The 230,686-nt window shown below is 44.3% G+C and carries 209 protein-coding genes (2 of these 209 cut by a window edge); 82 read left to right on the top strand and 127 right to left on the bottom strand.

Going from position 1 to position 230,686, the window contains the following annotated elements; genetic code table 11:
- The 13 genes from ACYTPF_RS11765 to ACYTPF_RS11705 all read right to left on the bottom strand — a co-directional run.
- Window positions 1-1,071, bottom strand: partial view of an acetolactate synthase large subunit gene (locus ACYTPF_RS11765; protein ID WP_461852312.1) — the 5' portion only. The gene continues 570 nt to the left of window position 1, outside the view; only the first 1,071 of its 1,641 coding nucleotides appear in the window; it begins with the start codon at window positions 1,069-1,071; its stop codon lies beyond the left edge, outside the window.
- A gap of 248 nt (window positions 1,072-1,319) precedes the next feature.
- A complete protein-coding gene (locus tag ACYTPF_RS11760) occupies window positions 1,320-1,727 on the bottom strand; it encodes a DUF4112 domain-containing protein (protein WP_179984839.1) in 408 nt (135 codons plus the stop codon).
- 81 nt (window positions 1,728-1,808) lie between these two features.
- A complete protein-coding gene (hemH, locus tag ACYTPF_RS11755) occupies window positions 1,809-2,888 on the bottom strand; it encodes a ferrochelatase (protein ID WP_179984840.1) in 1,080 nt (359 codons plus the stop codon).
- 210 nt (window positions 2,889-3,098) lie between these two features.
- Complete coding sequence (locus ACYTPF_RS11750; RefSeq protein ID WP_269475074.1) at window positions 3,099-4,700, bottom strand: AbgT family transporter; 1,602 nt, start codon at window positions 4,698-4,700, stop codon at window positions 3,099-3,101.
- 294 nt (window positions 4,701-4,994) lie between these two features.
- Window positions 4,995-5,876: a protease modulator HflC gene (gene hflC, locus ACYTPF_RS11745; protein ID WP_461852311.1), complete on the bottom strand. Its 882-nt coding sequence runs from the start codon at window positions 5,874-5,876 to the stop codon at window positions 4,995-4,997.
- A 5-nt stretch (window positions 5,877-5,881) separates the two neighbouring features.
- On the bottom strand, window positions 5,882-7,033 hold the full coding sequence (gene hflK, locus ACYTPF_RS11740; protein WP_179984842.1) for an FtsH protease activity modulator HflK: 1,152 nt from the start codon (window positions 7,031-7,033) through the stop codon (window positions 5,882-5,884).
- 67 nt (window positions 7,034-7,100) lie between these two features.
- Complete coding sequence (gene hflX / locus ACYTPF_RS11735) at window positions 7,101-8,390, bottom strand: ribosome rescue GTPase HflX (protein ID WP_179984843.1); 1,290 nt, start codon at window positions 8,388-8,390, stop codon at window positions 7,101-7,103.
- A 17-nt stretch (window positions 8,391-8,407) separates the two neighbouring features.
- Complete coding sequence (gene hfq / locus ACYTPF_RS11730; RefSeq protein WP_014951092.1) at window positions 8,408-8,656, bottom strand: RNA chaperone Hfq; 249 nt, start codon at window positions 8,654-8,656, stop codon at window positions 8,408-8,410.
- Window positions 8,657-8,734: 78 nt separating this feature from the next.
- Window positions 8,735-9,688, bottom strand: coding sequence for a tRNA (adenosine(37)-N6)-dimethylallyltransferase MiaA (miaA, locus tag ACYTPF_RS11725; protein ID WP_461852310.1), 954 nt, complete (start codon window positions 9,686-9,688; stop codon window positions 8,735-8,737).
- On the bottom strand, window positions 9,672-11,531 hold the full coding sequence (gene mutL / locus ACYTPF_RS11720; protein WP_461852309.1) for a DNA mismatch repair endonuclease MutL: 1,860 nt from the start codon (window positions 11,529-11,531) through the stop codon (window positions 9,672-9,674). The genes miaA and mutL overlap by 17 nt, the downstream gene beginning before the upstream one ends.
- 110 nt (window positions 11,532-11,641) lie before the next feature.
- Window positions 11,642-12,991, bottom strand: a complete 1,350-nt coding sequence (locus ACYTPF_RS11715) for an N-acetylmuramoyl-L-alanine amidase (RefSeq protein WP_179984846.1) — start codon at window positions 12,989-12,991, stop codon at window positions 11,642-11,644.
- A gap of 85 nt (window positions 12,992-13,076) precedes the next feature.
- On the bottom strand, window positions 13,077-13,559 hold the full coding sequence (gene tsaE, locus ACYTPF_RS11710) for a tRNA (adenosine(37)-N6)-threonylcarbamoyltransferase complex ATPase subunit type 1 TsaE (RefSeq protein ID WP_461852308.1): 483 nt from the start codon (window positions 13,557-13,559) through the stop codon (window positions 13,077-13,079).
- A 69-nt stretch (window positions 13,560-13,628) separates the two neighbouring features.
- A complete protein-coding gene (locus ACYTPF_RS11705; RefSeq protein ID WP_179984848.1) occupies window positions 13,629-15,128 on the bottom strand; it encodes an NAD(P)H-hydrate dehydratase in 1,500 nt (499 codons plus the stop codon).
- 6 nt (window positions 15,129-15,134) lie between these two features.
- Between ACYTPF_RS11705 and queG the strand changes: the two genes are divergently transcribed.
- Window positions 15,135-16,277, top strand: a complete 1,143-nt coding sequence (gene queG, locus ACYTPF_RS11700; protein ID WP_179984849.1) for a tRNA epoxyqueuosine(34) reductase QueG — start codon at window positions 15,135-15,137, stop codon at window positions 16,275-16,277.
- A 41-nt stretch (window positions 16,278-16,318) separates the two neighbouring features.
- On the opposite strand, the gene ACYTPF_RS11695 is transcribed toward queG, so the two are convergent.
- From ACYTPF_RS11695 to nudC, 3 genes are all read right to left on the bottom strand, one after another.
- Window positions 16,319-16,960 (bottom strand): hypothetical protein, encoded by a 642-nt coding sequence (locus tag ACYTPF_RS11695; protein WP_461852307.1) that lies wholly within the window; start codon window positions 16,958-16,960, stop codon window positions 16,319-16,321.
- A gap of 23 nt (window positions 16,961-16,983) precedes the next feature.
- Window positions 16,984-18,075: a uroporphyrinogen decarboxylase gene (gene hemE / locus ACYTPF_RS11690; RefSeq protein WP_179984851.1), complete on the bottom strand. Its 1,092-nt coding sequence runs from the start codon at window positions 18,073-18,075 to the stop codon at window positions 16,984-16,986.
- A gap of 266 nt (window positions 18,076-18,341) precedes the next feature.
- The gene (gene nudC, locus ACYTPF_RS11685) at window positions 18,342-19,175 is read right to left on the bottom strand and encodes an NAD(+) diphosphatase (protein ID WP_179984852.1); all 834 of its coding nucleotides are present in this window, start codon (window positions 19,173-19,175) and stop codon (window positions 18,342-18,344) included.
- A gap of 224 nt (window positions 19,176-19,399) precedes the next feature.
- On the opposite strand from nudC, the gene rsd reads away from it, so the two are divergent.
- From rsd to ACYTPF_RS11660, 5 genes are all read left to right on the top strand, one after another.
- Window positions 19,400-19,864, top strand: a complete 465-nt coding sequence (gene rsd, locus ACYTPF_RS11680) for a sigma D regulator (protein ID WP_179984853.1) — start codon at window positions 19,400-19,402, stop codon at window positions 19,862-19,864.
- Window positions 19,865-19,899: 35 nt separating this feature from the next.
- On the top strand, window positions 19,900-20,373 hold the full coding sequence (locus ACYTPF_RS11675; protein ID WP_118491580.1) for a transcriptional repressor: 474 nt from the start codon (window positions 19,900-19,902) through the stop codon (window positions 20,371-20,373).
- On the top strand, window positions 20,363-20,827 hold the full coding sequence (locus ACYTPF_RS11670; protein WP_118491578.1) for a chemotaxis protein CheX: 465 nt from the start codon (window positions 20,363-20,365) through the stop codon (window positions 20,825-20,827). Before ACYTPF_RS11675 ends, ACYTPF_RS11670 begins: the two co-directional genes overlap by 11 nt.
- On the top strand, window positions 20,817-21,254 hold the full coding sequence (locus ACYTPF_RS11665; protein ID WP_269918476.1) for a secondary thiamine-phosphate synthase enzyme YjbQ: 438 nt from the start codon (window positions 20,817-20,819) through the stop codon (window positions 21,252-21,254). The genes ACYTPF_RS11670 and ACYTPF_RS11665 overlap by 11 nt, the downstream gene beginning before the upstream one ends.
- 101 nt (window positions 21,255-21,355) lie before the next feature.
- On the top strand, window positions 21,356-22,552 hold the full coding sequence (locus ACYTPF_RS11660) for an OmpA family protein (RefSeq protein WP_179984855.1): 1,197 nt from the start codon (window positions 21,356-21,358) through the stop codon (window positions 22,550-22,552).
- A gap of 153 nt (window positions 22,553-22,705) precedes the next feature.
- On the opposite strand, the gene dnaB is transcribed toward ACYTPF_RS11660, so the two are convergent.
- The 5 genes from dnaB to ACYTPF_RS11635 all read right to left on the bottom strand — a co-directional run bounded on the left by dnaB (window position 22,706) and on the right by ACYTPF_RS11635 (window position 27,050).
- Window positions 22,706-24,091 (bottom strand): replicative DNA helicase, encoded by a 1,386-nt coding sequence (dnaB, locus tag ACYTPF_RS11655; protein WP_118491572.1) that lies wholly within the window; start codon window positions 24,089-24,091, stop codon window positions 22,706-22,708.
- A 115-nt stretch (window positions 24,092-24,206) separates the two neighbouring features.
- Entirely contained in the window at window positions 24,207-24,677 is a 471-nt protein-coding gene (locus ACYTPF_RS11650) for a hypothetical protein (RefSeq protein WP_179984857.1), read from the bottom strand.
- A gap of 266 nt (window positions 24,678-24,943) precedes the next feature.
- On the bottom strand, window positions 24,944-25,957 hold the full coding sequence (locus ACYTPF_RS11645; protein WP_461852306.1) for a DUF4097 family beta strand repeat-containing protein: 1,014 nt from the start codon (window positions 25,955-25,957) through the stop codon (window positions 24,944-24,946).
- 12 nt (window positions 25,958-25,969) lie between these two features.
- Window positions 25,970-26,482: a hypothetical protein gene (locus ACYTPF_RS11640; RefSeq protein WP_269918473.1), complete on the bottom strand. Its 513-nt coding sequence runs from the start codon at window positions 26,480-26,482 to the stop codon at window positions 25,970-25,972.
- Complete coding sequence (locus ACYTPF_RS11635; RefSeq protein WP_179984859.1) at window positions 26,475-27,050, bottom strand: RNA polymerase sigma factor; 576 nt, start codon at window positions 27,048-27,050, stop codon at window positions 26,475-26,477. Before ACYTPF_RS11635 ends, ACYTPF_RS11640 begins: the two co-directional genes overlap by 8 nt.
- Before the next feature lie 383 nt (window positions 27,051-27,433).
- On the opposite strand from ACYTPF_RS11635, the gene ACYTPF_RS11630 reads away from it, so the two are divergent.
- The 3 genes from ACYTPF_RS11630 to ACYTPF_RS11620 all read left to right on the top strand — a co-directional run bounded on the left by ACYTPF_RS11630 (window position 27,434) and on the right by ACYTPF_RS11620 (window position 30,899).
- Complete coding sequence (locus ACYTPF_RS11630; protein WP_179984860.1) at window positions 27,434-28,084, top strand: MOSC domain-containing protein; 651 nt, start codon at window positions 27,434-27,436, stop codon at window positions 28,082-28,084.
- 695 nt (window positions 28,085-28,779) lie between these two features.
- Entirely contained in the window at window positions 28,780-29,469 is a 690-nt protein-coding gene (locus ACYTPF_RS11625) for a response regulator transcription factor (RefSeq protein ID WP_269918471.1), read from the top strand.
- Window positions 29,466-30,899, top strand: coding sequence for a sensor histidine kinase (locus tag ACYTPF_RS11620; RefSeq protein WP_461852305.1), 1,434 nt, complete (start codon window positions 29,466-29,468; stop codon window positions 30,897-30,899). Before ACYTPF_RS11625 ends, ACYTPF_RS11620 begins: the two co-directional genes overlap by 4 nt.
- Here the strand turns inward: ACYTPF_RS11620 and ACYTPF_RS11615 are convergent.
- The 6 genes from ACYTPF_RS11615 to ACYTPF_RS11590 all read right to left on the bottom strand — a co-directional run bounded on the left by ACYTPF_RS11615 (window position 30,868) and on the right by ACYTPF_RS11590 (window position 36,843).
- On the bottom strand, window positions 30,868-32,007 hold the full coding sequence (locus ACYTPF_RS11615) for a PepSY-associated TM helix domain-containing protein (protein ID WP_461852304.1): 1,140 nt from the start codon (window positions 32,005-32,007) through the stop codon (window positions 30,868-30,870). The genes ACYTPF_RS11620 and ACYTPF_RS11615 overlap by 32 nt on opposite strands.
- A 13-nt stretch (window positions 32,008-32,020) precedes the next feature.
- Window positions 32,021-34,066, bottom strand: coding sequence for a TonB-dependent receptor (locus ACYTPF_RS11610; RefSeq protein ID WP_461852303.1), 2,046 nt, complete (start codon window positions 34,064-34,066; stop codon window positions 32,021-32,023).
- A 236-nt stretch (window positions 34,067-34,302) separates the two neighbouring features.
- A complete protein-coding gene (gene rplI / locus ACYTPF_RS11605) occupies window positions 34,303-34,755 on the bottom strand; it encodes a 50S ribosomal protein L9 (RefSeq protein WP_012519953.1) in 453 nt (150 codons plus the stop codon).
- A 26-nt stretch (window positions 34,756-34,781) separates the two neighbouring features.
- Entirely contained in the window at window positions 34,782-35,009 is a 228-nt protein-coding gene (gene rpsR, locus ACYTPF_RS11600; protein ID WP_012519954.1) for a 30S ribosomal protein S18, read from the bottom strand.
- Between the two features lie 11 nt (window positions 35,010-35,020).
- On the bottom strand, window positions 35,021-35,422 hold the full coding sequence (gene rpsF / locus ACYTPF_RS11595; RefSeq protein ID WP_014951120.1) for a 30S ribosomal protein S6: 402 nt from the start codon (window positions 35,420-35,422) through the stop codon (window positions 35,021-35,023).
- Between the two features lie 185 nt (window positions 35,423-35,607).
- A complete protein-coding gene (locus ACYTPF_RS11590; RefSeq protein ID WP_461852336.1) occupies window positions 35,608-36,843 on the bottom strand; it encodes a GAF domain-containing sensor histidine kinase in 1,236 nt (411 codons plus the stop codon).
- A 268-nt stretch (window positions 36,844-37,111) separates the two neighbouring features.
- Between ACYTPF_RS11590 and ACYTPF_RS11585 the strand changes: the two genes are divergently transcribed.
- The 3 genes from ACYTPF_RS11585 to ACYTPF_RS11575 all read left to right on the top strand — a co-directional run bounded on the left by ACYTPF_RS11585 (window position 37,112) and on the right by ACYTPF_RS11575 (window position 39,793).
- Entirely contained in the window at window positions 37,112-37,399 is a 288-nt protein-coding gene (locus ACYTPF_RS11585; protein WP_461852302.1) for a YebG family protein, read from the top strand.
- A 247-nt stretch (window positions 37,400-37,646) separates the two neighbouring features.
- Window positions 37,647-38,450 (top strand): ABC transporter ATP-binding protein, encoded by an 804-nt coding sequence (locus ACYTPF_RS11580; RefSeq protein WP_461852301.1) that lies wholly within the window; start codon window positions 37,647-37,649, stop codon window positions 38,448-38,450.
- The gene (locus ACYTPF_RS11575) at window positions 38,450-39,793 is read left to right on the top strand and encodes an ABC transporter permease (protein ID WP_461852300.1); all 1,344 of its coding nucleotides are present in this window, start codon (window positions 38,450-38,452) and stop codon (window positions 39,791-39,793) included. The genes ACYTPF_RS11580 and ACYTPF_RS11575 overlap by 1 nt, the downstream gene beginning before the upstream one ends.
- Window positions 39,794-39,891: 98 nt before the next feature.
- On the opposite strand, the gene ACYTPF_RS11570 is transcribed toward ACYTPF_RS11575, so the two are convergent.
- From ACYTPF_RS11570 to ACYTPF_RS11530, 9 genes are all read right to left on the bottom strand, one after another.
- Window positions 39,892-41,475 carry a methyl-accepting chemotaxis protein gene (locus tag ACYTPF_RS11570; RefSeq protein ID WP_179984869.1) on the bottom strand — a complete coding sequence of 528 codons (1,584 nt, stop codon included), beginning with the start codon at window positions 41,473-41,475 and terminating at the stop codon, window positions 39,892-39,894.
- A 154-nt stretch (window positions 41,476-41,629) separates the two neighbouring features.
- Window positions 41,630-43,135, bottom strand: coding sequence for a sensor histidine kinase (locus tag ACYTPF_RS11565; RefSeq protein WP_461852299.1), 1,506 nt, complete (start codon window positions 43,133-43,135; stop codon window positions 41,630-41,632).
- Between the two features lie 75 nt (window positions 43,136-43,210).
- The gene (locus ACYTPF_RS11560) at window positions 43,211-44,293 is read right to left on the bottom strand and encodes a methyl-accepting chemotaxis protein (RefSeq protein ID WP_461852298.1); all 1,083 of its coding nucleotides are present in this window, start codon (window positions 44,291-44,293) and stop codon (window positions 43,211-43,213) included.
- A 150-nt stretch (window positions 44,294-44,443) separates the two neighbouring features.
- The gene (locus tag ACYTPF_RS11555) at window positions 44,444-44,755 is read right to left on the bottom strand and encodes a hypothetical protein (RefSeq protein WP_423077617.1); all 312 of its coding nucleotides are present in this window, start codon (window positions 44,753-44,755) and stop codon (window positions 44,444-44,446) included.
- A gap of 137 nt (window positions 44,756-44,892) precedes the next feature.
- Entirely contained in the window at window positions 44,893-46,191 is a 1,299-nt protein-coding gene (locus ACYTPF_RS11550; protein WP_461852297.1) for a sulfite oxidase, read from the bottom strand.
- A 67-nt stretch (window positions 46,192-46,258) separates the two neighbouring features.
- Window positions 46,259-47,263 carry a YeiH family protein gene (locus tag ACYTPF_RS11545; RefSeq protein ID WP_461852296.1) on the bottom strand — a complete coding sequence of 335 codons (1,005 nt, stop codon included), beginning with the start codon at window positions 47,261-47,263 and terminating at the stop codon, window positions 46,259-46,261.
- A 4-nt stretch (window positions 47,264-47,267) separates the two neighbouring features.
- On the bottom strand, window positions 47,268-48,275 hold the full coding sequence (locus ACYTPF_RS11540; RefSeq protein ID WP_461852295.1) for a TauD/TfdA family dioxygenase: 1,008 nt from the start codon (window positions 48,273-48,275) through the stop codon (window positions 47,268-47,270).
- A 9-nt stretch (window positions 48,276-48,284) separates the two neighbouring features.
- A complete protein-coding gene (locus tag ACYTPF_RS11535) occupies window positions 48,285-49,238 on the bottom strand; it encodes an aldo/keto reductase (RefSeq protein WP_461852294.1) in 954 nt (317 codons plus the stop codon).
- A gap of 316 nt (window positions 49,239-49,554) precedes the next feature.
- Window positions 49,555-50,304, bottom strand: a complete 750-nt coding sequence (locus tag ACYTPF_RS11530) for a GntR family transcriptional regulator (protein ID WP_179984874.1) — start codon at window positions 50,302-50,304, stop codon at window positions 49,555-49,557.
- A 98-nt stretch (window positions 50,305-50,402) separates the two neighbouring features.
- Between ACYTPF_RS11530 and ACYTPF_RS11525 the strand changes: the two genes are divergently transcribed.
- The 4 genes from ACYTPF_RS11525 (at window position 50,403) to ACYTPF_RS11510 (ending at window position 57,865) form a co-directional block, all read left to right on the top strand.
- Window positions 50,403-51,155: a TSUP family transporter gene (locus tag ACYTPF_RS11525; protein ID WP_461852293.1), complete on the top strand. Its 753-nt coding sequence runs from the start codon at window positions 50,403-50,405 to the stop codon at window positions 51,153-51,155.
- 199 nt (window positions 51,156-51,354) lie between these two features.
- Entirely contained in the window at window positions 51,355-53,421 is a 2,067-nt protein-coding gene (locus ACYTPF_RS11520) for a glycoside hydrolase family 31 protein (RefSeq protein ID WP_461852292.1), read from the top strand.
- Window positions 53,422-53,437: 16 nt separating this feature from the next.
- Entirely contained in the window at window positions 53,438-55,165 is a 1,728-nt protein-coding gene (locus ACYTPF_RS11515) for a solute:sodium symporter family transporter (RefSeq protein ID WP_461852291.1), read from the top strand.
- A gap of 291 nt (window positions 55,166-55,456) precedes the next feature.
- A complete protein-coding gene (locus ACYTPF_RS11510; RefSeq protein WP_461852290.1) occupies window positions 55,457-57,865 on the top strand; it encodes a TonB-dependent receptor in 2,409 nt (802 codons plus the stop codon).
- A gap of 126 nt (window positions 57,866-57,991) precedes the next feature.
- Here ACYTPF_RS11510 and ACYTPF_RS11505 read toward each other — a convergent pair whose 3' ends face one another.
- Entirely contained in the window at window positions 57,992-58,936 is a 945-nt protein-coding gene (locus tag ACYTPF_RS11505) for a cation diffusion facilitator family transporter (protein WP_461852289.1), read from the bottom strand.
- A gap of 393 nt (window positions 58,937-59,329) precedes the next feature.
- Between ACYTPF_RS11505 and ACYTPF_RS11500 the strand changes: the two genes are divergently transcribed.
- Window positions 59,330-62,014 carry a family 16 glycosylhydrolase gene (locus ACYTPF_RS11500; protein ID WP_461852288.1) on the top strand — a complete coding sequence of 895 codons (2,685 nt, stop codon included), beginning with the start codon at window positions 59,330-59,332 and terminating at the stop codon, window positions 62,012-62,014.
- 67 nt (window positions 62,015-62,081) lie between these two features.
- The gene (locus ACYTPF_RS11495; RefSeq protein WP_461852287.1) at window positions 62,082-65,027 is read left to right on the top strand and encodes a TonB-dependent receptor; all 2,946 of its coding nucleotides are present in this window, start codon (window positions 62,082-62,084) and stop codon (window positions 65,025-65,027) included.
- A gap of 103 nt (window positions 65,028-65,130) precedes the next feature.
- Here the strand turns inward: ACYTPF_RS11495 and nhaC are convergent, their stop codons facing one another.
- The 3 genes from nhaC to ACYTPF_RS11480 all read right to left on the bottom strand — a co-directional run bounded on the left by nhaC (window position 65,131) and on the right by ACYTPF_RS11480 (window position 70,679).
- Window positions 65,131-66,618 (bottom strand): Na+/H+ antiporter NhaC, encoded by a 1,488-nt coding sequence (nhaC, locus tag ACYTPF_RS11490; RefSeq protein WP_461852285.1) that lies wholly within the window; start codon window positions 66,616-66,618, stop codon window positions 65,131-65,133.
- 227 nt (window positions 66,619-66,845) lie between these two features.
- The gene (locus ACYTPF_RS11485; protein ID WP_461852284.1) at window positions 66,846-69,404 is read right to left on the bottom strand and encodes a glycoside hydrolase family 3 protein; all 2,559 of its coding nucleotides are present in this window, start codon (window positions 69,402-69,404) and stop codon (window positions 66,846-66,848) included.
- 12 nt (window positions 69,405-69,416) lie between these two features.
- The gene (locus ACYTPF_RS11480; protein ID WP_461852283.1) at window positions 69,417-70,679 is read right to left on the bottom strand and encodes a sugar MFS transporter; all 1,263 of its coding nucleotides are present in this window, start codon (window positions 70,677-70,679) and stop codon (window positions 69,417-69,419) included.
- 205 nt (window positions 70,680-70,884) lie between these two features.
- Between ACYTPF_RS11480 and ACYTPF_RS11475 the strand changes: the two genes are divergently transcribed.
- The 5 genes from ACYTPF_RS11475 to ACYTPF_RS11455 all read left to right on the top strand — a co-directional run bounded on the left by ACYTPF_RS11475 (window position 70,885) and on the right by ACYTPF_RS11455 (window position 77,528).
- Window positions 70,885-72,243 carry a GH1 family beta-glucosidase gene (locus ACYTPF_RS11475; protein WP_179984885.1) on the top strand — a complete coding sequence of 453 codons (1,359 nt, stop codon included), beginning with the start codon at window positions 70,885-70,887 and terminating at the stop codon, window positions 72,241-72,243.
- 20 nt (window positions 72,244-72,263) lie between these two features.
- On the top strand, window positions 72,264-73,265 hold the full coding sequence (locus ACYTPF_RS11470) for a LacI family DNA-binding transcriptional regulator (protein ID WP_269918444.1): 1,002 nt from the start codon (window positions 72,264-72,266) through the stop codon (window positions 73,263-73,265).
- Between the two features lies 1 nt (window position 73,266).
- Window positions 73,267-74,841, top strand: a complete 1,575-nt coding sequence (locus tag ACYTPF_RS11465) for a sugar porter family MFS transporter (protein WP_461852282.1) — start codon at window positions 73,267-73,269, stop codon at window positions 74,839-74,841.
- A gap of 173 nt (window positions 74,842-75,014) precedes the next feature.
- On the top strand, window positions 75,015-75,338 hold the full coding sequence (locus ACYTPF_RS11460; RefSeq protein WP_461852281.1) for a hypothetical protein: 324 nt from the start codon (window positions 75,015-75,017) through the stop codon (window positions 75,336-75,338).
- 72 nt (window positions 75,339-75,410) lie between these two features.
- A complete protein-coding gene (locus ACYTPF_RS11455) occupies window positions 75,411-77,528 on the top strand; it encodes a TonB-dependent receptor (protein WP_461852280.1) in 2,118 nt (705 codons plus the stop codon).
- 80 nt (window positions 77,529-77,608) lie between these two features.
- Here ACYTPF_RS11455 and ACYTPF_RS11450 read toward each other — a convergent pair whose 3' ends face one another.
- The gene (locus ACYTPF_RS11450) at window positions 77,609-78,379 is read right to left on the bottom strand and encodes a sulfite exporter TauE/SafE family protein (protein ID WP_461852279.1); all 771 of its coding nucleotides are present in this window, start codon (window positions 78,377-78,379) and stop codon (window positions 77,609-77,611) included.
- 116 nt (window positions 78,380-78,495) lie between these two features.
- Between ACYTPF_RS11450 and ACYTPF_RS11445 the strand changes: the two genes are divergently transcribed.
- Both ACYTPF_RS11445 and ACYTPF_RS11440 read left to right on the top strand, forming a co-directional pair.
- Window positions 78,496-78,672: a hypothetical protein gene (locus ACYTPF_RS11445; RefSeq protein ID WP_461852278.1), complete on the top strand. Its 177-nt coding sequence runs from the start codon at window positions 78,496-78,498 to the stop codon at window positions 78,670-78,672.
- A gap of 334 nt (window positions 78,673-79,006) precedes the next feature.
- Window positions 79,007-79,429, top strand: a complete 423-nt coding sequence (locus tag ACYTPF_RS11440; RefSeq protein WP_461852277.1) for a YybH family protein — start codon at window positions 79,007-79,009, stop codon at window positions 79,427-79,429.
- 224 nt (window positions 79,430-79,653) lie between these two features.
- Here ACYTPF_RS11440 and ACYTPF_RS11435 read toward each other — a convergent pair whose 3' ends face one another.
- Together ACYTPF_RS11435 and ACYTPF_RS11430 are read right to left on the bottom strand one after the other, a co-directional pair.
- A complete protein-coding gene (locus tag ACYTPF_RS11435; RefSeq protein ID WP_461852276.1) occupies window positions 79,654-81,027 on the bottom strand; it encodes a 5-methyltetrahydrofolate--homocysteine methyltransferase in 1,374 nt (457 codons plus the stop codon).
- A 40-nt stretch (window positions 81,028-81,067) separates the two neighbouring features.
- Entirely contained in the window at window positions 81,068-83,464 is a 2,397-nt protein-coding gene (locus ACYTPF_RS11430; protein ID WP_461852335.1) for a TonB-dependent receptor, read from the bottom strand.
- 87 nt (window positions 83,465-83,551) lie between these two features.
- On the opposite strand from ACYTPF_RS11430, the gene ACYTPF_RS11425 reads away from it, so the two are divergent.
- The 4 genes from ACYTPF_RS11425 to ACYTPF_RS11410 all read left to right on the top strand — a co-directional run bounded on the left by ACYTPF_RS11425 (window position 83,552) and on the right by ACYTPF_RS11410 (window position 86,603).
- On the top strand, window positions 83,552-84,178 hold the full coding sequence (locus ACYTPF_RS11425) for a ZrgA family zinc uptake protein (RefSeq protein ID WP_461852275.1): 627 nt from the start codon (window positions 83,552-83,554) through the stop codon (window positions 84,176-84,178).
- A gap of 68 nt (window positions 84,179-84,246) precedes the next feature.
- Entirely contained in the window at window positions 84,247-84,723 is a 477-nt protein-coding gene (locus tag ACYTPF_RS11420; RefSeq protein WP_461852274.1) for a MerC domain-containing protein, read from the top strand.
- Between the two features lie 93 nt (window positions 84,724-84,816).
- Window positions 84,817-85,743 carry a GTP cyclohydrolase FolE2 gene (gene folE2, locus ACYTPF_RS11415; protein ID WP_461852273.1) on the top strand — a complete coding sequence of 309 codons (927 nt, stop codon included), beginning with the start codon at window positions 84,817-84,819 and terminating at the stop codon, window positions 85,741-85,743.
- Window positions 85,744-85,805: 62 nt separating this feature from the next.
- A complete protein-coding gene (locus ACYTPF_RS11410; RefSeq protein ID WP_461852272.1) occupies window positions 85,806-86,603 on the top strand; it encodes a 5'-nucleotidase, lipoprotein e(P4) family in 798 nt (265 codons plus the stop codon).
- A gap of 18 nt (window positions 86,604-86,621) precedes the next feature.
- Here ACYTPF_RS11410 and ACYTPF_RS11405 read toward each other — a convergent pair whose 3' ends face one another.
- The 3 genes from ACYTPF_RS11405 to ACYTPF_RS11395 are packed head-to-tail and all read right to left on the bottom strand — an operon-like array spanning window position 86,622 to window position 88,399.
- Entirely contained in the window at window positions 86,622-87,350 is a 729-nt protein-coding gene (locus tag ACYTPF_RS11405) for a DUF3299 domain-containing protein (protein WP_461852271.1), read from the bottom strand.
- Window positions 87,351-87,365: 15 nt separating this feature from the next.
- Window positions 87,366-87,812: a hypothetical protein gene (locus tag ACYTPF_RS11400; protein WP_179984904.1), complete on the bottom strand. Its 447-nt coding sequence runs from the start codon at window positions 87,810-87,812 to the stop codon at window positions 87,366-87,368.
- 5 nt (window positions 87,813-87,817) lie between these two features.
- On the bottom strand, window positions 87,818-88,399 hold the full coding sequence (locus ACYTPF_RS11395) for a DUF3299 domain-containing protein (RefSeq protein ID WP_179984905.1): 582 nt from the start codon (window positions 88,397-88,399) through the stop codon (window positions 87,818-87,820).
- An 895-nt stretch (window positions 88,400-89,294) separates the two neighbouring features.
- Between ACYTPF_RS11395 and ACYTPF_RS11390 the strand changes: the two genes are divergently transcribed.
- From ACYTPF_RS11390 to ACYTPF_RS11380, 3 genes are all read left to right on the top strand, one after another.
- Window positions 89,295-90,458 (top strand): MFS transporter, encoded by a 1,164-nt coding sequence (locus ACYTPF_RS11390; RefSeq protein ID WP_461852334.1) that lies wholly within the window; start codon window positions 89,295-89,297, stop codon window positions 90,456-90,458.
- A 417-nt stretch (window positions 90,459-90,875) separates the two neighbouring features.
- Window positions 90,876-91,649 (top strand): siderophore-interacting protein, encoded by a 774-nt coding sequence (locus tag ACYTPF_RS11385; RefSeq protein ID WP_461852270.1) that lies wholly within the window; start codon window positions 90,876-90,878, stop codon window positions 91,647-91,649.
- 200 nt (window positions 91,650-91,849) lie between these two features.
- Window positions 91,850-92,041, top strand: coding sequence for a CsbD family protein (locus ACYTPF_RS11380; protein WP_105932589.1), 192 nt, complete (start codon window positions 91,850-91,852; stop codon window positions 92,039-92,041).
- Window positions 92,042-92,181: 140 nt separating this feature from the next.
- On the opposite strand, the gene ACYTPF_RS11375 is transcribed toward ACYTPF_RS11380, so the two are convergent.
- Genes ACYTPF_RS11375 through ACYTPF_RS11365 form a run of 3 tightly spaced genes read right to left on the bottom strand, consistent with a single transcriptional unit; the run spans window position 92,182 to window position 94,080 of the window.
- A complete protein-coding gene (locus ACYTPF_RS11375) occupies window positions 92,182-92,703 on the bottom strand; it encodes a CC0125/CC1285 family lipoprotein (protein WP_179985285.1) in 522 nt (173 codons plus the stop codon).
- Window positions 92,693-93,586, bottom strand: coding sequence for an anti-sigma factor family protein (locus tag ACYTPF_RS11370; RefSeq protein ID WP_461852269.1), 894 nt, complete (start codon window positions 93,584-93,586; stop codon window positions 92,693-92,695). Before ACYTPF_RS11370 ends, ACYTPF_RS11375 begins: the two co-directional genes overlap by 11 nt.
- Entirely contained in the window at window positions 93,583-94,080 is a 498-nt protein-coding gene (locus ACYTPF_RS11365) for an RNA polymerase sigma factor (RefSeq protein ID WP_179984909.1), read from the bottom strand. The genes ACYTPF_RS11370 and ACYTPF_RS11365 overlap by 4 nt, the downstream gene beginning before the upstream one ends.
- A 269-nt stretch (window positions 94,081-94,349) precedes the next feature.
- Here ACYTPF_RS11365 and ACYTPF_RS11360 point away from each other — a divergent pair, with 269 nt between their 5' ends.
- On the top strand, window positions 94,350-95,783 hold the full coding sequence (locus ACYTPF_RS11360) for a S8 family serine peptidase (RefSeq protein WP_461852268.1): 1,434 nt from the start codon (window positions 94,350-94,352) through the stop codon (window positions 95,781-95,783).
- Between the two features lie 29 nt (window positions 95,784-95,812).
- Here ACYTPF_RS11360 and ACYTPF_RS11355 read toward each other — a convergent pair whose 3' ends face one another.
- The 4 genes from ACYTPF_RS11355 to arfB form a co-directional block, all read right to left on the bottom strand.
- On the bottom strand, window positions 95,813-96,832 hold the full coding sequence (locus ACYTPF_RS11355; protein WP_269918420.1) for a hypothetical protein: 1,020 nt from the start codon (window positions 96,830-96,832) through the stop codon (window positions 95,813-95,815).
- Window positions 96,833-96,945: 113 nt separating this feature from the next.
- Entirely contained in the window at window positions 96,946-97,917 is a 972-nt protein-coding gene (locus ACYTPF_RS11350; protein ID WP_461852267.1) for a hypothetical protein, read from the bottom strand.
- Between the two features lie 126 nt (window positions 97,918-98,043).
- On the bottom strand, window positions 98,044-98,721 hold the full coding sequence (locus ACYTPF_RS11345) for a hypothetical protein (RefSeq protein WP_179984913.1): 678 nt from the start codon (window positions 98,719-98,721) through the stop codon (window positions 98,044-98,046).
- Window positions 98,722-98,847: 126 nt separating this feature from the next.
- A complete protein-coding gene (arfB, locus tag ACYTPF_RS11340) occupies window positions 98,848-99,264 on the bottom strand; it encodes an alternative ribosome rescue aminoacyl-tRNA hydrolase ArfB (protein ID WP_179984914.1) in 417 nt (138 codons plus the stop codon).
- A gap of 146 nt (window positions 99,265-99,410) precedes the next feature.
- Between arfB and ACYTPF_RS11335 the strand changes: the two genes are divergently transcribed.
- On the top strand, window positions 99,411-100,352 hold the full coding sequence (locus tag ACYTPF_RS11335) for an alpha/beta fold hydrolase (protein WP_269918418.1): 942 nt from the start codon (window positions 99,411-99,413) through the stop codon (window positions 100,350-100,352).
- Here the strand turns inward: ACYTPF_RS11335 and ACYTPF_RS11330 are convergent.
- From ACYTPF_RS11330 to ACYTPF_RS11310, 5 genes are all read right to left on the bottom strand, one after another.
- A complete protein-coding gene (locus ACYTPF_RS11330) occupies window positions 100,349-100,783 on the bottom strand; it encodes a hypothetical protein (RefSeq protein ID WP_179984916.1) in 435 nt (144 codons plus the stop codon). The genes ACYTPF_RS11335 and ACYTPF_RS11330 overlap by 4 nt on opposite strands.
- Window positions 100,784-100,986: 203 nt before the next feature.
- Window positions 100,987-101,550, bottom strand: coding sequence for a CBS domain-containing protein (locus ACYTPF_RS11325; RefSeq protein ID WP_269918417.1), 564 nt, complete (start codon window positions 101,548-101,550; stop codon window positions 100,987-100,989).
- Window positions 101,551-101,595: 45 nt separating this feature from the next.
- Window positions 101,596-101,919, bottom strand: a complete 324-nt coding sequence (locus ACYTPF_RS11320; RefSeq protein WP_461852266.1) for a hypothetical protein — start codon at window positions 101,917-101,919, stop codon at window positions 101,596-101,598.
- 233 nt (window positions 101,920-102,152) lie between these two features.
- Window positions 102,153-103,445 (bottom strand): NAD(P)/FAD-dependent oxidoreductase, encoded by a 1,293-nt coding sequence (locus ACYTPF_RS11315; RefSeq protein ID WP_179984918.1) that lies wholly within the window; start codon window positions 103,443-103,445, stop codon window positions 102,153-102,155.
- 185 nt (window positions 103,446-103,630) lie between these two features.
- Window positions 103,631-105,700, bottom strand: coding sequence for a TonB-dependent receptor (locus ACYTPF_RS11310; RefSeq protein ID WP_461852265.1), 2,070 nt, complete (start codon window positions 105,698-105,700; stop codon window positions 103,631-103,633).
- Between the two features lie 323 nt (window positions 105,701-106,023).
- Between ACYTPF_RS11310 and ACYTPF_RS11305 the strand changes: the two genes are divergently transcribed.
- Entirely contained in the window at window positions 106,024-106,467 is a 444-nt protein-coding gene (locus tag ACYTPF_RS11305; protein WP_118491429.1) for a DUF2721 domain-containing protein, read from the top strand.
- Window positions 106,468-106,748: 281 nt separating this feature from the next.
- Window positions 106,749-107,633 (top strand): LysR family transcriptional regulator, encoded by an 885-nt coding sequence (locus ACYTPF_RS11300; protein WP_269918414.1) that lies wholly within the window; start codon window positions 106,749-106,751, stop codon window positions 107,631-107,633.
- A 100-nt stretch (window positions 107,634-107,733) separates the two neighbouring features.
- Here ACYTPF_RS11300 and ACYTPF_RS11295 read toward each other — a convergent pair whose 3' ends face one another.
- Complete coding sequence (locus ACYTPF_RS11295; RefSeq protein ID WP_461852264.1) at window positions 107,734-109,068, bottom strand: OmpP1/FadL family transporter; 1,335 nt, start codon at window positions 109,066-109,068, stop codon at window positions 107,734-107,736.
- Window positions 109,069-109,482: 414 nt separating this feature from the next.
- Here ACYTPF_RS11295 and ACYTPF_RS11290 point away from each other — a divergent pair, with 414 nt between their 5' ends.
- The gene (locus ACYTPF_RS11290) at window positions 109,483-110,481 is read left to right on the top strand and encodes an NADP-dependent oxidoreductase (RefSeq protein WP_461852263.1); all 999 of its coding nucleotides are present in this window, start codon (window positions 109,483-109,485) and stop codon (window positions 110,479-110,481) included.
- A gap of 47 nt (window positions 110,482-110,528) precedes the next feature.
- Here ACYTPF_RS11290 and ACYTPF_RS11285 read toward each other — a convergent pair whose 3' ends face one another.
- The 7 genes from ACYTPF_RS11285 to ACYTPF_RS11255 all read right to left on the bottom strand — a co-directional run bounded on the left by ACYTPF_RS11285 (window position 110,529) and on the right by ACYTPF_RS11255 (window position 118,230).
- A complete protein-coding gene (locus ACYTPF_RS11285) occupies window positions 110,529-111,599 on the bottom strand; it encodes a GGDEF domain-containing protein (RefSeq protein ID WP_461852262.1) in 1,071 nt (356 codons plus the stop codon).
- Between the two features lie 102 nt (window positions 111,600-111,701).
- Entirely contained in the window at window positions 111,702-113,627 is a 1,926-nt protein-coding gene (locus tag ACYTPF_RS11280) for an ATP-binding protein (RefSeq protein WP_461852261.1), read from the bottom strand.
- A gap of 19 nt (window positions 113,628-113,646) precedes the next feature.
- A complete protein-coding gene (locus ACYTPF_RS11275) occupies window positions 113,647-114,663 on the bottom strand; it encodes an ABC transporter substrate-binding protein (protein WP_461852260.1) in 1,017 nt (338 codons plus the stop codon).
- Between the two features lie 124 nt (window positions 114,664-114,787).
- Window positions 114,788-115,774 carry an LLM class flavin-dependent oxidoreductase gene (locus ACYTPF_RS11270; protein ID WP_461852259.1) on the bottom strand — a complete coding sequence of 329 codons (987 nt, stop codon included), beginning with the start codon at window positions 115,772-115,774 and terminating at the stop codon, window positions 114,788-114,790.
- Between the two features lie 329 nt (window positions 115,775-116,103).
- The gene (locus ACYTPF_RS11265; protein WP_205422072.1) at window positions 116,104-116,625 is read right to left on the bottom strand and encodes a DUF4411 family protein; all 522 of its coding nucleotides are present in this window, start codon (window positions 116,623-116,625) and stop codon (window positions 116,104-116,106) included.
- Between the two features lie 12 nt (window positions 116,626-116,637).
- Window positions 116,638-117,813, bottom strand: a complete 1,176-nt coding sequence (locus ACYTPF_RS11260; protein WP_118491409.1) for an ImmA/IrrE family metallo-endopeptidase — start codon at window positions 117,811-117,813, stop codon at window positions 116,638-116,640.
- 183 nt (window positions 117,814-117,996) lie between these two features.
- A complete protein-coding gene (locus ACYTPF_RS11255; protein ID WP_162889826.1) occupies window positions 117,997-118,230 on the bottom strand; it encodes a helix-turn-helix domain-containing protein in 234 nt (77 codons plus the stop codon).
- A 75-nt stretch (window positions 118,231-118,305) separates the two neighbouring features.
- Here ACYTPF_RS11255 and ACYTPF_RS11250 point away from each other — a divergent pair, with 75 nt between their 5' ends.
- On the top strand, window positions 118,306-119,859 hold the full coding sequence (locus ACYTPF_RS11250; RefSeq protein WP_118491404.1) for a TnsD family Tn7-like transposition protein: 1,554 nt from the start codon (window positions 118,306-118,308) through the stop codon (window positions 119,857-119,859).
- Entirely contained in the window at window positions 119,835-121,484 is a 1,650-nt protein-coding gene (locus ACYTPF_RS11245) for a Tn7-like element transposition protein TnsE (protein WP_147402508.1), read from the top strand. Before ACYTPF_RS11250 ends, ACYTPF_RS11245 begins: the two co-directional genes overlap by 25 nt.
- A 611-nt stretch (window positions 121,485-122,095) precedes the next feature.
- On the opposite strand, the gene ACYTPF_RS11240 is transcribed toward ACYTPF_RS11245, so the two are convergent.
- Complete coding sequence (locus tag ACYTPF_RS11240) at window positions 122,096-122,824, bottom strand: MauE/DoxX family redox-associated membrane protein (protein WP_118491400.1); 729 nt, start codon at window positions 122,822-122,824, stop codon at window positions 122,096-122,098.
- Entirely contained in the window at window positions 122,817-123,347 is a 531-nt protein-coding gene (locus tag ACYTPF_RS11235) for a DUF305 domain-containing protein (RefSeq protein WP_118491398.1), read from the bottom strand. Before ACYTPF_RS11235 ends, ACYTPF_RS11240 begins: the two co-directional genes overlap by 8 nt.
- 147 nt (window positions 123,348-123,494) lie before the next feature.
- Between ACYTPF_RS11235 and ACYTPF_RS11230 the strand changes: the two genes are divergently transcribed.
- On the top strand, window positions 123,495-123,932 hold the full coding sequence (locus ACYTPF_RS11230) for an ion channel (protein ID WP_147402509.1): 438 nt from the start codon (window positions 123,495-123,497) through the stop codon (window positions 123,930-123,932).
- Window positions 123,933-124,100: 168 nt separating this feature from the next.
- Here the strand turns inward: ACYTPF_RS11230 and ACYTPF_RS11225 are convergent, their stop codons facing one another.
- From ACYTPF_RS11225 to ACYTPF_RS11145, 17 genes are all read right to left on the bottom strand, one after another.
- Window positions 124,101-124,571 (bottom strand): YybH family protein, encoded by a 471-nt coding sequence (locus ACYTPF_RS11225; RefSeq protein ID WP_040816290.1) that lies wholly within the window; start codon window positions 124,569-124,571, stop codon window positions 124,101-124,103.
- Between the two features lie 13 nt (window positions 124,572-124,584).
- Window positions 124,585-125,478 (bottom strand): copper resistance D family protein, encoded by an 894-nt coding sequence (locus ACYTPF_RS11220; protein WP_118491396.1) that lies wholly within the window; start codon window positions 125,476-125,478, stop codon window positions 124,585-124,587.
- 18 nt (window positions 125,479-125,496) lie between these two features.
- Window positions 125,497-125,844, bottom strand: a complete 348-nt coding sequence (locus tag ACYTPF_RS11215; protein WP_009575238.1) for a copper resistance CopC family protein — start codon at window positions 125,842-125,844, stop codon at window positions 125,497-125,499.
- A gap of 38 nt (window positions 125,845-125,882) precedes the next feature.
- A complete protein-coding gene (locus ACYTPF_RS11210; protein WP_461852258.1) occupies window positions 125,883-129,044 on the bottom strand; it encodes an efflux RND transporter permease subunit in 3,162 nt (1,053 codons plus the stop codon).
- A gap of 15 nt (window positions 129,045-129,059) precedes the next feature.
- Window positions 129,060-130,814, bottom strand: coding sequence for an efflux RND transporter periplasmic adaptor subunit (locus ACYTPF_RS11205; protein WP_338853900.1), 1,755 nt, complete (start codon window positions 130,812-130,814; stop codon window positions 129,060-129,062).
- Entirely contained in the window at window positions 130,814-132,199 is a 1,386-nt protein-coding gene (locus ACYTPF_RS11200; RefSeq protein WP_338853901.1) for a TolC family protein, read from the bottom strand. The genes ACYTPF_RS11205 and ACYTPF_RS11200 overlap by 1 nt, the downstream gene beginning before the upstream one ends.
- Window positions 132,199-132,696 (bottom strand): DUF411 domain-containing protein, encoded by a 498-nt coding sequence (locus ACYTPF_RS11195; RefSeq protein WP_024017190.1) that lies wholly within the window; start codon window positions 132,694-132,696, stop codon window positions 132,199-132,201. The genes ACYTPF_RS11200 and ACYTPF_RS11195 overlap by 1 nt, the downstream gene beginning before the upstream one ends.
- A gap of 103 nt (window positions 132,697-132,799) precedes the next feature.
- Complete coding sequence (locus ACYTPF_RS11190; RefSeq protein WP_189408562.1) at window positions 132,800-133,177, bottom strand: hypothetical protein; 378 nt, start codon at window positions 133,175-133,177, stop codon at window positions 132,800-132,802.
- Between the two features lie 188 nt (window positions 133,178-133,365).
- Window positions 133,366-134,577 carry a permease gene (locus tag ACYTPF_RS11185; protein ID WP_461852257.1) on the bottom strand — a complete coding sequence of 404 codons (1,212 nt, stop codon included), beginning with the start codon at window positions 134,575-134,577 and terminating at the stop codon, window positions 133,366-133,368.
- A gap of 255 nt (window positions 134,578-134,832) precedes the next feature.
- Window positions 134,833-135,465 (bottom strand): cation diffusion facilitator family transporter, encoded by a 633-nt coding sequence (locus ACYTPF_RS11180; protein WP_334019628.1) that lies wholly within the window; start codon window positions 135,463-135,465, stop codon window positions 134,833-134,835.
- Between the two features lie 106 nt (window positions 135,466-135,571).
- A complete protein-coding gene (locus ACYTPF_RS11175; RefSeq protein WP_461852333.1) occupies window positions 135,572-138,682 on the bottom strand; it encodes an efflux RND transporter permease subunit in 3,111 nt (1,036 codons plus the stop codon).
- Window positions 138,683-138,742: 60 nt separating this feature from the next.
- Complete coding sequence (locus ACYTPF_RS11170; protein ID WP_461852256.1) at window positions 138,743-139,672, bottom strand: efflux RND transporter periplasmic adaptor subunit; 930 nt, start codon at window positions 139,670-139,672, stop codon at window positions 138,743-138,745.
- A complete protein-coding gene (locus tag ACYTPF_RS11165) occupies window positions 139,665-141,062 on the bottom strand; it encodes a TolC family protein (protein ID WP_461852255.1) in 1,398 nt (465 codons plus the stop codon). The genes ACYTPF_RS11170 and ACYTPF_RS11165 overlap by 8 nt, the downstream gene beginning before the upstream one ends.
- A 72-nt stretch (window positions 141,063-141,134) precedes the next feature.
- Window positions 141,135-141,512: a hypothetical protein gene (locus tag ACYTPF_RS11160; RefSeq protein WP_014951214.1), complete on the bottom strand. Its 378-nt coding sequence runs from the start codon at window positions 141,510-141,512 to the stop codon at window positions 141,135-141,137.
- A gap of 19 nt (window positions 141,513-141,531) precedes the next feature.
- Window positions 141,532-142,431, bottom strand: a complete 900-nt coding sequence (locus tag ACYTPF_RS11155; RefSeq protein WP_014951213.1) for a cation diffusion facilitator family transporter — start codon at window positions 142,429-142,431, stop codon at window positions 141,532-141,534.
- Complete coding sequence (locus ACYTPF_RS11150; RefSeq protein ID WP_014951212.1) at window positions 142,418-142,783, bottom strand: DUF3703 domain-containing protein; 366 nt, start codon at window positions 142,781-142,783, stop codon at window positions 142,418-142,420. Before ACYTPF_RS11150 ends, ACYTPF_RS11155 begins: the two co-directional genes overlap by 14 nt.
- Complete coding sequence (locus ACYTPF_RS11145; RefSeq protein WP_014951211.1) at window positions 142,780-143,406, bottom strand: cation transporter; 627 nt, start codon at window positions 143,404-143,406, stop codon at window positions 142,780-142,782. The genes ACYTPF_RS11150 and ACYTPF_RS11145 overlap by 4 nt, the downstream gene beginning before the upstream one ends.
- Before the next feature lie 79 nt (window positions 143,407-143,485).
- On the opposite strand from ACYTPF_RS11145, the gene cadR reads away from it, so the two are divergent.
- On the top strand, window positions 143,486-143,926 hold the full coding sequence (gene cadR / locus ACYTPF_RS11140) for a Cd(II)/Pb(II)-responsive transcriptional regulator (RefSeq protein ID WP_461852254.1): 441 nt from the start codon (window positions 143,486-143,488) through the stop codon (window positions 143,924-143,926).
- Here the strand turns inward: cadR and ACYTPF_RS11135 are convergent.
- The 12 genes from ACYTPF_RS11135 to glmU all read right to left on the bottom strand — a co-directional run bounded on the left by ACYTPF_RS11135 (window position 143,923) and on the right by glmU (window position 156,206).
- Window positions 143,923-144,135: a GDCCVxC domain-containing (seleno)protein gene (locus ACYTPF_RS11135; RefSeq protein ID WP_118491375.1), complete on the bottom strand. Its 213-nt coding sequence runs from the start codon at window positions 144,133-144,135 to the stop codon at window positions 143,923-143,925. The two genes, cadR and ACYTPF_RS11135, sit on opposite strands and share 4 nt — an antisense overlap.
- A 47-nt stretch (window positions 144,136-144,182) precedes the next feature.
- Entirely contained in the window at window positions 144,183-144,458 is a 276-nt protein-coding gene (gene merP, locus ACYTPF_RS11130; RefSeq protein ID WP_461852253.1) for a mercury resistance system periplasmic binding protein MerP, read from the bottom strand.
- A 31-nt stretch (window positions 144,459-144,489) separates the two neighbouring features.
- Entirely contained in the window at window positions 144,490-144,834 is a 345-nt protein-coding gene (locus ACYTPF_RS11125) for a mercuric transporter MerT family protein (RefSeq protein ID WP_118495351.1), read from the bottom strand.
- 75 nt (window positions 144,835-144,909) lie between these two features.
- A complete protein-coding gene (locus tag ACYTPF_RS11120) occupies window positions 144,910-145,293 on the bottom strand; it encodes a MerR family transcriptional regulator (RefSeq protein WP_118495350.1) in 384 nt (127 codons plus the stop codon).
- 221 nt (window positions 145,294-145,514) lie between these two features.
- Window positions 145,515-145,727, bottom strand: coding sequence for a hypothetical protein (locus ACYTPF_RS11115; protein ID WP_118491370.1), 213 nt, complete (start codon window positions 145,725-145,727; stop codon window positions 145,515-145,517).
- 218 nt (window positions 145,728-145,945) lie between these two features.
- The gene (locus ACYTPF_RS11110; RefSeq protein WP_118491367.1) at window positions 145,946-147,571 is read right to left on the bottom strand and encodes an ATP-binding protein; all 1,626 of its coding nucleotides are present in this window, start codon (window positions 147,569-147,571) and stop codon (window positions 145,946-145,948) included.
- Window positions 147,568-149,652, bottom strand: a complete 2,085-nt coding sequence (locus ACYTPF_RS11105) for a Mu transposase C-terminal domain-containing protein (RefSeq protein WP_461852251.1) — start codon at window positions 149,650-149,652, stop codon at window positions 147,568-147,570. Before ACYTPF_RS11105 ends, ACYTPF_RS11110 begins: the two co-directional genes overlap by 4 nt.
- Complete coding sequence (locus ACYTPF_RS11100) at window positions 149,639-150,457, bottom strand: TnsA endonuclease N-terminal domain-containing protein (RefSeq protein WP_334050058.1); 819 nt, start codon at window positions 150,455-150,457, stop codon at window positions 149,639-149,641. Before ACYTPF_RS11100 ends, ACYTPF_RS11105 begins: the two co-directional genes overlap by 14 nt.
- A gap of 153 nt (window positions 150,458-150,610) precedes the next feature.
- Complete coding sequence (glmS, locus tag ACYTPF_RS11095) at window positions 150,611-152,443, bottom strand: glutamine--fructose-6-phosphate transaminase (isomerizing) (protein ID WP_461852250.1); 1,833 nt, start codon at window positions 152,441-152,443, stop codon at window positions 150,611-150,613.
- Window positions 152,444-152,445: 2 nt separating this feature from the next.
- Entirely contained in the window at window positions 152,446-153,255 is an 810-nt protein-coding gene (locus tag ACYTPF_RS11090) for a DeoR/GlpR family DNA-binding transcription regulator (RefSeq protein WP_461852332.1), read from the bottom strand.
- Between the two features lie 202 nt (window positions 153,256-153,457).
- Entirely contained in the window at window positions 153,458-154,498 is a 1,041-nt protein-coding gene (locus ACYTPF_RS11085; RefSeq protein WP_461852249.1) for a Gfo/Idh/MocA family oxidoreductase, read from the bottom strand.
- 349 nt (window positions 154,499-154,847) lie between these two features.
- Complete coding sequence (glmU, locus tag ACYTPF_RS11080) at window positions 154,848-156,206, bottom strand: bifunctional UDP-N-acetylglucosamine diphosphorylase/glucosamine-1-phosphate N-acetyltransferase GlmU (RefSeq protein ID WP_461852248.1); 1,359 nt, start codon at window positions 156,204-156,206, stop codon at window positions 154,848-154,850.
- 232 nt (window positions 156,207-156,438) lie between these two features.
- On the opposite strand from glmU, the gene ACYTPF_RS11075 reads away from it, so the two are divergent.
- Window positions 156,439-157,860, top strand: a complete 1,422-nt coding sequence (locus ACYTPF_RS11075) for a sensor domain-containing diguanylate cyclase (protein WP_461852247.1) — start codon at window positions 156,439-156,441, stop codon at window positions 157,858-157,860.
- 17 nt (window positions 157,861-157,877) lie between these two features.
- On the opposite strand, the gene ACYTPF_RS11070 is transcribed toward ACYTPF_RS11075, so the two are convergent.
- Genes ACYTPF_RS11070 through ACYTPF_RS11060 form a run of 3 tightly spaced genes read right to left on the bottom strand, consistent with a single transcriptional unit; the run spans window position 157,878 to window position 160,765 of the window.
- Window positions 157,878-158,762, bottom strand: coding sequence for a DMT family transporter (locus ACYTPF_RS11070; RefSeq protein WP_461852246.1), 885 nt, complete (start codon window positions 158,760-158,762; stop codon window positions 157,878-157,880).
- A gap of 33 nt (window positions 158,763-158,795) precedes the next feature.
- On the bottom strand, window positions 158,796-159,308 hold the full coding sequence (locus tag ACYTPF_RS11065; RefSeq protein WP_461852245.1) for a methylated-DNA--[protein]-cysteine S-methyltransferase: 513 nt from the start codon (window positions 159,306-159,308) through the stop codon (window positions 158,796-158,798).
- A 2-nt stretch (window positions 159,309-159,310) separates the two neighbouring features.
- The gene (locus ACYTPF_RS11060) at window positions 159,311-160,765 is read right to left on the bottom strand and encodes a DNA-3-methyladenine glycosylase 2 family protein (protein ID WP_461852244.1); all 1,455 of its coding nucleotides are present in this window, start codon (window positions 160,763-160,765) and stop codon (window positions 159,311-159,313) included.
- Between the two features lie 221 nt (window positions 160,766-160,986).
- On the opposite strand from ACYTPF_RS11060, the gene ACYTPF_RS11055 reads away from it, so the two are divergent.
- Window positions 160,987-162,135 carry a serine hydrolase domain-containing protein gene (locus tag ACYTPF_RS11055; protein ID WP_179984946.1) on the top strand — a complete coding sequence of 383 codons (1,149 nt, stop codon included), beginning with the start codon at window positions 160,987-160,989 and terminating at the stop codon, window positions 162,133-162,135.
- Between the two features lie 88 nt (window positions 162,136-162,223).
- Here ACYTPF_RS11055 and speA read toward each other — a convergent pair whose 3' ends face one another.
- The 5 genes from speA to ACYTPF_RS11030 form a co-directional block, all read right to left on the bottom strand.
- On the bottom strand, window positions 162,224-164,134 hold the full coding sequence (gene speA, locus ACYTPF_RS11050; protein WP_461852243.1) for a biosynthetic arginine decarboxylase: 1,911 nt from the start codon (window positions 164,132-164,134) through the stop codon (window positions 162,224-162,226).
- Between the two features lie 156 nt (window positions 164,135-164,290).
- A complete protein-coding gene (locus ACYTPF_RS11045; RefSeq protein ID WP_179984948.1) occupies window positions 164,291-164,716 on the bottom strand; it encodes an arginine decarboxylase in 426 nt (141 codons plus the stop codon).
- Window positions 164,717-164,904: 188 nt separating this feature from the next.
- A complete protein-coding gene (locus ACYTPF_RS11040) occupies window positions 164,905-166,293 on the bottom strand; it encodes an NAD(P)(+) transhydrogenase (Re/Si-specific) subunit beta (RefSeq protein ID WP_461852242.1) in 1,389 nt (462 codons plus the stop codon).
- A gap of 11 nt (window positions 166,294-166,304) precedes the next feature.
- Window positions 166,305-166,586: an NAD(P) transhydrogenase subunit alpha part 2 gene (locus ACYTPF_RS11035; protein ID WP_014951245.1), complete on the bottom strand. Its 282-nt coding sequence runs from the start codon at window positions 166,584-166,586 to the stop codon at window positions 166,305-166,307.
- Between the two features lie 2 nt (window positions 166,587-166,588).
- Window positions 166,589-167,746 carry an NAD(P) transhydrogenase subunit alpha gene (locus ACYTPF_RS11030; protein WP_461852241.1) on the bottom strand — a complete coding sequence of 386 codons (1,158 nt, stop codon included), beginning with the start codon at window positions 167,744-167,746 and terminating at the stop codon, window positions 166,589-166,591.
- A gap of 516 nt (window positions 167,747-168,262) precedes the next feature.
- Here ACYTPF_RS11030 and ACYTPF_RS11025 point away from each other — a divergent pair.
- Window positions 168,263-168,448 carry a DUF6435 family protein gene (locus ACYTPF_RS11025; RefSeq protein WP_461852240.1) on the top strand — a complete coding sequence of 62 codons (186 nt, stop codon included), beginning with the start codon at window positions 168,263-168,265 and terminating at the stop codon, window positions 168,446-168,448.
- A 97-nt stretch (window positions 168,449-168,545) separates the two neighbouring features.
- Complete coding sequence (locus ACYTPF_RS11020) at window positions 168,546-169,292, top strand: hypothetical protein (RefSeq protein ID WP_461852239.1); 747 nt, start codon at window positions 168,546-168,548, stop codon at window positions 169,290-169,292.
- Window positions 169,293-169,382: 90 nt separating this feature from the next.
- On the opposite strand, the gene ppiC is transcribed toward ACYTPF_RS11020, so the two are convergent.
- The 7 genes from ppiC to ACYTPF_RS10985 all read right to left on the bottom strand — a co-directional run bounded on the left by ppiC (window position 169,383) and on the right by ACYTPF_RS10985 (window position 175,314).
- Window positions 169,383-169,664: a peptidylprolyl isomerase PpiC gene (gene ppiC, locus ACYTPF_RS11015; protein WP_461852238.1), complete on the bottom strand. Its 282-nt coding sequence runs from the start codon at window positions 169,662-169,664 to the stop codon at window positions 169,383-169,385.
- Window positions 169,665-169,748: 84 nt separating this feature from the next.
- Window positions 169,749-170,645, bottom strand: a complete 897-nt coding sequence (gene cyoE / locus ACYTPF_RS11010; RefSeq protein WP_461852237.1) for a heme o synthase — start codon at window positions 170,643-170,645, stop codon at window positions 169,749-169,751.
- A gap of 196 nt (window positions 170,646-170,841) precedes the next feature.
- Window positions 170,842-171,213 carry a cytochrome o ubiquinol oxidase subunit IV gene (cyoD, locus tag ACYTPF_RS11005; RefSeq protein ID WP_461852236.1) on the bottom strand — a complete coding sequence of 124 codons (372 nt, stop codon included), beginning with the start codon at window positions 171,211-171,213 and terminating at the stop codon, window positions 170,842-170,844.
- Window positions 171,213-171,830: a cytochrome o ubiquinol oxidase subunit III gene (gene cyoC, locus ACYTPF_RS11000; protein ID WP_461852235.1), complete on the bottom strand. Its 618-nt coding sequence runs from the start codon at window positions 171,828-171,830 to the stop codon at window positions 171,213-171,215. Before cyoC ends, cyoD begins: the two co-directional genes overlap by 1 nt.
- The gene (cyoB, locus tag ACYTPF_RS10995; RefSeq protein ID WP_461852234.1) at window positions 171,827-173,815 is read right to left on the bottom strand and encodes a cytochrome o ubiquinol oxidase subunit I; all 1,989 of its coding nucleotides are present in this window, start codon (window positions 173,813-173,815) and stop codon (window positions 171,827-171,829) included. The genes cyoC and cyoB overlap by 4 nt, the downstream gene beginning before the upstream one ends.
- 2 nt (window positions 173,816-173,817) lie before the next feature.
- Entirely contained in the window at window positions 173,818-174,759 is a 942-nt protein-coding gene (cyoA, locus tag ACYTPF_RS10990) for a ubiquinol oxidase subunit II (RefSeq protein WP_131136875.1), read from the bottom strand.
- A 147-nt stretch (window positions 174,760-174,906) separates the two neighbouring features.
- On the bottom strand, window positions 174,907-175,314 hold the full coding sequence (locus ACYTPF_RS10985; protein ID WP_461852233.1) for a hypothetical protein: 408 nt from the start codon (window positions 175,312-175,314) through the stop codon (window positions 174,907-174,909).
- Window positions 175,315-175,812: 498 nt separating this feature from the next.
- On the opposite strand from ACYTPF_RS10985, the gene vapB reads away from it, so the two are divergent.
- The 4 genes from vapB (at window position 175,813) to ACYTPF_RS10965 (ending at window position 178,812) form a co-directional block, all read left to right on the top strand.
- Window positions 175,813-176,052: a type II toxin-antitoxin system VapB family antitoxin gene (gene vapB / locus ACYTPF_RS10980; RefSeq protein ID WP_179984955.1), complete on the top strand. Its 240-nt coding sequence runs from the start codon at window positions 175,813-175,815 to the stop codon at window positions 176,050-176,052.
- Window positions 176,045-176,446 (top strand): type II toxin-antitoxin system tRNA(fMet)-specific endonuclease VapC, encoded by a 402-nt coding sequence (gene vapC / locus ACYTPF_RS10975; RefSeq protein ID WP_269918994.1) that lies wholly within the window; start codon window positions 176,045-176,047, stop codon window positions 176,444-176,446. The genes vapB and vapC overlap by 8 nt, the downstream gene beginning before the upstream one ends.
- Window positions 176,447-176,663: 217 nt before the next feature.
- Window positions 176,664-177,305 (top strand): hypothetical protein, encoded by a 642-nt coding sequence (locus tag ACYTPF_RS10970; protein ID WP_461852232.1) that lies wholly within the window; start codon window positions 176,664-176,666, stop codon window positions 177,303-177,305.
- A gap of 100 nt (window positions 177,306-177,405) precedes the next feature.
- The gene (locus ACYTPF_RS10965; protein WP_461852231.1) at window positions 177,406-178,812 is read left to right on the top strand and encodes a DUF4041 domain-containing protein; all 1,407 of its coding nucleotides are present in this window, start codon (window positions 177,406-177,408) and stop codon (window positions 178,810-178,812) included.
- A gap of 151 nt (window positions 178,813-178,963) precedes the next feature.
- Here the strand turns inward: ACYTPF_RS10965 and groL are convergent, their stop codons facing one another.
- From groL to ACYTPF_RS10950, 3 genes are all read right to left on the bottom strand, one after another.
- The gene (groL, locus tag ACYTPF_RS10960) at window positions 178,964-180,601 is read right to left on the bottom strand and encodes a chaperonin GroEL (protein WP_136782534.1); all 1,638 of its coding nucleotides are present in this window, start codon (window positions 180,599-180,601) and stop codon (window positions 178,964-178,966) included.
- A gap of 40 nt (window positions 180,602-180,641) precedes the next feature.
- Window positions 180,642-180,932, bottom strand: coding sequence for a co-chaperone GroES (locus ACYTPF_RS10955; protein WP_012520088.1), 291 nt, complete (start codon window positions 180,930-180,932; stop codon window positions 180,642-180,644).
- Between the two features lie 277 nt (window positions 180,933-181,209).
- Window positions 181,210-181,734: an FxsA family protein gene (locus ACYTPF_RS10950; protein WP_136782533.1), complete on the bottom strand. Its 525-nt coding sequence runs from the start codon at window positions 181,732-181,734 to the stop codon at window positions 181,210-181,212.
- A gap of 212 nt (window positions 181,735-181,946) precedes the next feature.
- Here ACYTPF_RS10950 and cutA point away from each other — a divergent pair, with 212 nt between their 5' ends.
- The 7 genes from cutA to ACYTPF_RS10915 all read left to right on the top strand — a co-directional run bounded on the left by cutA (window position 181,947) and on the right by ACYTPF_RS10915 (window position 188,900).
- A complete protein-coding gene (gene cutA / locus ACYTPF_RS10945; protein ID WP_136782532.1) occupies window positions 181,947-182,261 on the top strand; it encodes a divalent-cation tolerance protein CutA in 315 nt (104 codons plus the stop codon).
- A 64-nt stretch (window positions 182,262-182,325) separates the two neighbouring features.
- Window positions 182,326-184,212, top strand: a complete 1,887-nt coding sequence (locus tag ACYTPF_RS10940) for a protein-disulfide reductase DsbD (RefSeq protein ID WP_461852230.1) — start codon at window positions 182,326-182,328, stop codon at window positions 184,210-184,212.
- Window positions 184,213-184,510: 298 nt separating this feature from the next.
- Window positions 184,511-184,951 (top strand): type II 3-dehydroquinate dehydratase, encoded by a 441-nt coding sequence (gene aroQ, locus ACYTPF_RS10935; protein ID WP_179984969.1) that lies wholly within the window; start codon window positions 184,511-184,513, stop codon window positions 184,949-184,951.
- A gap of 14 nt (window positions 184,952-184,965) precedes the next feature.
- Window positions 184,966-185,433, top strand: coding sequence for an acetyl-CoA carboxylase biotin carboxyl carrier protein (gene accB / locus ACYTPF_RS10930; RefSeq protein ID WP_015068439.1), 468 nt, complete (start codon window positions 184,966-184,968; stop codon window positions 185,431-185,433).
- A gap of 14 nt (window positions 185,434-185,447) precedes the next feature.
- Window positions 185,448-186,791: an acetyl-CoA carboxylase biotin carboxylase subunit gene (accC, locus tag ACYTPF_RS10925; protein ID WP_118491308.1), complete on the top strand. Its 1,344-nt coding sequence runs from the start codon at window positions 185,448-185,450 to the stop codon at window positions 186,789-186,791.
- Window positions 186,792-187,215: 424 nt separating this feature from the next.
- A complete protein-coding gene (locus ACYTPF_RS10920) occupies window positions 187,216-188,160 on the top strand; it encodes a hypothetical protein (protein ID WP_461852229.1) in 945 nt (314 codons plus the stop codon).
- A gap of 299 nt (window positions 188,161-188,459) precedes the next feature.
- Window positions 188,460-188,900, top strand: coding sequence for a hypothetical protein (locus ACYTPF_RS10915; protein ID WP_461852228.1), 441 nt, complete (start codon window positions 188,460-188,462; stop codon window positions 188,898-188,900).
- Between the two features lie 55 nt (window positions 188,901-188,955).
- Here ACYTPF_RS10915 and ACYTPF_RS10910 read toward each other — a convergent pair whose 3' ends face one another.
- The 3 genes from ACYTPF_RS10910 to ACYTPF_RS10900 form a co-directional block, all read right to left on the bottom strand.
- Window positions 188,956-189,219 (bottom strand): TIGR03643 family protein, encoded by a 264-nt coding sequence (locus ACYTPF_RS10910; protein ID WP_179984972.1) that lies wholly within the window; start codon window positions 189,217-189,219, stop codon window positions 188,956-188,958.
- Window positions 189,220-189,315: 96 nt separating this feature from the next.
- Complete coding sequence (locus ACYTPF_RS10905; RefSeq protein WP_461852227.1) at window positions 189,316-191,463, bottom strand: exonuclease domain-containing protein; 2,148 nt, start codon at window positions 191,461-191,463, stop codon at window positions 189,316-189,318.
- Window positions 191,464-191,581: 118 nt separating this feature from the next.
- Window positions 191,582-191,869 carry a hypothetical protein gene (locus ACYTPF_RS10900; RefSeq protein WP_461852226.1) on the bottom strand — a complete coding sequence of 96 codons (288 nt, stop codon included), beginning with the start codon at window positions 191,867-191,869 and terminating at the stop codon, window positions 191,582-191,584.
- A 190-nt stretch (window positions 191,870-192,059) separates the two neighbouring features.
- Here ACYTPF_RS10900 and ACYTPF_RS10895 point away from each other — a divergent pair, with 190 nt between their 5' ends.
- From ACYTPF_RS10895 to ACYTPF_RS10885, 3 genes are all read left to right on the top strand, one after another.
- On the top strand, window positions 192,060-192,251 hold the full coding sequence (locus ACYTPF_RS10895; protein WP_105932532.1) for a CPXCG motif-containing cysteine-rich protein: 192 nt from the start codon (window positions 192,060-192,062) through the stop codon (window positions 192,249-192,251).
- A complete protein-coding gene (locus ACYTPF_RS10890) occupies window positions 192,244-192,873 on the top strand; it encodes a flavin reductase family protein (RefSeq protein WP_461852225.1) in 630 nt (209 codons plus the stop codon). Before ACYTPF_RS10895 ends, ACYTPF_RS10890 begins: the two co-directional genes overlap by 8 nt.
- 222 nt (window positions 192,874-193,095) lie before the next feature.
- Entirely contained in the window at window positions 193,096-193,389 is a 294-nt protein-coding gene (locus ACYTPF_RS10885; RefSeq protein ID WP_118491294.1) for a high-potential iron-sulfur protein, read from the top strand.
- Between the two features lie 119 nt (window positions 193,390-193,508).
- On the opposite strand, the gene ACYTPF_RS10880 is transcribed toward ACYTPF_RS10885, so the two are convergent.
- Both ACYTPF_RS10880 and ACYTPF_RS10875 read right to left on the bottom strand, forming a co-directional pair.
- Complete coding sequence (locus tag ACYTPF_RS10880) at window positions 193,509-195,131, bottom strand: amidase (RefSeq protein WP_461852224.1); 1,623 nt, start codon at window positions 195,129-195,131, stop codon at window positions 193,509-193,511.
- Between the two features lie 169 nt (window positions 195,132-195,300).
- Entirely contained in the window at window positions 195,301-196,062 is a 762-nt protein-coding gene (locus ACYTPF_RS10875; RefSeq protein ID WP_461852223.1) for a substrate-binding periplasmic protein, read from the bottom strand.
- A gap of 207 nt (window positions 196,063-196,269) precedes the next feature.
- On the opposite strand from ACYTPF_RS10875, the gene prmA reads away from it, so the two are divergent.
- The 8 genes from prmA to ACYTPF_RS10835 all read left to right on the top strand — a co-directional run bounded on the left by prmA (window position 196,270) and on the right by ACYTPF_RS10835 (window position 204,818).
- The gene (gene prmA / locus ACYTPF_RS10870; RefSeq protein ID WP_179984979.1) at window positions 196,270-197,148 is read left to right on the top strand and encodes a 50S ribosomal protein L11 methyltransferase; all 879 of its coding nucleotides are present in this window, start codon (window positions 196,270-196,272) and stop codon (window positions 197,146-197,148) included.
- A 370-nt stretch (window positions 197,149-197,518) separates the two neighbouring features.
- Window positions 197,519-198,517: a tRNA dihydrouridine synthase DusB gene (gene dusB / locus ACYTPF_RS10865; RefSeq protein WP_461852222.1), complete on the top strand. Its 999-nt coding sequence runs from the start codon at window positions 197,519-197,521 to the stop codon at window positions 198,515-198,517.
- A 30-nt stretch (window positions 198,518-198,547) separates the two neighbouring features.
- Complete coding sequence (gene fis / locus ACYTPF_RS10860) at window positions 198,548-198,841, top strand: DNA-binding transcriptional regulator Fis (protein WP_012520109.1); 294 nt, start codon at window positions 198,548-198,550, stop codon at window positions 198,839-198,841.
- Window positions 198,842-198,923: 82 nt separating this feature from the next.
- On the top strand, window positions 198,924-200,522 hold the full coding sequence (gene purH / locus ACYTPF_RS10855; protein WP_461852221.1) for a bifunctional phosphoribosylaminoimidazolecarboxamide formyltransferase/IMP cyclohydrolase: 1,599 nt from the start codon (window positions 198,924-198,926) through the stop codon (window positions 200,520-200,522).
- 342 nt (window positions 200,523-200,864) lie between these two features.
- On the top strand, window positions 200,865-201,680 hold the full coding sequence (locus ACYTPF_RS10850) for a class I SAM-dependent methyltransferase (protein WP_461852220.1): 816 nt from the start codon (window positions 200,865-200,867) through the stop codon (window positions 201,678-201,680).
- Between the two features lie 27 nt (window positions 201,681-201,707).
- Window positions 201,708-202,997, top strand: a complete 1,290-nt coding sequence (purD, locus tag ACYTPF_RS10845; protein WP_461852219.1) for a phosphoribosylamine--glycine ligase — start codon at window positions 201,708-201,710, stop codon at window positions 202,995-202,997.
- A 208-nt stretch (window positions 202,998-203,205) separates the two neighbouring features.
- Window positions 203,206-204,402, top strand: a complete 1,197-nt coding sequence (locus tag ACYTPF_RS10840; RefSeq protein WP_461852218.1) for a hypothetical protein — start codon at window positions 203,206-203,208, stop codon at window positions 204,400-204,402.
- Window positions 204,402-204,818, top strand: a complete 417-nt coding sequence (locus ACYTPF_RS10835; protein ID WP_461852217.1) for a hypothetical protein — start codon at window positions 204,402-204,404, stop codon at window positions 204,816-204,818. Before ACYTPF_RS10840 ends, ACYTPF_RS10835 begins: the two co-directional genes overlap by 1 nt.
- 149 nt (window positions 204,819-204,967) lie before the next feature.
- On the opposite strand, the gene ACYTPF_RS10830 is transcribed toward ACYTPF_RS10835, so the two are convergent.
- Complete coding sequence (locus ACYTPF_RS10830) at window positions 204,968-205,729, bottom strand: sugar-binding protein (protein ID WP_461852216.1); 762 nt, start codon at window positions 205,727-205,729, stop codon at window positions 204,968-204,970.
- A gap of 330 nt (window positions 205,730-206,059) precedes the next feature.
- Between ACYTPF_RS10830 and ACYTPF_RS10825 the strand changes: the two genes are divergently transcribed.
- On the top strand, window positions 206,060-206,965 hold the full coding sequence (locus tag ACYTPF_RS10825; protein WP_461852215.1) for a phosphoribulokinase: 906 nt from the start codon (window positions 206,060-206,062) through the stop codon (window positions 206,963-206,965).
- A 140-nt stretch (window positions 206,966-207,105) separates the two neighbouring features.
- Here the strand turns inward: ACYTPF_RS10825 and ACYTPF_RS10820 are convergent, their stop codons facing one another.
- Window positions 207,106-209,460, bottom strand: coding sequence for a TonB-dependent receptor (locus tag ACYTPF_RS10820; protein WP_461852214.1), 2,355 nt, complete (start codon window positions 209,458-209,460; stop codon window positions 207,106-207,108).
- A gap of 158 nt (window positions 209,461-209,618) precedes the next feature.
- Here ACYTPF_RS10820 and ACYTPF_RS10815 point away from each other — a divergent pair, with 158 nt between their 5' ends.
- The 5 genes from ACYTPF_RS10815 to envZ all read left to right on the top strand — a co-directional run bounded on the left by ACYTPF_RS10815 (window position 209,619) and on the right by envZ (window position 214,460).
- Window positions 209,619-210,260 carry a TetR/AcrR family transcriptional regulator gene (locus tag ACYTPF_RS10815; RefSeq protein WP_461852213.1) on the top strand — a complete coding sequence of 214 codons (642 nt, stop codon included), beginning with the start codon at window positions 209,619-209,621 and terminating at the stop codon, window positions 210,258-210,260.
- A 3-nt stretch (window positions 210,261-210,263) separates the two neighbouring features.
- A complete protein-coding gene (locus ACYTPF_RS10810; RefSeq protein WP_461852212.1) occupies window positions 210,264-210,998 on the top strand; it encodes a DAPG hydrolase family protein in 735 nt (244 codons plus the stop codon).
- Between the two features lie 103 nt (window positions 210,999-211,101).
- Complete coding sequence (locus ACYTPF_RS10805) at window positions 211,102-212,232, top strand: DUF2855 family protein (RefSeq protein ID WP_461852211.1); 1,131 nt, start codon at window positions 211,102-211,104, stop codon at window positions 212,230-212,232.
- Between the two features lie 138 nt (window positions 212,233-212,370).
- Window positions 212,371-213,093: an osmolarity response regulator transcription factor OmpR gene (ompR, locus tag ACYTPF_RS10800; protein WP_118491268.1), complete on the top strand. Its 723-nt coding sequence runs from the start codon at window positions 212,371-212,373 to the stop codon at window positions 213,091-213,093.
- Window positions 213,094-213,125: 32 nt separating this feature from the next.
- Window positions 213,126-214,460 (top strand): two-component system sensor histidine kinase EnvZ, encoded by a 1,335-nt coding sequence (gene envZ / locus ACYTPF_RS10795; RefSeq protein WP_461852210.1) that lies wholly within the window; start codon window positions 213,126-213,128, stop codon window positions 214,458-214,460.
- A gap of 110 nt (window positions 214,461-214,570) precedes the next feature.
- Here envZ and ACYTPF_RS10790 read toward each other — a convergent pair whose 3' ends face one another.
- Complete coding sequence (locus tag ACYTPF_RS10790) at window positions 214,571-215,752, bottom strand: MFS transporter (RefSeq protein ID WP_461852209.1); 1,182 nt, start codon at window positions 215,750-215,752, stop codon at window positions 214,571-214,573.
- A gap of 153 nt (window positions 215,753-215,905) precedes the next feature.
- A complete protein-coding gene (locus ACYTPF_RS10785; protein WP_461852208.1) occupies window positions 215,906-218,332 on the bottom strand; it encodes a TIM-barrel domain-containing protein in 2,427 nt (808 codons plus the stop codon).
- Between the two features lie 299 nt (window positions 218,333-218,631).
- On the opposite strand from ACYTPF_RS10785, the gene ACYTPF_RS10780 reads away from it, so the two are divergent.
- On the top strand, window positions 218,632-219,123 hold the full coding sequence (locus tag ACYTPF_RS10780; RefSeq protein ID WP_461852207.1) for a hypothetical protein: 492 nt from the start codon (window positions 218,632-218,634) through the stop codon (window positions 219,121-219,123).
- Between the two features lie 137 nt (window positions 219,124-219,260).
- On the opposite strand, the gene ACYTPF_RS10775 is transcribed toward ACYTPF_RS10780, so the two are convergent.
- From ACYTPF_RS10775 to hslR, 3 genes are all read right to left on the bottom strand, one after another.
- Complete coding sequence (locus ACYTPF_RS10775; RefSeq protein WP_461852206.1) at window positions 219,261-220,823, bottom strand: phosphoenolpyruvate carboxykinase; 1,563 nt, start codon at window positions 220,821-220,823, stop codon at window positions 219,261-219,263.
- A 445-nt stretch (window positions 220,824-221,268) separates the two neighbouring features.
- Complete coding sequence (hslO, locus tag ACYTPF_RS10770) at window positions 221,269-222,168, bottom strand: Hsp33 family molecular chaperone HslO (protein ID WP_461852205.1); 900 nt, start codon at window positions 222,166-222,168, stop codon at window positions 221,269-221,271.
- A 23-nt stretch (window positions 222,169-222,191) separates the two neighbouring features.
- A complete protein-coding gene (gene hslR, locus ACYTPF_RS10765; protein ID WP_461852204.1) occupies window positions 222,192-222,596 on the bottom strand; it encodes a ribosome-associated heat shock protein Hsp15 in 405 nt (134 codons plus the stop codon).
- Between the two features lie 128 nt (window positions 222,597-222,724).
- Between hslR and gspC the strand changes: the two genes are divergently transcribed.
- The 8 genes from gspC to gspJ form a co-directional block, all read left to right on the top strand.
- Window positions 222,725-223,645: a type II secretion system protein GspC gene (gspC, locus tag ACYTPF_RS10760; RefSeq protein WP_461852203.1), complete on the top strand. Its 921-nt coding sequence runs from the start codon at window positions 222,725-222,727 to the stop codon at window positions 223,643-223,645.
- A gap of 116 nt (window positions 223,646-223,761) precedes the next feature.
- The gene (gene gspD, locus ACYTPF_RS10755; protein WP_179984997.1) at window positions 223,762-225,807 is read left to right on the top strand and encodes a type II secretion system secretin GspD; all 2,046 of its coding nucleotides are present in this window, start codon (window positions 223,762-223,764) and stop codon (window positions 225,805-225,807) included.
- 1 nt (window position 225,808) lies between these two features.
- Entirely contained in the window at window positions 225,809-227,368 is a 1,560-nt protein-coding gene (gene gspE, locus ACYTPF_RS10750) for a type II secretion system ATPase GspE (protein ID WP_461852202.1), read from the top strand.
- On the top strand, window positions 227,369-228,595 hold the full coding sequence (gene gspF, locus ACYTPF_RS10745) for a type II secretion system inner membrane protein GspF (RefSeq protein WP_179984998.1): 1,227 nt from the start codon (window positions 227,369-227,371) through the stop codon (window positions 228,593-228,595).
- Complete coding sequence (gspG, locus tag ACYTPF_RS10740) at window positions 228,595-229,032, top strand: type II secretion system major pseudopilin GspG (protein WP_012520130.1); 438 nt, start codon at window positions 228,595-228,597, stop codon at window positions 229,030-229,032. The genes gspF and gspG overlap by 1 nt, the downstream gene beginning before the upstream one ends.
- A gap of 5 nt (window positions 229,033-229,037) precedes the next feature.
- On the top strand, window positions 229,038-229,664 hold the full coding sequence (gene gspH, locus ACYTPF_RS10735; RefSeq protein ID WP_179984999.1) for a type II secretion system minor pseudopilin GspH: 627 nt from the start codon (window positions 229,038-229,040) through the stop codon (window positions 229,662-229,664).
- Between the two features lie 26 nt (window positions 229,665-229,690).
- Window positions 229,691-230,119, top strand: coding sequence for a type II secretion system minor pseudopilin GspI (gene gspI / locus ACYTPF_RS10730; RefSeq protein WP_461852201.1), 429 nt, complete (start codon window positions 229,691-229,693; stop codon window positions 230,117-230,119).
- 1 nt (window position 230,120) lies between these two features.
- Window positions 230,121-230,686 carry the 5' portion of a type II secretion system minor pseudopilin GspJ gene (gene gspJ / locus ACYTPF_RS10725; protein ID WP_461852200.1) on the top strand. The gene runs 61 nt beyond the window's last position, so the window shows 566 of its 627 coding nt (coding positions 1-566); the start codon lies at window positions 230,121-230,123; the stop codon falls past the right edge of the window.

Below are 230,686 nucleotides of genomic sequence, written 5' to 3'. Positions count from 1 at the left end.
TAAAATAGGAAAACGATTGTCATCTTCTGCTTCAGCGCGATGTTCTACATACGCCTGATGCACATCTTTATAGAAATCTAGCTTCCAATCGTCTTGGGGGGTGATGCCTTCTTTAATTTGCCAAATGCTGTTAGCGATGTCGCCAACGACTTCTAATTGAGGAAAGTAGACGGGGTCAACGGCTGCTGAGTCGAAGTTAACGTGGATAACTTTTTTGTCGTTGTGATGCATGAAAAACGGCGGCTTCTCTACCACATCATGACCCACATTAATGATAAGGTCAGCACGTTCTATCGCGCGGTGCACGAAGTCGCCATCAGATAATGCCGTATTCCCGGCAAAGCGGGGATCGCTTTCATTAAGCACCCCCTTACCCATTTGTGTAGTAACAAAGGGTATACAGGTTTTATCAACAAATTCCCTTAGCATTTTTGCAGTAAGTTTACGGTTCGCACCTGCGCCTATAAGCAAGAGCGGAGACTGCGCTTCTTCTATCATCGTAATTGCCGAAGCAATCGCTTTATATTCAGCTATCGGTCTTCGCGTACTGCTTGGCGTTAATATCTGCGCGCTAGTTTGCTCTGCTGCTATATCTTCGGGTAATTCGATATGTACTGCACCAGGTCGCTCTTCAGAAGCAAGACGGAAAGCCTCTCTAACCGTTGAAGGAATTCTGTCTCCACTGACAACCTGATTGGTGAATTTAGTGATAGGTCGCATCATGTCGACGATATCGATGACTTGGAAACGACCTTGTTTGCTGGTTTTTATCGGCTTTTGCCCTGTGATCATCAGCATAGGCATAGCACCTAACTGAGCATAGGCCGCAGGAGTCACTAAATTAGTGGCGCCTGGCCCTAAGGTCGATAGGCAAACGCCTACTTTCCCGGTAAGCCTGCCATAGGTGGCAGCCATAAAGCCTGCGCCCTGTTCATGGCGGGTCAGCACTAATTTTATGGAAGAATCTCGCAACGATTCAAGTAAGTCGAGGTTTTCTTCACCAGGAATACCAAAGACGTATTCAACGCCTTCAGCTTCTAACGCTTTCACAAATAAGTCGGACGCTTTCATTTACTGCACGCTCCTTGTAGAGAGGTATTTCGATGGATAGTGACTGTTTGCTACGACTTCAGCATAAAAAACGATTGGTAATTTTTTATGACGTTTTTAACTTACCTTTAATGCTCGCTACTGCCAATGAATATCTTTTGTAGCGCCATTAAACCAGTTGCAGAGTATTTTGGTGTGAGATCAGCGTAGGCTTCCTGCTAGGAGACGTGATTTGGAGTAATGGTCTTTGTACAAGACTTTACTGATTCTTAGAGGTTTTCTTTTTCCCACTGGGCAAGCTTTTCCTGTGTGACTGCATCAACATTGCCTTTGTTTTCACTTACCCACCAACGCTCCATAATACGCACATTTTTTTGGTTAGCTTTGTAAAACACATCCACAATGTCACCAACAAACGGGATAAAACCTAACCCGAAGTCGATAGCAGAATTCTTCACCATTTGAGCGACTAGGGCTTTTGGCATACCTAAACTTTTCCCTAGCCAAACAATGCGCAAAGAAACGAATAACATGATGGCGTCACCGGCACCGGGAATAAGGCCCACTATTGAATCTAGGCCAATTTTTATGGGGAAGAAAGGGAGCTTGACGGCAGTATCTAGTAAGTTCGCCAGCTTCTGCGCTTTAAGTAGTGCCTTTGGTGCTTTTACGTCCACGTGGTGCTCTCCCTTTCTTTCCTTGTGCGTGAGAAGCGCGACTTTCTCGCTTCTCACTATCAATTCATAAGTTGCTACAAATTAGCGTTCAGCGCCTAGCGCTCGGGCTAATCCTGCACGCAAACCATTGTCAGATTCTACCGTCCAGCCATGTAGATTTTCTTGCACTATGTCAAACAACACATCAATGTGTTCTTCATCACTGTTTAATGCTGCTATGTATTCATAACGCTCGCCGCCTGCTTCCATAAAGTATTCGCGATTCTCTTCACCAATTTCTTCAATGGTTTCTAAGCAGTCGGCTGAAAAACCGGGACACATAACCTGAATCGATTTAACCCCTTTTTCAGGTAATGATTTCAATGTTTCATCTGTATACGGTGTTAACCACTCTTCACGACCAAAACGAGACTGAAACGTTGTCATATACTCGTCGTGCGAGAGCCCGAGCTTTTCGGCAAGCAAACGCGATGTTTTATGGCATTCACAGTGGTAGGGGTCGCCGTTCATCAAGTAGCGCTTCGGAATGCCGTGATAAGACAAGATGAGTTTATCTGCGCGGCCATGTACTTCCCAGTGCGCTTTTACTTTGTTGGCAAGTGCAGTAATAAAATTGTCGCGGTCGTGGTAGTGGTTAACGAAACGAAGCTCTGGAAGCCAGCGGCGCGACGTAAAGTCTTTTGCAATAGCATCAAAAGTAGAACCCGTTGTCGATGCACTGTACTGTGGATAGAGCGGAAGCACTACAAGCTTGCGTACGCCTTTTGCCAGCATAGCATCGATAGTGTCGCCTATAGCAGGTTTACCGTAGCGCATAGCAAAGTCGACAATAACATCATCGCCGTATTGTGCTTTACAACGTTCTGCAATCGCGGATGCTTGTGCTTTCGTAATAGCCATTAGCGGTGAACCTTCTTCGGTCCATACAGTAGAGTAAGCCTCTGCCGAACGCTTGGGCCGAAAGTTTAAGATGATGCCATTTAATACAAACCACCAAATTGCTTTAGGTACTTCGACCACGCGAGGGTCTGATAGAAATTCTTTCAAATATGGGCGTAGAGCCTGTTTAGTTGGCGCTTCTGGCGTCCCCAGGTTCGTTACAAGTACACCAATTTTATCTGATTGCCCGTGGGTAAAGCCTTTGTTTGATTTGTATTTCATGTATTCATAGTCCGAGAAGTACTGCGCTATATCCGTATTATACTGAATTACCTTAGATTATGATCTGCTATAACGCCAAAAAACTACGATTGCACCAATAGATTTTAGGCATTAAAAAAGCGGCATATGTTTAAAAATAATATTTAAAAACACATACCGCTGTTTAATTGCCACCCAATAAATATTGTGGCGATAAAGCTAACTATTTATTTAGGGCTGATAGTAAGTGGCTGCACCTGGACCTACCGGCATGCCAAGTAAAAATACCCAGATGTAAAATAAGATAGTCCAACCTACTATGAAAACCATAGAGTAAGGCAACATCATGGCGATAAGCGTGCCCATACCTAAGTCTTTTTTGTATCTAGCGGCCATGGCTAGGATAAGCCCAAAGTAGCTCATCATAGGTGCTATAACGTTAGTCACTGAATCACCGATACGGTAAGCCGCCTGAATAACTTCTGGCGCGTACCCAATTAGCATAAGCATAGGTACGAAAATAGGCGCCGTTACCGCCCACTGCGCAGATGCACTACCTAACGATAAGTTAACCACACCACACATCAATATGAATAGGATAAACACGGCGGGGCCATCTAATCCGGCAGCTTGCAAAAGAGCGGCGCCTTTAACAGCCAGCACAGTACCTAAATTTGTCCATTTAAAGAAAGCAACAAATTGTGCAGCGAAAAATACTAACGTTATGTAAAGCCCCATGGCTCCCATACTCTTCGCCATAGCATCAATGACATCTTTGTCGTTTTGCATCGACTTGGTCACTTTACCGTAAACAAAGCCTGGAATAGCAAAGGTAATGAAGATGAACGCAACAATGCCTTTAAGAAACGGAGAGCCCGCCACTTCACCCGTTTCAGGGTGACGCAAAATACCGTTTTCAGGTACTACCGTTAACGCCAGTATTGCGCAAACCACAACAAAAGATATTCCCGCCCAACGCAGACCTTTCTTTTCTAAGTCTGTAGGCGCATCCATAGATTGCTTGCCTAAATCTATTGAAGCCTCAGATGGGTCAAACTTACCTAACCTCGGCTCTACCACTTTTTCAGTAACTAGCGCCCCCATAGTGGCTACCACAAAAGTACTGATAAACATAAAATACCAGTTTACTTCTGGCCCAACCATGTAGTCAGGGTCAATCATATGCGCTGCCGCTTCTGTTATACCGGACAACAGTGGGTCAACCGTACCTAACAATAGGTTTGCACTGTAACCAGCAGAAACACCAGCAAAGGCCGCAGCAAGACCCGCTAGCGGGTGGCGTCCTAGGGAGTGGAAAATCATCGCTGCTAGTGGAATGAGTACCACGTAACCGAGCTCAGAGGCTGTGTTTGAAATAATGCCAGCGAAAACAATAGCAAAGGTTACAGCGCGTTTTGACGCGTTCATAACCAATGCGCGCATTGCTGCTGACAAAAGGCCCGAATGTTCAGCTACCGATACACCAAGAAGGGCAACAAGCACAGTGCCAAGTGGCGCAAACCCAGTGAAGTTAGTGACAAGCCCAGTCACTATTCGCTGCAAACCTTCGGCACTCATCAAAGATATTACTTCAATCATGCCGTCTTCTTCCCGGCCCTTCGCACCCACAGGGCGTGGGTCAGCAACAGCTAAATCGAAGTATCCTAATATGCCACTTAGTACCACTATGAAAAGTGAAAGCAGCGCAAATAATGTTACTGGGTGTGGAAGTAGATTTCCTAGCCATTCCACCGTAGTGAGAAATCGCGAGAATAACCCACCCTGTCCGCCGTTATTATCGGCAGACGCTGTATTCTTGTTTTCCGTTGTCAAAATCTTCCCTCTGTCGTTTATTTACGCCTACTACATCAAAGTTAACGCTGGGACGGCGCTAACTTCGTACTTAATGAGTGACGTGTTTTAATAATATTCAGGCGGTATTTTACCCGATTTAGTGAAAATTTGGCAGTGGATAGGGAAAATGAGAGGTAAACTCACTGTACACTTTGCTAAATTAGCGTCGCATATTCACAAATAACTGTTTTTTATCAGCAAGTTACTTTTAAAGCAGGTATAAAAAAGCCAGTCTAAGTGACTGGCCTTTATATTCATAAAAACGTTTGGTTTTTAGTTGCCGTTAGACTGATTCATATACTTAAAGAAGTCACTGTCAGGTGCAATTACCATAACGTCTTGTTTGCTGTTAAAGCTTTCTTTATATGCATCCATACTACGCAAGAAGCTGTAGAAGTCTGCATTTTTAGAGTAAGCGTCAGCGTAGATTTGCGCTGCAATCGCATCACCTTCACCACGCAATTGACGAGCATTACGCTCAGCATCTGCCAGCATTACTGTTACTTTTGCGTCGATGTTAGCTTTAATTACTTCAGCCTGTTCTTGACCTTCTGAGCGGTGCTCACGAGCAACAGCCGCACGCTCTGCGCGCATACGTTGGAAGATAGAGTTACTCACTTCAGTAGGTAGATTGATTTGCTTGACGCGTACGTCAACAATTTCAATACCTAGCTCGTCTGATGACGTAGACGCCTGTTCCATTGCTTGGTTCATTAATGCTGAACGCTCGCCAGACACGATTTGCGCAATAGTGCGGGTACCAAATTCTGAACGCAGTCCGTTGTTTACTTTCTGTTTAAGAAGCGCTTCAGCCTGTAGCTTGTTACCACCCGTTGAAAGGTAATAACGTGCAAAGTCTTCAATGCGCCATTTAACGTATGAATCAACAATAAGGTCTTTTTTCTCGCTCGTTACAAAACGATCTGGTGAACCATCTAACGTTTGAATACGTGCATCAAGTACGCGGACCGAGTCAATAAACGGTAATTTAAAGTGAAGGCCTGGCTCGAACACCTTGGTTTCACCTGTGGCATCGTCTCTTTGAACTTTACCAAATTGAATAACAATCGCACGTTCACCTTCTTTAACTGCAAACAGAGAACCTGATGCAAGCAAAACAAGAAGAACGAATGCTGCAATTAATATATTCTTCATTATGCTTATCTCCCTTCTCTGTAGCTGTCACCACGCAAACCTGAACTTGGCGAACTGTTGCGGCTGCGGCCATTAGCATCGGTTACTGGTGCTTGTAAGCCTTCCAGCGTGTTGCGCGTATTTTTGTTGTTCGTAGATTGCTGGCGTTCCATGATTTTATCTAGCGGGAGATACATCATGTTATTACCGCCTTTGCTATCAACCATGATTTTGCTGGTATTGCTAAGTACCTCTTCCATAGTTTCAAGGTAGATACGCTCGCGAGTAACCTTAGGTGCACGTACGTACTGAGGAAGCAGCTCTTCAAAACGTGCCACTTCACCTTGCGCCTCTAGCGTTACACGCTCTTTATAGGCTTGTGCTTCTTCGTTCATGCGGTTCACTTGACCGCGTGCACGAGGCTCAATTTCTCGAGCATAAGCTTCTGCTTCACGAATGAAACGCTGTTCGTCTTCCTGTGCAGCGATGGCATCATCGAATGCATCTTTAACTTGCTCAGGTGGACGAGCATCACGGAAGTTCATATCAATGATAGAAACACCCATGTTGTATGGTTCGATGATAGCTTGTAGTTCTTCCCATACGCGCTGACGGGTTACTTCACGTCCGTCAGTCAAAACGTCATCCATTGTTGAATGACCAACCACATAACGAATTGCGCTATCAAGAGATTGACTTAAGCTTTGCTCAGGGCTTTCAACAGCAAACGTCCAACGGTATGGATCGACAACGCGAAATTGCATCTCCATTTGAACGCTCACTACGTTTTCATCTTCAGTAAGCATGGAGCCTGATGACGACTGATCGCGTATTGATTGAACATCAACAGGAATAACAGAGTCGATGAACGTAGGCGCCCAGCGAAGACCAGGCTCAACCTGCTGGTGATACTCACCAAAGCGAAGGACTACGCCGCGCTCAGCTTCACGAATGGTATAAAAACCACTAATGAACCAGATCACGACAAGTAAACCTACTAGAATACCAGCACCAATGCCGCCTAGGCTTTTGCCCGAGCCACCACCGTTACCACCTGACTTTCCAAACTTACCAAATAAGTTCTTAAAAACATCGTCCAAATCTGGGGGACCTTGCTCTTTCCCACCGCGATTCTTCCACGGGTCGTTATTATTGCCACCCGGCTCATTCCAAGCCATGCTGATACTCCATAGATTACTGTTATATTTTTGAATTTTGCATGCTCAATACAGTGTTTAACACTGCTTAATGTCGCACAACATACTCTGATATTCCGTTTTCCAGACGTTTTTCAAGCCTGTTCCAGTCGGCAGTGGGCATTCTTACATCAACTACCCAGTCTCCCTGACTGTCGTATTCTTCACTTGCAATACAGTTTAGCTCGTACAACACGCCACGCAATTGACTTTGTGCAGGTGGAATCTTCAATGTATAGTTCACCATGCTTTTAGCTAAACACTCAGTCAAAGCTTGGCTTAACAATTCCGTCCCTTCACCCGTTTGTGCAGACAACCACACTCTAACGGGCACGCCTTCGTCATTTCTTTCTATACGCGGCTGAACGTCGTCTAGTTTATCAATCTTATTACAGATTAGTAATTGTTGAATGTCACCTGCTTCAATTTCTTCAAGTACGTCGTTCACCTCGTCCATGGTTTCACGATATTTTGTATCGGCAATATCGACAACATGAAGCAGTAAATCAGCCTCTTGCGTTTCTTGAAGCGTTGCTTTAAACGCAGCAACTAGGTCGTGGGGAAGATGACGAATAAAACCAACCGTATCGGCCAAAATTGCGGGGCCAACATCTTTTAACTCGATTTTACGTAACGTAGGATCTAGCGTTGCGAACAGCTGGTCAGCAGCGTAAACGTGTGAGTCGGTAATGGTGTTAAATAGCGTCGATTTTCCCGCATTCGTATAGCCAACTAAGGATACCGTTGGAATTTCAGCGCGTTTACGCGAGCGACGACCCTGCTCACGCTGCTTTTGCACTTTTTCCAAGCGACGAAGAATGGCTTTTATACGACCACGAAGCAATCGACGGTCAGTTTCTAGCTGTGTCTCACCCGGACCGCGAAGACCAATACCACCTTTTTGACGCTCAAGGTGAGTCCATCCTCTGATGAGACGGGTTGAGATATGTCTCAACTGGGCTAGTTCAACCTGAAGCTTACCCTCGTGAGTTCGCGCGCGCTGCGCGAAAATATCGAGAATAAGCCCGGTTCTATCTAACACCCGGCATTTACACACCGCTTCTAAATTACGCTCCTGAGAAGGAGAAAGCGCGTGGTTAAAAATAACAACGTTAGCATCGTGTGCTTTTACCGCTGCTGCTATTTCCTCTGCCTTACCTGATCCGACAAAAAACTTAGCGTGAGGCGCACTGCGGGACGTCGTGATGACTTCGACCGCATTTACCCCTGCTGAAGACACAAGTAATTCAAGCTCACTTAAGTCTTCTTTACTGTTCTCGTCGGAAAAATTAACATGAACAAGTACAGCCTGTTCACCGGCTTCATAACGGTCAAACAAGCGCGTTACCTTTTAAATTATTCACCTTTAGTATTTTCAGAATCTCCTGCGCTAGGCATAGTGATAGCGCGTGCTGGAACAACAGTAGAAATCGCGTGCTTATACACCATTTGGCTTACTGTGTTCTTCAGTAAAATAACGAACTGGTCGAATGATTCAACCTGCCCCTGAAGTTTAATACCGTTTACCAGATAAATTGATACTGGAATACGTTCCTTACGCAAAGCGTTCAAGAATGGGTCTTGTAAAGATTGCCCTTTAGCCATTTGATATCCTTAGTTTTTATTATTCATGATAGAAATTTCACTATCACTGCACGTCTAATGTATACCACACTCAAACATTTAAAGTGTGACTTTCGCTGTAATTTTAATCAAATTATCGTTAGCAAATGTGTCAAGCCATGTAACCTGCTCCCAGCCCCGTAACCACGTAAGCTGGCGCTTGGCAAGCTGCCTTGTAGCGATAATACCTCTTTCACGCATTTCTGCGTAACTCAATTGGCCGTCTAGGTACTGCCACATTTGTCGATACCCTACTGAACGTATAGAAGGTAGATCTTCATGTAGATCACTGCGTTCATAGAGTTTCGATACTTCTTTTTCGAACCCTTGCTCTAGCATCATATCGAACCGAGTCGCGATTCGTTCGTGCAACACTGCCCTGTCTACGGGCGCTATGGCAAATTGTGCAATGTTATAAGGGCACTTTTCACCCTCTTGTTGTTGCCAATATGTCAACGTCTTGCCGGTACTTCTATACACTTCCAGTGCACGAGTAATACGCTGTGGGTCATTGGGGTGGATTCTCTCACCACTGATTGGGTCTATACCACGTAATTCATCGTGTAATTTAGACCAACCCAAGCGTTGTGCCTGCTGTGTTATATCATCTCTTATCTTTTCATCTGACTTAGGTAGTGGCGAAATTCCATTTATCAAGGCATTAAAGTACATCATTGTACCTCCAGCCAAAATTGGCACCTTGCCTCGAGCTAAAATATCGCCGATAAGCCCATTCGTATCGTTTACAAATTGCGACACCGAATAGCTATCTGCCGGGTCGATAATATCAATTAAGTGGTGCACTACCCCCGCTTGCTCTTCCTGCGTCGGCTTCGCAGTGCCAATATCCATGCCTTTGTATACAAGGGCTGAATCTACACTAATTACTTCACTATCAACCTGAGCTGCTATATCTAACGCCAACCCCGTCTTGCCTGACGCTGTGGGGCCCATAATTGCTATTACAGGTAATGCAGAATTTATGCCATTGGACACGTTATTCTCCCCACACATCTAGCACTAAATTTAAGGGGCGCACTTTAGCAAATTGCTCAATAATTTCCCATTGTTTCGCTTCGCTTTGCTGATCCAACCAGTACCAGAGCATATTTGATACATCGTCGTCGAACACTTGCTCTTTTAAAACGAGCGATGTCATCGCACCTTCAAGAGAATCTAATTCACCGCTTCCCTTAATGGATAAAAAGGATTCAAACCATTTTAGCCAAGGTAAATGCCTTGTTCCGGCAGGGACCTGCTGCAAGCGGTACTTTCCGGCTACTTTGTTAATTTCAAAATGCGATGCGTTTAATAATTCGACAAGCTTTTCATCCACATTTTCAAGTGAAACGGCGACCGGCATCAATAGCGGCTGCCCATGCTTCGCTTTTAAAAATAGTTCGCTTAACCAGATACTTGCAACTTTAGTTGCAAAAAGAAGGTAAATTTTTTCTGATTTTGGGTAAATTCTACACAAGGGAGAAAGATTAACGTGAGCATTAGTCCGCTGTTCGCCGTTATCAATGATGTCACTATTTGGCGTCATCAAAGCGTTATAACTAGATTGATAAGCAGCGCCTGGCCCTCGACTTTGCCCTCTGCCTTGCAAAAGCTTTGAGCCGCCGCCCCCATTAAAGCTTCCCGCTGACGACGGTTTCACACTACCGGGATATTGACCGTGACTCTGCGTCGCATTGTGCGAATACGCCCCTTCGGGATAATGAGAGGTTTCATTAAAAGCCCGTGCGTTATCAGGCGCTTGTTCTTGTAGGGGCCTAATGTAGTCGTGTTCTACCTGTGTAGCCATGAAATCAGAGCCCGAAGCGCGATTTGTGTCCATTCCTGTCAAGGGCTGCTCGTCGGTCATCGCGTGTAGTGCATCACTCACCGTTTTACAGATAAAGTCATGCACTAGCCTGCCTTGCTGAAACCTAACTTCGTGCTTAGCAGGGTGAACATTAACATCAACATCTTTAGGATTAACATCTAAATACACCACAAAGCTCGGTTGCTCGATAACGCCCCAAACACTTTCATACGCTTGCCGGATAGCATGCATAATGAGCTTGTCGCGCATGCCCCTACCGTTCACAAAACTAAACTGGCAATCATTGCTGCTGCGCAACATAGCTTCGTTGCCGAGCCATGCGTCTATGTGAAGACCTTCATATTCCGTATTTATGTGCACAGCATTTTGAACAAACTTCTGCCCAACTACGGCGCCAATCCGTGTTTGTAAGCTGCCTTCTTTGTCAGCAATAAAGCGTTTTATCACTTTGTCGTTGTGCTTTAAAATAAAAGAAACCTTTGGGTAACTTAACGCAATACGCTTAATAACGTCTTCGATATGCTGAAATTCGGTTTTTTCAGTACGTAAGAACTTGCGCCTTGCAGGCGTATTATAAAAAAGGTCTGCCACATCAATTGTGGTTCCCACAGGGTGAGCCGCTGGCTGAATATTTACCGCCATTTCCCTGCCCTCACAATACGCCTGCCATGCCTCGGCTTGAGACTCTGTACGAGACGTCAGAGTCAACCTACTTACCGAACTAATACTAGCAAGTGCTTCACCGCGAAAACCAAGGGACAAGATTTGTTCTAAGTCATCAAGGGTAGTAATTTTGCTTGTCGCATGGCGACTCAACGCTAACTGCAGTTCATTTTTTACAATGCCTGATCCATTGTCTTTTATTCGAATGCGTTTGTGGCCGCCTTTTTCAATATCGACCTCTATTTTGGTAGCGCCGGCATCGAGGCTGTTTTCTAACAGCTCTTTCACGACAGATGCAGGTCGTTCAACCACTTCACCAGCGGCAATTTGGTTAGCGAGTTGGGGAGATAAAAGCTGTATAGGCAAAGGGCTACCCTATGATATTCAATGTATAGTATTCACTATATGAATTGGTGATGATTTTATATGTAAGCGCGTAGTCGCAATGGCAAACGCCGATAAAACAAACCCTCGGTTTATGTTCTCGGAATATTTAATACCTGCCCTACGCGAACAACATCGCTTGAAAGATCGTTAGCGGCTTTAATACTGCTTACTTTCACATTATAACGCTGTGCTAATAACGAAAGCGATTCACCACTTCTGACTTTGTGCGTTCGATTATTCACTCTTTCCTGAGCCCACAGTGTACCATCAGGGGGTACTTGCTTGAAGTAGCGCTTGGCTGCATTGAACATTGCGTTCGCTAAACGCTCGCGATGTTTAGACCAGTTCAGGTTTTTCTCTTCTTGCGGATTCGATATAAAACCAACTTCAACCAAAATTGAAGGGATATCGGGCGCGGTTAACACAGCAAAGCTGGCAGCTTGTGGCTTTCTTTTGTGAAGACTGGTCACTTGCTTTAACTCTTCTACCACTTTATTGCCTAAATCATGGCTAGTCGCCATACTGTGATCCATAGATAGGCCAAGAATGGTCTCAGTAAGGTATCGTTCGCTAGATTTATCATTGATAACTTCAGCAGCTCCGCCTAACAACTCAGAGTGACGCTCTGATTTTTCTAACCAACGACCTAATTCAGTGTCGGCTCTACGTGTTGATAGTACCCATACCGAGCCACCTCGCGGCTGTGGTTGACTAAACGCATCGGCGTGAATTGAGATAAGTAAGTCGGCTTTTTTCTCTCTGGCAATCTCTGGGCGACGATTAGGAGAAATATAATAGTCACCGCTGCGCGTCATTATGGCACGCATACCGGGTTCCCGGTTGATTTTGCTTTCAAGCTTTTTGGCTATACTCAGCGTGATGTGCTTTTCATACGTTCCTGCGGGACCAACTGAGCCTGGGTCGTGTCCACCGTGTCCGGCATCAATGGCAACGATAATATCTCTATCACGTGCGCTACTTGTATCGTCAATCACCACAGAACCTGCTGATGTCGACGCCGATTGCGTCGACGATGATCTAGGGGCACTGTCGGGCAGGTCAAGCACAAGCCTGTGACCAAGAGACCCATTAGGCGTTACAGCAAACAATGAGGGCTTTGTATTTCTGTTGAGTTCAACAACTACCCTAGCCGACGACTTATTTTTAGGGGTTGAATAGCGCAACTTTTTAATTAAATCACCGCTATTTTCTACGCCTGACAACTTTGCCGAATCACTGGTGTTTTTAAGATCGATAACCAGTCGAAGGGGATTTTTGAGGGTAAAGTAAGTGAACTCTGGCGCAGCCTTCATATCGAAAACGACACGTGTATTGTCCGGCGACGGCCATATTCTTACTCCGTCGATGTTATTTTGTGCGCCGTATGCAAACTGCACTACGAAACACAAGAATAATACCGAAACTATACTGCGCACCATAATTAGCCTTTATGTTATTGTCATGCCGCTCTCGTAAACATCGGAGCCGCTAATTGTTCAATGTTTCTTTCAGTTCAAATGTTCGCTACACGCGTTTACATTGCTGAAGCAATTTAGCACCGTGAGCACTTTTCGCTTCCAAATTGAACTGCCTACCCGCTGGTGTAATATTTATACTAATCACTAAGTCTGGGGATGCCAAGTATTCGCCGCCTTTTTCCGACCATTCAATAAGCGCGATAGATCCGGAGCCGAAGTAATCTCGAATTCCCATGAACTCTAGTTCTTCCGGATCGGCCAAGCGATACAGATCGAAGTGATAAATATTGACGCTATCCAACTCATAAGGTTCAACCAATGTATAGGTTGGACTTTTAACGCTACCTGAATGACCTAGAGACTGAATAAAATAACGGCTAAATGTTGTTTTCCCTGCCCCTAGGTCGCCGTCAAGATAAATAACAGCATCGGTAGGGAGCTGACTCGAAACCGCTTGCGCTAAGTCCTTGGCAAGCTGAGCGGTGTCATCTACTTCATTAGCAAAAAAAGAGGTATGCGGGTAAGACATCAACAATATTCCACAGTAATATAAAGAAACACAGTAGATGCCTGCCCGTTCAAGACAAAACCAACCTATTTAGTGGTTGATAAGCGCACGTACTGCGTCGAACAAATCACTCGCTATCATACCACGTTGACCATACAGTTGGGCAATATCATCACCTGCCTTTGCATGTAGCACTACGCCATATTTTGCTGCAATATCCGTTTCTACTCCTTGCGCAAGCAATGCGCCTAAAATTCCGCTTAGTACGTCACCGCTTCCTGCCGTGGCCATGCCTGGGTTACCGTGACGGCAAACCCAAGTTTTCTTTTCGTTATCGATAAGCGTGCCCGCCCCTTTAAGTACACAGACGGCGTGGTATCGCTGTGAGCACTGTCTTGCATAGTTAAAGCGGTCACTTTCAACATCGTCAATAGAAACACCCAGTAAGCGCGCTGCTTCACCCGCATGAGGCGTTAAGATACTGTCTGACAAGGTGTACGCTGTGGACTGCTGACACAAAAGGTTAAGCGCATCAGCATCGATAACCACAGGCTTATTTTGGTTTTGACAATGTTTCATTGTGGTTTCGAATGCTTCTTCAGCCCATTCATCTTGACCAAGACCCGGGCCAATCACCACGCAGGTCGCCCAAGCTAATGCATCTTCTAAATTGAAGTCGGTCACCATAAGTTCAGGTCTGCCTGCACTTACCTGAACCACCGACGATTCATGGGTATACACTCGCACCATACCCGCGCCACTTCGAAGGGCCGCTTCGCTGGCAAGTCGAATTGCCCCTGCAGTCCCTCGGTTTCCACCAATGCATAACAGTCGCCCGTAAGTGCCTTTGTGGCTGTTGATTTCCCGAGGACCCATCCCCTTGAAGTGATCGATATTCAGCATGGTCGCGCTAGCTTTGGCTAATGCTTGAAAGGCTTTACCTATGCCTAAATCAGCGTAAACCAGTTTGCCGCATGATTGTTTGCCCGCTCCTGTGACAAGCCCGGGCTTTATACCCACAAAGGTCACCGTTATATCAGCCTGAACACAGCGTCCTAGACTTTGACCTGTGTTAGCATCTAGTCCTGAAGGAACATCCACGCTCACCACGGGGGTCGATGACGAGTTAACGGCATCGATAACATCAGCAAACTCATTGCGTATATAACTGTTAATACCTGTACCAAGAAGCGCATCAATAACTACATCTGATTTGTCCAATAACGCCGCATCAAACCCATTAATGCTGCCACCAGCATCAAGCCAGCGCTGCTGTGCTTTACCCGCATCGCCGTCGAGAGTACGTTCAGGCTCCACCGCACATAGATGCACTTGCTTACCTGCGAGTTTTGCGTTGATGGCTGCAATGTAGCCATCGCCCGCATTATTACCTTGTCCCACCAATACTAAATAAACGTCTGAATTAGGCATTAGCTCTAAACATTGTTTAAATACCACGTCACCGGCTCTTTGCATTAAGGTGAACATATCACAGCCAGAGTCGGCGGCGGCTTGCCCTTCATTTTCCCTAACCTGATCGGCCCGAAATAGTTTGTATGATAAACTTGACGTTAATTGAGTATCTAGCATAAGCAAATGTCCGAAATTAGTTCTATCGACCTTGTTGAATTGACCAACAATATCAAGGCTTGGGGTACAGCGCTAGGCTTTCAACAGGTTGGCATCAGCGATATTGATCTACATCAGCACGAGTCACACCTACAGGAATGGTTAGACAATGGCTACCACGGTGATATGGCCTTTATGGAAAGCCATGGGATGAAGCGTGCCCGGCCAGATGAACTGGTCCCAGGTACATTGCGTGTTATCAGTGTTCGCATGAATTACTTACCTCCTGATGCCTCGTTTGCTAAGCATTTAAAAAAGCCAGAAATAGGCTATATCAGCCGCTATGCGTTAGGCCGTGACTATCACAAAGTGTTACGTAAGCGCTTAAAGCAGCTAGGCGAAAAAATAACTGCCTCTCTTGCGCATACCCAATACCGCCCGTTTGTGGATTCAGCACCAGTTCTGGAACACGCCATTGCCGAAAAAGCGGGGATTGGCTGGACCGGTAAGCACAGCCTAACACTTAATAAAGAAGCGGGCTCTTGGTTCTTCCTAGGTGAGCTTTTTATTAATTTACCGCTGCCAGTGGATGCCCCTATCGAAGAAGGCTGTGGAAGCTGCACAGCGTGTTTGACTATATGCCCTACGAGCGCGATTGTAGCCCCTTATAAAGTGGACGGTCGACGCTGTATATCATACCTCACCATTGAATCGGATAAGGACATACCCGAAGAGTTAAGACCAAAGATGGGCAATCGCATTTACGGCTGTGATGATTGTCAGCTTGTCTGTCCTTGGAATCGATTCGCCGATATCACTAGTGAAGAAGACTTTCATCCTAGGCAGGTATTGCATGGTCAAAGTCTTAATAATTTGTTTAGTTGGTCTGAAGAAACCTTTTTACGCAATACTGAAGGCTCACCTATCAGGCGTATCGGCTTTGAGAAGTGGCAGAGAAATATCGCCGTTGCTTTAGGCAATGCACCTTATAATGAAGAAAGCATTCGGCTTTTAAAAGAAAGACGGGGCTGTGTAAGCGACCTAGTAGATAGGCACATTGATTGGGCTATTGAGCAACAGCAAAGCAAGCAAAAGGCCTCTAGCGGCGACAGTAGACAGCAAGCTCGACTTATTCGCGTTGTTGAAAAAGGCTTACCCAGAGACGCATAAGATTTACGTGTAAATCTAAGCAATAAACCTAAGGTTAAAGGCTATCCCGCAGATGTTATTTGGGCTGATGCAATTTGGTTGTCCGAGTCGGTCTGAACACTGTTTTGATTTCGCTCTTGGGCACGGGTTCGATTTTGTACGCGAGCGCTTGGCAACTGTGAAGCAACAAAAGAAACATTGAGTCTCAAGCCGCGCTGTGCAACCTCAGTGGTAATAGTCGGTGAGCCAAATTGCCACCATGGTTCTCTCTCTAAGGCTTCTATAACCAAAGATAATTCGCTTTCAGAGCCATCGTACTCGCCGGTTATTTCGCAAAGCCCGTTTCCACATTTTACCGTTTCCAACACAAAGCGCTCTTTGTTAGGAGGTAAAGCAAAAAAGGTATTAAGTGACCCCTCTGTTTTCGTATAAAAGGGGTCGGGAGTGACAACTTGAACGCTAGCTTGCTCTTCATCCACAACGCTGGTGTCAGAGTTCGTTGTGGCGACTTCGTTCTTTACTAGCTTAGCAGCAGGCTTAATGACTTTAAGTTCACTGGTTTCCGTGGCACGAGAGCGCGCTAACACATTGGTTAGTCGCTCTTTCTCTGCATTGGATTCACTGAGTTGGTGTTGATAGCCAGAGAATTTATACCCCGCTACCAATGCAAACGCTATCAGCAACAACACAAGCCACGTTTTCATTCCACTTCCTTTATTGAAGTCGCTTACTTGTGATATTGCTTACTAAGGTCGTGCACCGCGTTAACAAACACGCCGGCGTTCTCAGGTGGTACGTCTAAATGAATTCCGTGCCCTAAGTTAAACACGTGACCGCTTCCTTCGCCGTAGCCTTCTAAAATAGACGCCACTTCTTGCTCAATTCTTTGCGGCTGAGCGTATAACATAGAAGGGTCCATGTTGCCTTGAAGCGCTACTTTATCGCCAATACGTGCACGGGCTTCTTTAATATCGATAGTCCAATCTAAACCTACTGCGTCACAACCTGTTGCCGCAATAGACTCAAGCCACATACCGCCGTTTTTCGTGAACAAGGTAACAGGCACTTTACGACCTTCATTTTCACGGGTTAGCCCGCTTACAATGCGTTCCATGTATTGAAGCGAGAATTCTTTATAGTCACGAGGAGACAATACGCCACCCCAGGTATCAAATACCATGACAGATTGTGCACCCGCTGCGATTTGAGCATTAAGGTACTCAGTTACTGAGTCGGCTAGTTTGGCTAACAATGCGTGCAGCGTGGCTGGCTCCGCGAATGCCATTTTTTTAATTTTGGTAAAGGCCTTACTCGAACCACCTTCGATCATATAGGTGGCTAGTGTCCAAGGGCTTCCAGAAAATCCAATTAATGGTACTTCACCTTTTAGCTCTCGGCGAATGGTGCGAACAGCATTCATTACATACTGAAGCTCACCTTCTGGATCAGGCAGACCAATTTTATCTACGTCCGCTTTGCATGTGATTGGATTTTTAAAACGTGGGCCTTCACCGGTCTCGAAGTAAAGACCTAGTCCCATTGCATCTGGGATAGTCAAAATATCAGAGAAAAGAATAGCGGCATCGAGTGGAAAGCGGCGTAAAGGCTGCAGCGTTACTTCACAGGCAAGCTCTGCATTTTTGCACAACGACATAAAGTCGCCTGCTACTGCACGGGTCGCTTTATACTCTGGAAGGTAACGCCCTGCTTGTCGCATCATCCATACAGGTGTCATATCAACCGGCTGCTTAAGTAATGCACGTAAGTAACGATCATTCTTCAACGCGGGCTTATCAACACTGGGGAAATTTTGCGACATATAACTCACCTAAATAACTGTATATATTTGAACCGCGAAGTATACCAGCATTCTGAACAAGGTGTGCTAAAACCTGTATTAAAAAGTCACTGTTTTAATAACAAATCGACGTAGTGTCGATAATTAAAGACGAACATTCCTTGCACATTGCTTAAAAAGTAACTTGCACTTAAAGTGAGTGTTTGCTATTACTATAACCGTTAAATAAAAGAAGCCCTTTATGGGACCGTGCTAAACGTATTGAAACCCTGCTTCGGCAGGGTTTTTTATTTGTCGCCGATGAGAGACACTGTTTTCTCAATTAGCTGCCCTGCGATAGACACTTTAGGCGGAATAGTCGGCAGTGCATCCACTTCAAACCATTGCGCATCATCTATCTCGTTTTCTTGGCAACGAATTTCTCCGCCATCATACTCAGCAATAAAACCTACCATAAGAGAATGAGGAAACGGCCAAGGCTGGCTGTTGTAGTAACGAAGGTTTTTAACTTTTACACCAACCTCTTCAAATACTTCTCGATGAACGGCTTGCTCTAAACTCTCCCCGCTTTCAACAAAGCCGGCAAGGGTCGAATACATATTAGACTCTTTGTGGCGAACTCCTTTCGCTAATAGTATTTTCTCATTGTTGTGAATAGAAACGATAATACATGGGGACACCCTTGGATAGGTGCGATGCTGACAGCGGTAACACTGCATAGCCATCTCCCAATCTACACGCTCGGTTTTCGCACCACACTGGCCACAAAACTGGTGTGTCCGCAAAAAATGAATGTATTGCCATGCTCTACCAATAACAGAAAAAGCAATATCGTATTCAGCAAAAAGAAGTTGTCTAAGTGATACTTTTTCCCAGCCGGGTTCCTCTACATGTTCAGCGCCTAAATCTACAACGAAGACAGGTAATTCTCTGTGTGCAGTTTCGTTTAGTGGCGGAAGTTGATGTATTTCATTTACGTATGACGCTAGGAAAGGAATTTCACTCAGATAAGCAACGGGAATAGACTCAGATGATTCTTGTACTAGAACTTTTCCACGACTAAAAACCACCCACATTGCCTGCTGGGAGGTCAACTTCCCTTCATCTAATTTAATCATCATATAGTGTTACTCCTACGCTTCTGTACCTCATAATACACTAGGGCTGATAAAGGTTACTGTACATTCAGCTCAAAATTTGTAAATTCAAGGCCAATAACTCGTTCACTAGGCGTTAGTCTGCCTTAGCACTATGTTTTTACTGCAAACTTTTTCGTGCAAAATTTGTGTCGCTAGTGCACGGTGTTATACTGAAACTTATTGTCGCTAAACGGGTAGCACATACAATGTTGCAACAGTTGGAAAGCGTAAAATCTAAATGGGGTGGCAAAAGTCAGGTCATAGACCGTTGGCTATTAGATAGGCAAGCCTTATTAGTCTCGTACTGTGAACTTGCCGGCATTAACAACCATAGCGAATGTTTGCCCGATGCCGATGAAATAGCAAACTTTTGTGGTGCTTTACTCGATTATCTTTCTGCAGGACATTTCGAAGTTTTCGATATTTTAGTTGAAAGCGACAGCGAAGGTATAAAACTGCGTGATAAACTTTACCCCAGATTGACAAAAACCACTGACGCCGCACTTGAATTCAATGATACGTTTGCGCAAGCAGTGACGCCAGAGCAGGCTGCAGGCTTTGATTCTGCCTTAGCTAAGCTTGGAGAAACATTAGAAGAGCGTTTTGCCTTGGAAGATGAGTTAATTGCTCACGTTCACACAAACAAACGTGATCCAGAAGTAGCGCTTTAATATAACAATGAAAGTCGAGTTTACGGTTATCATCAATGAACAAAACCACACTTATTCATAAGGCACGCGCGTATTGTGAACAGCGCGGCGCTAGATTTACACCGCTTAGAGAAAAGGTGTACGAGATTCTTGTATCAAAGCACGGCCCCATGGGTGCTTATGAACTACTCGACTCATTAAAAGAAACAGAATCCAGTGCAAAACCTGCCACTGTGTATCGCGCTTTGGATTTTCTTCTCGATTTTGGTTTCATTCATCGCTTAGAGTCTACCAATGCGTTCGTAGCCTGTTACCATTTTGGATGTAACCACCCCGTTCAGTTCTTAATTTGTGACAGCTGCGGTGATGTTGCTGAGATTCAATCTGAAGGTCTTCAAGATACCCTCGATAATCAAGCCAAACAACACGGTTTTAAAGTTTCAAAACAAACCATTGAGGCCCATGGATTATGTGCCGACTGTCAACAAACCGAAGAGCACACTGCCCAGGAGAGTGTACATGAATGCTGATTTTGTGAACCCTTTTATTGCCGGCCTGCTCAACGTGCTAGAGACCATGGCACAAACAAAGTTGACCCCGGGCAAGCCCAAACGCAAGCAAAGCGATATCGCTAAAGGTGACGTTTCTGGCTTGATAGGCATGGTAGGTCCCGATGTTCGTGGCTCTATGTCTATCACGTTTGATGAATCACTTGCCCTTACTATTATGGAGCGAATGGTTGGAGAGCGCCCCGAAAAACTCGATGCTGAAGTGGGTGATATGGTTGGTGAAGTTACCAATATGATTTGCGGAAACGCAAAACGAGATCTTGCAGAACGCGGGTTCGAGTTCGGAATGGCGACACCTATCGTAGTATCGGGAAAGCAACACACTATCAGCCATCAGGTCGATGGCGCTAAAATTATTCTGCCCTTCATGTGCGATGAAGGTTTAGCGCACTTGGAAATCTGTTTTGACAAATAATTTCTGGCACTCTGAAAAAATTACACTCGACAGTTACCCCAGAGGATTTCACCTGATAACCGACCAGGTGGAATCTGCGCTACCGAATATTCGCCATGTTGAAGTTGGGCTGCTACACCTATGGCTTCAGCATACCAGCGCAAGCTTAACGATAAACGAAAATGCCGACCCTACAGTGAGGCATGATATGGAAGCTTTCTTCAACCATAGTGTAAAAGAAGAACTTTCTTTTTTCAGGCATACTTATGAAGGTAAAGATGATATGCCTGCTCACTTAAAATCGAGTATACTAGGCTGTCAACTTACCATTCCTGTCCAACAAGGCAAACTTGCACTTGGTACGTGGCAGGGTATCATGCTCGGTGAACACCGAGATCATGGTGGAAGACGAACAATTATTGCCACATTACAAGGGATCGCAGCCTAACCCATATTATAAATGGCACAATTTGTGCTAGCGTATATCGCTAAGCACAACACAAAATTATCTAAAATCGATAATCACTCAACGTTAAACAGGATGTGACTATGAAACAACACTTTAAAATGGCAGCGCTATCTCTAGCTGTACTTTCATCTACCAGTGCATTTGCTCAAGACTCTTCTGAGCCAGAGTACAAAAGCTGGTTTGGTATTTCGGGCATGCATTACAATACTGACGAATCACGCCCTCTTTCTCTTACCGAAGGTGAAGTATACGACGACGGTTTAGGTGCAACGTTCGAATACGGATTCCGTTTCACTCAAAGCTGGGCTGCCCGTGTAGAATTCACGAAATTGTCTGTAGACTTCCGTGACGGCGGCGACGACAGCGGCGAAATGACTGGCGTAGACGCGCTATACTTTATGCCGGATGACGCATGGTTTGTTTTTGGTGGTGTTAAGCGCCAATCAGTTGGTGACTCTACAACACTTGGTAACATTGGTATCGGTAAACACTGGAAAGTTGGTGAGACAGCTCGCCTAATCACAGAGATTGCTACGTATCACGATTTCGGTGAAAGCTATAACGACTTCAGTGTAAAAGTTGGTCTTGCGATTCCATTTGGCAAGAGCACTCCTTCTGCTCCTAAAGACAGCGACAACGATGGCGTTGTAGATGGCAAAGATCAGTGCCCAATGACTCCAGCTGGCGTTCGCGTTGATGCGACTGGCTGTAGCGTTGATAACGACAACGATGGCGTTCTAAACAGTGTTGACCAGTGTCCTAACACTCCAGCTGGCACTAAAGTAGATGCAACTGGTTGTGCAATTAAAGACGCTGACAACGATGGCGTTGTAGACAGCAAAGACATGTGCCCTGATACACCAGCTGGCGTAAAAGTAGACGCTAAAGGTTGTACAGTATTTGACGAAGAGACAGTAGAAATCACACTACGCGTTCTATTCGACAACGAAAGCGCTGTTGTTAAAATGCCTAAAGATCCAGAAATCTCTGAATTTGCTGAGTTCATGAAGCAGTATCCTTCAACAACTGCAGTAGTAGAAGGTCACACTTCTGCACCAGGTTCTGAAGCGTACAACATGGACCTTTCTAAGCGTCGTGCTGCTAACTTCAAAGAAGTAATGGTAGACATGTACGGTATCGACAGCTCTCGCCTAGAGACTATCGGTTACGGCGAAACTCAGCTTCTAGACGAAGGCAATAACGCTGAAGCACACCGTGTTAACCGTCGCATTTCAGTGACAGTTAAAGACACAGTGAAAGTAGCTGAAGAAAAGTAATTCATATTATATGAATTGAAGAAGGCGCCGAAAGGCGCCTTTTTTGTATCTATCGACCCGCCCTAAATAGCGTTTTGCAGAAACGAATGCAGCACGCTATTCAACCACAGCTTGGAAATTAGTTAGACAATTAACTCGACCAAAGATAGGGCGTTAGTACTCATCTGCAATGGCTGGGCCTGCATAGTTATCAAAACGAGAAAACTGGCCCTGGAAGGTAAGTCGGCAGGTACCAATTGGACCGTTACGCTGCTTACCAATAATGATTTCTGCAATGCCTTTATATTCACTGTTTTCGTGATAAACCTCATCACGATAGATAAACATGATAAGGTCGGCATCCTGCTCGATTGAACCAGATTCACGAAGGTCAGAGTTAACTGGGCGTTTATCGGCACGTTGTTCTAGCGTACGGTTAAGCTGCGACAGTGCAACTACGGGCACTTCCAGTTCTTTAGCCAGCGCTTTTAATGACCGTGATATTTCAGCAATTTCTAATGTACGGTTATCGCTTAGCGACGGTACTCGCATTAGCTGAAGATAATCCACCATGATAAGGCTTATCCCGCCGCGCTCCCGCGCGAGTTTACGGGCTCTGCTTCGCACATCCATAGGTGTTAGACCCGAAGAGTCATCAACGAACAGGCTATCTTTATCTTTAAGCATAGCCATAGTGTTAGATATACGCGCCCAGTCCTCATCGTCTAACTGAGCGGTACGAATCTTCGTTTGATCAACACGGCTTAATGACGCCAACATACGCATCATGATTTGTTCAGATGGCATCTCAAGACTGAAAACCAGTACTGGCTTTTCTTCTGCCATCATGGCGTTTTCAATCAAGTTCATTGCAAAGGTGGTTTTACCCATTGATGGACGCGCCGCCACGATTATAAGGTCCGACGGCTGCATACCACTGGTCATTTTATCTAGGTCGGTAAAGCCCGTTGTAACACCCGTTACTTCTTTATTGGTTTTTACCAGCTCTTCTAGACGGTCGATGGTCTTACCTAGGACAGACTCGACATCGCGAGGGCCTTCGTTTTCACCGGTTCTTCGCTCTGCTATTTCAAAGACTTTACTTTCAGCAAGGTCGAGAATATCTGCGCTGTCACGGCCTTCAGGGTTATAGCCTACTTCAGCAATTTCGTGCGCAACACCGATAAGTTCACGGGTAATAGCACGCTCGCTAATAATTTGCGCATAAGAGACTACGTTTGCAGAACTTGGGGTATTTTTCGCTAGCTCGCCGAGATAAGCAAAACCACCTGCATCTTCTAGTTCATCGTGCTTTTCAAGCTCTTCTGATACGGTAATAAGATCTATCGGCTGACTGCTATTAAGCAATCGCGTGATAGCACGAAAGATTATTTGGTGTGAACGATTGTAAAAGTCGTTATCGGTAACAAGTTCCGCGACCTTATCCCAGCTTTCGGGGTCGATAAGCATGCTGCCTAAAACAGACTGCTCGGCCTCAATGCTATGAGGGGGAACCTTCAATTTATCAACATTTTTATCGTTGTTAGACGCAGACGCCACAAGTAAAGCCTATTCCAATGCACAAAAGTCAGTTGGATATTATGCGCTTTTAACGCACATCTCTCAACAAAGGAAGCAGGTCTTTTATCACGAGAGCCTAAAAAGGCCGCTTAAGCTAAAGTGTTTTTTCTAGCTTCAAAAAGGTGCCATCTATCAAGGTGTAAGTGTTGATATTTTCTTGAAAAACTAGTGTCGACCCCATGGTTGCGTTGTTATCTGAACAAGCCAAACTCACTTGGGTGATGTTGTCATCACTGAAGTCTAGTGACGAGGGCGATGCGCCAAAAGTAGCGAGAAAGTCACTTCCACTCAACTCTTTGGATGTATAAATAGGCGACTCGCAAAAGGCTTGATCAAGTTTCGCCTTCTCTTTCTCGTAGGTTACAGAACGCCCAAGAAACTGCTCTGATTCAGCAGTTGAGTGAGCGGTAATGCCTACGTTGTAAGCTTTAGTAACAACCCAGGTTCCTTCGTAATAAGCGGGCTCTTGAACAGCACAACCTAAGGTTAGCGCACATATCCCAAACGCACCGATAATTAGGCTATGAAATCGCCAAAACCTTTTGACGTGTCCAACAATACTCAATTTACTCTCCGTACATAAAATTTATTAAAATCAGGTAGTTTAACGTAAAAGCTATATAAAAAGTTCACTTGAAGCCACTTGAGTATAGAGTTTTAAACTTTCCCTATAGTTCTAACTAAGCGTCGAAATATCAACATTTAGCGACTAAACAAAAAAAGCTGCGTTTATACGCAGCTTTTCTATCACCACCACATACGCTAATTAATAAATGTGGTCTAAATTGCTTTTTTCAAGCTAAAGTCCCTATCAAGCTTACTATAGCTTATTCATTTTCGATCTATTTCTATACGCCCGTGTACCGTTGAAATATCGACGCTCGCAGCACCACCATTGTGTATAAAGCGCAACCAGCTTCCAGGCCCATACTTTGGCTTTTGTGCTTTTTCGCCGCTAATATTATTCACAATATTTCCACCTGCATGTGTCTCTATATCAAACTGGGCTGATACTTCATCTTGAAAAATAAACTCCATCGCACCACCAACCGAATTAGCTTTAATACTGCCATTCGCATTCAGCCCCAATTTAGCAAAAGTACGACCGTTAACGGTATTTATCTGCAGGCTATCAATATTTTGCAACGATAGCTCAATACGTCCATTCACTGTCTCAACGGATACATCAGGGCTGCTCGATGCGATATCAAGCTTTCCATTTACTGCTGTAAAACTCACAGGCGTAGTGCCTTCGTGAGTAGCTTCTATATCGCCGTTAACCGTGCCAGCTTCTAACCGGCCTTTAACGTTCTTTAATAGAATATCGCCATTCACAGATTCAACCTCTACGCGCTCACCAATGTTTTCTAATGTCACATTGCCGTTAACGACCTCTACATCTACCGCTTTTGTTATTCCTTCAGCTTTAACGTCTGCGTTGACTGCGGTGTAATGAAGAACGCTTGCCGATGGCACGTAAATAGTTAGATCATCACCATCTCGACTCTTCTGATACCAACTCTTTGAGTGGTGCTCCACCTCTACGTGAATAACAACAACATCGCCGCGCTTTTCGAAAATAAATTCTTCGGTCTGGTCGCCGAGCTCTCCTGTTACCCGAACCTGAGCTTTATCCCAGACACGGATATCAGCCTTTCCATCAATATGTTCAATATCAATTTTAGGAGAGGATGAGGTATCGATGGTTTTATCAACTTTTTCGCCCGCGAATGCGGCAGTAGCGATGCTTAATAATGCTGTAGTTAGTAAAGCTTTAACCCCGTTAGATGAGCTGAACGTGTGCGTTAACTTATCCGATATTGTGTTTTTCATATTTGTATTCATTTGAAGCCCTTATTAAATTTGCTGCCACTTTGGCGCGTGCACTCGCTCAATTAAGGCAATTTGCTGTTGATATACGTGATGCAGCATTTTTATCAATGCTGAGTTGTCTGGATCGTCTTTTAACGCCGCCTTAATAACATCTGCGGCATCATCTAATTCTTTCAGCTGTTCCTGCCAGTCTTGGGTTAGCGCAGGAGTACTTTCATAACTTGCTAGCAGGCTGTTAACCTGCTTTTGCTGTTGGCTGCTCATTGCATCAATCAACGCGTATCCACTGCTTCGACTTTCATCGCTTTTGAAAGCAAAGGGAGCAGCAAACCACAAGACAGTGACCAAGCAAACACTGGCAGCTATAGCCATCCATTGACTTGAAGTTACCCTAGAAGGCGAGGTCTCTTCATTTGAAGCATCGCCCTGTTGAGACGCTATGCCTAGCTCAATTCCACGCCATAGATCCCGTTCTGGATATTTCTCTTTCGCTAACCCAGACACATGCTGAGCAAGCTTGTCATCAAAATCACTCATCATCGACTCCCATAAAATCTTTCAATAATTGCTTAGCACGAAAAAATTGCGCTTTGCTTGAGCCCACAGCCATGTTCAACATGTTGGCAATATCTTCGTGGCGGTATCCTTCAAGTGCATGGAGTACAAAAACCATTCTGGCACGCTCTGGTAGGCGAATAATCAATGCTTCTAAATCCACATCGGTACTATTCTCTTGAGCCGGCATTTCACTAATGCCGCTATTTTCCAAGTTAAACATGCGCTGCACCCAGCCTTTCTGTTTGCGCATGTAAGAGATGGTAATGTTTGCCGTTACGCTATGTAGCCACGTAGAAAACTGGCTTTGCCCGTCGAAATTATCGAGCTTTTTCCACAGCTGAATAAAGACTTCCTGAGACGCATCTTCTGCCATTCCTTTTTCACCAGTAAGCCGATAACACAGTGCGTAGACTCGGCCAACATATTCGTCGTAAAGAGCTCTAAACGCTTGTTTGTCGCCCTCTTTCGCCTTACATATAAGCTCGTGTTCGCCTTTGTTACCAAACACCACATTGGCGTGTACAACACGTTGTTGTGTGTGTTCCATTCTTTTCTCTTTGTTATTTGTGATGCTGATTAGCAAAATACCAATCCGCATAGATAATTGCCCTCTCAGAAGGTGCTGGCAAGTTTACTAGCAAAGCGTGGGAATGCAGGAATGGCTGTTCCCTTTCAAATTCCCAGAATGCAGCTAGGAAGCTTGCCAGACCTTCCCGAAGGGCGAGTTTAAAATGTCCGTACTCTTTGTTGTGTCACCTTGGTGTAGAACCACTATACCTGCGGTAACACGCCGCGATTACGAACATTTTAACTCTCGCTGAGTGGGTAATTATCTATGCGGACTGGTATAAGCACTTGTTAGTGTTATAAGGTTAGTCGTACCCTATAGTAGAAAGGTTTAAATACACAAAAATATTTTTTGGAGTTGCCATGTCTGCCACCTTTACTGTTAACGCTTTGTTTGCTGGAAAACCTCAGCCACTTGGGCCTCGTGGGGCACCAAGTAGCATTGTTAAAACCTCCGTCGAAAAGTTAACGGTACATACGGACAGAACCGATGAAGACGAGCAGGCCAACAAACGCCTTCACGGTGGACCGGAAAAAGTGCTGCATCAGTTCAATCCGACCAACTACCTGACATTAAGAAAACACTTTCCTGAAGGCGAATTCTCGCTAGGCAGTATTGGCGAAAACATCAGTGTAGAAGGCATGGACGATGCCACTGTTTATATCGGAGATATCTGGAAGTTCGGCGATGTAGAGCTGCAAGTAAGTGCACCGCGTGCCCCTTGCAATAAAATATCCCACCGCTTTGGCATCCCCAACTTAGATAGATTTGTTGGAGAGCGAGGCATTACTGGCTGGTACTACCGAGTTATTAAAACCGGTACCATTAACGTTGGCGACGAAGTAACACTGCTGCACCGTGAGGACGATACCGTTAATGTCCACACCTTAATGCAATGTGCCCATACGAAAGCCGACAAAGCACTTGCTCAAAAGCTAGCTAAGCTGGAACCGCTTGATGATGAGTGGCGTGGAAAATGCCAAAAGATTGCAGGTAAAGTTGCGGATAAATAGAATAATTTGAGTAGATAGCTTTGCCGTCTCCCTCTTGAAAAAGAGGTGATTCATTGTAAAAAAACGGAGAAACTTCATTTTCTAGGCGGCGAAGTATGGGAGGCAATTTTGATGGCGTATTTACATAAACCCAAAGTGCACACCGTTTTGAGTTACAGGAAATGTAATAACCCACCTCTTCTTCAGCGTACGGCTTGAAAATTTGATTGAGTGCGTTATGCATTGAAGCGTATTGATAACTCTCGGAATCAGAAAGCAGGTACTCCATATTCGCCCTGCAACTGTCAATGCAGCTTTTATAAGGCGCTGAGAGTTGAGCAGGCCGCTCATTTATCAAGTATGCCCAAACCCCGATATAACCGCAAAGAACAATAGATAAAGCAATAAAAGCACTACTTCTTAGTTCAGACACCTTCAATCCTTGAAAATAACACCAGATCTCATTTGACTAAAGAATAACCACAATGGCAAGTTTGGGCAAGTTAGTTAGTGTTAAGACCCGAATGATAGACAACGGTTAAAAAGACACCTTCTCACCTTCATTTAAAATTACCCCAGGCATAGCGGGGTCTAGTTGCTTTTTCATTTTCATCAGTCGAATAACGCAGAAAGCGCGTACTATCGTCACAAATAGAGAAGTTGCAAATGATAATTATTATTAATAATATAAACTAAAATTTATTTCTTAAGCCGTTATGTGTAAAACACGAATACTCATTATTGAAGATGACGCGACGTTAAGTGAACAAATTACTCAACTACTGCAGGCTCGAGGGTTTGACACTCGCCATGAAAACGATGGTCATGCCGGATTGCACGCTGCGCTTGAGGAAAACTTTGACCTTGTATTGCTCGACATACGCCTTCCATCGTTAAATGGTCTCTCATTGTTGCATCAACTTAGGCAAATTAAACAAACACCTGTAATGATGATTACAGCATCTGGTGCCGAGCAAGAGCGAATTGAAGGCTACCGCAAAGGCGCAGATGACTACTTACCTAAGCCCTTCAATTTTACAGAAATGATGCTTCGCATCGACGCAATACTACGGCGTAGCAAAGCGATGAATAGTTCAGGTACGCAAAAGTCAGAAATATTGGTGGATGTGCTTTATCTAAACCGCATTCAACAGGTGACTAAATACCACGCAAAGTTACTCGAATTTACACCTATACAATTCAAGCTTCTTTGGATGCTCGTAGAAAACAAGGGCGAAACCTTGAGTAAAGCATTTCTTTACCACAGTGTGCTCAATAAACCCTTTTCTCGATATGACCGAAGCCTAGATATGCACCTTTCTAGAGTACGCAAAAAGTTAGTTGAAACGGGTATGCCCCCCGAGCGCCTGGCCACGGTTCATGGACAAGGATACCGCTTTTCGTGAAAAATAAATTGCTTTGGCGGCTATGTGCATTCATCGCGGTTGGTACTGTTTTGCTATTTTGGGCCATTGCTTGGCTTACTAATCACACCGAAACTAGCATGAGCTTTCTAGATAAGGCGCACCAAGAAACCCTTTACGCCTATGGGAAGGAAGCCGAAAAAATCTACCTGGAAAAGGGAGAAGAAGGGTTAGCCGTTTTCTTAAAAGAGATAAGAGCGAAAGAGAACACCTGGCTTGCTGTGCTTAACTCTGAAATGACAACATTCGCTGATACCAAGATGTTAGATGAGTTTGCTGATAGGTTTCAAATTGGGCGGAGCCCTGAATGGAAAATACATTTGTATTTCTCTGAAAACCCTGTAATGGAAGTGCCTTTTGTAGACAACAACACACACTTTTTGATTCAGCTTCCACAGCGGATGCGCCCAGGCTCGTTATTACTCGCCACCCGCTTGGCATTACAAATTGCATTACCTTTAGTCATACTAAGTCTATTGAGTTTTATGCTTTATCGACATGTTATGACACCACTTAAGCAGTTAGAAAGGGCAACAAAAGATTTTGCTAACGGTAACTTAGAAGCCCGTGCAATGGCTACGATGCCCGAGCGAAATGATGAACTTACTACACTTGCTCAAACCTTCGATAAAATGGCGCAAAGAACGAGCAGTCTCATTTATAACCAAAGAAGTTTGCTTGCAGACCTTTCTCACGAGCTTCGCACGCCTCTTGCTCGCATTGATATGGCGATAGACTTTGTAGAACAAGACATTAACCGTGAACAAGCCCTTTCCCGCCTGCGCTATGAAGCAAGCACAATGAGAGAGCTTGTTGAAGATACCCTAACCTTTGCCTGGCTAAATACAGAGTCACCTCAATTAAACAGCGATGATTTTGATCTTGTAGAGCTTATCAACGTTATTTGTGAAGATGCCCGCTTTGAATACCCTGATAGAACATTATGCGTAAGCACGCCGGAATGTGCGAGTATAGAAAAAAGCAGTCAGCTTGCTTTGGGGCAGGCATTAGAGAATATTGTCCGCAATGCTTTGCGCCATACACCGCAACAAAGCAAAGTAAGCGTGACCTTGGTCAGCGATAACAATAACTACGTTATCACTGTTACAGACGAGGGCACTGGCGTCCCTGAATCAATGCTTAACGCCATATTTGAACCCTTTTTCAGGGTAGACAAGGCCCGTGCAACGAAAAACTATGTTCATGCTGCAAAGCGCTCTGGGTTTGGCCTTGGGCTTGCACTGGCGAAACGCCAAATTGCCGCGGTCGGCGGCGTCATATCTGCGTGCAATCGCGTCAACAAAGGCGATGAGCAAAACAATAACTCTTATCTAACTGGCGCAACAAAGCAGACAGGACTGATGGTCACCATCACCCTGCCTAAGTTTTCTGATGCTGCTTTCGCAAACTAAGAAGTCTTTTCACACCAAGTAGTGTGCCAGTATAAACTAAGATACAGCAAAGCAAGCTGACCAATCCTGCTATGGTCTGGCCTATAAAGCCGAAATATTCGCCCGTATGTAAAAAGCGAGAAGTGCCCCACGCCTGACTTCCTTTGGGCCAATCTTCTTTATATAGTGTCCTAGTGATGTCACCGGTTCCCGTGTCGAAATACAGTGAATACGCTAACTCTTGCCTGTGCCCTATACTTTTATCAATATAAAATCGGGCGACGCCCTCACTTTTACCAATCTCCATCCACATGGAGTACCAATTCTGATAGCCATGTTCATTGGCGTGTTGCTGCGCTTTATTAAATAACGTGTGGTAACTGACAACGTCGGCGTCTAGCGTTTCAGGCATTGCCTTCTTTTCGCGAGCAGGTACTTGTTCACCATACATGCCATACAGTGCTTTGTTAGCCCATTCAAAATAAAACAGCGTAGCCGTTGTTCCAATTACAAGTAAAAAAGGCAATGACCACATGCCAAAAACAAAATGCCAATGTCGGCGACGATGTTGTTTGTTTGTGTATTTTTGCCGCAACCACATTTGCTGCTTTAAGGACTTTTTAGATAGGTGTTTCGGCAACCAAATGATGACACCCGATAACAGCAAAAAAATAAAAATAAGATTGCTATAAGCCGTTATGGTTTTGCCAATTAATTGGTAATCGCCTTCCATTAAGAGGTATCGATGGAGGTCAGTGATGACATGAAATGCTTCTTCAACAACCCCTTCTCCCTCTCTTAATATGCCTCCGGTATAGGGGTGAATAAGATAACTATGCTCGCCCGCCCACGCCGGAATGGCCGCTCCTTCACTATTTACCCATCGAACGAAAATATGCGCTTCGTCAGGATGCTTTTCGCGAAGTAGTGATACAACTTGGTCAGTCGAGATCACCGACTTTTCAATATCAATGGTTTGCGCATAAGCCATTTCACTTAGCTCTTTAAACTGGCGCTCGTAAGTTAGCAATACCCCAGTAAAAGCCATAATGAAAACAACAATGCTGGCCAATAAGCCAGCAAATAGGTGGGTCCAAAAGACCCACCTTTTAAACGTGGAAAAGTTCATTTAATAGCGTTACTTAGAAATCGTAAGTCACTGATAAACGAATATCTCGCCCAGCTTCTTGTGGACCAACAACGCTTGGGAATACTTCGCTGTAATCACCCACACTTGAATGGTCGATATAGGCTTCATCAAACAGGTTAGTAACAGCAAGGTTGACGCTAAGATCATTCGTTACTTCCCATTCGCCATAAATATCCACTAGGGTATAGTCTGCTTTGTTTAGTGAATACAGCGAATCAGTCCAGCCATTTTCTAAGGCCTGATGAAGGGTATCTATGTTGATGTCGTCAACCATAGTAATATTGAAGCCTACGCTGATGTCAGCAGTAACGGTGTAGTCTGCACCAAGTACCCAGGTATCGCCGCGGCTATTACCTAAGCCAACAAACTCGTACCCGTTAATATCGATGCTGTTATAAGGCACGCTGTATAGATCTTCACGAGGCATCAACTCAACGTCTACGCTTGAAAACCCAAAGTACAGGTCAACAGAATCCCAGCGATACGCAAGGTTAAACTCTACGCCAGATGATTCTAGGTCGCCGATATTATTAAATACCGAGTTACCTTGATAACCGCTAAATAGCACATCATCAATGGTAGATTCATAAGCGCTAAGACGCGCGTTTAGATTATTGGCACTGTATTCAATTGACGCTTCGATATTGGTAACAGTTTCAGGCACCACGTCACTGGCAACAACAGGAACGTCTTCGCCATCGTATAAGTACTCATCTAGGGTGAAGCCATCACCAATTTGCTTGCCGCGCGCCGCTTCTGCGTAGCCAAGACCAAGGGACCAAGCTTCGGTAAGCTGATATTCAAGACCTGCGTTAAAGCTAAGTTCATTGTCATCTAGTCCAGATGGCTCATCGGTAACAGGTGTGCCGTAATAGTCATCAATAAGAATTTCTTGCTGGAAGTCAAAATTGTCATAACGTACGCCATAACTTAGCAACAATTCTGGCGTGATGTTGCTATGAGCCTGCGCATAGATTCCTAATACGCTGCCTTCTTCTGCATTTTGAACAGGGCCTGTTCCTGGGCCGCTTTCTACTTCGTCTTTGCGATAATCGATACCATAGGTAAATACGTGATTGGTAACGTCGCTCGTATTTCTAATATCAAATCCATAGGTATCGATATCAGATAAGAAGTCAAAACGTCCGCCGCGGAACGATGATGAAGTTTGATATGCTGTAGCTTCTAAAAACACCAATGCGCTATGGTCAAAACGGTAGTTCGCAACATAGGTATCACGCTCTGCTTCACTAGGATAAAGCGGGGCACCTTCTAGTACTACCCAGTTAGGTCTTGCCGAAAACTCACCTTCTTCATCGCGCTGCTCCGCGCTTATCGAAAGGTATTGATTATCCGCAATGTAACCACTGGCTTTAAGGAACATGAGATCTTGATCTGCGGCAGTACCTAGTACTTCATTGCCGTCACCGTCTTCAAAGTTATCTCTGTCAACCGTGCTGTAATAACCTAGTAAGCCCCAAGTGTCGCTTAGCTTTCCATAAAGGCTGCCGCTATATCGGGTACCATCGTTTGAGAAATAACTTGCTTTTACTCGACCGCCAAATTGTTCGTCGCCTCTCAATAAATCTTGCGCGTCTTTGGTTTTAAAGCGTATTGAACCGCCTATAGCACCTGGGCCGCTCGTCGCTTCGCCGGCACCAGCCTGCACATCAATTTGCTTCAAAAGATCAGGGTCTAAAGTAACGCGACCAATGTGGTGAAATAGCGTTGAGGTTTGTTGTGCGCCATCTACGGTTACATTTAGGTAAGCATCTTCTAATCCGCGGATAAAGATTTTTTGTGCTACACCCACTGAACCGCCAACGCTGACCGACGGCGACTCTCTGAAAACGTCAGCTAAGTCGTTTGCCTGAAACTGCTCAATATCTTCAGCAGTAATGCTTAAGTTAGTTGCTGCGCCTACCACAGCAACTCGCTCTATAGACTTGGTTTCTTCATTCTGGTTTTCTAAGGATTGCGCGAATACTGCTGGGCTGGATAGCGTGCACACTGCACTAGCTAAAACTAACTTTTTCAAGGGTAACTCCATTTGACAATCAACAATTACAAATAAGAAACATTCTCATTAAGTTTTGTCTAAATGGATAGTATTTTTACAATTGTTACACTTCTTTGAGTGGTTGTGGCTTGCGACTATAAACGTAACTGCCTTTCGTGCTTAATACTTAAAAACAACAATACGGTTTTTTTAAAGGTAAATTTTAGCCAAAAAAAAGCCGCTCTTAGAGCGGCTTTTTTCAAATACGTCAGCGATTACGCTTCAGCAATGATGATCACTTTGATTGAAGTGATAACGTCAGAGTGAAGTTGTAAGTCGATGTCATACTCACCAGTCTCACGAAGAGTACCAGTAGGTAGTTTAACTTCTGCTTTTTGTACTTCAACGCCAGCTGCAGTGATTGCATCAGCGATGTCACGAGTACCAACAGAGCCAAATAGTTTACCTTCGTCACCAGCAGGAGCTGCGATTGTAACTTCAGCAAGCTCAGCAACTTTTTCAGCGCGTGCGTTAGCAGCAGCTAGTTGCTCAGCAATTTTCGCTTCAAGCTCAGCACGACGTGCTTCGAACTTTTCAACATTGTCTTTAGTTGCAGGAACCGCTTTACCCTGTGGGAAAAGGAAGTTACGAGCGTAACCAGACTTAACAGTCACTTGGTCGCCCAGGCCGCCAAGGTTGGCGATTTTATCTAGTAGGATGATATTCATCTTAGCTAACCCTTATATTCGCCAAATTACTTGTGTGAATCAGTGTACGGAAGCAACGCAAGAAAACGTGCGCGCTTGATCGCAGAAGACAGCTGACGCTGATATTTTGCGCTTGTACCAGTAATACGGCTAGGGACAATTTTACCGCTCTCAGTGATGTAGTTCTTAAGAGTAGCGATATCTTTGTAATCAATCTCAGTCACACCTTCTGCAGTGAAACGGCAGAACTTACGACGTCTGAAAAAACGAGCCATGGGTGATCTCCTTAAGCGTTGTCTTCAGTGGTTTCAGTTTTCTTTTCCGCGCGATCTTGGCGAGGAGCAGAATCGTCACGACGCTCACGACGAGGCTCTTCTTTCATCATTGGAGAAGGCTCAGTCACAGCAGTCTTAGTGCGCATAACCATGTTACGTAGGATCACGTCGTTGAAACGGAAAGCATTTTCCAATTCATCAACAGCTTCTGCAGACGCTTCAGCATTGATTAGTACGTAGTGGGCTTTGTGCAGCTTTTCAATTGGGTAAGCCAGTTGACGACGGCCCCAATCTTCTAAACGATGAATCTGACCACCGTCTTGCTTTAGGATTGTGGTATAACGCTCGATCATACCAGGTACTTGTTCACTCTGATCAGGGTGAACCATAAATACGATTTCGTAATGACGCATTATAGCTCCTTACGGTTGTAGCCTCGACAGTACAGCCGACTGTATGGAGACAAGGAACGAATTGGGATGGCTGTAAGGGCGCGCATTATACGCATACAAACATCGTTGCACAAGCATTAATCAACTTTTGCAATCATTTTGCGCTTGTCATTATTTAAGTAGTTTGTACCAATAACGTTTCGCGGTTAATGCGAAACGCTTTTATGTGGAATAGAAGAAACACGGATTAAAGGAAAGCAAAAGGTAAATTCTGTGCCGTTAAAATCAGAAGTCACGCTCAGTGAACCTTGGTGCGCTCTTGCAATTTCTGATGCGATAAATAACCCCAACCCTAACCCGTCGTTTTTTACACTGCTTTCTTTACGCCAGAAAGGCTGAAAAAGACGCGCCTTAGACTCATCAGATATTGGTGTACCGCTATTTTGCACACTGAGAATAAAATCGTTTCGGTTGGTGATGACTTTCACATATACCGGATGGGCTTGGTCACCGTGAACCAGTGCATTTTTCAGTAAATTAGATAAAAGCTGACACACTCGCTTTTCATCACAGACCAGCTGCTCGGTGATATCGATATGCGTTCTGATAGTGCAATTAGGGTAATTAGTAGCTAGCTCTTCAGCCGTATAATTCAACTGTTGCGCTAAACTGACTGCTTTGGCCATTTTCACAGGTAGCCCTTCGCCCATACGGCTATGAGTAAAGTCCATCGCATCTTCAATTAAACGCGTCATCCTCTGCACACTATTTTTCATTCTCGACACTGCTTTAAATACAGGTACTTGAACAGTGCTGGCTATTTGACTGTCTTTTATTATGTCGTCAAGAAAGCTGATACCAATTTGAATGGAAGATAAGGGCGTCCGAATATCGTGGCCTAAAATAGCGATATACTGTTCTTGAAGGCGAGCAATATTTCTTGCATCAGTAAGTTGCGCCTGTGAACGCTCCATCTGGTCTTTTAATAAAATTTGGCTAGATATAAGTTTAGCGAAAGCGCTAATTTGCCCGTGAACAAGTTCGTTGCGTAACTCCCTAGGTTCTGGGTCTAGGCCGCAAAGCGTTCCAAAAAAGTTACCATTTGCATCGTATATGGGGTAGGAGAAATAACTTTCAAAGCCATACATAATAGGAATGGGATTATCACAATATTCACTATCAGCAGATGCATGATTAATGACTATCTGTTTTTTGCTAGCTCTGACGGTTCTACAAAAGGTAGTTTCAATTTCCAAATGATCGCCAGGCGTTAGACCAAATTCTGCATTATCTAATACGGCACACATTGTCCATGCTTCTTCGGTGACTCTCGCAACACAGATAAAACGCAAATCTAAGCTACTGGCCAATATTTGCATTATATAAGGGACTGCTTCGATTGCGTCGATAGCCTGAATATTTTGCTGAACAGCTTCACTCACTACCATAACTTTAGAGTTCCTTTTTTCGAGAGTGTGCTTATGAACACTACATTTCTACTGTTCCAGGTATGTAGGACGCTGAAATAAATTACTAATTTACGGTTCCCCGAGGACTTTGAATCCAAGCGTACATGAAGCTCCCAAACTACACTAAAGTATAATCAGCAGCAATGTTACCGATAATGACAAGAATATTTTCTACTTACTGTTTATTTATACAGTATTTTACTGTACAGTTTTTGTGTCTTTAATAAACAGGGGACCTACCATGGCCATTACCACACAGTATGTTGTTACGCACAAAGGGGTAGAAAAATTGGTAACTACCGACAAAAAAGAAGCGGATCAGTACGATAAGATGCTTGATGCAGCAGATAACCTTGCTGACTATATTCACGCGAAGGGCATAAAGCTAGACGATAGCGTAGTTGAAGAGCTCACAATTATGCTGGCGAAAAACAAAGATAAAGTCGGCAAAATCTTTAAAGGCGCTACAGCAGAAAGCGTATTAGAAGATGAAAGCGCAGAAGTAGTAAAGCTACAGGCCAACGGCTGATAATGTAGCTCAACTCCCCCTTTATGTCGTTATGATAAACAATAAGTAAGAGCAACTGCCGCTTTAAATGCGTAAGTTCTGATAACATAACTTCGCAAAATGATGTTATTTGATAACATCACTTTAAAGCGGTGCTACCTCCCGTTACTTGCTTCTTGCTAGCTGAAATAAGTTGGTAAACAAGTAAGAAACAAAGTATCGCCTTTGCTAATGTGAACATAAGACATATATACAGGTCGGGCTTAGCGTGAATACCATCAATAAAAACAATAGCACTCATTCCCAGTGCAACGCAGTGCCTAAAAAGCACAACGCATTAATAGAAGAGTGCAACCCAGCAATTGAAGTAAATAATTTACAGTTTTCGTACAGTAAAGAAAGCCCGCCCGTCATTGATATAAAAGAATGGCAGGTGCCACAAGGTGAACATGTTTTTCTATCAGGCCCTTCGGGTAGCGGAAAGAGTACATTGCTTAATTTACTATGCGGTACTTTGGCACCCACCCAAGGCGACATAACCTTGTTATCGCAGCCCTTCTCTTCCTTATCAAACCGTCAGCGAGACAAGTTTAGAGCACGCAATATTGGCGTTGTCTTTCAGCAGTTCAATCTTATTCCGTATCTTTCTGTGGCACAAAATATTAACGCTGCAGTGTACTTCGCAAATAGTAAAGTAAGTAAAACGGCAGGAGATGATAAGCTTCTCCATTTACTCGACAAGCTACAGCTTCCTTCACAAGTACTACACGCAAAGGCCGATGCCCTAAGTATAGGCCAGCAGCAGCGTGTAGCTATAGCCCGAGCGCTTATTAATGACCCACAGTTATTAATTGTCGATGAACCGACTTCGGCGTTAGATAGCGATGCGCGAGATAGCTTTATGTCGCTGTTAAAAGATGTTGCAGATAAGAGCACCATGATTTTCGTTAGCCATGATAAAGCCATGGAGAGCTATTTTGACCGTCATTGCAGTATCAGTGAATTGAGCCCAAGTACGAACCACGCAATATCCTCAGTCGGTGGCATCGAACAAGCACAGGAGCGTGCGTAATGCTAAGTACCATTGCTATTGAAAGTCTAAAGCGCAGGAAAACAACGGCAATACTTACGCTGTTAAGCATTACCATCAGCATTAGTTTACTTCTATGCGTTGATATTATTCGCAGCCAAGTGAAAACCAGCTTTACGCGAACAGTGTCCGGCGTCGACCTTATCGTTGGTGCTCCAAGCGGCCAGCTTAATCTACTATTGTCGTCGGTGTTTAATATAGGAACACCCACTAAGGGCATTGAATATAAGAGTGTTGCATCGCTTAAATCTAACAAACAGGTGTCGTGGCTTATACCCCTCTCTTTAGGTGATACTCACCGAGGTTTTAGGGTGGTAGGTACGACCAACAGCTTCTTTGACCACTTTAAATACGGTGACATGCAGTCACTACAGCTATCTGATGGAGCGACATTTACTCAGCCGCTATCTACAGTAGTTGGTGCTGATATAGCGGAATCATTGGGATATGAAGTGGGTGATAAAATTATTATTTCTCACGGTTTAGGCAGTGTCTCATTCAATAATCACGACGACCACCCTTTTACTATTTCCGGTATTTTAGATAAAACGGGCACCCCCGTAGATAAGGCTGTGTATGTCACCTTACAGGGGCTTGAAGAAGCCCACGCAGGGCCCAAGCATCCGCCCACTTCAATGTTAGGCCGTAAATCGAGTAATAAATCCACCGCCGACGAGCACGAGCACGAGCACGAGCACGAGCACGAGCACGAGCACGAGCACGGCGAGCATACCGGTGAACATGAGACATACAACAGCGAAGCGTTTTCGCCTGAGTCAGTATCTGTAGTGATGCTTGGGCTAAAACATCGCGTTACAGCGTTACAACTTCAGTACCAAATCAACCAAAGTAAGAAAGAGCCGCTCATGGCTATACTACCGGGAATGGCACTCGCTGAGCTTTGGCAAATCATGGGAAATGTAGAGTCGCTATTGCTTGGGTTATCTGGCCTTATCGTTATATGCGCACTTATTGGGCTTGCGACTATGCTACTTGCAACTATGCGTGAACGTTACCAAGAGATAGCGGTTTTACGTACCATTGGAGCAGGACCTTTCACCCTACTTCTACTTATTCAAATTGAAGCTATGCTGCTTACTATGTTGAGTGCTTTGCTAAGCTTAGGTTTGGTGGCCGGGTTAATGAGCGCACTAAAACCCTGGTTAAGCAGTACCTATGGATTGTTTTTAAGCAGCCCGCTGTTTGGTCAAAGCAGTGTTATCATCATTTTACTAATACTGGGGTGCACTTATTTGGTTTCGCTGTTTCCCGCTGTGGCGGCCTATAAACGAGGCCTACACGCAGGACTCAATGCGAACTCATAAGTACCTATGCTTACAGCGTGATTTCGGGCTAAAAAACTTCCATTTAGCCCCTCACCTGAGCACCAATAGGTCTTCAATGAAAAGCGCTGGGGAGAGAATTACTCTCCCACTCGCTTGTCTGTACTGAAACGCAAAATCAGCTCGTGAACTTGATTTACCGTAGCGCGTAAATCGTGGCTCGCTGCTAGCGATGCCTCAGAGGAGCGCTGAGTTTCAGAAGCGCCATCAGCCACTTCCACTAACTGCTGGTTAATATGCTCTGCCACCGTGCTTTGCTCTTCTACAGCAGAAGACATCTCTACCGTAGCATCAGCAATACCTTTCACCGCATTATTTATTTCAAATAATGCCCCACGTGTTTCTTCCACGATTATGCTGCCGTGCTCTGCTGAAGCTAGCCCTTCTGTAGATACCCGCACAGCGCGATCAGAACGCTCAGCCAGTTCACTGATGATATTGTGGATTTTATCGGTTGATTCACGGGTTTTCGAAGCCAATGTACGTACTTCATCGGCAACAACTGCAAACCCCCTTCCCTGCTCACCTGCCCTAGCTGCTTCAATGGCAGCATTAAGCGCAAGCAGGTTAGTTTGCTCGGCAATGGTGGATATAATGTTGGCCGCTTCACCTATATCGCTGGTTGACTGAGCGAGCTCAGTTACCGTTGTTGAAATTGACTCTACCGCCTCGCGCAAAGCAACAATTGCCTGCATGGCTTGTTCAGCTTTTTGGTTACCTGTTTCTACGTTAGCTGCGGCTGTTTTAGCACTTTTCGCATTTCCTTCAACCCGCTCAGCCACTTCTTGAATAGCCTGACTCATTTGCGTCACGGCAGATGCTATTTGCTGAGTGGCTTGGTTTTGCTGTACAACGGCGGCGCTAGTACTTTCTGCCTGATGGTGGGTTGTATTAGCTATGTTCTCAAGACCTGTTGATGCATCTTTAATTCGGGTTAACGCCGTGCGATTTCTGGCAAGTTCACAGCCTAGCGCGAGTTTAGCTTGGCTTATATGAGGTGGATCAGGAAAGTAGGTTTGTGACACAGTTTCATTTGCGTAGCTTTCAGGACTAAGCGCAAGTAGTCCGTGCCAATCTTTTTTGGCTTTAGTTTGTTGAGCCAACATTAAAATAATAGCGCCGAGTAGCGCTATGCCAGCAGCAACAGCGCCATGGGTAAACGCCAATATCAAAACCATTAGCGCACTGAGTACTAATGATGGTGCTAAATGCGAAAGCATTTGTACGAGGCGAACCGCTGGCGATACCGGCGATTTGCCTTCTCTTATTCTTTCATAAACCTTTGTAGCTCTGTTTATTTCATCATTTAACGCAGGAACTCGAACAGATTCATACCCCACGATTGTTTTACCTTCATAAACGGGAGTCACGAATGCCGAAACCCAGTAGTGATCACCATTCTTCCTTCTGTTTTTAACTAATCCCAGCCAGCTTTGTCCAGACTCTAAAGTACGCCACATTTCCTTAAACACGGGCGCTGGCATATCGGGGTGTCGAATCAAGTTATGGTTTTTGCCTATTAATTCTTCGCGGGTAAAGCCACTTGCTTCCACAAACTCGCTATTACAATGTTGAATAACACCACGTTTGTCGGTTGATGAAATAAGGCGGTGGTGAGGGGGGAATTTATACTCTTTTTGGGTAACAGGCTGGTTATTTCTCATTGAATACTTTCTCCATTTTGCAAAGCGTTCATCCTTAAAGCAGAGAATCTTTGCTTTCTCATAAGACTAGAACATAAACAGCCGCTGTCTAGCTTAAGCAAAAAATTAGAGAAATTTTATATTTTATCAGTGAGTTAGGAAAGCACTTTATACTTTAGGCCAATGGCAATACAACAGACACTTTTGTGCCTCTGCCTTCAGCGCTGACAATATCAATCCTGCCATTATGCTCCTCGACAATGGTCATAGAAATTGACATACCCAGCCCAGTCCCCTCACCTGGCGGTTTGGTAGTAAAAAACGGAGTGAACACTTTACTAAGCGTTTCTTTTGACATGCCCGTACCTTCATCTTCAACGACAAGATAGACACTGTCTCCCTCCTTCTGTACTTTTAGGGTTATGCTTTTCCCCTCAGGCGTGGCATATATCGCATTGGTTAAGAAGTTTACAAGCACTTGCTGAATTTGCCCTGAGTTTCCGTTAAAGAAAGCGTCTTCCTCTGGTACTTCAAAGCGTACTGTATTGCGATAACGATGCAAATTGTTGGTAAGCTTAATCGCTGTATTCATGGCTTCGATAGCGCTAATTTCGGAATGCTTGCCCGAACCTGGATAAGAGAAACTTCTTAACGCTTTCACGATTTCGATAATACGCTCAATACCTTCATGAGACTCATCAAACATTTCCGCGATTTCATTTGCACTTTCTTTAAGCGAAAAACGCTTTTCTAGCGCCATGAAATGCGCTGCAACTTCACCACCAGCTTCTTTACAAAGGCTACCTATTTCTTCAAGCGCACGCTGATAATCGGTAAAGATATCTTTTGCAACGACAGTGTTACTTCGCACATAACCAATAGGATTATTAATTTCATGGGCGATACCTGCGGCTAACTGGCCTAACATGGCCATTTTGTCAGCACTGACTAACCTTTCTTCAAGGAAATCCCGATCCTTTTTCACGTTACTCAGTTCTAGTTGCCTGGTATTTAGTTCACTTTTTTTATTTTGGTATCGAGAGGTAATGTTGAGGTAGTGCTTTGTGGTATCTAAAACGTAAAGCGTTTCTTCCTCTAGATTGTCGTCTTTGGTCAACAATACTAACCACGTATATTCCCCCTTCGACATTTCATGCATCAAGTGAAGTAAGCGAGACTCTTTTTCTGTTTCAGGCTGTATTACTGCACTAACACACCAGTGGGAATAGCTTTCTCGTAAATCTAGTGGTGTTTCCTGCTTGATAAATTGCGCTAACGAGGGGGACGTAATCCAGCCCTGCCCCTGAACCAGTACACTGTCATCGTTGCCAATAATGAGTTCGCCATCTTTTAAGGTAAAGGCTTTGCCGCAAAACGCACCGCTGAACTCTACGGCAGATTCAAGCGCCGAAAATATGTAACTCTCTCCAGATGTTGCTTGAGTAAGTTGGGATGCTGTTCGATTGAGGTAAAGAAGCTCTCGTTCCCTTTGTTTAGAGTCTTTGAGTGCTTTACGTAATGCCTGATTGGCTAAATAGGCATCCTGTGAATAAGTTTCTAGGAAAGATTCAGCGTTTTTACGTGCAATCTTTTGACGCTTAAGTTGACGCTCTAGCGAATTAACACGGGCTTCAAGCGCACGAATGCGTTCGTTTTCGGTGGAATACGATGTTTCACTCACCTAAAAGCCCTCCATTGTGCGTGCCCTTTAATCGTAAGAGCACGCTTTTTTACGTGTGCTTTAGTTTTTGATAGTTTATCCGGCTAAACGGTCAAGAAGCATCATCACACGCTCGCTCGCCTGTTCCATTTCTATCAGTTTTGCATCTGCTTCTGCAATATTACCAGCTTGTTTTGCTCTTATTGCTGCAACACCACTACTATGCACTTTTGCGTGCGGTGCTTCAATCTCTCTAAAAGCTGTAGTTTGACCAATTGGGCTATTCGCGTTTTCATTGAACCATTGTCCTAAACGACAGCTCACATGATCACTGAAGTCAGCAACAGTCTTATTGCTGAAACCACAAAGCACTTCATAAACGCCAGACTTCCACACAACGTGATCTAACTTTACAGTTTGGATGAACGTAGCCATTGCGCCTTCACTAATGGTTGTCTTCATGCTGTCGCAATGTTGCACCATAGTCTCGTAACTACTATTAAGCTGGTTAATGCCTGTTTCTAACTCTTCATTGTTTCCACGCAGTTCGTTCACGCCTGACACCGCTTTCGATGTTGATTGGATAATGCCGTTTACAAGCTCTGATACTTCTGTGGCAGACTTATTCGTTTCCGTTGCCAACGCTCGTACTTCATCAGCTACAACGCTAAAGCCTCGTCCAGCATCACCTGCACGGGCCGCTTCAATTGCTGCATTTAAGGCAAGTAAATTAGTTTGATCAGAAATGCTGGTGATAGTGGTTACAAACTTATTGATATTGTCAGCTGTAGTAGACAGACCAGAAATACGCTCGCTCATACTTCCCATCTGAACATTCAGGCCGCTCATGTCAGATACAATCTTGCTCAATGTAGAGGCCGATTCGCTAAATAAATCATTTATATCAACAATAGACTGATTCTCGGCATTAATGCGTTCGTAGGAACGTAAAACCGTTTCGCGAACGCCCTCAACCTGTGACAGTGAATCTACTAAACATTTAACTACAGTGGCATTGGCAGATGACGCTTCTTCGTTGTGCGCAGTCTCTAAAGCCGTAGTCAGCTCAGCATTTTCGGCCTCAAGCAAAGACACTCTGTCTAACGTTTCTTGAAGTCGCTTTTCTAATAGCTGAACTTGCGCTTCTTTTTCTTCGAATTTACTGCGTGATACAAACATGTGGAGATACCGATTATTTTTATAGAATTATTTTGCTCAGACTAACAGAGGTTATATCGTCTTAGCCATTAGTCTGAAGTAGCGTTATTGTTTGATTATCGGCAGAAAATTATAAAACTGAGGGGATAAATTAAACTATTATCTCTGTTTTTAGTTTGCAGGCAGTAAATGTGGTGGTAGAGGTGCACGACGAGCGCTTTTTTTAGGTCCATACCAGGTTGATAGGTAATCTAATATCATTGGTTCTGCGTCACCCAGTGGCCACAGTTTCTGCGTTTCTTGCATCCAGCGAATAGTCTCAAGCCACCTTTCACGGCTCATGGCATTCTGAGTAATAAGAGAAGTCGAGTGACAGGCACTGCAATGGGCTAACACTAAGTTGAAGCCTTCTGCTTTTATAAGACCTGACTGAGGATCGACGTCATGCTGCACGTGCTCTTTTGATGAACTTACCATGCTCATCCTTTTATTAGTCTCGGTATCGGCTGCTGCTACGGATATGTGAAGCCCCCCTATTAAGGCGATAAGTCGAACGGCTATGCAAACCATACCCAGTGCCCCATTCCCCTTAATATACATAAAATCTCGCACTCCTCTACCTACACCACACGCACAGCGATACGATGACAGGCATTGTTTAAATACCCTTTTGGATTCCATCCAGGTAGCACCATAGGCTGTGACTTTCCATGCTCATCTTGTGCTTTAGCCCATACTTCGTAATAGCCCTGCTGGGGGAAGTTTATCTGTGTGCTGAACTGCTGCCAAGCGTGTCTGTTTGCCGGTGCGTTCAGCTGAGCAAGATGCCAAGTTTGGCCAAAATCAATAGAGGTAAACACCTTGGCAATTTTGCCCTCACCACTCCATGCATGTCCCCGAACGGTTAGCTTTTCTTTGAGAGAGTGATCGCTGCCAGACTTTGGAAAGGTAATAAGCGACTTAACTGGCATAGCTTCTATAATACACATGTCTTCGTCGGCAACTTTCGCGCCAGGCGCAACAGGTTTACATGGGACCCGATAGGCTTTACCCAGCATTTTTGCACCGTCGTGCACGCGGTCTCGAATTACTATTTTCTTAAGCCACTTACCTGACGTTGATGCAGGCCAGCCACCAAATACCAGCCGCAGCGGGAAGCCGTTCATCAAGGGAAGCGGTTCATCATTCATTGCCCACGCGATTAACGACTCGTCCTCCATCGCTTTTTCGATGGGCACGCCACGAGAAATAGCCGCTTTGCCCGGTGTTCGGCTTAAATGCTGATCATCACCGTAATAGCCAATGTAAACCGCGTCTTCCTTTACGCCCACTGCTTTTAGCACGTCTTTTAGCCTCACTCCTGTCCAGCGTGGGCAGCCTACTGCTCCTGTCGTCCACTGGTTACCGGTAGCGGCCGGTGAGAACTCGGCCCGCCCATTTCCGCCACACTCAAGTGTTAGCTGATAGGTGTAATGCTTAAATTGAGCTTTTAGTTCTTCAAGGGTAAAGGTTTTTGACTGTGCTGCAGACTCCCCTTCAATAGTAAGCGTCCAGCTGTTTGCATCGGGCGCTTGCGGGGGAATACCGTTATTTCTTACAAAGAAGCGTGAAGCAGGTGTGACTGAATCATCCAATAGGTGTGCTGGTGTTTCTGCGTTTAATGGTCTGTCATTGAGTATGGTTAAACCGTCTTTACCTTTAATAGAAAAAGGCGTGTCGGCCTGCGCAAATGCTGCAGGAATGAGGCCCGCTGGCATAAATTGCCCGTACACCACTTCGGCACCGAGTAGCAAAGACAGTGACTTTAAACCTTTGATAAAGCCTCGGCGAGTCAGTGTATTGCTGGTTCTTTGAAAAACCTGCTCGTCGGCTTTTACAGGGTCTTTGGCATAAAGTTCGTGAAGGCCGCGTTTTTTCACTTAGATCACCTTATCAGTACAAACGATTTTTATTTAAAGCATACTGCTGCAAAATGATGAATAGCCTTTACATGGTGTAAAGAAAACCGAGAATAAGCAGTGCAATCCAAAGGGTTTCAGCCACTATCATGACTATGGGAAGCATGCCGACTTCGGCAAGCTTTCCTAAGTTTGATTTCATGCCGATTGCAGTAATGGAAACAACTAAAAAGAAACGAGAAACCTGCGTGCCTGCATCAATCACAAATTCAGGTAACGATACAAAGCTATTGAGCAACATTAATGCAATAAAACCGATAAGAAACAGAGGCATTTTAGGTACTTCACCGCCTTCTGCTTGGGTACTGGCTTTATAGAATCTTTTAATGACAAGCATCATGATCAGTACCACCGGCATCAGCATGGCTACGCGCACCAACTTGGTAAGGGTCGCCATATCACCCGCGTTTTCTGACACCGAGTAACCTGCCCCTACCACTTGGGCCACGTCGTGAATTGTACCGCCAAGAAAGATACCAGCTTCGGTATCTGTCATTTCTAGCTGCCCCGCTATTATGGGATAAAGCACCATGGCGATAGTGGACATAGCCGTTACACCTATAACGGTGAGTAGCGTATCTCGCTCGTGGTTTTCACCTTTTGGCAGTATGGTAGAGATGGCTAACGCAGCAGAAGCACCGCAAATAGCGACGGAGCCGCCAGTAAGTGCACCAAAGCGTTTTTGAAGTCCCAGCGCTTTTGCCAAGCCTACGCCCAAAACAATGGTCGTAAAAATGGCGCCAGCAAGCATGAGCGCTGTTTGCCATCCTAGTACTGCCAAGTCACCTAGCGCTATTCTTAAGCCCAGTAAAACCACACCCGCGCGAAGCAAGGTACTTGCGGTAAAGTCGATACCGCACGCGCATGGCGTATCGTTTTGGTATAAAAACGAAACTGCCATGCCTAACAGTAACGCAAACAACATAGCAGGGGCATTGTAGTGCTCACTTAAAAACAAGGCCGCCATGCCCGTGATGGTAGCAATACCCAGCCCAGGCCAAATGTTTTTACATTTTACTGCTATGTCATTCATTGCATTAACGCTCTGAAGCAACCAATGCCACAAGCACTACACGCTTGCGATCGCCAGAGTAAGGGCGACGACCATGCATCGCACGATAGTTATCGACAATTGCCACGTCCCCGTCTTGCCACTCTAAATCAAACGTGAAGTCTTCAGAAAGCTCAGCAATACGCTCTAGCCCTTCTTTTGGGATAGCGCTGCCGTCACCAAACGTAATGGCTGAAGATGGGTTCTCGCGAACGCCTTTCCAGCCCATGTAAGCTGCAATAAGCTGGTTGTAGAATACTTCAGAACCGTCATCCAATTCGATTACCGCAGGAAGTACAGGTGTAATCGCTTTTAAGCTACCATCTTCTAACCATTCCCAGCTGTAACCGAGTTCTTTGAGCTTAGCTTCACCTTCTTCTACAGTTTTAACACTTAACGTGCTTTTCCAGCTTCGGCCCTGCCCTGAATTGATGTCATTAGCGGCAGGCATAGTGGTGGTGTACTTCAGACCTTTTTCTTTAAAGTCCCTTGCCAGTTCAGGGTTTTCCGCCTTCAATGCTTCAAACAGTTTGTCTGAACGACACAGCGGCGTAGCACCGCCCTCATCTGCTGCAGTTTTGCAAAAAAAGAAAAGCTTACTTGGAGAAATAGGTGTTTGAGCCATTTCGTGATGAAGGAAAATCTCCACATCTTTAGGTGCTTCGTTAGCAGTAAATACACGTTCGGTGTAGTTAATGCGCACCGCGTTAGACAGCGACTCTTGATAAGTAAAGTTAGGATAGCCGAAGCCTGCTGAAAAAACGTCAAAGGTCTCTGCTGAATCAAGAGGGAACCCTCTAAATAGCAGCGCACCTGATTTAGCAAGTTTTGCCTCAAGTTCTGCCTGATTCGCTTTAACAAAAGCAACCGTTTCCTCTACAGTGGAACAGCTTTCATTGTTCACGACTATTTCAGGGAACACGCCGCCGTTGTAGTTGTGCTGAGTAGGTACGCTTGCATACGCTACCGCAGAGCTGTCATTGACGTTTTTCATAGTTAACTCCTAGTCGTAAATGGGATGGAAACGATTAAAGGCAGCTTCGCAGAAGTGACCCGGATCGTTAAATCGACGATTCATGTTTAATGCTGAAATAGCCTGCATTTCACTTTCACTTAATGAGAAATCGAAAAGCGCCAGGTTCTCTTTCATGCGTTCTACTTTTGACGTTTTCGGAATAATCGCGTTGCCGCGCTGAATGCCCCAACGCAACACAATTTGCGCTGGCGTTTTACCGTGGGCTTTTGCAGCGGCTTTTACTACGTCCTGCTGAAGTACTGATTCAGTTTGGTCAGCCATTTCAAGCTCTAGGTATGAAAGCGCACCTAAAGGTGAGAACGCGGTAACATTTAAACCGTAGTCTTTTGCTAAACGAATTAAACGTTCTTGGGTAAGGTAAGGATGAGTTTCAATCTGTAGCATAGCTGGCTTAATGCGCGCGTAGCTCATTAGGTCATTAAGCAAGCCCGTGTTGTAATTACACACACCAATTTGTTTTGCTTTACCGCTATCTGCGAGCGCTTCCATGGCCTCCCACGTTTTATGAAGCGGCACAGGAGCAAGCTCCATCTTAGGTTCAGCTGCGTCAGGGTCGTAAAACCACTCTGGCGGATACCGTGTTTCAATTGGCACGAACTTTTGCGCAATAGGGAAGTGGATAAGATACAAGTCTAGGTAGTCTAGCTGTAAATCAGATAGCGTTTTTTCAAGCGCCAGTTCTACATGCTCTGGAGCGTGAAACGTATTCCAAAGCTTAGAGGTTACCCACAACTCTTCTCTGGTACACAGGCCTTCATCAATAGCGCGCTTAATGCCTTCGCCCACTTCTTTTTCGTTGCCATAGTCTGCTGCGCAGTCTAAATGGCGATATCCAGCTTTGATTGCTTGGTATGTTGTTTCAGCACAAATGGCAGTATCTACTTTCCAAAAGCCAAAACCTACCTCAGGTATCTTATTCATTGCTTCATTCACCTTAGAATTTGTTGCATTAAGTTAATTAGTTTTACTTTAACAGTATGCTCTTGTATAACTTCAGCTTCAAACTTTAGTCTTGTATAAGACATAAGTTATTACACAGGCACTCTCATGTCAACAAAGTGTTAACAAACTAAATTAAAAGATCGAGTTTGGCTTTTAGTGATGAGATTGGACAACACTTATACCCCGGTTTCGGGGGCGGGTATGTTAAGCGGACGTTTATCAATGCCCGCTTTTTAGGAAAGGGCAGTAATGTGAGCGGTAGAAAAGGCTTAGAGCAGACTAGCGGTGAAGCAAGTTAGTCAAGTTCAACTTGATAGTGATAGTGGTCGGTTCTGCATTTACTCTCTCGATACTCTATTAATTTGCCATCAATAGATTCTGTGACGCGAGTGACCAAAAGTAAGGGTGCTCCCTTTTCAATACCTAAGCTTTTCGCATCACTTTTTGACGCTAGAACGGCTTTTATGCTGTCACGGGTTTTAAACACGGTTTGGTTATAATCCGTTTGATAAAAGTGATACAAGGTATGTGGAATATCTTCGCGCTGGTGAATTTCGGGAAACATTTTGAATGGCAAAAATATCGTTTCTAGCATACAAAATTCGTTTTCAAGTATGCGTCTGCGTTTAAGCTTTACCGTTTTATCTTTTGCCGATAAAGCAAGAGCTGCTTGAACCGTTTCACTCGGCTCAACCAGCTCTTTACTGATGAGCTCTGCTTTAGGTAAATCGGCGCCTTTTCCGTCAGCTTGTAAGGGGAAAAAGCGAAACAATGCATCTTGAGCGGTGTGTTCAGAAACGAATGTGCCCACCCCTTGCCTGCGGGTTACAATTTTAGTATCGGTAAGAAGTGTTAACGCTTTGCGAACGGTTCCCTGACTCACTTTGAACTCGTCTGCAAGTTTAAACTCACTAGGCAGCATCTCACCGGGTTGCCATCGACGCTCAACAATAAGTTGCTTAATGTATTCAGCTACCTGTTGATACAGAGGCTGAAAAGCGAGACTTGGACCGCTGAGTTTGTGATCGAATTGAGATGAAGACATGAACCCTAACCTAAACGCTTAATTATTGTTTTTATATCATACACAAGAGTTATAGCGCATTTTTGACTTAAATCACATACATAGTAGGAATAACATACATGCCCTTGGAAACACTACTCCCCATGTTCGCCCTTTTAGGTCTTGCGACACTTCTGCAAACATTAAGTGGGTTTGGCTTTGGGCTTATGGTGGTGTCTAGCTTTACCTTGTTTGGTATTTTACCCCTCACAGCGACAACATTTATGGTAAGTTTTTTGAGCCTTTTTAACTCTGTTAGTCTGGTAGCAAGAAACACCGAACAAATAAACAAACGTGCTTTTACCATTCTCCTTCTTAGCGGTATTCCGTTTATGGGAATAGGATATGCGCTGTTGGAGTACTTATCCGTTGGTATGGCAACATGGCTTAACCTGTTGCTTGGTTTCGCTATTTTAAGCTGCTGTGGACTTTTATTGGTTAAAAGAAAACGGGGGCAGCCGTCTGGTAGTGCCTTTGGTTTTACCGTTGCGGGCGGTCTCGGCGGAATGTTAGGCGGGCTCTTCTCTACGTTCGGTCCGCCAGTGGTATTTCAGTGTTACAGACAAGCCTGGCCAATTAACGAAATTAGAATTACGCTTCTGGCCGTGTTTAGCATAACGTCGCTATTACGCTTGGCTATAATCCCCTTTGGTACTTTACCTTCGAGCGATGTTTTCCTTTCTGCTTTACTCGCTATCCCGGTGATCCTGATTTTCACAAGAATAGGACGAATGCTTGCGGCGCGGGTGCCCGCCGCTTCTGTGCGACTGTTAGCACTGACCATGCTCGCATTAAGTGGTGTGACGCTTATTATCAAAAATATCAGTGTCTAATGTCTCAACATAAACAAGAGAAAAGCATACTGTGGCGCAGCTTTGCTCTAATAATAGGGCCAGTGTAACTTCACTTAGACGTCTAAATAAAAAGACAGAGCCCCGATCTAAATCTTTATAATTTGATAATTGCAGATTGACACCCAAGTTACATTTCATTAACTTATGTCTTATATAAGACATCAAGGGTAATGTAGAAATGAGTAACGCTTTTTGTGTAACTGAACCAGATTGGAACGATATTGAAGCTGCTGACATCACCGAGCAGCCCTTTTTGTCTGACGATAAAACACTTATCGTCCCTACGCAATACGGTGAGTTGAGCTTAAGTATCAGCCAGTTTGGCTTACGCATTCAAAGTGACGTTAACGCCACTGATGACTTTGCTATGCTTACACAGTCGCCCCATAAGCAAACGTTAGTATATTCAGGTGACAAGTCGCACAGCACGCTTGTCGCTGGCAATTATCGTTTAGAGATTTTTGCTTCTCCTCTACATTTTAAGCTGTATAAAGATGATGTGCTTGTTCAACAAAGCGCTACCGACGGTCACTTTGTGCGCCAGCATCGTTTACCGCCCTTTGCTAAAACAGACAGCGGATGGTTAGTGAGCCTGGAACTTGGTTATGACGAGGCGGTTTACGGTCTTGGCGAGAAATGGGGTAAGCTTGATAAACGCGGCCAACTTATTCGTTCATACAATCACGACGCCCTTGGCGTAAACGCTGAGAAGTCGTACAAAAATACTCCGTATGCGTGGAGCCCTGAAGGTTGGAACCTTTTTGTACATACACCTGCACCTGTCACACATGGCGTAGGATATGCGCTCTGGTCACAGCGAGCGTATGTGTGCTTAGTAGAAGATAATCTTCTTGACGTATTTTTGTTCCACCAAGACTCTCCAGCCCAAAGCATTAAAACCTACAGTGAATTAACCGGCTTTGCCCCTACACCACCTACGTGGAGTTTAGGCGTGATTCTTTCTAAAGCGTATTATAAAGATGCTGATGAGCTGCTCGCCGTAGCCCGTAAAGTACGCGAAAAGAATATGCCCTGTGATGTAATTACCCTTGACGGTCGTGCATGGCAAGACACGGATACTCGCTTTGCTTTTGAATGGGACCCGAAGCGCTACGAAGACCCACAGCCGGTTATTGATGAGCTCAAAGCGTTAGGTTTTAAAATCTGTGTATGGGAATACCCCATGATTTCAGTGAAAAACCCTCTCTATAAAAAAGCTGCAGAAAAAGGCTGGTTGATAAAAGATAAGCGCACTGGCGAAGCGTATCGCTATGAATGGGACTTGAGCCCATTTGGGGAGGTGCTTACGCCACTGCCAGACTCAGGTATCTTAGACTTTACCCACCCAGAAGCTTATGAGTTTTGGAAAACCTCACACAAACCTCTATTTGACCTTGGTGTAGACATGATCAAGGCCGACTTTGGCGAGCAGCTAGAAGACGACAATATGCTGTCGTATAGCGGTGATTCCGGCAATCGCCTGCACAATGTTTACAGTATGCTCTACAACCGTTGTGTTTACGAAGCCGCAGAAGCTTACTGTAAAACAGGTCCATTCTTATTCAGTCGCTCAGCTTGGACGGGAAGCCAGCGCTATCCATCGCAGTGGGGCGGAGACCCGCAAGCCGATTGGCACGGCCTCGCGGCAAGTATACGTGGCAGCTTATCGTGGGGCATGTCAGGCGGACCCTTCTTTGCTACAGATATCGGCGGTTTTTACAAAGATACCCGAGATGCAGAGCTCTATGTACGTTGGGCGCAAGCATCAGTATTTAGCGCCCACATGCGATTACATGGTATTGGCCCTCGTGAACCCTGGTCTTACGGCGATGCCGCATCAAATGCTGTATTTGAGGCGCTGAAACTAAGATACAAACTTATTCCATACCTTAAAGAAACCGCAGAAAAAGCATCACAAACAGGGCTTCCAGTACAGCGCGCCATGGCGTTAGCCTTCCCTGACCAGCCCCTTTCTCATGGCTTTGAGCAGCAGTTTATGTGTGGTGATGATCTACTTGTTGTGCCTTGTGTCGTGCCAGGTGGAAAAATTAAGTACTACTTACCAAAAGGTGAATGGATACGTTTTGGTACCGATGAAGTGGTACAGGGTGAACAATACATAGAAGAGATATTGGCACTTAATGATGTTGCTGTATTCATTCAAAAAGGCAGTCGCATTGTCATGGGCCCAGATGTTCAACATACCGATATGGATATGTCGAACACCACACATTGGCCAGCGTAGCGCATAGGAGCAGTTCATGGATATCACCCTTACCCTATTCTCATGCATGGCATTTATGGCACTGGTTGCCGTTATTTCTTACATGAAAACAAAAGGGGAAGTAAACACGCAAGATGGTTACTTCCTTGCAGGAAGAGGGCTGACAGGCACTTTTATTGCTGGTTCCATGATCCTTACCAACCTCTCCGCAGAGCAGCTTATTGGCTTAAACGGCTCTGCCTTCGGCTATAACCTTAGCGCCATGGCGTGGGAAGTAACCGCAGGTATCTCTACCATAATTATGGCGCTTATTTTCTTACCCCGTTATTTAGCGGGGGCTTTTTCCACCCTACCAGAGTTTTTACGTGACCGCTTCGATGACAGCGTGCGTAGAATGACCGTAGTACTGTTTATGGTGGGCTACTCATTAGTGACTATTCCATCGGTACTTTATTCAGGCTCCATTGCAGTTTTGCGACTGTTCGATGTACCTGGCCTTTTCAACGTAAGCTATGAAGTAGGCTTAGTCATAACCATTGTGATCGTGGGAACCATAGGTGCGCTTTACGCTATTTTTGGTGGCTTAAAGGCCGTAGCCGTATCAGATACCATTAACGGTGTAGGCCTTTTAATTGTTGGCTTGCTAGTTCCTATACTTGGTTTAATTGCTTTAGGCGACGGAAGCTTTAGTGACGGCCTTTCAACCATTGCGACAACAGAAACAGAAAAGCTCAATGCCATAGGCGGCGCTAACGATCCAGTCCCCTTCGGTACTATTTTTACAGGTATGATATTAGCTAACCTATTCTATTGGGGTACAAATCAATACGTTATTCAACGAACCCTTGGTGCCAAAAACCTGGTTGAAGGTCAAAAAGGCGTGCTGTTTTCAGGCTACTTTAAAGTGCTTGTGCCTTTTATGATGATGCTACCTGGCGTTATTGCTTACCATCTATACCAGGATGAAAACCTACAAACTATCGACCTCGCTTACCCCCATTTGGTTAAAGACGTACTGCCACAGTATTTGTCGGGGTTTTTCCTAGCTGTATTGCTTGGTGCGGTGTTTAGCTCTTTTAATTCACTGCTTAACAGTGCTGCCACTCTATTTTGCTTAGACGTTTATAAGCCCTTCAAGAAAGATAAAGTGAGTGACGAAAAGCTAATACGCGTGGCTAAGATCACCAGTATCGTAATTGCTGTACTGTCTTTTATCACTGCGCCACTGCTTATGTTTGCACCTGAAGGCTTATGGCAAATTATTCGCATATTCACTGGGTTCTACAACATTCCTGTCATCACCATTGTGCTTGTGGGACTGTTTACTAAGAATGTGCCTGCCCTAGCCGCAAAAGTGGCAATTATCTTCCACGTAATCGCTTATGGGCTATTGAAGTTCGTGTGGGAAGTGGATATCAATTTCATTCACATATATGCCATTTTATTCGCTATAGAACTGACCATTATGTTAACTATAGGTAAACTGTATCCAATGGCGACGCCATGGCATTTTACGCCTAAGGCCGAAGTTAATATGACCCCATGGCGCTACGCTATCCCCTGCGCCATTGTGCTGGTAGGCCTTATCGCTACCCTGTATCTGATGTTCTCCCCAGTGGGCTTTGTAGGCGGGATCAGTAACGCCTTTATACCGGCTTTAGTTGGCTTGTGGGCAAGTTGTTTCGCCGCCATTGGCATTAGCCTTAAATGGTGGCGGGTAAAATACGAGCAAGGCCTAAAGCGCCTTGCTTCTCAGCCAGCTTAAAACGAACGCTTCGCTCCTGTATAGAAAAAACACAAAAAAGTTAACATAACGTTTGCAAACGACTTAACAATTGTTTAACTTAATTACTCTTATATAAGACATCAGACGAAAGATATCTTTTATAAAGACTGGTAATGACAAATCACATAGTGCGGCGTTTTAAATGATGCGCCTTGTGTAGCTAAAAAAAATAAAAAACCAAACACCGTCTACTTACAACGGTTGATATATCCGAAAAATGTTGGCCATTGTTAGTTAGAGCGAGATAAGCGAAATACCCTGGAGAACAACATGAATACAAAAAGATCGATCATCAGTAAGGCGGTAACCCTTGCTATGACATCTGGATTGCTGCTTAACGCAAATGCCTATGCGCAAGATGCAGAGACTGAACAAACCGAAGCTGCAAAAGACGATAAGTCATTCGAGCAGATTGTCGTAACCTCACAGAAACGTGTACAAAGTATTAGCGATGTTCCTGTAGCAGTATCAGTATTACGCGGTGACCAGATAGAGTCGGCTTTCGCAAATAATGTTGAGAATCTTCAGGCTCTCGTCCCATCGGTAAGTTTTCGTAAAGGTACCACAACCCGTAACTCTGCATTAACGGTTCGGGGTATTGGCACAATTTCATTTAGTATCGCAGCAGAGCCAAGTGTGGCAACAGTAGTAGATGGCGTCGTATTAGGCCGTTCTGGACAGGCTTTTGCCGACCTATACGACGTTGACCGTATTGAAGTTCTGCGCGGCCCACAAGGCACACTTTTCGGTAAAAACGCGTCAGCGGGCGTAGTAAATATTACTACAAAAGACCCGTCACAGGACTTAACAGGTAGCCTTTCTACTGAATTTTACCAAGACAACGAATACCGTTTAAAAGGCACAGTGAGTGGAGGTTTAACAGACGACCTTTCAGCTAGCTTGACCGTTTTCCAAGGTAAATTCGACGGTTATATCGACAACGTCTATAACAACGAAACAGTAAATGGCTACGACCGCGAAGGTGCACGGGCTGTCGTGCTTTACGAACCAACCAACGATTTAAAAGTTAAATTTATTAGCGAATTTTACAGTGCTGATGACGACTGTTGTGCCGATTTAGAAGGCGTATCAAGCGGTCGTAACCCAGACTCACAAGCAGCACCAAGCAGCGCAACCATTGCTGATGGTATTGATTTAGAACAGCGTCAAATTGACCATGATTTTGAGTCTCGTACCATCGACGACCATTCTGCCTTCTCTGTTCAGGTTGACAAGACCGTCGGCGATTATACTTTTACTTCAATCACAGCTCAGCGTTCATGGGAAAATACTGAATTCCGCGAAGGTGACTTCACGTCAATTGCTGGCGACAGCGACCAGCCTGTTTTCGGCGTACCGTTCCAACTGCACGATGTGGGTGAACAGGAGTGGAGCCAGTTTTCTCAAGAATTCCGTGTAGCCTCAAATCTAGCAGGCCCATTTAACTTCCTTGCGGGTATGTTCTACTGGAACATGGATTCTGAACGTAACTTTACACGAGATGCAAGCTGCCAAAACAATAATGGGCAGCTTGATCAGGCGCTATCTTTTTACGCAGAAAACAATTTATCAGGAGACGACCTAACCAACGCGCTATCAGACTTAGACGCCTATGCCGACTCACTGGGTGTGTCGTGTAACGCAAACGATATCGTTTCTGCCACTGCATTTATGAGCACCGAATTTAATAACTGGGCGGTATATGGCGATGGTACTTACGATTTGAGTGATGACATGCGCCTTATCTTCGGCCTTCGCTATACCGATGATGAAGTGTCTTATAAACATCGCCGCATTAGCAACGACGAATATGGACGTCGTGGTGTTGGTGTTCGCCCTGCTACCGAAAACACTGATGCCGAAGGCGTGGTAGATGAAACCAATCTGTCTGGACGTATTGGTCTTCAATACGACCTTGACCAAAATCAGATGGTTTATGCTACTTACTCGCAAGGCTACAAAGGCCCAGGTTTTAATGTTTACTATAACTTTAATCCAGACAACGACGGTCGTCCTATTGGCGCTGAAGAATCTGACGCTTTCGAGATAGGCTATAAATACGCAAGCCGCGACCTATTGTTAAACGTTGCTTTGTTTAGCACCGACATTGAAGGTTTCCAAGCGAATAACTTCGATTGTTCGGACGGTGCGTGTATTACACGTCTGACCAATGCCGGTGATGTGACAACACAGGGTATCGAGCTTGATATGATGTGGAACGCAACCGACAACCTTACGTTAATCGGTGGTGCTGCATACACGAAAGCAGAAATCGATGAGTTTAACTGTCCTGAACAAGCGACATGTACTGACCGTTCAGGGCTTGATGTTCCTTTCTCACCTGACATGAAATACTCGCTAAGCGCTGAATACTTTATGGAAACAGAGCACGGATTCGATGTTTACTATAACGCATCGTATATCTACACCGACGAGCAGTACTCTGACTTACCAGGCAATACGGGTGAATTTAATCCGCACTCATTGTTGCCTGACTACAGCATGCTTAATGCAAGCGTGAGTTTCTCATTCAAAGACGATGCATTCCGCGTATCTTTGATTGCTAAAAACTTACTTGATGAAAGCTATGCAACGACGTATAGCGGCGATAACTTCCGTTATCAAATCCCTCGCGACGCTGACCGTTACTACGGTGTAGCCTTCAAGGCACAATTCTAAATCTCTAAAGCGTGTGTTTAAAGGGGCGTGTATACGCCCCTCTTTTTTTGAGAGCGATAACTCAAGCGCTTAGGCAATTAGAAATACGATTAACTAACGGCTTCCTGTCCCTGCCTCTATTGCATGTTAATTTATCTCGTCGTGTTCATGATGATGAGAATGGGCATGCAAATGATCATTCTCATCACGGCATGGCTCTCCCGGTAGTTCGAACTCTACGGTTGTATGTGCAAGTGCAAATGGCGCTAGACGTTTATGAACCTCAGCTTTTAACTGACGTAACTTTTCATTGTCCACAGCACAATTGATGACGACATGAACGGTAAGCACATGTTGTTCACCATCTAAAGACCAAAAGTGTAAATGATGAAGCTCTTCAACATGCTCCATAGACAGCAACGCTTGGCTAATAGCCTTTCGCGTAGATACGTCAGGCACACCTTGTAAAAACAAAGACATTGTCTGCACAACGTATCTCACTACGTTTATTAATATAAAGAGGGTAAAACCTATCGATAATATTGGGTCGAGAATGGGCCATTCTACAAAGTGAAGTACAATAGCTACGACTAGCACCGCCACCCACCCCATCGCATCTTCAATTAAGTGCCAGTTAAGCACTTTCTCATTCATTGAGTGGCCGCCATGAAGTTTATAGGCCGCGAGGCCATTTACCATGATTCCCAATATAGCAAGTCCTATCATGCCTTCCGTTACAGGCATCTCTGGGTTATAGAGGCGGGGGATGGCCTCAGACATTACCCAAATTGAACCAAGTATTAAAATGAGACCGTTAATCATTGCTCCCATTAAACTTAGCCTTTTAAAGCCATAGGTATACTTTTCGGTAGAGGCTTTATGAGCAATTTTACTTAAGTACCAGGCTAACCCAATTGAGAGGGAATCGCCTAGGTCATGAACAGCGTCTGCCATTATAGCCACACTGTTAGTGAGCCAACCGCCGATAAACTCGATAATAGTAAACGTAAAGTTCAGCCAGAATGCCCATCCGATACGAGTGGAATCTTCCTTAGAAGAAGTAGTGTCGTCATGATGATGGTGATTGTGCATGGGCTATGCTCTTTCTAAACTATAAACAAAGCTTATCGTGAAGCACTATTTGGTGCGAGTGAAATACTCCAAACACCTTATTAACAACCAAGCCTTTCCATTTGTAAATGCTGAGTGAATCGCTAAAGCTATCTTTATAAAGAAAACTATTAACACCATCCAACCTACTGATAATATTTATATTTTCATATTTTTTAAGATAAATAACCATTCTACTAAATGTTAAAATTTTGAGAACAGTATTGATCTTTACGTGTCAGTGGCTTAATGTAATGTAAGCGCTTTCAAACAGCCATTTTTATTTGACCTATTTTGTAAGCGCTTACACAAGCTTTTTACGTGGCATTTGCCACAACATAAAAACCCAATTTCTTTTGATCAGGGCTGAAAACAATGACGAAAAAAGCATCTCAACTCTCGCGGATAGCAGCCGCGATCTCAGTCACAACCCTATTTGGCTGTGGAGGTGGAGCAACAACCTCTACAGATATCGACGTTGTTGACGCAACGGTTCCCGTTACCGACTGGGAGCTTGTTTGGAGCGACGAGTTCGACGGGAGCAGTATTAACGATGATAACTGGACTCATGAAGTAAACTGTGACGGTGGCGGTAACAATGAAGCTCAATGCTACACAGACAGTGAAGACAATTCATTTGTATCTGACGGTAGCCTTAAAATTGTTGCGCTGCCTGCCGAAGAAGGTGCGCCAAAACCGTATACGTCAGCCCGATTGATTACTCAGTATAAAGCCGATTTCAAATACGGCCGTTTTGAAATGCGCGCGAAGCTACCAGAAGGTCAAGGTAGCTGGCCTGCATTCTGGATGATGCCTACTGATTCAGTATATGGTGGCTGGCCGCGCTCTGGTGAAATCGACATTATGGAAGCGGTAAACCTGAAAGCAGCAGACGCAGACGGTAACCCTGAAAACCATATTTACGGCACCCTTCACTATGGTCAAGAATGGCCGAATAATGATAGCTCTGGTCAAGCGTATTCTCTTCCTGATGGTGCAAATCCAGCTGATGACTTCCATACCTACGCTATAGAGTGGCAGGAAGGTGAAATTCGCTGGTACATGGACGGCTATTTGTACGCTACTCAACGTCGCTCTGAAGTGCGCTATAACGCAAATGGTGATGCCACAGGTCTTTCTCATCGCGGTTGGTACACTGAGTACTTCGACCAAATTACTGGTGAACTAGAGACTCAGTGGAATAACGCCCCATACGATCAAGAATTTTTCATGATCCTCAACTTCGCTGTGGGCGGAAGCTGGCCTGAAGCAGTTAACGAAACAGGCATAGATGCAGATGCATTCGTAGACGGTCAAACGTTCGAAATTGACTACGTGCGCGTTTATGAGTGTGCCTCAGACCCTGAAACTGGTAAAGGTTGTGAGACTGTGCGCCCTGGTTACGACAGTGTAGATGATGCATTGGTTGAAGGCGCAGCTCCCATCCCGTCACCGCCTTCTACCGGCATTCCACAAGACTTAACCATTTTTGGTGGTACGCCTAACCCAAACTGGGCAGCTTGGGATTGCTGTGGTGGCTCTACGCCTCAACTTGTTGAAGATACTGAGCTAGGTCAAGTTTATGAATTTACCTTTGGCGCAGATCCTACGGTAGTCGGTTTTATCAGTCGCGATGCGTTTCTTACTGACCCAGAAGGTGAAGCCTCTCCATTTGATGCATCTCCCCTTGAAGGCATTGGTAGCTTAAAATTTGATTTAAAACTTGTTTCTGCACCTAATAACGCTGAAGCAAACTGGAACCTGAAAGTTGAAAGTACTGAAGCAACTACTGACGCCTCTTTTTCACTGATGAGCGGCTACGTTGGACCTTCAGATACTGCACCTGCTACACCGCAAGTGGGCGTATGGGAAAGCTATCAATTTCCTATCAGTATGTTTGCTGAAGCAGAACTAGATACCAGCGCCATTGATACCATTATGATTTTCCCTGACTGGGGCGCAGGTGAAGGTGCCGTTTATCAAATTACTAATGTAGAAATTTCACAGGACGGTGCGGTTGCATATCCTGAACTTACTATCTTCGAAGATGGCCAAAACCCTGACTGGCCCATGTGGGACTGCTGTGGAGGCTCTACGCCAACTGAAGAAATGGATAATGAAGAGCACGGTTTAACTGCAGAATTCCGTATTGGCGCTGAACCTACAGTAATGGGCTTTATTACTCGTTCTGCCGCTGGTGGTGGTGATACCCCATTTGATGCAACTGCCCTTACAGATGGTGGCCTTCTACAGTTTGATATGAGAGTAGTGAGCGCTCCTAACAATCCAGACTCTACGTGGCTATTTAAAGTTGAGTCTAACGATGCATCAACTGCGGTAGAACTACCATTAGCGGATAGCGTTGAAGGTCAAGCTCCTGTTGAAGGTGAGTGGCAGACATATACGTTCCCTATTTCAGATTTGCAGGCCCGTGGCTTAGATGTTAGCGCCATTGACGTCATTATGGTATTCCCTGCTTGGAGTACTGGTGAAGGCGCCGTGTATCGCTTAGACAACGTGAAAATATATCACCCGGACAGTGGGCAAGACGCGCCTTCAGCGTCTGGCATTACCTTGTTTGCAGACACTGCGGCAGACCAGTGGCGTATTTGGGATTGCTGCGGTGGTTCAACGCCTACCGAGGAAGTTGATGATGCAGACCACGGAACAGTTGCTGAGTTTCGAATTGGCGCAACGCCAACGGTAATGGGCATCATTGCTGATGACGGTCACTCTTACGACGCGTCAGCACTACTTACTGACGGTGCTGTGCGATTTGAAATGAAAGTAAGCTCGATGCCTAACAATGCATCAGCGCCTTGGTTGTTCAAAATTGAATCTATCAATGTGTCATCAGCCGTAGAACTTCCTATTTCAGCTAGCCTTGAAGGTGTAGACCCTGTTGAAGGCGAGTGGCAAACCTATACTTTCCCTCTTCAAACGCTTTATGACTTAGGTCTGGATATCAGTGCAATCAACGTCATCATGATGTTCCCTGCATGGGGCTCTGGTGAGGGCGCAGTATACCGCGTTGATAATGTTGAAATTGCAGCGCAATAGCAAAGCATGTGTCGTCTAAGCAGTGCTTAGGCGGCATACAAAATTGATAAGAATTAGTAGGGCAATTATGAAAAACACACCTTTTAAAAAGACCCAGCTTGCCACATCAATGGCTTTGTTGATGGGCTCTTCTCTTGTGCTACCCGCGTACGCTCAAGAAGCAGAAACAGCAACGCCCGCAGAAGGCGAAGTAGAAGTTATTCAAGTTAGCGGTATTCGCGGCAGTATGATCCGCTCAATGGACCTAAAGCGCAGTTCGAGCGGTGTAGTAGACGCCATATCAGCTGAAGAGCTAGGTAAATTTCCTGATACGAACCTAGCTGAAGCATTGCAACGCATTACCGGTGTAACCATTAGCCGAAATAACGGTGAAGGTAGCCAAATTACTGTTCGTGGTTTCGGCCCAGAATTCAATCTGGTAACCCTAAATGGCCGCCAAATGCCGGGTACCGGTTTTACCCGTTCTTTCGACCTTGCCAACCTTTCATCTGAAGGCGTAAGCACGCTAGAGCTTCAAAAAACTGCCCGTGCAGAAAACCCGAGCGGGGGCTTAGGTGCTACGGTAAATATCATTACTATGAAGCCGCTTTCTCAGTCAGGACAGAACGCGACTATTTCAGTAAAAGGTATTTACGATACGTCTAATGAAGCTGGTGACGATGTAACCCCTGAGATCGCAGGTGTTTACACCAATACTTTTGCTGATGATATGTTCGGATTCGGAGTATCATTTTCACACCAAGAGCGTGATTTCCAACAGCAGTCGGCTGCTATTCAAGGTTGGGTACTTCAAGAGAACGATGCTCTGCCTGAGCTAGATCCAAGCAACGTTGTTGACAACCGTACTAATATTACCGATGCGGCGTTCTTCCCGAAAGACATGAACTACAGCATTAATGATGTACAGCGCGAACGTTCAAATGGGCAAGTTACCTTCCAGTTCCGCCCTGTAGACGAGTTTACCGCGACGATAGACTACACCGCGTCTCGTGCAACTACCGGCACTAACAGTGTGGGTTGGGGTATTTGGAACAACTTTGGTGCTAACATCAATGCTTACGAGCTTGATGAAAATGGTACTGCTGTTTATGCAGATATCAGCGGCGATGACGGTTCATTTACCGCAAGCCGCAACACTACCCGCGTTGATGCACGTTCACTAGGTGTAAACTTAGACTGGATGGTAAATGACGATTGGCATTTCCGTTTGGATTACCATGATTCTTATAACAAAACCGACAATGGTTATGACGAAGGATTGGGTAGCGCTGGGCAGATCATTCTTGGTTCAAATCAATTAGATTCTAAAGTTTATGACTACCGTGAAGGTGAAATCCCTCAAGTCTATGTAAACTGGAATAACGGCACTAATGAAATTATGCCGGGCGAAATTGACTCTAACTTTAGTCAGTTCATCTATTCACCAGGACGTTCTGACATTGAGCAACTGCAGTTAGACGGTACTTGGTATAACTCTGCGTGGGATATTCCGCTTGTTAAAATTGATTTTGGTGTAGCACGCACAGAACAGTCTCTATCTGGCTTTACCGCATGGAGCGGACTACGCGGCGGACCTGGCTTTAGCCCGTCGTTCACGGAAATCTTCCCAGACAGTATGTTCGTTCGCAACGACACCTCAGGCTTCTTAGACGCCTTTGATGGTGGCGGCGCAAGTATGAACCCAGGCTATTACTACACCTTTGACTTTGATGAAGCTATTGCGCGTCAGCTTCAATTCATCACTGCTGACGTTGTGGGGGAAAGCAATGCGTATTCTATTGACCCATATTTCAGCGGTGATCCTTCGGTAAGCAATGTAGAAGAGACAACAGACTCAATTTACGTACAGACCGAGTGGGACTTTGACGTTAGCGATTACTACGTTCAAATTAACGCTGGTCTTCGCTACGAAGAAACTGAGGTACCTAGCACAGCTGAAGTTCGCGTACCTATTCAAGTGAACTGGGTTGCAGCTGGTGAGTGGATCACTGTTTTCCAAGACGGCGTTGAAGAGCAAGACTTTACCGGTAAGTATGATGTTCTTCTTCCAATGTTCGACGTAAAAGTTGATGTAACTGACGACATTGTTGCCCGCTTCTCTTGGGGTAAATCGATTACTCGTGCACCTATCGGTTTCTTACAAGGCGGACGTTCGTTTAGCGGCAGCCCTAAGATTGGTTCAAGAACCGTGTCTGAAGGTAGTACCGACCTTAAACCTTATGAGTCAACTAACTTAGACTTATCTTTCGAGTGGTACTACGACGAAGCGAGCTATGCGTCTGTGGGACTATTTAGAAAGTCGGTTAAAAACTACATCGATACGCAAGGTGCACTTGAAACCTTTGACGGACTGAATGACATCTACCTTGGTCCAAGATGGCAAGAAGCGGTATCTGCACTTGAAGCAGACGGGATTCAAGCCACCGACAGCAACATTTACGACTACTTCTTATCGGCAGGTTATGCTAACGAAGAAGGCGTTGTTGAGCCTAATTCAGATGACCCGCTTATTGAGTGGAACGTAGTGAAGCCTCGTAACCTTAACGAATCAAAAACCGTTGAAGGTATCGAGCTTGCTGTTCAGCATACGTTTGGTGAAACAGGCTTTGGTTTTGGTGCTAACGCAACACTGGTTGACGGTGACGTAGAGTACGACCCATACAACCTAGAACAGCAAAACCCGCTAGTAGGTATCAGTGATTCAGCAAACTTCCAAGTGTTTTACGAGAAGGAAGGTTTGTCTGTAAAAGTTACTTACGCATGGCGTTCAGACTATGTTGTTGGTATTGGTCAAGCGCAAGGTTCATCAGATAACCCAGCTACCCAGTTCGACACCTTTGGTCAAGTTGATGCCAGCATCAACTACGATGTAAATGAGCACCTAACGGTGTTCCTAGAAGGTGTAAACATCAACGACGAAACCGAGCGTGGTTACGGCCGATTTGAAGAGCAATTCTTATTTGCCCGTCAGTATGGCCCTCGCTACACGCTAGGTGCTAGATACAGCTTCTAAGTTTAGTAAGCACTTACGATAAGGGCCTTTTTTAAGGCCCTTTTTTATTCATGACCGTTGTCATCGATACAAATAGCTTAGTAAACCAATTACTAAGCTTTTGTTAATCAGTCATGGGTGTGCCGTCTTTGTTAAACTTCGCAATTGCGGCGCCGGACGTTTTCCACTGTTCTCGTTCTTCGTCTGTGGCTTTAGGTGAGAACCAGCCAACGAAGGCATAGAATATGCCTATCAGGGGAGCCGTCCAACATGCGAAAGCAAGAGGGATATACAGCAAGTTTTCCAAGTTGGCACCTGAAATACCAAGGCCGAGTGCGGATATTACAAAGGCACCACCGGCATTCCAAGGTATAAGCGGAGACATTAGCGTTCCTCCCTCTTCAATACCGCGTGACAGATTGAGGGTGGAGTAGCCCATGCCACGGTAAACAGGAGAATACATCCTTCCAGGTAAAGCAACCGATAGATATGGGTCGCCTGCCACTAGATTAGTAGAAAAGGCAGTGCCAACAGCCGCAACCTGTGTACCGGCAAAGGTCTTTGCTTTGCTTTTGATTGCGTTAATGATGCTTCGTAAGCATCCCGTAGTTTCTAACGCTCCGCCGAAACCAAGGGCAATAAGCACCAAGGAGATGGTCCACATCATAGACTGAACACCACCGCGATTGAGCAAGCTATCTATTTCAACAATATTGGTATTAATGGAGTAGCCGTTATTTGCATAATCGAATACGGCCTGCAGGCTTTGCCCCTGCATAAACATGGCAAATACACCTCCAATTACAGCACCGGCAAACAGTGCAGGAAGTGGCGGAATTTTCTTTAAGGCTAACCCCATAACCACTAACGCAGGCAGTAGTGCCCAGCCCGAAATCGTAAAATTATCTTCCAGCGCTGTGGTTATGCCTGCAATCTTTGCGAATGAAACGCTTTGAGCATCGATGACAAAGAAGCCTACACCCAGATAAATTAAAAATGCTATTACCATGGCGGGGATGGTTGTTGCCATCATATTTTTTATATGTGAAAACACATCCGTACCGGTTACTGCTGGGGCAAGGTTTGTGGTATCTGACAGTGGTGAAACTTTATCACCAAAGAAAGCACCAGAAACCACCGCTCCTGCAGTCCAGTACATGGGTATATCGAAGCCCTCGCCAATGCCCATTAATGCTAAACCAACAGTGCCTACGCTCCCCCAACTTGTACCTAGCGAAACGGAAACCACTGCGCAGATAACCATACCGGCAGCCAGAAAGATTTGGGGAGAAAGAGTCTTTAGTCCATAGTAAATAATAGTAGGTACAGTGCCGCTGGCTATCCAAATTCCTATGATCATTCCAACAACAATAAGAACGCTTACCGACGGTAAGGCCACATGGATTACCTTAAAAATACCTGCCCGTACTTCTTCCCATGTCAGGCCAAGATAAGTCCCCACAAAACTGGTCAATGCTATGCCAATAGCAAGCGGTATATGAGGCTCAAACACGCCGAAGTAGAAGATCTGCATACCCAATATCAAAAGGGTTAAGATAACGGGTGTCAAAGCGAGATAAAGATGGGGTGCAGGCGTTTTTTCATTTGTCATATTACTACCCTGTAAATAAACATGTGAAGTGAACGAGGACTTAGCAAAATACCTTGCTTGAATCAGTTTTAATCCAGCTACTGATTTGAAGGTTTAATAAACATAGCTACGGGGTAACATGGGGAAAAGATCGATAACGCGAAAAGCGCCGCGGGTTAATTCTCTCTACAAACAAAAACGTCGCCAGATGAGAAGCTGGCGACGTTATTTAAGCGCTAGAAATAAAGCTATAACCTTTCTTGGCAGCTTATACTCGCTGATTCTGCTGCACTTGGCTTAAACTGAATATCCGCCACACTCAAGCTTGCCTTACCTGCACTGCCTAGTTCAAACGGTACGACAAGACCGGTGAAATCAATCCCTTCATCAACAAAGCACTGCAGGTCAATACTCACGTTTGTCCATGTATCAGCAGGCATTGCTTTTAGCTGCTCGCTAATATCAATCTGCGTTGAACAGCTGCCCGCAGCATCACCTTCGCCCTCACAGTTCATGCCCACGGTAACAGGCGCATTAATATCTGAGTGACGGCTAACGTTAAAGCTTAACGCACCTTCTGTAAGTAGTTGTGCACTTAAATCTTCACGGAAGAAGCTTTTGCTAGCAAAGCGCATAGCCGCAAATTCAGAGCCATCAAAGGTGACTTTTCGTGCATCTTCTTGCACTACTTTGTCTACAGTGCGGTAGGTCAGCGCACCAAGGGTGTGAGTGCTTGCATTTACAGGTAACGTTTCATCACCTGAATACAGCCATAGTACCCATGGTGACTGCACGGCACCATTAAGGATTTCCATCGGCTTGTTGCTGTCAGTGCTGACTTTTATTTCAGTATTTAACGCATCGCTTAATACATTTTCATCGCTGAAAGTAAGACCAAAACCATAAGGTAAGAGCGGCTCGTAAGCCTCATCGCCTTTATTAACTATCTGCTGAGGCTCTGATGGCCAAGAGAAAGATAGTTTTCCTTTGAAGTCTTGCTCGCCAAACAGCACATCAGCTACCGCAGCACCTTCAGAGCCAGGTAACCAAGCGGCGACAAAAGCGTCAGATGCATTAAGCTCGGCATTTACCCACATTGGGCGGCCGCTGATAAACACAGATACCACAGGAATACCTTGAGACTTCAGCTTTTCAAGTAGCGCTAAGTCTTTCTTACTGCCGTATTGGTAGATAAGCGTTTCTCTATCGCCGTGGCCTTCTGCGTAAGGCTCTTCCCCGAATACCACAATGGCGACATCTGGCTTAGTTTCAAAATCGCCCTCAACAGAAAGCTCTACGTTACCACCTGCACTTTCGACATGCTCTTGTATACCGTCGTAAATAGAACTACCGCCTGGGAAGTCGGCATTAGTATTGTTGGTGCCTTGCCACGTAATACTCCAGCCACCAGACTGCTTACCAATGTTGTCGGCGCCATCACCGGCCACTAATATATTTTTATTTGCGGAAAGAGGCAGAGTTTTATCTTTGTTTTTCAGCAGTACAAGTGACTCACGTACCGCTTGTGCAGCTACTTCGCGATGCTCAGCTTTGCCAATTAATGAACGGTTACCTGAAAGTGGTCGATTTGCTGGGCTAGGCTTATCGAAAAGGCCCGCTCGTACTTTCACACGAAGAATACGGCGCACAGCATCATCGATACGCGTCATCGCGATAGTGCCATCTTTCACTTGCGCGAGGGTGTTGTCGTACAGTACCTTCCAATCGTTAGGTACCATGAAAATATCCAGACCCGCGTTGATAGCTTGCGCGCAGTCTTCGTTATTACAGCCTTTAACTTGGCCGTGACCGTTCCAATCGCCTACTACGAAGCCGTCAAAGCCCATTTGGTCTTTAAGTACATCATTTAGTAGGTACTTATGACCGTGAAGTTTGTCGCCATTCCAGCTGTTGAACGATGCCATAACAGACTGCGCACCAGCGGTTAATCCGCCAACATAACCTTGGGCATGAATATCGAATAGCTCTTGCTCGCTAGCTACGTTATCACCTTGGTCGTCTCCGCCTACGGTACCGCCATCCCCGACAAAGTGTTTTACCGTGCTGATTACACGCTGATCGCTTAAAAAGTCTTTGTCAGCAGCACCTTGTAGACCTTTAACCACAGATGCGGCATATTCTCTTACAATCGCCGGATCTTCAGAGTAGCTTTCATAGGTTCTACCCCAACGGTCGTCACGTACAACAGCAACTGTTGGCGCAAATACCCAATCAATGCCCGTCGCCATCACTTCTTTCGCTGTGATATGTGCAATTTTCTCTACTAAATCAGGGTTATTTGCCGCACCTAAACCTATGTTATGGGGAAATAAAGTGGCGCCAATAACATTGTTATGACCGTGAACAGCATCGGTACCCCACATTGTCGGGATTGTTGAACCATCTAGGCTGTCGTCAATGGAAGCTTGATATAGCTTTTCGGCAAGTTCCACCCAATCTTCAGGAGTTGCATGCTTGTCGTTATTCGGAAACGCGCCACCACCATTGAGGTAAGAGCCAAACCCATACTTACGCATGTCTTCAACAGTGATATTGCGAATTTCTGGCTGTATCATCTGCGCAATTTTCTGTTCAAGCGTCATGGTAGATAAAATATCATCTACCTTTTTCTCTACCACAGGGTCTGACTTTACTTCTATATCTAGCTTAGGCCATATCTCACTGGCTTTATTCGTTTTTTCTACGGCACTGTTAACTGAAGAAGCGTCTTCATCGGATGCACAAGCGCTAACTAAGACACTGACCAATGCACCTGCAACAACCTTCGCGATTAGACTTTTTCGCATTATTAATCCTCGTTACTTTTCAGTGGTTTGAAATTTAGATACGCGACTTCCTACAAGGCCGTAATAAGCAATGTAGATATAGCACGAAGCGGGTAATAGGAATGAAAGCGTGACCCCAAATGAGTCGGCCAGCATACCTTGAAAAAGTGGAACGATAGCCCCCCCCACAATAGCTAGGCATAAAATACCTGAACCTTGCGGTGTGTCCTTACCTAGTTGCTGTAGTGCAAGACTGAAAATGGTAGGGAACATAATTGAGTTAAATAAACCTACGCCTAATATACTCCACAGCGCAAGGTCACCCGTACTTGAAAGCGATAGCAAAATAAGGCCAATTGCTATACAAGCATTAAAGGCCAATACATAACCACCTGAGATTTTTTGCATAACGACAGCGCCGATAAAGCGCCCTACCATGGCTCCGCCCCAGTAATACGCCAGCAGTTTTGCCGCGCCAGCTTCAGTTAGGCCGCCCACCGCAGGGCTAGCTAAGTAGTTGACTAGCATACTACCAATGGCAACTTCGGCACCTACGTACATAAATATACCCACCGCACCTAATACAAGGTGCTTGTGATGCCATGCGCCGCCTTTAAATACACCTGCATTTGCACCTGTGTGGTTAAGCTTAGGTAACTTCAAGTACATGAATACAAGAGCTAGGAGCAGTAGCGATGCCGCCAATACAAGATAAGGAACCTGTACATCTGATGGACTTGGCGTGCCGCCACCGTGCTCACCTGTGGCACCGTAGATAAGATAAGAGCCGAAGAATGGCGCCACTGTGGTACCAAACGCATTGAATGCCTGGGTCATGGTAAGTCGTGACGATGCCGTTTTAGGGTCACCAAGTGCTGTCACGAAAGGGTTGGCAGACACTTGAAGTATGGTTATACCTGACGCCAACACAAAGAGCGCCAACAAGAAAATACCATAAATTTGACTAGACGCAGCAGGGAAAAACAGCAAACAGCCTACACATGCTATAGCTAAGCCAAGCACAATACCTTTTTGGTAACCAATGCGCGACACAACCATTCCCGCAGGGAGCGAAACGATGAAATAAGCGCTAAAGAAACAAAATTGAATTAACATTGCTTGCGTAAAGCTAAGGTTAAAAGCTCCTTTTAGATAGGGAATAAGAATGTCGTTCAAACATGTAATAAATCCCCACATGAAAAACAACGTGGTAAGTGAGATTAGCGCAAAACGGTAGCCACCGTTTGCCCCTTGCTCTTGGGCGGATGAAATATTCGGCTGAACTGGTGTGTCCACAAGTAACCTCTGTTGCTATTTTTCTGATTAATGATAAATTTACATTTGAAAGCGCTTACATGCTTATCTAAGTTATTTTGTAAGCGCTTACATTGAGTAGATAATTACATGAAGCGTTATCGAATTCAATGTAAATATGATGTTATTTGCTTAGCGATTAGCAAAGCAAATATGACGAAATTGTTATTGCTAGGACATTTCTACGATGAAAGACATTAACCTTCCATCCAATTCTATGATGCTTTCTAAAGACTTTCTGTTTGGTGTAGCAACATCAAGCTTTCAAATAGAAGGTGACAGAAAAGGAAGGTTGGACTGCATTTGGGACACCTTCTGTGAAAAACACGGAACTATTTCAGATGCAACTAACGGCGATGTAGCTTGCGATCATGTTGCGCTTTGGAAGGAAGATGTAGCGCTTATCGATGCCTTAGGTGTCGATGCCTATCGATTATCTATTTCTTGGCCCCGCGTTATGATGCAAGACGGCACTGTTAATGAAGTAGGTATGCAATTTTACGTCAATTTAGTTAACGAAGTCGTAAAACGCGGTATGAAAGTGTTCGTTACGCTTTATCACTGGGATTTACCACAATACCTTGAAGACAATGGTGGCTGGCTAAACCGCGATACCGCTTACGCATTTGAAAAATACGCAGAGGCCGTAGCAAAGGCATTGGGCGAGAAAGTTTATTCTTACGCCACGTTAAACGAGCCATTTTGCTCTGCTTATTTAGGCTATGAAGCCGGTATTCATGCGCCTGGTAAAACAGGGATGCGCAACGGGCGTAAAGCAGCGCACCACCTGCTGCTTGCGCATGGATTAGCATTGAAAGTACTTAATAACCATTGCCCGAATAGTCAAAACGGTATTGTGCTTAACTTTAGCAATTGCCATACAACAACGAATTCTAATGAAGATAAGCACGCGGCTAAGCTGGCCGACGACTACCATAACCAGTGGTATTTAAAGCCGATAATAGAAGGTAAATACCCTGATGTTATCGACATGCTCGATGCTGATAGCAAACCAGAAATACTTGAGGGTGATATGGATATCATTTCTCAACCTATCGACTATTTGGGTATTAATTTCTACACACGCACTCTGTATCAAAGTGATGGAAATGGTTGGTTTGAGATTGTTCCACCAGCAACAAACGAGCTAACCGCTATGGGCTGGGAAATTACCCCTGACGCATTTACCGAACTGCTCGTTGATCTTAATGAGCGCTACGACTTACCGCCTATTTATATTACCGAAAACGGTGCGGCAATGGATGATGTTCTTAATAACGGCGAAGTTATAGATGATACGCGTACTGCTTATTTTCACACTCACTTAAATGCCGTAAATAGAGCGATGGAAAAGGGTGTGGACATTCGCGGGTATTTTGCATGGAGCCTAATGGACAACTTTGAATGGGCGCTGGGTTATTCAAAACGTTTCGGCATTGTATATGTTGACTACGAAACCCAAAAACGCACCTTAAAACAAAGTGCTTTAGCCTATTCAAAACTGGTGAAGAGTCGTATAAATGGGTACATTAGCGGTATTAAATAAGGACAATTACTAGAAACCGTATGGCAACAATTTACCAAGTATCAGAAGCAGCTGGGGTATCGCTGGCTACCGTCTCTCGCGTTATGAATGGAAACGCGAAAGTAAGCGAACGCACGCGTAAAAAAGTGGAAGACGCTATGGCATCGCTGGGCTATCAGCCCAACGCTATTGCGCAATCTCTGGCATCAAACCGTACCAATAGTGTAGGTTTACTTGTTTCCGAACTGCATGGCTCATACTTTGGTGACTTGATGAGTACGGTTGAGCACGTGCTAAAGAAAAGTGGTAAGCATGTAATCATAACCGCGGGACACGTCGATGAAGAGCGTGAACACGAAGCCATAGAGTTCTTGAAAAGCCGCCGTTGTGACGCACTTATCTTGCACGCAGAGGCCGTCTCTGACGACTACTTAAAAAAGCTGGTCGACAGCAAAGTCCCGGTTGTAGTGATTAACCGAAAAGTAGACGATCTAGAGCAACATTGCTTTGTTGTAGACAACGTAAAAGGTGGCTACTTAGCTACGAAAGCGGCCATTGACGCGGGTCATACGAAGATAGCTTACATTAGCGGACCGCTATTTAAAAAAGATGCAAGCGATCGTCTTGCTGGTCACAAAAAAGCCCTAGAAGAAGCAGGACTTACATTTGACAGCAACAGCTTGTTCGAAGGCGACTTCCATGAGTCTACAGGACAGGAAGGGATGCATCACCTTCAAGCGACTTTCCCAGACTTTACCGCCCTTGTATGCGCAAACGATGAAATGGCCTCTGGCGCAATGACGGCGGCTCGAGAAGCTGGATTTGATATCCCAACTCAGCTTTCCATTGTTGGTTTCGATAACGTGCTATTTTCGCGCTATCTTTATCCTAAGCTAACAACCATTAATAACCCTATTCACGCTATGGGAGAAATGGCCGCTTATTGGGTACTTGAACATGTTTATGACATTAAAAGTCCTATCCCAATTGAGCACTTATTTGTTCCTGAAGTCGTCGATAGGGACACACTAGGCAAATTATAAAATGCATAAAGCCCTGACTCCCTCGCTATACTACACGCTCATTGTTTCCCTTGGTGGATTCATATTTGGTTTTGATGCCAGCGTAATAGCCGGAGCCAATGGCTTTATTGATGCCGAGTTTAATCTAAGTGATTGGCAGCAAGGTTTTGTAGTCAGCTCTCCCACGTTGGGCGCACTTATTGCCATGCTCTTTGCAGGTGGCATAAGCGATGCTATCGGAAGACGAAAAGCCCTGATCCTTGTAGCTTTCTTGTATTTGCTTTCCTCCATAGGCTCTGCCCTTGCCCCTAGTTTCGAACTGCTAGTGCTGGCTCGCTTTATTGGCGGCATAGCATTTTGCTCACTCATCATTGCCCCACTGTATATTTCAGAGATTAGCTCACCTGAAAACCGTGGAAAAATGGTATCGGTGAATCAACTCAACATTGTGTTTGGTTTCGCTTTGTCCTATTTCACTAACTACTACTTGCTACAACTTAGCGGCAGTGGAGCAGCTTGGGTTGCTGATTGGGGTTTAGACACTCACCTATGGCGCTACATGCTAGGGCTTGAAGTCATTCCAGCCGCGCTGTGGTTTGGCCTACTATTTACTATTCCACGTAGTCCTCGATGGTTAGTACTAAAAGGTAGACAAGAAGAAGCAGAGCTGGTGATAAACCGCCTTTTCGATAAGGCACAAGCCCATGCACTTGTTAAGGATATTGCGTCTTCGCTTGATGAGAAGACTTGGACATTACGCGAACGCCTTGGTTTTTTAAAAGCAAAAGCCATGCGCTTTCCTTTGATGGTAGGAATCATTATTGCCATTGCGCAGCAAATTACCGGCATCAACGTTATCTTTTTCTATGCACCTACTATTTTTGAACAAAGCGGCGTGGGTACCAACGCCGCCTTTATGCAGGCAGTATGGATTGGTGTAGTGAATGTCGCCTTTACTGTTGTGGCAATGATGACTATTGATAAGTGGGGTAGAAAGCCACTACTCATTGTGGGTTTGACCGGAGTTGTACTTAGCATGGCTATCTGCACCTATGGTTTCAAACAAGCCACTTACCAAGTTCAACAAACTGCGATTAGCACTATTCAACAAGAGGCTCCCATCGCAGCAAGCAAATTAGAGCCTTTAACCAACCAAGTCTATTATTCGGACGTGGAGTTTAAACGCGCGCTCAAAACTGTTTTATCAAGTAAAAACTTTGATACTTACCAACAACCATTGCTAACCAGCAGTATCACAATGAACGCGCCCTTAGTGCTATTTGGCATTATCGCGTTTGTAGCCTCTTTCGCTATGTCTTTAGGCCCTGTGATGTGGGCGATGCTAGCCGAAATTTTTCCTAATCAAACTCGTGGTTTGGCTATCTCTTTGGTGGGCGTGATTAACTCCTTAACCAGCTTTCTAGTTCAAATTATCTTTCCATGGGAGCTAGCTAACTTAGGGGCAGCCACAACATTTGCTATTTACGGCTGTTTTGCCTTAATCAGCCTCATTTTAGTTGCTAAGCTATTTCCGGAAACTAAGGGTAAAAGCTTAGAAGACATTACAAGAAACTTTGAACATAAGGCTATGAAGTAGGGTTTAGCCTCTTAACTGCTAAAATTAGTAAAGCTGGTATTAACGAACACAATTAATCAGTGGAAATAAACTGTCGTCACAGGCTATGATAAAAGTGCGCAATTTAAAAAGATAAAAAATGTCGATTAAACGCCTGATAGCCTTAACACTTTGCCTTTGTATGCTTTCGCAAAATGCAGCATGCGCGTGGATTGGTGGGCGACGATATTGAACTTATCTGTACAGGCAAGACCATGCGATACATATCGCTTAGTGCCACAGAGCTTGAAGGTGAATTTGTATTCATAAGCCCCAAGCTGCTTAAAGCGCCTGTCGAGCATGTAGATTGTACCAACGGTACGCTGGCAGACCTACCTAATATTGATAATTTTCCAATAGATTCAATGGCGGTGTTATCCTTAGTGCGCTATCGCGCTTTAGTATCTCGCCTTGCAGCAGCGCCCTATACATCATTTGCGTTTGCCGCCCCGCTTGGCCGCGCTCCACCAATTGCATAACAAAACCTAAAAAACACACTTAACGCGCATGGTTTAACCGTGCACATAGTTCGTTTATTTAATGGAATTGTTATGAAGTATTCTTTACTGGCATTCGCTGTTTCAGCTGCCTGCACATCTGCACACGTTTATGCAAACACATCCGAGTTAATTGACAGCGCTTCAACAGAAGTGATTACCGTTATTGGTTCTTCGCTTAATGATAATACAGTAGAAATTGAGCGAGAAACGGTGACCGCCGCAACTAATATAGATGCGGATTTTGGCGATCAGTTAGCGCAATTACCTGGCGTATCGGTTTCCCGAAACGGCCCGGTTACAGGTCTTATTCAATACCGAGGGCTTTTCGGTGATAGGGTTGGCGTATCTATAGACGGTGTAGATATAGCAGGTGCAGGGCCTAACTCTATGGACTCGCCATTATCCCACGTACTGCCAGAACCAGGGCTTACCGCCACTTTGTATCGCGGTATCGTGCCGGTGAGTGCTGGAGTACAAACACTAGGTGGTAAACTGCATATTAATGCTGATGCGGCATCCCTTTTTGCTTTAGGAAGCGGTATTACTGGCAGTGTAAATGCCAGTTTAATGGGCCCGGGTAGCGGACAACAATACCAAGGCAATGTGCTTTACAAAACGGACCAAGCTTTCATTAGCGGCGCCTTCATGCATCAGCAGCGTGACGAGAGAGAATCGGGCGATAACGCAGTTATACCTAATAGCCACTACCAAAGAAATGGCGGCAAATTTAGACTTGGCTATGAGTGGGGAAAACACCAATTTGATGCTAGCTATCAACAGCTAAATACCAATGAGAGCGGCACACCAGCACTCGCCATGGATATAGGTTTTATTGATGCAGCATGGTACCGGCTAGGTTATCGCTACAACGCAGGCGAAGCAGAGTACTTTGCTATAAATTGGTTTGGCAACAGTAACCAACATGCCATGGATAACTTTTCTCAGCGCATGGTAATGTCTGCTGACATGGCAAGAGAGAATAACGCTGACGCTATCGCTCAAGGCTTGGATGCCAAGTACGTTGCGCCGCTGGATAGTGGCGAGCTTGAATTGGGCGCTTATCTGCACCACAGCCGAAATAACTCTGTTATTACTAACCCCAATAACAGTATGTTTTTTGTAGATAACTTTACCAATGTACAAAGAGATACCGCGAGTATCTATGCCCAATGGACAGTAAATACAGAAGCCTATTCGTCTACTTATGGTGCGCGATACACCCGCATTAATATGGATGCCGGAGAAGCGGGTTCTAACATGGTGATGATGAACCCAGCAGTTGCTACGTTGGTCAGTGATTTTAACGCCGCTGAGCGTGACAAAAACTACAACATGCTGGATATAGCCGCTACCACCCGATACCATGCAAGCGACTCCCTTGATATCGTGCTTGGCATTTCTCAGAAAAACCGCGCCCCTAACTATTTCGAACGTTATACTTGGCTACCACTTGGCATCTCGGGCGGTATGGCTGACGGCTTTAACTACATAGGCAACCTTGAATTAGACAATGAAACCGCGCGCAAATTAGATATGGGTGTTGATTACACCTATAAAAATTGGACTTTCTCGCCCCGCTTTTTCTATCAAGATATAGAGGATTACATCACCGGCTCACCCAGTACGAATACCGCGGCGAACATGGTATCTACCATGATGGCTGGTACAACGCCATTTCAGTGGACGAATACCGACGCTGTTATTAAAGGTGCGGATATGACGGTGCAAGGTCAGCTTAGTGAAAACCTAAGCTTGCGAGCAGTAGCAAGCATTCAGCATGGTAATCGTGATGACATTGATGATGCTTTGTTCCGCATTGCGCCAGAGCAGTTAACCACAACCGTTCAGTGGAACACACAAGTATATGATGCGCCGCTTCAACTGCAGCTAATATCCGAGTTGACGGGCGCCCAAAACCATATCTCTGCACTGCAGAGTGAAGCGTCTACAGCGGGATATGGTTTATTTCATATCTCGGGGTATTTAACGCTTTTTGAAAATGCTCAGTCGAATCTTCAGGTTACGGCAACTATTCATAACCTGTTCGACAAACAGTACGCAGCTCATACAGCGGGCATTAACCGTGTAATGAACGCCGATGTGGAAGTAGGTGAGCGCGTGCCTGGTGCTGGAAGGGAGTGGCATTTGTCACTAAATTATCAGTTTTAAGCAGCTAAAAAATAAAGGAAAAAAGCAAACCTAAAAACATTATGAGCTTAAGAAGTTAACTTCTTAAGCTCATATGTTTATTAAATCACACTTTCTGTGGCCTGCCATAGCAGGCGAAGGGCTAACAGCGTTACCACAACTTTGAACGCCAGCATAAATTTTTCCGCTGGGATACGCCTTAATACCTTCAAGCCGAAAAACGTGCCGAGGGCACCACTGGCAATCATAATCAAGATAAGTCCCGCCCACTGTGCAAATGAAAACCCTACAAAGGTAAACACAAAAGCTTTAAGGCCGTGCTGGAGTGTCATACAGCTGGCAAATGTGCCGGTTATCTGCATTTTGCTGTAATTGTTTCGGTGTACAAACGCCGCCACCAAAGGCCCTGTGGCACCTACAAACATTGAAACCAAGGTGGTCACCAACCCCGCCAACGCTCTACCCGCGGGCTTCATTTCTTGTGCTTTGGGTTTACTCCCCCACACTAAAAATAAAATAAATGCGGCAACCGCAAATTGAATTATTACCAGCGGCAGCTGAACCACAATAAAAGAGGCTAAAAAAGCGCCGACGATTGCGCCTAAAGAAAAATACTTCAGCATACGCCAGTCGATATGCTTTGCCGTCATCAGGGCACGGTTGCCGTTTGAACCAAGCTGTACCAGGCCGTGAACCGGGATCAGCGCACTAACCGGCATAGTACCGGCCATTATCGACAGTAACAAAACCCCGCCACCAATTCCCAGTGTTGCTGTCATCATAGACGTAAAGAACGAAGTAACAACAAGTATGACTGAGGATGACATCGACAATGTGTCGTTGGCAGTTAGCCAGCTAAAAAGTATTTCCAAGGGTTAAATTCCCCTTTATTTAGGGCACTGTTTACGTGAATTTAGTGATCACAATACCGCAGCACATCGTTTAAATATCACACAAACCTTACCCGTTTCTCATTAGGTTATTCATCATGCCTTCTATTAGTTATTTAAACAAAGCACTTCAAATAATATGCGACAAGCACAGCACAAAAGGCGCCAAGCTTGTTGCCAGGCAAATTCTCTATAACAGCGGCTTTACTGATGAAGATATCTATAACTGTTTAAAACAGGGCTCGATTATTCGCATTACCATATTTGAAGCCTAGAGTAGCGTTATACCTTAGATCTTATACGTTGCACTTACCGCTTGCACACTCATCCGCATGGGTCTAGTTTCTACACCTAAAAACCCATTGACTTTCTTCATTGTGCGCAGGATACTCGGGTCATTAAATACTCACTAGCAGCACACTGTTTTTAAACATTATGCCTAAAAACACGAATACACATACTGCTTACTCAGCGTCTGCGCTGATTATTATTCTCGCTATTCTAAGGAATGGGCGGGTTAGCTAGTGCGTAAATAGAATTCACTAAACCCGCCGCAAAGGCGGTTTTTTTATTGGCTCGTCTTGCGGTAATGATAACGGAACGACAGCCATGAACAATTCAATATCTCACGTGTTGCAACAGTTGCATGACGCAGTAAACCGCGGCGATCAAAACGCCTTATCCCAATGTTATGCTAGCGATGCAACAGTGGTTGCGACCCCTATGTCCAGCTCAACGCAAAACCAAGCCGCTGAAGAACATGCCACGCAGCGCGACTGCGTTGATGCCCTGCTTAAATTTCAAAAGAAATTCATGCCCGATCATTTTGTTACAACCGGAGATGAACGGGTTATACAAGCCGGTGACGTAGCGCTAGTCGTCGCGAAGCTTTATCTTGTGCCCAAAGCAACACCCAACGCCCTACCCTGCGAGGGCAAGCGCGCCGTTTACGTTCTGCAAAGGGATGCAAGTGGTGAATGGCGCTGTGTCATCGATAACTTCTTTGGTACAGACTTGTTAGATTTTGCGTGACCTACACCAACATACGAATTCAGAATCAATAACGGTAGAAAGCAATTGAGAAATAGGCGCTTTTATACATAAGGCGGAGAAAGAAGCGAGGGCTGTTATAAACGAAATTAACGAATGTATAATAAATATGAAAGATTCAAAAAATAAGGGCATATCGCTATGCCCTTAATCTGTGTATTGTTAGATTCAAACACTCATTAGCGTTTGTAAAACACTACGCCTGATTAGTGGACGTGCTCGTGTTCTTCAGCAATACCTAACCAAACCGCACCTGAAGGCTCAAAATCTAGTTCAAGCAAGGTTTCCGTGGTCTCGGTTTCCAAATCAACAGCAAGGATAGCTTGCGCAACAGGGTCAACCACAAATAAAGTTTCTTCATGCTGTGATGCCGCCATGCTAAATGACTGGTCATCTGTTAGGTTTGCCGCGCTGGCACTGGCCACATCAATCTTGTGCGCAAATTCCCAGTGAGTGTCACCGTCTTCCTCATGCGCTTCCAGCAGTGTTACAAAACCTTTGTCATTTAAAATAACAAAGAATTCACCGCCCATTGAGAAACCGTATGACACTGCATGAGCGTCAGTCTCTGGCTGCCAGTCAATCACGCTCATTGTGCTAGTTACAGGCGACACATTGGCCAAGATGGCGCTACCGCCACCATGTTGTGAAGCAATACCAATAAACGCTTCTGCGTGTTCATGTCCATACATTGTGCCAATGCGTAGGTCGCCAAGACCATCAATGTTGTCGATAAACGCGCTGGTAAATACTTCATCATTTTCATTTAATATTAATACGCCGTCGCTACAGCCAAATGCCACAGCTACTTCGTTTTGAGCAGCGCCATGTAAGTCAGCACATTCGCCATCAAAACGTTGCTCTTCTTCGTACTCACCATCATGCCAGTGAAATACTGCAACGCTGTCTGGCAAGATTGGGTTGGCTGAAAGAGAGTCTGCATCATCACGACGTACAGTACTAATCAGCATGTCACCACGCGGTTCAGCGACACCGTGCATGTTTACGGTAAACTCCAAAGTAGGAACTTCGGTAATTTCACTGGCAATTTGGGTGTCAGTTACCACTTTTACCGCTGCCGGCATGCTGGTATCGGCATTTCCGTCGTAAAAAACAGCAAGCTGACCGTCGTGTGTTACTACATGAGTCGGTTGACTACCTTCAAGTGTGAAACCAGACAGACTTGGGGCTTCTTCATAGTCGTGCAGGTGCTCTACGTGATCTTCTCGCCATAATCCACCATCAAGAAACTCAGTTAATCCGTTTGCTCGGCTGTTGATTACTGCAAAGCGATAGTCTGCGGAGGCGCTTACACTGCTTCCATCAAAGGTTGCGGAAAACGTATCAAGCACTGAATTATCATCTAGATCAAAGACAGTGAGCGTATTTGATGCAGCATCGGAAATAACCAATCTGCCTTCACTTTCAATTTCATAATCTGAGTCGTGATCATGGTCGTGGTCGTGATCATCCTCTGGTACCTCAATAGGGTCCAGCTCTACAATATTGGTTTCTGCATCACCACAGCCTGCAAGCAAAAGTGCGCTGGCTATGGCGCTTAGTACTAGTCTATTTTTCATGTGTGTATCCCTATCAATAATTCTTTTTTATAAGCTGATCTTAGAAATAACCACGTACGCCGAAAGCAAAGTTTCTACCCGGACGTGGTGCAATATCTTTCAAAAATGAGGTGTGAACACGCGCTTCTTCGTCGGTGAGGTTTTCACCGCTCAGGTAAACCGATAAATCAATATCCCCCATTGGAATGTCATAGGTAATTGATGCATCAACAAGGGTGTAACCGTCTGTTTCAGTCTCGAAGGTTGAGATGTCGTCTTGTTTGGCAAAATGGGTAATGTCTAAGTCGGCGCGGATGTTATCAAGTGTGTAAGCAACATGTGCCCCCACGCGCATAGGCGAAGTACGCGGCAGTGCGCCACCATCTTTAAGTCGGGCTTTAACGTAGTCGGCAAAGAAATCGAGTTTTAAATTATCAGTGGTTTGCCACGCAACTTGTAGCTCAAAACCATGAAGAATGGCATCAGCAGAACCAAACAGGTAAACAGGCAATTCATCGCTGTGTTCGTCTTCGCTGTGCTCCTCTTCTCCATGATCATGGTCATGACCACTTTCAGCGAATAAGCCGGTTTCTTCTTGGAAGTAGTAGTTATCTACCTGGTTATAAAAAGCATTAAACACAAAGCCAACATCGCCCTGTGTTTTTCTGAACGTTAGGTCGATATTGTTGGCTGTCTCAAGATCGATAGGCGTTTGAGAAAGCACAAACTCGCCTTCTTCTGACAAATCAAACAAGGCGCCTATCTCATAGGTACGGGTGCCAATATGCGGGCCAAACGAAAGGAGCTCAGACGCTGAAGGCGCCCGCTCTGAACGGGAAAGTGAAACGCCTACGTTATAGCTTTCATTAATGGTGTAAACCACACCTGCCGACAGTGATATAGGGGTAAACTCTTGGTCTACCGCGAACTGGCGAACTAGCTCACCGTCGTCATGGTCGTGTTCCTCATGATCATGCTCGTCTTCTTCGTGCTCTTCATCATGGTCGTGAGCATCTAGCTCGGGCAGCAACACACTCGAAGCGTCCAGTGTTACTCTTTCTGCACGGGCCCCTAACTGAACTAAGAAGTCACCAAAATGGCGTTCTTCCATCAAAGCTATAGCAAACATCTCCATCTCTGAAGGAGGTGTGAAGGCTTCTTCACCTTGCGCCGAAACGTCCGCGCCTTTGTAGTGAAGACTTACACCGCCACGCCAGCCGGCCATGGGCTTATGCAATAACTCTACGCGAAGTTCTTCGGTTTCATTGCTGAACGTAGTACCGACTAAACCACTTTCTACTTCAGCGTGTTCGTAATCGGTATAGCCCGCTCTAAAGTGAACACTTTGCAAAAAGTCATTAGTAAAATTGTATTCGCCGAGAAGTTGGTACTTAGTCTGCTCAAGATCAGCAAATACTGATGAGTCATCACCATGGCTATGTCCAGGCACGCCGTACTCTCGTTCGAACCTTTCTACCGCCACACCAACATAACCTTGGTCAAATAAGTAACTGGTACCTAACGTAAACCCGTGGGACTCTTCATTACTGTTCTCAACCACATGCTCGCCATCCGGATCATCAATATCTGGCGCCATTGGGGTTTCATAGTCATTTGAGTCGCGATAAAAGCCGTCAGCATAGAAGGCCATGTTGTCAACGCCAGTGGTCACGTTAAACGATGCAAGCTTCTGGTCGTTAACGGTTTGGGTTTCTAGTAAAAATTCCCCGCGTGTTTCAGTGGAGGTCGGCACGCGTTGGTCAACTACGTTAACCACACCGCCTATTGCGCCACTTCCAAAGAACAGGGTGGCAGGTCCTCGCAGCACTTCAATTTGGTTAGCGGTTGAGGCTTCACTCGCTACCGCATGGTCTGGGCCAACCCGAGAAACATCGCTCACATCCAAACCGTTTTGCGTTATAAGTACCCGTGGACCGCTGAGGCCTCGAATTATTGGCGTGCTTGCCACGTTGCCATGAAAGTTAGATTGTACGCCTGGCAGTTTCTCTAGCGTATCGCCCAGCGTGGCGGCTTGCTGACGTCGTAAGGTATCACCTGATAACACGCTCACCGGCGTAGCCGACTCCATGACAGACAAATGCATAGGCGTGGCGTGCACATCAATCACTTCAATAGCACTTCGCGCTAGTACAAAGTTTGTGCCACCTGTAGAGTTCGATTGCGCTGTTGCCTCTTCATGTAAATGGGCAAAGCCAGAAGCAAAGATATGCAGCGTATACTCACCGTCCTTTACGTCAAAGAAACTGAACTCACCCTGCTCGTTGGTGCTGGTAACCCGCTTTAGCGCCTCAATTTCAACAGTGGCATTGGCGAGAGGCTTGCCTGCTGCATTGGTTACCGTGCCAGAAAGTGTTTGTGCCAGCACTAACGGAGACGCAAAAAGTGACGCAGGCGCTAAAAGCGATAAGCCTAGCGCCAATCGAGACAGTTTCATTATTCTAACCTCTGATTTTGTGTAATATGATAATGTATCAACTTTATTTTTATGGTATGTTATATTGTAACGTTTACGCAAGAGGTAAAAATGAAAACTATTCCGGTTAAGTGGAAAGGATCGCAAAAAGGGCTACGCGCCTCTTCAGCTTTGCTTAAAGTAGGTACTCTTGTTGGATTGAACTTGGCTGGAATGGTTATCAGCGCTGTTCATGCTGCGCCGCATACTCACGGCGAAGGAAAGCTACAAATCCTACAAGCGGGAAGTGAATGGCAGTTTGTGCTGCAGTTACCTGTTGCCGATGTATTGGGGTTTGAGTACACACCGACCACAGCTGATGAAAAGAAACGCTATCAGAACATGCGGGAATTGTTTCTGCGCTTCAACGACATTTTTACCTTAAGCAACACGTGTGAATTGCTCGATACCACCCTTGAAAGCCCTTGGGAAATAGCCGAGGAACATGATGAGCATGATGAGCATGATGAGCATGATGAGCATGACAGTGAACACGAAAGCGACGCCCATCACAACACCCATTCTGATTTTCGCGTAGCGTACCTGCTTAGCTGCCAAAAACCTTTGCAGCATATTGAAATGACAGGGTTTTCCCATTGGCCAAGCTTGCAGAATGTCAACACTATTTGGGTAACAAACAAAGGGCAAGGCGCTATGGAAATAACCCCTCGTCAGCCAACGTTATCCATTAACAACTAATTATTTTTATACTCTGAGGCGCAAGTTTCATTAATGAAGCATGCGCCATAGCAATATTCGGAAATACTATGAATTCTATAACTCAAGGAAGCAGCGTAATGCCAAAAGTGCAGCTCATTTCAGACAGAATCGCTATGATTCTTTCATCGCTTTGCGTCATCCACTGTTTATTAACGCCTATTCTATTGATTTCCATACCCGCACTCGCAAGCGTATCGATTCTCAATGATGAAACCTTCCATCAAATACTGCTGTTCTTTGTGCTGCCTATTGGCGCCTTTGCGCTCTCAGTAGGCTATCTGCATCACAGAAATAAATGGGTGGTACTAGCAGGCGCTACTGGTCTTACGTTGCTAGGCAGCCCACTGCTGGTTGAATGGGTAGGTTTAGGGCATGAGGTGCTTGGCGAATATGGGGAAGTGGTTATCACTGTAATCGCTTCACTTATTATTGTTAGTGCTCATATTGCCAATTTCCGCCTTAGAGAAACTACTCAGGATTTGTCTTGCGAAGGGCGAGAGACCGCACAATCGCACACCTATTAGTTTCATCACTTACTCAAATGCGCGTGTTCTTTTGAGCGACGCTTTCAAATTTAGCGATGTAGCCGTTTTTTAAGATTTTATTCAGAGGTAATTTTGTCTAGTTTCAATCATCGCGACACGGTACTACCCGATGTCACTACTGAGCAATCTTCTGCTCAAGTTCCTGTTATTGATAATGTTGGTATGCAGGGTATTGCAATACCGCTACACGTATTAGGTAAACGCGGAGAGCGTTTAGCCAGTCAGGCAAAGGTGGATGTAACAGTAAGTTTAGATCATCCCAACGCCAAAGGCATTCACATGTCTCGTTTGTACAATCTTCTACAGCAGTATTTGAGCAACAAAGACTTGCATAAGTCAGCGCTCTTGTCGTTAATGAACTCGCTTATCGAGTCGCAAGATGGGCTGAGTAAGAGCGCCCAGCTTAATTTACATTTTGATCTAACGGTGTCACGTCCGGCACTCATAAGTAGGATGTCAGGGTATCAATCGTACCCCGCTACACTTTGCATTAAGCGTTCACCTGAACGTTATGTGGCACAGCTCAAGTTAAGAGTACCGTATTCTAGTACCTGCCCTTGTTCGGCCTCACTCTCTCGCAAGGCGTTATCGGAAGTGTTTGTGCAGCAATTCGAAGGAAAAGATTTATCCGTAGAAGACATGGGCGCTTGGCTCGCTTCCAAACAAGCCAGCATAGCCACAGCGCACGCCCAGCGCTCGTTTGCCGACATAACTTTGGACTTAGCTAACAAAGATATTCCTGATTTTATTGGCATTATCGACTTAGTAGAAACCGCGCTAGGCACGCCACTTCAAACCGCCGTGAAGCGAGAAGATGAGCAGGCGTTTGCCAAACGCAATGCCGAAAACCTAATGTTCGTTGAAGATTCGGTAAGACGTCTACATGCCGCGTTGAGTAAGTATTACCAAGCAACCTATTTTCGTGTAAAAGTAGAACATCAAGAAAGTCTACATGCACACGACGCCATAGCTGAAATATCAGGCTCCATTCACCGATAAATTCAGGCATCATTTGGGTGTTGCAACGGGTAGACAAAAGAAATGATAAAAGGAAAATAACATTGTTATCTTTTAACAAACTCGCTGATATCAGCAAAGTTGTATGCATTAGCGCTGCCATATCAGGCATAGCGGCGTGCTCATCTACGCCATCAACCCCACTTGCTGGTGTAAAATCGCACACTCTGTCAAATGCCGTTATATATCAAACCAGCAGCAAAGAGTACCCTGTTCTTTCTAGCTTTGTGTATAACCAGGCTATTGCGGCACTACCTGCACGTTTTGCTAATGGCGATGTTGTGGTGATGGACGTTGATGAAACCGTGCTAGACAATAGCACCTATCAAAAAGAACGTGAAAGTGTTGGCTTGGGGTATTCTTCACAAAGCTGGGCTGATTGGGTAAAACGTGAAGAAGCCACATTAGTGCCTGGCGTCGCTGATTTTATCGACGAGGTTGTTAAGCGAAATGGCAAGGTGGCGCTTATTACCAATCGCGATAAAACACTCGATAAGCACACCTGGAATAACCTTTTAGCACAAGGTTTACCGCTTAACACCAGCAATACCTGCGTTGTTGGCCGCACGTCTAAAGATAAAGAAGCGGTAGGGCAAGAAGGTATGATTAATGACAAAGACTTGCGAAGAATGCAGCTTACCCAAGGTAAAATCGCATGTTCAAATACATCTAACGACACAGCATCAACCTGGGCCGTGCCTCACACTATTATCATGCAAATTGGCGACAACATCGAAGATGTGGGCGGCGTAACCCAAGAATCTGCCAATGTTGAGACGCTAATGCCGCGAGTGGGCACAGAGATTTTCATTCTGCCAAACCCAATGTACGGTTCTTGGTAAACCAATGATAAAGTAAAATCAACGAATGTCGCTTTCTATATGGAAAGCGCCGTTCGTCAAATCAGCTTTGTCATTGTTAATGCCATTTCCAAGCCCTGAATAGGGTTTTATTTCTACCACATCCAGTAAATAAGCGGATGTGCCCTGAGGGTCTTCATACAGCCCGGTAGTAAACTCACCCGAGAACGTATACGCCTGCTGGATATCTATTCCGCTAATACCACCTTTTTCATGGGCATTGTTCAGCGAAACAAACACAATTTGATTCGGTGGCGGTGGAGGATAATGAATGCACGCGCCGAAGTAAGGCACAATGAAGAACGCTGTTATTTCTCTCTGCACATTGGCCTCAACAGGCACAATAAACCCGCTAAGCTTGACGTACTTTCCGTTAAATTTATCAACCGTATTTACTGAAATAAGCGCTTGCTGGTATTCATCGTCGGACGTGCGTTGAATAGACTGGAATACTTGCTCATGAAGGGGTAAATCCTGCAGAGGGTTTTGAGCAGATTGGGCCGTGCCCAACAATGCTTTTTCGGCGTCGGGCAACAGTGCGTCCCAAGATAGGGTTATGAACTGTTGAGCCGTGTTTAATCTGGCGCTGTCTCGATAAATCGCAGAATCATTCTCAAATAAACGCTCAAGAACACTATTCAGTTTACCGCTCAGCCCTAGCCCCACCAGCGCGCCCAATACAGTGAAACCAATAAGAGAAGCGAGTAAACCATACGTGACGCGCTTCATACTTGCTCCCGGCACCTAACTCGCTAAAATTTTAACTTTACGGGTATAGGTCACCGGCACATTCTTTTTAAGCGCATACACTTTTAGTACGAGTTCGTGGGTGCCTTCTTCTTTTGCCTGAAAGCTAATAGCTTGTTCACCTTTAGCCGAGACCAGGGCGAATCGCTGCGGCGAAAGTAGCGTTACGCCGTCGCTTGCCATTACATCTACACTCACTTCTTTATAGTTCGAAGGAATGGTAAATCGCAGAGGTACAGCAGACGCTTCGAGCTTTGCCACTTCATGCTTCCTATCGATATTAAGGGAGATAAGTGGCTCTTTCGCTGCCGCTAGGTGCTGCTGCATCATAGGATGCTGAAAACCAAACTGCATATTACCCATACCCGCGTGCAGTTCACATGCACTGCTATGAAATACTATTGAGCTTGATAAAAGAGTAGCTGCAACGACCGTCTTTTTCATGTTAGTTACTCCTCGTACAGCGTAAAGCTGTCTAGCACTAATGAATAGGCTGATGTACCCAGTGCACTTTCATGGTTGTCGATTTTGACCGTACCTTCGAACCAATAAGGGTCGTACAAGTTTTCTACTGCGACACCTTCTTTGTATTCAACGTACAAAATTTGATTGGGCGGCGGTGGCGGCATATGTAAGCAAGCACCAAAATACGGTACGACGAAAAAGGCAGTGGCCTTTTGTTCTTCATTTTGCTCTAAAGGTACAATAAATCCGGGGATGCGGATGGCTTTACCATCAAATTCATCTATTACCCGTGTTGACACTAACGCTTGTTGATATCGTTGTGCTTGTTCATCTTCTAACTGCTTCGAGGCAAAGTCATCAATTGAGTCGGCAGCAGACCCGTCAGCAATATCATTTAAAAATTCTGGCCTGTTTAAAAGCGCACTCAAGTCATCCTCGGGCATAAGGGCGACCCAGTCAATTTCTTCATAAACGGCGGCCGAAGCTAGATTAAGCGTACTTGTTAAAACCAATAACGCTGCAATTAAACCGAATTTAACGCCAGAAAGCGTGACAGAAAGTTTCACTAATACAACCTAAAGATATTATTTGATGAACACGTTATAACATATCACAGACGGGCAATATGCGAGAAACGTTTATCTTTGCAAAATGTTAATTAAGCGTCATTAGACGTGTTTGTAAAACGCTACACGCTACTGAGAAAAATCTACATAGTCCTATTTCTTTCGACTACTCACATAACAACCCAAAAACTTTAGAAAACAAAAAAACTCTTGCAATTCAACAATATAAATAAACCCTGAACGTCTTTTAATATTTGGCACAGTTCGCGCATATATTAGACTAACGGATAAACGCAGAACGTAATTTGTAGCCAGGATGGCTTTAGCGACGGAGAGGCCAGATTACGTAAATAGCAAAGACTGAAGGTGACGACATAGGAAGTATATGGAATGGTCACTAGGGATAAAAGGATGAGTCAGTGTTTGAGATTGAAGGATATCTGTAGAGCATTCGTTAAATTGCTGGTCGATGATGAGGTTAGGTAAAAGATAACCTAGATAAACTCGCAGGATGCAAGGCTCTTGTTTCATAAGGATTGCGAACAAGCACTGAGTACCTACATCGCAAGCACTGACAGTGATGTCTCGTGCAGCAAAGGACTGTTGACCCTATTTGGATTCGTTGAAGTACATGTGTGTTGCTTCAGCGAGACCATAGTGAGGACACTGGTAATGTCGTCGATATTATTAGTGAGTTGTCACCCGACGACATTCCTCTCCCCTCAAAGGCCCATCCCGGCCTTTACATACCTCTGATTTTGGCCCGCCTTTGGCGGGCATTTTTTTATTCTCTACTGTGATAATATAAACAAGACTTCCGCCGCTTAAATAAAGAGCTACCTGCGTGCTATCGCCATCCGCATCTACTGTTGTTTTTAAAGTTCTCTTCTGTGCATTGCTCGCGACATCTGTTGGTCAAAGCGTCATGCTAACTACGCTTCCTTCTATGGGTCGCCAAGCCAGCCTTTCAGAATTTCATATAGCAACAATCATGTCGAGCTCCGCGCTTATTTTCGCTTTTGGAACTAGTGTATGGAGCAAAGTAGCAAAGCGCGCAGGGTTCAGACGAATACTTATGGTGGGACTTACTGGCTATAGCTTAGGTACCTTTGCCTTTGCTAGCGCGTGGATGGCAGGGTTTTCTGGCATTATCAGTGGCACCAACTTATTCCTAGCCCTACTGATAAGTCGCAGTTTGCAATCTACCATTATGTCAGCAACGCCACCCTCTGCTGTAGGTTACGCTGTCGCTATAAGTTCACCGCAGGCTAGGGTAAGTGCTATTAGTAAAGTGACCTCTGCAAGCAATGTCGGGCAAATTGTCGGTCCAGCTTATGCAGGGTTATTGGTGGGTTTCGGCTTATTAGCTCCGCTGTACAGTATTGTTCTATTAACCTTGTTAGCACTGGCACTGGTGTATTTTAAGCTGCCAGTTTTACCGCCTTTATCTAAGCAACAGACGGCTGTGCATATAAGCGAAGACAATCAAGCCCCCACCAAAGTGCCGTATGTGTTTGTGGCTGCATGTATTTGCGTGTTTTGCGCTATGGCAATGATGCAGCAATCGCTGGGCTTCTTTTTTATCGATTTTTATCATTACACGCCCGTTGAAGCGGCTCGACAGGTGGGTTTTGCAATGATGGTCAGCGCCGCAGCCTCTCTCACCGCACAGTTTGGTTGGGTACAGAAAGGGCGTATAAGTAAAGAGACAATGATCACGCTGGCACTTCCTCTATTGGGATTGGCCTACCTATTACTGTTCCTTCAACACTCATTGTTTGTGCTTTATTTTGCCATGGCTTTGGTGGGGCTAGGTATGGGTATGGCCTACCCATCATTAGCTGCAGCGGCAACAACCTACTGCGCGCCTTCTCAACAAGCGACCATTACCGGGTTAATTACAGCCACTACAGCCATGGGCTATGTTATAGGGCCGCCACTTGCAGCAGTGGTATACCAAGTTAATATTGCCTTACCTTTCGCTGTAGCGTCAGTGCTAATTGCCGTTACCACTTGTGTAGTCTATGTAGCGTTGCAAAGAGCTAGCCGCCACGAATAAGATTTAAAGACTAGCATCAGAGGCGCGCACCTGTAGTTTCATAATTGTTTTTCAAAGGTATTTATTTTTTTACCATTTATTTTTAAAAATGCGGAACCTTTTCAGGATTGGGCTATCTTACTTAATACATGAAGTCGTTGAGTGTGCGTCTTTGTGGTGTGTAAATGTGTTTTCCAAGTTATGTTGTGGTTTTTTAAGGGGCTTTTTAGCCCCTTTTCTTTTGCCTCCTATTTTCCAAATTAGTACCTTTTTAAAGCCCCACTTCGCTGTGCTTATCTATCAATTGAAGTCAGTGTTCTAAATATCTTGCCTTTAATCTAAAAAACAGAATTTAACAAACGTTATCATTCCAACTAAAGAAATGGTAATGAGAACTATTATCAAATAAAATCACCTTAAATTTTTAAGGAGAAACTAATGGCTAAATCCCAACCCCGCCAAGCTGTTGTGACACAATCTGTTCGTATAACCCCTACTATGCAGCGCATCTTTTTAGGTGGTGAAGATCTCCGCACTTTCCCTGCCGTAGCGGCGGGTGCTTATGTAAAGCTTATGTTCGATAAAAACGGAAACCCGCTCAACAAACCTACAGATATGGACCAAGTGGCAATGCGCACTTATACGGTTGCTCACTTTGATGTGGATAAACCCGAAATGGTTTTAGATATGGTTATTCACGCAGATAATGGTAAAACAGGGCCTGCTTCAGCGTGGGCTACAAGTACTAAACCTGGTGACGTTATTACATTAGCAGGTCCAGGCTCTAGCAAAGGCTTAAACGAACATTATGACTGGGTACTGCTAGCAGGCGATATGACTGCTCTACCCAGTATTAGAAATCACCTTGCGACTCTTCCCTCTCATGCTAAAGGTTATGCAGTAATTAAAATTCAAGATGAACAAGACGCAGTTGAGCTTGAAAAGCCTGAAGGGGTGAAGGTGGAATGGGTTTATGAACAATCTTTGCTCCATAGCCTTACACAGCTAGATTGGTTAGAAGGCAACCCTTCAGTTTGGGTTGCGTGTGAATTTTCAGATATGCGAGCTATCCGCACATGGCTTAGGGATGAAAAAACTGTGGCTCACGACAGTTTGTATATAAGTAGCTATTGGAAAAAAGGTCGTAGCGAAGATCAGCACAAAATAGAAAAGAGGCAGGATAGTGAAGCCTTTGCTAAATCCTTAGTCTAAATCCTTACTCATTGTTCTGTAGTGTTTGCAATTGTTTGTAAATTCTGCATAAAAAACGCTGCTTCAGCGCTTTCACATTAAGATAATATTTATAATTATCAGCAACCTATATTGTGGAATGTCCTTTGCTGATATCTATATAACTGGCAAGTTTTTTCGTCAGTTTTCTAAACCAATTGTTTGGATAAGGAGAGCACGTTATGAACAATGATCGTATTGAAGGTAATTGGAAAGAAATGAAGGGTAAGGTACAACAGAAATGGGGTAAGCTTACCGATGATGACCTAGACGTAATCGACGGTCGCCGTGAAGAATTAGTAGGTAAGATTCAGAAGGAATACGGCAAAAGCCGTGACGAGGCTGAAAAAGAAGTAGACGCATACTTCAATTAATAAGTTATATTTACCTTAGGGTACTTAAACAAAAGCGGTTTTTTAGTAAAGATTAGCGTTTGTTAGAGTAAATTATGAAAGGGGCCACAACACAGTGTTGCGGCCCTTTTATTTGCTTTTAAATCAGTAATTAAAATAACTTACTCTTCTACCTTCGGCTGTAGGTTTTCACGTACTTCTCTCGCGTCAAAACTGGTTGCCGAAGTAGGGCGAGTACCCTTACCTAGCTCTATACTCAAAATACTCTCGATTTCACTTTTTTGAGAGCCTCCCACGAAAACCCCGGTTTCGAATTGGCTAGTGGGGTGATAAGACGTGCGGCAAGTTAATACACCGCAGTCAGTGACGCGGGCGTAACGCTGGCTAAAGCCCGCTGTTGGAGTGGTTTGAACCGTTTCTTTGTCTACTAAGGTTTCGCGGTCGGTAACCACAAACCAGTCATAACCTTCCAGTAGGGTTAGCTCAGCTGCGCGCAACATGGCATAGTCCATGGCTTTACCCTTATCGGTTCCTTTCGCCTTAAAGTGTACGCGGTATTGGGTATCACTTAACTTACTTTCGTTGTAACCAAAACCGCCTTTATCTGCTTGTCTATAATCAGGTTGGCTTGCACAGCCTGTTATAATCAATACCGCAAGTACTAACATAATTTTAGTTTTCATCATCTACTCCTTCGGCTTTCTTAGCTAGCCAAGTTGCTTCAATTGCGTTCTTCTCTTGCTCTCGGTTTAATGGCGCAGACGCCATCATCATATCTAACTTATCCTCTAACAGTTTGGCACCCGTAGCTGTCTGATATTGACCTGGATTTGCGCCTAACTCATCCAATTTGCTGGCCGCAAGTTGCCAGCCGCCTTGCTTGTCTTTACAAGCAATCATTACATTTAGTTCATCTTGAGACGTCACTTCCGCCTGTCGGCAAAAGTTAAAGTCAGTGTTTAAAAAAGACAGTTTAGGCGTCACCGTTACGCCAGATTCAAATGAGGTAGTCTCTCCACTTAAATTACTGTCGAGCGCAGACGATACATTAGCCCAGTGTGAAGGTTGTGAAGTATCAGCACCTTGTTGATTAAAAAATACCAAACCAGCTAAAACCGCCACACTTGCAGCTATGGCGGCAATTGAAGAAACTCCTTTCCACTTTGTTTGTTCACCGCGTGCACCATCAGCAGTATTCACTTTTTGAGGAAACGGCCTCACATTTTCCGCTGTTTTTTGGTTTGCTGAGTTCGGATTTGTTGAGCTCTGGTTTGCTGAGAACGGGTTTGCTGAGCTCTCCCCATTCAAACGTTCACTACGACCCTGGATTACGCTTTTCTCACTTAAGCGACTGTCATCACTCAAAAGCGCGACGATTTCTTTAGGGAGCGCAACTGCAGTCGCCTTTTCTGCAGCCACTTTCACTACTCTGTCTACTTCTGCAAGTGCGGCAAGACGGTCAGAAACCATTACATCATGTGCTATCGCCTCGCGAACCGTGTCCATTTCTCCAGCATCTAACTCTCCATCTAAGAAAGCAGAGAGTTTTTCGTCAGATAAGATCACGATAGCACCTCATTTTGCCCGTTTAGTAAGTTTGATATTTTCGTTCTGGCTCTGGCAAGACGGCTCATAATGGTCCCTGCCGGCACTTGTAAAACTTCAGATGCGTCGGCATAACTCATTCCCTGTACTGCCACCAAAGAGAGGGTTTCTCTTTGCTCACAAGGCAGTTCATCCATGGCGCTTGAAATCTGCTTCAATGTCATAGAGTGGGTTACCGTTTCATCCATATCTACATGGTCATTTGCTGATTGCGCTTCATATGAAAGGGTATCGCTAGCGTTAGTTCTCACTTTCTTCGCCCTGTATTCATCTATCCAGCAGTTTCGACACACTCTAAATGCCCATGCCATTAGTGTAACTTGCTCAGGAATGGGTTTACTTAGTAGCCGTTCTAGCGTGTTCTGAAGTAAATCATCAGCATCATGTATGTTACCCGTCAATGAATATGCAAACTTTCGCAATGACGGGACGAGTTCGGTCAACTCATCTTTCATTTTCATGTACCTTCGTGAAGATTTCCGTTATCAATACTTTATTAACGAGCCACGAGTATTTTTATTCCGTTGAATAACGATTTATTTCGAGCTTTTGTAAATTTAGGTTATCAGCCCTTCTTCGACACTCAGCGGAATTTTTCTTCTTTCTATTCGTCACTACATAAAATGGCAGCAGTGTCTTAGACTCTATTTATGACCATGGCACAATTTATGCCATTCCTTCTCAAGGCACTGAACTACTCCCATATGTTCAATAAGGTAGCAAAATGAAGTACACACTCTTTGTGGGGATAGTAGGTTTGTTTGCAGCTTCTATCTCTCAAGCCCAACTTACAGGAACATTGAATCAAGTGGTTTCACCGGTGCGCCCGATAATTGATAGAGCGCCCTCGGAATTGAAGAGCATTCGAGAGGAAGCAAGACGAAAGGTGCAAACGTCTGTCGATGGCGCCAGAGACCTATCTACATTGGGTTCAGGTGTTGTTGGCAAGGTCCCCGCCCCCCAATTTATAGCTCCTACGGCCACGACTATATTATCTGCGTCGGGGCAGAAAATTATCAAAGAAGTTAGGTTAGAAAATGGTTTTCTTGCCGTCGAAAAGGAGTGGCTTTTTATAGGTGAGGAAGCCGATAAAGCATATTTCAATGGCACGAATATGGAAATACTAGAGGTAAAGTTTTTACCTGCACTCTCTCAGTGGCTTTATAAAGTAAAGGTAACAGGGGACAAGGATGAAGTGTCGTATATTCGCAACAGTTTACCCAGAAATCTGCAGTCTCAAATAGGACGAAACCATATTTACTTATCGCAAAGCGAAGCGGCTACGAACAAAAGCAAACCAGAGTCTGCACATAAGTTAGAAGCATCATCGCAAAAATTTGAATCTTGTTTGATACCCTTGCGCATTGGAATGGTTGATACCCATGTTGTGCCTACACACCCAATGCTGTCGCATATTAGCCTAACACAAGCCTCTTTTATTGTTGGTCAAAGTCAGAAGAGCGAGCCCAGTAAAGATAGTAATATGAGCAGGGAAGGTGATGGAAAAGTTATCGGGCAGCCAATGTCTCAAGAAAATACCGTAGCCTTTTCCTCAGATCACGGCACAGCAGTAGCGAGCCTATTAGCGGCGTCACTGCCTGAATCAAGCCAAGTATTTAATGCTAGTGTATTTTACTCGCGCAATAGTGTTAGCCAAGGAGCAACACTGATGTCATTAATTGAAGGCCTTAACTATTTAGCATCACAGCAGGTTGATGCCATAAACATGAGCCTTGCAGGACCCGACAATCCTATTTTAGCGCGCGTTATAAAACAGCTAGATAGAAACGGCATTCAAATTATTGCAGCTGTAGGTAATGAAGGGCCAGCATCTTTACCCTTATACCCCGCAGCCTACCCAGAAACACTTGGCATAACCGCAGTGGATAAATTACATGAAATATACAGGTGGGCCAACCAAGGTGACTATGTAGATTTCGCTGCATTTGGCGTATCGGTTGATGCTGCACACCCAAGTGGAAAAACGGTTAGGCAAACAGGAACCTCAATGGCTTCCCCTCGTGCCACTGCGCTGTACGCATGTTTTTTCCGCACAGAGCAACAAAGACACGCCGCCTTGTTAAAAATGAAGAAAATAGCTTTAGATGCTGGCAACCCCGGGCGGGACAAGGTATTCGGCTTTGGTGTACTGCCTTAAAAATATAGCCGTATTCACATTAACGCTCACTAAAAATGAACGTTAATGCCTAATTCAGCAATAGTTTCTTGATAGTTCGCTCCATCTACACTCGATGCGTAATCTCCGTATTGAGTAGACAACCTTATATCTACATGTTCGTATACGGCGTAGTCTGCGCTCATTTCGACAAGGTGTCTGTCGTCTTCCCTACCTATACCTGAATCTTGGACTGAAGCGTAATCACGCATATCTAGCTGGTAAGCAACCGTGAGTTTAAGCGGCTTACTAAACACCGCAAATGGATAAGTGTAGGCAAGGTCAATTCCCTTACCTGCGTAATCGAACGCGTTGTCCTGCGCATCTTCATTTTGGTATTTAAGCGCAATTTGAAAAAAGTCTTCACCTTCAAAAAAGTAAAACAGGTCGCTGCGTACGGCAACAGCTTCACTATCTCGAATTGGCGCGCCCTCAGGCCTATTCTCAAACTTCTTGTCGATAAGGTCGCTACTAATGCGTAAATAAGTTCTCTGCCCTAACAGTTTCCCCGCAGACAAACCATATTGTTGATAGGTAAGAAAATCGCGCCCTTCAAGCGTAGCGCTGGCGTGATAGTAATGCGCACCTAGTTTTGCAAAGTCTAACGTATACTTAGTGCTTGCAGATAAAGTGGTAAGCCCAAGGTCGAACTCGCTGAGGGTTTGGTAACGGGTATCTGCCTGACTTATCGAGAGCTCATTTTCCCACTTGTTCGTGGGCTTCACTGAAATTTTTAACAGTACTTTTGACTGTACGGCGCTGTCGTCCACATTAGAATTTGTGTCGAGCTCACTGACACTTACATTACTGTCATGTCGATAGCCTAAATAACCAGAGCCTGAAAATGAGATCGCTTGCTTCTCTTCACCTTTACTTCTTGCATCGTTAGTTACTTTTGACTGACCGTCGTTACTTGCATAGGCTGTATTGCTGGCTATTAATGCGATAGCCGCAGCAAGAGCTATGCATTTACGACTATCCAGGGTAAATAAAGTTTTCTTGAGTGAACGTTGAAATGGTGTGGTTTTCATTATTGCTACCTACTACAGAGAAAGTGAAACTCGCTGTTTTCAGCTATGAATGGGTCGTGCGAGGAAGTCAGGAGGGAGAGCTCTCCCTCCCCCTAACGGTTTAGGTCCATAGGTTAAAGGCCCAACGCACCCGAGATATTTGAAGCGACGTTGTCGTTTACTGTGTTCTCTACAGTGTTTGCTACCGATGCCTCTACTGCGCTCTCTACAGTGTTCGTTACCGTGCTCTCGACTGTACTCCCTACCGTGCCCTCTACAGTATTTCCTAGCGTATTTCCTACCGTGCTCTCGACCGTGCTGCCTACATTGCTTGCTACCGTTGCAGCAATCGCCCCATCGACAGCGGTAGCGACAGTGCCAGTTACAGTATTGGTTACCGAACCCGTTACCGTGTTGTTCACGGTACCCTCTACCGCGTTTTGAACGGTTCCAGAGGCCATGCTTGCTGCAGTGTTTTCTACTTCTCCTTCTGGTTCTGAATTCGGTTCAATAGTGCCTAACGCTGACGGAAGAACTGATGTTGAACCAGATACATTACCCGTAAGCGTTCCTGCCACCGATGCTGTCATTGTATTCGCCGTGTCTGATGTCGCTAAAACAACGCCTTCAAGAGAAGCTTGCGAGTTAGAAACCAGTGAAGATGCGACGCTTGTAGACAACTGTTGAGCGCTATTTGCTAAGAAGCTAGTGTTTGAAGTAGTCGTTTGTGCTAGTTCACCTGCCGTGGCTTGATCTGAGCTACCTCCAGTGCTTTCTTCAGTATTGGCTTCGTTACCGGCTTCAGGCGCTTGATTCAATTCTTGTCCGCTTGATAAGTCATTACCTGTTTGGCTTATCGATAGCTGCCCACTAGCGTTAGCTGAACTTTCGGTAGACATTTGGCTTTGTGTAACTGTTTCGCCTTGTGCCGATGTCTGCGTACTTGATCGCACAGCAGATTGCGTGTTTGCACCGTTTGTTACAGAAACCGATGTTGACGTTGAAGCATTAGCTGAAGTATTTGCCGAAAAGGTTGTTTCTTGAGCCAACACTGACGTTGACGCCATACCTAAAGCCAATGCAATTGCAGTATTTAACTTTTTCATCCGATTATCTCCGTTTTTCATAAGGGACACTGAGATAACGATTAGTCGAAAGGTTTTATTCCGTTGGGGGAGATGCTTTTTTGCGAAGAACAAAAAAAGCCCTGTAAAAACAGGGCTTTATAAAAGCTATTTTTCTGAAGCAGTCATGCTCTTTTCCCACCAGGGAAGAGAGTAATCTATATTTTCGGGGTCGTAGGTTTTAGCATATTTCATTTTTACCGAACTCCAAAACGCGGCTTTGAAGACTGGGTCGTAAATGACAAACTCACCTTGTTCTCGATACTGCTCAAACAGTTTTTGGTAGGCACCTACAGGTGTTAAAGGATTATCCTGTTGAAACACCACATCACCGCCATAGGCTTCATACAGCGCTTTAGATACTTTCCAGCTTTTTGCCATACCTTCAGCCATTGCAAGACGGTAGCGCTCTAGTTCTTCATCTTGATAAGTGCCATCACTATCTAAGTCAACGGTCCATAGCTTAATAACGGAATAAGCAGACTGAATTTCGCTGTCGTTAGGCTCTATGGCGTTTCTATTTGCGAAATCCGACAGTACAGATTCGGTAATTTTATTACCAAGCGCTCGTTGCGCCAAAATATCGCGTACTTCTTTTTCTGACTTGTCGGTGAGAATAGACTGAAAACGATCAATATCCGCCTGTGAAGGCTGTAGTTCGGTATTAGAAATAGATTTATTAAACAAACGAGCAATAATCTCGTTTGCGGCTTGCGGTGTATTAATCCCAAGCGAAACTACTATGGCTGCAAATAGCACCATAGGAATTACGTTCGAACGCGTCACTTTGTATGCTTCCCTAAGTTCCAATAATTAGCACAAGCACAAGACACATTCATTTGTTATTGTAAGAATTTTCCGTTGTCTTGCGAAATGACATCTAACAGGCTTTATACTTTAGATTAGTTTTGCTTAAAATTCCACTTTCTTACGCATAGATTTTTTCGCGCCCTGTTGTTTTTTTACATCTAAACGACGGGCTTTAGCTGCTCGGCTTACCTTAGTTTTTATACGCGGCTTTTGTTCTACGGTTGCCGCCTTTATCCACGCGACAAGACGCGCTAATGCATCTTCTCTATTTTGTTCTTGAGTGCGAAAATTTTGTGCTTTAAGTACAAAAACGCCTTCGTTAGTAACGCGACTATCTTTTGCATTCAGTAATTTGGCTTTAAGCTTATCGGGTAACGTCGACTTATTGATATCAAATCGCAGATGTATTGCGCTACTTACCTTATTAACGTTTTGCCCGCCGCTACCTTGAGCGCGAATAGCCTGAAGATCGGCCTCGCCCTCATCTATCGAAATAGAGCGAGTTATCGGTAATTCCATATCAGTTCCTATATTTTTAGTGGGATGACGTATTATTTTTCCTGCGTCTTCATAACGCTAATGACTTGCGACTATAACTCATCGCTTACTTGACCGTTAAAAGGTAACCCGATAGGTTAATTTCTCCCCTACCTTGGAAACACAACATGCTGACTACTTTACTTATCGTTACTTGTATCTTTGTAGGTCTTATTTGGTTTACTGCAAAAATGGATAGCAGCATCGAGTCATCGTTTAGGCCCTCGGGAAAACTTACTCCTGTCGAGGGAGGAATTATTCACTGGCAAAAACAAGGAAATGGGCCATCACTTGTACTCATCCACGGCTTACTGGGCAATAGTAACAATTTTAATGAATTAGCCAAAACCCTCGCGCAGCGCTACTCGGTTTATTCTGTTGACCGCCCCGGTAGCGGTTTTTCTAGCCGATATAAAAACACATCAGCCAGCTTTGAGCAGCAAAGTAAAATGATATTAGAATGGATGGCAAAAGAAGGCATTGAAAAAGCGAGTATTGCGGGTCACTCAATGGGCGGCGGTATTGCATTAAGAATGGCAATTGATGCACCTAACGTCATTGAATCTGTATCATTGCTTTGCCCATTGACCACGCCACTTAAAGGCGGTGCCGGCCCACTTTCAATACTTTACATACCCAACGAATTTGTGCGCAATAGTGTAGCTAAAACCATTGCCAGCCCACTAAGGTCAAAGCTCGGTAGAAAACAAGTTGCGCAGATTTTTCATCCAGAACCTGTGCCTATCTCATTCTCTGTTGAAGGAGGCGGGTTGCTTGCGCTTCATTCTCGCAGTTTTTATGAAGGAAGCCGAGATACTGTTTCAGCACAAGGCAGTTTGCATAGACAACAGTCATCCTACGGTAAAATTCAATGTCCTGTAGGCGTCTTATATGGAGAAAAAGACACAATTTTAAAGCCAAATGAGCATATTGAAGCTGTCACTTCGGCAATAGACTCGGCTGTACAGAAAGTAATTCCTGACGCAGGGCACATGATACCTATCACTCAGGCGCAAACCTGTGCAGACTTTATTATCGAGATTGACAGTAAATCGCGACAGGTAGACTAATGAAGCATAGCGCCCATTTTTGAAGTGTTAGCATTGTGAGAGAACTCAACAACAGTCAGTGCGCTTCCTCTACCAGTTTCAGACTGTTTCAATTTACGCAACTGGTCAGCTACTCGCTCAATACCATCGTATTCCTTACACATTTCAAGAGGACTCGATTCAAGCGTAATATTGTAGCTACTAAACCAAGTTTTCATTTGTTCACTGTCCCCTTCTGACAATGAAATGAGTAAATGATACATACGAATAAATGCAAGTTGCTTGCGATACTCTGCGGTACCGCTTTCAAAACCAAGCAATGTGGTTTGTGCCAGTGACGAAGGAGAAATACCCATTATTTCAGAGGCTTGCTTGATATTTAAACCAAGTTCTTGATAAGCCCAAGTGAATGCTTTGGTTACTACACTGGTAGGGAATGGTGATCTATTCATAATTTCGCCTCGTTTCATCAAACAATCTCAACAAGATGTTTTGCTAACTATGCGATATTGTGCGAAATGTGTACCAATTTCGCGAAATGCGTACCAGTTCGCGAAAGACAAAAAAGTTGCGACCGATAATTGAGGCAAGGTTTACTACGTGCTGTTTATACAACACGTAGTAAAAGAGTGGGCTAACAATGGATAATTAAAATTTACGCAGCAAGAATAGTGATTAGTTCTGCAAATGTAGGGCGCCCTTGAATATCTAGCGGCAAGCGCAGCTCTCTAGCAATATCACTCACGCTGATAACACCCCGAACTTCGTGACTGTCCCTGTCCATCACCAAGCAGTGATGTTGCCCATAATCTTTAAGCGTCTCTATCACATCCCCCACCGATGAATGCGTTAGCTCTGTATAGTCAAAAGACATGAGCGAGGTTTTAGGGCGCGTAAAATCGTGAACCGTTAATTCTTCGCGTTTAACTTTAAGCTCGCTTAAACGTTGTATGATTTGCTGTTCACCTACATCATGACTGGTAATAATCCCAATGAAACGATTTTCACTGTTCACCACCAGCATCATACGAACATGAGATTGACGCATAATCGACTCTACTTTTGTCGCGGGTGTTCGGGCATCTAGAACATGTGGTAGGTGCTGCTTAAAGTCTGTGAAAACAGCCATGGCAGATGAATTAACGGTAATAGTGTTTTCAACAACCGGCCATGCCAGTGTATCAATAGATTCGGTTTTATATAGATTTAAGGCGTGCATACCTTTCTCCTAATCAAAAGTAAAAAAATAAGTTTTTTTAAGTGATTAAGTGAAAGAAGGCGGTCCTCGAATGATGTTAGCGCGCAGCTTGTTAGAGGCGTTTGCATCAACTGTTGTCTTGGCCGAAAAGCGATATTTCTCAACGCTGTTAATAATATTAAATACTGGAAGGCCATCATCAATATCATCATCAGATATTTCATAAGTACCGCTTTCACAGTTGCTAATAAGGGTTGAAAGCTCACTGGCGCTATTCCCTTGGCTCGCCATATTTCGAACACTTCTTTCCTCTCCCGAAACAGAGACGGTAATTAGTGATGAAAATAGCGCTGGCAACATAAAAGCCAGCAAAACGTATGATACGCGCAAAGGGTACGTCCTCAACCAATAAAACAAGGTAAAGCTAGAAGCTATTTCTCAAACTTCCTATTTAAACTATAAGAGTATTTAACGCATTTAGTAGAGGGGTTTAGCGTATTTTATCGACCATTAAACGATGCTTTTTTACAGACTAGACGCTCGAACGGTTTTTTGAAAAAGCGATTGAAGTAAAATGAGTATTAAAAAAGCCCCAACTTCGGGGCTTTCTTGTATGTCGGCGATTAGTGAAGCTTTAGCTTAGGACTGATGGCCTGACTTAATTTTTTGACAAGGAGCTTTAGGGCGCCTTTAATTTTCCCGTGTACCGCAAATTGGTGCATATTATACAAAGAGACGTATACCAGCTTAGCTAAGCGCCCTTCAATAAACATACTACTGTTAGATAACGAGCCCATTAAGCTTCCGACCGTGCTGTACTTACTTAAATGAACCAGCGACCCATAATCTTTATAGGTAAAGTCTTTCGTGTCTTTTTGGGTAAATAGCGACGTTATATTATGTGCAACAATATCTGCCATTTGGTGAGCCGACTGCGCCCGAGGCGGTACCCACTTACCATTTTCTTGCTGGAAGCCACAGCAATCACCCAACACCCAGATGTTTTGCTGCGTTGTACTGCGAAGCTGCTTATCAACAAGGATCTGGTTCGCTCTATTTGTTTCAAAAAGCTCAAGCTTTGTTATGAAGTCTGGCGCTTTAACGCCTGCGGCCCACACCATTAAGTCAGCGTCTATCCGTCCACCGTCTTTGGTGATTAACCCTTTAGCATCGGCTTCAGCGACCATGGTCTGCTCTTTGATATCTACACCCAGCTTATGCAGCGCTTTTCTTGCAGAGTTCGCTATACGCTCAGGCAGTGCCGGTAAAATTCGATCGCCCGCTTCTACTATAGAAATTTTTAGACGAGAAGCAGACATCTCTGGCATGCCATAAGCCTTCGACAAATTCGCTACGTGGTGAAGCTGAGCTGCCAGCTCAGTGCCCGTTGCCCCCGCACCAACAATAGCCACTTTAATTTTGGCGTCTTTGTCTTCTTGTTGATTGATTCGGATAAGCTGATTAAGAAGCGCTCTATGAAAGCGTTCAGCCTGCCTAAGTGAATCTAAGAAGTAGCAATGCTCTGCAACCCCTGGAGTACCAAAGTCGTTACTCACACTGCCTATGGCTAATACGAGTTGGTCGTATTGTATTTCCCGCTCAGGTAAAACCTGTGTACCTTCTTCGTCAATTAAAGGGGACAAGGTTATGGTTTGCGCTTGCGCATTAAGCGAGCACATTTCACCTAATTGGAAACGATAGTGATGAGCCGCAGCGTGAATTGCGTAGTCCACACCGTCTGAATGTTTATCAATTACACCGGCTGCCACTTCATGTAAGAGCGGCTTCCAGATATGGGTTCGACTGCGGTCGACAAGGGTAATTTCGGCTTGTTTCTTTCTCCCGAGGGTGCGGCTTAAGCGACTGGCTAATTCAAGACCACCAGCACCGCCACCAACAATTACTATTTTTTGCATGGGTATACCTATTAACAATCATTCCACCTATACCGCCTTGCCGTTAAAAGCGCTATACATGGCATGACTGAAACCCATGCTGATGGCTACAGACTACGCCTGAAGCTCGTGGGGTACAAGCGGATCACGGCAATAGTCTGTATTTTTGGGACTAATAGTTATCTATTACATATATCTATTTAAATTTATAAGTCAAAGGACGCCGTAATCATGTAGTTTCGAGGGCGTCCAGGAAAATAACGCGGCCCAGTGAAACTGGTAAAATCAGCGCGCTCAGCGTAGTCCGTATCAAATAGGTTATCCACCCGGGCATACAGCGTAATATCGTCACTCACACTGTAACTCACGCGAGCATGCACTAAATCATGCCCTTCGTACTCGTTTAGGTTTTCAGCGTCGGTAAAATAGCGTCCAACATGCTGCCACTCTAATTGAGTTTGTATCGATTTCGACACATCAAAGCTTAAGCGAGCGTTAAACTGAAGCTTGGGCGCAGTGTCGATATCATTGCCTTTGATGTCTTGCTCACCTGAAAGTTGACTGTGTTCATAAGTGTGCCTTGCGTACGTACCAGCAAAGTCTAAGCGCAGCGCCTCGCTTAGCTTTTGGTCAAAAGCTAGCTCTACTCCTCTATGCCAGGTTTCGCCGTTACTCACATTGAAAAAGTCGCTGTCGCGGTAGATAACATTGTCTTTTTGCAGGCTGTAAAGGCTTAGCGTATAGCTACCGTCAGGCAGCACGCCAGTTATGCCCACCTCAATATTGTCAGCCGTTACAGAATCGAAATCCGTTACAAGTTGCCCGCGCTGTAAACGATACAGTTCGGTAGCCTGAGGAGCGCGATACCCTCTTGCAACACCCCCAAACAACTGAGTTTGCTCATTTAATTGATAGCGGACCGAGAGTTTTGGGCTGAAATTATCAAAATTGTTTTCACTGTCTGCAGGTCTGGAATATCTACAGCCGCCAAACCCACACTCGGTGCCATCTTCACGTACACGACCTACGTTCATATTATTGGTGTAGTTGTATTTCATGGATTCAAAACGCCCGCCAGCAGAAATAGCCCAACGTTCTGCTTGCCAGTTAAAAGTAAAGAACGGCGCAAGTAAGCTAGCATCTACATCATAATCATAGTGTTTACCTACGGGTATGGTTTCCATCAAGAACACAGACCCTTCGGTAACGCTGTCTTGAGATTGGGTGAGCTCACCTTCAGTATATTCAACGTCTACCCCCACATCTGCGCTTAGGCTGTCATTGATAACGTAGTTGAATTGGGACAGTACACCAAACCCTTGCTGGGCATTTGTTTCAAGAGGCTTTCCAGGCAGAAAGTGCATGCGAAAACGCATATCTTGGTTGCGCACATAAGGTGTAATTGAAAGGGCGTGACCGCCATTAAAAGTGGTATCTAGTTTACTCCATAATCTGAAACTTTCTGCCTTTCGAAACGCCTCTGGGTTAGGGTTGCTTTTCGCTAATTGCGTGTCTTTATAACTTTCAAACCCAACTATGTATCCAGCTGTTTCCTGATCTAAATGGGTATAGGTAAGGCCGCTTGTAATAACCGAGTTATCCCACTCAATTCGGTGGCGAAGCGAAACTTTTTCTTGGTCAACGCCTTCTTCATCCCTGTAACCAGTGTCGCGAGTTACACTAGCCGCAATACCCACACCGCTACTACCGAAGTCTTTTCCTTCTTTAAGCTTAATGCGATGAAAGCCGTAGGAGCCATAATCAGCGCTTAGCAAGCCGTCGCCTTGCGTAGTATCTGGTGTGATTACGTTAATAACACCGTGAATAGCATTAGACCCATAAAGCGCTGACGCCGGGCCTTTTATTACGTCTATACGCTCAGCAAGCTCGCCATGGGCTTCAAACAACTCATTAATATTGCAAAAGCCTGCTGCTCGAAGCGGGATACCGTCTTCTGCTGCTAAAATGCCTCCGCATGCTCCTGCACCGGTTAATACAGGTGAACGAAGGGCTGGTAGATACTCTTGTCCGTTACCACGCTGTACGCCTGCCCCCGCTATATAGTTAAGCGACTCTTGAATATGCTGAAATGAAAGCAGTGAAAGGGTTTCTTCTGAGATGGACGATACCGCGTAGCCAGAAGCGTTCACACTGCCCTGTATACGAGAAGACGTAGTTTCTATCCTTTCTATTTCATTGGGTTCTTGAGCGATAGCGGCAGACGACAATAGTGCCGTAGTCAGTAATGAAAGTGGAAAGCTTGGGGCAAAGCGCATTATCTATCCTTATGATGACAAATGTGTTTTAGCAATTAGGGCTAGTGTATCGTTAATTAGAGAAAGAATGGGTTAAAAACCGATAAACTATTGCAATGTTCAGACAACTAAGCCATTTATGTGATTAAACCCTTGGCGTAATCCTTGCTGCCTTTGCTATAAACTTGGCTAAAAACCTTGTAAATGCAATGAGTAGTTACCTTACTTAATGACTACACACGGCCATAAATACTGCACATAAGTAGGCAGCGCGTTGTGAAAAAGTTAAGCAATTGGTTAAACAACATTGCACTAAAATAAAACCATGTTCGCTGGAGGAATCATTGGACACACTTATTCCGAGTCTTTCACAGCTTATCGAATTTGCTGTGGCCCCTGTATTTTTACTTACCGGTATTGCGGGGTTCCTAAACGTTATGTCGTCTCGGTTGGGGCGAATATCAGATAGGGTTAGAGTTGCAGAAAGACAAATTCATACCTTGTCAGACCCACATATTGTCGACCGCTCTAAAAAAGAAATAAAAGTACTGTGGCGCAGGGTTAAAGTTATAAACTGGGCAATTGGGCTTTGTGTCGCTTCAGGGCTTATGGTTTGTACAGTTATTATGGCGCTGTTTTCCGGGTCACTCTGGGTGGTTGATTTGAAAACGCCAATTATAGTGCTATTCATTTTAGCAATGATGTTTCTAATCAGTGCGCTTATTGTATTTCTGGTTGAAGTTAAACTTGCAACTAACACTATAAACTTAGTCAGAACTATCCGGTAATTTCATTATCTCCCCCCTAAACTAGTTAGCGCAGAGTTGACGTTAACTAGCCCCCCAAATCGGCGACTAGAGAGCTTTTAATTTTTCTAGTCGCCTTGATTCATTCTTACGTAAGGCTTTAATTTATTTTGAAAGCACTGTTTATGTAAGTATTGAGTAAAGAGCGCCGCTAAAAACGCTCATTAACGTCTAACTGAGGTAAAATTCGCCCATTAACGTCGTTAATTTGCTACAAATATAGGCCTACAAGATTTCGGCCAATAGAAGGATTTAACTGCGCCATGAATACTAAATTACTTCGCTCTCTTCAGGTTTTTATTGCGGTGACAGATAGCGGTAGCATGAGTGTTGCAGCCCGCGAGCTACACATGACTGTTTCTGCAATTAGCCAACAATTACGAAAGCTCGAACATGATATTGGGCTTAGCCTTTTTAACCGAAACACTCGAAGCTTAAGTCTCACTGAAGCCGGACGTATATACTACGACACCAGCAAGCAAATGCTGCAAACTGCGGAACTGGCTCAACAGAAAATTGAAAGCCTTCAAGACGACCCTACTGGTAAAATCAACATTATCGCACCTGAAGGTTTTGGTGGCGGCTTACTAAGTGAACCATTAAAGAAGCTGTGCGAAGAATTTCCAAAAATCACAATATCATTGACTGTTACCGACGAACCTAAAGATATTATTGCTTCAAGCGCCGATCTTGTTCTTTGCTTTGCTCCCGTTTCTGACACTAATTTTAGTAGTTTAAAGCTTGCTACTTGGGAGCGAATTCTATGTGTTTCCACTGAGCATCCACTAGCTAGTGAAAACTTGTCGTCACCAGAAGAGTTAAACGGTCATGCCTACATAGTGCACAGACATATTGAAGACTATGTGATGAAGCATGAAAGCAAGGGCGAGTTTGAATTAGATTCTCAGCGAATTGATGTAAATTCAATGCAGACGTTGATTAAGCTTACCCAAGATAATCTGGGCTACGCCGTACTGCCTGAACCAGAGGTAAGACACTTACTCAAATCAGGTGAGATGAAGCAGCTTTTCACAGAATGGGAATTGCCTGACTATACCGTTTATGCGGTTACGCCGAAGCGTGATCTTATGCCTGCCAAAATCAGCGCCGCGATAACTTGCTTACAAGATTTATTCGCTCAGATTTAATGAACAACTAGTGGCAAATAAGTCGGGGGAAATATGATGTCTAAGACGAGAAAGGCAGCGTAAAAACGCTGCCTTTTTTATTGCTCTTAACTTCTTTGTTTTAGAAGCGAGTGTTCATTTGAACACTTAAGATGTGTGCTGTAGCTGACTGAGTACCAACAAATGTGGTAGTAAAATCAGCGCCTGGTACTGCATCTTCAACAATTGTTCTCTTTTTATCGATGTCCGCTTCACGACCATCAATAAATACGTACGCAAGGTCAATTGAGGTGTCTTCACTCATGGTGTAAGTCATACCGCCAGAAACCCAATGACGGTCAGTGTCTGGGATACTTAGTGAGCGGTTCTCTACCGATACCACACCGTCGTCATAAGCATAGCCCGCGCGAAGAGTAATCTCATCGTTTAAAATGTAGGTAACACCGATAGATGCGCGCCACGAATCGTCGAAGTTTTCTTCTTTGATAAGGAAATCATCACCGCTTTCAAGATTAGCTTCAAGCTTTTGGAAAGTGCTCCAATCAGTGAAAGTTACACTACTTTGAACAGACCACTGATCGTTTAACTTCTGATCGATGGCTAGCTCCGTAATTGCAGCTAAATTCAAATCAAGGCTTCCATCTTGGTTGAGTGCTGCCCTCAAATCTGAAGATACTTCACCACTTAGCTCAAGTTTTGTCTCTGCACGATGTGAAAGAGCGATATTAGTCATTTCAGTAGGCTGCCAGAATATTCCTGCGTTCCAACCGTAACCCCAATCGTCTCCTTCTAGATTAAAAAGAGAAGCGCCTGCCGGTACAGTAGTGCCCAGTGCACTGAAGGCAAATGACAGAGACTCAGAAACCCCTGAACCAATTTCAGCTTCGGCGTAGGTTGCGTTCAGTCCGAAACCAACCATAAGCTGTTCGTTTACTTTGTATGATATTGCAGGGTTGAAAGTTACACTTTTGACTTCTGCTTCATCTGCAAATGGCAAAGCTTCAAAGTCGTCTGAGTAATCAGAGCGAAGACCATAAGTAGTAAACACACCAACACCTGCGGAAAATTTTTCATTAATTGGTGTGGTATAGAAAAATCCAGGTACGAACGCAGTATCGGCAATATCATCTTCTGTTGCTGAAGTAGAGAGAGAGGCTGCATCAGTAGGAAGAGCAGTCTCACCCAACGCGTAAGTTGCGGTGCCATTAATATCTACATTTGGGTCGATAAAGCTTACTGATGCACTGAATTCAGCTTCTTTAAATACACCAATTGCTGCAGGGTTAGTTGCTAAAATAGAGGCATTTTCAGGCTTGGCTGCTTGGCCTGCCATGGCACGGCCTAGGCCGTTTGCACTGTGTTCATTAACTTGGAAACCAGCTGCTAGCGCAGAAGAAGAGGCTAAGGTAGCAAGCGCTAAGCAAACTGAGGCACGTAAAGAAAACTGTTGCTTCATAAGATACTCGTTGTAATAGGGGAAAATTGCAGCAGGCATTCTACGGATATGAGTAGTTTTGTTCAATGCAAGTAAACGTTATTTACGCACTTTTATCGCATTATTTACAATTTTAGCTACAACTTCGACGCATTTATAAACAACATTGATAACGTTAAGTTAACTAAAGATCACGATATTGTTAATACGATTATTTAACACTTTCACCAGCAACTATTGTCACCGACTGCATTTTTCGCTCAATTTTATAGGCACGAACCCATGTTGGTTGTGTTTATAACAATAAGCCCCACCCTATCTTTACAATCGGTGGGTGATCTCAGCTATGCATATTGCGTTTCAATACTAGGCAAATCATAAGGTAAATCATTAGGCACACCACCAGAAACCTTTCACATGTTACAGGAGGATACAATGTCAACATATAAAGCTATCACGCTGGTCAAGCGTCCCGAGGATGGAAAAATTGGCCCTCATCTATTCGAAACAAAAGAGTTTGAAATACCAACGCCAAAAGACGGTCAAATTCTGATAAAGCAAACCCACATGTCTTTAGACCCTGCCATGCTAGGCTGGATGAGTGAAGACAGAGAAAGCTATATTCCTCCTGTAGAGCTTGGCGATGTTATGCGCTCTAGCGGTGTAGGCGAAGTGGTTGAGTCTAACAATCCAGACTTTTCAGTTGGTGACAAGGTTATGGGCATGACTGGCTGGAGTGAGTATGTGCTAAGCGATGGCTCAGGCTTTAACAAGCTTCAGCAAGGTGTTACTGAAGAAATGGCACTATGTGTATTTGCGCTGCCAGGTTTAACCGCCACCACAGGCCTTTATAGCTTTGGCGAACCTAAGGAAGGCGAGACACTTATTGTCACAGGTGCAGCAGGCTCTGTAGGTTCTATTGTGGGTCAGCTAGCAAAGGCAGACGGGCTTCGTGTAATCGGCGTTGTGGGCAGTGACGATAAGGCCGACTGGATTGTTAACGAGCTAGGTTTTGACGGTGCAATTAATTATAAAACTGACGACTTAGAAGAAAAACTGGCAGAGCTCACGCCAGATAAAATTGATGTATTTTATGAAAATACGGGTGGACCTATCCAGCACCATATATTCAACAGAATGAATGCCCATGGTCGTATTGTTGTGTGTGGAATGATTGCCGATTATCAATCAGAAGAGCCGTCACCAGGTCCTAATTGGATCCCGTTAATTAAGAAGCGCATTAATATTCGTGGGTTTGCGATGCCAGACCATTGGGATGAAATTCCAAAGCTTTTAGAAAAACTCACACCTTATGTGCAGCAAGGAAAGATAAAGTACCGTGCGCATACCATTGAAGGTTTAAATAACGCCGAAAAAGGCTTAAATATGCTGTTTGAAGGTAAAAACACCGGAAAAATGATACTTAAGCTGTAATTTCTTAAACGAAGAGTACAGTTTTAATTAAGAGCACAGTGTTAACGCTAGCACTGTGCTTCTGTTACCACATACTGTGCTTTACCTTTTTCTTTAGCTTCATAAAGCACTTTATCGGCTTCATCAATAAGCCAATCAATGGATATTTCACTAACTTTACTGGCGTAAGCAACACCAATTGAACAGCTCATGAAAGGGTGCTTTGCTCCCTCGGCATGTTTTAATTGAGCAAGCTTCCATTTATCCAATAGTGTTTGTGCATGCTTTTGAACCTGTTCTTTACTGATATCGCTTAAAACAACAATGAATTCTTCGCCACCGTAGCGGCCCAAAATATCAGTTTCCCGTTTAAATACTTGCTTCATAATACGCGCTTGTTCTTTTATTGCTTCATCACCCTGCTGGTGACCAAAACTATCGTTGTATTTTTTGAAGTCATCTAGGTCGAGCATTAATACAGCCATCGACACGTCATGGCGCTTACTTAACGCCAACAGCTTTTCACTTTGATCTCGCAGAGCCCGTCGATTGAGTAAGTCAGATAACGGGTCGAACTTGCTAAGCTTTAATAAGCGGTCGTTAGTTTCTTTGAGCATGCGTACACTACGATCGAGCCTATAACGAGCATACACGCATATAAATAGTGACCCTGATACAAAAGCTGCTGAAATGGGAACCCTGTCTCCATAAACCGGCGCTAGCCACATTAACCCTAAAAAACCCAAGATATTAATGACATTAGCTGAGGCTGCTAACTTAAATGGGATACCCAACGCGAATACACAAAAGAATGCATAGAGGATGGTGCCTTCGTAAGGAAAAATAAAGTTGTGCTCTTCCCAGCAAACCCATATTAACCAATAGTTGCTGTAGGAAAGCGCAATAAGCAGGCCAGCAAATATGTACGCTCGATACCGCATAAATTCGCGCCAAAAAGACAGTACAACAACGATGAGTATAATAGGGAATTGAAGAAGTAGACGGTCAAAGATGTACAGTTCGTACATACTGCTAGGCAATAGCACTAGATCAGCTGCCATGAATACAAGTACCAGAACAGCGCCAATAATAAGAGCTATTCTTAGCCTGCGTTGTTCACTGGGTCTGTGGATTTGCACGCGTCACCTTGATAAATAAAGTCCTGTATAAGTATTTCAATACAGCCAGTGGTGGCAGCTACTACTGGCTGTACAAACGCAACACATTGACACAGCGTTGCTTTAACTATTATCAGTGACTTCTTGGCTTAGCGCCAGTTTTAACAAACTTTCTTGCAGGGCTTCAACGGTGACAGGCTTTGTGACTATGTCGTCCATTCCCGCCTGCTTAAATGTGATATGGCGCTCTTTAAATGCTTCTGCGGTGAGACCGATAACAGGCGTTTTGCTGAGCTCACCGTTCAGCTTTCTGATGCGTTTCGTCGCTTCAATTCCATCCATAACAGGCATGTGAACATCCATGAAAACCACATCAATACCGCCTTCTTCAACACGTGCAGCGGCTTTTAATCCGTTATCAACGTGTTCAACATCACATTTAAGCTGCTCTAATAGTGCCTGTGCTACCACTGCGTTAATTGCATTATCTTCAGCTAATAGCACTTTAAGGCCTGATGGTAGGCTGGCGCCATTTGCTTTGCGAGCAGAGGAAGATTCAATTGATGAATCTGACATAAGTCGAGATTGAACATTCGCAGTAACGGTAAAGCATGAGCCTTCGCCCACTTTGCTGACGACTTTTATATCGCCCCCAAGTATCTGAGCTAACTGCTTGGCAATAGCGAGGCCAAGCCCAGTACCGCCATATTTCCGCGTTATAGAAGAATCCGACTGCGTAAATTTATCAAATATATGCTCTAGCCTGTCTGGCTCAATACCAATACCTGTATCTTTAACCGCAATAACTAAACGGTTATCACCCTTAGTTTCTGTTGAAGGCTGTTTAAGTTTAGCCGAGATACTCACCGTTCCTTTGTGGGTAAACTTAATAGCGTTGCTTACCAAATTAATAATAATTTGGCGTAGTTTAGTAATATCGCTAGTTACCGCCACAGACTCTAAGTTCTTACTCTTATAAACTAACCGGGTACTGTTAGCACTAGCGTTTGTGCCTAACAGCGTTATAAGGTCGTTCAGCATTGAATCGAGATCGAACTCTGTCACGTCAATTTCCGACATACCCGACTCAATTTTAGAGAGATCTAATACGTCATTTATAACGGTAGCAAGAATAGATGCTGATGATTTCAAATCGCTGGCATACTGATGCTGTTTGTCTGAAAGTTGAGTATCTAAAAGCAGTGTGGCTAAGCCTTGAATTCCGTTTAGTGGCGTACGAATTTCATGACTCATTACCGCAAGAAAATCTGTTTTCGCGCGATTGGCCTGCTGGGCTTGCGCGACATATTCCTCAATTTCACCAGACATGGCTTCAACATCGCGCGCTAAACTTCCTAGCTCATCATTTTGCGCTAAGTCTATGTTGACCCTCTTATGGTCAACAGCGATGCGACTTGCCGCTGATTTGATTTTCTCAATGGGAGAGACAACGACCACCTGGGTTACCTTACCCATTAGTAAGCTGACGATAACTACAGCAAACAGCGTTACCAAAAAGGTTAGCCACGCTATAGTGAACAGCGAGGATTGCAAGGGTTCGGCGGGTTGTAGAACCGTAACCTTCCAGTTCCAAGGTGTGAATTCAGAACAAGCAAACAACACATCCATGTCATTAACATTCGACTCGCCATAGGCTACGCGCCGGTTAGCTATTGTCGCCCTGTTAGCGTTTTCTGCATTCAGTACAACGTCACCTTCAGTAGTACTAAATATGACGGTACCTGTACTTTTATCGCTAATGGCAAAGTGCCGATCTGTTGCTTGCTGTAGCGACTTTAGCTCTTCAAAAACTTCTTTTTGATAAGCCTCGCGAAAAACGGGAACATTTTCTAGGCCTGATTCAATGAGCAGTTCTCGTCTCTCATCAATGATCTCTAACACGTTTAATGTGAGGGTTTGAGTAAGAAGCTGATATTCCCTTTCGCGCACCGAGTCGTACGCTGTTAAATAAGCCCAATACCCAGTAAGTGCCATGCCAATTAACAAAATTGGAATGTAGATAACTAGCAGTTTTGATTTGATCCGCATACTAACTTCTAATTAGGCCTTATTGATACACATGCTCTTTCGAGAGTTTTAAGTAACTTGATGGAATGGGCAATTGTAATTTAATTGCCGTAGTTACGTTTACTGCAACAGTGTACGTGTCCATTTTGCCAACGGGAATGTCTCTCGCCGATTTTCTCTGAAGTATCAGTTTTGCTTTTCTTGCCGCTGATTTTCCAATACTAGCCGGTTCAGATACCACACCAATAAGCGCGCCTTTTTTAACTGATGAAATACTTTCAGCGAATAAAGGGAGTAATCCCGTCTTCTCGTTAACCTTTTTAACTAACCCTTTGGCTTCTGCTAAGGGGCCTGATGACAACCAATAGCCGTCCAGTTCTCCGCTCTTTTGATCCAAGCTAGCCACAATACTATCCGTCATTTCAACAAGTCCGTCATCGCCTTCTAAATAAGGCGTACTGACTGCGACTAAGTTTATATTCTCATACTCACTGTCTAACGCTAGTAATTGGTTGACCAGGTTACTTGATGAGGGATAGGTAGAATGCACTAAACCTATCGTAAATGGCGTTTCGGGATTTGATGCTCTAAGCACGCCGTCCAACATATCAAGCTTTACCTTAGCATCGAGTACGTGTGACTCGCCCGTCATATTACGTTTACTCACAGCGCCGATGGCAGGAACAATGCCTTCCTCAACGGGAGCGGAAACCACCATAAAGAGTTTTGGCGTTTCAATAAATTCTTCAGCAGCATTTAGTGCACGAGTAGCTAAGGTAGCGACAGACACAATGAGATCAGGTTTGGACTCTTGCGCTAGTTCGTCAAGTATTTCTTTAGCGCGAATCTCAGAGCCTTCAGCGTTATATGTAGTTATGTTGATATCGTGCTCGGGCATAATTCGAATGAGCTCTTTCTCAAATTCGCCTCGCGATTCAGCAACAATAGGTACGGGGAGCGTTTCAATAATGACAAGGTCCAGTGCTTCTTTCGCATGTGCAGAGCTTAGGCTCGATGCGAGAAATGCAAGAGCAAAGAAAAACCAGACCTTAAGCATGACTGTAAACCTGCAACACCAAAATGAAAATACACATACCATTGTATATCATAAAGTTATTCTTGCGCATTGCATAGAAGAAGTTATGACCAGATACGTAAAACTGGTCATAACTTTTTAGGTGCTAGGATGCGATGTCTGCAAACGCTTTAACGCTAAATAAGCGCGCTTCTATATCGTAAATTGGCATAGACACAATAATCTCATCAATATCCGTTGCCTCGATAAATTCAGCGAGCTTGCTTCGCACGGTTTCTTTCGAGCCAACCAAGGCATATCTGAGTACACTAGATAACATGGCCTCATCTGTCGCCGTGCAATATTCGTCAAAGTTAGGCATAGGTTTAGCAAAAGGCTTGTTAAGACCACGTCGCATGTTCATAAACTGCTGCTTCACCGACGTGAATAACAATTCTGCCTCTTCATCGGTTTCAGCAATAACCACCATTACACCTGCCATGGCCTTGGGTGCTGATAATTGGGACGAAGGTTTAAACATGTTGCGATACACATGAAGGGCATCAAATAGCGCATCGGGTGCGAAGTGGGAAGCAAATGAATAAGGCAGCCCCATTTTTGCCGCCACCTGGGCACTGTACAAGCTAGAACCAAGTAACCACAAGGGCACCTGTGTATTGGCACCAGGTACTGCAACAATTGGCTGCCCCTCTTTAGGTGTGCCCAGGTAATGCTGAAGTTCCTGAATGTCTTCTGGGTAGCTATCTATATCGCTTTGTAAGTTTCGACGAAGCGCTCTTGCCGTTGCCATATCAGTTCCTGGCGCTCTGCCCAGCCCAAGCTCTATGCGATTGGGAAATAACTCAGCTAGCGTGCCAAATTGCTCAGCAATAACCAAAGGCGCATGATTAGGCAGCATTATGCCACCTGCACCAATTTTGATGGTAGAGGTAGCATTAGCAATGTGCGTTAACACTACAGAGGTGGCAGAGCTGGCTACACCATGCATACCGTGGTGCTCCGCTAACCACACTCTTTCATAGCCACTGCGCTCCGCTTCCATAGCCATTAGCTTGGATTTGTTTAGCGCGTCTTTAACGCTGTACCCTTCAGATATAGGCGCTAAATCGAGCAGTGAATAAGGAATAGCCATGGTGCCTCGCAATGTTGAAACTGAGTGATAATTTATAAGTATGAACGTGCCGACCGTTTTACAACGGTTGTTTTGATGGTTTAAGACGGCTGGGGAGGGTTTGTCGATGAAGTGACGTGAGTAAATAAGTGAATAGGCTTAATTCGTCGCTACTTTCTTTCAGCGAAAACCTCTGAGAAATAAAAAAGCCTGCGAGTTTGTTAATTGCAGGCTTTGTTTTTAAGCACATTAAATGTAGGCGTATATTAATTTAAGTAGTTCATAGTATATTATATTTGGTAACAAGCCTGTAGCACGAATAAAAAACTCTTTTTTGGCGACTACTGTTATCACACAGATTTTTTCCAATTGGTAGAAAAACCAAGTGAGCGAACCAAGCTAAAGGTGTTACAGCATTGCACTCCGAAATGTTTACAAACATCCGGTACATGACGGTTAGCTCCTTTTTTTGTTGGCTTGCTTGCTTCGGTTGTCACAACAGTAATGTTTTGAGGGTCTGTTAGTGCGTATGCAATTAAGAATGGATCTCTACCCATTTTCAGCAAATCTGCCTCCGTAGGTGAAGCGACATACCCTTGTGTAATTACAGTATTAACCAAACCGTAATCTAATTCTTCATCGAGCACCAGATTACTCTTTACGTCTACTGTCCGAGCCCATTTCGCTAGCTCATCATGATATTTTTTATCTTGATTTGCCCCATTTATTTCAGTGTATATTTCGACGGGTACTTTTAAGTTTTGAAGACTACCTTGATAAACCAACCAATCCCAATACTCAGGAACAATATCGAAAGGGTAATAAAGCTCTTTTGCCTCAATGAAAGTATTGGCGTCCATTAAATATAGCAAATGACTTCCTTATCAATGGGGGGTAGCGTTATTGAAAAAATTGCCCAAACGAGTTGGGTGCGTATCCAACACAATGCCTGCTTGAGTGGAGCTAATAGCACCGGACTCAAACATTCTATGAACAAAATCGACTATCCCACCTAAGTAGCTTTTCTTAATTACATTTTGGTTTGGACCGCCGCCATCTTTGTTGCGTTCGGCCTTTTTACTACTAAGCCATTGCTCGTAATAGAATTTACATAGCTTCCTGTATGCACTACTTGTAATTTTGTGAAGTTGAAAAAGGCGATATGCAACTTGAGTACTGCTAACTTTCTTAGCTAAGGCAAAGTCACTTATGTCTTTGGATAGTTGAGAAAACAGTTCGGTTGCCGGAGAAAAATATTTTAACTCATGATCACTCAATAAAACGAGGCTCGCGACCCTATCACAAAACCTTTCAACTTTATCTTCGCCTACATCAGCACTGATGCCTGTCTTGCCCAATAAGACGTGAGTTAGCTCATGAAGTAGAGTGTATGCTCTGGAACTTTTTGCTTCCTGATGATTAATAACAATAAATGGAGCTATTTCATCACTGATAGCGAAACCGCGAAACGTACCGACCTCAACATCACTGTGATAGTTGCCTAAGTTTCCCTTTATCAGTACAAAAATTCCCTTTGCTTCAATTTTCTTTCTTAAATAATTAAAGGAGCGTCCATAATCAGTGCCTTTTCTGTACTCGGTGAGAGTAATGTCAAATAACTTTCTTATTTTTGTAGCGGCAGTTTCTGGTTCCATGCTCATGTTCAAAGAGCCAATAAACTTCAAATGCTGAACTTCATCTTCAGTCACCAAAAGCTCTTTGATCATGCTTTGCCTAGCTACAACATTAGAGAGTATTGCTTTCACTATGTTGTTTTGCCTAGGATCACTAGCACTTTCAGGCGTTCTAAAGTCTTCTCCAACACTAGTAGGAATCGGAGGCTCATTGAGGTAATAAGTTAATACAGGCTTACGGTAAGTTGTTTGTGCTTTAGTAAATGAGGATTTAGATATTTCTCCAGTTTTCTCGACGTGAAGTAATTTTTCAGCAGCTGAACTTTGCTTACTATCTTTATATCCGAGCTTAAGCGCTGCATCTTCCAAAGAAAGACCACAATCTTCTCTCGCCCAAGTAAGCATTTTTCCGTTAACTTTTAACACTTTCCTTTCCTGCTAATTACTTTTTAAGACCCTACGACACCGTAAGACATACTTCGATTACTTTGTATTTAGACCATAAAAAGCGATAAAATTCGTCAGAATTTTAACAAACTTCTTCAAACACTTAAGTGCAAATATACCCGTCACTACCGTATAAGTCTCAAAATTATTCATCGATCATTTTTACCGACTAAAAACTTTTAATCCTATACACGCGTCAATACCCAATGCCTCACAATACTGCACATACTCATGTACTGACAAATTTCTCTGTCCCTTCTCCACTTTACTCACAAACTGAAAAGGTTCGTTCAACAACTCACCAAGCTGCCTAACGGTTAGTCCTCGATCGAGACGGGACTTTTTAAGCCAAGCAATCAGCTTCTGGTAACTCTGATGGTTTGTTGATTTTATCATTTGTCCCCAAAAAAGTGACAAAGTGTTTTGTCCCTATTATGATGACAAACATGATTGTCCCGAAATTGGGGACTTATGGTAACTTTACCGCTATTTCCAGAGCCTTACCCAAACGAGCTGTTCTACAGCGTACTAGCTCGTTATAAAGTTCGGTGTGGCTTACTGCCAGACAAGTTACTGCTGGAGGACGTTTTCAGAAAGAAGACTGTTATCGCATCACCAGAAATGCCTAACGGCATAGCTCGTGCCGTTGAGAATGTTAGACCTTCTACGATGTTTTCAGCAACAGACATCATAAGTAAGCACACATTATTTCCTCTTTATACCGCTTTCAGCGAGGCCAGAATTAAAGAAAAGATGTTTACTCAAATGCTTGCTTGTAAAAACAACACATACACAACGAGTTTAGGTATAGCTACATGCGCACTGAAACAGAATCATTTCTTTCGATACTGTCCAGTTTGCGTTAAGGAACAATTGGAGTTTTTCGGTGAACCTTTTTGGGACAGGCGCTGGTTTGGACTATTTACGAATTGCTGTCACGTTCATGGCGTGCACTTCGTTTTAACAAACGATGTTATTCATGGTTTGAGTCGACATACGTTCCGACCTTTATTGGACGAGCTAGCTTTCTGTTCCGAAACCCAAATCAATATCAAATATGCTTTCTGGCAGGAAGAACTAATCGCCAAGGCGACCATGCATTTGGTGCACAATCATCATCAGTTCAGTTTTCCTCAACTAACTAATTTTTATCATCAGCTTGCCCTAGAAAGAAATTTCAACCGAGGCCATTACTTAAGGCTAAACGACATCTCACATTTTATTAAAGGCTACTGGACATGGAGATGGCTAAAGAAGCTGGGTTTTACAAAGTCATATTTTGACGGCAATGTCGCATCACTTTTCAGAAAACACAGAAAACAACATATGTATGTGATGCATATGATTGCAGCACTACCCTTTTTCAACGGAAATATCGGTAATTGGTGGGACGCTCTTACGAATTCACCGATCCCTTCAATACAACACCCAAAAAACTATAGCAAAAGCTCATTTCAGCATTCAGAAGAAACGTTGGAAAATTGGAAACATGCATGGTTAATTCTTTTACGGCAGCACGGACCGAAAGCCGCCCGGTATTCAAACTGTGATAGTGAGAAGCTTTATACTGCACTCTACAGGGCTGACAAACGCTGGTTGTTGCAGGTTAATCATCAGCACAGAGTTCAGCGAAAGGGTGATCTGATCAGAGTTTCTTGGCAGAAACGTGACTTCGCGATGTGTAAGCTATTATTTCGTGCACTATACGAAGAAAATGACATTTACTCACCACGGCGGTCGAGGAGATGGTTTCTTTCGTGCTTGCCCAATTCGGCGACTATAGAAAAAAACCTCCGCCAACTTCCCTTAACCAACAAATTTTTAAAGGTTTACAGTGAGTCTTATGAAGACTATCAATGCAGAAGATTGCTCCAAAGCGCTCGCTTTTTTACCGCCAAAAATATACGCGTAAATCCATGGAAGCTATACCGAGCCGCTAGAATAAATACACAAAGATCAATATCATCGGTCGTAACAACAACATGTGGCTGGTGTATCGATTGGATAATAAAAAATACAAAATAAAAGGTATAGAGGATAACGATGAGTTACTTTACCTCGGTAAGCTTTTCAGGCCTGCAAATAAAGCTGACTGGTATATACAGGTCAGATTCAAGAATTCAGAAATAAAATCTGTTTTAGCTTCTCTTATCTCAGATCTTGCTGTCGGACGGCAATATAACAGAACAGAAAATGCTCAAAGTCCGACACAAATAACAACGTTCGCGTGGCGAAAAATTGTTGGTAACAAGAGTGGCGTGGATCTTCAACTTCCACCAGTAGACGGAATCAAAAGATTCGAGCGCTATTTAATAGTTGAAACAAATAAGGGTTATGTCGCGATACCTCAGCTAGAACTCGCAAGAATACTATTTCTCCAGAATAGTAAGATATTTCACTATGCTCTCGAACCAACATCGTTAGCTATCGACTTCTATACTTTCACACCAGACTCGGAAAACCTTATCGTTCAGGTCAATCCGACAGCCCAACTAACAAAAGGTCAGTTTGAGCGAATTTTCAATGCCAATAAATTCGCTTATACGCTGGCAGATAAAGCAGGGCGCAAGGCTTTCTTATCGATAAACGAAAATTTTCTGAAATATCGAAAATCGATTAAGGGCACAACACATTCAAACCGTGATACCTACTCTACGTGGTGGACGTTTGGTTTCGACGCTCCATCACTCCATGGTTGTGTTTTAAGCGTAAAAGTACTTAAGTACGGTGGTATTTTCGGGCAAAATCCGATTCAAATCGTCAGCGAAATAACAAGCTTGAGCAAAGTTCCTCACTCACTTCCAGAGACCATTCGGTTTGTTAGTCGTGACTGGTTGACTACCACAGTCAAAAAGTCAGATGATACTAAGCGTGAAGAAGGCTCCACACCTGAACTATATGAAATTGATGACGAACAAAGTGCGAGCACTTTTCTGCCCGCGAGAATCGTTGAGTCTAAGAGCAGTTCAGAATTTTCTCTGGAACCATCGCGATCTGCCAACACGCTTACTAAAAGCGGAAAGATACGGCTAGTTGTGAATGATACTGAGCGAGAAGTTTCTGGGAGCGACATTGCTAGTACGGATCTGCCAGACATTTTAGGATTAGCTGTGCCAGTGAGTACGTCAAGCAACACCAGCGACATGGCTGACGTATCAGTTTTTGACAAATTTAGGGAAATGGTCAATATAATTGCACAAAAGCCACATTTTGCACTAGCAGGATTCGAAACAAAGCAACTAAGCAAGGTAGGACACTCAAGGGTACACCTTAAGAAACCAAACAAAGCACCACGACTATCTGCAATAGCTCATTTACGAGACACTTCAACTCTGGAATCTTTTACATTGATAGAAATTGATTTGAGTGATTACATTGCCGCTGACAATTGCAGCAAAGACACTAAGCATCTATCAACTCTGGTATTCAAATATGGTTGCTTAGATGAAGCTAGAAGTAGGGTCGATCCAATTCTTTTATCTTTGGTAGATAACTCGCTTAATTGGCCGAGAGAATTCCTAAAGAAGAATAAAATAAAATCTGCTTTTGCACGTCACCCACCTAGCCTAAGCTCTTCGCCTTTTAATATGAATAAACAGCTAGTTACGAAATGGGCAAACGATACAATTAAAACCATCAATAGAATATAAATGATGCTAGTTTACAGAAAGCATGTAGCGAGAGACCGACATCGAAGCTAGGTAGTTGTGTACTACATGATGTGTTACAGACGCATGGTGGAGGTCGGTATTCGCCCCGCATATCAGCGTTTTTACGCTAACGGCAATGCGAAGAGCGATCTGGCGCGGTTGCGGTTTTTTATGGTGAATCAGCCCTTAAGGGGTCACTTACTGAATTTTTTGCTTAAATCATGAGCAATAGCTATAGTAAAGCTGAGGATATTGTACTGTCGCAATACCAGTGAGAGGCGTTTCCAGCGCCTTCCACTGGCTCCTTTCTGATTATTAGACACTTTCGTGATGGGCAATCCCTCTGAACGGACTGACCGATTAAATCGGATCCATACCTTTAAATTGGTAGGTCAGATATGACCTGAGTATAACCTTTATAGTTGACACCAAACGACGTAATAGAGGAATCTTAATACTGTGTATTGTTGCGTCACCGCGCAGCGTCAAGCCGCCTGTGGTGTTCGTACCAATTACGGCCACTAAAAAAGGTAGCGAGACGCTCTAAATATTTCGACTGTTGGCGGCTATGCAACTGTCTAGTGACCTCTAACGAGTCTTAAAACACATTATCAAAACAACATAATCAGTGCGCCCGCTATCATAAATAAATTTTCAGATAGCGATACAAAACCAAGGGGAACGCTGCTGTCACCACCGACACAAGCACATTTTAATTCCCGTTTATCAATATACACCGCTTTGAAGACAGATATTGCACCCACTGTTCCAATGAATAATGAGAAAGGAGCTACTGCCAGCGCCGGCAGTTGGGCAACCATCCCGATCCCTGCATATGCTTCTATAAATGGGTAAATATAGCCATATCTTATCCATTTCATCGCTAACAAATCATAAGTGATAAAAGAATTTGTAAAGCTGTATAAATCTTTTAATTTTTGCACCGCTAAAAAGGTCATCGAAAATGCAATAAATAGCATCAAGGTTCTGATAGAAATATAAGAACCAGCAACGAAGTATTGTACGGCTATAGCCAGAAGTGCTGCTACTGAAAATATGACGATAACAGGCGTGTACGTCGTACCCGTTTGCCCTGCTTCACCTTTATTGAAATACTCTCTCAAATCATCGTACCCGCCAACTCGTTGGCCGTCGATAAAAGCTTGTGGGGTCGTTTGTACATCATGCTTGGCTTTAAATTCGTCAGCTTCTTGTCTAGAGGTGAGTTCATGATCTTCTACTTCATATCCTTGCCTCTCTAACAAGTCTTTGGATCTCAAACCATAGGGACAAATATGCTCATCAGTCACCATTCTATATAGTTTAACTGTTTTACTCATCTTCCCCTCCTTTTCCGACTTTACCCTCAAACGATGGAACTGGTCTTTGGGATGCTTCAGCCTGTGTGATCGCCTTACCATTGGCTTCAATGTCTTTAATTAACCATTCCATTTCTTTAATTTCCTTGCGCTGGGCCTTGATAATGTTATCGGCTAACTCCCTGACGCGAACGTCTTCAATGCCTGAACGTTCACTAGTCAATATTGCAATTGAGTGATGCGGTATCATCGCTTTCATGTAAGAAGAATCTGCTACCGTTGTCTGAGAGCGAACCAAATAGACGCACACCAAGAATACAGATGCCGCCCCAATAAAAATCGCTGTATTTATTTTCTTATTGGTGTACATTCCCAGCATAAACGCCAACATAATTATGGCCATCCCCGCCCCCATATAGAGCGCCATATACGAGCGTGTTTCGCTGAACCAAATATGCGAAACAGTATAGGTGTTAAGATACATCATAATGAACATTGCAATAGTAGAGGTGATAATCATCGCTGCAAACTTGGAATATTTCATTAGCAATCCTTATTAAGATTTGTAAACTTTACATAAATCTGGCCGTACTTAAGCCATTTAAAACCAAATTCTTGAATTATAGCAAATAGCGAACCAACATTATGAACCTATGAGGGTTTGACAGTTTGAGTTAAGCAGAGGGGATCAATGGTTTTAGCAGTTTTAATCGCACTAGTTGGCGTCTTAGCGGCCTGTTTGACACATTACTATGTACTGTACGGACTTCAACGGTATTATGTAAAATGTGACTGCTGTCTTTCGGTATGGCAGGCGATGCTTGCATTACTTATAATATTTGCAGTACATATTGTTGAGTCATTTTACTTTACAGGCATATATTGGGCTGCTCACCAACTCCTTGAGCTTGGTGAATTTACTAAAGCGTTTAAACCAATTTTCAGAGATTACTTTTACCATTCATTAGTGACTATGACGACCCTAGGGTTGAGTGAGTTCAACCCCGAAGGCCATATTAAATTCATCACAGCGATGCAATCACTTCTAGGCTTTATGATGCTGACATGGTCTGCTACGTTTTATTACAAACTTTTTTCGCAAGAAATTCCAAACAAAAAAAGCAATTAAACTCTTACGAACAACAGCACGATTTCACGGTTTTCCGACATATATCAATTAAGTTGCGACAAGCTTTAGCGCACTCCTGATAATACTGGGTTCCATTTTTTCTCAAAGCTTCGCACAGATAACACTGTGGTGAAGTCAATTTTATTCTCAGTCTTTTTTACCAATAATTTAATGAGACCAATGAATGTGCTTGATTTTCCATTCACCATTTTGTTTTTCCAGCACCATTGTTTCCATACCTTCGTAATCGCGCTCTTTACCCTTGTAAGAGCCTGTAGTATGACTACGCGAGGCCGATATCGCAGTATTACCAAGAACTGTCACTTGGTGCTCTAATGTTTCGCTCTTCATAGCCGCCAAGTACTTCATGTCAGACAACATATGATGATGAGCGTATTCGTCTGCGCTTCTTTCAACACGACCGCCCTCATAAATGGTGACATCATCAGCTAATTGAGCACGCGCAAGCTCTTTGTTACTTGTTTCTAACGCTTCATGAAAAGCTAATACAACTTTTGCAGCTGGGGTATCCAGCCCTTTAAGCATTCCTTTATCTTTTTGTTTGTCACCATGAGCGTGAACTACAAAGCTAACCGTCATTAATAAAACGAGTAGTATATTTCTTTTTTTCATTTTCATTCTCTTTTCAGGTTTAATTTACAGGGCCGACAATACTAGTAAGCACTGCTGTTACAGATAAAATGGCAATAGCTACAAACATTTCAATTGAGATTGATTTGGATAATGTTTTTCTGTCATCATTATTTTTGAGCTGCGGGACTAATTTCAATTTATGTGTAGCGGCTATCTTCATTACGCAAATCACTAACAACAATTTAACTAATATGGTTTGTCCATAATTAGTAAATAGCAGAGCATCTAATCCACCCACCAACTGAATTGCCAATAATAAGCCAGCGATTAAGAGCAGACTTACCATGACACTAGCTTGTTTTCCAAACCTTTCCATCAATTGATAAAGCTTTTCGAATTCCAACTTATTGCAGGCTTTTTTAAGAGGGTAAAGGGCACCAAACCACCACGCCATTACAATGACATGCACCATTAATAGACCTTTTTCAAAGACCCCCATGACGGAAACGTGTCCAGCCAAAGTAAATGAATAAGAAAGAAAAAATAGACATATGACAAGCACGGCGTTTAAGACAAATTTAGTAAGCTTCCAAACACAAAATTGAGAAGAAATTACTACTATCGCAACCCCAATCAGGCCAATCAAGCGCCATAGTGTGGTATCGCCTATTGACGAATCCCACATGATACTAATCATATCTAGGTCTAGCGCTCCTACTATTCCTTCTTCAACCATTGCGCCAGTGTTAGCAAAGAACCAAATTGCATTTGCTAGAAAAGCTATTAAGGCGGCAATAAGGGTTATCTGACTAAATGATCTTCTTTCTCCATTTTCCAAAGTATTACCGCCGTACACATTGCCAAAAAATGTATATCCAGCAATACAGGCAAAGCCAACGTAGAACGCAGTTTTCGTCAGCACTATGACCGTATTCCAGATATAAATTTCCATAGTAATTACTCTACTTAATTAATGAACCATGAAGCCAAAGTTGTCCTTCATCTTGTGACCATCTTTACCTAAGAAAGTGACATCTACGATGTAATTGGCTGGAGCCAACTGAGGTAGCTTCCATGAGAATTCACTGCTCGCTTCTTTTGAAGGTTGAAAGCCAAACTTTACTTTTTTTCCCTGCTTATTTTTTAACGATACTTTGACTAAACGCACTTCTTTACTGAACTTAAGTGTAAGTTCCTCTGGGGATGTCATTAACATTGCATTATCCGAAGGCGAACTTTTTTCAAGATTTACGTGTGCGAACACAGCGCTACTAATAACAACGCTGATTACCGCTAAGATTTTGATTAATGCTTTCATATTTACCTCTTTTAAAATTTATGGTTTAACGACTAAATTTAGCTTTTTGATAACTCTTGATTAAAGAAATTTATTTCTCTCTTTTTAACAATTGAATAAATAGCAGGCAGTACAATGAGAGTTAGTAACACTGCACTCGTCATCCCACCGACCATAGGTGCTGCGATGCGACTCATGACCTCCGAACCAGTGCCTGTTCCATATAAAATAGGTAATAGACCGATGATGATTGTTGCCACGGTCATCATGACAGGGCGTACACGCAAACCAGCGCCATGTAACAAGGCATCTTGATAATCTGCGTCAGAAATCTGTTCTGCTCGCTCGGTCGCTTTTTCCTTGAGATCTGTAAGAGCTTGATTCAAGTAAACCAGCATGATGACTCCAATCTCTACGGCAACACCTGCTAGCGCAATAAAACCAACACCTACAGCGACGGAAAAGTTAAATCCTTCCAAATACATTAGCCATAAGCCACCAATCATTGCCATAGGTAATGTCACGACAATAATGGCTACTTCGCTAAACGAGCGGAAATTCAAATAGAGCAAGATCAAAATAATGGCTAGCGTTAAGGGCAAAACAAATGTCAATTTTTCTTTTGCTCTTTCCATATATTCATACTGCCCAGCCCAAGAGATTGAGTAACCTGTTGGAATTTCTAGATTTTGCTCAAGGTACTCTTTAGCATTCGCTACATATGTCCCGACATCCACGCCTTCGATATCAATAAATGACCAGCCATTAATGCGAGCGTCTTCACTTTTTATTCCCGGAGCGCCATTCTCAACACGGATATCTGCTACATCTCCCAATGCGATACGCTGATCATTCGGAGTAATAACAGGCAATCTAGCGAGTTGCTCAGGCGAATCTCTATAGTCTTGTGGATATCTTAAATTGACAGGGTAACGCTCTTGTCCCTCCACAGTTTGAGTGACATTCATGCCTCCAATAGCCGTCGATACCACCTGCTGAACATCAGCAATATTTAACCCGAATCGACTCGCCTTTTCACGAGAAATATCTATCTTGATATAACGGCCGCCAGCTACACGCTCGGAATAAACCGATGCTGTTCCCTCTACCGCTGGTAACAATTGTTCAATTTGCTGACCTATTTCTTGAATCTTATCAAGGTCAGGTCCTGCTACCTTTATTCCAACAGGAGTTTTGATACCCGTCGCTAGCATATCTATCCGGGTTTTTATTGGCATCACCCAAGCATTTGTTAAGCCGGGTAATTTAACCAATTCATCAAATTCAGCTTTTAAACTTTCAGTGGTTACTCCGTCTCGCCACTGCTCTTGTGGTTTCAACTGAATGAATGTTTCAATCATCGTTAAAGGGGCAGGGTCAGTGGCGGTTTCAGCACGACCAACTTTGCCAAAGACGGTCTCGACTTCAGGCACTGTGCGAAGTAACTTGTCCGTTTGTTGTAATAATTCGCGAGCTTTACCAATGGATATGCCGGGGTAAGTTGTTGGCATATACATCAGGTCACCTTCATCCAATGGCGGGATGAATTCACTACCAATCTTATTAACAGGCCAAAAACCCACGGCGGTAACCAATAACGCAATTACAATGGTTGATTTAGGGAATTTCATAACCTGTCTTAACACAGGCATATACAGAGCGGTCAGTACGCGGTTCAATGGGTTTTTCTTTTCCGATATAATCTTTCCACGAATAAAATATCCCATAAGAACGGGAACCAGAGTTATTGCCAATCCAGCGGATGCAGCCATCGCATAGGTTTTAGTGTATGCAAGAGGGGCAAACATTCTTCCTTCTTGAGCTTCTAGAATAAAGACTGGTAAGAATGACACTGTGATAATAAGTAGACTGAAAAACAATGCTGGACCAACTTCACTTGCAGCTTTAGCAACAATTTGCCAACGGTTTTCATCCGTCAATGGCACGCCCTTTTTATTAAGAGCTTCCATGTGCTTGTGCATATTTTCAATCATTACAATTGCACCGTCCGTCATGGCTCCTATCGCTATTGCAATCCCACCTAATGACATAATATTGGCATTGATACCTTGCATGTACATGATGATAAAAGACACCAAAATTCCTAAAGGCAAGGTAATAACTGCGACAATGGAAGAACGTAGATGAAACAAAAATGCCGCACAAATTAGTGCAACCACAATTAGCTCTTCAATCAATTTATCTGATAGATTGCTAACCGCTCGTTCAATTAACTTAGATCTGTCATAAACAGGAACAACTTCAACACCTTCAGGCAAAGAGGCTTTTAATGATTCAAGTTTTTCTTTTACACCGTCAATTGTTTGCTGTGCGTTTTCTCCAAAGCGCATTACCACGACGCCACCAACAACTTCGCCTTCACCATTTAACTCCGCTATCCCTCGGCGCATCTGTGGACCCAATCCAACATCAGCTATATCGCCAATACGCAATGGCGTACCCTGCTCATTAACGCCTAACGGTATTTTTTCGATGTCACCAACGGATTGAATATAGCCAGTGGCAGTTACCATGTACTCAGCTTCGGCCATTTCAACAACAGACGCACCTGTTTCTTGGTTACCTCTTTTCAGCGCCATTTGAACGTGAGTCAATGGTATGCCGTAGGCTCGCAACTTATCTGGATCAACTTGAACTTGGTATTGTTTAACCATGCCACCAATTGCAGCGACCTCAGAAACTCCCGGAACCGTTTGAAGCTCGTATTTTAAAAACCAGTCTTGGATACTTCGCAACTGACTAAGATCATGATTACCAGATTTATCAGTGAGCGCATATATATAAACCCAGCCCACACCTGTTGCATCAGGCCCTAGCTGTGGTTTTGCTGAATCTGGTAAACTCGAAGCAACTTGACTCAAATACTCCAACACACGACTCCTTGCCCAATAAAGGTCTGTGTCGTCGTCAAATATGATGTAGACATATGAGTCGCCAAAGAACGAATAACCTCGAACCGTTTGTGCTCCCGGTACTGAAAGCATCGCAGTAGTTAAAGGAAAAGTTACTTGATCTTGTACTACCTGAGGTGCTTGTCCCGGATAACTCGTTTTGATAATTACTTGAACATCTGACAAATCAGGAAGCGCATCGACAGGTGTATTTTTTAACGCAAATATTCCACTAAATGCGATGATAAGCGTGGTTAATAACACAAAGAAGCGGTTACCCACTGACCATCTAATTATTGATTCAATCATTCCTAATCTCCCTATTTAATGGTTCGAATGATCGACAACAGCTTTCTGTTCATGATTTGTCTCATGTTCGTCGCTGTTTTTTTCATTTGCTTCAAGGGAAATTTCAGTGATAACCAATTCATCTCTCACTTCAAACGTGAAAGTGACGTTGTCACCAACATTAAAGTCAGCTATTTCTATATTTTCCGCGACGATAAAATCCATCGTCGCAGCAGGTCTATCCCACTTCTCTATTGGGCCTCGACTAATATTGAAAGTGCGATTGCCTAAGGTTATTTCATTAATTAAACCTGAGACTGTTGCAGAGGATACTTCTGGCTGACTCATGATATGAATACCAGTTACTTCATATCCACTATCTTCGGTTTTAGACACCTCGAAGTGTAAAGATTGACCTGACTTTAAAGAGTCAACATCAACATTCTCAGCCACATTAAAGTCCATTGTCATTTCCGGCCAATCCCAAGCTTCAGCCGGGCCATGTGTAATATTGACCATACGATGTCCTGTCATGACGCTGTTTACTTCACCCTGCATCCAGATAGAGTTCGGCACCTCATCATGTGTCATACGCTTAAAGTCTGATGACTTACTTGATTCCGAATCAATTAGGAATTGAGCAGACGTAACAACAACATCATCTTCATTTAAACCGCTCAGAATCTCGATACTATCTTTATCAACTCGACCAATAGTTACCTCAATTGATTTAAACTGTCCGTCACCTAAGGCGAGGACGACTCTGTCTTGCTTGCCTGTGCGTATGACCGCTTCTTTAGGAACAATAATCGCACTGTCGGCTTGATTCGCATGGATCGAAACTTGTGCGAACATATTGGGCTTTAATTGAAAATCAGGATTACCAAATTTCAAGCGAACTCCAAGTGTGCGAGTTTTACTGTTTAATGCTGGGTAAACATAGTCAACCACACCTGTCCAATCTTCTCCGGGCAAGTAGTCTAGAGTCATCGATACTGGCAACCCTTCTTTGATAAGCGCTGCATCTCGTTCAAACACTTCAGCCTCTACCCATACTTGGTCAAGTTTGCCGATACTAAGCAAAGTATCTCCCGGTTTCACATAGAAACCTTCTCGTATCTTTAACCCATCTACAACACCTGCTTGAGGCGAATAAAAGGTAATTGTTTGTTGAACTTTTTTTGTTTGCTCTAGTTCTTTAATCAAGCCTGCTGAAAGTTGTAAGGCTTTAAGACGATCTTTAGCTGCCGTAACTAACGAGCCGTTATTGCGCTTTAAGGCGATTAACAATTCTTCTTGAGCATTAACTAACTGGGGAGAATATAAGCTGTAAAGGGGTTGACCTTTTTCTACAGGGTCACCCTCAGCCTTAACGTATAGTTTTTCGATCCAGCCATCAACACGTGGGTGGATATGAATTAGTTTATCTTCGTCATATTGTACATAACCCACCGTAGAGATTTCAGTGTGCATATTTTCTAGCTCAACAGGTGCGGTACGAACACCAAGATTATTCACCACATGAGGAGCGACCCTAACAGCACCGGGGCCGAAGTCATCAGTTGATGATTCATCTTCATACACAGGAATTAAGTCCATCCCCATAGGAGATTTACCGGGCTTGTCCCGGCGGTAGTTAGAATCCATCGGGGCAACCCAATAAAGCGGCTTTTTCTCTTCAGAATTTGTTTTCGGTCCTTCAGAGTTAGGATTTAGGAATAAACCCAATGTCCCAGCACCTATTGCTGCACCAATGATGATCGCGATAATTATTTTTGTATTAGATGACATTATTTCTCTCCGAATTTACCAGTGTGTGCGGGTGCTGATTTTGAATGTGACTGTGCGAAGAAATAATTGATACGAGTTACTGTTTTCAATGCATCAACATCTATTTTTAGTGCGGAAATTCTGGCATTAAGCATTGCGATTCTAGCTCGAACAACTTCAGAAAAATCACCATCATCGTTGGTATAAGCAGTCAACGAAGCTTCTGCTTGGTCGTGGGTTTGCGTAAGCAATTGTTCTTTATATATTGACTGCCTTTCTGATAGTCTTTTCAGCTGCCTTAGCTCTTTTTCAATTTCGCTAATCATTTGTTTTGTTAACAGCAATTTCTCTGTTCTGACAGCTTCTGTTTCCGCGATTGATGCGGCAACTTGTTTATCTTGTCTATTTTCAGTGAATAACGGTAAATCAAACGTCACACCAACAGAAAACAAGTCTGCTCTATTATCTCCTGATGGCATATCATCACGATAGGCATAGCTGGCGTTTACTCCCCACTGGGGCTTATATTGTTGTTTGGCTATATCAACAGCTGTTTCAGTCACTTTTTTCTGAACATCAATTGAGCGAATCGCAGGGTGATTTTCTAATTCTAATGCCAGAGCATTTCGCGAATAATGAGCCTTCTTTAAAAATGCGGGGGTTTGCAATCGAATTTCAGGTAGAGTTTCTGAGACATTGAATGCCATTGGTTGCGCGTCAAAATCAAACGCTTTTTCATAGTTACTGTCATCATAAAGATGAAGCCATTCGTTTAGACGAGCAATTGAGGTTTCTAATTTTTGCCTCTGGACTGTCAACCTATCTTCCAATTGAACGATTTCTAGTTGTGCTCGAATGACATCTTGTTGTCTTGTTTTTCCAATCACATTTGAGTAACTGGCTTTTGCTATCTCCGCCATCTGCTCAAATAGTTCCCAATCGTTCTCGATTAACTTAATGGTTTGTTGCGCTAGAAAAGCGTCTAACCAAAGTTGGGAAACTTCACTTTTCAATTTCGCCTTACGATTTTCGCGTAACAGCGGGTATTTAGTTGATTCGATTTTTAGCTGTTGTCGTTTGAGTTCCAAACTATCTCCTCTAGGAAACATTTGAGAAACTCCAACTTTAAATTGAGTCATACCTTCCTGATCTAAGTTCCATGTATCTGTTGGTAAATTCATCATGCCCACAGACATAATAGGGTCAGGCAATGTTCCAGAAGCTATACTGTTATACTCAACAGCTTGCTGTTTCAACTTGCTGCCGTGCAGCCAAGGGTCATTTTGCTGTGCTAATGCTATCGCCTGATCAAGTGAAATGATCTTTTCTGCTTGGGCATAAAATGCAGAAAACCCGATCATTAAACTAACAGTAATCTTTAACAGACTTGGAATTCCAAATTTCATTAGAATTGCTCCTCATAGGTTTTCACCTCTGCATACACTTCGCTAGTACCATCTTTAAATAGAATCAACACGTTATAAGGCATAAAACGTTCACCTACTTCCATCCCCGGAGAGCCAACAGGCATCGCTGGGACTGACAAACCAATGGCGTTGTTGTGTTTTTCAGCTAAAAATTGTTTTATGAATTTGGCAGGCACATGCCCTTCAAACGCAAAGCCATTTCTAGTAACGGCTGTATGACAAGAGCGATAATTAGGTTTGATACCGTACTTAGTTTTTATATTGGAGATGTTGCGGTAATCTTTGGAGTGCGCAATCACCCCTTCATCTTCAATATGGGTTATCCACTTTTTGCAACATCCACAAGTCGGAGTTTTGTAGACTAATAACTCGATTAGCTTTGCTTCGACATGACTTTCATGATTATGCTCGGTAGCGTGAGTAAACGCTGGTATTAGCAGTATAGCTACCGCTAACTTAAAAAATAATTTGATCATTTTGCCCCCAGACAATGCTGGATAAAATATAGGCGCAATAGCGCTTAATTAATTAACAAGAAAAGTTATTCTGTGCGTAAATTTTGGACGCACTAACCCTGTGTTAGGCAAATATTGGTGGACGGAAAAGGGAAGTAGACATTGACTTTGGGTGTTCAGCGCCTTGGTTCACTATAGCTTCAGTAAAGCCCAAAATATCAGGTGAACCATTGTTTGAATTCAAAAATGTGACTGATGTACATGCATTTGCAGGACAAATACAGTCTACGTCGCAGCAGTCTTTTGAACTTGAAGCACTAGCCTTCATATCACCATGTTCCATACCTTCATGAGACTTCATTGAAGAGTGTTCCATAGTCATATGAGATTGATGAGAATCTGCCGACATTTCACAAGACATAGATGTATAAGCAAATGCTTGCCCAACAAAGGCAGTAAGCATGGCAACAACAACTAAGACTTTTGAAAGTGGTTTAAACATACAGTTCTCTTAAAAATACCTTATCATGATAATCTAAACTTGTGTTTGTGTAAATGATACAGAGCATTCCCTCTCAAAAAAAACTAACTGAGCACAACGGTTATCAGCAATTCAGATATGACTGTATAGACGAGGCTAGAAGTAGGCTCGATGCAAGTCGCCCAATTTAAGAAAACTGCGCTTGTAGATTAGAAAAATGGAAGCACAGCCACACCAATTGCAAGCCATCCATACGCGACAATTGAAAGCGACAGCAGTATCCAGTCGCCAAGGCTTCGATTAATTGACATCGATTTTTCTTTTTTATAGTACTGCCAACCGATGAATGCAGTGGTTAGCGCGAGAAAGAGCAAGTTCAAGAAAAACGTGTAGTCTATGTTAAAAAACTCACGATCTGTCATTGACTGAAATCCTGAAGCATCAGGCAAGTGTCCCAAGAGATCGAGTCCATAGTGCATGACGAGCGATACGCCCACAAGCGCACATAGAAATACAATCAGTATATAAATGGCCATTTTCCAGCCATAGTACTGCGCCTGAATCCGCAACACTGGAAATACCACCAGATCACTAAAGATAAACGCCATTACTCCAGCGAAACTTACCCCCTGCCCGAATAACACGGCCGCTAGCGGAATGTTGCCCATGGAGCCGATAAAAGTAAAAAAGGCCGCGACGGGGCCAACGATGGTTTGCGCAAGAATTTGCAAAAAGGAATTCGATTCTTGCCCGGCTCCGATGAAAAGTGATTGAAAAAATTCAGTGGGAACAAATACCGCAATGATACCGGCGACAGTGAATCCAATGGTTACATCTTTCCATACCATCTTCCATTCCATCGTGTAGCGGCTAGCAACTTGGTGCCATCCCGCTTTACTCACTATTTTATCTTTCCAGCTTTTTTCCTTGCTATTCGCTTGGTTATCGCCACCTTCTGCTTTTTTTGCATGCTCTCGCGACTTTTCCTCAAACTCTTTTTTACACGTCAGTTTGACCAACAGCCAAACGGCTAGGATAAGTAGAATACCACCGACATATTCTCCTACAACAAACTGCCACCCAAGAAAGATAGAAATGATTATGCCTAATTCCACCACCAAATTGGTGGACGCCAACATGAAAGCAAGCGAAGGGATTAAGCCTGCACCTTTTGCAAATAGAGCACGCGTTGTTGATAAAGCCGCGAAGGAACAGGAACTGGAAATAAAACCAAAGAAAGTGCCCAATGCGACGCTTTTGGGTCCGGTTTTTCCCATGGACTTTTGCATTCTCTCTTTGGTGACAAAAACTTGGATCATTGAGCTTATTAGGTAACCAAGCGCGAAGGCCCAAAAAGCCATCCAAAATAGGCCCAAAGTAGTGTGGGCGGCCTCTTGCCATTGCGTTAAAAACTCACTCATGTTTCCCCTCCTTTCGCACGATGTAAATCTAACCCTGATTCAGTTAAAAGCTTTATGGATTCCTGTTGATTTTTATATCCTAAACATTGGCTAAATGGCTTCGTACACTCTGTGTAGTCTTCCGAAGACTAGGCGCTTCGTTTTATCTGCTCAGTTAACAGCATTACCTGATAAAAATCTAAGTAACTAAAAAACGATTATAGTTTCTATACTATGAATTAAGTCAGTTTTGAGAGAAAGTATTGTATTCGCCAGTTACTTCTTATCAACGTTGATTTCTCTTGCTTTAGTGTAGGCCTCCCAACCTTCTTTTGCTGCATAAGGTACAATGAGCAACGCCGCCACAGGATCTGCCCACCACCAACCTAACCAATTTACCAATAGCAAACCAGCAAGAACAACGATAGTCTGGTATAAACAGATAAAGGTATCTTTGGCATCGGCAAGTAACGCTGGGCTGTCCAGCTTACGACCATATTTTCTTTTGAAATAAATAAGAATAGGGTTGATAAGCAAAGAAGTAACTAAAATGATTAACCCCATAGTGCTCCAGCTTGAAGTTTGCTGACTAAGAAGTTTTGTAATTGAATCATAAGATATAAATATACAGACCAAAGTAAATGATACTGCAATCACGTAGAGAGTAATTTTCTTCCGTCTATTTACCTGATCTTCATCAATTCCTTTAAGCTCACCGTGTAGACGCCAGCCAAGGGTGGCAGCACTTATCACCTCTATTGTGCTGTCCAATGCCCATCCTATGAGCGCTGAACTATTGGCAATTATTCCTGCTATTAAAGCGACTATTACTTCAATTGCATCATAGATGACATTTAATATTTGAAGCGTTCTCGCCTTTTTCAAATCACTTTTTCTTGTTGGTTCCATACTTTCCTGCAACGTCAAAAAATTAACGACACGACAATATTCTAGTTTCGCCGTTCTGGATAATTCGAAATAAGGGCTTTCGTCATTAATCAGAAAGCCCTTAACATTAGATCGCAGTTTTGCTGTGAACGAGTCTATAGAGTACAGGTAGTACAACCAGAGTTAACAAGGTAGAGGATATGATCCCACCAATGACCACCGTTGCCAGAGGTCGCTGCACCTCTGCGCCAGTACCTACGTTAAGCGCCATGGGCACGAAACCAAGACTCGCCACTAACGCTGTCATCAGCACTGGCCGCAAGCGAGTCATTGCACCATCAATAATCGAGTTTACCAACTCGCCAGTCTCTTCCATCCTCTGCCTGATAAAAGACAGCATTACCAGACCATTCAATACAGCAATACCAGAGAGCGCGATAAAACCAATCCCTGCCGATATTGAAAGAGGCATATCTCTGATCCAAAGAGCAAAGATGCCGCCAGTTAATGCCAAAGGGACGCCTGTGAAAATTATCAAGGCGTCTTTGACTGAGCCAAATGCAATCACAAGTAATGCAAGGATCAGGAAAAGCGTTGCGGGCACAACCAAGCTCAGTCGTTGACTTGCACTTTCCAATTGCTCAAACGTTCCACCATAACTTATCCAATAACCACTCGGCAGTGCCACATTGGCTGCGATTTGCTCTTTAGCATCATTGACAAAAGAGCCTAAATCACGATCTCTCACATTTGCTGTGACGACGATACGGCGTTTTGCGTTTTCTCGACTTATTTGACTGGGTATATTGGTATATTCAAGCTCAGCCACCTCGGCGATTGGCACATACTCACCATCATTGGTCATGATGGGTATATTTCCCAGCGCTTCTAAATCATTGCGAATCTCTTCAGGATAACGAACAACAATCTCAAAGCGTCTGTCGCCTTCAAATACCAAACCAGCTTCTTTGCCGCCAACTGATGCACTTAACCACGTTTGCAAGTCAGTTACGTCTAAGTTGTAACGCGCCAGCGCATAAGGCTTCGGGTTCACCGTGAAGATAGGGATCTCATCTACTTGTTCTACTCGTGCATCAGCAGCGCCCGGAATATCTTGTAATACCGCTAAAACATCACCAGCTGAATCCCGCAGCTTATCCAGATCATCACCATATATCTTGATCCCTAAATCTGCCCTAACGCCACTAATTAATTCGTTAAAGCGCATCTGTATAGGTTGCGTAAACTCATAGTTATTGCCGGGTACATTTTGAAGATCCCTCTCCAATTGCTCGACAAATTCCGTTTTCGATAATGCAGGGTTTGGCCATTCATCAATTGGTTTTAGCATTACAAAAGTGTCAGTGACGTTGGGTGGCATAGCATCAGTAGCCACCTCAGCAGTACCCGTTTTAGCAAATACGGTGTTTACCTGTGGGTATTGCATAATGACCTGTTCAAGCCGTTTTTGCATATCGACAGCTTGTTCAATTCCTGTGCCGGGCACTCTCATTGCATGAAGGGCTATGTCACCCTCATCTAGTTGCGGCACAAATTCAGAACCTAGGCGCATCCCAAACCAAACACTGATAACTACGAGTAATGTTGCTGCACCTACTACCAACCATCGTAATTTTAATGCCCACTCCAGTACAGGGCGGTAAACTGATTTAGCCCCAGTGATTATTGGACTCGCTTTTTCACTGACTTTGCCTGACATAAACATAGCAACAGCTGCGGGCACAATGGTGATTGAAAATACCATTGCCGCTAGCAATGCCAATATTACGGTAGCCGCCATTGGGTGAAACATCTTCCCTTCGACACCTGTTAAGCTAAAGATAGGAATGTACACAATCGTGATTATCATCACGCCAAATAGACTTGGGCGTATCACCTCATTCGTTGCCTCAAATACGACTTCCAGCCGTTCTTTAAGAGGCAGTATTGCACCCGTTCGCCGCTGCGATTCACTTAATCGCCTAATACAGTTCTCGACGATAATAACCGCTCCGTCAACAATCAGTCCAAAGTCTAACGCACCTAAGCTCATTAGGTTCGCGCTAACGCCCGTTTGTACCATGCCTATTATTGTGGCAAGCATGGCAAGTGGGATGACAGCGGCGGTGATAATTGCTGCCCGTATATTGCCCAGCAATAAAAATAAGACAACAATAACGAGTAGTGCGCCTTCAACAAGGTTTTTTTGTACTGTATTGATGGCTTTATCCACGAGCGTAGTGCGATCGTATACACTTTGGATAATTACGCCCTCTGGCAGGCTTGCTTGGATTTCATCCACTTTATCAGCCACGTCTAGCGCAACAGCTCGGCTATTTTCGCCTATTAGCATCATAGCTGTGCCCAACACCGTCTCTTGACCTTCTCGTGTTGCAGCGCCCGTTCTAAGCTCCTTACCGATGGCGACCTCTGCAATATCATTTACCGTAACGGGAGATTGGTTTGTAAGCGTTACCACAACGTTACCGATGTCCTCAACGCTTGATAGTCTCGCTTGTGAACGTACTAGTATTTGTTGGCCGTTGCGTTCAATGTACCCAGCGCCCTGATTAGCGTTATTTCGCTCCAATGCCCGCAATAAATCGTCAGTACTAACGCCGTAATTAAGCATGAGTTGAGGATTAGGCTTCACATAATATTGTTTAGTAAAACCGCCAATAGCATTAACCTCTGTTACCCCTTTCACTAAGGCCAGTTGAGGTTTCACCACCCAGTCGTGTAACTCACGAAGCGCCATTGCATCAAACTTTCTGCCATCGGCAGTTACTGTGCCGGGCTTCGCGCTAAGCGTGTACATGTAGATTTCACCCAATCCTGTGGCAATCGGCCCCATCTCAGGCTCAATACCATCGGGTAATTGGCTTTTGATAATGCCTAGCCGTTCGTTTATGAGGTTTCTGGCAAAATAGAGATCCGTGCCTTCTTCAAAAACGGCCGTCACTTGTGACAAGCCATAGCGCGATAGTGAACGTGTGTAGTCTAAGTTTGGTAAACCTGCCAAGACGTTTTCTACCAAAAAGGTGATACGCTGTTCGGTTTCAAGCGGTGAATAGCCTTTTGCTTGTGTGTTGATTTGTACCTGAACATTAGTGATATCGGGTACGGCATCAATAGGCAGCTTTTGATAGCTGAATAAGCCAAAGCCAATTATCAAAAAACAAAGCATCAGAAAAATGCCGCGCTTTTCGATTGCGGTGCGAATAATGGAAGCTAGCATCATAAGCCTCCCTTAAAACTACACGCCAATTGGCAGGAAAACATTTTATGTGGTGAGGCGTTAATGATCATGGCCTGCCTCCGATTTTTCTAAATCTGCTTTAATCATGTAACTATTGGAAGCCACGACACGTTCGCCTGTTTCAAGGCCACTGATGACCTCGATATAGTGACCATCTGAGATCCCAAGCTCGACCGCTCTGGGCTCATACTCATCACCCTCAACCACAAACACAACTTGCTTGGCTTCATACTCTTGCACAGCAGATAGAGGAACAGCATGATTGACTGACTTAGTTGATGTCGTAACCTGTGCTTTGACCAGCGTACCGAGTGGCCAATATCCAGTACTATTGTCGACAGTTACATTGGCAAGAGAGTGTGGATTGCCATCAGCGGAAGGCGTAATGTAAGCAATTTTGGAGGTTTGGTTGAAACCTGCGTGGCTTAGGTCAACTGACTGTCCAACCTTTATGTTGCTAAGCATTTGCGAAAAAACGGTTAGTTGTGCCCATACTTTTTTATAGTTAGCTAACGAAAAGAGTACTTGCCCGTTTGATAGCTCACCATTATTCGCATGTCGCGCAATCACATTGCCATCAAAAGGTGACGTGATGGAATAACTTTTCAAACTCTCATTGGACTCCACAACTGCTAAAATATCGCCTTTCTTAACGGGGTCTCCAATATTAACTTTTACATCCTTAATAACGCCGTCAAAGCGTGCTCTTATATGACTTAATGAGGCGGGATCTGCACTAATTCGTCCGTAAAGTGTAGCTTTTACCGCAATTTCGCGTGCGAGCACGGGAGTTGCAGAAATACCATTCTGAATTGCTGTTTCATTGCTCATTCTTACGACTTCACCTGCGTGATTGTCTTGATCGCTGGAACTTACATCACTGTGTTTACCTCCTGCGATTGCGGTTAGGCTATAAAGGCTAAGGGTGAAGATAGAAATAAGTACTTTTTGTAGTGTGAATTTATTCATAATCATGACTTCTTATCGAAATGTTAGATGACTGCTGCCAATTGCTTTTGTGACTTGGGTGAAATGAGTCATCATTGTGCTCATTCGTCAGCGCGAGACCTGTGAGTGTTTCAATTTCTGTTTTGCTTAAGTGAACTTGAGACGCTGCCTCTATTAATGTCAGCCGGGTTGTCAGAAATTCTTGTCGAGTAGTTACCCATTCCAAGTAGCTGAAACGGCCCTCCAAATAGGCGTTCTCGACTAAATCTAACGCGCCCTTTAACGGAGGAATCACCTTGCGCTGAAGTGTGTCAATCTCTAGCAATGCTCGTGTATGTTCGCCTAACGCTTGATTAACTGAATGTAATAGGCTTCGAACGTTGCTTTGTCTTTGCTGCTCTATTGCGTCAAGACGTGCCCTGTTTGCTTCATATTCACCAAGGTTTCGTTCTTTTTGAAACAATGGAACGCTTACTCCGGCAACCAGTGCTGTTTCATCAATACCTTGCATTCTGCGAAGCCCCGCTGACCACTCAATATCAGCGCGGTTATTCGCTTGCACTAAACGAAGCTGCGCCGCTTGCACACGGCTTTGTTTAGCGTATAGGTCAATGTGAGGGCTATTTTGGATTGCGACTGCCAGCGCATCAAACGACTCAATCTTATTAAAAGCAAAAAGATCGCCTTCCACACGCTTAAAGCTCGGTACCTGCTCCCCCCACATGATGGATAAACTGCGCAAGGCAAACGTTAGGTCCTGTTGAGCTAGATTAACATCGAGCTTTGCTTGGGCCAGCGCAGCTTGGGCACGTTTTTGTTCTAACAAGGGGGACGCGCCTGCTTCAACGCGTTTCGTTACGGCATTCAATGTATAAAGTGCAAGTGCCTCTGCATCTTTTATGACGTCTAAGTTCGCCTGCAATACGAGTACTTTGATGTAACGACGATTAAGCTCACCGAGGATATCTAAGGTGCGTATTTGCTTTTCAACATCTTGCTGTATTCTCCGTTCAGAGAGTACATTCAACCTTGCTGCTGGCTTATCATTGAGCTGTAACACTGATGATAATGTCAAGGTAACTTCAAGCTCTTTGAGACCTGATACCTCGCCAGTTCCCAAAAAGTTCTCTAATTCAACCCCTGCATTCAATGCGGGTTTAAGCGCCGCCGTTTTTGACTCTCCGTCTATAACACGTTGTTTAAATTTAAACTCATACAGACTTGGATTATTGGCAAGTGTTAGTCTAATAGCGTCCTCAAGAGTCAGCGTTTCTCGTATGGGCGCTTGGACACTTTTGTCTACAAATCTGTTGGTTTTCGCCGCATGAGCGGTCGGTGGACTGAGTAATAAGCCCAGTATGCAACTGCACACAATGGCAGATGCATGCCCGAAAATAGGAAACATTTTCATTGGAATATCCTAATAATTTATCAATATTTAGCATCGCGAGTGTTATCAGCGCGGTGCTATCGAAAAAACGTACTAGGAAGTAATTTTGGGGGGGCGAAGTAAGCGGTTAATAGGTGCGTCAATTACCGCATCTAAATAGTTGAAATTGTGGACTGAAACCACTGTTTTCAGACTGTTGATATGACTCTGACTGACCCATTGTGCATGTGTGCCATGGCAGTGGCCGCAATGGTGACAATCAGCAGGATTGTGGTGCTCTGTACTTACTTTATCACTGGTTTCATTGGCAGACAGCTCAGACTGCACTTGCTCGTGCTCAGAATGCTTATGCTCGTGTTGCAAGTGCTGAATGTCTATTGCATGAAAATCTAACGAATTCGCCACAGCAGAAAACGACTGAAAGAGTATCAGCGAGATCACGATGTAACTTATGCGTTTTAGATTTTTCATGTATGAAAGGTTACCACGCCTAATTCACTTCGTCACGACATTGTTCATTAGCAAACTCCAGCTCAACTGTCGTATGTTCAAATTTATACTTTTCTAACGAACTGTGTATGTTTTCTTTGAGTGATTGGAGGTGCTCAAGACTGACATCTTCATCAAGAACAAGATGGACCGTCATTACGTTACGCTCACCGTCTAGAGACCAAATATGAAAATGATGAAGATCACTTACCTTATCGTTTGCCAGTAAATCGCTTCGAATCTTTGAAAGCTGTTCTTCATCGGGCGTTGCTTGCAAAAACAGCATTAGGGTTTCTTTGAGATTGCGGAACACATTGAAAAGGATGAACAAAGTAAAGCCAATGGATAAGATTGGATCTAAAATAGGCCAAGGCTTAAACATTAAGACGATGGACACGATAAATACTGCTACCCAACCAAGCACATCTTCCAGCAAATGCCAGTTGAGGACTCGCTCATTTAATGAGTCTCCCTCACTCAGTTTATAAGCCGCAAAGCCGTTTACTGCCATCCCAAAGATAGACAATAAAACCATCCCTTCAACTTGGGGCATTTCAGGCTCAGCCAAACGAGGTATCGCTTCAAGCAATATCCAAATGGAGCCTACCGTCAGCACAATACCGTTAATCAATGCACCGAGTAAGGAAAATCTTTTGTAGCCGTATGAGAATGTTTGATTAGAATCTTTATCGCTAAGCTTGTTTAATCCCCACGCTGTACCAATGGAAAGACTATCACCCAAATCGTGCACTGCGTCAGCCATAATAGCGGTGCTGTTGGTAAGCCATCCACCAATGAATTCAATAACAGTGAACACCACATTTAAGAAAAACGCCCATCCAATACGTTTAGACGCGTCGGTTGAATTCTCTTGCGAGTGTGAATGGTTATGACTGTGCATTTCTAATTTTTTCCAATATGGCTTTGTTTTCGGGTGAAATAGACATTGACTTGAATGGACTCACGTTTGCCCCACCAGTATTGCCCTCAGGCAATAAGCCAATTGGAGTTTTAGTCAGCGCACCTAGCATTCTAAAAATTTGTCCAAATATCTCTTTAAGGTCGCGGCGTTCTATTCCAAATTTAAGCATTTCATAATGCACTCGTGTGTGGTGGTATGTTGAGTGCTGACCGATGACATGAGCATCCTCTAAGGCCTTAAATCCTGCTTTATTGTCATTGTTCGAAAGGGATTGATGCGCGGCGCTCAGTTTTTGAAGTATGTAAGGTTTTGCTGCTTGAGTGAAATTCATACGATCTCTCCATTCGTCGAGCTGTTTTCACGGAATTCCTGTCTGGCGTCTTTTAGAATTAAGACTGCGCCTCGTAACACAACGATAGACACAATAAAACCTATGACCAAATCAGGCCAACGAGTATCGAATAGATAAACCATCACACCCGCCAATATCACTCCTATGTTTGCAATGACGTCGTTTGCCGAGAATATCCAACTTGCTCGCATATGCACCTCGCCATTTTTTTGTTTTCTGATTATCGCCAAACATATAACGTTAGCGATAAGTGCAACACCGCCCATGCCCATCATAAGCATAGATTCAGGCCCACTTCCAAAGGTTGCGCGACGAGCTATGTCAAACAAAATTAATAGGCCTAATGCCAATTGAAAATATCCACTTACCTTTGCAGCATTGGCTTTGTGAACAATTGTTTTCCCTACTGCATATATACCAACACCGTAAACGACTGCGTCAGCCAACATATCAAGGGAGTCTGCAATAAGTGCTGTTGAGTCAGCGAGTAACCCTACACTCATTTCAATGATAAACATCACAGCATTGATGCCCAATAGCCAGTAGAGAACTGCCTTTTGTTCTTGGTCTTTTATCTCAATTTCGCACCCACAACCACTCATAAAAACACTCGCTTTACTCACCTATAACGCGAGTGTAAACTCTATACTTGGTATAGAGTCAAGCTTTAGGCAAGTTAAAATGAAAATTGGGCTTCTGGCAGCTAAGACAGGGTTGAGTATTCAGACAATTCGTTTTTATGAGCGTAAATCACTATTGGCTGCACCTGAGCGAACGGCATCGAATTATCGAAGCTACTCTGAAGATGCACTGAAGCAGTTATTGTTTATAAAGCAATGTCGCGCATTAGATATGACAATCGAGGAAATTAAATTAGTACTGGAAACCCGAGCAAACCCAGAGAATAGCTGCGAAAACGTTAATACTACAATAGATAAGCATGTTGACGATATCGAACATCGGATAGCTGAATTAAAAGTACTACAAGAAACACTGATTTCAATTCGTTCTGCTTGCGATCATGATAAGAAGGTTAAAGAGTGCGGGGTATTGCATCAATTAGATAGCATTGCAGAGGCGTGTTCTTCTAATACGGATAATGAGTCCCAGCTAATCTGCTAACCGCAACAACCGCTACCCTCTTGAATTGGGGGGCATTTAACTGTTCCATATGAGCAGTAAACGCAGCAGTCTCCGCTAAGAGGTTTCAACACTGTTTTGCAGTGAGTGCATTCATAGAAAAATTGACATGCAGTGGTTGGCATTTCCTCTTGCTGGCTATGATTGCATTGAGGACATGTAATTGCCGATAAAAGCTCTATTTTCGCCAAAGCGCAGTGCTCCACATGTAAGTTAAAGAGAACAATTCGAAAATAAGTTACGATTTTACTCGTGAAGGGAAACCAGCATTCTCTGTCGCTTTCGTTAGTACATCCGGGTTAGTTACTTCATCGTCAAATTTTACAACAGCAAGTTTATTTTCGAATGTAACATCCACTTTCATTACACCTTCAACACGCTCAAGCGCTTTTTTTACTGTTATCGGGCATGTAGCACAATCCATTGAAGGCACTTCTAAAGTAAGTGTTACATCTTTCGCGAATGTTGCAGTGCTGCTTATTAACAACAGTGATGTGATAAAAATTTTCTTCATTTTTTCTCCGATAAAATTAAGGTGATAGTAGCTATACTAGCCATATAATCCAGTAATTACTGGTGATAAAAAGAAACGCCAACAGCGCGGTAGACCAAAAAATTACTTTTCTTCGCGCTCTTACTTTAGAGATTGAACATAACTCACCTTTTGCACAGTCGTTTATGGGCCGATGGGTTTGCCACCCTGCAAACCCAAATAAAACTACTACGGCAAAAATAAAAATAGGGCGATAAGGGTCTAAAAGCGTTAGATGGCTGATCCACGTTCCGCTAATACCCATTAAAAGAAGCACCAGCGGCCCAGCACAACATGCACTAGCACCGATGGCGGCAACAAGACCGCCTAAGATAGATAGTTGACTACTTTTTACCATATTATGACGTAATTTTTTAAACAATCTGAAGCATACACTCCGTATCTAGGTACGGAGTCAAGTGGTAGTGTTATTTTACGGCTGGAGTGACTGAATGATGGGGCAGATTTTGTTTTTCGGGTTGTTTTTACAGTCTGATACGAGGGATTCAAGGCTGCCTTTAAGACGATTTAAGTCTTTTAACTTATCTTCAATAATATCCAGTTTATGCTCAGCGAGGGACTGGACGTCGTCACAGCTGCTGGCACTTAAGACTAATAGTGATGATATTTCAGCCAATGTAAAACCTAAATACTGAGCACGCTTTATAAATAACACTCTGGTAAGTGCCTGCTGTGTATATTGCCTGTATCCTTGCAATGGTTTTATCGGTTGTTCCAATAAGGCCTTCCTTTCATAGAAACGAATGGTTTCTACACCTACATTTGCTTCTTTCGCAAGTTTACTTATTGTGTACATTAATTGCCCCGCATAGTCTGAGTCTATCTTCATTAAGCAAAAAGTGGCATTAGGTCATACTTTAAAGCAAGTTTTCATAGATTCATGGCGGAAAATAACAGTAACTGCAAAGTTTCATGCGACAAAGTCGCTCGGTAATTAGACCGATAATTTCCCTTCCTGATAACACTAGTAAATCTGAGGAGAGTATTAGCCCTTTTCCCAAAAAATCAACTATCGCGTTAAACGGTAAAGATCTTTTCTACGACGAATCGATTTTCCTTAAGATAGCCTTCGGAAATTTCACCATTCGGTGTAATTCGCCTGAGTTTCTTACTTGTCTGACTAGGCTCATACAAATCATTTCCATTACTCAAAAGTTCGGCCGCAATAGAACCCGATGCCGATTCTTGGGCGACCCTTTCAGCAAGTCGAAGAACATCAAGTTTATCCATGAAATCTCCTTTGAATAAGAAGCTAAAAGCCGACTAATTTCGAGAGTTGCCAGAAACTCATACGCCCATTCTCATGCCTAACCAAATAACTTCAACATACAAGATAGTGTTGATTCATGAGAAAGAAAAGTCCTGTCGTAGTATAAAAGAACAAAGCCAGCCAGATGTTTCAAATACAGGTAGCTCTCACAACCAAAATCAACCTCATGCAAATAAAGCTAATCCACAGCAGCTATTAAGCCAGCCTTGACCAGATTCGAGTGCATCTCGGACTCAGTATTGGACTGGGAACGAATATACCGAAGATCATCATGGTCAAGCTTCGACCATTTGGCGTAAGGGATGACGTTGGTCTTTGGTTTTTGCTCTTTTTTCTGAACCGATTTTAAACTTACTTTGCTTGCATCAACTTCAGCAATTAACTTTCTTACAAGGCTGACATTGTCGATGTCAGGGTACTCATCTTTTAAAAGCGCAATTTCACTGACATGCTCCTTGTAGTCGAGTTTGAAAAACTCTAATAATGATTTCAGCTCATTTTCTTCAGGCTCCCTCTGCTCTGACTTATCAAGTTCCTCAACATATTGCGGCATGTTTTTCACAACATCCTCAATATCAACCGTAGGTATCAAAAGGTCAGAATACTTCAGGATTTCCTTCTCGTTACCAGAGCGTAAAGCGTCTAGCATAGGGTGTACGCTTTTCATTTCTTCCGCATAAACGGTATCAAGCAATGGAATAGTGATTTCTTCAGCTTTTGTAACAATTGCTCTTATCTGTGCAATCACAAACAGCTTAATTGTGATGTCAATAATACCCTGCGACAGTACGAATAAGTGTTCAAGCAGATCGCTATCCGGCGTTTGGGTTCGCTTCTTAACCCATTGAAAACGCCATAGTCGCATAGAAAAGCTCCGCCATTGCTTCATATCGCTTTCAGTTTTGGATATTCCCCAGTTCATACTACCAAAACCAATTTCCCTCCTAGCGCCACGCAAATCCTTCCAAATACCCGAGGCTTTTGGAGTTCCGACGATAAGTACTGGAACACCGATGGTATTAGTCAATTCAGTAAAAAAGTTTAACAGTTCATCACGTTTGTCTTTGGTATCTTGCAGGTGCTGAATCTCGTCTATCACAAGTAAACCCAGCGAATGGTCTATCACTATCTGTTTCATTGCTTGCAATAAAGTTTTTTCGCCTACTCGAATCTCATAACCATAGCGTCGGTGATACTTAGTATTGAGCACCTCGTCAATCGAGTGAAAGAAATTCTTACATAGATTCGCTAAATCGCCGTTATAGGGACATTCAACAACCACGTAGACGAGTTGTTGATGCATGTTGTAGTCAGGGTGCTCAATTAATTGAGGGTATGTTGATAAAACTTTCCTTACCGCCGTAGTTTTGCCACTTCCAGAGCAGCCAATTAACGTCGTACTCTGAACTGATCGATCTGTGGTAGGGAATATTTGAATTCTCTCTTCTTTTCCTTGAGATTTTAAATAGTTTTCTTGCATCAATTTTTTGTCGTAATGTTTTGCAGGGTTTCGTTTAACGTAACCGCTACGAATCATCAGGGACAACTTTTTTTCGAGGTTTAGGTGGTTTGGCAATGGATGAAAAAAGTCACCATCAAGTAATCGCCCTAACGCGTGCATTCGCAATTTAGGATGTAGCTTTAAGTCACCCTCACTATGTGTTGGGCGGGATGCCAATGTCTTTGCTAATACAAGATCGTCCTCGTAAATCTTAGGCAAGGCTTCAATAAGCGGGTTACCACGATACTCTTCTAGCCCCGGATCAATATAATTTGCTGTTACCGCTACATAAGGCGTTTTCAATCTTCGTCTCCATATATATCATCTGGAATATCAGGGTGAGAGAAATCTTCCTGTCTTTTCATCGGTTGAACATTATTTGGCGGTGCTTTAGTACCATTATCAGGAATGCTGCCGACCGCACGTTCCTTGCGCTCTTGAGCTATAGCTTCCTTTTTATTACTTTTTATAGATTTAATACGAGCACTATTGGATGTAGATATGCTGCCAGTTTTGGCTCGCTTTTCTGCTGACTCCATGCGCTTTTGAATTTCTTCATCAGCAGAGAGCTGTTTGTCTTTATTGGCATTGGCTGCCTCACTGTTTGCTAGTTTACTTACTTGCATCGAAAGCTTGGCTTCATAAAACGTCATATCTTTATACGCGCGGCTTCGGTCGGTCAACTGCGCTATCCAATACTGAGAAGTCTGCCCCAGTGGGAACACATAAATTTTATTCGTGCTCCTTGGGTCAAATCCTATTTCGACTTTCTGTGGTCTGGTTCGATGCTTGTCTCGAATAAACCATCCTTTTTCGAAAGCCTCTGAACAACTATAAGTCAGAGACTGATACTTTATTCCTTCATTTGAAACCGTCGCGGTATTTCTCGGTAAAGTTAGCACCTTAAACTTTTCCACGTCATATGATTTTAAGGCACCAGACCTATTCGTTATTCCCCATTGCCACAAGTCTTTTGGGGTGTAGGGCAGGTCATCGGGAATCCCTTCATCAGCATCATATTTTTTCATCCCTTTTAAATTATGCTTGTATATAAGTAAGGCAATGATCTCTTCCATTTGTCGCAGAGACAATTTCGCATCTAGGCGATAATCCTTACCCCCTCTTTTTTTAACTGTTTCTGTTGTCACAACGCCGGGGGCATAAGGCTTAAATTCAGCCTGTAAGGTTCTAAATCTCTGTTCAACAATGCCTTTAGCGTCACCTCGGCGAGCTTTTGCGTTTTCTATACGGGTGTTAAACACGTTGACTAAAAAATCTGCTTGGTGGGTAAGAAGCTCTCCTTTATCCGCTAATACTGCCGTTGGAAGACCTAGCGCTGGCCAATCTTCAAACTCGATTGAAATGCCTAAACGCCTACAAACGTCTACTTTATTTTCTAAACAGTTTGCCAATGACATCATGGCTAAAACATAGGATGGTGGTTCAAAAGTTAGGTAGAAACCTGCCGTTAAACGAGAAAAAACATCGATTACAATAAGAAGCGTGGGTCGACCAATAATTTTTGATGGGTCTTTTTCACTGACCAAATAAAGATCAATAATGGTGGCGTCAAACTCAAACCTGTCTCCGGGTCCTAACACTTGAGCCGTTGCAGTACTGGTAAGTTGTCTTACGTCCTTTTCGAACGCTATTGCGGTGTTACGTGCTTGTGCGGTTTTAATGGCCTTGTATTCCATATTAAACAAGTGTTTTAGCTGCGTAACAGTTGGTGAATCTTGACGTGCAATAGTGGGATATTGCTTCCTAAATTTAAGTAGCATTAGGTCATGAACTTTTGTCCACGGCATTCTCATGGAATTCAAATAATACTTATCAATGGCCTCCCTAAACAATTGTTTAATCTCATCCGTAATTGGGATGCCTGTGCCAACAGTCGTGATACGCGGTCTGCCTACTTTTTTATTAGCAATGTTTCTCGGTTGCTTTGGCGCACCCTGCTTGTGGAAATCAGGTCTTAGGGCATTTTTGTTCTGGCCACGCTGTAAAAATTGACGCAGGAGCTTGTAAAAGTGTTTTTTAGAAAACTCAGGATGATTCTGATCGATAACTTCCTCGTAGAGTCGAAGCCATCCATGCTTGAAGAGCCGATAAGGATTATCAGCAACTTTTTGCATAACTAACCAGTTCGCTTCTAGCCGGTTTTTTTGAGCTTCGGTGGGGTGTTTTAGTGTTTCATCAATGAACGGATCATTGACGACTCGTGCGTGTTTGTTTTGAATAGCTTCGGCTATTGCGCTTATGTCAAATTCGATAGGATCAGCAAGTCGTTTGTATATATCAATCCAAATAGCGTGATTCGGTGTGATGGCTAACACCCTATAAAATTGACCGTTATCTTCAACTACGCTATTAACCAACAGCATATAAATCTCCGCTATCGAACCCGAAGGTCACGCTATGGATGTCAGAGCAGATAAGGTATTGATAGGGCTTATGGATATCAAACGCCAGCAATCGGTAGCTGAAGGCGTTTCGAGCTAACTTTAATGCTTCCCCTGACGGAAGCCCATGACGCTTATCATAATCTGAGCAAGCTTTAGCGAGCTTAATGTCAGGGAAGCGCTTTATCTCTTCCCAAAGATCATAAACTTGCATTTGAATAGATTCGCCAATGTGAAGGTCCTTTCCTCCTAGTATCCAGTCAATATTGGCTTGTTGAACATGAGGTATGTCGAGTTCAGTAATTAACTTCCACTGCATTCCTTTGGCCAGACAACTTCGCCTCTCTATTTCGAGCTTAGCAATAACATTTTTATCCATCAGCTCATCATTGTATTTGACCTGAATCGCGACTTGATTGCTCTCTAACCCATCAAAGTCTAATAACAAATCAGTGGTGAATACGTGATATTTATTGCCTTTTTGCGGATGTTTTATGCCCGCTTTGTCGGCTACTTCCAGAGTGGTTTCTAGAGCAAACGGATACTGCTCTCGAATGTCATAAATTGACTCATTCCAGTCGTAGAGTGAAAAAGCAAGGTATTCTAGCTTGGAAAGCAAGTGAACTACTCTGCCGGTGCGGTGAGATAAGGCACGATAACTCGTGCCATCACTGGATATTTCTTGAATGTAAATCCATGGCTGATATTCGCTTTTACGGCCCATTCCTCTGCCGCTTGCGAAGCGCTTATCGATTTCTTCTCTTGTCAGCCATTGCAGTTTCTTCATCGCCTACGCCCTATGCCACCTATGACATAGAGCATAAACTAATCTACTTTTATTACCTAATTTAATACTGAATTTTTATTTGTTACCAAATATAATATGTCTAGTACCAAATATAATATGCTCTAACATTAAAGTTGCTTTAACAGCGTTGAACTATTCCACTGTAACCGACTTTGCCAAGTTTCTAGGCTGGTCAACGTCCGTACCTTTGATTAACGCTACATAGTAGCTCAATAGCTGTAGCGGCAAGGTATAAATGATAGGTGCAATTGGCTCGTCGCAGTGCGGTACGTCAATAACACGCATGGTTTCATCCCCTGCAAACGCGGCATCTTTATCAGCAAATACATACATGATACCGCCACGGGCGCGCACTTCTTCAACGTTCGATTTTAGTTTTTCAAGCAGTTCGTTATTGGGTGCCACCACAATTACCGGCATTTCATCATCGATTAGCGCAAGCGGACCGTGTTTCAATTCACCAGACGCATAGGCTTCGGCGTGAATGTAAGAAATCTCTTTAAGCTTAAGCGCTCCCTCCATGGCGATAGGATATTGATCGCCACGACCTAGAAACAAACTGTGGTTCTTATCTGCAAATTCTTCAGCTAAATCTTCGATGCCGCCAGTAATAGCTAAGGTCTCTTCAAGCTTGGCAGGCAAGCTGTGAAGCGCAGATACTATGGCCTTGCTGTCGGCCTCGGTCATACCATTCTCTTTGCCTAATGCAAGGGTTAGCATAAGGAAAGCAGCAAGCTGGGTAGTGAAGGCTTTGGTAGACGCTACCCCAATTTCCGCGCCAGCGCGGGTCATAAATGCTAGGTCAGATTCGCGTACCAACGACGAGCCCTGAACGTTACAAATGGTCAAACTAGACATATAGCCAAGCTCTTTGGCTAAGCGAAGTGCGGCTAGCGTATCGGCTGTCTCGCCTGATTGAGAAATCGTAATAAGCAGGCTGTTTGGGTGAACCACTGACTTGCGATAACGAAACTCTGATGCAATTTCTACGCTACACGACACATTGGCGTACTGCTCTAGCCAGTAGCGCGCCGTCATTCCAGCGTGGTAACTAGTACCACAGGCAATAATTTGAACGTGTTTAACCTTTTTAAATATTTCATCAGCACCTTCACCAAATACGTCTGCGGTAAGACCGTTTTCATCAATACGATCTTTAAGCGCGTTGCGCACAACCGTTGGCTGTTCGTGTATTTCTTTAAGCATGTAGTGGCGATAACCCGCTTTGTCACCCGCATCGTGCTCTACGTTTGACTCAATCACTTCACGCTCGACGGCGTTACCGTCTTTATCAAAGATCTTAACGTCGCGACGCGTAATCTCTGCTACATCGCCTTCTTCTAAAAAGATAAAGCGGCGTGTCACTGGCAGAAGTGCCATTTGATCTGATGCAATAAAGTTCTCGCCAAGTCCTAAACCTATAACTAGCGGGCTGCCTGAGCGTGCAACCACTACGCGGCTTGGGTCTTCTTTATCCATGATGACGGTGCCATAAGCGCCGTGAAAAGTTTTAACCGCACTTTGCACTGCTTCAAGCAGAGCTTTGCCCGACTTTAGTTCTTCGTGCACAGTATGAGCAATGGTTTCAGTGTCAGTGTCGCTGGTAAAGGTGTAGCCCTTTTCTTTTAGCTGAGCTTTTAGATTTACGTAGTTTTCAATAATACCGTTGTGAACAACGGCTACGCGCTCGGTTGAAAAGTGCGGGTGAGCATTCGCTTCAGTTACGCCACCATGGGTTGCCCATCGGGTATGTGCAATTCCTGTAGTACCTAAGGCTTCGCCTGCTGCTACTGCGTCAGCCAGCTCTTGTACTTTACCTGTACGACGAATACGGGTAAGCGTACCGTCGTTTTGCAACAGCGCTACACCAGCTGAATCATAGCCGCGATATTCTAGTCTTTTTAATCCTTCTAGAAGAATTTCTACCACGTTACGTTCAGCAACAGCGCCAACAATTCCACACATAATTATTCTCCACTCGGCGCTGCAATAAGCACGGTCACGCCCTGATTTTCAATATTAAGTTTGTCTTCATCACTAATGCCTTCATCAGTAATCAAAACAGAAATGTTTTTCCAGCTCAGCTCTAGGTTAGGCATTTTATGCGTTAATTTTTTTGAGCTGGCTAATACCGCCACCTTTGTTGCAGCCTCGGCCATGGCCCGGGTCACACCAATAAGTTCGTTAAAGGTGGTAGTGCCTCTGTTTACATCAATGCCCGCTGCACCAATAAACGCAATGTCAAAACTATAGGCGCTAACTAACTGTTCAGCCATTGCACCTTGGAACGACTGAGACTGGGCATCCCATGTCCCTCCCACCATCAATACCGTAGGCTCTTTAGCACTTTGGGTAAGATAATTGGCAGTGGATAGCGTATTGGTCATTACCACTAAGTCATCAATATCCGATAGGTAAGGCAAGACTGAGGCAGTAGTTGAGCCGCAATCTATAACTATCTTATTGCCCGGTTTAACTAAACCTGCCGCACACTGACCAATTGCTTTAATTATTGGGCTAGCCGTCTGGCTTGAGTAAGCTTCATTAGTGATGGATTGAGAAGAGTGAGTATCTAAGGCTATTGATGGCACAGGCACTGCGCCACCAAACTGGCGAATAAGCAAACCTTGATGAGAAAGGGCAGCAAGATCTTTTCTTATGGTGACTTCAGAGGTAGCAAAACGCACGGCCAAATCTTCAACTTGTGACTGACCGTGTTCTTTCACCCACGCCACTATCTGTTGGCGGCGCCGTTCAACTGATTGACTACTTTTCAATATAACCTCAATGGCTTTACGAATTACTTTAGCGCTTGCCAGCGCTTTTGGAGCTTGCTGTACAAACACGCCGGCGCGTTAGCTTCATGAGTATTTCGTAAATAATACGCTTCTCACAACCCATAACTTTCAAAACGAAAGCTATAGATTACAAATTGAAAGCATCGTAAGTTAAATTGAAACTTTGATCAAGAGAGTTTGTTTAATTAAACGACAGCGTTTGCTTCTGCTCACTTGCTTGTATAGCTAATTCAATGACCTTGATAACAGGTACGACTGTGCTTGCATTAGCTGGCGAGAACTTACCGTCTTCAATGGCGTGAGCAAGACGATTGAAAAACGTTAGGTATTCACCCTTACGTGTTTCGATAGTTTCTTCCAGCAACTCGCCACTCTCGCTTACCACCGATAGCACGCCATGTTCTTTATCACTGGTTATTGCCCAGCTTGCATCGTCAAAAGACAATCCCGCTCGTAATTGGTTTTCTTGTGGGTCCAGATAAAACTTTCGAAAGCTACCTTTTGTGCCTTGTAGGTCGTAGCGCATGGTTGCGCTCGCCTGAAAAGCCGAGCTACCCAATTTTATAACCTTATCGCAATAGTGAAGCGTGATATCAAAGGTGTCATTTGATTGCCCGTTTTCACGTAACGTCATTATATTTGCAGACACGGCTTTCGGGTTGCCAAAAAGCTGCAATGCTTGGTCTATTAAATGCGGCCCTAAATCCCAGAAGATACCGCTGCCGGGGCCTTCGTTTTCACGCCATCTATCACGAGGTACTGGGCGAAAACGATCAAAACGGCTTTCCAAGCGTTTAATCTCACCTATTACACCGTCGTCGATAAGCTTTTTAATTGTAAGAAAATCGCCATCAAAGCGCCTGTTTTGATATACACAAAGCTGTTTGTTCTGGCCGTTTGCAAGCGCTACCAGCGCTTCTGCTTCTTCGCTATCCAGTGTGAATGGCTTTTCTACCAACACATGGCAGCTGTGCTCTAGTGCCAATTTAGCTTGCGGACAATGAAGATGGTTCGGCGTTGTAATAACCACCAAGTCTACATCGTGAATTTTTAACGCTTCTTCTAACGAGCTGTACACTTCGGCTTCAGGTAAGAGCGCCTTAACCACATCGGGTTTTGATGAAATAACCACATCTACCGAGAACTGCGGAAGGTAATTTAGAAATGGTAAATGGAACGTAGTGGCTGAAAACCCAAAGCCGACGAGTAAGGTAGATATCATAGCAGCTCCATGAAATTAGTTATTTTAGGGTAAGTGAACACACACTATCAGCAAATATAGTTAGTGAAAATGTCGGATGGTCCATTATTTGAAAAACTTGAAGTGGGAAGGTTAACTAAAATAGTTAACCTTGCGACGACGCGCTAAATGCTAGTGCTAGAACCTTGCGCTAAAACCTAGCGCTAGATGTTTGCTTTAATCTCCTACACCAAAGGCTTACAACAGTCGTGCGTTTCACAGGTAAAGTTTTTTGGTAAAACGACTAAGGTACTGGGCTAGCAAATAACGGTTTGTATTTGCCAGCCCTAGTGCTTAAGTGCTGTTAGCAGCCTTTTACCAAGATTTGCTTTTATTTCTTAGTCGGTCGCGGCCAATTTTGAATGTTGCGCTGTTTTCCACGGGCAACGGCTAGTGCGTTATCGTCTACTGTTGACGTAATTACTGAGCCTGCCCCCACAGTGGCGCCATTACCAATGTTCACTGGCGCAACAAGTGATGAGTTGGAGCCGATAAAAGCGTTTTCGCCTATCACGGTTTTTGACTTATTCACGCCATCATAGTTACAGGTAATTGTACCTGCGCCAATGTTCGCTTTGGCACCAACTTCTGCATCGCCTAAATAGGTTAGATGGTTCGCTTTGGCACCTTCACCCAACGTGGCCTTCTTCATCTCTACAAAATTACCCACTTTGGCATTTTTCTGCATTACTGCACCAGGGCGCAATCTTGCGTAAGGGCCAACTGTACAAGCTTCACCAACACTGGCTTCTTCAACAATAGAATTTGCTTCAATCACGGCGTTATCGGCAATGGTACAGTTTCGCAGGATACAGTTAGCGCCAATAGTAACGTTACTGCCTATCGTAACCTTACCTTCAATAATCACATTAACGTCGATAATCACGTCATTACCAGTTTCTAGCTGGCCGCGTAAATCGAAACGAGCAGGATCCAACAAGGTAACCCCTTTCGTCATTAGCTCGTCGGCTTGTCGGTGTTGAAGCGCTCGCTCTAAGTTAGCTAGCTGCAAACGGTTATTTACGCCTTCCACTTCTACAGCCGACTGCGGCTGAGCAGACTGAATGCGCTTGCCTTCATCGGCAGCCATTGCAATAACATCAGTAAGGTAATATTCGCCCTGTGCATTGTCGTTGCTTAACTCGCCCAGCCAACGTTTGAGATCTTTGCCAGACATCATCATCATGCCGGTATTGATTTCTTTAATTTCACGCTGTGCTTCTGTAGCGTCTTTGTGCTCAACTATCGCAGTAATATTGTCATTTTCGCGAATAATGCGGCCCATACCTGTTGGGTCCTCTAAATTCACGGTCAACAAGGCTAAGTCACAGCTTTCCTTCGCTGCTTTTAATGCGCTCAATGTTTCTTCGCGAATAAGTGGTGCGTCGCCAACAAGAACAAGTACATCTTCATCGTCTTTAATATGAGGAGCTGCTTGTTGAACAGCGTGGCCTGTTCCTAACTGTTCGGCCTGTAAGCACCAATTTAAATTATCTTCAGCTATCGTTTCCTTTAGCTGGTCACCGCCATGACCGTAGACCAAATGAATATTATCCGCACCCAGTGATTTTACGGTGTTGATAATTCGCTGCACCATAGGTACGCCACCCACTTTATGTAATACCTTTGGCAACGACGACTTCATACGGGTACCTTTACCCGCTGCTAAGACAACCACTGAGAAAGCCATATAATTCCTTTATTTCGCAAAGAGAATGAAAAAACGGAGCATAGTGTAACTAAGGGACAATAATATGTCAGCGATATCTTCATTTCGAGTTCTGACCGGACGACTTTGCATTGCGCTTTCGCTCTTCGTTATTTAGTCTAAGTTAAGATAAATCGCCTAGTAGTTCATTATTGCAACAGGTATACTTGTCAACTAGGTAAGGTTCAGCCAGGCAAGGGAGCATGCGCAGTCTGTGAACACATTTCGTACACTACATAGAAGTATTCTAGTGTTATTTGCGGTAGTGGTTATCGCCATAGTAACACTGGTTCATTTCAGTATTTCAAAAATCGTTGCCGAACAAAGTCGAGCGCAGCAACAGTCATTGTCGCCTGCTATTTCGCTTATCGTCGAGCAACTTCTTAAGCCACTGCATATTTCTGAAGCACTCGGCCACTCTACCGAACTAGTAGACTTAATGGATGGAGAGACTGTAGATCAAGAAGCCGTTTTCAAAACATTGGATCGTCTTGAAAATGAATTCGGATTGTCTTTTTTTATAGCCAGCGAAGCAGACAGAAAGCAATACAATTCTGATGGCAGCATTATTAACCTTATTGAAGGTGAAGTGAGTTGGTACTTTAAATATCGTGATTACCCCGTCGATGCCGTTGCCGATATTGGCAAATGGGAGGACACGCATTTTTATATCGATATAAAAATTCACGATGAAGATGGCCGCTTTTTAGGCTTTTTTGGTGTAGGAAAAAGCTTACGCAGCTTTATTGAAGTATTTGATACCTACAAACAAGAATACGGCTATGACTTCTTATTTGTAGATGGCGAGGGTGACATTATGTTGTCTTCAGACCCAAGCCTTATTGCCTCTTATTCTGATTTTACTAACTTATCAGAGCTCCCTTGGTATGCCAGTCTCCCCATGACTATTCAAAGCGAGCAAGCCTTGAATAATAAGTTAGTCACTATCGACCAAAAAGACTTTCTTATTGCCGAAGTTAAGCTGAATCAATTCGGGTGGACCGTATTTCTTTTAAGCCCGCTAGAAGACCGCCAAGCAGAAATTTCTCAAGCGTTTATCTTTAGCGTGGTAACACTACTTGTTGTTGTATTCTCACTGTTCTTGTTGATTTACAATCTTCTGTATTATTTCAGAAAAGATATGCAGCCAGACTTAGTGGTACGCCACAGCAACCGTCTGCCTGAAAAGGATAATTTACAGCTTATTTATAAAACGCTACTGGCCGAGCACAAATCGCTAAGCATTATGTTAGTCAGTGTTGATGAACTTTCAGAAATTGTTGACGCCCATGGACGTAACGCGGGTGATGACATTCTAGATAAAGTGGTATCTTACTTAGCTGAGAACATGCGCGAACAGGATGTAGTCGGTAGATGGAGTAGCGCTGAGTTTATTATTCTATTGCCTCACACTGGCCCTCATGTGGCATTTGACATGGCGCAAAACCTTCGCCATGGCATCGCTACACTTCCTCCTCTGCAAGATTTACCCGAGGTAGTAATTACCGCTTCTATTGGCATTTCATATACTGCGTCAACTCGCGCTATGCACGAAGTAACCGCGTATGCTGAAGACGCGCTTTATCAAGCTAAGCGCGACGGCAGCAATTTAGTAAGAATGCAGCTGATAGACTAGCCCAAGCAAACTTCGATTTAAGCAGGTTTAACTTTAAGGCGTTTTCGTTTGAGAACGCCTGTGGTTAGCGCAACACCAAACAAAATCATTAAGCCCCCCACTATGGTTTGAGCTGACAAATGCTCCTGCAAGAAAAGTACGCCCCAAATAATACCGAATAGCGGCACTAAGTAGGCGACGGTTATTGCCTTTGCCGGGCCAATATCGGCGATAAGTTTGAAATACAAGATATACGCGATACCGGTACCACCGACGGCTAGCGCCACAGCGTTTACCCATGCATTAACGCTTGGCATTGTGTCTGGCAGAGTTGCAAGTGCAAAAGGTGCCAACATAATGCTGGCCATAGCTTGACTGCCTGTGGCCACAACTAAAGGCTTAACCCCTTGTAGCCATTTTTTCATCATGCACGCAGCAATTCCGTAGCCTGTAGTAGCTAAAAGCGCAGTTAAAATAGGTAGGAAGCTAATATCGCCTTCGCCAAGCTTTTGCTGACTAATAACGGTAACGCCGACAAAACCAACAAAAAGCCCAATAATTGCTGACTTTGTTAGTCTATCGCCCAGCCAGAGCCAAGCAACGATAGCCCCAAACATGGGTGCAGTAGCATTCAAAATAGCGTTAACACCTGCCTCTAAGTGCAGACTGCTGTAATTAAAAAGTACAAAAGGGACGGCGGTGTTTGCCAACCCTACTAACGCTATGGCAAGCCAGTGATGCTTAATATCTTTAATCGAGCCGCGCAATAACAGCAGAGGAAATAGCACTGCCGTTGCTAGCAAGGTACGAATTGCCACCAGCACATAAATGCCAAACTCTGGTGCCGCAACACGCATAAAAATAAACGAACCGCCCCATATCCCTGCTAATACCAACAGTGAAATAATGTCTCTTATTGCCATTTTTTAATCACCATTTTCTCATGACCCATTTTTTTATGACCACAACACCCCCTGGGCTCCCTCTAAATTAAGTAAATACTGCTTACGCGGTAAACCACCCGCGTATCCCGTTAGGGTTTTATTACTGCCAATTATACGATGGCAAGGTACGACAATAGCAATAGGGTTACGACCATTTGCCATACCCACGGCCCTAACGGCTTTTGGGTTGCCTATTGCCTTCGCAATATCTAAATAACTGGCCGTTTCACCGTACTTTACTTGCTGTAAAGCCTGCCATACTTGGTTCTGAAACACGGTGCCTTTAGGAATAAGCGGTAAATCGAATTTCTGAAGCTGCCCATTGAAGTACGCCTTAAGCTGACGACACCCTTCATCGGTAATTGCGTTAGTGCATGAATGCGTATGGGCGTAAACTTCATCACCAAGAGCGTTGTATTGCTCAGCTTCATCTGAGCTTAAAAACGCAATGGCCGTTACTCCCTCATCAGTCGCTTCTACTTTGACTGGGCCTTGTACACTATTTACGAAACCTGTGTATATCATGGTTAAGACTCTTTTTGCTGGTTGCTAAGTTGCCAAAGCTGAAGGGTTAAATAGCTGCGCCATGGCGCGGCCTTATCAGGCTCAATCGGATACTGCTGCGCCACTTTACGAACAATTAAATCGCCCCCAAGATAAATATCTGGGTTTCTCTCGCCACGCATCTTTAAATAATCTAATGTCCAGGGCCCCACGCCCTTAATTGCAAGTATATCTTCATGGGCTGGCATGCTATCGCCAACAAATAATTGTGCAAAGCTGCGCAACGCGTTTTTTCGCGCCTGAGGCATACGCAAAAACTCTAGGTTATTGTCCGCGACAGTTTCTGGTGCCGGAAAACTATAGCGCTCACTTACCTCGGTATTAAAGTCGTGTGAAGATATTACGCTTGATACCCTTTCACCTAACTGGTGTACAAGTAGCGTTACTTGTCCAATAGCCGCTTTTACACTGACTTGCTGCCCGACAATAGCGCGGCAACCGCTTTCAAATACACTGCACGCGCTAGGAAGGCGTAGACCTGATGTTAGCTGCTTTTGTGACAGCCCTGCGTGCATTAAGCTTTGTTCTATCAATAATGGGTCGGCGTGAAGGTCTAGAACCAGCTTGATGTTTTCTATTACGGTATGAAGAGCGCGTAAATCCGCCATATCAATGTGAACATTGAAGCCGTTGCGCGCGTGATCATGTTCTGCTTTGAAGACACCAGCACTGGAATGACTTGAAAAGTAACGCTGATAACTGTTTTCTGTAACTAGCTCCATTCCCTCAATGGCGCGCGCAGCTAAAAAATCACGTACATAGGGCCAGTTATACGGAGGGCGATAAGCAAGAAACAGGGATATGGACTTTTGTTCAGCGCCTTGTTTTTTTCTTAGCTGTGTCGGCGAGGTTCCGCAATATTGTTCTACAGCTCGCTGCAATTGCCTAAGCGACTGATAACCTGCGGTTACAGATACATCCGTCATAGGCAAAGAAGTTTGTTGAATAAGCTGTTTTGCAAACAAAGCGCGCTGCATATTTTGAAACTGTTTAGGCGATATGCCTACCGCATTAACGACCAGCTTATTTAGGTAGCGTTCACTTATTCCTAACCGGCAGGCAATATCTGCCACACTCTCTATAGGAATGGCAGATAATAGCGATAGCGCTCGACTTACTGATGCGCCCACGCCTTTCCAAGCCGCAGAACGAGGCGCGCTGTCGGGTCGACACCGAAAACAAGGACGATAGCCTTGCGCCATAGCCTGAGTCGCATGTTCGAAATAAGTAACATTCTCTTCTTTAGGCAAGCGCGCTGGGCAAATCGGTCTGCAAAAAATGCCCGTGGTTTTTACTGCAACGAAAAATCGACCGTCAAACCGCGGATCTCTGCTAAGCCTCGCCTTGGAGAACACAGACTGACCTAACCCTTCGCTTTCTGAAGCCTCTTCATCTTGCACAACATCGTTATCTAACATAAGTATGCAGCGCTCGCCCTTAAATCGTTACCAGAGCATAGTGTATCGTGTCTTTATTTTTAAGTGCGACAAAATCGGTACTCTATAAAATCAGGGGTAGTATCAGTGAGTATAATTAGCGACATTTGATCATTGATGCGGCTAAACGCATAATAACGAGATAATAATAATGAACGCCCTGTGAAGTAACATTGAAGTCACAGGCACAATGAGCTGACTATATGCTGAACTCTTCGCGCTTCTCACTACTGAGCCTGGCTCCACTATGGCTATTTGCAACACTCATGGTCATAACGCAAAGTGCTTCTGCAGATTGGTTAGATGACTACGCAAAACACGTTAAAAAAGAAGCGTTAAAATACAATGTCCCTGGTTATGCATTTGTGTTTTACGAACAGGGAAAAGCGCCGCGGGTTTACGTTTACGGAAAAACCCGTAAAAAAGGCGGGAAGAGCGTTACCGAAGATACAGTATTCAGGCTAGCCTCTGTTTCAAAAACCTTCACTGCCCTTCTATCTGCCAAGCTTGTAGAGAAAAATCAGCTTAGCTGGGAGACCCCTATCTCTACTTTATTGCCCGACATTCCTTTTACAGGAAAAGGAATGGGCGCGCTGCAGCTGCAACATATTGTAGGGCAATCCAGTGGCTTTATGCCAAACGCCTACGACAACCTGATTGAAGCCGACTATTCGTTAGAGCGCGTATTAAAATCCCTTGGTGAGCTTGAGCCCTTGTGTGCACCTGGCGAATGTTACACCTATCAAAATGCACTTTTCGGGGCGTTAGAGTACTACTTTAGCAACAATAATACCTCGTACTCACGCCAGCTTCAGGCAAACCTTTTCTCGCCATTAGGCATGAAGACCGCCAGCGTCGGTAAAGGTGGGTTGCTTGCATCACAGTCATGGGCACAACCACACATCGCTATTGCTAGAAATAAATGGCGTGAAGGCAAAGTTGAAAGCAACTACTACCGCTTTTCTCCCGCTGCAGGTGTAAATGCCAGCATTTCAGATATGACCATTTATTTGCAGGCGCTACTTGGCGAATTCCCAACGGTGATTTCTGATGAAATGGTAGATTATGTCACAACAAAACGCGTCAGAACCAAGCGTGAAACCTACCGCAGGGGCTGGCGCGGGATGATAGACGATGCGCATTATGGTTTGGGTTGGCGTATTTATGACTTAAATGGCGTGCAGCTTAACTATCATGGCGGCTGGGTAAAAGGCTATCGCGCCGACGTGGCGTTTATGCCCGAGAGGAAAGTAGGCTATGTGATGCTGATGAACGCAGAGTCGAACATGATTAACTCTACAACAGCGGAACTTTGGAAGCGCTATTTGAAAAAAGCCGACGCAGCTAAGTAGTAGCGGCATCGGCTTTATGAACCTGAGAAACTTAAGTGATATTTATATATTAAGAAATAGCAGGCTCTAGATTATTCACTATCGCACCTTATTGCTTAAGGTAAGTGTAACCCGCTAAGCACTTCTCGTAGAAATCAGTCCAGCGAACACCCTCACGAGGGTTTAAGTTCCCGTCCCACACGTGCTTGTCTATCATGCGCTTAACATCAGATGCCATTGCACGCGGGTTATATTGCATAACGTTGAGCACATCTTCTACCGACGAACCTTTCACCACTTCTTCAATATAGAAATCTTCCGGATCGTCATCGTAGCTGTAAATATGCACTTCATTTAAACGGCCAAATAGGTTGTGCATATCACCCATTACGTCTTGATATGCGCCAGTTAAAAACAAACCAATATAGTAAGGCTCGTCTTTCTTAAGTGGGTGCATAGGCAGTACATCAGTGATCTCACGACCAATAGTAAACTGGTCAATTTTCCCGTCGCTATCACAGGTTATATCCACTAGCGAGCAATTAACCGTGGGTTCTTCGTTCATGCGTATAAGTGGCACTACTGGCAGAAGCTGGTCGATAGCCCACGTATCTGCAGCCGACTGAAACACAGAGAAATTACATAGATACTGAGACGACAAGCTGTAGTCTAGCTCTTGTAGCTCTTCTGGTACATATTCTTCGTTGCGATACCACTTTTGTAAGCGACCCATGATATCCCAGTAAAGAGTTTCTATTTTGCCTAACTCTTCTAACGTAAGTACGCGCAGCTTAAATGCATCGAGCGCTTGCTCTTTATACTGAGAAGCATCGTTGTAAATCTCGTGCATATTGGTTTGTTCATCAAACGTATCGGCAAGTTCACGCATGTTTTTCAAAAAGAAGTGCTCGCCTTCTTTTGCCGAAGTGTCCATGTGCGATGCATTGGACTTAATCTCGCCCACAATTTCTGTGATAACGCAGCTGTGGTGAGCGGTGATCGCACGCCCGCTTTCACTTACAAGATGAGGATGCGGTACGCCTTCAAGGTCGCACATTTCCTTCATGCCATAGACAACGTCAGCAACATATTCTTGCATGCTGTAGTTACGCGAAGACTCATTGGTTGAGTTACTGCCGTCGTAGTCGATACCAAGACCACCGCCTACATCAACATAGTCTAGCGCGAAGCCCATTTTATGAAGATCGGCATAAATACGCGCCCCCTCAGTTACGGCTTCTTTAACTGCACGAATGTCAGTTAACTGGCTGCCAATATGGAAATGAAGTAGCTTCAAGCAGTGCGCCATACCTTGCTCTTCAAGGTAGCGAGCTGCGTTAATTATCTCAGTAATGGTTAAGCCGAATTTCGCACGTTCGCCACCGGAGCTTTCCCACTTACCACGACCTTTCACCGTCATTTTAGAGCGCACACCGATGATAGGGTCAATTTCCAACTCTTTCGCTATTTTCACAAGAAGAAGAAGCTCAGTGTACTTTTCAACCACTACCACAACGCGGCGTCCCAGCTTTCTGCCTAACAGCGCAAGACGCATAACTTCGTCGTCTTTATAACCATTTAAAATAGTCAGCGATTCTTCATTGGTATTCATGGCTAACACAGTTAGCAGCTCAGCTTTCGAACCTGCCTCTAAGCCGTAATTGTAAGGCTTACCTGCATCAACAATTTCTTCAACCACTTCACGCATTTGGTTAACTTTTACCGGATACACACCTTGGTACTGGCCTTTATATTCGGCTTCTTCGATTGAGCTTCTGAAAGCTTTGTTCAAACCAGCAACTTGCGAGCGCAAAATGTCGTGGAAACGCACAACAACAGGGAACTGTACGCCCTCTTTGCGGATATCTTCTATTACCGAATTAAAGTCGATTCGAATGCTAGGATCTTCAGGAACAGGGGTAATATGGACATTGCCATTTTCACCAATTTGAAAATAGCCACCACCCCATTGAGACACGCCATAGACGCGCTCCGCTTCTTCGATGCTCCAATCTGACAATTTATTCACCTATGTGTAAGTGGGCTAGGTTTATACCTAGCAAAGTAAGTGCGAAAATAAGCCGCGTATTATAGACAACACAAGGCTGAACGCGAGTATTGTTGCGATGTAAAATATCTATTGTCGCGACTAATTTTGTTTATCGAACGCTAACTTTTATGTGCCTATCCATGTTCGAACATAGTCTATAACTATTTTGTCTGCTTTTTCTTCACAATGCGCTATAAACTCCGAGATGTTCTGAGTACGCTCAAGCTCAAATCCCAGATTAATTTGCGGCGATTTAAAAAACTTCTGCGCGATATGTTCAACATCAGTCTCGTCATCTTCCAACCAGGTCTCACTAAGTTGACTTCGCCGATCTAACTTTATAGGTGCTTTTATTTGATTGAAGGTATCGGAATTGGGAACTTGCCAACCGCGCATGTCTACAAATAGGTGGAAGGGTCTACCTTTACGGGTTTTCAAGCAGTCAGAAAGTTTAGCGAGATACTGAATGTTGGTAGACATATCCCACTTGCCACGAAGCGTGACCAAGATACAATTTCTAAACGGCTCAATATGAAAAGGGGTCGTAGACATTTATTCGTACATCTCTATGACTATATGAATAGTGAATTCAACTTCTATAGCCTTCACATACTAAAACCGAATCCCGTTAATCACAACTAAAGTTGTAGTACATTGTAATCAGGTTTTATACCTTTAAACAAAAGGCCTGCGTATACGCAGGCCTTTTAGTGGTTGCCTATAAGAGAATAGACATCGTATTAGTCGTCGCCGAACTCACGAATAATACTGTTGATGGTGTCCTTAGCATCACCTAGCACCATGCGTGTGTTATCTTTAAAAAACAGCGGGTTGTCTACACCTGCAAAGCCAGCATTAGCCGAGCGTTTAAGTACAAAGACGGTTTTAGCACGATGGGCTTCGATAACTGGCATACCGTAAATAGGGCTGCCCTTCATTTCTTTGGCCGCTGGGTTGACCACGTCGTTCGCGCCGATAACGATAACCACATCATAGTTTTCCATACGCGGGTTAACGTCATCCATTTCGTATAGCTGGTCATAAGGCACGTCGGCTTCTGCCAATAATACGTTCATGTGACCCGGCATACGCCCTGCTACCGCGTGAATAGCATAATCAACCGTACAGCCGTTTTCTTCTAATAGCGTCTGAAGCTCACGTACAGCATGCTGCGCTTGCGCAACCGCCATTCCGTAACCCGGCACAACCAGTACGGCTTGCGCGGCCTCTAATACATAAAATGCATCTTGCGCGGCTAATACTTTAATCTCACCTTCTATTTTTTCGCCAGCTTCTACCGGCTTGGCAAAGCCAGACAACAGCACATTCATCAGTGAACGGTTCATTGCCTTACACATAATATTGGTAAGAATTAAGCCTGAAGCCCCAACCAGCAGCCCAGTAACAATCAATATTGTGTTACCAGTAGCGAGACCTGCAGCAGACGCGGCAACGCCCGAGTAGCTGTTTAATAACGCGATAACCACTGGCATATCCGCACCACCAATTGAAATAGTAGCCCACAAGCCAAAGCTTAGTGACAACGCGATTGCACAGTAAATCCAAAGAGGGTTGCTTGGGTCGGTAGTGAAGAAATAACCAATCACTACCATGCCAATGAGGTGCAAGATACTTAGTTCACGAAGCCCCGTGAAGATAACCGCTTTAGAGCTCATTTTTCCTGACAACTTACCCCAGGCTACCACCGAGCCAGAGAACGTAATTCCCCCAACTAAAATTGTGAAAAACAGGGTGATAAAAGTAAATGCACTTTCGGTTTTAAGTGTTATTAGGCTCATTCCGGCTAATGTTGCCCAACCCAGAAGCAATGACGCTGCCCCACCAAAGCCGTTAAACAAAGACACCATTTCTGGCATTGCCGTCATTTCAACGGTCTTGGCTTTCCACGCACCAAAGGCGCCACCAATAACAAAACCTAGCAGGATGTAATGATAGCTAATAATCTGCTGGTCAAGCAGGGTGACGACGACAGCAACCAGCATACCAATGGCAGAAATAAAGTTACCTTTTTTCGCGGTATCTGGATGGCTAAGTAACTTAAGTCCTAGTATAAATAGTGCCGCAGCTACTACGTACGCAAGGTTTATTACGGTTACGATATCACTCACTTGCGTACTCCTTATTTATCTTTTTTCTTGAACATGCCAAGCATGCGATCAGTAACGAGATAACCACCCACCACGTTGATGCTGGCCAGCGCCACAGCTGCGGTTCCAAGAATGGTCGTTAGCAAATTGTTGTCGCTACCCGAGGCTACCAATGCTCCCACTAACGTAATGCCCGATATCGCGTTAGAGCCTGACATTAAGGGTGTATGTAAGGTTGCTGGGACTTTTCGAATTAACTCAAAACCCAAGAAAGCAGCCAGTAGCACGATGAAAAGTAGGTAAATGATTTCCATGATTAGGCTCCTTTGTATGCGTTGTTAAGCATGTCGTTGGTTATGTTGCCGTCGTGGGTAATTACACAGCCAGCTAGAATGTCGTCTTCCAGATTCAGCCCAAAAGTTTTGGTTACATCATCAAAGAACTCATCCACAAGGTTATAGATGTTATTGGCGTACATATCGGTGGCGGCTCTCGCAACAAACTGACTCCAGTTGCCGTTGCCGATTACTTTTACACCACTAACTTCAACGGTTTCGCCAGCAACCGAACCTTCAACATTACCACCTGATGTTGCGGCCATATCTACAACCACACTGCCCGGTTTCATGAGTGCTAATGTATCTTTTGAGATAAGCACTGGTGGTTTGCGACCAAATAGTTGAGCAGTAGTTATAACAATGTCAGAGTCGGCAATCGCGTCACGCTGGGCTTCTTGCTGCTTCGCTTTTTGTTCTTCGGTCAGTTCTTTTGCGTAACCGTCCTTCGTTTGGCCTGTTTCCCCAATGTCGATCTTAAGGAATTTGCCACCTAGTGACTCTACTTGCTCTGCCACTACCGCACGGGTGTCGTAAGCAAGCACGTTTGCCCCTAAGCGTTTCGCCGTTGCAATGGCCTGAAGGCCCGCTACACCTGCGCCAATAATAAATACCTTTGCTGGTTTTATGGTGCCTGAAGGAGTCATCATCATTGGGAGTATTGATGGCAACTGATTAGCGGCCTGCATCACCATTACGTAACCTGCAAGACTGGCTTGAGAGCTCAAGGCATCCATTTTTTGTGCGCGAGAAGAGCGGGGGATCATCTCTACAGAAATTGCGGTTAGCCCTTTTGAGGCAATAGATTCAATAAGCGGTTGCTGAAAGAAAGGGTCAAGATGGCCTACCACAATGGCCCCTTTTTTCATCAACGCTAGCTGCGCATCGGTGGGTTTATTCACCGCCACCAGCATATCTGCTGTTGATAATGCTTCATCTACATCATTAATGATTGTTACGCCTGCGTCCTGATATTCTTTATCTGAATAACCCGCCCCCTTTCCTGCACCGGTTTCGAGCAATAAAGTCGCGCCTTTCTTCACCAGACGCTGTGCACTGCTTGGCGTAGCAGCACAGCGCTTCTCCACATTATTTAGGGGATCTGGCGTTTTTGCTTCATTTAATATTATGATTTTCACACACACCTCCTCACTTTTCGGCAACTTGAGAATGACACTGTCCAAATGCAACATAACCATTTAATTCGCTTATGCTTGGCATTCTCTGGCTAAATTACATTCAATTTTTAATTACCCGCCCTGTTCTTTTGATAGCCGGTTAGTACAGCACCGCTTTATTTTTAGGCGAATAGAGAGCAAAAGTACGCTAATCACTTATTCTTAACTACTACATTTTCCTTACGACTAATAACTAATACGAATAAAGAAGTGGCATACAGTTAACAAATGCGACCAATGAATATTCATTCACCATATGAATAAATAAAAATGCGTTCATTTTTTGCACAAAAGTAAACTTTGAACGTTGCTTTAAGAATGCTGTAAGAGCACTTTGTAAAATCTTCTAAGCGAACAATGGCGCGGTAAAAAAGTGAAAGCTCGAATCGGGTTTATGAAAGTTTGTTAATCAAGGTTAGTGATCGAAACATAACCTCGCAGCGTTATAGCGCTGACCACAGCAAAGAGACATTCGACATGTTTGGACTTTTCAAAAACAACCCAACGAAAAAAATGCGCAAGCAATACGATGCCTTATTAGAAAAAGCCATGCATGCACAACGAAATGGCGATATCAAAACGTATTCGCTGCTAACGGCTGAGTCTGAGACACTTTGGAAAGAGATTGAAAGGTTAGAAAGCACAGACAACGCAAAAAAATAGCCAACGTCATTTTTAACTCGTTTTCTCGCCCTTTGTTATTTAAGCCCTTACAATGACGCCTCAAATATAAATGCATCAAACAATAAGGCGTTTTGATATGCAAATAGGCAGTGCTATAACAGCATTTAAACAGTCCACTTCCAGGCTAATGTTCTTGGCCACCTGCGCGGTGCTGCCCAATGCAGCTTTCGCCATTGAGGCTGGCCAATATTACTATTTCATTTCTGATAAATGTGAAGCGAAGGGCCCTCAAACGCCTGAGGAACGCGGCGCAGTTACCCCTGATGTCATGCTGTTTGAAGTTGTACCAGCTGGGATAAGCGACTACTACGTAAATATGAACACAAGCGCACTAGTTAACTATGCAGAAGCAGGACAAGAGTACCTTTCATCATTGGAATCAGAGCAGGCTTATACCGCCGGCAAAACTCCCTCGAAAGACAGCCGTAGAAAAGATGGCAACGCCATCCAGCACGACTTCATGCTGCAGCGCGAAGCCGTAGATTTGAAAACCTTAATTAACGCCTTAAACGGCTTTTCGCAGCTCCAATCAGATAAAGGCTACTTTTTTAAGAAAATTGTGGGGCTTTCAAATCCCAACGCTAAATTTAAAGCTATCACCAGGGTACGCTTAAGCGATATGGGTTATGAAAACCGTATGAAGCTAACTAGCTACACAAGCGACTATTTTATGCTTGATGAACAAGGCAAGGCACCTGATACGCCATTTATTACGGTAGATCACGGTGCCGCACTGCGCAATTCACTTCACGACACCAACAGCCCTTACGCGGTATTTACCCAAAATTCAGTATGCGGTGAAAAATGGGAACCGGGAAACTAGTAAGGTAATTAGCCAACCCTACTTTGAAAGTTTGTTGAAAGCGCCGGGCTTGGTTCGGCGTTAGCGGCTTTCGGTTTGGACAACACGGTTTTAATTACTACGATAGAGCGTTTTAATAAGGTGGAAGCCGAAGCGTGTTTTCACTGGCCCGTGTACTTTAAGCACCTCTTTTTTAAACACCACATCGTCGAAGGCTTTCACCATTTGGCCCCTACGAAATTCACCAAGATCGCCGCCCCGCTTACCCGACGGACATTTAGAATAACGCTTCGCCATGGTAGCAAAGTCCTTGCCCTTTTTAAGCTGCTCTAAAATAGAAAGCGCTTCTTTCTCTGTTTTTACCAAAATGTGAAGTGCGGATGCCATTGCCATGGTGCTGCCTATTTGCATGTGATGAATAGGTGGAAATTATAAACGAGAGCATCCCTATGCGTAAGCTAAAAGCGCTCTTTAGCACTACAAAGCTATCGCAAACAAACTGTTCACTGACGTGTGGTAGTCCACTGACATAGCAACAGATAACAGCGTTATATTCACAATGGAAAAACCAAATACTCGTTTTGCCCAGCCCTCTACGTTGATGTCGGGTCTGTACCCGCGCAGTGCCATTAATAACCACCAAAGGCTAGTTGCGAAAGCAACCGTTAAAAAGCCAATGCCCGTATAACCGCTAAGCGGAAGCAGCATTACTACTAAAGCAAATAATGCAATATGAAGAACAATATGGCGTTTTGCTTTCGCAATACCTTGCGATACAGGCAATACGGGAATATCCGCCGCCTTGTAGTCGTTATACCTAAAGATAGCGATGGCGTAAGAATGGGGCATTTGCCAAATACTGAACATTCCCAGCAAAATAGCTGCGGCCGTATCAAATTGACCGCTCGCCGCGCAATAACCAACTACAGGTGGAACAGCACCGGAAAGACTGCCTACAAACGTGCCATATACCGAGTTCCGCTTCATATACAGGCTGTACACACCCACATAAATAACGTAGCCAAAGGCGGCAAAAAATACGGCGGTAAAGTTGGTGTAAAGTGCTAACAAACCAAACCCGGCGATGCCTAGCACTGCACCGTGCAACATCGCAGTAAGTAATGGCAACTCGCCTGTCACCGTAACCCGATTTGCGGTGCGCTGCATTTTTCCGTCTATGTCTCGGTCAATGCAGTTGTTAATTACGCACCCCGACGCCACCACCAGCGACAAACCGATAAGCGTGGCAAGCAGCAACCAATAATCTATTTCGCCACGGGACGCTAGCAAGAAACCGCCCGTTACTGAAATAGCATTGCCCATTATGATGCCGGGCTTAGTGACTGACAGGTAACGTTTATAAGTAGAGGTCATGGGTAAAATCCAAAATTAGAATGCGCTCATTTAGGCGCGTATCAAGGTGTACTGAGAAGTCCCAATGTTGCTCCCCAATAGGTTGCACCAATAGAAGGGCGAAACATGAGGGCCTAACGTACTGACCGCGATGAAGTAAACACATTGAAAAGCCTGACATGATCGTCAGGCTAGACAACGTATACACAGAGATTTGCTAATACATCATCATGGCGTTCGATTCGTAGATGATCCAAACGGATAACCCTACCACCATGAAAATAATGAGCGCACTGAATAGAAAGGAGAACGTATTGGCTCTGCCTTCCTCGGTTACAAAGTTAAGGTGCAGGAAATATTTAAGATGCACCCAAATTTGAACTAAGCCCAGGGTAACCACGCTCCAAATGGTGGTGACTTTAGAAAAATCACCATTCATCACCAAAGTAAACGGAATAGCGGTAAGTACCACAGATAAAATGAAACCAATAATATAAGACTTCACATCGCCATGTGCGTCATCACTATTGTGGGTCGATGAAGCATGACCGTCCGTATTTGAAGCTAATTTTGCATCGTGTAACGCCATTACATTGCCCCCATTAAGTACACTACGGTAAATACACATATCCACACGATATCGAGGAAGTGCCAAAACAGACTTAAGCAGCTTAATCGGGTAACCGTTTGCTCACCTAAACCTCGGCGGGTTACTTCAATAAACATGATGGTCATCCAAATAAGACCTGCTGTAACGTGCAGTCCGTGCAGCCCAACTAACGAGAAAAACGCCGTTAAAAACGCACTTTGCTGCGGCCCGTTACCATGCACAATAAGGTGATGGAACTCGTATACTTCCATACCGATAAAACACGCTCCCAGTGCCCATGTCACTGCCAGCCAAGTAAGTGCACCTGACTTATTTTGTCGGTGAGCGCAAATCATGGCGAAGCCAAAGGTGATACTGCTTAGAAGCAACGCGGCGGTTTCCACAGCCACAAAGTTGAGTTCAAAAATATCTTTGCCAGACACGCCCCCTGCCGTGTTCATGAAGAGCACCGCGTAGGTAGCAAAAAAAGATGCAAACAACAAACAGTCGGTCATTAAATACAACCAGAAACCAAACACCGTGTTGTTCTCATGGTGTTCTTCGTGTGCATGCTCATGTGGCATTGGCGCTGTATTTGATGATGCAATAGTACTCATGAGCGACCTCCCACTGTATTAGCACTTAGGTGCGTAGCTTCAACTCGTTCAACCTCATCTACCTGCACGTAGTAATCAACATCCGAGGTATAACAACGTTTTATAAACACCCCTATTCCTGCGACTAAACCAGCAATAGCTAGCCACCAGATATGCCAAATAAGGGCGAAACCCATAACGGTAAAACTCATACTCATAAACACACCTGCTGAGGTGTTTTTGGGCATATGTATAGGTGTGTATTTCTCTGGGCGTTGATACGACTCGCCCCGTTCTTTCATATCCGTCCATGCATCGATGTCTTTCACATGCGGTATGTTGGCAAAGTTATAGAACTGAGGTGGTGACGCTGTTGACCACTCTAGCGTGTGACCATTCCACGGATCGCCGGTTGTGTCGTTGAGCTTTTCTCTGTTTTTAAAGCTTACAAACAGCTGTAGTAGCTGGAAGAAAATGCCAATTGCTATAACAAACGCACCAAATGCAGCAATGTATAACCAGATATTCCAGTCAGGATTGTTTGTGTGATTTAAGCGGCGTGTCATACCCAAGAAGCCAAGCACATAAAGGGGCATGAACGCCAAAAGGAAACCAATTTGCCAGCACCAAAAGGCTGCTTTTCCGGTTTTTTCGTCAAGCTTAAAGCCCATGGCTTTCGGGAACCAAAAAGCAAAGCCCGCCAGGTAGCCAAACACCGCGCCGCCAATAATGGTGTTATGAAAATGGGCAATAAGGAATAAGCTATTGTGCAGTACGTAGTCAGCACCAGGAATGGCAAGTAATACCCCTGTCATACCGCCAATGGTGAAAGTCACCATAAAACCTAACGTCCATAGCACGGGCACACTTAGTACAAGACGGCCTCGATACATGGTAAACAGCCAGTTAAATAGTTTCACACCCGTGGGTATAGCAATAACCATGGTCATAATGCCGAAGAAAGCATTCACATTGGCGCTCGACCCCATGGTAAAGAAGTGATGCAGCCACACAATAAAGCCTAGAATGGCAATGGCGCCCGATGCGTAAACCATCGACTTGTAGCCAAACAAACGTTTAGCGGTAAACGTCGATATAACCTCTGAGAAAATACCAAATGCAGGCAGTACCAGAATATAAACTTCAGGGTGTCCCCACGCCCAAAACAGGTTGATATACATCATAGAGTTACCGCCGGCTTCATTCGTGAAAAAGTGGAAGTCCATATAGCGGTCTAGGGTTAGCATAGCCAACACAGCGGTAAGAATAGGGAACGACGCCGCAATCAGTATATTCGCCCACGTACAGGTCCAGGTGAAAATAGGCATTTGCATTAACTTCATGCCTGGTGCACGCATTTTAAACACGGTAACTAAGAAGTTTACGGCAGTTAACAGGGTGCCGAGCCCGGATATCTGCAGGGCCCATATGTAATAGTCGACGCCAACGCCGGGACTAAACTCCAACCCGGCTAGCGGCGGATAAGCAACCCACCCTGTTTTTGCGAATTCACCTAACCCTAAAGACACATTCACCAGAATTGCGCCACCTGCGGTTAGCCAAAAACTTAAGTTATTTAAAAAAGGAAACGCCACATCACGAGCACCAATTTGCAGAGGCAAAATGATGTTCATCAAGCCAATCATGAACGGCATCGCCATGAATATGATCATGATAACGCCATGAGCTGTGAAGATTTGGTCGTAGTGCTCTGGCGGTAGATAGCCGGGCGCACCATTTGTTGCCATTGCAAGCTGAGTACGCATCATAATGGCATCGGCAAAGCCGCGCAGCAGCATGATCATAGCTAGCACAATGTACATAATGCCAAGACGTTTGTGGTCGACAGACGTGATCCAGTCAAACCACAGGGTACCCCACTGTTTGTGTTTGGTGATTGCGATGGCTATAGCCACACCAAGCAGTGCCACTACGGCAAGTGTCACCATGATAATGGGCTCGTGATAGGGCACGGCCTCTATAGATAATTTACCTAAAAAAGACATGATTATTGTGCATCCTCTTGATGATGACGGTGTTGCATTTGAGGCATTGTGTGATGCTCGCCAGTTGCGGCATTTTCTGGCTTGCTGTAGAAATCCATAGATCCGTGATCTTTCATGTACTTCATCACGATGTCGTGAAAAAGGCCTTCACTAACGTTGCTGTAGTAAGTCACAGGATTGTTTTCACTTGGTTTGGCTAGCTGCTCATAAGAAGCCGAAGTTAACGGTGTTTGTGCTTGCTTTACGCTTGCAACCCAATCGTTAAAGTCGCCCTCGGTAGGTGTGGCGATAGCGTTGAATTTCATTCCCGTAAAGCCCGCTCCACTGTAGTTTGACGAAATACCTTTATACGTACCAGGCTCGTCTGCGATAAGGTGAAGCTTAGTTTCCATACCAGCCATGGAATAAATCTGACTTCCTAACTGAGGAATGAAAAACGAATTCATAGTGCTTTCAGAAGTGATTTTAAACGCCACAGGTTTATTAGCGGGAAACACCAATTCATTGACCGTTGCAATACCTTGTTCAGGGTAAATAAACAGCCATTTCCAGTTGAGCGATACCACCTCAACAGTAAGGTGTTCTCCTTTGCCTTCTAGAGGCGAATAGGGGTCGAGCGCATGTGTCGAGCGCCATGTTATTACGCTTAATGAAATGACAATTAAGATTGGAATAGACCATACAATGGCTTCTATCTTCGTTGAGTGTGCCCATTTAGGGGTGTAAATTTCAAAGTCGCGGCTAGCACGATATTTCCACGCAAAGTAAAGCGTAAGCACAATAACGGGAACAACAACAATCAGCATCAGAATGGTACAAAGAATAATAAGATTCTTTTCATCCATGCCCACTTGCCCTTTCGGGTCAAGCACGCCACCGCTGCAACCGGCTAACGTAAGCCCAGCACCAGCAACAATCAAAGTAAAAAGGTTACGAATAGACAAAACAAGTTCCTATAACCCACAAGTTAAACGGCGATGACTGAGCAGTTCGGGAAGGAACTACGGGTTTACAGCATCGAAAAACGCACCAAAAGTGGCGTTATTACGCTTAAAGCGCAGCACTCATGGTGTCTAATAAATCGGAGACGTTTAACTAAAAAACGGGGGCGCTCGGCTGCCAACCGTTTGAACAAAAGGCTGAGGAAGTGTAGGGCAAAGGTAAGGGATAGGCTGGCGCTGTTTTGTTATTTGCGCCTTTGCTATAGCCGTGGCTTTAACCAATAAACCGACTAATACCAACGCGATAGTGGGAACGATAAATTGTGAAAGCGTGTGATTAGCAAGTGCAATAACGAAAGGCTCGAAAACCAAGCTTTCATTAAATGCACTGACAAACTCTGTAGCGTCGGCCATGGTGCCACTAATAACTAGCGCAACATTCAGCAACAGCACCATATTAGCCAACCACAGCATAGCGCCTACACCATTGGTGTAGTTTACTGCAGGTCTAATTAGTGAATTCAATTCGCTTAAAAAAGCGAAAGAACGTGGTGCCATAGTAAGTAGTATGCCTCATAAAAATGCACTAGTTACCTACTTCAAAGATGAAGCAGGCGTAGCAGGTTAAAGGCAATTTTTATCGAGCACAAGTCACTCGTTGATTACTCTCAAGCTATTCTCTTTGCATTTAAATGAAAGATTTTCCATTTATTTAACATGTGAGGATTACTCTTCCAAATTATGCAGTCTGCTTTACTTACGCTGTACCTTTTGTCTTTAGGCATTTCATGATCATTTAACGTGAAACTTGCTTCTTCTTGAAAGAAAGCAATGTAAATTTTTCGTTTATAAAAACTAAGCAAAACATAGAACGCTGGAAAGTTTATAATGCGTTAAGCTTCCGATAAATACGATGAAACACACAAGGTTTTTCTAGTTGGCTATAGGCATGTTCTCAATACGCCAAAGCATGTACAACATCGCTTGGTATATGCCTTTGCTATATACCAACTTTATGTATATAGTAATGCTATATACCAACTAAGGGGTGTAAAAATGACGACAGCTAAAATTTTTATGAATAACCGCTCTCAAGCAGTTAGGATGCCCGCAGAAGCACGATTTGAAGAATCTGTTAAAGCAGTCAATGTTCGAGTTGTAGGTAAGGAAAGAGTATTAAGCCCTATTGAAAATACTTGGGATAGCTTTTTTGAATCAAGCAATTCAGTAACAGGTGATTTTATGAATGAAAGGGCGAGCCAAGAACAAACTGCTCGAGAAAGTTTTGATGATTAAGTACCTACTAGACACTAATATTTGTATTTATGTGATCAAGAATCGTCCTTTGGAAGTTTTATCAAAATTCAATGATTCAGCGGGCAGAATGGCTATTTCATCAATTACATTAGCTGAACTTTTACATGGATGTGAGAAAAGCCAAAAAGTTGAACATAATACCAGACAAGTAGAAGATTTTTGCTCTAGGCTTGAAGTTCTTGAGTATGGCAATAATGCGGCGCAACATTATGGTTCAATTAGAGCCAATTTGGAAAAGTCCGGCCAAATGATTGGTGTAAATGACCTACATATCGCGGGCCATGCGCGTAGCTTAGGGTTGACCGTTGTTACTAACAACGAACGAGAGTTTCATCGGGTTAAAGGGCTACTTGTAGAAAATTGGATATCTTAATTTGAACAACTGTCTAGTAAAGTATGGTCGATTCAAAGCCTTGTTAACAGCACATTTCAACAAGAACGTGAGATAGGAGGACAGAACAAAACTGATACAATTATTACCAATATCATCTAATTTTCACTCAAAAAATCTCTAGCCTTTTAAATATCAGACTAATGGCATCTCTCCCCCTCCTACCGGACTTGCGGGGTTATCAAAACAACATAATGAGTTGCGTACAAGTTACAACTGGGTATATACATCTGAAGACAACAGAACCATTCAACTATCGCAGTCTGACCTCTCATGCGGACGGATATTCAAAGGGCAATGGTGCATTGGTGGCAGGTTTTACTGTGATGCGCAGAACCTACCCCAAGTTGTCAGAAGGACTATCACGATTAATGGAGAGCCCTGCGTTGAGCTTGATTACAAGTCGATGCACCCTCGCCTTCTGTATCATTTATCAGGCGCAGAAGGTCCGAGTGACTGTTACTACATCGAGGGACTAACAAGAGACAAAGTGAAAAAGATAGCCTTAATTGCGACCAGTACCAGCAGCAAAAACCAAGCATTCAGAGCAGTATCTTTCCACCTTAAAGTCGACGCCAAAGAGGCAGGAAGCCTTCTTGGGATGTTTGAAGCTAGACATAAGGCTATTGCAGATTCACTTTACTGCAATGCTTGGCAAACGCTTCAGAATATCGACAGCAAGATTGCAAATGATGTTATGGATTCATTAACGCGAGAAGCTATACCAGTGATTCCTTTACATGACAGCTTTATCGTTCCTGCGTCGAAGGCTCAGCAGTTGCAGCAAGCAATGTACGAACAGTATGAAGCTAACACGGTCATGACAGCCTTTATCGCCTGATAACACCTACGGGAAAGGACTCCAAGGTTGACTTGATTTTGTATTGGCAAACCACTTGTATTAAGGTTGGCAGAAGGACGAGCAGACAAGGATTACAGCTATGGACTTAATTGAAGCTCTACCGAAAGACTATGGGCACATCATTACCTATGCCCTGATTTTCGTAGCCATATCGTTACTGGTGTTTACACTCTTAAAGTCTCGCGAACTAAAGTCAGAGCTCAATAAAGTCAAATCTCATCTCCAAGACTCAAAGCAGAGAACCACAGAGCTACTTGAGAAGTACCAACCGATAAGCTCTATTGAAGCTCGTGTGACGGAGCTTAACGCCGAGTCAGAAGCAATCACATCAAACCTCCAGACGCTTCGGGCGTCTTATGCGACTAAACGAAAGCTATTTGATGAACTTGAAAGAGAGCTGGCTGTATTTGATGAAAAAATTGAGCTGTCTACATTGGGGTACTATGAACCTCACTTCGACTTTGGAACTTCAGACAGATTCAAAGCTGAGATTACTGCTGTGCGAGAGCAGCAGAAAGATATGCTGAAAGCCAAACAAGCGGCCGTTTGCCATACTGAGTGGAAAGTTAATAACAGTGCCAGAGAAGGTCAGACGATGACAAACCGAGCACTTAAACTAACGCTGAGAGCTTTCAATAACGAATGTGACGCAGCAGTATCAAACGTAAGATGGAATAATATCCGCAGAATGGAAGAGCGCTTATCTAAAGCGAGAAATGCAATAGACAAGCTCAATAAGTCTAACAACATCCAAATCACAGAACCCTATTTCCAACTCAAGTTGCAAGAGCTCAGGCTAACTTATGAATATGCTGAGAAGCTCAGACAAGAGAAGGAAGAACGAGCAGAAGCGAAGCGCCAACTCAGAGAAGAACAACAGCTAATAAAGGAACAAGAGGCAGCGGCAAGAGAACAGCATAAATACGAAGAGCTTGTTGCTAAGGCCAATGCTAAAGCCAATAAAGCTACTGGTGACGAGCTGGAGCGCTTAAAGTCTGAACTTGAAGAACTTGAGGCACAACTGAACGAGGCCAGAGCAAAATCAGAACGGGCTCTATCGATGGCACAACAAACCAAATCTGGTTACGTCTATATCATCAGTAACATCGGTTCGTTTGGTGATGGGGTATTTAAAATCGGTATGACTAGAAGACTGGAGCCCCTAGACCGTGTGCGTGAGCTTGGGGATGCCAGTGTGCCATTCACATTTGACGTCCATGCTCTTATTTATTCTGAGGATGCGCCTGCACTTGAAGCTGAACTGCATCGTCATTTCAATGAACATCGACTCAATCTAGTAAACAACCGTAAAGAGTTTTTCAGAGTAGATTTAGATGAACTGAAGGTCAAACTTGAAGAGTTAAAGCCTGATGTAGATTTTCTGACTGATGCTGAAGCTCAGGACTATCATCAAAGCCTTCTGATATCGAAAGAAGCACAAACCTATCATGAATCGAAAGTAGAGCGCTTACCAGACGAGATATAAGGTTCAAATGAAAAAGGCGCTGAGTGTTAACCCAACGCCTTTCTTTTGGCTTCTTTTCTGTCCTACATCACTGTCTACATTTGCGTCTACTTTTATGCATACATCACATGTAAGGCATTGATTTAAAAGGACTAGACGAGAGCAGCTTTGATTACATCATGCCGCCCATTCCGCCCATGCCGCCCATATCAGGCATTGCAGGTGCGTCTTCTTTAGGTAGTTCAGCTACCATTGCTTCAGTTGTGATCATTAGTGAAGCAATTGAAGATGCGAACTGAAGTGCAGAGCGCGTTACTTTAGTTGGGTCAAGGATACCCATCTCTAGCATGTCGCCGTAAGTGTCGTTACCTGCGTTGTAACCGTAGTTACCTTCGCCGTTCTTCACTTCGTTAACTACTACAGATGCTTCTGCACCTGAGTTGATAGAGATTTGACGTAGAGGCGCTTCCATTGCACGTAGTGCAAGCTTAATACCTACTGTTTGGTCGTCGTTGTCGCCAGTTAGGTCAGCAAGTTTAGCTGCTGCGCGAACTAGTGCTACACCACCACCAGGTACCACACCTTCTTCAACCGCTGCGCGAGTTGCGTGTAGTGCATCTTCTACGCGGTCTTTCTTCTCTTTCATTTCAACTTCAGTTGCTGCACCAACTTTAATTACTGCAACACCGCCAGAAAGCTTAGCTAGACGCTCTTGAAGTTTCTCTTTGTCGTAGTCAGACGTAGACTCTTCAATTTGACCTTTGATTTGAGCACAACGGCCTTCAATCGCTTCTTGGTCGCCGTTACCGTCAACAACTGTTGTGTTGTCTTTGTTGATAACTACGCGCTTAGCAGTACCTAGGTCTTCAAGCTGAACTTTTTCAAGGTCTAGACCAATTTCTTCAGAGATTACTGTACCGCCAGTTAGGATAGCGATGTCTTGAAGCATTGCTTTACGACGGTCACCGAAACCTGGTGCTTTAACCGCTGCAACTTTAACAATACCGCGCATGTTGTTAACTACTAGTGTAGCAAGCGCTTCGCCTTCAACATCTTCAGCGATGATCATTAGCGGCTTACCCGCTTTCGCTACGCCTTCAAGGGTAGGAAGTAGTTCGCGGATGTTAGAAATCTTCTTGTCAACCAATAGGATGAACGGGTTGTCTAGTTCAACAGTACCGTTTTCTTGGTTGTTGATGAAGTATGGAGATAGGTAACCGCGGTCGAACTGCATACCTTCAACAACGTCTAGTTCGTTTTGAAGTGCCTGACCTTCTTCTACAGTGATAACACCTTCTTTACCTACTTTTTCCATTGCTTGAGCAATGATATCGCCAACTTCTGCATCAGAGTTTGCAGAGATAGTACCTACTTGAGCAATAGACTTGCTGTCTGCACAGTCAGTAGAAAGGGCTTTAAGTTCTTCAACTGCTGCCGCTACCGCTTTGTCGATACCGCGCTTAAGATCCATTGGGTTCATACCCGCTGCAACGCTCTTAAGACCTTCAGTTACGATTGCTTGCGCAAGTACAGTAGCAGTAGTAGTACCGTCACCCGCTTCGTCGTTCGCTTTAGACGCTACTTCTTTTACCATCTGAGCGCCCATGTTCTCGAACTTGTCTTCAAGCTCGATTTCTTTCGCTACAGACACACCATCTTTAGTGATAGTAGGTGCACCGAAAGACTTGTCTAGAACAACGTTACGGCCTTTTGGACCTAGTGTTACTTTAACTGCGTTAGCTAGTGTGTTTACGCCTTTTAGCATTTTGCTGCGAGCGTCATCACCAAAACGTACTTCTTTAGCTGCCATGATTAAATTCCTCTAAAATTCGTTTTAACGTTAGTTGTAATTACTCAACAATCGCTAGAATGTCGCTTTCGCTTAGGATTAGTACTTCTTCACCATCCAGCTTTTCTGTTTTAACGCCGTAACCGTCGTTGAAAATAACGGTGTCGCCTACTTTAACGTCTAGCGCTTTAACTTCGCCGTTCTCAAGAATGCGACCGTTACCTACTGCGATTACTTCGCCGCGTGTAGATTTTTCTGCTGCAGAACCAGTCAGAACGATACCGCCTGCAGATTTGCTTTCTTGCTCTGCGCGCTTAAGGATTACGCGGTCGTGTAAAGGACGAATTGCCATTTTCAAGTCTCCTGAAAATTCCACTATTCAAATGAATGTAATTATCGACATTCAGACTATCTAAACGTCGCGTGTTTAAGGTTGCTCATTGCTGAGCAGTTAAAATCGTTTCTGCACGGATAGATGGGGTAGTACCCAGATAACTTCAAGGGTTTTTAAGCAAAAAAATGTAAAAAATTTGGTTTTTTCGCTAAATACTTATTTTTACTAGGCAAGTGAAGGCCGTTTATCGCGGTAAACGGCGCTCATAACCTGATGGAAAGGGTGTTTAGGCTCGCTATTTTAAGCGCTTATCTGGGTCGTTGGTGGTGTGATCAGTGTACTCACCTTCAAACACATCACCATCGTTATTGTGTGAGCGAGAACGCTCATCGAAAGGACTTTGTCCAAACGGTGACTGACCTTGACCGAAACCTGAAGCTCCCGGCCCCATTCCCGGAGCAACAACGCGCATTTTCATATGCTTACTTACCTGGGCGGCAAAGAAGTGACGTGAGCCCGGCATTGCTAAAAGGAAACCGAAGATATCGGTAATAAAGCCTGGCGTCACAAGTAAGATACCCGCAACTACTAGCATTAGGCCTTCAACCAACTCTTTACCCGGCACTTCATTTCGCTGCATTTTTTCTTGTGCCGTTTGCAGCGTACTTACGCCTTCGCGCTTAACAAAGTAAGCACCAATAAAGGCAGAAAGAATAACCAAGCCAACGGTATTCCAACCACCAATTACGCTACCCACATTAATTAGCAACGCAATCTCTAAAATAGGTAATAGGGCAAACAGTATAAATAAAACCCGCAAAATGCTTCCTCTTTCATGTATTCATAACCTGTTATAAGGTCTTTGTACGTAATAACAAGAAAAGGTGCCCATCCTTTCGCTTAAATAGCCACGTAAAGCGACCGATAACGACCTCGATATACGTTAGCTATGAAAGAATAGAGTGCTGATTCGGGTCTATTACACATCGACTCATTAGCAAAGTAACAGGCGCGAAAAAGTAGGAAACGTTTATGACAATAAAGCTTGTACTGTGTACCACACCCGATGAAAAGACTGCGCAATTAATTGCTAGTACCCTCGTTGAAGAAAAGCTTGCCGCCTGCGTGAATGTTATTAAAGGTATAGAGTCGGTTTATGAATGGCAGGGTAAAATAGAGACCGACACTGAATGTCAGCTACTCATTAAAACGAATACACAAAATGTATTACAGGCCTTTGATAGAGTAAGCGAGTTGCATCCGTACGATGTCCCTGAATGGCTAGAACTTAATGCTGAGGCTAGCAGCGCTTACGGTCAGTGGTTACAAACCACGCTACAGCGCTAGTTTAAACGTAATTCCTAATAAAAATAACGATAACGCAAAATAGATAAAAATGAACTGTAACTTTATGACTTTACCTTCTTTCTCATCAGGCAATGTATCAGCTTCGCTGTTCCGGCGCTTTACTGCTTATGTTCTCTCAGCGTTTTGTTTAATGACGCTGTTAAGCACGTTCGCATTGGCTCAGGTGCCCAATGCCTTTGACGATCCGTTCGTGGATGAACCCCAGTTTTTAGATGTAGACCAAGCGTTTGCGTTCGACTTTAACCAAGAAGACGATGTGCTTACGGTAAGCTTCGATATTGCCAACGGCTACTACCTGTACCTAAAGCAGTTTAAGTTTGTGGCGAAACAAGCCGAAATTGGCGAGCCTGAGTACCCAAATGGGGTTATGATTCAGGATGAGTTTTTTGGCGAGTCTGAAGTGTTTTACAACGGCGTATCTATTACTTTGCCCATAGAATCAGCACTCAGTGACGGCATAGTAAAAATTCGCTATCAAGGCTGTGCTGACGCAGGGCTTTGCTACCCGCCAACAGTGAAAGTCGTGTATTTAAATGAAGTGGGAAGCAGTGCAGTTGCTGAGACAGATACGGCCTCAGAACCAAATAACGCAGCAACTTCTTCACAAAGCGAGCAGTTCGATTTAGCGCAAAGGCTAATCGATAAAGATAACCTTGCGCTCACTTTAGCTCTATTTTTTGCACTAGGCGTAGGCTTAGCCTTTACACCTTGCGTATTCCCGATGTATCCCATTGTGTCGGGCATTGTGATTGGTCAGGGCAAGCCTAAAACCGCATCGCATTCATTCTGGCTAACCTTTGTTTACGTTCAAGGTATGGCGATCACATACTCACTGCTTGGATTAGTGGTTGCGGTAGCCGGCGCGCAGTTTCAAGCTGCGCTTCAACACCCTGTAGTACTCGGCGTATTCATTGTGCTATTTGTGGCGCTGGCCGTTGCTCTGTTTGGTGGCTTTGAAATTCAGCTGCCAGCAAAGTATCAAGAAAAGCTCACTCACATGAGTAACAATCAAACACCCGGCAGCTTTGCAGGGGTGTTTATTATGGGTGTATTGTCTGGTCTTATCGCTTCACCCTGCACTACTGCGCCGCTAACCGGCATATTGCTATTCATCGCTCAAACTGGCGATATGACGCTAGGTTTTGTTTCGCTTTACTTGTTAAGCATAGGTATGGGCGTACCGCTCATTCTGTTCGGCATGACGGGCGGTAAGCTGCTACCTAAAGCAGGTAACTGGATGAATGTGGTTAAAGTTACCTTTGGCTTTATGATGCTTGCCGTGGCCATTGTGTTTATTGAGCGTTTATATAATAGCCCTGCCACTGGCTTCCTATGGGGATTGCTTGGTTTCGGTTTGTTCGGCTATTACTGGGCACTTAACCGCGCCAGCAAAAACTCACTGATGAAGCTTGTACGTGCTGTTGTGGTTGCAATAGGCATTATGGGAAGCGCTGGCCTTACCTATCAAGCAGGGCTAAACACAGGGCTTTGGGGCGAACATGCTGATGGTGTTCACGCAGGGCACCCAGACTTTGTTGTTGCGCGAGATTTGACAGACTTACGTAATAAAATTGCGGCGGCTAACGCACAAGGTAAAACCGTGATGGTCGATTTGTACGCCGACTGGTGCGTTGCCTGTAAGGAATTTGAAAAGTACACCTTCCCAGACGAGCAAGTGATATCTGCGCTTAGCAATACAGTATGGATGCAAATGGATCTTACCGATAACACACCAGAACGTCAGGAGATTTTTGACACCTTCACTGTGCTAGGCCTGCCAACCATTTTGTTCTTTGACAAAAACGGCGACGAGCTAACCAAAGCCCGTGTCACCGGGTTTATGAAAGCAGAGGCCTTTGCTAGTCACGTTAACCAGTGGCTAAACAATGGATCTGACGTTAATGATGCTCAAAGTGGTCGCTTGGACTAAGGCGCTTCGATTCGAGACCTTTCCTCTTCTCATATGGCGAGCGGTGCGAGGCGCCGCCTTCTGAGAGTGCAGCATGCTGCGGTTTCACAGGCAGCAAATAAGCAAACTTTCCAATAAACTTTGCGCCGAAAACACCTGATTAGACCAGTATTTTGCTGCTAAATCTTTATCTATCACTATAATCATCAGTTAACACAATAAACGAGCAAATAAATTGGCTTTTTTTCGTGCAACCGTCACAAAATTTTGTTGAAATGGCAATAACAGTGACATTTTCCCGAAGATAGCAGCAAACTAGATGAATATTTTGATATTAAACGGTCCTAACCTAAATATGTTAGGGCAAAGAGAACCCGACAAATACGGCACACAAACCTTGCAAGACATCGTAGATGATTTGCAGGCGCAGGCCGCGTCAAGCAACGTGACCTTAACGCATTTTCAGTCAAACGCTGAGTTTGAACTGATCGACCGCGTACATGCTGCTATGGGAACTGTTGATGCCATTATTATTAACCCTGCTGCCTTCACGCACACCAGTGTCGCCCTTCGCGATGCGTTATTAAGTGTCAATATCCCGTTTATTGAAGTGCATTTGTCGAACGTTCACGCTCGTGAACCTTTTCGTCATCATTCTTATTTTTCTGATGTTGCAGCTGGCGTCATTGTTGGCCTTGGTGCCATGGGCTATTCGCTCGCGTTGACTGCAGCAATCAATTTACCGAAATCGCCAAAATAGAGCAGAGACAGAACATGGATATTAGAAAGATTAAAAAACTCATCGAACTAGTGGAAGAATCTGGCATTGCCGAGCTAGAGATCACTGAAGGCGAAGAGTCTGTACGCATCCACCGTGGTCCAACAGGTGTTCAAGCGCCAATGAACTACAGCTTTGCAGCACCAGCGGCACCGCAAATGGCCCCTGCGCCAGCTGCCGCTGCAACAACAGCGTCAGAAGCGCCTGCTGCAGAGCCAGCTCAGCCAGACGGTCACGTTGTTAAGTCTCCAATGGTAGGTACGTTCTACCGTGCATCTTCACCAACGGCAAAACCATTTGCAGAAGTTGGTCAGCAAGTAAAAGTTGGCGACACGCTTTGTATCGTTGAAGCGATGAAGATGATGAACCAAATCGAAGCAGACAAAGCAGGTGTGGTTAAGGCAATACTGGTTGAAAACCAAGACCCTGTAGAATTCGACCAGCCAATGTTCATCATTGAATAAGCGAGTGCTTACCTATGCTAGATAAAGTACTTATTGCTAACCGAGGCGAGATTGCCCTACGTATTTTGAGAGCCTGTAAAGAACTGGGCATCAAAACCGTAGCTGTGCACTCGACTGCGGATAAAAACTTGAAGCACGTGTTGCTAGCTGATGAATCAATTTGTATTGGTAAAGCATCGGCAACCGAAAGCTACCTTAATATACCGCGCATTATCGCTGCGGCAGAGGTCACAAATTCAATCGCTATTCACCCTGGCTACGGTTTCCTAGCGGAAAACGCAGACTTTGCTGAAGCGGTAGAAAAGAGCGGCTTTATTTTCATTGGTCCTAAAGCTGAAACTATTAACCTGATGGGTGACAAAGTTTCTGCTATTAACGCTATGAAAAAAGCTGGCGTTCCTTGTGTACCTGGTTCAGACGGCCCGCTAACCGACGACGCTGAACGCAACAAAGCGATTGCAAAGCGCATTGGTTACCCAATCATCGTTAAAGCTGCGGGCGGCGGTGGTGGTCGTGGTATGCGCGTAGTTCGCAGCGAAAGTGAACTGGTAAAAGCCATTGAGACCACACAAGCGGAAGCTGGCGCAGCTTTTGGTAACGCAACGGTTTATATGGAAAAATTCCTTGAAAACCCGCGCCACGTAGAAATTCAGGTATTAGCCGATGGACAAGGCAACGCCATCCACCTAGGTGAGCGTGACTGTTCAATGCAGCGTCGCCACCAAAAAGTGGTTGAAGAAGCCCCGGCGCCGGGTATTTCTGAGCAAATGCGTGCAAAAATTGGCGATCGCTGCCGTAGAGCCTGTATCGAAATTGGTTATCGCGGAGCAGGTACTTTCGAGTTCCTATATGAAAACGGCGAGTTCTATTTCATTGAAATGAATACCCGTATTCAGGTAGAGCACCCTGTATCTGAGATGATCACAGGCGTTGACCTTATTAAAGAGCAGCTTCGCATTGCAGCCGGTCAGCCACTGTCAATTGATCAGTCTCAAATTCAAATTCGTGGCCACGCTATTGAATGTCGAATTAACGCAGAAGATCCACAAACCTTTATTCCTAGCCCTGGTCCTATCGATATGTTCCATGCGCCAGGTGGTTTAGGTATTCGTTGGGAGTCGCATATTTACGCGGGCTACCACGTACCTCCTTACTACGATTCAATGATAGGCAAGCTTATCACTTACGGTGAAAGCCGCGACGAAGCGATTGCTCGTATGCGCCACGCCCTTGAAGAAATTGTGGTTGAAGGCATTAAAACGAATATCCCTCTTCAACGCGCCATTATGGCAGATGAAAACTTCTTCGCAGGTGGAACCAACATCCACTACCTAGAGAAGAAGCTAGGTTTAGCCTAAATCCCCCTTTGGGCTACACAGTATCTTTCGTGTAGCCCAATTTTCTTCCTTCGCTATTCGCTATTCGCTATTCGCTATTCGCTATTCGCTATTCGCTATTCGCTATTCGCTATTCGCTATTCGCTATTCGCTATTCGCTATTCGCTATTCGCTATTCAGTACATTCTAATTTTCCGATTACCACAATCAATTTTTAACGTTTTTCCTATTTAAAAACTGACTCTATACTGCATACAAGTTTTAAGACATCTCCCTGAGTTTTAATACTGTTGTGTGTTTACCCTTATTGGAGTCCCACTCCACTTATTGCCGGCATCCCTGCCGGCTTTTTTTTGCCTTTTACCCATTACATTGCAATTTATTTGCGCCAATTAATTAGATTTAATGTATAAACTAATTAGTCATGCCGCGTAGGGTTTAATAAGTGCGAAAACCGGTTTTTCTTGTTTTACCACTCATCATTGTTACTGGAACTGACGCTCTTGCAGAGCCAATATCGCCTTCCTTCTCACAGAAGCTAGACATTCAAGTTCGATACGATGAACGTTCTAATCGCCCTAGCAGAGAGCAATATCGACTGCGCTATTACCCATCGGTGGTGCTAACTTCTGCATGGTCGCTAAACAGCTTTGTTGTTACGGGCGATGACTTCTCATCAAGTCATAATACGTTCGGCAGCGATAACACCGATTATCTCTATGCAAGGCGACTTTATTTAAGGCACGAAAACGATTACGGCAAAACCGAGCTAGGTATTATTCCAACTTACAAAGGGCGTGTTTCTTCCACCGGCTTATCAAAAGACGGTTGGATAACCGGGGTACGTCACGTTAAGCAAATAGCAAACGACACCGTCATTGAAGTGGTTGTTGGCCAACTTGCTAACGCAGAAGCATCTGAGGCCTTTAACATTGGCGGAGAAGATGGATATTTCGAAATAGAGTACTCAGCAAAAATGGGGCAACGCCACAGTTATGAGGCCAGCTTTGAAAAAATGCTCGGCGGTACATTTGCCCGTGCAGAATATCGGTTTCGAGTAAACGATGAAGATACTGCGTTTATTGAATTGGTGCAGCGTATTGATGAAAGTGCCGCGAAAGTCGTTGTAGGAACTAGCGGCGAATTTGCAGCCAGTGCGTTTAACACGTCATATCCTATAGAATATTTCGCATACTATTCCTATATAAACAGCGACTTTGGCGAACGCGCTGAACTAATTGAAGATTTCTTGGGAACAGGTCACGGAGGCTCGCTGGAATTTAGCGGCGTATTGTCTGAAAAGCATGATGTGGAATGGTTTGTTAGAGTGGATGTTGTAGATAGCGTGAGTCGGTTACTGGCCGGCGTAAAGCTTTCCTTTGAGAGTTGAGTGTCCGACGCTCTTCAGCGCCTTAACACAACCGGTAGCACGAGAACGGCTAAGCCAAATAAAAAAAGCCCATCAAACGATGGGCCAAACAGCAAGAACGCGTACACACTTTAACAGTGCATAATAGGTTACGGGCTGGTCTGCCAATACGTTCAATTATTATAGATTACGTATTTTTAACCTAGCCCACTTTCATCGAGTTATTGGTTTTACTAAAATCAAGCGAGTTAATTTAGTTAGGATTATTAGGTCCATTACTAAAAAACGAAAAGTTTTACCCGCAATAAAAAGGTGTTCTTGTGCCAAGCCGCTACGCTCAGTTCAAAGAAAAGCTTCCCATTTCTCGACTTTCTGACGAAGTGCTTCTTGCATTTCGGGTCTTATTCGATGCTCCACTTGATATTGTAGACTTAGCGCAAGATATTGCAGATTTGGCGATATACCCTGAACGCTTAAAAGAGAGTTACAGGAAAGAGTGGGAGGCTTATGTTCTTAAAGCACTTGCTTTTGAAATAAGGCAGCACGACGGTTTATCCACCGCCGAGTTTATAGAACTTATGATGAGCAAGGTTGAAGCATTGCAGCAAAATGATGAAACCTACCAAAACCTTTTACGTCAGGTTCACCATGCGAAGAGCATTCTGCAATCAGAAAACACGGTTGTCTTCCCAACGCCTTTGCGCCAAGAGCTAACCGCGTTTCTTCTACCCATTACGACTATCTCTGCACCTAAGAAATAGCCACAGCATTACATTTTTTAAAAAGCTCAAGGTTCTCGAAAATAAAAATAAATCGCTACTTGTTGGCACTCTTGTATTTGTACTGAGATGGGCAGTAACCTCTATCCACACCTTCTGGGCGCAAGCTCGCGTGTTTAGTTTTTCTACCCGACACGCGCTCACGCCAGTTTTTAAAGGTTTTCTGTTTAAGGTTTTTACGCATAAGCTTTATCACGTCTTTTTCCGGCAGCCCGTATAAACGTTCAATTGCTTCAAACGGCGTGCGATCTTCCCACGCCATTTCAATAACTCGTGATTCTTGTTCTTCAGTTAATGCCATGTTTTACATCTCAATATGCACGTTATAACTCAACTCAATACTGAGTTTACGCGCATTTTGTTCAGTGCCCATATGCTAAAAAGTCTAATAACAACGTTATTCATTCGCTGACAGACTCGTTAATTCATCATCTTTCTCAAACGCCAGCTTTAACAACTCGGCAGCAGCTTTGGCATCACTTAACGCGCGGTGGTGCTGCTCCATTTCAATATGGAAGTGCTTAGTTAGGTTAGCCAAGGAGTACGAAGGCAACCCGGGATAAGTACGGCGCATTTCGCGAACAGTGCACATTTTTGGTCGCCTGAAGTTCTGCTCTAGTCGCGCAAACTCTTGTTTAATGAAGCCATAGTCAAAGTTCACGTTATGGGCAACAAACACAGCGTCTTCAGTAAAGCGCGCCACCTGTTCTGCAACTTCAGCAAAAAGCGGCGCGTCTGCCACCATCTCGTCTGAGATACCGGTAAGGCGGGTTATATTACTAGGAATTCTACGCTGCGGGTTCAATAAGGTTTGAAACCTGTCTACCTCTTTACCGCCAACAAGTTTCACCATACCTATCTCGGTAATGCGGTTATAGTTGTTGTTGCCACCTGTGGTCTCTATATCTACCACAACATAAGGCTGTGCAGGGTCGCGTATCCATTTTACGGTTGTTACCGCAACATCAAAACCAGCTTGCTGCAAACGCTGAATAGAAACCAATTGGTTACGGCGAAGCTGATCGCCCGGCGCTTTTATCTCTTCAAAGCGAAGCGCGCCATCGAACACCATAATATCGGGGAAGCCATCGCGAAGGCTTTCAAAATCTCTACACATCATGCGAAGTAAAGCATAAATGAAATCTAGTGAACCATGCTCAATTAGCGCTTCTATAGGCGTAAGCAAATGGCTAGACCACATAAACAGGCTGTTCACTTTACCGTAGTGCATTGTAGCCATTTTATGAATGTGAAAGCGCAGTTTCTCTTTGCTATCAAGGGCAAGCAGCAGTGCTTCAATACTTTGCTCAAACTTGGCGTAAAAGTTATTTTGCTTAAGCGATAATGGCCTGCGATCGAACTCAGTAACCAGCGTATCTTCTTCGTAAAGTTGCTTCCAAAAAGTAAGACCGAATAAACTTCGCCACAAACGGTTTTCTGTGCGCCAGCCTTCTACGCCTTGCCTTGCATAATGGGCCAATACGCCGCGTTCTACCTGCTGATTTTGGCTTACATCAATATCTAACGACCGGCTTGCATTTCGCAGCATATCGGTAACGGTACTGGTACGCTTTTTATGGTATTTACGGGCATAAAAATCTTCGGCGAACGCCAATAGCGTATCAGATTGAGGATTATCAATAATGCCCTCAAGAGCTTGTTTGACGTCATCTTCTTGTCCGTCTTTATAGCTCTCTCTTAGCCACTTTTCCTTTGCTTTATCGCTTTGCGCTAGTTTTAAAATGTCTAACCCTTTGGCCCTATCAAAAGCCAACACTTTAAGCCCAAGTGCATAAAGCAACTGGTCGCGATAGAAATTGGCTGACACACCTTCTGTAGCGGGGAAATCACTTTCCGCTAAGGCAAGTAACATATCATTGTTATAAAAGGCTAGCTGGCTATAGTGGTTGGCGTAAAACCAAGCGGCTTGCGCATCGCTTTTACTTTCAAAGCGTGCAGTATCGGTTACCGAATCGGAGCGGGTTCTCATTACACCGAGATCGCGCATAGAAAACTGATTCAGACGGCTTTTGGTATTACCGAAATAGATAAAGAGCAAATAGCGAAGCGCATTATCAAATAGACACACTAAATAGTTGTTTAGCGAAAAGCTCTCTGGCCAGCCTCTAGCACCGATATGTTCATTAAGTAACGTCACGAGTTTAGGCTTAGTGAGAGACGCCAGCCCCTGCGTACTGCCGTATTCAGCAAGAAGCGCCAACAACGCGTCTTTGGTTAGAACGCCGGCGATATCATTAAGCGACGCGTTCGAAAGGTCGCCAAACCACCCGCTACCAATGAGACAATCTATTTGTGCTTGCGGCTCGGTTATTTCGCCGTAGTTAAACTGGGTTCTGTCAATAACCGCATACTTGCGATTTGCAGCGCGTACCACAATACATTTTTTGTCATCGTCTAATGCGTTAAAACGCTCGACAAAATCAGCTGCCTCATCACTCAAAAGCATGCTGTTCGCACCTTCAAAGAACTTAAGGAACTCGTGAAAATGTGTGAGGTAATAACGTGGCGGTAAATCTTTTCGCATGAGGTATCTTTGGCTATGAAAACACCAATAGTGTATATTTATACAGCCTAGTTAATCAAATTAAATCCATATCGAATGTATTTAAAGTCTACTGGCCGGTATTAGACCAAGCCATTTATTAAACACGAACTCTCTGTTTAGACACCCACTGAAAGAACGTTGAAAGCTGCTCGTCATTTAGTAAACGTTGTAAATTGAAGTAGTGCTTGGCCAATGTCATCTCATCATAAAAGCGATGTATGCCGCTATGACATTGCCTACAAATATAAATACCGTCCTGCAGTTCGGCTTTGCTGAAGTGCTTTTTGAAATAGGTGCGCCGATGCATTTTTTTTGGAATAAGATGATGATAAGTAAGGCGCGTTTCTCTATTACAACACGGGCAGTTTCCTACTTTATTTGCCACACCATCACCTCTATTCATTCACCTTGCTGCTGTTTATTCGGGCTAATTATTAAGCCTTTCATTTAATAATGGCTATTGCGATTGCCTCAGCGCGTTCTTTTCATAAACAACGGGGTATTTTGCTAAAGAAAATCCACTCGTCTTAGCATTACGTAATAAACACTATTCGTGATTAACAAGGCAATGAAATATGAGCTTAACCCGTTCCATGGGCTTCTCCTGCCCTTACTGTATGGCGCCTAACGACGTTGAGATAGATGAGGTTAACGATGTAGGTCAAGTCCAAGTACTCGACTGTCAGGTGTGCTGCCAACCCATAGAGTTGACCACTTATCAGCATGGTGACGACATTCAAATTGAGGCAGAACGAGAAAATGACTAAGCAGTTTACACGCAGCGATATAGATGCGCTTGCACAGCGATACCGAGCTAATCTAGTCAATAGCTTGTCTGGCTTTAAGTCGGCTACGTTAGTGGGTACCACAAACGGAAACACCAACAATTTAGCCATTGTAAGCTCTATCGTTCATGTGGGTGCTAACCCGCCACTTATAGGCATGATAATGCGCCCACATACTGTGGTACGAGATACCCTTAGCAATATAAAGCAACAGGGCTTTTACACGCTAAATCACGTGTCGACTGATTGGCTAGACAAAGCGCACCAAACGTCTGCTCGCTACGCTCCAGATGAGAGCGAATTTGAAGCAGTGGGTTTAACGCCGCAGTTTAGCGAGTCATTTAGTGCTCCGTTTGTTAAAGAAAGTGAAATCAAGATGGGCTTAAAGGTGGCGCAACATTTAAAACTGCTTAACGAAACCGAAATGGTTATTGGAGAAATTCAAGAGCTTCATATGCCAGAGAACGTTATTGATGCAGATGGATACGCCGATATAGAAAAAGCAAACACTGCCTGCATCTCTGGTTTAGATAGCTATCATAGCACTACGCGTGTTGCACAATTTGCCTACGCAAAACCCGGAGTCCCCCTAGCTAAAAAATGAACTTTTAGCAGATAGAAGGGTCTGATAATTATAATCAGGTATTATTACTCTGAAGTTTATTTAATCTAGATCAAGTGAAAATAAGACATTTCGTTCGATCTTTTTTCAAAAAGAGATAGTATTTAAACATTACACAAAACCTGCCTCATTGGGCAGGTTTTTGCGTTTAAGGTACTGAATAAAAAAGAATCATTATCGTTTCTATCTCTTAAGGAGAATGTTATGAAATCTGTAAATCGCCGTGACTTTTTAAAACTGTCTGGCTCTACAGTTATCGGTCTTACATTAGGTGGTGTAGCGTTACGTGCACAAGCTCAAGAACAATTGAGCGCTGATGACCCAACTGCGAAAGCATTAAACTACACACCGTCTTCAACCGTTGAAGGTGCAAAATGTGCAAACTGCATGTACGTGCAGGGTGCCGATGGCGAACAATATCGCCCTTGTAACATTTTCCCTAACAAGCTGGTTAACGCTGATGGCTGGTGTAGCGCTTGGGTTAAAAAGCCAGGCTAAATAATCACTCGCAGCTACATAAATAGCATACGTAAATAGCAAAAGCCCCCGATAATTATCGGGGCTTTTTAGTTTCAATACTGCTTAACAAACTTCACATTCAAACCAAACGCTTTTATCTAGCGACTCTCATTTAGTCCATTCTGGATGCCCTTTAGGCTCGGGTCATCAAAACGTGTAGGTAAAAGACCTGGCTTAATAAAAAAGCCATGTTTAGCTTCAAAGACTTTGCCTATCTTTAGCACTTCTTCATCTTTCCACTTAGCACCGATAAAGCTAATGCCTACTGGAAGGCCTTTCACTTCACCCGCCGGTACTGTGAGATGTGGATAGCCGGCAACAGCGGCTAAATAGCCTATACCAATGAAACCAGCCGGCGAATGGTCGCCATACACACCGTCGATTAAAAATGAAGGGCTGTTTGAAGGCGCAACTAATACATCGACATTGTGTTTTGCTAGCAATGCGTCAATACCGTTTTTGCCCGCTGTATCTTGAATAAGGCGAAGGGCGCTTTGATATGCTTCGCTATCAATAGGCGCCGCGTCTAGCGACTTTTCAAAAATATCTTGGTTGAATAACGCTAGCTCTCGCTCGGTTTGGTTGTTAAAAGCAATAAGCTCAGATAGATTTCTTGCAGGGAGCTCTGCTGGCGACCCCGACAAATATTCGTTGATGCTGTGGTGGAACTCGCTGAGTAAAACATTGTAAGAGTCGGCCCAGAAGGAATCAGGCTGAGAAAAATCACTAATATCCACCAGCGTAGCACCCGATGCTCTTAGCTGGTTTAGCGCACTTTCGTAGACTTTTAGTACGTGAGGGTTGTCGCCCTGGCGATACCTGACAACACCAATGCGTTTGCCTTTTAAATCTGTTGCCAGCATTTTCGATGAAGGCATGTTAGGTTGATGAGACGCTGTATTTTCAGTAGCACTATCGCTTGCATCTTCCCCAGCCATAACCGAAGTCATTAACCATGCGTCTTGAACGTTTGAGGTCATTGGTCCAGCCGTATCTTGGCTAAAGGAAATAGGTACAATGTGCGTTCTTGAGAGTAAACCAACGGTTGGTTTAAAGCCGACTACACCGTTAATAGATGCTGGGCAGATTATAGAGCCATTGGTCTCAGTACCTACGGCAAGTGATGCTAATCGAAGCGACATTGCTGCGCCCGAGCCAGACGACGAACCGCATGCGCTTCTTGATAATATGTGAGGGTTTCGAGTTAAGCCACCTACTGCGCTCCAACCGCTTATCGATGATTCAGAACGAAAGTTTGCCCATTCAGACAAATTTGTTTTACCTAAAATAATCGCGCCCGCTGCTTTTAGCTTCGCAACAATAGGGGCGTCTCGTCCGGTGTCGTTATTGATTAGCGCCATAGAACCTGCAGTTGTGGGCATTTCTGCGCTTTCAATATTGTCCTTTAGCAATACTGGAATACCGGCTAACGGGCCTAATTCAGCTCCACTGGCAAATTGTTTATCGATTGATTTAGCTTCAGCTAAGGCATTGGGGTTTAGCGCTAAGACACTATTTGTCTTTTTATCTAACTCACCAATACGAGCTAAATACCCGCTCACAAGCTCTGCCGATGTAATATCGCCTTGAGCAATAGCTTGAGCCTGCAGGTATGCTGGCTCATCTAGCCACCTTTCATTATCGCTATCTTCATAGTGCGATTGCGACACGCAGGCGGTACACAGCAAGGTTACAGCCAGTAAATACCACTGTTTCAACATAGAGCTTTTCCTTAACGCATTGTTTTTGTGAGAACGTTCTTATGCCATGACCTCTGTACCAACGGGCCTTATCTACGATTAGGTAAAAAGTGACGGACATAAAAGTATTGCTACGTTTGATATACGTTGAATCAAAAATGGTTCACTGTCTACACGATAAAATACGTATTTACAGTTTGGCGGGCGCCTTTGGCAGTTTGTGAAGCAGATTATCAAGCTGATATTCATCGAGCAGTAATTGATACCGACCATCTGCAATAAAGCGATGAAGGGTTGCATTAAACTCTGCTCTCAGCTTTGGGTTAGGTATAGCCGCGCGATATATTGAGATAGGAAACAACTCATGGAATTCTGTTTCCTCTTTATCATAGGCGCTGTTTTGAGACTTGAAGTAGTTGAAAATGTTTCTATCTAAAACAATCGCGTCCACATGACCCAGCATGAGCATATCGACCTGACGGTCTTGCCTTGCCATTTCCATATACATCGGCTCTAGCGCTAATACTTGCTTGAACTCTTCACCTAATACCGATTGCGCCGTTTGAAACCCAATGACACGCTTTCCTTTGAGATTACTGACTTCGCTGATAACAAAGTTATTTTGCGTTTTTGTCACAACAACATTTTGATAAATAATGTATGGGTCGGAAAGAACAGAATCATCCACATTGTGCGCAGCGCTTTGTGTAAGGCCTATATCCACAGTACTATCTTTTAGAAGCCGAGCAGTACGCCCAAATGGAACATAGATGGGCGAAAGCGTATGCCCCATTTCTGCTAATATGGCTCTTACCAGGTCAATTTCAAAACCGCTGTGTTTTTGTGAAATAACATAGGGAGGCTTATTCCAGCCAACCACTACGTCTAATTCACGGGCTTTAGTAGGCAAAGCAATGGCAACAGCACACAAAAAAGGGATAAGAATACGCATAAAACTCCGGTTAACTTTACAATCGAACCGCACTGATAACTACTATAGGCGCATTATTGATTCATACTAGTGGACAAAAGACTAAGGCACTAAAGCCTCACTGATACAGAAAATGGTGCCTATTGTTGCCGCTTTTCGCTTGCTTTCATTTTGTTTAACGCCAAGCAAAGGTACAATAACTCTCAAAGGTCCCAACGAACGATAAATATGGCTTGGCTACAACTTCGAATTAATACTTCTTCTGAATACGCGGAATCAATAGGTGACATGCTAACTGCAAATGGCTCGCAGGCGGTTACCTATGTTGACGCGAAAGACACCCCAATGTACGAACCCAAGCCGGGTGAAGTGTTACTGTGGCCAGACACACAAGTAGTGGGTTTGTTTGAAGCAGATGCGGATATGAAAGGTATTCTGCAGCGCCTAGGTAAGGCGAAGGTGCTTGGTCCAGACTTCAAATACAAGCTAGAGCCGCTTGAAGACAAAGACTGGGAACGTGAATGGATGGATAACTTTCACCCCATGCAGTTTGGCGAGCGCCTTTGGATCTGCCCTAGCTGGCGTGATGTTCCAGACCCTGATGCCGTTAACGTGATGTTGGACCCGGGCCTTGCTTTTGGCACAGGTACGCACCCTACTACTGCACTTTGCCTACGTTGGTTAGACGGCATAGATATGACAGATAAAACTGTGGTCGATTTTGGCTGTGGTTCAGGTATCTTAGCCCTTGCTGCATTAAAGCTAGGCGCGAAGCGTGTTATAGGTATTGATATTGACCCGCAAGCCCTTCAAGCGACAAAAGAAAATGCGCGCCGCAATGGCGTTGAAGACCGCCTAGATGTGTATTTACCGGAAGACCAACCCGAGCTAGAAGCTGATGTAGTTATGGCAAATATACTGTCAGGCCCATTACTAGAACTTCAAAGCGTCATTACTAACTATTGCAAAAAAGACGGCTTATTAGTGCTTTCTGGCATACTGGCGGAACAAGTTACTCGAATTGAAGACGCTTATGCGAGCGATATTACGCTTGAGCCCAGCGCCATTGACGGAGAATGGGCGCGAGTGTCGGGCAAAAAACACTAAGCGCGATTGAAAAACTGACTAGACGGTTAATTAAACGTCTAGTCAAATTAGAACCTTTACGGTAAACCACCCCAATATTGCGACGAAAATTCATACAATAAAAATCGTCAGCGTCTAATTATTTGTTAAATTTTTTCACATTACAGCCCTTTCAAATCGGGGGCTGTAAGACCTTCGTACAATATTTAGTCTAAAAATCGGCGTTAGCTTACTAATGTGACAGATTTTTTTCACTGTCAAGACCACGAAGTGAAATTTTGTGTGATTTTTAGCCTTTTCAAGCCTTGCGAAAACACGTACACTTAGCGCCCCGTTTTAGCCGGGTGTATATTTTCTGTGCAGTTTTAGATGGCGAGCTATACATTTTACAATGCGAATTGGACCTTACGAGTTAGAAAACAATTTGATGTTGGCCCCCATGGCTGGCGTAACAGACAGACCGTTTCGCCAACTTTGTAAGCGCCTTGGTGCTGGGCTTGTTGTTTCAGAAATGCTTTCGAGTAATCCGAAGGTGTGGAACACAGCTAAATCACAAGCGCGTATGAATCATGAGGGTGAAGAAGGCATTCGCTCTGTACAGATAGCTGGGGCTGACCCTGAGCTTATGGCTCAAGCGGCACAATTTAATGTAGATAACGGTGCGCAAATCATCGACATCAACATGGGTTGTCCTGCTAAAAAGGTCAATAAGAAGCTAGCAGGTTCTGCGCTTCTTCAATACCCAGACACAGTGGAAGCGATTATTAAAGCAGTAGTTAATGCTGTAGATGTACCCGTGACACTGAAAATTCGTACCGGCTGGAACCCAGAAAATCGCAATGGGGTAGACATTGCCCGCATTGCAGAGCAAAACGGCATACAGTCGCTTGCTGTTCACGGCAGAACGCGAGCTTGTATGTATAAAGGAGAAGCTGAATACAGCACCATACGTCAAATAAAGGCGGCAATAGCAATTCCGGTTATTGCAAATGGTGACATTACTTCTCCAGAGAAAGCACAAGAGGTGCTGAATTACACCGGTGCAGATGGCGTAATGATAGGTCGCGGCGCGCAAGGTAAGCCTTGGATATTTAAACAAATCCAACATTATCTTGAAACGGGCGAGAACCTAGCACCACCGCCGCTGTCAGAGCAATATGAGATTTTGCACGAGCATGTAGCTAATGTGCAGGACTTTTATGGCGACATAGCCGGTGTAAGAATTGCCCGTAAGCACGTGGGCTGGTATCTCGCGGAGCACGATACGGATCGTCAGTTTCGTAAAACGTTTAACGCTATCGATGACGCGAATGAGCAACTCGATGCACTAAATGCATATTTTCAAGCGCTGCAGACACGAGAGACCCGACAGATCTCTCCCGCAGCATAGTGATGACTAACTTAAGAGCAACACAGTATTATGTTCGATCAAAACGTGACTTCACCTTTTACTACTACAGTAACTACGCCTTCACAAACGCAAGCTCAAAAGCCACTGCGTGACTCTGTAAAGCAAGCGGTTAACAAGTACCTTAAGCAATTGGATAACGCAAACATCGATAACCTGTACGAAATGGTACTGGCTGAAGTTGAAGCGCCGCTGCTAGAAGAAGTCATGACTTACACACGCGGCAATCAAACCCGCGCTGCCATCATGATGGGCATCAACCGTGGCACACTTCGCAAGAAGCTTAAGCAATACGGCATGAACTAAGATTCCAAGGGCTTTGCCCACCAAAGAGCACCAAACGGTGCTCTTTTTGTTTCAACACTACAACATTAGAAACTTAAAATTTATGCAAACACCAAAACCTATTAAACGTGCTCTCCTTAGTGTCTCTGATAAAACCGGTATCCTCGATTTCGCGACAGCGCTGCATAACGCTGGCGTAGAACTTCTGTCGACGGGCGGTACCGCGAAACTACTTGCTGATGCTGGCTTACCTGTGAAAGAAGTCTCTGATCACACAGGTCACCCAGAAATCATGGCTGGTCGTGTAAAAACTCTTCACCCTAAAATTCATGGCGGTATCCTTGGTCGTCGCGGTACCGATGAAGCGGTGATGGAAGAACACAACATTGCGCCTATCGATCTTGTGGTAGTTAACCTTTACCCGTTTGCTGCAACAGTGGCAAACGAAGATTGCACGCTAGAAGATGCAATTGAAAATATTGATATCGGTGGCCCAACGATGGTACGCGCTGCTGCAAAAAACCATAAAGATGTGACTATTGTGGTTAATGCGTCTGACTACTCTCGCGTACTTGCAGAGATGAACGACAACAACGGCTCTTTGTCTTACAGTACACGCTTCGATCTAGCCATCAAAGCATTTGAACATACAGCTGAATACGACGGCATGATTGCGAACTATTTCGGTGCCCGTTTAGATAGTGCTGCATGCGAAACAGGTTGTTGTGAAGATAGCAGCGAATTCCCGCGTACTTACAACATGCAGCTTACTAAGAAGCAAGACCTTCGCTATGGCGAAAATAGCCATCAAGAAGCGGCCTTCTATGTAGAAAACGATATTCAAGAAGCGTCTGTGGCTACCGCTACTCAGCTTCAAGGTAAAGAGCTATCGTTTAACAACATTGCTGATACCGATGCGGCGCTAGAGTGCGTGAAAGAATTCGAAGAGCCAGCATGTGTAATCGTTAAGCACGCTAACCCGTGTGGTGTTGCTATTGGCGACGATATTCTAAGTGCATACGATCGTGCGTTTAAAACTGACCCAACGTCTGCATTTGGCGGCATTATCGCGTTTAACCGCGAGCTTGATGCGAAAACGGCACAAGCCATTGTTGACCGTCAATTCGTAGAAGTCATTATTGCACCAACGGTAAGCGATGAAGCGAAAGAAGTCGTAAGTGCGAAGAAAAACGTACGTCTTCTAGCGTGTGGTGACTGGGCTGGTCAGCTAACTGAAGGTTACGACTTTAAGCGCGTAAACGGCGGTTTATTAGTACAAGAGCGCGACTTCGGCATGGTTGAAATGGAAGACCTAGAAGTTGTGACTAAGCGTAAGCCAAGCGAAGATGAACTGCGCGACCTCATGTTCTGCTGGAAGGTAGCAAAATACGTGAAGTCTAACGCAATTGTTTACTGCAAAGACGGTATGACGGTCGGTGTGGGCGCAGGCCAAATGAGCCGCGTTTATTCTGCGAAAATTGCCGGTATTAAAGCAGCTGATGAGAACCTTGAAGTGGCTGGCTCCGTTATGGCGTCTGACGCTTTCTTCCCATTCCGTGACGGCATTGACGCAGCAGCTGAAGCTGGCATTAAGGCAGTAATTCAGCCTGGTGGCTCTATGCGCGACCAAGAAGTGATTGATGCCGCTGACGAACACGGCATTGCTATGGTGTTTACGGGCATGCGTCACTTCCGTCATTAATAGGTATCTACGCTATATCTTTTAGTGCAGGCTTAGTGAGGGAAACCAACACCTAAGTTAAACACGCAGTAAAGTGGCACTTTGTTACTTTACTGTGTGTTTGTTATTTTTCCTTAACCCTTTTTAATACGCAGACTTGTGGTCATTTGCTTGGTTGTAGTGACATCTCATCGAAGCGACAAAGCTGCGAATTATTCTGCTAAGACGTAAGTGCAAATGGGGGTTAGCTGATAGGCTTGATCTGACCTGTGGTAATTTGTAGTAATAGTGTTACTAATAAATGTTATGTTTTACTAGTCCGCATAGACAATTACCTACCCTCGACAGAAAAAGGAAATAAGAATGAAAAAGTTAGCCCAACTTGTGTTAGCCGCAACACTCGGTGTAACAGCAACCTACGCCAGTGCCGATGCTATTTCTGACGCCGCAATGAGCGATATCCGCTCTGCTAGTGCTAAAGTGCGCGACGAGTATCGCAACCCTCAGCAAACCCTACGCTTTTTTGGCCTACAGCCAGACATGACCGTCGTTGAAATTTCGCCAGGTGGCGGCTGGTATGCCGACATTCTTTATTCTGTTGTAAGACAACACGGAAAATACGTTGCGGCACACTTCTATGTTGACGATGAAACCAGCGGCTATTACAAAAAGTCGGTGGAAGGCTTTAAAGAAAAAATGAAGCCGGGCATGAAGTATGAAGGTGCAGAACTTACTGCATTCGACCCTATGAAAGCGCTAGATATTAGCGAAGCGGGCAGCGCTGATATGGTGCTGACGTTTCGCAACGTACACAACTGGTATATGCGTCACGGTGACGAGGGTATCGACAATGCATTCGGCGCGTTCTTTAAAGCACTTAAGCCAGGCGGTGTACTGGGCGTAGTGGAACATGAGCTACCTGAAAGTGCAGATGATGAAGCAATGAAGAAAAGTGGCTACATGAAGCGTTCTTACGTTGTAGCTGCCGCAGAAAAAGCAGGTTTTGTACTTGAAGCAAGTAGCGATGTAAACGCAAACCCAATGGATAGCGCAGATCACCCGAAAGGTGTATGGACGCTACCTCCTCGCTTGGCGTTAGACGACCAAGATCGTGAAAAGTACATGGCGATTGGCGAGAGCAATCGCATGACGCTAAAATTCACCAAACCAAAATCATAATATTAAACACTCAAAACGGAACAGTTAATGAACGTACTTGTAATTGGCGGCGGTGGCCGCGAACACGCGCTAGCGTTTAAAGCAGCGCAGTCTTCTGATGTTTCAACAGTATTTGTAGCACCTGGTAATGCGGGTACCGCTACAGAGCCTAAGCTTGAGAACGTAGCTATTGATGTTAACGACATCGCAGGCTTAGTTTCTTTTGCTCAAGGTAACGATGTTGCGCTTACTATTGTAGGCCCAGAAGCGCCGCTAGTTGCAGGTGTGGTAGATGCGTTCACTAACGCGGGTTTAATGATATTTGGTCCTACTCAAGCTGCGGCGCAGCTTGAGGGCTCGAAAGCTTTTACCAAAGATTTTTTAGCTCGCCACAATATTCCTACGGCTGAGTATCAAAACTTCACCGAAATTGACCCGGCTATTGCCTATGTTCGCGAGAAGGGCGCGCCTATCGTAGTAAAAGCTGACGGTCTAGCTGCCGGTAAAGGTGTTATCGTTGCGATGACCCTTGAAGAAGCTGAAGATGCTATTCGCGATATGCTAGCGGGCAATGCCTTTGGCGAAGCTGGCAGCCGCGTAGTTATTGAAGAGTTTCTAGACGGTGAAGAAGCGTCGTTTATTGTGATGGTAGACGGTAAGAACGTACTACCTTTTGCCACCAGCCAAGACCACAAACGTGCGGCTGACGGCGATAAAGGGCCTAACACAGGTGGTATGGGTGCTTATTCTCCTGCTCCGGTTGTTACGCAAGACATTCACGACCGCATTATGCAGGAAGTGATCATGCCGACGGTTGATGGCATGGCCGCTGAAGGCAACGACTATGTTGGCTTTTTGTATGCTGGCCTTATGATCATGGCAGACGGCACACCTAAGGTGATTGAGTACAACTGCCGCTTTGGTGACCCAGAAACCCAGCCAATTATGCTGCGCTTAAAATCTGATTTGGTTCCACTTTGCCAAGCGGCATGTAAAGGTGAGCTTGCAGGCAAAACTATTGAGTTTGACGAGCGCGCTGCAGTAGGTGTTGTGCTAGCTGCAGGCGGCTACCCAGGCAGCTACGACAAAGGTGACGTGATTACCGGTTTCAAAGAAGCCGCTAAACTTGAAGGAAAGGTTTTCCACGCTGGTACTGCTCTTCAAGACGGTGACGTTGTTACCGCAGGTGGCCGCGTGCTTTGCGCTACTGCTTTGGGTAACAATGTTACCGAAGCGCAGCAAAAAGCGTATGAGCTACTAAAAACCATTCAGTTTAAAGATGTGTACTACCGCACTGACATTGCGCACCGTGCAATTGCCCGTGAAGCTGAGGCTTAATAAGCGACGCATATAACACAAACATTAAAGACGCGGCGTAAGCCGCGTTTTTTATATCGCCTATTTTTTTGACTCTCTTACCTAACGCTCACGGCAGACTCTCACTTAACGCTCATATTACTATCACTTAACGGGTTAAAAAGACGCAACTTTTTACTTTGACCGTCTATACTTGAACGAAATCAAAGTACAAAAGAATTCATGGTGAATGAAAACCCTTTACATAATGGCAATATGCCTAGCATGCTTTACCTGTGCAGCGAAGAGCAGTGATACCCTCTCTGACTCTCTAGGTATTAGTGGCTTTGCTAGGGTTGTTGGAGGACAGCTAGACACGAGCGAAGCTGAATTCCAAGGCTATTCAAATGATTTTAGCTTTTCTGAACAGTCCTTATTCGCGTTACAAGCGGACTTAAGCATTAGTGAAAAACTTAAACTGTCTGCCCAATTACTTGGGCATTCTAATGACGATAGAGATTCAGGTCTTGAATGGCTTTATCTAACGTATAACGCAAACTCCAATTGGAGCTTTAAGTTAGGCAAATTGAGAACCCCATTTTTTCGCTATAGCGACGTACTTGACGTGGGTTTTGCTTACCCCTGGATTACGCCTCCCGAACAGGTTTACGGCGGTTTCTTATTTTCAAACTATGAGGGACTTAGCGCAACGTATCGCATTCACTTCAATAAATTAAATGTAGAAATTGAAGCTTATTACGGAACTTATGATGGTACTTTTGACCGTGCAGGTGAAGAAACAGCCATTGAAGTAAACGATATTCGGGGTCTTATATTAGGCATATCAAAGGGTGGCTTTCGCGCGCGGGCTTCAGCCATAGTGTCGTCTGACTTCTTCGCAGACATCCCTGGCTTTCAAGACTTTGCTACACTCTTGGAGCTTGCGGGGTACACAGAAAACGCAGACGTTTTCCGATTTGACTCGGACGCGGTTGCGTATCAAGCAAGCCTTCAATACGACTCTCTCGATTATTTTGTTTACTCTGAAGTTATTAAAATTGAATCAGATTTAATCAGTGTTCCCGAAGTTAATGCATACTACCTGACTCTTGGATATCACTTTGATGAGTTTCAAATATTTACTACTATTGCTTCTGCAAATAGCGGCAATGATGTTCCAACAAATCAAATTCCGAAGGGACAATCACCACAACTCACTTCATTGTCTTTTGCCTATGACGCAATAGCCGATAGTCTTCCGCGCTATGACCTTGATTCACTTTCAGTAGGGCTTCGCTGGGACTTTAGACACAACATGTCTGCCAAAGCTGAGGTGACTTGGTTAAGTGGTGAGGAGGGGCAGAACTCATTTTACTCAGAAATTAAAAACCCGGCTTTTGATAGAAATGCGGTACTCACCCAATTTGCACTAGAGTGGGTGTTTTAATGAAAATTCACTCGCTATTTTTTGCCATTCTCTTTGCCATGTTTGCTTCATTCGCAAGGTGCGAAGAAGTCATCATTGTTGCTAACTTAGAAGCACAAGACGCTCCAACTGAAAAATGGCAAATTCGAGACATCTTTATGGGAAATTCTTCTGACTGGGATATAGAGCCTGTTGGATTGCGACCACCCAATACCGCTAGGACAATATTCAATACTAAGTTTATTGCGCTTACAGAGTCCCGCATTCAGGGATATTGGGCGCAAATGCGCTTTAGTGGAAGAAAAACCCCACCAAAAGAGTTTCGTTCTCAAGAAGAAGCGATGGAATATGTACTAAACAATAAAAACTCGATGACGTATGTATTATCGACCACCGAAGTCCCCCAAGGCCTTGTTATTTTGTTTGAAGAACAGTAGCCACCTTCGGCTTTGGCTCTCGGTAGTTCGATAATTGAATATGTGAGCATCCACAGCCAGTGGTTCGGCTTTATCTTATAGCAATGCACTGGCCGGAGGGAGCGCGCAAACTCCTTTTTAAGACCCAAAAGCCTTGATTAACGTCTTCACTACTTCGCTAAAGTCACTTTCCCAAACACAGACGCATCCTTAAACCCTAGGTTTTTATCGCCATTTACGGGGGTAATCTCATGAGAGCCTAAAAAGTGTTCTCTGTCACCGCCATCGGCATCACAGTAGGCCAGCATAAAGCCCAGAGCCATATCTTCTTTTAAGGTTAATGGTGAGTTGTCTTTTCCATGCTGATAACTATCGTCAAATACACGCACAGCCGCTTCCCAATAAATCTTATGAGGCGCCGATATATCTCGCTGCCATTTGTTTTTAACATGATTGTTATACAGCTGCGGCACGGCTTCACCCGCTTCATTCGGACCAATATCAACGACCTGGTTGTCTAGCGCTAGGTGATAAGCGAACGCGTTGTAGTTATTAAAGTGATCGCCACCAGAGGCATCCGCATCAATAAAGATTTCTAGGCAATCATCATCCCAATATCGCTCCAGCGGGTTGGCATAGGTATCTGAGAGGTGGTCGTCTTCTATTTCTGCTAAAAGGTACAACGCCTTTTTATCCCAGCGTAGTTTATATCTACCAGAAAAGTCACTGGGCTCGGGACTGGTGCCCCACATCAGCGAGGTCATTTCGTGCCAATCACCTTCTTTCCATGCAGCATCATTTGCTACGCCATCTATAACGGGTGCATTCGCGGTAAACATAACAGTGTCTGGCTTCGCCTGTGCTGCTGGGACAAGCATAGTGACAAGTAGTGTAGAGGTGAATGCTGATACTAGGGGTTTAGTACTTTTCAATTGAATACGCTCTCAGTTTGCCTTCCTGACGTTTAAACTAACATGTTTTGAGCCCTACTGCGTTTGAAAAGCTGCACAGCAACGCCTCTCCTTGTCAGAAGCATGACATCCATCATTTAGAACAGGTAAGAAGGTTACTTGATTTAGATGAAGAAGAAGCTAAATTAATAATGCGTTTGTTGCAGCATCATCATAAGCTCGATCGTTGATTACGCGCAGGCTCCCGCCAAAACACATGACATAAATAGACAGTGCGTACCTGGTCGCCCTCTTGATTCTTGACGCGCATCAGCTTATAACTAGTACCCGTCATTTCTAAAAAGAATTCCTATGTCTGTCAAACACCCTATTATTGCTATAACAGGTTCTTCTGGCGCGGGTACTACTACCACGACCAATGCTATTCGCCATATTTTCAGGAACTTAAATGTTAATGCTGCAGTAGTTGGTGGTGATAGCTTCCATCGTTTCACTCGCCCAGAAATGGAAGTAGAAATTCGTAAAGCCCAAGAGCAAGGCAGGCACATCAGCTATTTCGGCCCTAAAGCTAATGACTTTGAACTACTGGAGACGCTTTTTAGAGAATATGGTAGTTCGGGTACGGGGCAGTTTAGGCAATATCTTCACACCTTTGATGAAGCCGTGCCTTTTAACCAGATGCCGGGCACCTTTACACCGTGGCAAGATTTACCTCAAAACACCGACTTGCTGTTTTATGAAGGTTTACATGGCGGTGTTAAAACTGAAGAAAATGACGTCGCTAAGCACGTAGACTTGCTGGTTGGCATGGTGCCAATTGTAAACTTAGAATGGATTCAAAAAATCGTGCGCGACACTACTGACCGCGGCCACTCTCGTGAAGCAGTGATGAGCAGTATCGTTCGCGGCCTAGACGATTACTTCCATTACATTACGCCGCAGTTTTCTCGCACCCACGTTAACTTCCAGCGCGTCCCGACCGTTGATACCTCGAACCCTTTCAGCGCCAGGGAAATTCCAACCCAAGATGAAAGCTTTGTTGTAGTTCGCTTCAGACGAGAAATGAAGAATGTCGATTATCCTTACTTGCTTCAAATGATTGACGGTTCATTTATGTCACGTATCAATACGTTAGTTGTGCCAGGCGGTAAAATAGCACTGGCAATGGAACTTATTCTTACACCACTGCTTGAAGATATTCTGAATAAGAAGCGACGAGCCGGCCATCAAATGGATTGGCTTAGCCCTGGCGAGTAGCCGTTCAATACCTGCCACGGTTAAACGCGGCAGCTCTATCTAAACAGCCCTCAGACCGTTTTCTCCAACTATCGGGCCCCATAATTAAAATACGTCGAATCAGTATTACATTTAACCTAGAAACCTTTTTTAGAGACAGATTAATATTGAAAATTAACGGAAACACCAATTAGCCTATCCGCCGTTTTGGGAACAAATTGGATAACAGATTCTCCTTGCCCTGTGGAGTCTACAAAAGCAGCTAAGTTATTAACATATTGTGTATCAAATATATTCTTAACGAACAAAGACACGGAATATCTCTGTGACGCTGCAGTATATCCGATGAATACATCCGCGATGCCATACGCCCCCTGTATGGTTGCAGGGTTTTGGCTCGCATCATATTGCACTTCTGATTGCCAACGATGATTCGCTTGCAAAAACCATGTTGCACCGTTGCTCAAGGCATCACTCTCATAGTGCAGCCCAGAAACAATTTTAAATTCAGGAGAAAACGTCGTGGTTTCACCAGATACATCCTTTGTACCTGACTCAGAGCACGATGGGCTAGGGTCGTTTACATAGCAGGCCACCGAATACGATTGAAACTCTGCATCTAACCACGTTGTGGCTAACGTTAAAGTGAGATTATTGGTGGCGGCGAACATTCCGTCTATTTCAAGACCTCTCTGCCTTGTTTTACCAGCATTAGTGGGCCTGAAAATCACATCTGTCTCATCAAAATAGGAGACCTGCGTATTCTCAAAATCTTGCCAGAAAAGTGCGCTTGTAAGATTCAGTCTTCGATTAAACCATTGCGTTTTATAACCGATTTCGTAGGCATCGACATACTCAGGCTCTAGAGGCGCACTATCAGGCAACGCAAAGTCTGCGCCAGGACCCTTGTACCCTTTGGAGTAGGTAGCATATGCATTGGCACCTGATTCTAAAGCATACTGAAAAGAAAGCTTTCCCGTTGTTTCAGTATAATGCTGCTTGCCTGCCCCCTCATAACGAGGTTCAGGTAAATCGCCTTCCTCAACAATCCCGCGCTGTTGAACGTCCCATTCAAATACATCACGTTGAGACCTCAATCCCAAAGAGACTGAAAGCTTCTGACTCAATTCATAATCAAATTGACCAAATAACGCGTAATATTGCGTTGATACATCCGTAAGTTGATCGTAGGACTGACTCGCCACATAGGCAGCTGGTGGTGGAACCCCTTCACAGTTACTGTAAACAGGCCTTGCCGCAACTAAGTCGTAGCATACGGTTCGCCTTTCTTGATTAATACCTATGTAATTCGTACCCCACAAATACGCACCTATAGTGTATTGAAAGGCCCCTTCGTGAGTTGATTGGAGCCTAACTTCTTGTGACATTTGCTCCGTGTCTTTCGTGCTGTTTACTACGCCTCGAAAAGAAGGCGTACCATAGCCAATATAGGCACTGACGGGAATATCTACACCTGTTGAATCTATATCTAGTGCATCATCCATTTGCCAGTTTCTGTATGCGGTAATTGAGGTTATTTGATGGTCGTCTAACCACCAATTTAATTCTGCACTGCCCCCCCAATCTTTCATGTCGTAATGATGAGGATCGTTGATATTCACTTGTCGATTACTTTCTCCAGGTATAACTGGTGTTCTCGAGTCAATATTACTCGCTTCAAGTGAGGCCTCGCTCACCGACCGAAATACTCGCACGCCAGAGGGGGCACTTGTGTCCGAATAGTCAGCAATGAGCATCAACTCAATATTATCATTTATATCCCATTGCAGCTTACCTCTCGCACCTTTGGCTCGCTCTTTATCTAGGGAAGGACCGTCATTGTTGACGTTCTCAATATGACTCGTTGCCACATATTTATAGTTCCCCGACAATCGGAATGCGACTTCATCCGAAATTGGCCCCGTCACCGTGCCTTTCGCATTCCATTCTCCGTATTCATCATAAGAGACCGACGCACGCATTGCTTGCTCTTCGAAACTGGGCTTTTCAGTCACAATATTAAGCACCCCAGCGGATGCATTTTTGCCAAACAATGTGCTTTGCGGTCCCCTTAATACTTCTACTCTTTCTGTATCCGCTAAGCTTCCAAAAAATTGGCCCTGTCGAGCAAGCACTACACCGTCGACTACTGTTGAAACGCTCGACTCCACCGTAGCTGAGTTAATGGTGGTCCCGGTTCCTCTTATGTAAATGCTTTTCTGGAACGGTGACAAATTATCTTGCAGTGAAATAGACGGCGAAATATGCACAATATCCTCGAAATCACTCACCCCACTGCGTTCAATGACATCTCCCGTCAATGCCTGAACAGACATCGGCACCTCTTGTATTGATTGAGTGCGTTTCTGTGCCGTCACTTCTATTACTTCTAAAGCAGGAGCATCTAACGTCTTACTTTTCTCATCCTTCAATTGCGGTTCATCTGCTTTTACTCCCGCTCCCATCATCACCGCCCATACGCCAACAACAAGGTTTAGCATCTTCGCATTTTTCATATAACCCCCTTGGAAACACCGTTTATTCACACATAATTTACATCCCATAAACATAACTCTAATCATAATTGCACAGAAGTGCAATATTGCACTTCTGTATAATTTAGTTATTATTGTCATTCGATTCAGTTATCAATTGCGAATACAGGGCTAATAAAATGAACTCGACAAATGTGTCTGGTGAAAACAGGTTCACCCGAAAAAAGCATAAGACGCGATTAAAATTGCTGACTGTGGCGACCGAACTTATTGCAAGAAAAGGGTTTGAAACATTAACTGCAGATGACATTGCAGAAGGGGCTGATGTCGGCAGAAGAACCTTTTATAACTACTTTGAAGGGAAGGTCGATTGCATTACAGAGGCGGTGAGAGTGCGCTACGAAGCGTATGCACAGGCGCATACAGAACAACTATCGCAAGTTTTGATAGAGTCACATGCCGACAGTGCCGACGTTGTTGCGAGGATGGCAAACGCAATGTTTAATAGCATAGCTACTGATCCAATAACCGAAAAGCTTACTGCATACCCCCACATCCTCAACAATGCGATCACTGAAAGTCAACGGGATTTTCTAACGGCGAATATCGCAAATGGCGTTATCAGCGGTCGCTTTCAACCCGTCGCGTCACCAGAAATAGCAGAACCCATTACAAGTTGGGGCTTCATCGGATTAGTCATTGCCTCTATTCACCGCCAGAGCCAAGTGCCAGACGGAATGGAGTGGGCACGTTTTGTCCTAACTATGCTTGGTCTTTCTCATCATGAAATTGATGCACTCAACATTTTTCAAGAGCTATAAGATATGAAAAAAATCGTCGTTTTCTTCCTATTAAGCATTGTCTTTATCATCGCTATTTGGGGTGTTAATCCATTTTCTCACTATCGAGAAACTTCAGGACTCTTTAATCCAGCGTACAATAATCTTGAAACCGGCATTACCACCCAACCCAATGGTGTAATTGTAGTAAAAGCGCTTACTCGCATGCCAAAAGTAAAAGCGAAGATGGTGCGCTGGTGGTTCGCGGACTACATGCAAACTACCGCTCACTATCAGAAGTGGCACCCCAAGGCGCATGTGTGGATGAGTTGGGAAAACAAACGAGAAGGAGAAATTATTGGAGCCAGTCACCTTGTGCACGAATACATTGGCAACGAACTTCAAAAACTTCGTATCCAGTTTGTAGACCCTGTTGAATTTTTTCCTGACTACACACCATCGAAAAGTGAAACTCTGTTATGTGCTCGGGCGGGTGAATTGAAAGGCGACTTAAATCTCACGACCATGTGCCACTACATTCGCGATACTGAATTTGGTGCAGAAATGCGTTCCATTTTTTGGTTGGGGCATGTTGCAAAGCGCGAGGGAAATCAACAGGTCCGCTCGATCGAAGGGCTGCTCGGCAATACAGCTTTAGCAAGGTACTTCTTGCTCAACACCTCTCTGGCAAACGACTTGATGACTCATGCTATTGAAGAAATGGGAAATCTAGCGGATTTTTTACCTCAATTGTATGAAGACAACCTGCCGACTAAATAATATATTCGCTAACGATATAACAATCTATTTACAACTTAAAGTCGAAATCACCTTAAAAGTGCGTCATGGTAAGTCCCCTTTAACCAGCATTTTAGGTGATGCGATGCCAACGGCAACCAGTACGCAAATATGGGTGAAACAAGACGACTTAGATCAAACTCAAGTAGTCGAACGCCTGCTTTTTACACAAACGTTGGGGGAAGACGAAATCTTACTAGAAATCGACAGCTTCGGCTTTTCTGCCAATAACATCACCTACGCGGCATTGGGTTTTAAAATGGGCTACTGGGGCTTTTTTCCACCACAAAGTAATGACGATGGTGTTAACCCAAACGGCTTTGGCATAGTACCCGTTTGGGGCTTTGCCACTGTCAAAACATCTTGTCATCCTGATATCAAAGAAGGCGAGAAAGTATTTGGTTACCTGCCCATGGCGAGCCACTGGGTAATAAAGGCCGGAAAAGTTGCCCCTCACGGATTTTCAGACGTACATGAAATGCGCAAAAGCATTAGCCCAGTTTACGACCAATATCTGCGCTGTGCAGCGGACCCTGGCTACGACGAAAAACGTGAAGCGTGGCAGCTAAATTTTAGGCCTCTTTATATGACGTCGTTCGTGCTTGATGACTATGTTGCTGAGAAAGCAAAGGGTGAAACCTTACTGTTATCTAGCGCTTCAAGTAAAACCGCGCTAGGTACAGCACAGTTACTAAAAGATCAAAAATCGGCGCGAAACGCCAGCTATCAAGTGGTTGGGTTAACCTCTCAGTCTAATGTAGATATGGTCAAAGCATCGGACTGCTACGATGCAGTATATAGCTATGATGACCTATCTGCGCTTACGAATGTCAGTAGCGATTCGCGCTACTGGCTTCTTGATTTTGCAGCTAACGGCACGCTAATCAATAACCTTAGTGAGCTGCTTGGCGATAGCTTAAGCGAGGTAACCTTAATTGGTGCAACAGATTGGAAAGCCGAAGAAAAGCCAAACCCAAAACTGCTTAATGCAGAGATTTTCTTCGCACCAGCACGCGTAAAACTGCGCCAAGAGCAATGGGGGCATGAGGCCTTTTTAGCGAAGTACACGGGTGCATGGCAGCGCTTCGCCTTAAAAGTCAGCGACCAGTTCTTCGAGCAGTCGCACCAGGGCACTAATGCTATAACACAGTTATACCTGGAGACACTTAACGGCACGGCAAATACTAAAGCCCTTAATATCGCTACTTTTGATTAGCGTTACATAGCAACATGGGGTCGTACCCGCTTTAGACACTATTTGTAACAAACATGCTCTATCTTTTACGCTTTTGTCGCTTTTGTATTTCACATCTTGTGGTTATAGTGAAACAAACGTAAAACAAAAGGTATGAGTATGGGTCAGGAAACCTCTAAAATTCTCGTTGTCGATGATGACATGCGTCTGCGAAGCCTATTAGAGCGCTACTTGCTAGAACAAGGCTATCAAGTTCGCAGTGCCGCTAATGCAGAGCAAATGGATAGGTTGCTTGAGCGCGAGAATTTTCACCTTATGGTTTTAGATCTTATGCTACCTGGCGAAGATGGTTTATCTATTTGTCGCCGTCTGCGTCAGCAAGAAAACGACATGCCCATTATTATGCTTACTGCAAAGGGCGATGAAGTTGACCGCATTATTGGCCTTGAAATGGGTGCAGATGATTATTTGCCAAAGCCATTTAACCCGCGTGAGCTTTTAGCCCGCGCTAAAGCAGTATTGCGTAGGCGCAGCAGCGAAGCGCCGGGCGCACCGTCTAAAGACGTGCAAATTGTGGAGTTCGGCAATTACAAACTTAATCTCGCCACCCGTGAGATGACAGCGGGCGATACGCCGTTGACACTGACAAGCGGCGAGTTTGCAGTATTAAAGTCTTTGGTTACTCACCCCCGCGAGCCTTTGTCGCGAGACAAATTGATGAACTTAGCGCGAGGCCGAGACTACAGCGCCCTAGAACGCAGTATTGATGTTCAAGTTTCTCGCCTGCGGAGAATGCTTGAAGACGACCCAGCCAACCCGCGCTACATTCAAACTGTATGGGGTTTAGGGTACGTTTTCGTCCCAGACGGCGAGCAAGTTTAACCCCTTATGAGCAACACATTAGACGGTGCGCTATGCGTTTAATTCCCAAAAGTGCATTTGGTCAAACCGTCATGCTCATTGGCGTGTTGTTGCTCATAAACCAAATTGTGTCGTACATCTCAGTAACCTACTACTTTATTCAGCCAAGCTACCAGCAAATTAATAGCTTATTGGCTACACAAGTAAAGTCTGTGCTGGCTAACGATTTACTTGTGACTAATCAAGAAACACGGGACAGCTACTTTCAGCAAACGCAGGTGCAAGTATTTGATGAAAGCGTAGCGAGAAAGAACGGCCTAGAAAGCGCGGTTTATTACAGCTATATATCAACGCAGGTTAGTGAACAGCTTAGGCAGCTTGCCGATGTACGCATTAGCACAACCACACAAGCTAGCGACGAGAACGCGCCTTACATCGTATGGATATCTCTTAATCGCTACCCAGACACCTGGATTTCTATTCCCATTTCGGGTTTAAACGAAGCGAATATCTCCCCACTGACTATGTATTTAATGGTAATTGGCATATTGAGCGTAGCCGGTGGCTGGCTGTTTGTAAGGCGCATGACGCGGCCCTTATCAGCCTTACAAAAAGCAGCAATTGCCGTGGGTAAAGGTGAGCATCCAGCGCCGCTTCGCGAACAAGGCAGCACGGAAATGATCCAGGTTACTCGCGCTTTTAACCGTATGAATCAGGGCATAAAGCAGCTAGAGAACGACCGTAACATCATGACCGCAGGTATTTCTCACGACTTGCGCACGCCGCTTACTCGTATTCGCCTTGCATCAGAAATGCTGCCAGAAGATCAGGATTGGATAAAAGACGGCATTGTGAACGACATAGAGGACATGAACGCCATCATTGACCAGTTCATTGACTATGCACGTTACGACACCGAAGAAGTGACTCAAGAAACCGATTTAAACGCAATTATTGCAGAGCTGGTGCAAGCAAGGCACTTAGATGACAAACATCATATTGAATTAAAGCTCAACGCCATTCCGCCACTATCACTGCGGCGTATTGCCATGAAGCGAGTGATCGACAATCTCATTGAAAATGCTTTTAAATACGGCTCTGATGAAATTGCCATTAGCAGTTTCTATAACCGTCACGAAAAGCGTGTGTACTGCAAAGTACGTGATTTCGGGCGAGGTATTCCAGAAGAGGAACTAAACAGCGTTTTCATGCCATTTGCGCAAGGTGACAAAGCGCGAAATTCGTCTGGTTCGGGTCTAGGGCTTGCTATTATTCGAAGAATTGTAGAGGCCCATGACGGCGAAGTGTCGCTTAGAAACCACCCGCAGCAAGGGCTAGTTGCCGAGTTTTACTTACCCTATCTTTCAGAGCTTCCTAAAAAGAAATAGGCCTGCGTTACGCCGTTAATTTGTAGCGCTATGCATACCGGCTAGAAATGTTTGTTCGCACAAAGCCAGCTTTCTCTGCTTTCTTAGGCTTCTCAGCCTTCTCAGAGCGCTCAGCCTACGGGTTCTTTGTGGTATTTTATCTTTCTGCTGTAACCATAAGAAGCTAGCCACAGCACACAACCCCCTATAGGGATCACCCAAAATGCCGTGGTAAGCGGTACAAAGTTAGCCCAAAGCCCGGTGGAAAAAGAAGCGACCTGTACCCCGGTGGAGTTGCCGATAATCGCAATACCAGAAAGTACTGGGCCGTTGTCGCTGTCGATATTCATTGCCGCAGACAGTGCAAGCGGGAATAGCCCACCGAGTCCTAAACCTAGCAATAAATTACCCGCGCCTATGCCATAGAAAGTTGGCATCAGCTTAAGCGCAAAGACACCAGCAAGGGAAGCGGTAGCCATAAGCACTATCATGCGATGGAGTGACACAAAGCGAAGCAGAAATGGAAAGGTCAGGCGACTTATAACCATACCTGCGGTAAAGCATGCGAGTAGATTACGCGACTGTTCACCGCTAAAGCCTAAGCCGTTTTGCGCATAGCTTACAAACCAGTTCGCGTTACCAAACTCTACCGCGCCATAACCAAATGTGAGCAAGGCTAGAAATATAAAAACAGGCTGTTTGATGATGGTACCAAATGCCAAGGTTTTCTTAGGCTGTTTTGGCTGACCTTTGAGGACTTTTGCCTGTGACCGCGCCGCGATGTACGTATAGCAAGATAGAATGATCATCACGCCAGCCACTACTTGAATAGGTAAACGCCAGTTTTGTTCAATAAGATATAACAGTGTTACAAAGAAAGAGGCGGCAAACGTTCCTAAGCTGAACATGAAGTCCATTAAGCCCATCATAGTAAAGCGCTTTTCAGCGTACATCCGCGCGATTAATGTGTGTCCTATGGTAAAAATCGTTGAACTTACTACCCCAATTAACACCGCTAACACCAGAAACCATTGCCAAGATGACAGTACTGAGACTAAAAGCAGAAGCACCGTATTCATACTAAACAGGGTCGCTAATAGCGGCATGTACTCGAAACGACTGGCATACTTGCCACCAATCACAGCGCCTAACATCATGCCTACCGAAAACAGCGAGAACAAAGCACCACTGACGACCTCAGACATATTCAGATCGGCGGCAATATCAGGCAGAAGTATTCCCCATAAAAGAAATAACTTACCAATTAAGAAAAAACCGGAAAAGATAACAATGGTAGCGGGAAGTCGGCTCATTTAGGCTCCACAGTTGATATCAGTAGGGAAACAGCGGATGTAGTTGTAAGGGCACAATCTAGGTAGCGCCCTTAACTTAGAAATTGAGCCCTTCGCAAAACTGCCTAGTAAGACAGATCAGGGCCCTTTCTTATCTTATGAGCACAATTCACATTATCGCATGATCACAACTTCAACAGACTGCTGATAGTCGCAGTTAAATGCAAGCGAAAGCGTTTTCCCTTTTTTATCCCATGCTACTGGTACGCTATGGCCATCTACTAAAACACGTGAAGGTTTTTGGCTAAAACCATGCACAACGTAAGTGATGTCTCGCTGCTTAGGCATACCTATGTAGCTGCCTTCGCTATCAAGAGTCAGGGATAATGCGGCCTTTTCGTCTACTGACGCACTGAGCTGTAGTTTGGTGTACAAGCCTTTTTTGACAGACGCTGGATTTTTGCCGTCATCCTCGTAATAAGTATATGACGATAAATTTACTGAATTGTCATGCCAGTAGTGCATTTCTATTTTGCGGGCATCAAACTGCTCTGTGCGGCTAAGCCCTTTAGTCATTGGCATAAAGCTTCCTGCTTTTACCCACACTGGGAAATTATTTTGGCTTAGCGGGTAGTTAACGGTTTGACCACCTTCGTATTTCGTATCAGAGAAAAAATCAAACCAAACACCTTTTGGAAGAGTTGTCGGCCATTGGGTCTGGTCAGGGCTAGTCACGGGTGCCACCAACAGCGCGTCGCCCCATAAATAACTGTCGGCGTTCTCAAACCATGAGCTTTCACTATACTCCATGCCCAAGGGGCGCATTAGCGGCGTGCCGTTCAGCGCATTTTCAAACGCCAATGAATAATTGTAAGGCAGCATGTCGTAACGAAGCTGAATGAACTTGCGCGCAATAGACTTCACTGGCTCGGCATGGAAAACAGGCTCTGGGGCAATATTATCCTGTGCATGAGGCCTAAATACAGGTGAAAAAGTACCAAACTGAAGCCAGCGGGTATAAAGCTCGGCATCAAAGGTTTCGCCTCCGGCAAACCCACCTAAATCAGAATGGGTATATGCCATACCAAAGACACTCATTTGAAGTGCTAATTCTACTTGTGGCTTAAGCCCGCCCCAGCTTCGGCTTACGTCTCCGGTCCAAGGCACCATACCGTAGCGTTGGCTGCCCAAAAAGCCTGAGCGCATGAGTACGAATGGTCGTGTGTCAGGTTGAAGCTCTGTTAAGTTGTTATATACGGTTTTGGCCCACTGGTGGCCATAACCATTATGAACTTCTGCGCCGCTTACTTTCTTCGACTGCCACATGTGCTGTATATCATCAGGGTGTACTTCAGGCTCGCCCAAGTCGCCCCACCAGCCGGCTACACCTTGCGCAGCAAGCTTTTCATAATACTGCCAAAACCAATCTTGGCCGGACTCACTGAATACATCAACAAGGCCGGTATTACCAAAATAAAAATCGAAGGTATACGGCGTGCCATTATCGTTTTGTGCAAGAGCATTATTGGCAACAGCGCTATCCCATTGCTTTGACGTCGTAAGAATAAACGGTTCTGTTATAAGCACGGTTTTTACGTCTTGAGCGCGTAGCTCGCTAATCATTTTCTCAGGCTCAGGGAAAGCGGCGGTGTCCCAGCTTAAGTTCCCCATATGCCCTTTAATGTCTTTGCCAAACCAATATAAATCAAGCACTACGGCATCAACAGGAATATCTTGCGTGTTAAAGGCATCGACAACATCCATGACCTGCTGCTGCGACTTATAGCCAAAACGAGAAGCAAAGTTACCTAACAACCAACGCGGTGGAAGCGGCTGCTTTCCCGTTACTGCTACAGTAGACGTTACCGTATCTTCTAGGTTTTCACCCAACACCATGATGTAGCTGGCGCGCCCACCTTGCGCCTTAAATAGCAACTCGTCGCTGTTCGTTTTGCCAATATCTAGCTCACCAGAAGCGGTGTTATCGAACAATACGCTATAATTTTTCGACGACATCACCGCCGACAAGCCAAAGTACATCTGATTTGAAGAGGTTGTGTAACCGTAATGTGCTTTGTTGTATAGCGGCATGCTATGACCACGACGGTCCATACCCAATACCCGCTGGCCGCCACCATAAAGTTTTTCGTTTTCATCTAACGCAAACGACAGGCTGACGCCGTTACTGGAAATACTTAGTCCGCCTTGTTCTTTCGCGACAATTTTGCCGTTAACAGAATAACTGATAGCGTGCGTCGCCTTATCAACATGCGCTGCAATATTATTGAGTTTTAAGATTAGGGTTGTCGCAGTTTCAACTAGCTCTACATCATTAGCTATTTTGTTTGTAACATCAGTCAGCGCGGGCTCGGGAAGCGCCATAGACGGTAGATTTGCGTAAGGCGTGCCATTATCTTTAGTAAGATACGTTACTTGAAAGCCACTATCGTGCAACGCGCTTATCGTGAAGTCATTGGTATCCGTATCAATATTTAGCGTTGCTTTTTCGAGTGTTGCTGTTTGAACTTCGGCTACCGTATTTACCGAGAAAAATGCCAAACCAGCACATGCAAGTGCTATACGCTGTTTCCTGTCTATCATGCTCAAAACCTTTTTATGCTTCATAGCGAAGCGCACCTAATTAGCGAAGCTCGCTTAATTAAAGCCTACTTGTGTACTGTGAATGATAGCTAGTGCTTTGCTCAACTTAAATAAACATACGTATTCATAATGTTAAATTTGTTAACAGCAATTGCTTTATTAATGATTATCTCTTTGGCTCACTTACTGATATAAAAAGATGTATAAACAGGGAGTCTATTAATCATGGGAGAATACTTCGTTATGCCTTATGCGCCGATGCCAACCTTTCTTAATAAAGTTAATCTAAAGCGAAATGAATGATGCGATGGATGTTATTTGGTGTCATTACATCTTTATTTGGGTTTTATTGCTTTGTCAGATTATTTCAGCCTAGCGCATTTATTCATGTTGGAGATAATAACGCCGCTTTAGCGACGGTGTTTATTGACTCCAGTTGGGACATCCAACAATCGGGATTTGATCGCGAAGAGTTATTTGAGGTTGTCAGTAAATATAATCTCCCTCGAGGCGTTGTGTATTTACATATCCCAGTTATTTATGATGCTCAAAACAAATTAACTCCACCACCAAACAACAGACAAAGAGAGATTCGTATTTTTGATACTTCGCTACTTATCGAAACTGCTCCTTTAGATCCGTTCGGCGTGCCTTACACCCTAAGACTTATCTCTATTGATAGACAGAAATACTGGATAAGAGATAGCCATATGGACAGCGCACTTTTTCAGTACAAGGCCGACATCAACTTTACTCCAGTATCCACAAACTGGTTTAGCTCAATGCTCTAACATTAAAGGTGCCATTAAAGCATCTAGTTCTCGAAAGCCTAACAATACCAATCCGCATAAAAAAGCCCGCAACACGGTGCGGGCAAAACATCAATCACGTTGAGTGTGATGAACGTTGGGAAGGGGCGAACCGAGTATTAGTTACCCGGCCCGGCTTTAACGATAGCGTCGCTAACGTCATATTTTTTAAAGTTCTGTTTAAAGTCGTTAACTAAGTTAGCGGCGTATTCGTTGTACTTCTCTTTATCCGCCCACGTGTTTTGCGGCACAAGCAAATTGCTGTCTACACCGTCTATTGCCACTGGCACATCTAGGTTTAACGCGTCAATGTGCTGAGTTTCCACATCAGCCAAATTGCCCGATACAATCGCATCGATGATGGCGCGTGTAGTAGGGATATCAAAACGGCTCCCTGTTCCGTATGGGCCGCCTGTCCAACCGGTATTAACCAAGTAAACCTTTGCGCCGAACGCTTTAACACGCTTAATCAGAAGCTCAGCATACACGCCTGCTGGACGTGGGAAGAAAGGCGCACCAAAACAGGTTGAGAAGGTCGATTCAATATCGCTAGTAGAACCAATTTCAGTAGAGCCGACTTTCGCTGTGTAGCCACTTAGGAAGTGATACGCCGCAGCTTCTTCACTTAACACTGAAACAGGAGGCAATACGCCACTTACGTCACAGGTCAAAAATACAACCGAGCGAGGTTCGCCGCCTCGGTTTTCAGCAACGCGCTTTTCAATATGTGAAAGCGGGTAGGCCGCACGTGAGTTTTGGGTTAACGATGTGTCGGTATAGTCCGGCGTGCGTGTTTCATCAAGCACTACGTTTTCTAGGATGGTACCAAACTTGATAGCATTCCAAATAACTGGCTCGTTCTTTTGAGAAAGATCGATACACTTAGCGTAGCAACCGCCTTCAATATTAAATACGCTACCTGGTGCCCAGCCGTGCTCGTCGTCACCAATCAAGAAGCGCTTAGGATCGGCTGAAAGCGTGGTTTTGCCAGTACCTGAAAGACCAAAGAACAGGCTCACATCGCCTTCTTCACCCACATTTGCTGAACAGTGCATAGGTAGTACGTCTTTTGCTGGAAGCAGGAAGTTTTGCACTGAGAACATGGCTTTTTTCATTTCACCCGCATAACGCATGCCCGCAAGCAGTACGCGTTTTTTCGCGAAGTTGATGATAACCGTACCATCGCTGTTTGTACCGTCGCGCTCTGGATCGCAAGTAAAGCCAGGCACGTTTAGAATTTGCCAAGGTTGGTCGCCTTTCACATTCCACTGTTCTGGAATAATAAATAAATTACGAGCAAAAACATGCTGCCATGCGGTTTGCGTTCTTACTTCAAGCGATAAAGCATGCTCGGGGTCAGAGCCCACTTGAAGGTGTGAAAGAAAGTGTTCTTGGGTAGAAAGATAAGCTTCTACTCTATCCCACAGTGCATCGAATTTGTCGGCGTCAAAAGGCTTATTAACTTTGCCCCAATCGATGTCGTTTTCGGTAGTTGGCTCTTTAACGATAAAGCGATCGTTTGGAGAGCGACCCGTACGTTTGCCGGTTTCAACGACAAGTGCACCGTTTTTATCTAGCACACCTTCGCCGCGCAATACGGCGCGTTCGATAAGCTCTGCATTTGGCAGGTCGATAAGTGGCGTTACTTTCAGTTCCGTTTGAATTGAGGCTGCTGCGGTCATGGCTGTTACCTTATATGTAATTTTTCAAAAGCACTTTCAAAAAAGTATCACCTCTTCAAGTGTAAAGTAAATAAGGGCTTAGATGCATTTATACGGAATATAGTCATTATTCAAAATGCCAAAATTTCATAAATATTGTAAATTAATTACAATGAAAGCCTTTACCTTGGATATAAATGCAAAAATAGGGATTAGAAAACCTTTATTGATCGATGAATTTCAAAATAAAATGATGAATTTTTTTTTGAAACAGCGAGTGAAAACTTTCACTGAAACTGAAATAAAAGGAAAGTGTGGCTGTGGAGAAAAGTTAAACACTTACTGCTGGGTATTTTTTGACCACAAGTGAAGTGTAGAGCGAATGAATTGAGATATACTGCGAGGTGTTCTGAAATAAAAAAGCACCTTCGAAAGAAGGTGCTTTAACACAGAAGTAAACAAGTATTTACTGATTAGAAGAAGGAGCGTCGAAGTTGCCGCTGTGAATAGCTTCAACATCTATACTGTCAAAACGATATTCAGTATGACAGTACTGACAGTTCATTTTGATCGCGCCTTCTTCCACAATAATTGCGTGAAGTTCAGACTTCTCAACGTGACGAAGTGCCTCTGCGCTGCGCTCTTTTGAGCAAGAACAAGCAAAGGTTACGTCCTTAGCTGGGTACATTTCCACATCTTCTTGGTGATAAAGACGATACAAAATGTCCTCAACCGGCAAAGAGAACATCTCTTCTTTGGTCAGTGTTTCGGTAATTTTTGAAATGTGTGCAAATTCATTGGCCTGCGACACGTCAGTTGCACTTGCATCGGTAGGTAATACTTGCAATAACACGCCCGACGCTTTCGCATTTTTAGGGTCGCTCATGTCTGTCATTAGGTGCACGCTAGTTGCAAGCTGTTCTGACTGAGCAAAGTAGCCTTCAATACATTCAGCAAGAGACGGTTTATCTAGGGCAACTACACCTTGATAACGCTCACCTTCATCTGGTGTAATCGTAATAACCAATACGGCCTGCGACAATAATTCTGAAAACGTTTCTGGTAATGTTTCTAATGTTTCGTCCCAGCGTGCTACACCGCGAAGCGTTTGTTCGTGAGTGGCATTTAACACTGCGTAGCTTACCGGCCCTTTGCTTTGAATTTGAAGTGAAATTTCACCTTTAAACTTAAGGGTTGCCGTCAGCAGTGATGTTGCTGCCGCCATTTCACTTAGCAATGTTTGAATTTGCACAGGGTATTCATAGCTGTGCACTATGTTTTTTAAACTTTCATCTAGGCGAACTAATTCGCCTCGAACGTTAGCTTGGGTAAATAAGAAGCGGTGTAATTTATCGAAATCGCTCATAAATGATCCTGTTGAGCAGCACACTATTGCTGCTTAAATTTAATAATCTGTCGTCGCTGCTTTTTATCAGGTCTATGATCTGGTTTAGGACTGTGAAACGCGCTCATTTTTCGTGCGGCTTGGTTTTCTTCACGTTTTGTTACACTTTCAGCCGTTTCTTCAAAAAGCGCCTGCGCTAAAGGTGCACTTAAACGCTTTTCACTTAAGCCTAGCACCTTTATTTCACGAATATCCCATCCCGCGGGAACTTTAATCATGGCGCCAAGCTCTACATGCTTACCAGGTTTGGCTCGTTGCCCGTTGTACTGGACCTTTCCCGACTGCACCATGTCTCTAGCGATGGCGCGAGTCTTAAAGAACCTTGCAGCCCATAGCCACTTGTCCAGCCTAACATTTTGTGGTGTATTGTTACTTTCCGATTGGCTCATGTAATAATTTCGTAATGGTGCGGCTTTAGTGTTTGACCCTCACCTTTACTAGGCTATTATGGGTTTGCTAAAGCGCGGTTAACCAAAAATTCACTATATTATAATAAAGCAGTACCATTAGTGGCAGCATGACATTCAATAAACCCAATCCACAATCTCTGGTTGTTTATCTAAGCCAGCATCAAAAACAGCTACATACCATAGTAGTGGTTCTGCTTAGCCTGTATTTAATTGCATTTGCTGCCAAACTCGTGTGGCGAATTATACCTGAACCTCAACTATCTGCGACACCCACAGTAAGCCGTGCTCCGGTTATTTCATCGTCATCAGGCAAAAGTGGGGTCAATATAGCTAAAATACAACAGCTGAATTTATTTGGTAATGCAGCAGCTAAACCTGCTGAACCGGTCGCCGAAGTGACTGACGCGCCAGAAACGCGCTTAAACTTAACCTTAACGGGCGTTGTAGCCAGTTCAGAACAAGAAGCTGGTACGGCGATTATTGAAAATCGTGGAAGCCAAGCGGTGTATGGCTTGGGTGAAAAGATTGAAGGCACCAATGCCACGTTGCAAAAGGTGTATAACGATCGCGTCATTATTAAAAACGGGGTAAGAAACGAAACCCTGATGCTAGACGGCATTGACTACGACGAAGCTAATCGTCGCCGTGAAATGCAGGCAAGAAATCGCCCTGAGCCCGAAGATGAATTAGAAGAAGATACCGTCGAGCTTAGCGATGAAGCATTAGAGGCAACTGCGGCACTTCGTGAACGCCCTGCAAGCTTTACAGATTTTATTTCGATATCGCCGAAAACCGAGGAAGGCCAACTTATTGGTTATCAAGTTAGTCCTGGGAAAGAGCCTGAGTTATTCAAATCGGCCGGGCTTCAGGCTGGCGATGTCATCACCCAAATTAACGGGCTAGACCTTACCGACTTGCAACAATCGCAAGAGGCACTGTCTGAGCTACGCAATGCACAAAATATAGAATTAACGATTATTCGAGATGGCAGTTTAACCACGCTCTACTTAGATTTACCCGAGGCGTAACAACAACTAAAACGGTAACGGCTCGTTTTTTACTGGTAAGCGTTTGTGTAGAGGTCAGCACTGTAACTGTGCAAGCAATTCAGCCATCGACATGTTAGGAAATGAAGGAAGTTAGAATGAAAAGGCGCACTAGCCATAAACTATTATCTCGCTTAGGCACAGCTATGTGTACGGCGCTTCTGTGTTTCTCGGTCACTGCCGCTGAATACATGCCTAATTTCAAAGATACTGACATCAATGAATTCATTAATATTGTTGGCAAAAATCTTGAGCGCACCATTATTGTCGACCCAAACGTACGCGGCAAAATTAGCGTACGCAGTTACGACATGCTTAATGAAGATCAGTACTATCAGTTTTTCCTAAATGTACTCCAAGTTTACGACTTTGCTGTAGTTGAGATGCCAAGCGGTATTTTAAAAGTTGTACGCTCTAAAGACGCGAAAACCTCAAATATTCCAGTAGTGGAAGGCGCACAACAAGACGGCGACGAGTTTATTACCCGCGTAGTGCCAGTATACAACGTGCCAGTACGTGAACTTGCGCCTATTTTACGACAGCTTAATGACCAAGCAGGTGGCGGTAACGTGGTAAGTCACGACCCATCAAACGTTATGATGCTGACAGGCCGCGCTGCGGTAGTGAATCGTCTTGTGGAAATTATTGAACGCGTAGACCGCGCGGGCGATGAAGAAGTCGAAATCGTAAAACTTCGTTATGCGTCAGCATCTGAAATGGTGCGAATTATCGAAAGCATTAATAAGTCGCAAGGCAAAGCGAATACTGGCGCAAAGTCTGAGCCTCGTGTAGTAGCTGACGATAGAACCAACTCCGTTATCGTAAGTGGCGATGTTAAAGCACGTCAGCGTCTTATAAACCTTATTCAGCGCATGGATCAAGAGCTTGAGTCTAACGGCAACACTCGCGTATTGTTCCTTAACTACGCGAAAGCAGAAGATTTAGTTAAGGTGCTTCAAGGCGTATCGGCCAGTATTCAAGCAGAAGAGCAAGGCAGTGGCACTACGTCACGCAGAGCGAGTTCAAACCGCGAAATCAGCATTGATGCACACGAAGACTCTAACGCCATCGTAATTACCGCCGAGCCGGATATGATGCGCTCGCTTGAGGAAGTGGTACGACAGCTAGATATTCGCCGTGCGCAGGTACAAGTTGAAGCTATTATCGTAGAAGTGTTTGAAGGTGATGGCACAACGCTAGGTGTACAATGGGTTTCAGAACAAGGTGGCGGCACGCAATTTAGCAACGGTGTAGTACCTGTAGGTTCATTAGCCGTAGCCCTTAAGCAAGCAGAAGACGATACAGACACTGAAGCCTATGTTACCGACGACGGTGAAGTGGTAACTGTGACTACCACCGATGAAGGCGACTATACTTCACTAGCAAGCCTTTTAGGTGGTGCTAATGGATTGATTGCCGGTGTTATCGAAAATGGCTGGGGTGCTGTCGTTCAAGCAGTAAGCACTGATACCAACTCTAATATTCTTGCCACACCTCACCTAACTACCATGGACAATGAAGAAGCCTTTTTCATTGTAGGTCAGGAAGTACCCATTATTACCGGTACTACAACGGGCGCGAACAACTCTAACCCGTTCCAAACGGTCGACCGTCAAGAAGTGGGTATCAAACTTAAAGTAACGCCGCAAATTAACGAAGGCGATGCAGTTCAATTACTTATTGAACAAGAAGTGTCGAGTGTAAGCGGCGCTACCTCAGTAGATATCTCGATTAACAAGCGTGAAATTAAAACTACAGTAATCGTTGATGATGGCGGCACTATCGTACTAGGTGGATTGATTGATGAAGACGTACAAGAAAGTGTGTCTAAAGTGCCACTTTTAGGCGACATCCCTATTCTTGGTCACCTTTTCAAAACAACGTCGACCAGCAAGCGTAAGCGTAATCTAATGGTATTTTTAAAACCTACGATTGTGCGTGATGGCGCTACTATGAATTCAATCAGTCACCGTAAATACAACTATATTCGAGCGCTACAGCTTAAGCGTCAGCAAGAGGGCGTATCTTTAATGCCATCGGCTGAAACGCCAAGCATGCCTGAGTGGAACGATGCACTAGCCCTACCACCTTCATTTGAAGAGTACCTTTCAGAGAAAGAGAAGCAAAAAGAAGGTAACGAGTAGTATGGCGGATGAACAACTTACTCAAGCACTAGAGGCGCAAGAAGAAGCTCTAGAAGCCATGGGTGAAGAGGCCGGCTTACCCGAAGAAGAGGCTGGCCCCAAGCAGTTATCGTTTAGTTTTGCAAAGCGCAATCAGGTGCTGCTTGAAACCAACGAGACACCAGCTGTACTGTATTTTACAGAGAATACGCCATTTGACGTATTTGCCGAAGTTAGGCGCTTTTATGGGGAACCGTTTGTACCTAAAACTATCCCTGCTGACGAGTTTGAAAACCTATTAACGAGTGCGTTTCAGCGTGATAGCTCTGCAGCTAAACAGCTAATGGAAGACCTTGGCAATGAAAGCGATTTGTTCGCCCTTGCCGAAGACTTGCCTGACACTGAAGACCTGTTAGACAGTGAAGATGATGCACCTATCATCAAGCTTATCAACGCCATGTTAGGCGAAGCGATAAAAGAGGGTGCCTCGGATATTCACATAGAAACCTTTGAAAACCAGCTTGTTGTTCGTTTTCGCGTAGATGGCGTATTGCGCGAAATTTTGCGTCCTAATCGCAAGCTTTCATCCATGTTGGTATCGCGTATTAAAGTTATGGCGAAGTTAGACATCGCCGAAAAACGTGTGCCTCAGGATGGTCGTATTACGCTCCGCATTGCTGGTCGCGCTGTAGATGTTCGTGTTTCTACTATGCCATCGAGTCATGGCGAGCGTGTGGTGCTGCGTTTACTTGATAAAAACAATGCTCGCCTGAATCTAGAAGATTTGGGCATGACGCTTCAAAACCGAAACCATTTTTCTTCTCTTATCAGAAAGCCCCACGGCATTATTTTGGTTACCGGCCCAACAGGCTCTGGTAAAAGTACCACGCTGTACGCCGGGTTAACTGAAATAAACTCGCGAGACAGAAACATTTTAACGGTTGAAGACCCTATCGAATTTGATCTTCCAGGTATCGGTCAAACACAGGTGAACCCCCGCGTTGATATGACCTTTGCCCGCGGGCTTCGCGCTATTTTGCGTCAAGACCCTGATGTAGTCATGGTAGGTGAGATTCGCGACATCGAAACCGCGCAAATTGCCGTTCAAGCCAGTTTAACCGGTCACTTGGTACTGTCCACACTGCATACCAATACTGCAGCAGGCGCCATTACCCGTTTAGAAGACATGGGTATTGAGCCATTTTTGCTGTCGTCGAGCTTATTGGCCGTACTTTCACAGCGACTGGTACGTACCCTTTGCCCGGATTGCAAAAAGCCCCATGCGCCAGACGCTTCTGAGCTTGAAGTACTAGGGCAGAGTGCGACGAGCGACACCACCATCTATAAGCCGCACGGCTGCGCAGCGTGTAATCAAACTGGTTACCGTGGCCGTACCGGCATTCACGAGCTGTTGTTAGTTGATGAAAAAGTACGTGAAATGATGCACGAAGGTGTCGGCGAACAAGCCATTGAGCGTTATATCAGAACCTCGACCCCAAGCATCCGTGAAGACGGCTGCGGCAAGGTGCTAGCTGGAGAAACTTCTCTTGAAGAAGTGCTTCGAGTAACGAGGGAAGACTAAATGGCGGCATTCGCTTATAAAGCGGTTAATGCCCGCGGTAAAAATACAAACGGGGTACTTGAAGGCGATAACGCACGTCAGGTACGCCAACAGCTGCGTGAAAAAGGCTTAATCCCGTTAGAAGTGGAGCAAGTTGCAGAGCGGTCACAAAACGAAGGCAAAGGACTTTCTTTTTCACTGTTTAAACCACGTATTTCAGCCTCGGATCTAGCGCTTCTTACACGCCAAATGGCAACGCTTGTAGAATCAGCACTTCCTGTTGAAGAAGCACTACTCGCCGTCGCCGAACAGTGTGAAAAACCCCGTCAGAAGAACATGATGATGGCGGTACGTAGTAAAGTGGTAGAAGGTCACGGTCTTGCAGACGCGCTTGCACAGTTTCCCAGCGTTTTTGATGAGCTATACCGCGCGATGGTCGCAGCAGGTGAAAAATCAGGGCACCTTGATACCGTGCTTAACCGATTGGCCGACTACACAGAGCGCAGGCAGCAAACCCGCAGCCAAATTACTCAAGCGATGATTTACCCATCGTTAATGCTGTTCTTTGCAATGGGTATCGTCTTATTGCTTTTAACCGTGGTAGTGCCAAAAATTGTTGGCCAGTTTGACCACATGGGGCAAGACCTGCCGGGCATCACACAGTTTCTTATTTCTGTAAGTACATGGCTTCAGAACTACGGTTTATTTATGCTAATTGGCATAGGCGTACTTATTGTTATTATTCAGCGCGTACTGCAGCAAAAGCACATGAAGCTGCGCTATCACAGAGCACTTTTAACCCTGCCTTTAATAGGCAAAGTTTCTAGAGGCTTAAATACGGCCCGATTTGCTCGTACCTTAAGTATATTAAGTGCCAGTGCAGTGCCACTACTTGAAGCTATGCGTATTTCAGGCGATGTACTGGAAAACCAGCATATTAAAAATCAAGTAGCCGATGCGGCAGTCAACGTTAAAGAAGGCTCCAGCTTGCGCGCCGCGCTAGATAACACGAAAATGTTTCCACCAATGATGATGCACATGATTGCGTCAGGTGAAAAATCGGGTGAGCTACAGCAAATGCTAGCTCGCGCCGCAGATAATCAAGATAGGGAATTTGAAGCGCTTATTGGTGTCTCACTTAAGGTATTTGAACCCTTACTTATTGTATCTATGGCAGGTATTGTCCTGTTTATCGTTATGGCAATATTGCAACCAATTTTAGCATTGAACAACATGGTGAATATTTAATGAAAACACTTAATCGCAGTTCTGGTTTCAGTTTGATTGAAGTCATGGTCGTACTTCTAATCATCGGTATTATGGCCTCAATGGTTGCACCACAAATTTTGGGTAATCAAGAAGAAGCACAGCTTAAAAAGGCCGCGGTAGACATTCAGCAAATGGAAAGTGCGCTGGAAATGTACAAGTTACGCAACAACCGCTTCCCTACCACTGAACAAGGTCTGGACGCGCTAGTAACAGCGCCGACTATCGACCCAATCCCACGCAACTACCCAGAAGGCGGCTTTATTAAGCGTCTACCTGAAGACCCATGGGGCAATCCATATGCGTTAATTAGTCCAGGAGAGCTTGGTGTGGTGGATATCTTCTCTAATGGTCCAGACGGTGAGCCGGGTACTGATGACGACATTGGTAACTGGAACATCAACGAATACTTGAACTAACCTATATGCGCTACCGCGGCAGTACATCGGCTTATAAAGCAGGCTTTACCTTATTAGAAGTCATGCTGGTACTGCTGCTTATGGGCTTGGCGGCGGGTTACGTTATGTTTAACGCCTTCGGAGCAAGTAAGTCAGACCTATTAAAAACCCAAGCCCAACGCCTGCAGGTGATTATTGATATGGCCAGCGATTTTGCGGTGTTAAATCAACAGCAGCTGGGCGTACGCTTTGAAGCCGAAAAAAACGAATACTACTTCGTTTACCTAGACGACGATGATGAGTGGCAGCGTATTGAAGGGGAAAAAACCTACGAGCCCTACACGTTACCCGAACCTTTTACCTTCACTTTAAATTTAGATGACCTCCCGTGGGATGTTGAAGACAGGCTCTTTGACAGGGAGCTGTTCGACGAGAATTTAAGTGTTTCTGACGAAGGCGTTGAAATAGGTAACGAAGAAGAGAAAAAGCTGCCTCCGCCTCAAGTGTTGATTATGTCGAGCGGCGAAATAACACCTTTTACCCTATCGTTTAATTATGAGGGCGATGACGGCGACGACCCTGTCTATTACAGCTTGCAAAACCAAGACTTACCGCCTTTAGTGCTTGAAGGGCCCCTGGAGCGTCCATTATGAACGCGCCCACTCCAAAAGCACCTTGTATGAGAACAAGCTCTGTAAATTCTTCTGGTAAAAGCAGCACGTTTAACCACCCCCATAACCAACGTGGTTTAACCCTACTCGAAGTTATGGTGGCACTGCTTATTTTCGCACTAACTGGCACCGCAGTGCTTAAAGCCGCTGGCGAGCACTTATCTAGCGTCGGCCAAATAGAGTCTGTTACTTTTGCCAATTGGGTGGCAAGCAACCGCCTTAACCAGCTTCAGCTTGATACCACCTGGCCGCCCAAAAATAATTTAAAAGGCACCATGGAGATGGCTGACCGCACTTGGTACTGGCAACAAACCGTCGCGAAAACCAACGATAACGACTTACGTGCAGTTACCGTTTCGGTAGGCGAAGATGAAAGCTACGAAAGCTCAGTGACATCGGTTACCACTTTTGTGGCTAAGCCAACGGCGGGGAACTAGTATGCAGCGCGGATTTACGCTTATAGAAATACTGATTGCCATGGCCATATTTACCCTCATCGGGCTGGCATCAACGGGCTTACTTACCACAGTTATCGACAGCAATGATATTTCTGAAGAGCGTTTTGCTAAGCTCCAATTGCTACAGCGGGCCATGATCACGATTGAACGAGATCTTCAACAAGCTGTGCCTCGCGCTTCTCGTGTAAACGGAGAAAAGCAAGATGTGGTCATGGCAGGTGGAGAAACCGACGACAGCAATGATGACGGTATTGGTTTTGTAAGAGGCGGTTGGCACAACCCGCAATTAATGCTGCCAAGAAGTACTTTGCAGTTTGTTGCCTACAGGCTTCAAGAGAACAAGCTTGAGCGACTTTACAGTAATTACGTAGATAATGTTATTGGCTACGAGCCGAAAGTACGAGTGCTGCTAGAAGACATAGAAAGTTTAAAAATAGAGTTTCTCGCCACCTCGAACAGCAGTTCGTTAGATGATGACGAAGATATCTCGTGGAGTGAAAGCTACAAAGGCACGGCGTTACCGCGGGCTGTCGCCATAGAGTTTGT

This window comes from Alteromonas sp. HB246098 (assembly GCF_054890645.1).
Note: the sequence above shows the minus strand (reverse complement) of the source record. Positions and strands in the feature narration are given on the sequence as shown.

Coding starts and splice junctions, on each gene's coding strand:
- ACYTPF_RS11310 (WP_461852265.1), bottom strand. CDS start 105,700: ATGCGCTTTGCCCCAAGCTTTCCACTTTCATTACTGACTACGGCACTA.
- hslR (WP_461852204.1), bottom strand. CDS start 222,596: ATGAGCCAATCGGAAAGTAACAATACACCACAAAATGTTAGGCTGGAC.
- ACYTPF_RS11150 (WP_014951212.1), bottom strand. CDS start 142,783: ATGAATTTCACTCAAGCAGCAAAACCTTACATACTTCAAAAACTGAGC.
- vapC (WP_269918994.1), top strand. CDS start 176,045: ATGATTAAGTACCTACTAGACACTAATATTTGTATTTATGTGATCAAG.
- ACYTPF_RS11705 (WP_179984848.1), bottom strand. CDS start 15,128: ATGCTAGATACTCAATTAACGTCAAGTTTATCATACAAACTATTTCGG.
- ACYTPF_RS11625 (WP_269918471.1), top strand. CDS start 28,780: ATGTGTAAAACACGAATACTCATTATTGAAGATGACGCGACGTTAAGT.
- ACYTPF_RS11555 (WP_423077617.1), bottom strand. CDS start 44,755: ATGAGCATGGTAAGTTCATCAAAAGAGCACGTGCAGCATGACGTCGAT.
- ACYTPF_RS11330 (WP_179984916.1), bottom strand. CDS start 100,783: ATGAATAGATCACCATTCCCTACCAGTGTAGTAACCAAAGCATTCACT.
- ACYTPF_RS11640 (WP_269918473.1), bottom strand. CDS start 26,482: ATGAGTGATTTTGATGACAAGCTTGCTCAGCATGTGTCTGGGTTAGCG.
- ACYTPF_RS11160 (WP_014951214.1), bottom strand. CDS start 141,512: ATGAAAAATCTAAAACGCATAAGTTACATCGTGATCTCGCTGATACTC.
- ACYTPF_RS11200 (WP_338853901.1), bottom strand. CDS start 132,199: ATGAAATTTGGAATTCCAAGTCTGTTAAAGATTACTGTTAGTTTAATG.
- ACYTPF_RS11315 (WP_179984918.1), bottom strand. CDS start 103,445: ATGCAAAAAATAGTAATTGTTGGTGGCGGTGCTGGTGGTCTTGAATTA.
- ACYTPF_RS11525 (WP_461852293.1), top strand. CDS start 50,403: ATGCCCTTGGAAACACTACTCCCCATGTTCGCCCTTTTAGGTCTTGCG.
- ACYTPF_RS11115 (WP_118491370.1), bottom strand. CDS start 145,727: ATGGATAAACTTGATGTTCTTCGACTTGCTGAAAGGGTCGCCCAAGAA.
- envZ (WP_461852210.1), top strand. CDS start 213,126: ATGCGTTTAATTCCCAAAAGTGCATTTGGTCAAACCGTCATGCTCATT.
- ACYTPF_RS11220 (WP_118491396.1), bottom strand. CDS start 125,478: ATGGAAATTTATATCTGGAATACGGTCATAGTGCTGACGAAAACTGCG.
- ACYTPF_RS10880 (WP_461852224.1), bottom strand. CDS start 195,131: ATGTTGAAACAGTGGTATTTACTGGCTGTAACCTTGCTGTGTACCGCC.
- ACYTPF_RS11170 (WP_461852256.1), bottom strand. CDS start 139,672: ATGAATAAATTCACACTACAAAAAGTACTTATTTCTATCTTCACCCTT.
- ACYTPF_RS11350 (WP_461852267.1), bottom strand. CDS start 97,917: ATGAAAAAGTTAAATACTGCAATTGCATTGGCTTTAGGTATGGCGTCA.
- rplI (WP_012519953.1), bottom strand. CDS start 34,755: ATGAATATCATCCTACTAGATAAAATCGCCAACCTTGGCGGCCTGGGC.
- hflK (WP_179984842.1), bottom strand. CDS start 7,033: ATGGCTTGGAATGAGCCGGGTGGCAATAATAACGACCCGTGGAAGAAT.
- ACYTPF_RS11445 (WP_461852278.1), top strand. CDS start 78,496: ATGCCTTCTATTAGTTATTTAAACAAAGCACTTCAAATAATATGCGAC.
- ACYTPF_RS11060 (WP_461852244.1), bottom strand. CDS start 160,765: ATGTTAGATAACGATGTTGTGCAAGATGAAGAGGCTTCAGAAAGCGAA.
- glmU (WP_461852248.1), bottom strand. CDS start 156,206: ATGGCTTTCTCAGTGGTTGTCTTAGCAGCGGGTAAAGGTACCCGTATG.
- ACYTPF_RS11020 (WP_461852239.1), top strand. CDS start 168,546: ATGCAAATAGGCAGTGCTATAACAGCATTTAAACAGTCCACTTCCAGG.
- ACYTPF_RS11230 (WP_147402509.1), top strand. CDS start 123,495: ATGGTTTTAGCAGTTTTAATCGCACTAGTTGGCGTCTTAGCGGCCTGT.
- tsaE (WP_461852308.1), bottom strand. CDS start 13,559: ATGTCTTACCCGCATACCTCTTTTTTTGCTAATGAAGTAGATGACACC.
- ACYTPF_RS11540 (WP_461852295.1), bottom strand. CDS start 48,275: ATGAAAAACGTCAATGACAGCTCTGCGGTAGCGTATGCAAGCGTACCT.
- cyoE (WP_461852237.1), bottom strand. CDS start 170,645: ATGACCTCTACTTATAAACGTTACCTGTCAGTCACTAAGCCCGGCATC.
- ACYTPF_RS10780 (WP_461852207.1), top strand. CDS start 218,632: ATGATGCGATGGATGTTATTTGGTGTCATTACATCTTTATTTGGGTTT.
- cyoB (WP_461852234.1), bottom strand. CDS start 173,815: ATGTCTTTTTTAGGTAAATTATCTATAGAGGCCGTGCCCTATCACGAG.
- hslO (WP_461852205.1), bottom strand. CDS start 222,168: ATGAGCGATTTCGATAAATTACACCGCTTCTTATTTACCCAAGCTAAC.
- ACYTPF_RS10940 (WP_461852230.1), top strand. CDS start 182,326: ATGACTTTACCTTCTTTCTCATCAGGCAATGTATCAGCTTCGCTGTTC.
- ACYTPF_RS11560 (WP_461852298.1), bottom strand. CDS start 44,293: ATGTTTGTATCACGCAGTAAATTCGAAGAAAAAGAAGCGCAAGTTCAG.
- dusB (WP_461852222.1), top strand. CDS start 197,519: ATGCGAATTGGACCTTACGAGTTAGAAAACAATTTGATGTTGGCCCCC.
- groL (WP_136782534.1), bottom strand. CDS start 180,601: ATGGCAGCTAAAGAAGTACGTTTTGGTGATGACGCTCGCAGCAAAATG.
- ACYTPF_RS11290 (WP_461852263.1), top strand. CDS start 109,483: ATGTCAACATATAAAGCTATCACGCTGGTCAAGCGTCCCGAGGATGGA.
- ACYTPF_RS11215 (WP_009575238.1), bottom strand. CDS start 125,844: ATGAAAGCATTAATCAAAATCTTAGCGGTAATCAGCGTTGTTATTAGT.
- ACYTPF_RS10910 (WP_179984972.1), bottom strand. CDS start 189,219: ATGGCATTAACTGAAGAACAAGAATCACGAGTTATTGAAATGGCGTGG.
- ACYTPF_RS11495 (WP_461852287.1), top strand. CDS start 62,082: ATGAAAAACACACCTTTTAAAAAGACCCAGCTTGCCACATCAATGGCT.
- cyoC (WP_461852235.1), bottom strand. CDS start 171,830: ATGAGTACTATTGCATCATCAAATACAGCGCCAATGCCACATGAGCAT.
- ACYTPF_RS11295 (WP_461852264.1), bottom strand. CDS start 109,068: ATGAAGCAACAGTTTTCTTTACGTGCCTCAGTTTGCTTAGCGCTTGCT.
- ACYTPF_RS11420 (WP_461852274.1), top strand. CDS start 84,247: ATGAATTCTATAACTCAAGGAAGCAGCGTAATGCCAAAAGTGCAGCTC.
- gspF (WP_179984998.1), top strand. CDS start 227,369: ATGGCGGCATTCGCTTATAAAGCGGTTAATGCCCGCGGTAAAAATACA.
- ACYTPF_RS11275 (WP_461852260.1), bottom strand. CDS start 114,663: ATGCTTAAGGTCTGGTTTTTCTTTGCTCTTGCATTTCTCGCATCGAGC.
- cadR (WP_461852254.1), top strand. CDS start 143,486: ATGAAAATTGGGCTTCTGGCAGCTAAGACAGGGTTGAGTATTCAGACA.
- ACYTPF_RS11185 (WP_461852257.1), bottom strand. CDS start 134,577: ATGAGTGAGTTTTTAACGCAATGGCAAGAGGCCGCCCACACTACTTTG.
- ACYTPF_RS11715 (WP_179984846.1), bottom strand. CDS start 12,991: ATGGTGCGCAGTATAGTTTCGGTATTATTCTTGTGTTTCGTAGTGCAG.
- ACYTPF_RS11475 (WP_179984885.1), top strand. CDS start 70,885: ATGAAAGACATTAACCTTCCATCCAATTCTATGATGCTTTCTAAAGAC.
- ACYTPF_RS11530 (WP_179984874.1), bottom strand. CDS start 50,304: ATGTCTTCATCTCAATTCGATCACAAACTCAGCGGTCCAAGTCTCGCT.
- ACYTPF_RS11440 (WP_461852277.1), top strand. CDS start 79,007: ATGAACAATTCAATATCTCACGTGTTGCAACAGTTGCATGACGCAGTA.
- ACYTPF_RS10895 (WP_105932532.1), top strand. CDS start 192,060: ATGAGCTTAACCCGTTCCATGGGCTTCTCCTGCCCTTACTGTATGGCG.
- ACYTPF_RS11545 (WP_461852296.1), bottom strand. CDS start 47,263: ATGAATGACATAGCAGTAAAATGTAAAAACATTTGGCCTGGGCTGGGT.
- gspC (WP_461852203.1), top strand. CDS start 222,725: ATGACATTCAATAAACCCAATCCACAATCTCTGGTTGTTTATCTAAGC.
- fis (WP_012520109.1), top strand. CDS start 198,548: ATGTTCGATCAAAACGTGACTTCACCTTTTACTACTACAGTAACTACG.
- gspE (WP_461852202.1), top strand. CDS start 225,809: ATGGCGGATGAACAACTTACTCAAGCACTAGAGGCGCAAGAAGAAGCT.
- ppiC (WP_461852238.1), bottom strand. CDS start 169,664: ATGGCAATGGCATCCGCACTTCACATTTTGGTAAAAACAGAGAAAGAA.
- aroQ (WP_179984969.1), top strand. CDS start 184,511: ATGAATATTTTGATATTAAACGGTCCTAACCTAAATATGTTAGGGCAA.
- cutA (WP_136782532.1), top strand. CDS start 181,947: ATGACAATAAAGCTTGTACTGTGTACCACACCCGATGAAAAGACTGCG.
- ACYTPF_RS11120 (WP_118495350.1), bottom strand. CDS start 145,293: ATGTACACAATAAGTAAACTTGCGAAAGAAGCAAATGTAGGTGTAGAA.
- ACYTPF_RS11360 (WP_461852268.1), top strand. CDS start 94,350: ATGAAGTACACACTCTTTGTGGGGATAGTAGGTTTGTTTGCAGCTTCT.
- ACYTPF_RS11165 (WP_461852255.1), bottom strand. CDS start 141,062: ATGAAAATGTTTCCTATTTTCGGGCATGCATCTGCCATTGTGTGCAGT.
- ACYTPF_RS11100 (WP_334050058.1), bottom strand. CDS start 150,457: ATGAAGAAACTGCAATGGCTGACAAGAGAAGAAATCGATAAGCGCTTC.
- ACYTPF_RS11240 (WP_118491400.1), bottom strand. CDS start 122,824: ATGAGTAAAACAGTTAAACTATATAGAATGGTGACTGATGAGCATATT.
- ACYTPF_RS11520 (WP_461852292.1), top strand. CDS start 51,355: ATGAGTAACGCTTTTTGTGTAACTGAACCAGATTGGAACGATATTGAA.
- ACYTPF_RS11255 (WP_162889826.1), bottom strand. CDS start 118,230: ATGATAAAATCAACAAACCATCAGAGTTACCAGAAGCTGATTGCTTGG.
- ACYTPF_RS10835 (WP_461852217.1), top strand. CDS start 204,402: ATGAAAATTCACTCGCTATTTTTTGCCATTCTCTTTGCCATGTTTGCT.
- ACYTPF_RS11425 (WP_461852275.1), top strand. CDS start 83,552: ATGAAAACTATTCCGGTTAAGTGGAAAGGATCGCAAAAAGGGCTACGC.
- ACYTPF_RS11660 (WP_179984855.1), top strand. CDS start 21,356: ATGAAACAACACTTTAAAATGGCAGCGCTATCTCTAGCTGTACTTTCA.
- ACYTPF_RS11355 (WP_269918420.1), bottom strand. CDS start 96,832: ATGAAAACCACACCATTTCAACGTTCACTCAAGAAAACTTTATTTACC.
- nhaC (WP_461852285.1), bottom strand. CDS start 66,618: ATGACAAATGAAAAAACGCCTGCACCCCATCTTTATCTCGCTTTGACA.
- ACYTPF_RS10805 (WP_461852211.1), top strand. CDS start 211,102: ATGCCAACGGCAACCAGTACGCAAATATGGGTGAAACAAGACGACTTA.
- ACYTPF_RS11270 (WP_461852259.1), bottom strand. CDS start 115,774: ATGGCTATTCCTTATTCACTGCTCGATTTAGCGCCTATATCTGAAGGG.
- ACYTPF_RS11485 (WP_461852284.1), bottom strand. CDS start 69,404: ATGCGAAAAAGTCTAATCGCGAAGGTTGTTGCAGGTGCATTGGTCAGT.
- ACYTPF_RS11335 (WP_269918418.1), top strand. CDS start 99,411: ATGCTGACTACTTTACTTATCGTTACTTGTATCTTTGTAGGTCTTATT.
- ACYTPF_RS10775 (WP_461852206.1), bottom strand. CDS start 220,823: ATGACCGCAGCAGCCTCAATTCAAACGGAACTGAAAGTAACGCCACTT.
- ACYTPF_RS11510 (WP_461852290.1), top strand. CDS start 55,457: ATGAATACAAAAAGATCGATCATCAGTAAGGCGGTAACCCTTGCTATG.
- ACYTPF_RS11385 (WP_461852270.1), top strand. CDS start 90,876: ATGGCTAAATCCCAACCCCGCCAAGCTGTTGTGACACAATCTGTTCGT.
- rsd (WP_179984853.1), top strand. CDS start 19,400: ATGTTGCAACAGTTGGAAAGCGTAAAATCTAAATGGGGTGGCAAAAGT.
- ACYTPF_RS11380 (WP_105932589.1), top strand. CDS start 91,850: ATGAACAATGATCGTATTGAAGGTAATTGGAAAGAAATGAAGGGTAAG.
- ACYTPF_RS11085 (WP_461852249.1), bottom strand. CDS start 154,498: ATGATATCTACCTTACTCGTCGGCTTTGGGTTTTCAGCCACTACGTTC.
- ACYTPF_RS11585 (WP_461852302.1), top strand. CDS start 37,112: ATGGCCATTACCACACAGTATGTTGTTACGCACAAAGGGGTAGAAAAA.
- ACYTPF_RS10955 (WP_012520088.1), bottom strand. CDS start 180,932: ATGGCAATTCGTCCTTTACACGACCGCGTAATCCTTAAGCGCGCAGAG.
- hemE (WP_179984851.1), bottom strand. CDS start 18,075: ATGTCGCAAAATTTCCCCAGTGTTGATAAGCCCGCGTTGAAGAATGAT.
- gspG (WP_012520130.1), top strand. CDS start 228,595: ATGAAAACACTTAATCGCAGTTCTGGTTTCAGTTTGATTGAAGTCATG.
- ACYTPF_RS10810 (WP_461852212.1), top strand. CDS start 210,264: ATGAAAAAAATCGTCGTTTTCTTCCTATTAAGCATTGTCTTTATCATC.
- ACYTPF_RS11500 (WP_461852288.1), top strand. CDS start 59,330: ATGACGAAAAAAGCATCTCAACTCTCGCGGATAGCAGCCGCGATCTCA.
- ACYTPF_RS11225 (WP_040816290.1), bottom strand. CDS start 124,571: ATGAAAATGAAAAAAAGAAATATACTACTCGTTTTATTAATGACGGTT.
- ACYTPF_RS10840 (WP_461852218.1), top strand. CDS start 203,206: ATGAAAACCCTTTACATAATGGCAATATGCCTAGCATGCTTTACCTGT.
- prmA (WP_179984979.1), top strand. CDS start 196,270: ATGGCTTGGCTACAACTTCGAATTAATACTTCTTCTGAATACGCGGAA.
- ACYTPF_RS10890 (WP_461852225.1), top strand. CDS start 192,244: ATGACTAAGCAGTTTACACGCAGCGATATAGATGCGCTTGCACAGCGA.
- purH (WP_461852221.1), top strand. CDS start 198,924: ATGCAAACACCAAAACCTATTAAACGTGCTCTCCTTAGTGTCTCTGAT.
- ACYTPF_RS10815 (WP_461852213.1), top strand. CDS start 209,619: ATGAACTCGACAAATGTGTCTGGTGAAAACAGGTTCACCCGAAAAAAG.
- merP (WP_461852253.1), bottom strand. CDS start 144,458: ATGAAGAAAATTTTTATCACATCACTGTTGTTAATAAGCAGCACTGCA.
- rpsR (WP_012519954.1), bottom strand. CDS start 35,009: ATGGCTCGTTTTTTCAGACGTCGTAAGTTCTGCCGTTTCACTGCAGAA.
- cyoD (WP_461852236.1), bottom strand. CDS start 171,213: ATGGCGTTACACGATGCAAAATTAGCTTCAAATACGGACGGTCATGCT.
- ACYTPF_RS11145 (WP_014951211.1), bottom strand. CDS start 143,406: ATGAGTGGTTGTGGGTGCGAAATTGAGATAAAAGACCAAGAACAAAAG.
- ACYTPF_RS11070 (WP_461852246.1), bottom strand. CDS start 158,762: ATGGCAATAAGAGACATTATTTCACTGTTGGTATTAGCAGGGATATGG.
- ACYTPF_RS11105 (WP_461852251.1), bottom strand. CDS start 149,652: ATGCTGTTGGTTAATAGCGTAGTTGAAGATAACGGTCAATTTTATAGG.
- ACYTPF_RS11435 (WP_461852276.1), bottom strand. CDS start 81,027: ATGAAAAATAGACTAGTACTAAGCGCCATAGCCAGCGCACTTTTGCTT.
- ACYTPF_RS11065 (WP_461852245.1), bottom strand. CDS start 159,308: ATGATATACACAGGTTTCGTAAATAGTGTACAAGGCCCAGTCAAAGTA.
- ACYTPF_RS10875 (WP_461852223.1), bottom strand. CDS start 196,062: ATGCGTATTCTTATCCCTTTTTTGTGTGCTGTTGCCATTGCTTTGCCT.
- ACYTPF_RS11190 (WP_189408562.1), bottom strand. CDS start 133,177: ATGTTTAAACCACTTTCAAAAGTCTTAGTTGTTGTTGCCATGCTTACT.
- purD (WP_461852219.1), top strand. CDS start 201,708: ATGAACGTACTTGTAATTGGCGGCGGTGGCCGCGAACACGCGCTAGCG.
- ACYTPF_RS11535 (WP_461852294.1), bottom strand. CDS start 49,238: ATGAATAAGATACCTGAGGTAGGTTTTGGCTTTTGGAAAGTAGATACT.
- hfq (WP_014951092.1), bottom strand. CDS start 8,656: ATGGCTAAAGGGCAATCTTTACAAGACCCATTCTTGAACGCTTTGCGT.
- ACYTPF_RS11375 (WP_179985285.1), bottom strand. CDS start 92,703: ATGAAAACTAAAATTATGTTAGTACTTGCGGTATTGATTATAACAGGC.
- gspD (WP_179984997.1), top strand. CDS start 223,762: ATGAAAAGGCGCACTAGCCATAAACTATTATCTCGCTTAGGCACAGCT.
- ACYTPF_RS11045 (WP_179984948.1), bottom strand. CDS start 164,716: ATGTCTACGACCCCTTTTCATATTGAGCCGTTTAGAAATTGTATCTTG.
- ACYTPF_RS11025 (WP_461852240.1), top strand. CDS start 168,263: ATGTTTGGACTTTTCAAAAACAACCCAACGAAAAAAATGCGCAAGCAA.
- vapB (WP_179984955.1), top strand. CDS start 175,813: ATGACGACAGCTAAAATTTTTATGAATAACCGCTCTCAAGCAGTTAGG.
- ACYTPF_RS11055 (WP_179984946.1), top strand. CDS start 160,987: ATGCTGAACTCTTCGCGCTTCTCACTACTGAGCCTGGCTCCACTATGG.
- ACYTPF_RS11235 (WP_118491398.1), bottom strand. CDS start 123,347: ATGAAATATTCCAAGTTTGCAGCGATGATTATCACCTCTACTATTGCA.
- ACYTPF_RS11455 (WP_461852280.1), top strand. CDS start 75,411: ATGAAGTATTCTTTACTGGCATTCGCTGTTTCAGCTGCCTGCACATCT.
- hemH (WP_179984840.1), bottom strand. CDS start 2,888: ATGAAATACAAATCAAACAAAGGCTTTACCCACGGGCAATCAGATAAA.
- ACYTPF_RS11630 (WP_179984860.1), top strand. CDS start 27,434: ATGTCTGCCACCTTTACTGTTAACGCTTTGTTTGCTGGAAAACCTCAG.
- ACYTPF_RS10965 (WP_461852231.1), top strand. CDS start 177,406: ATGGACTTAATTGAAGCTCTACCGAAAGACTATGGGCACATCATTACC.
- ACYTPF_RS11675 (WP_118491580.1), top strand. CDS start 19,900: ATGAACAAAACCACACTTATTCATAAGGCACGCGCGTATTGTGAACAG.
- ACYTPF_RS11405 (WP_461852271.1), bottom strand. CDS start 87,350: ATGAAGCGCGTCACGTATGGTTTACTCGCTTCTCTTATTGGTTTCACT.
- ACYTPF_RS11125 (WP_118495351.1), bottom strand. CDS start 144,834: ATGGTAAAAAGTAGTCAACTATCTATCTTAGGCGGTCTTGTTGCCGCC.
- accC (WP_118491308.1), top strand. CDS start 185,448: ATGCTAGATAAAGTACTTATTGCTAACCGAGGCGAGATTGCCCTACGT.
- ACYTPF_RS11155 (WP_014951213.1), bottom strand. CDS start 142,431: ATGCACAGTCATAACCATTCACACTCGCAAGAGAATTCAACCGACGCG.
- ompR (WP_118491268.1), top strand. CDS start 212,371: ATGGGTCAGGAAACCTCTAAAATTCTCGTTGTCGATGATGACATGCGT.
- ACYTPF_RS10905 (WP_461852227.1), bottom strand. CDS start 191,463: ATGCGAAAAGATTTACCGCCACGTTATTACCTCACACATTTTCACGAG.
- ACYTPF_RS11400 (WP_179984904.1), bottom strand. CDS start 87,812: ATGAAAAAGACGGTCGTTGCAGCTACTCTTTTATCAAGCTCAATAGTA.
- ACYTPF_RS11180 (WP_334019628.1), bottom strand. CDS start 135,465: ATGGAACCAACAAGAAAAAGTGATTTGAAAAAGGCGAGAACGCTTCAA.
- rpsF (WP_014951120.1), bottom strand. CDS start 35,422: ATGCGTCATTACGAAATCGTATTTATGGTTCACCCTGATCAGAGTGAA.
- nudC (WP_179984852.1), bottom strand. CDS start 19,175: ATGATGATTAAATTAGATGAAGGGAAGTTGACCTCCCAGCAGGCAATG.
- ACYTPF_RS11505 (WP_461852289.1), bottom strand. CDS start 58,936: ATGCACAATCACCATCATCATGACGACACTACTTCTTCTAAGGAAGAT.
- gspH (WP_179984999.1), top strand. CDS start 229,038: ATGCGCTACCGCGGCAGTACATCGGCTTATAAAGCAGGCTTTACCTTA.
- ACYTPF_RS11615 (WP_461852304.1), bottom strand. CDS start 32,007: ATGAACTTTTCCACGTTTAAAAGGTGGGTCTTTTGGACCCACCTATTT.
- ACYTPF_RS11575 (WP_461852300.1), top strand. CDS start 38,450: ATGCTAAGTACCATTGCTATTGAAAGTCTAAAGCGCAGGAAAACAACG.
- glmS (WP_461852250.1), bottom strand. CDS start 152,443: ATGTGTGGAATTGTTGGCGCTGTTGCTGAACGTAACGTGGTAGAAATT.
- ACYTPF_RS11570 (WP_179984869.1), bottom strand. CDS start 41,475: ATGAGAAATAACCAGCCTGTTACCCAAAAAGAGTATAAATTCCCCCCT.
- ACYTPF_RS11470 (WP_269918444.1), top strand. CDS start 72,264: ATGGCAACAATTTACCAAGTATCAGAAGCAGCTGGGGTATCGCTGGCT.
- ACYTPF_RS11670 (WP_118491578.1), top strand. CDS start 20,363: ATGAATGCTGATTTTGTGAACCCTTTTATTGCCGGCCTGCTCAACGTG.
- arfB (WP_179984914.1), bottom strand. CDS start 99,264: ATGGAATTACCGATAACTCGCTCTATTTCGATAGATGAGGGCGAGGCC.
- ACYTPF_RS11250 (WP_118491404.1), top strand. CDS start 118,306: ATGGTAACTTTACCGCTATTTCCAGAGCCTTACCCAAACGAGCTGTTC.
- miaA (WP_461852310.1), bottom strand. CDS start 9,688: ATGTGTGGGGAGAATAACGTGTCCAATGGCATAAATTCTGCATTACCT.
- queG (WP_179984849.1), top strand. CDS start 15,135: ATGTCCGAAATTAGTTCTATCGACCTTGTTGAATTGACCAACAATATC.
- ACYTPF_RS10820 (WP_461852214.1), bottom strand. CDS start 209,460: ATGAAAAATGCGAAGATGCTAAACCTTGTTGTTGGCGTATGGGCGGTG.
- ACYTPF_RS11325 (WP_269918417.1), bottom strand. CDS start 101,550: ATGCACGCCTTAAATCTATATAAAACCGAATCTATTGATACACTGGCA.
- accB (WP_015068439.1), top strand. CDS start 184,966: ATGGATATTAGAAAGATTAAAAAACTCATCGAACTAGTGGAAGAATCT.
- ACYTPF_RS11460 (WP_461852281.1), top strand. CDS start 75,015: ATGCAGCATGCGCGTGGATTGGTGGGCGACGATATTGAACTTATCTGT.
- ACYTPF_RS11210 (WP_461852258.1), bottom strand. CDS start 129,044: ATGATTGAATCAATAATTAGATGGTCAGTGGGTAACCGCTTCTTTGTG.
- ACYTPF_RS11175 (WP_461852333.1), bottom strand. CDS start 138,682: ATGCTAGCTTCCATTATTCGCACCGCAATCGAAAAGCGCGGCATTTTT.
- ACYTPF_RS11205 (WP_338853900.1), bottom strand. CDS start 130,814: ATGTCATCTAATACAAAAATAATTATCGCGATCATCATTGGTGCAGCA.
- ACYTPF_RS11300 (WP_269918414.1), top strand. CDS start 106,749: ATGAATACTAAATTACTTCGCTCTCTTCAGGTTTTTATTGCGGTGACA.
- ACYTPF_RS10985 (WP_461852233.1), bottom strand. CDS start 175,314: ATGGCACCACGTTCTTTCGCTTTTTTAAGCGAATTGAATTCACTAATT.
- ACYTPF_RS11695 (WP_461852307.1), bottom strand. CDS start 16,960: ATGAAAACGTGGCTTGTGTTGTTGCTGATAGCGTTTGCATTGGTAGCG.
- ACYTPF_RS11465 (WP_461852282.1), top strand. CDS start 73,267: ATGCATAAAGCCCTGACTCCCTCGCTATACTACACGCTCATTGTTTCC.
- ACYTPF_RS11515 (WP_461852291.1), top strand. CDS start 53,438: ATGGATATCACCCTTACCCTATTCTCATGCATGGCATTTATGGCACTG.
- gspI (WP_461852201.1), top strand. CDS start 229,691: ATGAGAACAAGCTCTGTAAATTCTTCTGGTAAAAGCAGCACGTTTAAC.
- ACYTPF_RS11035 (WP_014951245.1), bottom strand. CDS start 166,586: ATGGAAATCATTTACCTACTTTTCATCGTGCTACTGGCTGCTTTCTTG.
- hflC (WP_461852311.1), bottom strand. CDS start 5,876: ATGAAGAATATATTAATTGCAGCATTCGTTCTTCTTGTTTTGCTTGCA.
- ACYTPF_RS11645 (WP_461852306.1), bottom strand. CDS start 25,957: ATGAATACAAATATGAAAAACACAATATCGGATAAGTTAACGCACACG.
- ACYTPF_RS10850 (WP_461852220.1), top strand. CDS start 200,865: ATGAAAAAGTTAGCCCAACTTGTGTTAGCCGCAACACTCGGTGTAACA.
- ACYTPF_RS10825 (WP_461852215.1), top strand. CDS start 206,060: ATGTCTGTCAAACACCCTATTATTGCTATAACAGGTTCTTCTGGCGCG.
- ACYTPF_RS11365 (WP_179984909.1), bottom strand. CDS start 94,080: ATGAAAGATGAGTTGACCGAACTCGTCCCGTCATTGCGAAAGTTTGCA.
- ACYTPF_RS10785 (WP_461852208.1), bottom strand. CDS start 218,332: ATGATAGACAGGAAACAGCGTATAGCACTTGCATGTGCTGGTTTGGCA.
- ACYTPF_RS11635 (WP_179984859.1), bottom strand. CDS start 27,050: ATGGAACACACACAACAACGTGTTGTACACGCCAATGTGGTGTTTGGT.
- ACYTPF_RS11280 (WP_461852261.1), bottom strand. CDS start 113,627: ATGCGGATCAAATCAAAACTGCTAGTTATCTACATTCCAATTTTGTTA.
- ACYTPF_RS10885 (WP_118491294.1), top strand. CDS start 193,096: ATGAAATCTGTAAATCGCCGTGACTTTTTAAAACTGTCTGGCTCTACA.
- ACYTPF_RS11195 (WP_024017190.1), bottom strand. CDS start 132,696: ATGATCAAATTATTTTTTAAGTTAGCGGTAGCTATACTGCTAATACCA.
- ACYTPF_RS10790 (WP_461852209.1), bottom strand. CDS start 215,752: ATGAGCCGACTTCCCGCTACCATTGTTATCTTTTCCGGTTTTTTCTTA.